202 protein-coding genes, 1 tRNA gene and 1 pseudogene (2 of these 204 cut by a window edge) are annotated in these 227,771 nt (G+C 64.9%); 118 read left to right on the top strand and 86 right to left on the bottom strand.

Annotation, left to right across the window (positions count from 1 at the left end):
* Positions 1-277, top strand: partial view of an SOS response-associated peptidase gene (locus APT59_RS03505; protein WP_059313572.1) — the end only. It extends 341 nt beyond the left edge of the window; the window shows 277 of its 618 coding nt (coding positions 342-618); its start codon lies off the left edge, out of view; its stop codon occupies positions 275-277.
* Here APT59_RS03505 and APT59_RS03510 read toward each other — a convergent pair whose 3' ends face one another.
* From APT59_RS03510 to APT59_RS22860, 3 genes and pseudogenes are all read right to left on the bottom strand, one after another.
* Positions 278-2,404: a methyl-accepting chemotaxis protein gene (locus tag APT59_RS03510; protein WP_059313573.1), complete on the bottom strand. Its 2,127-nt coding sequence runs from the start codon at positions 2,402-2,404 to the stop codon at positions 278-280.
* A gap of 175 nt (positions 2,405-2,579) precedes the next feature.
* Positions 2,580-3,464, bottom strand: a complete 885-nt coding sequence (locus APT59_RS22855) for a methyl-accepting chemotaxis protein (RefSeq protein WP_420480503.1) — start codon at positions 3,462-3,464, stop codon at positions 2,580-2,582.
* A gap of 21 nt (positions 3,465-3,485) precedes the next feature.
* Positions 3,486-4,709: pseudogene (locus tag APT59_RS22860) on the bottom strand (methyl-accepting chemotaxis protein); the annotation flags it as partial.
* A gap of 141 nt (positions 4,710-4,850) precedes the next feature.
* On the opposite strand from APT59_RS22860, the gene APT59_RS03520 reads away from it, so the two are divergent.
* On the top strand, positions 4,851-5,672 hold the full coding sequence (locus APT59_RS03520) for a M48 family metallopeptidase (RefSeq protein ID WP_059313575.1): 822 nt from the start codon (positions 4,851-4,853) through the stop codon (positions 5,670-5,672).
* A gap of 188 nt (positions 5,673-5,860) precedes the next feature.
* On the opposite strand, the gene APT59_RS03525 is transcribed toward APT59_RS03520, so the two are convergent.
* On the bottom strand, positions 5,861-6,862 hold the full coding sequence (locus tag APT59_RS03525; RefSeq protein WP_059313576.1) for a class I SAM-dependent methyltransferase: 1,002 nt from the start codon (positions 6,860-6,862) through the stop codon (positions 5,861-5,863).
* Positions 6,863-6,891: 29 nt separating this feature from the next.
* Positions 6,892-7,851 carry a 2-hydroxyacid dehydrogenase gene (locus APT59_RS03530; protein ID WP_059313577.1) on the bottom strand — a complete coding sequence of 320 codons (960 nt, stop codon included), beginning with the start codon at positions 7,849-7,851 and terminating at the stop codon, positions 6,892-6,894.
* Between the two features lie 94 nt (positions 7,852-7,945).
* Here APT59_RS03530 and APT59_RS03535 point away from each other — a divergent pair, with 94 nt between their 5' ends.
* Positions 7,946-8,533, top strand: a complete 588-nt coding sequence (locus tag APT59_RS03535) for an ACP phosphodiesterase (protein ID WP_059313578.1) — start codon at positions 7,946-7,948, stop codon at positions 8,531-8,533.
* Here APT59_RS03535 and APT59_RS03540 read toward each other — a convergent pair.
* Both APT59_RS03540 and APT59_RS03545 read right to left on the bottom strand, forming a co-directional pair.
* Positions 8,476-9,273, bottom strand: a complete 798-nt coding sequence (locus APT59_RS03540) for a lysophospholipid acyltransferase family protein (RefSeq protein ID WP_059313579.1) — start codon at positions 9,271-9,273, stop codon at positions 8,476-8,478. The two genes, APT59_RS03535 and APT59_RS03540, sit on opposite strands and share 58 nt — an antisense overlap.
* Entirely contained in the window at positions 9,270-9,998 is a 729-nt protein-coding gene (locus APT59_RS03545) for a GNAT family N-acetyltransferase (protein ID WP_059313580.1), read from the bottom strand. The genes APT59_RS03540 and APT59_RS03545 overlap by 4 nt, the downstream gene beginning before the upstream one ends.
* Before the next feature lie 225 nt (positions 9,999-10,223).
* Here APT59_RS03545 and APT59_RS03550 point away from each other — a divergent pair, with 225 nt between their 5' ends.
* Positions 10,224-10,709, top strand: a complete 486-nt coding sequence (locus tag APT59_RS03550) for an FKBP-type peptidyl-prolyl cis-trans isomerase (RefSeq protein ID WP_017639847.1) — start codon at positions 10,224-10,226, stop codon at positions 10,707-10,709.
* 517 nt (positions 10,710-11,226) lie between these two features.
* Here APT59_RS03550 and cysZ read toward each other — a convergent pair.
* Positions 11,227-11,979, bottom strand: a complete 753-nt coding sequence (gene cysZ / locus APT59_RS03555; protein WP_059313581.1) for a sulfate transporter CysZ — start codon at positions 11,977-11,979, stop codon at positions 11,227-11,229.
* Positions 11,980-12,277: 298 nt separating this feature from the next.
* Here cysZ and trxB point away from each other — a divergent pair, with 298 nt between their 5' ends.
* Positions 12,278-13,252 carry a thioredoxin-disulfide reductase gene (gene trxB, locus APT59_RS03560; protein WP_059313582.1) on the top strand — a complete coding sequence of 325 codons (975 nt, stop codon included), beginning with the start codon at positions 12,278-12,280 and terminating at the stop codon, positions 13,250-13,252.
* Positions 13,253-13,457: 205 nt separating this feature from the next.
* On the opposite strand, the gene glyA is transcribed toward trxB, so the two are convergent.
* Positions 13,458-14,711 (bottom strand): serine hydroxymethyltransferase, encoded by a 1,254-nt coding sequence (gene glyA, locus APT59_RS03565; RefSeq protein WP_017639070.1) that lies wholly within the window; start codon positions 14,709-14,711, stop codon positions 13,458-13,460.
* A gap of 123 nt (positions 14,712-14,834) precedes the next feature.
* Entirely contained in the window at positions 14,835-19,022 is a 4,188-nt protein-coding gene (locus APT59_RS03570; protein WP_059313583.1) for an EAL and GGDEF domain-containing protein, read from the bottom strand.
* A gap of 211 nt (positions 19,023-19,233) precedes the next feature.
* Here APT59_RS03570 and ettA point away from each other — a divergent pair, with 211 nt between their 5' ends.
* The 4 genes from ettA to modC all read left to right on the top strand — a co-directional run bounded on the left by ettA (position 19,234) and on the right by modC (position 23,534).
* Positions 19,234-20,898, top strand: a complete 1,665-nt coding sequence (gene ettA / locus APT59_RS03575; protein WP_059313584.1) for an energy-dependent translational throttle protein EttA — start codon at positions 19,234-19,236, stop codon at positions 20,896-20,898.
* Positions 20,899-21,023: 125 nt separating this feature from the next.
* Positions 21,024-21,779: a molybdate ABC transporter substrate-binding protein gene (modA, locus tag APT59_RS03580; protein WP_059313585.1), complete on the top strand. Its 756-nt coding sequence runs from the start codon at positions 21,024-21,026 to the stop codon at positions 21,777-21,779.
* A 4-nt stretch (positions 21,780-21,783) separates the two neighbouring features.
* Positions 21,784-22,461, top strand: a complete 678-nt coding sequence (gene modB, locus APT59_RS03585) for a molybdate ABC transporter permease subunit (protein ID WP_059313586.1) — start codon at positions 21,784-21,786, stop codon at positions 22,459-22,461.
* Positions 22,458-23,534, top strand: a complete 1,077-nt coding sequence (modC, locus tag APT59_RS03590; RefSeq protein WP_059313587.1) for a molybdenum ABC transporter ATP-binding protein — start codon at positions 22,458-22,460, stop codon at positions 23,532-23,534. The genes modB and modC overlap by 4 nt, the downstream gene beginning before the upstream one ends.
* On the opposite strand, the gene APT59_RS03595 is transcribed toward modC, so the two are convergent.
* Positions 23,526-24,452 (bottom strand): LysR family transcriptional regulator, encoded by a 927-nt coding sequence (locus APT59_RS03595; protein WP_059313588.1) that lies wholly within the window; start codon positions 24,450-24,452, stop codon positions 23,526-23,528. The genes modC and APT59_RS03595 overlap by 9 nt on opposite strands.
* A 138-nt stretch (positions 24,453-24,590) precedes the next feature.
* Here APT59_RS03595 and APT59_RS03600 point away from each other — a divergent pair, with 138 nt between their 5' ends.
* The gene (locus APT59_RS03600; protein WP_059313589.1) at positions 24,591-25,508 is read left to right on the top strand and encodes a DMT family transporter; all 918 of its coding nucleotides are present in this window, start codon (positions 24,591-24,593) and stop codon (positions 25,506-25,508) included.
* Here APT59_RS03600 and APT59_RS03605 read toward each other — a convergent pair.
* The gene (locus APT59_RS03605) at positions 25,474-26,406 is read right to left on the bottom strand and encodes an acetamidase/formamidase family protein (protein WP_059313590.1); all 933 of its coding nucleotides are present in this window, start codon (positions 26,404-26,406) and stop codon (positions 25,474-25,476) included. The two genes, APT59_RS03600 and APT59_RS03605, sit on opposite strands and share 35 nt — an antisense overlap.
* A gap of 26 nt (positions 26,407-26,432) precedes the next feature.
* Positions 26,433-27,815 carry an APC family permease gene (locus APT59_RS03610; protein WP_059313591.1) on the bottom strand — a complete coding sequence of 461 codons (1,383 nt, stop codon included), beginning with the start codon at positions 27,813-27,815 and terminating at the stop codon, positions 26,433-26,435.
* A 154-nt stretch (positions 27,816-27,969) separates the two neighbouring features.
* Here APT59_RS03610 and APT59_RS03615 point away from each other — a divergent pair, with 154 nt between their 5' ends.
* The 6 genes from APT59_RS03615 to APT59_RS03640 all read left to right on the top strand — a co-directional run bounded on the left by APT59_RS03615 (position 27,970) and on the right by APT59_RS03640 (position 33,953).
* Complete coding sequence (locus APT59_RS03615; RefSeq protein ID WP_059313592.1) at positions 27,970-28,734, top strand: LuxR family transcriptional regulator; 765 nt, start codon at positions 27,970-27,972, stop codon at positions 28,732-28,734.
* Positions 28,735-28,822: 88 nt separating this feature from the next.
* Positions 28,823-29,293 carry a DUF1348 family protein gene (locus APT59_RS03620; RefSeq protein ID WP_059313593.1) on the top strand — a complete coding sequence of 157 codons (471 nt, stop codon included), beginning with the start codon at positions 28,823-28,825 and terminating at the stop codon, positions 29,291-29,293.
* 73 nt (positions 29,294-29,366) lie between these two features.
* On the top strand, positions 29,367-30,272 hold the full coding sequence (locus tag APT59_RS03625; protein ID WP_059313594.1) for a LysR family transcriptional regulator: 906 nt from the start codon (positions 29,367-29,369) through the stop codon (positions 30,270-30,272).
* A gap of 107 nt (positions 30,273-30,379) precedes the next feature.
* Positions 30,380-31,570, top strand: coding sequence for a CaiB/BaiF CoA transferase family protein (locus APT59_RS03630; RefSeq protein ID WP_059313595.1), 1,191 nt, complete (start codon positions 30,380-30,382; stop codon positions 31,568-31,570).
* The gene (locus tag APT59_RS03635) at positions 31,567-32,493 is read left to right on the top strand and encodes a hydroxymethylglutaryl-CoA lyase (RefSeq protein WP_059313596.1); all 927 of its coding nucleotides are present in this window, start codon (positions 31,567-31,569) and stop codon (positions 32,491-32,493) included. The genes APT59_RS03630 and APT59_RS03635 overlap by 4 nt, the downstream gene beginning before the upstream one ends.
* A 74-nt stretch (positions 32,494-32,567) precedes the next feature.
* Positions 32,568-33,953: an MFS transporter gene (locus APT59_RS03640; RefSeq protein WP_059313597.1), complete on the top strand. Its 1,386-nt coding sequence runs from the start codon at positions 32,568-32,570 to the stop codon at positions 33,951-33,953.
* A gap of 2 nt (positions 33,954-33,955) precedes the next feature.
* Here APT59_RS03640 and APT59_RS03645 read toward each other — a convergent pair whose 3' ends face one another.
* Positions 33,956-37,054, bottom strand: a complete 3,099-nt coding sequence (locus tag APT59_RS03645; protein WP_059313598.1) for a multidrug efflux RND transporter permease subunit — start codon at positions 37,052-37,054, stop codon at positions 33,956-33,958.
* The gene (locus APT59_RS03650) at positions 37,054-38,205 is read right to left on the bottom strand and encodes an efflux RND transporter periplasmic adaptor subunit (protein WP_059313599.1); all 1,152 of its coding nucleotides are present in this window, start codon (positions 38,203-38,205) and stop codon (positions 37,054-37,056) included. Before APT59_RS03650 ends, APT59_RS03645 begins: the two co-directional genes overlap by 1 nt.
* Positions 38,206-38,355: 150 nt before the next feature.
* Between APT59_RS03650 and APT59_RS03655 the strand changes: the two genes are divergently transcribed.
* The 3 genes from APT59_RS03655 to glsB all read left to right on the top strand — a co-directional run bounded on the left by APT59_RS03655 (position 38,356) and on the right by glsB (position 41,534).
* Positions 38,356-39,051, top strand: coding sequence for a response regulator transcription factor (locus tag APT59_RS03655; protein ID WP_082696278.1), 696 nt, complete (start codon positions 38,356-38,358; stop codon positions 39,049-39,051).
* Between the two features lie 176 nt (positions 39,052-39,227).
* Positions 39,228-40,544, top strand: a complete 1,317-nt coding sequence (locus APT59_RS03660; RefSeq protein WP_059313600.1) for an ATP-binding protein — start codon at positions 39,228-39,230, stop codon at positions 40,542-40,544.
* 75 nt (positions 40,545-40,619) lie between these two features.
* Entirely contained in the window at positions 40,620-41,534 is a 915-nt protein-coding gene (glsB, locus tag APT59_RS03665; protein ID WP_217265993.1) for a glutaminase B, read from the top strand.
* 5 nt (positions 41,535-41,539) lie between these two features.
* Here glsB and APT59_RS03670 read toward each other — a convergent pair whose 3' ends face one another.
* The 3 genes from APT59_RS03670 to APT59_RS03680 form a co-directional block, all read right to left on the bottom strand.
* A complete protein-coding gene (locus tag APT59_RS03670) occupies positions 41,540-42,424 on the bottom strand; it encodes a hypothetical protein (RefSeq protein ID WP_059313602.1) in 885 nt (294 codons plus the stop codon).
* An 85-nt stretch (positions 42,425-42,509) separates the two neighbouring features.
* A complete protein-coding gene (cls, locus tag APT59_RS03675) occupies positions 42,510-43,949 on the bottom strand; it encodes a cardiolipin synthase (RefSeq protein ID WP_059313603.1) in 1,440 nt (479 codons plus the stop codon).
* A 28-nt stretch (positions 43,950-43,977) separates the two neighbouring features.
* Positions 43,978-45,108, bottom strand: a complete 1,131-nt coding sequence (locus tag APT59_RS03680; protein ID WP_059313604.1) for a methyltransferase — start codon at positions 45,106-45,108, stop codon at positions 43,978-43,980.
* Positions 45,109-45,369: 261 nt separating this feature from the next.
* Between APT59_RS03680 and APT59_RS03685 the strand changes: the two genes are divergently transcribed.
* Positions 45,370-46,146, top strand: a complete 777-nt coding sequence (locus tag APT59_RS03685; protein ID WP_059313605.1) for a ferredoxin--NADP reductase — start codon at positions 45,370-45,372, stop codon at positions 46,144-46,146.
* A gap of 233 nt (positions 46,147-46,379) precedes the next feature.
* Positions 46,380-47,933 (top strand): TerC family protein, encoded by a 1,554-nt coding sequence (locus APT59_RS03690; protein ID WP_059313606.1) that lies wholly within the window; start codon positions 46,380-46,382, stop codon positions 47,931-47,933.
* A 22-nt stretch (positions 47,934-47,955) separates the two neighbouring features.
* Here APT59_RS03690 and mscL read toward each other — a convergent pair whose 3' ends face one another.
* Positions 47,956-48,405 (bottom strand): large-conductance mechanosensitive channel protein MscL, encoded by a 450-nt coding sequence (gene mscL, locus APT59_RS03695; RefSeq protein WP_059313607.1) that lies wholly within the window; start codon positions 48,403-48,405, stop codon positions 47,956-47,958.
* A gap of 225 nt (positions 48,406-48,630) precedes the next feature.
* On the opposite strand from mscL, the gene APT59_RS03700 reads away from it, so the two are divergent.
* From APT59_RS03700 to APT59_RS03720, 5 genes are all read left to right on the top strand, one after another.
* On the top strand, positions 48,631-48,870 hold the full coding sequence (locus tag APT59_RS03700) for a YdcH family protein (RefSeq protein WP_059313608.1): 240 nt from the start codon (positions 48,631-48,633) through the stop codon (positions 48,868-48,870).
* 95 nt (positions 48,871-48,965) lie between these two features.
* Positions 48,966-49,175 carry a hypothetical protein gene (locus APT59_RS03705; RefSeq protein WP_059313609.1) on the top strand — a complete coding sequence of 70 codons (210 nt, stop codon included), beginning with the start codon at positions 48,966-48,968 and terminating at the stop codon, positions 49,173-49,175.
* 144 nt (positions 49,176-49,319) lie between these two features.
* Entirely contained in the window at positions 49,320-49,589 is a 270-nt protein-coding gene (locus APT59_RS03710) for a hypothetical protein (RefSeq protein ID WP_059313610.1), read from the top strand.
* A 116-nt stretch (positions 49,590-49,705) separates the two neighbouring features.
* Positions 49,706-51,067, top strand: a complete 1,362-nt coding sequence (gene radA / locus APT59_RS03715) for a DNA repair protein RadA (RefSeq protein ID WP_017639095.1) — start codon at positions 49,706-49,708, stop codon at positions 51,065-51,067.
* A gap of 86 nt (positions 51,068-51,153) precedes the next feature.
* Positions 51,154-51,864 (top strand): copper resistance protein B, encoded by a 711-nt coding sequence (locus tag APT59_RS03720; protein WP_059313611.1) that lies wholly within the window; start codon positions 51,154-51,156, stop codon positions 51,862-51,864.
* A 197-nt stretch (positions 51,865-52,061) separates the two neighbouring features.
* Here the strand turns inward: APT59_RS03720 and APT59_RS03725 are convergent, their stop codons facing one another.
* The 3 genes from APT59_RS03725 to APT59_RS03735 form a co-directional block, all read right to left on the bottom strand.
* Positions 52,062-52,427, bottom strand: a complete 366-nt coding sequence (locus tag APT59_RS03725; protein WP_059313612.1) for a PilZ domain-containing protein — start codon at positions 52,425-52,427, stop codon at positions 52,062-52,064.
* Positions 52,428-52,572: 145 nt separating this feature from the next.
* Positions 52,573-53,211 carry a response regulator gene (locus tag APT59_RS03730; protein WP_059313613.1) on the bottom strand — a complete coding sequence of 213 codons (639 nt, stop codon included), beginning with the start codon at positions 53,209-53,211 and terminating at the stop codon, positions 52,573-52,575.
* A complete protein-coding gene (locus APT59_RS03735) occupies positions 53,208-54,581 on the bottom strand; it encodes a cache domain-containing protein (RefSeq protein ID WP_059313614.1) in 1,374 nt (457 codons plus the stop codon). The genes APT59_RS03730 and APT59_RS03735 overlap by 4 nt, the downstream gene beginning before the upstream one ends.
* A 166-nt stretch (positions 54,582-54,747) precedes the next feature.
* On the opposite strand from APT59_RS03735, the gene APT59_RS03740 reads away from it, so the two are divergent.
* From APT59_RS03740 to yjiA, 3 genes are read left to right on the top strand one after another with little or no spacing between them, the layout of a single operon-like run.
* On the top strand, positions 54,748-56,805 hold the full coding sequence (locus tag APT59_RS03740; protein ID WP_059313615.1) for a carbon starvation CstA family protein: 2,058 nt from the start codon (positions 54,748-54,750) through the stop codon (positions 56,803-56,805).
* Positions 56,806-56,817: 12 nt separating this feature from the next.
* Entirely contained in the window at positions 56,818-57,021 is a 204-nt protein-coding gene (locus tag APT59_RS03745) for a YbdD/YjiX family protein (protein WP_007162682.1), read from the top strand.
* Between the two features lie 57 nt (positions 57,022-57,078).
* Positions 57,079-58,071 carry a GTPase gene (gene yjiA / locus APT59_RS03750; protein ID WP_059313616.1) on the top strand — a complete coding sequence of 331 codons (993 nt, stop codon included), beginning with the start codon at positions 57,079-57,081 and terminating at the stop codon, positions 58,069-58,071.
* A 3-nt stretch (positions 58,072-58,074) separates the two neighbouring features.
* On the opposite strand, the gene APT59_RS03755 is transcribed toward yjiA, so the two are convergent.
* Positions 58,075-58,533 carry a DciA family protein gene (locus APT59_RS03755; RefSeq protein WP_059313617.1) on the bottom strand — a complete coding sequence of 153 codons (459 nt, stop codon included), beginning with the start codon at positions 58,531-58,533 and terminating at the stop codon, positions 58,075-58,077.
* 234 nt (positions 58,534-58,767) lie between these two features.
* Here APT59_RS03755 and secA point away from each other — a divergent pair, with 234 nt between their 5' ends.
* The 4 genes from secA (at position 58,768) to APT59_RS03775 (ending at position 64,592) form a co-directional block, all read left to right on the top strand.
* Entirely contained in the window at positions 58,768-61,509 is a 2,742-nt protein-coding gene (gene secA, locus APT59_RS03760) for a preprotein translocase subunit SecA (protein WP_059313618.1), read from the top strand.
* Between the two features lie 185 nt (positions 61,510-61,694).
* Positions 61,695-62,912 (top strand): bifunctional glutamate N-acetyltransferase/amino-acid acetyltransferase ArgJ, encoded by a 1,218-nt coding sequence (gene argJ, locus APT59_RS03765; protein ID WP_059313619.1) that lies wholly within the window; start codon positions 61,695-61,697, stop codon positions 62,910-62,912.
* Between the two features lie 85 nt (positions 62,913-62,997).
* Positions 62,998-63,636, top strand: a complete 639-nt coding sequence (locus tag APT59_RS03770) for a glutathione S-transferase family protein (protein WP_059313620.1) — start codon at positions 62,998-63,000, stop codon at positions 63,634-63,636.
* Positions 63,633-64,592 carry a Nudix family hydrolase gene (locus APT59_RS03775; protein ID WP_059313621.1) on the top strand — a complete coding sequence of 320 codons (960 nt, stop codon included), beginning with the start codon at positions 63,633-63,635 and terminating at the stop codon, positions 64,590-64,592. The genes APT59_RS03770 and APT59_RS03775 overlap by 4 nt, the downstream gene beginning before the upstream one ends.
* 357 nt (positions 64,593-64,949) lie before the next feature.
* Here APT59_RS03775 and APT59_RS03780 read toward each other — a convergent pair whose 3' ends face one another.
* Genes APT59_RS03780 through APT59_RS03790 form a run of 3 tightly spaced genes read right to left on the bottom strand, consistent with a single transcriptional unit; the run spans position 64,950 to position 67,485 of the window.
* Positions 64,950-65,999, bottom strand: a complete 1,050-nt coding sequence (locus tag APT59_RS03780) for an alkene reductase (RefSeq protein WP_059313622.1) — start codon at positions 65,997-65,999, stop codon at positions 64,950-64,952.
* 15 nt (positions 66,000-66,014) lie between these two features.
* Positions 66,015-67,178, bottom strand: a complete 1,164-nt coding sequence (locus APT59_RS03785; RefSeq protein ID WP_059313623.1) for an MFS transporter — start codon at positions 67,176-67,178, stop codon at positions 66,015-66,017.
* A 16-nt stretch (positions 67,179-67,194) separates the two neighbouring features.
* Complete coding sequence (locus APT59_RS03790) at positions 67,195-67,485, bottom strand: ArsR/SmtB family transcription factor (protein ID WP_059313624.1); 291 nt, start codon at positions 67,483-67,485, stop codon at positions 67,195-67,197.
* A 218-nt stretch (positions 67,486-67,703) separates the two neighbouring features.
* Here APT59_RS03790 and APT59_RS03795 point away from each other — a divergent pair, with 218 nt between their 5' ends.
* The 4 genes from APT59_RS03795 (at position 67,704) to APT59_RS03810 (ending at position 73,503) form a co-directional block, all read left to right on the top strand.
* Positions 67,704-68,399: an OmpA family protein gene (locus APT59_RS03795; protein ID WP_059313625.1), complete on the top strand. Its 696-nt coding sequence runs from the start codon at positions 67,704-67,706 to the stop codon at positions 68,397-68,399.
* Between the two features lie 249 nt (positions 68,400-68,648).
* Positions 68,649-70,787, top strand: a complete 2,139-nt coding sequence (locus tag APT59_RS03800) for a putative bifunctional diguanylate cyclase/phosphodiesterase (protein ID WP_174523124.1) — start codon at positions 68,649-68,651, stop codon at positions 70,785-70,787.
* A gap of 180 nt (positions 70,788-70,967) precedes the next feature.
* On the top strand, positions 70,968-72,122 hold the full coding sequence (locus tag APT59_RS03805; RefSeq protein ID WP_059313627.1) for a phospholipase D-like domain-containing protein: 1,155 nt from the start codon (positions 70,968-70,970) through the stop codon (positions 72,120-72,122).
* Positions 72,123-72,270: 148 nt separating this feature from the next.
* Positions 72,271-73,503: an acyltransferase family protein gene (locus tag APT59_RS03810; RefSeq protein ID WP_059313628.1), complete on the top strand. Its 1,233-nt coding sequence runs from the start codon at positions 72,271-72,273 to the stop codon at positions 73,501-73,503.
* Here the strand turns inward: APT59_RS03810 and APT59_RS03815 are convergent.
* Positions 73,500-73,868 (bottom strand): putative quinol monooxygenase, encoded by a 369-nt coding sequence (locus tag APT59_RS03815; protein WP_059313629.1) that lies wholly within the window; start codon positions 73,866-73,868, stop codon positions 73,500-73,502. The two genes, APT59_RS03810 and APT59_RS03815, sit on opposite strands and share 4 nt — an antisense overlap.
* 74 nt (positions 73,869-73,942) lie before the next feature.
* On the bottom strand, positions 73,943-74,344 hold the full coding sequence (locus tag APT59_RS03820) for a ketosteroid isomerase-related protein (protein WP_059313630.1): 402 nt from the start codon (positions 74,342-74,344) through the stop codon (positions 73,943-73,945).
* Between the two features lie 105 nt (positions 74,345-74,449).
* Here APT59_RS03820 and APT59_RS03825 point away from each other — a divergent pair, with 105 nt between their 5' ends.
* Positions 74,450-75,037 carry a GNAT family N-acetyltransferase gene (locus APT59_RS03825; RefSeq protein WP_059313631.1) on the top strand — a complete coding sequence of 196 codons (588 nt, stop codon included), beginning with the start codon at positions 74,450-74,452 and terminating at the stop codon, positions 75,035-75,037.
* A complete protein-coding gene (locus APT59_RS03830; protein WP_059313632.1) occupies positions 75,034-75,918 on the top strand; it encodes a carbon-nitrogen hydrolase family protein in 885 nt (294 codons plus the stop codon). Before APT59_RS03825 ends, APT59_RS03830 begins: the two co-directional genes overlap by 4 nt.
* 45 nt (positions 75,919-75,963) lie before the next feature.
* Here the strand turns inward: APT59_RS03830 and APT59_RS03835 are convergent, their stop codons facing one another.
* The 5 genes from APT59_RS03835 to yaaA all read right to left on the bottom strand — a co-directional run bounded on the left by APT59_RS03835 (position 75,964) and on the right by yaaA (position 82,318).
* A complete protein-coding gene (locus tag APT59_RS03835) occupies positions 75,964-77,484 on the bottom strand; it encodes a fumarate hydratase (protein WP_059313633.1) in 1,521 nt (506 codons plus the stop codon).
* 230 nt (positions 77,485-77,714) lie between these two features.
* Positions 77,715-78,689 (bottom strand): 2-hydroxyacid dehydrogenase, encoded by a 975-nt coding sequence (locus tag APT59_RS03840; RefSeq protein WP_059313634.1) that lies wholly within the window; start codon positions 78,687-78,689, stop codon positions 77,715-77,717.
* Between the two features lie 25 nt (positions 78,690-78,714).
* Complete coding sequence (locus APT59_RS03845) at positions 78,715-79,578, bottom strand: TIGR01459 family HAD-type hydrolase (RefSeq protein ID WP_059313635.1); 864 nt, start codon at positions 79,576-79,578, stop codon at positions 78,715-78,717.
* A 116-nt stretch (positions 79,579-79,694) separates the two neighbouring features.
* Positions 79,695-81,155, bottom strand: a complete 1,461-nt coding sequence (locus APT59_RS03850; protein WP_059313636.1) for a mannose-1-phosphate guanylyltransferase/mannose-6-phosphate isomerase — start codon at positions 81,153-81,155, stop codon at positions 79,695-79,697.
* A gap of 383 nt (positions 81,156-81,538) precedes the next feature.
* Positions 81,539-82,318, bottom strand: coding sequence for a peroxide stress protein YaaA (yaaA, locus tag APT59_RS03855; RefSeq protein ID WP_059313637.1), 780 nt, complete (start codon positions 82,316-82,318; stop codon positions 81,539-81,541).
* Positions 82,319-82,672: 354 nt separating this feature from the next.
* Between yaaA and APT59_RS03860 the strand changes: the two genes are divergently transcribed.
* The 4 genes from APT59_RS03860 (at position 82,673) to moaE (ending at position 85,333) form a co-directional block, all read left to right on the top strand.
* Positions 82,673-84,064, top strand: a complete 1,392-nt coding sequence (locus tag APT59_RS03860; protein WP_059313638.1) for a PhoH family protein — start codon at positions 82,673-82,675, stop codon at positions 84,062-84,064.
* A gap of 86 nt (positions 84,065-84,150) precedes the next feature.
* The gene (gene moaC / locus APT59_RS03865) at positions 84,151-84,627 is read left to right on the top strand and encodes a cyclic pyranopterin monophosphate synthase MoaC (protein WP_059313639.1); all 477 of its coding nucleotides are present in this window, start codon (positions 84,151-84,153) and stop codon (positions 84,625-84,627) included.
* The gene (locus tag APT59_RS03870) at positions 84,624-84,875 is read left to right on the top strand and encodes a MoaD/ThiS family protein (protein ID WP_059313640.1); all 252 of its coding nucleotides are present in this window, start codon (positions 84,624-84,626) and stop codon (positions 84,873-84,875) included. The genes moaC and APT59_RS03870 overlap by 4 nt, the downstream gene beginning before the upstream one ends.
* A gap of 2 nt (positions 84,876-84,877) precedes the next feature.
* Positions 84,878-85,333 carry a molybdopterin synthase catalytic subunit MoaE gene (gene moaE, locus APT59_RS03875; RefSeq protein WP_059313641.1) on the top strand — a complete coding sequence of 152 codons (456 nt, stop codon included), beginning with the start codon at positions 84,878-84,880 and terminating at the stop codon, positions 85,331-85,333.
* Positions 85,334-85,476: 143 nt separating this feature from the next.
* On the opposite strand, the gene rhlB is transcribed toward moaE, so the two are convergent.
* From rhlB to APT59_RS03890, 3 genes are all read right to left on the bottom strand, one after another.
* Positions 85,477-86,955, bottom strand: a complete 1,479-nt coding sequence (rhlB, locus tag APT59_RS03880) for an ATP-dependent RNA helicase RhlB (protein ID WP_059313642.1) — start codon at positions 86,953-86,955, stop codon at positions 85,477-85,479.
* Between the two features lie 95 nt (positions 86,956-87,050).
* Positions 87,051-88,001: a GGDEF domain-containing protein gene (locus APT59_RS03885; protein ID WP_059313643.1), complete on the bottom strand. Its 951-nt coding sequence runs from the start codon at positions 87,999-88,001 to the stop codon at positions 87,051-87,053.
* 198 nt (positions 88,002-88,199) lie between these two features.
* Positions 88,200-88,844, bottom strand: coding sequence for an alpha/beta hydrolase (locus APT59_RS03890; RefSeq protein ID WP_059313644.1), 645 nt, complete (start codon positions 88,842-88,844; stop codon positions 88,200-88,202).
* Positions 88,845-89,227: 383 nt separating this feature from the next.
* Between APT59_RS03890 and APT59_RS03895 the strand changes: the two genes are divergently transcribed.
* The 7 genes from APT59_RS03895 to APT59_RS03925 all read left to right on the top strand — a co-directional run bounded on the left by APT59_RS03895 (position 89,228) and on the right by APT59_RS03925 (position 95,636).
* Positions 89,228-90,256 carry an amino acid ABC transporter substrate-binding protein gene (locus APT59_RS03895; protein WP_059313645.1) on the top strand — a complete coding sequence of 343 codons (1,029 nt, stop codon included), beginning with the start codon at positions 89,228-89,230 and terminating at the stop codon, positions 90,254-90,256.
* Between the two features lie 100 nt (positions 90,257-90,356).
* Positions 90,357-91,544, top strand: coding sequence for an amino acid ABC transporter permease (locus APT59_RS03900; RefSeq protein ID WP_059313646.1), 1,188 nt, complete (start codon positions 90,357-90,359; stop codon positions 91,542-91,544).
* Between the two features lie 9 nt (positions 91,545-91,553).
* A complete protein-coding gene (locus APT59_RS03905) occupies positions 91,554-92,654 on the top strand; it encodes an amino acid ABC transporter permease (protein WP_059313647.1) in 1,101 nt (366 codons plus the stop codon).
* Positions 92,655-92,664: 10 nt separating this feature from the next.
* Positions 92,665-93,432 carry an amino acid ABC transporter ATP-binding protein gene (locus APT59_RS03910; RefSeq protein WP_039976153.1) on the top strand — a complete coding sequence of 256 codons (768 nt, stop codon included), beginning with the start codon at positions 92,665-92,667 and terminating at the stop codon, positions 93,430-93,432.
* Positions 93,433-93,697: 265 nt separating this feature from the next.
* The gene (gene pcsA / locus APT59_RS03915; protein WP_093254393.1) at positions 93,698-94,390 is read left to right on the top strand and encodes a phosphatidylcholine synthase; all 693 of its coding nucleotides are present in this window, start codon (positions 93,698-93,700) and stop codon (positions 94,388-94,390) included.
* A gap of 11 nt (positions 94,391-94,401) precedes the next feature.
* The gene (locus APT59_RS03920) at positions 94,402-94,713 is read left to right on the top strand and encodes a GIY-YIG nuclease family protein (RefSeq protein WP_059316820.1); all 312 of its coding nucleotides are present in this window, start codon (positions 94,402-94,404) and stop codon (positions 94,711-94,713) included.
* The gene (locus tag APT59_RS03925) at positions 94,701-95,636 is read left to right on the top strand and encodes a glutathione S-transferase family protein (RefSeq protein WP_059313649.1); all 936 of its coding nucleotides are present in this window, start codon (positions 94,701-94,703) and stop codon (positions 95,634-95,636) included. Before APT59_RS03920 ends, APT59_RS03925 begins: the two co-directional genes overlap by 13 nt.
* A 60-nt stretch (positions 95,637-95,696) precedes the next feature.
* Here APT59_RS03925 and APT59_RS03930 read toward each other — a convergent pair whose 3' ends face one another.
* The 5 genes from APT59_RS03930 to APT59_RS03950 form a co-directional block, all read right to left on the bottom strand.
* The gene (locus APT59_RS03930) at positions 95,697-96,317 is read right to left on the bottom strand and encodes a flavin reductase family protein (RefSeq protein WP_059313650.1); all 621 of its coding nucleotides are present in this window, start codon (positions 96,315-96,317) and stop codon (positions 95,697-95,699) included.
* A gap of 10 nt (positions 96,318-96,327) precedes the next feature.
* The gene (locus APT59_RS03935) at positions 96,328-96,807 is read right to left on the bottom strand and encodes a metallophosphoesterase family protein (RefSeq protein ID WP_059313651.1); all 480 of its coding nucleotides are present in this window, start codon (positions 96,805-96,807) and stop codon (positions 96,328-96,330) included.
* A 280-nt stretch (positions 96,808-97,087) separates the two neighbouring features.
* Positions 97,088-98,206, bottom strand: a complete 1,119-nt coding sequence (locus APT59_RS03940; protein WP_156428925.1) for a 2Fe-2S iron-sulfur cluster-binding protein — start codon at positions 98,204-98,206, stop codon at positions 97,088-97,090.
* A 9-nt stretch (positions 98,207-98,215) separates the two neighbouring features.
* Positions 98,216-99,472 (bottom strand): aromatic ring-hydroxylating oxygenase subunit alpha, encoded by a 1,257-nt coding sequence (locus APT59_RS03945; protein WP_059313653.1) that lies wholly within the window; start codon positions 99,470-99,472, stop codon positions 98,216-98,218.
* Between the two features lie 122 nt (positions 99,473-99,594).
* Positions 99,595-100,518: a LysR substrate-binding domain-containing protein gene (locus APT59_RS03950; protein WP_059313654.1), complete on the bottom strand. Its 924-nt coding sequence runs from the start codon at positions 100,516-100,518 to the stop codon at positions 99,595-99,597.
* 160 nt (positions 100,519-100,678) lie between these two features.
* Between APT59_RS03950 and APT59_RS03955 the strand changes: the two genes are divergently transcribed.
* Entirely contained in the window at positions 100,679-101,389 is a 711-nt protein-coding gene (locus tag APT59_RS03955) for a TetR/AcrR family transcriptional regulator (protein WP_059313655.1), read from the top strand.
* Positions 101,390-101,448: 59 nt separating this feature from the next.
* Here the strand turns inward: APT59_RS03955 and APT59_RS03960 are convergent, their stop codons facing one another.
* On the bottom strand, positions 101,449-103,485 hold the full coding sequence (locus tag APT59_RS03960; protein WP_059313656.1) for an NADH:flavin oxidoreductase: 2,037 nt from the start codon (positions 103,483-103,485) through the stop codon (positions 101,449-101,451).
* Between the two features lie 177 nt (positions 103,486-103,662).
* On the opposite strand from APT59_RS03960, the gene APT59_RS03965 reads away from it, so the two are divergent.
* The 3 genes from APT59_RS03965 (at position 103,663) to APT59_RS03975 (ending at position 106,338) form a co-directional block, all read left to right on the top strand.
* On the top strand, positions 103,663-104,412 hold the full coding sequence (locus APT59_RS03965; protein WP_059313657.1) for an electron transfer flavoprotein subunit beta/FixA family protein: 750 nt from the start codon (positions 103,663-103,665) through the stop codon (positions 104,410-104,412).
* On the top strand, positions 104,412-105,338 hold the full coding sequence (locus APT59_RS03970; RefSeq protein WP_059313658.1) for an electron transfer flavoprotein subunit alpha/FixB family protein: 927 nt from the start codon (positions 104,412-104,414) through the stop codon (positions 105,336-105,338). Before APT59_RS03965 ends, APT59_RS03970 begins: the two co-directional genes overlap by 1 nt.
* Positions 105,339-105,456: 118 nt before the next feature.
* Positions 105,457-106,338 (top strand): glycine betaine ABC transporter substrate-binding protein, encoded by an 882-nt coding sequence (locus tag APT59_RS03975; RefSeq protein WP_059313659.1) that lies wholly within the window; start codon positions 105,457-105,459, stop codon positions 106,336-106,338.
* Positions 106,339-106,404: 66 nt separating this feature from the next.
* Here APT59_RS03975 and APT59_RS03980 read toward each other — a convergent pair whose 3' ends face one another.
* The 3 genes from APT59_RS03980 to APT59_RS03990 all read right to left on the bottom strand — a co-directional run bounded on the left by APT59_RS03980 (position 106,405) and on the right by APT59_RS03990 (position 109,354).
* Positions 106,405-107,934, bottom strand: a complete 1,530-nt coding sequence (locus tag APT59_RS03980) for an apoptosis inducing factor family protein (RefSeq protein WP_059313660.1) — start codon at positions 107,932-107,934, stop codon at positions 106,405-106,407.
* An 80-nt stretch (positions 107,935-108,014) separates the two neighbouring features.
* Complete coding sequence (locus APT59_RS03985) at positions 108,015-108,929, bottom strand: cation diffusion facilitator family transporter (RefSeq protein WP_059313661.1); 915 nt, start codon at positions 108,927-108,929, stop codon at positions 108,015-108,017.
* A complete protein-coding gene (locus tag APT59_RS03990) occupies positions 108,929-109,354 on the bottom strand; it encodes a hypothetical protein (protein WP_059313662.1) in 426 nt (141 codons plus the stop codon). The genes APT59_RS03985 and APT59_RS03990 overlap by 1 nt, the downstream gene beginning before the upstream one ends.
* 102 nt (positions 109,355-109,456) lie before the next feature.
* On the opposite strand from APT59_RS03990, the gene hrpB reads away from it, so the two are divergent.
* Both hrpB and APT59_RS04000 read left to right on the top strand, forming a co-directional pair.
* A complete protein-coding gene (hrpB, locus tag APT59_RS03995; protein ID WP_059313663.1) occupies positions 109,457-111,961 on the top strand; it encodes an ATP-dependent helicase HrpB in 2,505 nt (834 codons plus the stop codon).
* Between the two features lie 120 nt (positions 111,962-112,081).
* Positions 112,082-112,510 (top strand): pyridoxamine 5'-phosphate oxidase family protein, encoded by a 429-nt coding sequence (locus APT59_RS04000; protein WP_059313664.1) that lies wholly within the window; start codon positions 112,082-112,084, stop codon positions 112,508-112,510.
* A gap of 4 nt (positions 112,511-112,514) precedes the next feature.
* Here the strand turns inward: APT59_RS04000 and APT59_RS04005 are convergent, their stop codons facing one another.
* The 8 genes from APT59_RS04005 to APT59_RS04040 all read right to left on the bottom strand — a co-directional run bounded on the left by APT59_RS04005 (position 112,515) and on the right by APT59_RS04040 (position 119,586).
* Entirely contained in the window at positions 112,515-113,723 is a 1,209-nt protein-coding gene (locus APT59_RS04005) for an amino acid deaminase (protein WP_059313665.1), read from the bottom strand.
* Complete coding sequence (locus APT59_RS04010; protein WP_059313666.1) at positions 113,720-114,493, bottom strand: IclR family transcriptional regulator; 774 nt, start codon at positions 114,491-114,493, stop codon at positions 113,720-113,722. Before APT59_RS04010 ends, APT59_RS04005 begins: the two co-directional genes overlap by 4 nt.
* A gap of 14 nt (positions 114,494-114,507) precedes the next feature.
* The gene (locus tag APT59_RS04015) at positions 114,508-114,894 is read right to left on the bottom strand and encodes a RidA family protein (RefSeq protein ID WP_059313667.1); all 387 of its coding nucleotides are present in this window, start codon (positions 114,892-114,894) and stop codon (positions 114,508-114,510) included.
* Positions 114,895-114,921: 27 nt separating this feature from the next.
* Entirely contained in the window at positions 114,922-115,698 is a 777-nt protein-coding gene (locus tag APT59_RS04020; protein ID WP_059313668.1) for an amino acid ABC transporter ATP-binding protein, read from the bottom strand.
* The gene (locus APT59_RS04025; protein WP_059313669.1) at positions 115,695-116,357 is read right to left on the bottom strand and encodes an amino acid ABC transporter permease; all 663 of its coding nucleotides are present in this window, start codon (positions 116,355-116,357) and stop codon (positions 115,695-115,697) included. The genes APT59_RS04020 and APT59_RS04025 overlap by 4 nt, the downstream gene beginning before the upstream one ends.
* A gap of 10 nt (positions 116,358-116,367) precedes the next feature.
* Entirely contained in the window at positions 116,368-117,030 is a 663-nt protein-coding gene (locus APT59_RS04030) for an amino acid ABC transporter permease (protein WP_059313670.1), read from the bottom strand.
* A 47-nt stretch (positions 117,031-117,077) separates the two neighbouring features.
* The gene (locus APT59_RS04035; RefSeq protein ID WP_237140597.1) at positions 117,078-117,857 is read right to left on the bottom strand and encodes a transporter substrate-binding domain-containing protein; all 780 of its coding nucleotides are present in this window, start codon (positions 117,855-117,857) and stop codon (positions 117,078-117,080) included.
* Between the two features lie 268 nt (positions 117,858-118,125).
* Positions 118,126-119,586, bottom strand: coding sequence for an N-acyl-D-amino-acid deacylase family protein (locus APT59_RS04040; RefSeq protein ID WP_059313671.1), 1,461 nt, complete (start codon positions 119,584-119,586; stop codon positions 118,126-118,128).
* A 176-nt stretch (positions 119,587-119,762) separates the two neighbouring features.
* On the opposite strand from APT59_RS04040, the gene APT59_RS04045 reads away from it, so the two are divergent.
* The 3 genes from APT59_RS04045 (at position 119,763) to APT59_RS04055 (ending at position 123,573) form a co-directional block, all read left to right on the top strand.
* Positions 119,763-121,781 carry a methyl-accepting chemotaxis protein gene (locus APT59_RS04045; RefSeq protein WP_059313672.1) on the top strand — a complete coding sequence of 673 codons (2,019 nt, stop codon included), beginning with the start codon at positions 119,763-119,765 and terminating at the stop codon, positions 121,779-121,781.
* A 96-nt stretch (positions 121,782-121,877) separates the two neighbouring features.
* Positions 121,878-122,309: a LexA family protein gene (locus tag APT59_RS04050; protein WP_059313673.1), complete on the top strand. Its 432-nt coding sequence runs from the start codon at positions 121,878-121,880 to the stop codon at positions 122,307-122,309.
* Positions 122,302-123,573, top strand: a complete 1,272-nt coding sequence (locus APT59_RS04055) for a Y-family DNA polymerase (protein WP_156428927.1) — start codon at positions 122,302-122,304, stop codon at positions 123,571-123,573. The genes APT59_RS04050 and APT59_RS04055 overlap by 8 nt, the downstream gene beginning before the upstream one ends.
* Positions 123,574-123,588: 15 nt before the next feature.
* Here the strand turns inward: APT59_RS04055 and cycA are convergent, their stop codons facing one another.
* Positions 123,589-124,971: a D-serine/D-alanine/glycine transporter gene (gene cycA / locus APT59_RS04060; RefSeq protein ID WP_059313675.1), complete on the bottom strand. Its 1,383-nt coding sequence runs from the start codon at positions 124,969-124,971 to the stop codon at positions 123,589-123,591.
* A 358-nt stretch (positions 124,972-125,329) separates the two neighbouring features.
* On the opposite strand from cycA, the gene APT59_RS04065 reads away from it, so the two are divergent.
* The gene (locus APT59_RS04065) at positions 125,330-127,396 is read left to right on the top strand and encodes an ATP-binding protein (RefSeq protein WP_420480504.1); all 2,067 of its coding nucleotides are present in this window, start codon (positions 125,330-125,332) and stop codon (positions 127,394-127,396) included.
* An 801-nt stretch (positions 127,397-128,197) separates the two neighbouring features.
* Here APT59_RS04065 and APT59_RS22055 read toward each other — a convergent pair.
* A complete protein-coding gene (locus tag APT59_RS22055; RefSeq protein WP_082696280.1) occupies positions 128,198-128,686 on the bottom strand; it encodes a helix-turn-helix domain-containing protein in 489 nt (162 codons plus the stop codon).
* 107 nt (positions 128,687-128,793) lie between these two features.
* On the opposite strand from APT59_RS22055, the gene APT59_RS04070 reads away from it, so the two are divergent.
* A complete protein-coding gene (locus APT59_RS04070; protein WP_059313677.1) occupies positions 128,794-129,261 on the top strand; it encodes a hypothetical protein in 468 nt (155 codons plus the stop codon).
* Positions 129,262-129,324: 63 nt separating this feature from the next.
* On the opposite strand, the gene APT59_RS04075 is transcribed toward APT59_RS04070, so the two are convergent.
* The gene (locus APT59_RS04075) at positions 129,325-129,888 is read right to left on the bottom strand and encodes a recombinase family protein (protein WP_059313678.1); all 564 of its coding nucleotides are present in this window, start codon (positions 129,886-129,888) and stop codon (positions 129,325-129,327) included.
* A 232-nt stretch (positions 129,889-130,120) separates the two neighbouring features.
* Between APT59_RS04075 and APT59_RS22060 the strand changes: the two genes are divergently transcribed.
* The gene (locus APT59_RS22060) at positions 130,121-131,506 is read left to right on the top strand and encodes a hypothetical protein (RefSeq protein ID WP_237140567.1); all 1,386 of its coding nucleotides are present in this window, start codon (positions 130,121-130,123) and stop codon (positions 131,504-131,506) included.
* A gap of 38 nt (positions 131,507-131,544) precedes the next feature.
* Here APT59_RS22060 and APT59_RS22065 read toward each other — a convergent pair whose 3' ends face one another.
* Together APT59_RS22065 and APT59_RS04080 are read right to left on the bottom strand one after the other, a co-directional pair.
* Entirely contained in the window at positions 131,545-133,467 is a 1,923-nt protein-coding gene (locus tag APT59_RS22065) for a site-specific integrase (protein ID WP_082696281.1), read from the bottom strand.
* A gap of 88 nt (positions 133,468-133,555) precedes the next feature.
* Positions 133,556-133,629, bottom strand: a tRNA-Gly gene (locus APT59_RS04080).
* 133 nt (positions 133,630-133,762) lie between these two features.
* Between APT59_RS04080 and APT59_RS04085 the strand changes: the two genes are divergently transcribed.
* Both APT59_RS04085 and APT59_RS04090 read left to right on the top strand, forming a co-directional pair.
* Entirely contained in the window at positions 133,763-134,824 is a 1,062-nt protein-coding gene (locus APT59_RS04085) for a M4 family metallopeptidase (protein ID WP_059313679.1), read from the top strand.
* A gap of 12 nt (positions 134,825-134,836) precedes the next feature.
* The gene (locus APT59_RS04090; protein WP_059313680.1) at positions 134,837-135,172 is read left to right on the top strand and encodes a protealysin inhibitor emfourin; all 336 of its coding nucleotides are present in this window, start codon (positions 134,837-134,839) and stop codon (positions 135,170-135,172) included.
* A 3-nt stretch (positions 135,173-135,175) separates the two neighbouring features.
* Here the strand turns inward: APT59_RS04090 and APT59_RS04095 are convergent, their stop codons facing one another.
* Positions 135,176-136,207 (bottom strand): MBL fold metallo-hydrolase, encoded by a 1,032-nt coding sequence (locus APT59_RS04095; protein WP_059313681.1) that lies wholly within the window; start codon positions 136,205-136,207, stop codon positions 135,176-135,178.
* Between the two features lie 63 nt (positions 136,208-136,270).
* Here APT59_RS04095 and APT59_RS04100 point away from each other — a divergent pair, with 63 nt between their 5' ends.
* Positions 136,271-136,885, top strand: a complete 615-nt coding sequence (locus tag APT59_RS04100; RefSeq protein ID WP_059313682.1) for a pseudouridine synthase — start codon at positions 136,271-136,273, stop codon at positions 136,883-136,885.
* 9 nt (positions 136,886-136,894) lie between these two features.
* On the opposite strand, the gene APT59_RS04105 is transcribed toward APT59_RS04100, so the two are convergent.
* Together APT59_RS04105 and APT59_RS04110 are read right to left on the bottom strand one after the other, a co-directional pair.
* The gene (locus APT59_RS04105; RefSeq protein ID WP_059313683.1) at positions 136,895-137,860 is read right to left on the bottom strand and encodes a chemotaxis protein; all 966 of its coding nucleotides are present in this window, start codon (positions 137,858-137,860) and stop codon (positions 136,895-136,897) included.
* Positions 137,861-137,922: 62 nt separating this feature from the next.
* The gene (locus APT59_RS04110; protein ID WP_059313684.1) at positions 137,923-138,522 is read right to left on the bottom strand and encodes a LysE/ArgO family amino acid transporter; all 600 of its coding nucleotides are present in this window, start codon (positions 138,520-138,522) and stop codon (positions 137,923-137,925) included.
* 98 nt (positions 138,523-138,620) lie between these two features.
* On the opposite strand from APT59_RS04110, the gene APT59_RS04115 reads away from it, so the two are divergent.
* From APT59_RS04115 to APT59_RS04125, 3 genes are all read left to right on the top strand, one after another.
* Complete coding sequence (locus tag APT59_RS04115; RefSeq protein ID WP_059313685.1) at positions 138,621-139,508, top strand: LysR family transcriptional regulator ArgP; 888 nt, start codon at positions 138,621-138,623, stop codon at positions 139,506-139,508.
* A gap of 83 nt (positions 139,509-139,591) precedes the next feature.
* Positions 139,592-140,536: an NAD-dependent epimerase/dehydratase family protein gene (locus APT59_RS04120; RefSeq protein WP_059313686.1), complete on the top strand. Its 945-nt coding sequence runs from the start codon at positions 139,592-139,594 to the stop codon at positions 140,534-140,536.
* Positions 140,537-140,708: 172 nt separating this feature from the next.
* Complete coding sequence (locus APT59_RS04125; protein ID WP_059313687.1) at positions 140,709-141,563, top strand: hypothetical protein; 855 nt, start codon at positions 140,709-140,711, stop codon at positions 141,561-141,563.
* On the opposite strand, the gene APT59_RS04130 is transcribed toward APT59_RS04125, so the two are convergent.
* From APT59_RS04130 to APT59_RS04145, 4 genes are read right to left on the bottom strand one after another with little or no spacing between them, the layout of a single operon-like run.
* Entirely contained in the window at positions 141,544-142,608 is a 1,065-nt protein-coding gene (locus APT59_RS04130) for a hypothetical protein (protein WP_059313688.1), read from the bottom strand. The two genes, APT59_RS04125 and APT59_RS04130, sit on opposite strands and share 20 nt — an antisense overlap.
* The gene (locus APT59_RS04135; protein ID WP_059313689.1) at positions 142,605-143,165 is read right to left on the bottom strand and encodes a cob(I)yrinic acid a,c-diamide adenosyltransferase; all 561 of its coding nucleotides are present in this window, start codon (positions 143,163-143,165) and stop codon (positions 142,605-142,607) included. The genes APT59_RS04130 and APT59_RS04135 overlap by 4 nt, the downstream gene beginning before the upstream one ends.
* Before the next feature lie 21 nt (positions 143,166-143,186).
* Positions 143,187-145,208 carry a sensor histidine kinase gene (locus APT59_RS04140; protein WP_059313690.1) on the bottom strand — a complete coding sequence of 674 codons (2,022 nt, stop codon included), beginning with the start codon at positions 145,206-145,208 and terminating at the stop codon, positions 143,187-143,189.
* A 43-nt stretch (positions 145,209-145,251) separates the two neighbouring features.
* On the bottom strand, positions 145,252-146,166 hold the full coding sequence (locus APT59_RS04145) for a putative 2-dehydropantoate 2-reductase (protein ID WP_059313691.1): 915 nt from the start codon (positions 146,164-146,166) through the stop codon (positions 145,252-145,254).
* A 123-nt stretch (positions 146,167-146,289) separates the two neighbouring features.
* Here APT59_RS04145 and APT59_RS04150 point away from each other — a divergent pair, with 123 nt between their 5' ends.
* Positions 146,290-146,769 carry a YajQ family cyclic di-GMP-binding protein gene (locus tag APT59_RS04150; RefSeq protein ID WP_059313692.1) on the top strand — a complete coding sequence of 160 codons (480 nt, stop codon included), beginning with the start codon at positions 146,290-146,292 and terminating at the stop codon, positions 146,767-146,769.
* A 99-nt stretch (positions 146,770-146,868) separates the two neighbouring features.
* Positions 146,869-147,741: a mechanosensitive ion channel family protein gene (locus APT59_RS04155; protein WP_059313693.1), complete on the top strand. Its 873-nt coding sequence runs from the start codon at positions 146,869-146,871 to the stop codon at positions 147,739-147,741.
* Positions 147,742-147,768: 27 nt separating this feature from the next.
* Here the strand turns inward: APT59_RS04155 and APT59_RS04160 are convergent, their stop codons facing one another.
* Both APT59_RS04160 and APT59_RS04165 read right to left on the bottom strand, forming a co-directional pair.
* Positions 147,769-149,490, bottom strand: a complete 1,722-nt coding sequence (locus APT59_RS04160) for an AmpG family muropeptide MFS transporter (RefSeq protein ID WP_059316822.1) — start codon at positions 149,488-149,490, stop codon at positions 147,769-147,771.
* 28 nt (positions 149,491-149,518) lie between these two features.
* Positions 149,519-149,857 (bottom strand): MGMT family protein, encoded by a 339-nt coding sequence (locus tag APT59_RS04165; RefSeq protein WP_059313694.1) that lies wholly within the window; start codon positions 149,855-149,857, stop codon positions 149,519-149,521.
* Positions 149,858-150,093: 236 nt separating this feature from the next.
* On the opposite strand from APT59_RS04165, the gene APT59_RS04170 reads away from it, so the two are divergent.
* The 10 genes from APT59_RS04170 to pncB all read left to right on the top strand — a co-directional run bounded on the left by APT59_RS04170 (position 150,094) and on the right by pncB (position 159,050).
* Entirely contained in the window at positions 150,094-151,101 is a 1,008-nt protein-coding gene (locus APT59_RS04170; protein WP_059313695.1) for a DUF481 domain-containing protein, read from the top strand.
* 151 nt (positions 151,102-151,252) lie between these two features.
* Positions 151,253-151,711, top strand: coding sequence for an FxsA family protein (locus tag APT59_RS04175; RefSeq protein ID WP_059313696.1), 459 nt, complete (start codon positions 151,253-151,255; stop codon positions 151,709-151,711).
* A 189-nt stretch (positions 151,712-151,900) separates the two neighbouring features.
* Positions 151,901-152,194 (top strand): co-chaperone GroES, encoded by a 294-nt coding sequence (locus APT59_RS04180; protein ID WP_007161933.1) that lies wholly within the window; start codon positions 151,901-151,903, stop codon positions 152,192-152,194.
* 39 nt (positions 152,195-152,233) lie between these two features.
* Entirely contained in the window at positions 152,234-153,874 is a 1,641-nt protein-coding gene (gene groL, locus APT59_RS04185) for a chaperonin GroEL (protein ID WP_059313697.1), read from the top strand.
* A gap of 205 nt (positions 153,875-154,079) precedes the next feature.
* The gene (locus APT59_RS04190) at positions 154,080-154,754 is read left to right on the top strand and encodes a response regulator transcription factor (protein ID WP_059313698.1); all 675 of its coding nucleotides are present in this window, start codon (positions 154,080-154,082) and stop codon (positions 154,752-154,754) included.
* Between the two features lie 2 nt (positions 154,755-154,756).
* Positions 154,757-156,046: a sensor histidine kinase gene (locus APT59_RS04195; RefSeq protein WP_059313699.1), complete on the top strand. Its 1,290-nt coding sequence runs from the start codon at positions 154,757-154,759 to the stop codon at positions 156,044-156,046.
* A 90-nt stretch (positions 156,047-156,136) separates the two neighbouring features.
* Entirely contained in the window at positions 156,137-156,823 is a 687-nt protein-coding gene (locus APT59_RS04200) for a class I SAM-dependent methyltransferase (RefSeq protein WP_059313700.1), read from the top strand.
* Positions 156,824-156,850: 27 nt separating this feature from the next.
* On the top strand, positions 156,851-157,549 hold the full coding sequence (locus APT59_RS04205) for a lipopolysaccharide kinase InaA family protein (RefSeq protein ID WP_059313701.1): 699 nt from the start codon (positions 156,851-156,853) through the stop codon (positions 157,547-157,549).
* On the top strand, positions 157,546-157,764 hold the full coding sequence (locus tag APT59_RS04210) for a hypothetical protein (RefSeq protein WP_174523126.1): 219 nt from the start codon (positions 157,546-157,548) through the stop codon (positions 157,762-157,764). The genes APT59_RS04205 and APT59_RS04210 overlap by 4 nt, the downstream gene beginning before the upstream one ends.
* Before the next feature lie 83 nt (positions 157,765-157,847).
* Positions 157,848-159,050: a nicotinate phosphoribosyltransferase gene (gene pncB, locus APT59_RS04215; RefSeq protein WP_059313703.1), complete on the top strand. Its 1,203-nt coding sequence runs from the start codon at positions 157,848-157,850 to the stop codon at positions 159,048-159,050.
* Between the two features lie 27 nt (positions 159,051-159,077).
* Here pncB and selO read toward each other — a convergent pair whose 3' ends face one another.
* The 3 genes from selO to APT59_RS04230 all read right to left on the bottom strand — a co-directional run bounded on the left by selO (position 159,078) and on the right by APT59_RS04230 (position 165,751).
* Positions 159,078-160,538: a protein adenylyltransferase SelO gene (selO, locus tag APT59_RS04220; RefSeq protein WP_059313704.1), complete on the bottom strand. Its 1,461-nt coding sequence runs from the start codon at positions 160,536-160,538 to the stop codon at positions 159,078-159,080.
* 30 nt (positions 160,539-160,568) lie between these two features.
* Positions 160,569-163,913, bottom strand: coding sequence for a mechanosensitive channel MscK (mscK, locus tag APT59_RS04225; protein ID WP_059313705.1), 3,345 nt, complete (start codon positions 163,911-163,913; stop codon positions 160,569-160,571).
* A gap of 98 nt (positions 163,914-164,011) precedes the next feature.
* Complete coding sequence (locus APT59_RS04230; RefSeq protein ID WP_059313706.1) at positions 164,012-165,751, bottom strand: potassium/proton antiporter; 1,740 nt, start codon at positions 165,749-165,751, stop codon at positions 164,012-164,014.
* 129 nt (positions 165,752-165,880) lie between these two features.
* On the opposite strand from APT59_RS04230, the gene APT59_RS04235 reads away from it, so the two are divergent.
* The gene (locus APT59_RS04235) at positions 165,881-166,717 is read left to right on the top strand and encodes a 23S rRNA (adenine(2030)-N(6))-methyltransferase RlmJ (RefSeq protein WP_059313707.1); all 837 of its coding nucleotides are present in this window, start codon (positions 165,881-165,883) and stop codon (positions 166,715-166,717) included.
* 330 nt (positions 166,718-167,047) lie between these two features.
* Here APT59_RS04235 and msrA read toward each other — a convergent pair whose 3' ends face one another.
* From msrA to aceE, 4 genes are all read right to left on the bottom strand, one after another.
* The gene (gene msrA / locus APT59_RS04240) at positions 167,048-167,707 is read right to left on the bottom strand and encodes a peptide-methionine (S)-S-oxide reductase MsrA (RefSeq protein ID WP_059313708.1); all 660 of its coding nucleotides are present in this window, start codon (positions 167,705-167,707) and stop codon (positions 167,048-167,050) included.
* A gap of 80 nt (positions 167,708-167,787) precedes the next feature.
* On the bottom strand, positions 167,788-170,394 hold the full coding sequence (locus APT59_RS04245; protein WP_059313709.1) for a putative bifunctional diguanylate cyclase/phosphodiesterase: 2,607 nt from the start codon (positions 170,392-170,394) through the stop codon (positions 167,788-167,790).
* Between the two features lie 282 nt (positions 170,395-170,676).
* Complete coding sequence (aceF, locus tag APT59_RS04250) at positions 170,677-172,665, bottom strand: dihydrolipoyllysine-residue acetyltransferase (protein WP_059313710.1); 1,989 nt, start codon at positions 172,663-172,665, stop codon at positions 170,677-170,679.
* 28 nt (positions 172,666-172,693) lie between these two features.
* Complete coding sequence (gene aceE, locus APT59_RS04255) at positions 172,694-175,336, bottom strand: pyruvate dehydrogenase (acetyl-transferring), homodimeric type (RefSeq protein WP_059313711.1); 2,643 nt, start codon at positions 175,334-175,336, stop codon at positions 172,694-172,696.
* A gap of 329 nt (positions 175,337-175,665) precedes the next feature.
* Here aceE and glnE point away from each other — a divergent pair, with 329 nt between their 5' ends.
* From glnE to APT59_RS22070, 12 genes are all read left to right on the top strand, one after another.
* Positions 175,666-178,626, top strand: coding sequence for a bifunctional [glutamate--ammonia ligase]-adenylyl-L-tyrosine phosphorylase/[glutamate--ammonia-ligase] adenylyltransferase (gene glnE / locus APT59_RS04260; protein ID WP_059313712.1), 2,961 nt, complete (start codon positions 175,666-175,668; stop codon positions 178,624-178,626).
* A 113-nt stretch (positions 178,627-178,739) separates the two neighbouring features.
* Positions 178,740-179,774 carry a lipopolysaccharide heptosyltransferase II gene (gene waaF, locus APT59_RS04265; RefSeq protein ID WP_059313713.1) on the top strand — a complete coding sequence of 345 codons (1,035 nt, stop codon included), beginning with the start codon at positions 178,740-178,742 and terminating at the stop codon, positions 179,772-179,774.
* Positions 179,775-180,782: a lipopolysaccharide heptosyltransferase I gene (gene waaC / locus APT59_RS04270; RefSeq protein WP_059313714.1), complete on the top strand. Its 1,008-nt coding sequence runs from the start codon at positions 179,775-179,777 to the stop codon at positions 180,780-180,782.
* Positions 180,779-181,897, top strand: a complete 1,119-nt coding sequence (locus APT59_RS04275) for a glycosyltransferase family 4 protein (RefSeq protein ID WP_059313715.1) — start codon at positions 180,779-180,781, stop codon at positions 181,895-181,897. The genes waaC and APT59_RS04275 overlap by 4 nt, the downstream gene beginning before the upstream one ends.
* Positions 181,894-182,700 (top strand): lipopolysaccharide core heptose(I) kinase RfaP, encoded by an 807-nt coding sequence (gene rfaP, locus APT59_RS04280; RefSeq protein ID WP_059313716.1) that lies wholly within the window; start codon positions 181,894-181,896, stop codon positions 182,698-182,700. Before APT59_RS04275 ends, rfaP begins: the two co-directional genes overlap by 4 nt.
* Complete coding sequence (locus APT59_RS04285) at positions 182,700-183,431, top strand: lipopolysaccharide kinase InaA family protein (RefSeq protein ID WP_059313717.1); 732 nt, start codon at positions 182,700-182,702, stop codon at positions 183,429-183,431. The genes rfaP and APT59_RS04285 overlap by 1 nt, the downstream gene beginning before the upstream one ends.
* Positions 183,428-184,183 (top strand): lipopolysaccharide kinase InaA family protein, encoded by a 756-nt coding sequence (locus tag APT59_RS04290; protein ID WP_059313718.1) that lies wholly within the window; start codon positions 183,428-183,430, stop codon positions 184,181-184,183. Before APT59_RS04285 ends, APT59_RS04290 begins: the two co-directional genes overlap by 4 nt.
* Positions 184,180-185,601 (top strand): phosphotransferase, encoded by a 1,422-nt coding sequence (locus APT59_RS04295; protein WP_059313719.1) that lies wholly within the window; start codon positions 184,180-184,182, stop codon positions 185,599-185,601. Before APT59_RS04290 ends, APT59_RS04295 begins: the two co-directional genes overlap by 4 nt.
* Before the next feature lie 186 nt (positions 185,602-185,787).
* Positions 185,788-187,530, top strand: a complete 1,743-nt coding sequence (locus APT59_RS04300; RefSeq protein ID WP_059313720.1) for a carbamoyltransferase — start codon at positions 185,788-185,790, stop codon at positions 187,528-187,530.
* Positions 187,527-188,660, top strand: a complete 1,134-nt coding sequence (locus APT59_RS04305; protein WP_059313721.1) for a glycosyltransferase — start codon at positions 187,527-187,529, stop codon at positions 188,658-188,660. The genes APT59_RS04300 and APT59_RS04305 overlap by 4 nt, the downstream gene beginning before the upstream one ends.
* Entirely contained in the window at positions 188,657-189,616 is a 960-nt protein-coding gene (locus tag APT59_RS04310) for a glycosyltransferase family protein (protein ID WP_059313722.1), read from the top strand. The genes APT59_RS04305 and APT59_RS04310 overlap by 4 nt, the downstream gene beginning before the upstream one ends.
* Positions 189,617-189,624: 8 nt before the next feature.
* Complete coding sequence (locus APT59_RS22070) at positions 189,625-190,512, top strand: glycosyltransferase family 2 protein (protein ID WP_167348553.1); 888 nt, start codon at positions 189,625-189,627, stop codon at positions 190,510-190,512.
* Here the strand turns inward: APT59_RS22070 and APT59_RS22075 are convergent.
* Complete coding sequence (locus tag APT59_RS22075; protein WP_237140568.1) at positions 190,504-191,079, bottom strand: toluene tolerance protein; 576 nt, start codon at positions 191,077-191,079, stop codon at positions 190,504-190,506. The two genes, APT59_RS22070 and APT59_RS22075, sit on opposite strands and share 9 nt — an antisense overlap.
* 47 nt (positions 191,080-191,126) lie before the next feature.
* Here APT59_RS22075 and APT59_RS22080 point away from each other — a divergent pair, with 47 nt between their 5' ends.
* Positions 191,127-192,314, top strand: coding sequence for an O-antigen ligase family protein (locus tag APT59_RS22080; RefSeq protein ID WP_082696283.1), 1,188 nt, complete (start codon positions 191,127-191,129; stop codon positions 192,312-192,314).
* On the opposite strand, the gene APT59_RS22355 is transcribed toward APT59_RS22080, so the two are convergent.
* The gene (locus tag APT59_RS22355; protein WP_156428929.1) at positions 192,280-193,338 is read right to left on the bottom strand and encodes a hypothetical protein; all 1,059 of its coding nucleotides are present in this window, start codon (positions 193,336-193,338) and stop codon (positions 192,280-192,282) included. The two genes, APT59_RS22080 and APT59_RS22355, sit on opposite strands and share 35 nt — an antisense overlap.
* Positions 193,339-194,007, bottom strand: a complete 669-nt coding sequence (locus APT59_RS22085) for a glycosyltransferase family 25 protein (protein WP_082696284.1) — start codon at positions 194,005-194,007, stop codon at positions 193,339-193,341.
* Positions 194,008-194,175: 168 nt separating this feature from the next.
* Between APT59_RS22085 and msbA the strand changes: the two genes are divergently transcribed.
* The 5 genes from msbA to APT59_RS04335 all read left to right on the top strand — a co-directional run bounded on the left by msbA (position 194,176) and on the right by APT59_RS04335 (position 201,257).
* Entirely contained in the window at positions 194,176-195,909 is a 1,734-nt protein-coding gene (gene msbA, locus APT59_RS04315; protein ID WP_420480498.1) for a lipid A export permease/ATP-binding protein MsbA, read from the top strand.
* Complete coding sequence (locus tag APT59_RS04320) at positions 195,899-196,795, top strand: GNAT family N-acetyltransferase (RefSeq protein WP_059313724.1); 897 nt, start codon at positions 195,899-195,901, stop codon at positions 196,793-196,795. The genes msbA and APT59_RS04320 overlap by 11 nt, the downstream gene beginning before the upstream one ends.
* A gap of 1 nt (position 196,796) precedes the next feature.
* Complete coding sequence (locus tag APT59_RS04325) at positions 196,797-198,209, top strand: PIG-L deacetylase family protein (RefSeq protein WP_059313725.1); 1,413 nt, start codon at positions 196,797-196,799, stop codon at positions 198,207-198,209.
* A gap of 91 nt (positions 198,210-198,300) precedes the next feature.
* Complete coding sequence (hldE, locus tag APT59_RS04330; RefSeq protein WP_059313726.1) at positions 198,301-199,728, top strand: bifunctional D-glycero-beta-D-manno-heptose-7-phosphate kinase/D-glycero-beta-D-manno-heptose 1-phosphate adenylyltransferase HldE; 1,428 nt, start codon at positions 198,301-198,303, stop codon at positions 199,726-199,728.
* A 53-nt stretch (positions 199,729-199,781) separates the two neighbouring features.
* On the top strand, positions 199,782-201,257 hold the full coding sequence (locus APT59_RS04335; protein ID WP_059313727.1) for a helicase HerA-like domain-containing protein: 1,476 nt from the start codon (positions 199,782-199,784) through the stop codon (positions 201,255-201,257).
* Between the two features lie 60 nt (positions 201,258-201,317).
* On the opposite strand, the gene APT59_RS04340 is transcribed toward APT59_RS04335, so the two are convergent.
* The 3 genes from APT59_RS04340 to APT59_RS04350 form a co-directional block, all read right to left on the bottom strand.
* A complete protein-coding gene (locus APT59_RS04340) occupies positions 201,318-202,091 on the bottom strand; it encodes an OmpA family protein (protein WP_059313728.1) in 774 nt (257 codons plus the stop codon).
* A 45-nt stretch (positions 202,092-202,136) separates the two neighbouring features.
* A complete protein-coding gene (locus APT59_RS04345; protein WP_007161972.1) occupies positions 202,137-202,568 on the bottom strand; it encodes a DUF4398 domain-containing protein in 432 nt (143 codons plus the stop codon).
* A 268-nt stretch (positions 202,569-202,836) separates the two neighbouring features.
* Complete coding sequence (locus APT59_RS04350) at positions 202,837-203,172, bottom strand: hypothetical protein (protein WP_059313729.1); 336 nt, start codon at positions 203,170-203,172, stop codon at positions 202,837-202,839.
* Between the two features lie 163 nt (positions 203,173-203,335).
* On the opposite strand from APT59_RS04350, the gene ppc reads away from it, so the two are divergent.
* The 7 genes from ppc (at position 203,336) to APT59_RS04385 (ending at position 210,609) form a co-directional block, all read left to right on the top strand.
* The gene (gene ppc, locus APT59_RS04355) at positions 203,336-205,972 is read left to right on the top strand and encodes a phosphoenolpyruvate carboxylase (RefSeq protein ID WP_059313730.1); all 2,637 of its coding nucleotides are present in this window, start codon (positions 203,336-203,338) and stop codon (positions 205,970-205,972) included.
* Positions 205,973-206,162: 190 nt separating this feature from the next.
* The gene (gene adk, locus APT59_RS04360; RefSeq protein WP_059313731.1) at positions 206,163-206,810 is read left to right on the top strand and encodes an adenylate kinase; all 648 of its coding nucleotides are present in this window, start codon (positions 206,163-206,165) and stop codon (positions 206,808-206,810) included.
* 137 nt (positions 206,811-206,947) lie between these two features.
* Positions 206,948-207,631 carry a tRNA (adenosine(37)-N6)-threonylcarbamoyltransferase complex dimerization subunit type 1 TsaB gene (gene tsaB, locus APT59_RS04365; RefSeq protein ID WP_059313732.1) on the top strand — a complete coding sequence of 228 codons (684 nt, stop codon included), beginning with the start codon at positions 206,948-206,950 and terminating at the stop codon, positions 207,629-207,631.
* A 138-nt stretch (positions 207,632-207,769) separates the two neighbouring features.
* Positions 207,770-208,129, top strand: a complete 360-nt coding sequence (locus APT59_RS04370) for a hypothetical protein (RefSeq protein WP_059313733.1) — start codon at positions 207,770-207,772, stop codon at positions 208,127-208,129.
* A complete protein-coding gene (locus APT59_RS04375; protein WP_059313734.1) occupies positions 208,129-208,986 on the top strand; it encodes a DUF72 domain-containing protein in 858 nt (285 codons plus the stop codon). The genes APT59_RS04370 and APT59_RS04375 overlap by 1 nt, the downstream gene beginning before the upstream one ends.
* Positions 208,987-209,093: 107 nt before the next feature.
* Positions 209,094-209,795, top strand: coding sequence for an extensin family protein (locus tag APT59_RS04380; RefSeq protein WP_059313735.1), 702 nt, complete (start codon positions 209,094-209,096; stop codon positions 209,793-209,795).
* A gap of 31 nt (positions 209,796-209,826) precedes the next feature.
* Positions 209,827-210,609 carry a class I SAM-dependent methyltransferase gene (locus APT59_RS04385; RefSeq protein WP_059313736.1) on the top strand — a complete coding sequence of 261 codons (783 nt, stop codon included), beginning with the start codon at positions 209,827-209,829 and terminating at the stop codon, positions 210,607-210,609.
* A gap of 55 nt (positions 210,610-210,664) precedes the next feature.
* Here the strand turns inward: APT59_RS04385 and APT59_RS04390 are convergent, their stop codons facing one another.
* The 3 genes from APT59_RS04390 to APT59_RS04400 are packed head-to-tail and all read right to left on the bottom strand — an operon-like array spanning position 210,665 to position 213,663.
* Positions 210,665-212,173, bottom strand: a complete 1,509-nt coding sequence (locus APT59_RS04390) for a tripartite tricarboxylate transporter permease (RefSeq protein WP_059313737.1) — start codon at positions 212,171-212,173, stop codon at positions 210,665-210,667.
* 1 nt (position 212,174) lies between these two features.
* Positions 212,175-212,633, bottom strand: coding sequence for a tripartite tricarboxylate transporter TctB family protein (locus tag APT59_RS04395; protein WP_017640135.1), 459 nt, complete (start codon positions 212,631-212,633; stop codon positions 212,175-212,177).
* Between the two features lie 49 nt (positions 212,634-212,682).
* Positions 212,683-213,663 (bottom strand): Bug family tripartite tricarboxylate transporter substrate binding protein, encoded by a 981-nt coding sequence (locus APT59_RS04400; protein ID WP_059313738.1) that lies wholly within the window; start codon positions 213,661-213,663, stop codon positions 212,683-212,685.
* A 330-nt stretch (positions 213,664-213,993) separates the two neighbouring features.
* Here APT59_RS04400 and APT59_RS04405 point away from each other — a divergent pair, with 330 nt between their 5' ends.
* Both APT59_RS04405 and APT59_RS04410 read left to right on the top strand, forming a co-directional pair.
* Positions 213,994-214,665, top strand: coding sequence for a response regulator (locus APT59_RS04405; RefSeq protein ID WP_059313739.1), 672 nt, complete (start codon positions 213,994-213,996; stop codon positions 214,663-214,665).
* The gene (locus APT59_RS04410) at positions 214,658-216,061 is read left to right on the top strand and encodes a sensor histidine kinase (protein WP_059313740.1); all 1,404 of its coding nucleotides are present in this window, start codon (positions 214,658-214,660) and stop codon (positions 216,059-216,061) included. The genes APT59_RS04405 and APT59_RS04410 overlap by 8 nt, the downstream gene beginning before the upstream one ends.
* Position 216,062: 1 nt before the next feature.
* Here the strand turns inward: APT59_RS04410 and APT59_RS04415 are convergent, their stop codons facing one another.
* Complete coding sequence (locus tag APT59_RS04415) at positions 216,063-216,890, bottom strand: HDOD domain-containing protein (protein ID WP_059313741.1); 828 nt, start codon at positions 216,888-216,890, stop codon at positions 216,063-216,065.
* 39 nt (positions 216,891-216,929) lie between these two features.
* Positions 216,930-217,847, bottom strand: coding sequence for a YgfZ/GcvT domain-containing protein (locus tag APT59_RS04420; protein WP_059313742.1), 918 nt, complete (start codon positions 217,845-217,847; stop codon positions 216,930-216,932).
* Between the two features lie 122 nt (positions 217,848-217,969).
* On the opposite strand from APT59_RS04420, the gene APT59_RS04425 reads away from it, so the two are divergent.
* On the top strand, positions 217,970-218,227 hold the full coding sequence (locus tag APT59_RS04425) for a succinate dehydrogenase assembly factor 2 (protein WP_027603054.1): 258 nt from the start codon (positions 217,970-217,972) through the stop codon (positions 218,225-218,227).
* The gene (locus tag APT59_RS04430) at positions 218,211-218,663 is read left to right on the top strand and encodes a protein YgfX (RefSeq protein WP_059313743.1); all 453 of its coding nucleotides are present in this window, start codon (positions 218,211-218,213) and stop codon (positions 218,661-218,663) included. The genes APT59_RS04425 and APT59_RS04430 overlap by 17 nt, the downstream gene beginning before the upstream one ends.
* Here APT59_RS04430 and nadB read toward each other — a convergent pair.
* Positions 218,620-220,242, bottom strand: a complete 1,623-nt coding sequence (nadB, locus tag APT59_RS04435) for an L-aspartate oxidase (protein ID WP_059313744.1) — start codon at positions 220,240-220,242, stop codon at positions 218,620-218,622. The genes APT59_RS04430 and nadB overlap by 44 nt on opposite strands.
* A gap of 330 nt (positions 220,243-220,572) precedes the next feature.
* On the opposite strand from nadB, the gene rpoE reads away from it, so the two are divergent.
* The 8 genes from rpoE to era form a co-directional block, all read left to right on the top strand.
* A complete protein-coding gene (rpoE, locus tag APT59_RS04440; RefSeq protein ID WP_026083736.1) occupies positions 220,573-221,154 on the top strand; it encodes an RNA polymerase sigma factor RpoE in 582 nt (193 codons plus the stop codon).
* Positions 221,155-221,187: 33 nt separating this feature from the next.
* The gene (locus APT59_RS04445; protein WP_059313745.1) at positions 221,188-221,715 is read left to right on the top strand and encodes a sigma-E factor negative regulatory protein; all 528 of its coding nucleotides are present in this window, start codon (positions 221,188-221,190) and stop codon (positions 221,713-221,715) included.
* 221 nt (positions 221,716-221,936) lie between these two features.
* Positions 221,937-223,361, top strand: coding sequence for a DegQ family serine endoprotease (locus APT59_RS04450; RefSeq protein ID WP_059316823.1), 1,425 nt, complete (start codon positions 221,937-221,939; stop codon positions 223,359-223,361).
* A gap of 148 nt (positions 223,362-223,509) precedes the next feature.
* Positions 223,510-225,309, top strand: a complete 1,800-nt coding sequence (lepA, locus tag APT59_RS04455; protein ID WP_059313746.1) for a translation elongation factor 4 — start codon at positions 223,510-223,512, stop codon at positions 225,307-225,309.
* Between the two features lie 5 nt (positions 225,310-225,314).
* Positions 225,315-226,169: a signal peptidase I gene (lepB, locus tag APT59_RS04460; RefSeq protein WP_059313747.1), complete on the top strand. Its 855-nt coding sequence runs from the start codon at positions 225,315-225,317 to the stop codon at positions 226,167-226,169.
* Entirely contained in the window at positions 226,166-226,561 is a 396-nt protein-coding gene (locus APT59_RS04465; protein WP_059313748.1) for a DUF4845 domain-containing protein, read from the top strand. Before lepB ends, APT59_RS04465 begins: the two co-directional genes overlap by 4 nt.
* Entirely contained in the window at positions 226,558-227,247 is a 690-nt protein-coding gene (gene rnc / locus APT59_RS04470; RefSeq protein ID WP_007161997.1) for a ribonuclease III, read from the top strand. Before APT59_RS04465 ends, rnc begins: the two co-directional genes overlap by 4 nt.
* On the top strand, positions 227,240-227,771 hold the 5' portion of the coding sequence (gene era, locus APT59_RS04475) for a GTPase Era (protein ID WP_059313749.1). Its footprint extends 374 nt past the window's final position; the window shows 532 of its 906 coding nt (coding positions 1-532); the start codon lies at positions 227,240-227,242; its stop codon lies beyond the right edge, outside the window. The genes rnc and era overlap by 8 nt, the downstream gene beginning before the upstream one ends.

Consider the following 227,771-nt stretch of genomic DNA (forward strand, 5'->3'; position numbering starts at 1 on the left):
CGAGCCGCTGGCCTGGTTCGCCGCGCTCTGGGAGGCCTATCCGGCCGGCGATCAGCTCTGGCTGTCGGTGGCCATGGTCACCCAGCCGGCCGGCCCGCTGCGCCGCCCCATTCTGCTCGACGAGGCGGGCCGTGCCCTCTGGCAGGATCCGGAAAGCTCTCCCGAGGCCCTGCAGGAAGTGCTGGCGACCGGCGGCATGCCGCTGCGCGAGCGGGTGCTGGCGGACATCGTCAACCGGCCCGAGGTGGATGGGCCGGAGTGTTTGACGCCGCTGTAGTCAGACCTTGAAGCGCGCCGCCAACTGGTGCTGTCGCTCGGCCAGTTCGCTCAGATGACCGCCGGCACGTGAAGCCTGATCCGCCTGGTCGTGTACGCCATTGGCCGCCTGGCCGATGTTGACCACGTTGCGGTTGATGTCCTCGGCCACGGCGCTCTGTTCCTCGGCCGCGCTGGCGATCTGCAGATTCATCTCGGTGATCTCGCCGACAGCCGCGAGAATGACCTCCAGAGCCCGGCTGGCGGCCTGGGTCTGTTCCACCTGATTGTCGGTCTGGGCATGACTGTCCTGCATCAGCGCCACGGCATCGCGGGTGCCGCTCTGCAAGCGCTGGATCATGCTCTGAATCTCTCCAGTGGCGATTTGGGTCTTTTGCGCTAGGGTGCGTACCTCGTCGGCCACCACGGCGAAGCCGCGGCCCTGCTCGCCAGCCCGGGCCGCCTCGATGGCCGCGTTGAGCGCCAGCAGGTTGGTCTGTTCGGCGATACCGTTGATGGTGGTGAGGATGGAGCCGATATTCTCGCTGTCGTCCGCCACCAGGCGTACCTGAGTCACGGCACGCTCGATTTCCTCGGCCAGCCTGGTGCAGTCACGAACGTTCTGCTGGACCACGCGCTGGCCTTCGCCGACCGCCTTGTCGGCCTGGGTGGCGGCCTGAGCGGCGCGGCCGGCATTGCTGGCGACATCCTGGGCGGTAGCCGTCATCTCCTGCATGGCGGTGGCCACCTGATCGATTTCCTGCAGCTGACGCTGGACGCCGTCGCGGGTGCGCTGGGCGATGTCGGTGGTCTGGCTGGCAGCCGCGTTCACGTCGCCAACCGAGTGCACCAGCTGACCGATAAGGTGCTGCAGGGAGCCGAGGAAGGCATTGAAGCCAGTCGCGATGGCGCCAAGTTCGTCCCGGCGATTGACCGTCAGCCGCTGGGTCAGGTCCCCATCGCCCTTGGCGATGTCGTCGAGCATGGCCACCATCTGCCGCAGGGGTCGGGCGATACGCAGGCTGATGAGCCAGAGCAGCAGCAGGCCGCCGCCGGCTACCAGCAGGCCCACCAGCAGCATGCCGATCATGTCGGTGCGGCGTTGCTCGCCGAGGGCCTGTTGCAGGAGCTGCAGGTCGCTGAGCACCGCGGCACGGGGCAGTTGCAGGATCAGTGTCCAGGTGGTGGCATCGCTGCCCAGGCGCAGGGGTAGATACACCTGGTAGAGGTCGTGCTGGCTGTCGAAGCGGCGGGTCACGCCGTCGCCGAGTTGCGCCAGGCCCTGGGCGGCGTCGCCGAGAATCTGTGTGGCCGGCTCGCCAAGTGCCTTGGGATCCCGGGTATAGGCCACCAGGGTGCCGCGGTTGGCGACCAGTGCCATGCTGCCGGCGCCGTCGTAGAGTCCGGCATTGGCCTGCTTGAGCTGTTCCTGGATGAAGGCCAGGGACAGATCGGCGCCGACCACGCCCTTGAAAGCGCCCTTGACCAGGATGGGCACATTGAAGGAGGACATCAGGATCTTCTGCCCATTCATCTCGTAGGGTGCCGGGTCGACGATGCAGGGTTTGAGACGCTGCCTCGGGCAGAGATAGTACTCACCCTCGCGGACCCCGGTAGGCAGGATGGTCTGGCTCTCCATGGTCGGTCCCAGCGGCTCCACCTTCAGCCCGCCCTCGGGCGTGCGATACCACCAGGGCATGAAGCGACCCGTGGCGTCATAGCCGGCTTCGCTGCGTCCGGCGTACTGGGCATCCGCGCCGTCGAAGGCATTGGGCTCCCAGCCCGCATAGACATCGAGCAGTTCGGGATTGTCGAGCAGGGTTTCCTGAAGCAGGTTGGAGAGGCCGTCGCGGTCGATCTTCAGGTGTCGTTCGGCACTGCTGTCGGCCTGGGCATTGAGCTGGGCGATGCCGCGGGCGACGGTGAGCGGCAGATCCAGCTTCTGCATCAGGTTGCCGGCGATCGCCTGGGCCTGGGCGTCCAGTCGGGCCTGGGCGGCACGTTCGGCAAGCTGGGCGGTATGGGTGTCGACCAGACTCTGGGTACGCATGCCGGCAAAGAGCACATAACCGACGAGCGCCATGACGACGGCCAGGATGCAGCTCCCCGAGAGCAGCGTGATGGTCGTACGAACTGAGCGGAAAGACATCGAGAGCACTCCAGTGCTTGGGTGGCGCCAGGCTATCGGCAGTGCACCGCTCCCCCTTTAGGGTTTTGGCCGGGTAGCCCTGCCGACGAACGCCAAGGTGTCGAGGGGGCCGGGTGGTGACCCGGCCTTGACCCCAGCCCTCGCCCAAGGGGAGAGGGGCACGAGGGTCGCGCTGCTAGACGCGGAAACGTCCCGCCAGCTGGCGTTGCTGCTCGGCCAGCTCGCGCAGCTGCTGGCCGGCACGCGAGGCGCTGTCGGCTTCGCCGTGAACCGCCTGGGCGCTCTGGCCGATGTTGACCACGTTGCGATTGATGTCTTCGGCCACCGCGCTCTGCTCTTCCGCCGCGCTGGCGATCTGCAGGTTCATGGTGGTGATCTCGCTCACGGCCGCCAGGATGGTGTCCAGGGCGCGACGGGTGGCCTCGGTCTGGGCGACCTGCGTGCTGGTCTGGGCGCCGCTGCTCTGCATCACCGTCACCGCCTCGCGGGTGCCCTGCTGCAGGCGCTGGATCATCGCCTGGATCTCGCCAGTGGCGACCTGGGTCTTCTGTGCCAGGTTGCGCACCTCGTCGGCCACCACCGCGAAGCCACGGCCCTGTTCGCCGGCCCGGGCCGCCTCGATGGCGGCGTTGAGCGCCAGAAGGTTGGTCTGCTCGGCGATGCCGTTGATGGTGGTGAGGATGGAGCCGATGTTCTCGCTGTCCTCGGCGACCCGGCGGACCTGGTCCACCGCGCGTTCGATCTCCTGGGCGAGGGCGGTACTGCTGGCGACGTTCTGCTGCACCAGCCGCTGACCTTCGTTGACCGCGCCGTCCGCCTCGGTGGCGGCGCGCGCCGCGCGACCGGCATTACCTGCCACGTCCTGCGCGGTAGCGGTCATCTCCTGCATGGCGGTCGCCAGCTGGTCGATCTCCTGCAACTGCCGCTCCACGCCGTCGCGGGTGCGCTGGGCGATATGGGAGGTGTGGTCGGCCGCCGTGGCCACCTCGCCCACCGAGCGGACCAGCTGGCCGATGAGGTTCTGCAGCGACGCCAGGAAGCTGTTGAAGCCGCCGGCCATGGCCCCGACCTCGTCACGGCGATCAGTGGCGAGGCGCTGGGTCAGGTCGCCGTCGCCCTGCCCTATGGCGTCGAGCATGGCGACCATCTGCCGCAGCGGACGGGCAATGCGCAGGCTGATCAACCAGAGCACCAACAGGCCGGCGCCGGCGACCGCCAGGCCCACCAGCAGCATGCCGATCACGTCCTGGTGTCTCTGCGTGCCCAGGGTTTCCTTGAGGCTGTAGAGATCGGCCAGCACCGCTTCGCGGGGCAGCTCGATGATCAGTGTCCAGACCTGACGGTCGTCGCCGGTGAAGCGCAGCGGCAGATAGACCTGGTAGCGCTCGCTTTTGGCATCAAAACGGCGCGTGACGCCCTCGCCAAGGTCCTTGAGACCGGCCAGGGTTGCGCCCAGCACCGGTTCGGCCGGCTTGCCCAGCTGGGCGGCGTCGGCAGTGTAGGCGACCAGGGTGCCCTTGCCGGCCACCAGGGCCATGCGCCCCACGCCGCCATAGAGACGGCCATTGGCCTTGACCAGCTGGCGCTGGATGAAGTCCAGTGGCACGTCGGCGCCGACCACGCCCTTGAAGGCGCCACCGACCAGGATGGGTACGTTGAAGGAGGCGATCAGCACCTGTTGTTCGTTGACGGTATCGGGCATGGGGTCGAGCACGCAGGTGGTACGGGACTCCCGCGGGCAGAGGTAGTACTCGCCTTCGCGCACGCCCGAAGGCAGCCGGGTCTGGCTTTCCACGGTCGGGCCGATCGGCTCCACCGTCACGTCGCCATCGAGGGTCTTGTGCCACCAGGGGGTGAAGCGGCCCTGCTCATCGTAACCGGCCGCGGCGTCGCCGCGATGGCGCTCGTCCTGGCCATCGATGGCATTAGGCTCCCAGACGGTATAGAGGCTGAGCAGGCCGGGCTGGCGCTTGAGGGTCTGGCCCAGCAGCCGGACCAGACTCTGGCGATCCAGGTCGACCTGTTGGTCGCCACCGCTGCCCATGGCCACGTTGAGCTGCGCCAGCTGGTTGGCGAGTTGCAGGGGGACGTCCAGCTGGCGCTGCAGCTGGTTGCCCACGGCTTCGGCTTCCGCGGTCAGCTGGGCCTCCGCGGCATTGGCGGCCAGGGCCTCGGTATGGGTATCGACCAGCGTGCGGGTCCGCTGACCCGCGAGCAGGGTATAGGCGATCAGGGCGATCACCACCACCAGGATGCAGGCGCCGGCCAACAGGGTGATGGAGGTGCGGATGGATCTGGAACTCATCGGGGACTCCGGAGGGCATTCAATGCCGTGGCTATCGGCGGCGCTGACGATCCATTGAGGCCTCCGGTCGCCTGCGTACGAACGTTGCCGCGCGCGACGCCCCTCTCTATGCTGTATCCGCCTCGATACCTGGAGATTCCCATGCGCCGTGTTCTTCCCCTCGCGGGCCTGTCCTTGAGCCTGCTATTGGTCGCCTGCCAGACCGTCAACACCACCTCGGGTGGCGCGGTCGGGGTGCAGCGCAAGCAGTACATGTTCAGCATGCTGTCCGAGCAGCAGGTCAACCAGATGTACGCCCAGTCCTATGCCAAGACGGTCAGCGAAGCCAAGTCCGCCGGCAAGCTGGCCAATGACAGCGCCGACGGCAAGCGCGTCGCCGCCATCGCCAAGCGCCTGATCCCGCAGACCACGGCCTTCCGCCCGGACGCGGTGAACTGGGACTGGCAGGTCAACCTGGTGCAGAGCGACGAGCTCAACGCCAACTGCGGCCCGGGCGGCAAGATATTCGTCTACAGCGGCCTCATCGATCAGCTCAAGCTGACCGACGACGAACTGGCGGCGGTGATGGGCCACGAGATCGCCCACGCCCTGCGCGAGCACAGCCGCGAGCAGATGTCGCGGGCCTATGCCATCCAGATGGGCGAGAACCTCGGCGGCGCCCTGCTGGGTGTCGGCCAGGGCGGCATGCAACTGGCCGACCAGGTATCCCAGGTGGCCCTGACCCTGCCGTTCAGCCGTGGCAACGAGAACGAGGCCGACCTCATTGGCCTGGAGCTCTCGGCCCGCGCCGGCTACAACCCCAACGCCGCCATCACCCTCTGGCAGAAGATGGCCGAGGCCAGCCAGGGCAAGCAGCCGGCGGAATTTCTCAGCACTCACCCGTCCGACGCCAACCGCACCAAGGCGCTGCAGGCGGCGATTCCCAAGGTGATGCCGTTGTATGAGGCAGCGAAGAAGGGGTGAGGGTTTGGCTAGGGGTGGCGGTTTCCCTCACCCCAACCCTCTCCCAAGGAGAAAGGGGCTGGTTGGGTACTACGGAGGTAACATTGCCGCGGTTCGGCTGCGCCTGTTGGACTTCGACGATGGAGCCGTCTCAACTTAACCTACGGATGCCGCGTAGGTTGGGTTGAGCGCAGCGAAGCCTAACAGCGTTACCGCCGCCGCGCGCTATAGACCTTGAAGCCGTCCCGCTCGGCCAGGGTGCGGCAGTTGCCGAAGGCAGCCTCGATCAATGGGGGATAGCGCAGAAAGCTGTTGGCCACCAGGCGCAGCTCGCCGCCGGGGCGCAGACGGTGTACCGCGTCGGCTAGCAGGGTCTCGGTGGTGCGATAGTCGGTCTTCACGCCACTGTGGAAGGGCGGATTGCTGACGATGGCGGCGAGCCCGGTGGGCGCCGCGGCGATGCCATCACCCGCGATCACCGTTCCGGTCAGGCCGTTGGCCGCCAGGGTCTGACGACTGCTGGCGACGGCGAAGGCGTCCACGTCCAGCAGATGCAGGGTGCTGGCGGGATAGCGGCGGGCCAGGGTGGCGCCGACCACGCCCGCGCCGCAGCCGAAGTCGAGCACCGCACCTTCGGGCAGGCCATCCAGTTGCTCCAGCAGCAGCGCCGTGCCCACGTCCAGCCGCCCATGGCTGAAAACCCCCGGCAGGCTGAAGATCTCAAGTTCCACCCCGGCCCGGGCCAGCTGCTGGCGTTGCAGCCAGGCGTCCGGACGCGGGTCGGCCTCGGTATGCGGGCCTTGCACCACCCACAGTTGGCAGTGCCGAGCACTGTCGAGCTTGCTGGCCTTGCCGAAGGCACCTAGCTGGCGCGCGGCGCGTTCGATACCGGCCTTCTTTTCGCCGACCAGATAGAGGCTGCCCTCGGTCGGCAGGCAGCGAGCCAGGGCGGTGAGCAGGAAGTCGGTGGCCTCGCGGGACTTGGGCAGGAACAGCACGGCGCCAGCGAAGTCGCCCGGGGGCGGTTCGATGCCTAGATGAGAGCGTCCCGGATAGCGCCGGGCCAGTTGCTCGGCCTCGCCAGCGTGCCAACTCCAGCCACTGGCCGCGGGCAGGGCGCTGAGCAGGTCGTCAGCCGGTAGCCCCGCCAGCAACAGGGGGCCGCCGAAGCGCTCGGGATGACGGAGGAGGACTTCGCTGCGCGGATCCATGGGGCTACCTGGCGAAAAAAGCGCGAACTTTAGCAGACCACCCGCTGCGGTGTGCCGGCGAAATGGCCTTGGGCGTTGTCGGCCAACTGGCCGATGATCCGCTGGCGCGCCTCGCGACTGCCCCAGGCATTGTGCGGGGTGACGATCAGTCGCGGAATGTCGCCGGCCAGCAGCGGATTGCCGTCGCGCGGGGGCTCCACGCTGAGCACATCGGTAGCGGCGCCGGCCAGGTGGCCGCGTCTCAGGCAATCGGCCAGGGCCTGTTCGTCGACGATGCCGCCGCGTGCGGTGTTGACCAGGAAGGCCGTGGATTTCATCGCCGCCAGTTCCGCCGCACCAATCAGGCCGCGGGTCTGCTCGGTCAGCGGGCAGTGCATCGTCAGGGCGTCCACCTGGGGCAGCAGTTCGGCCAGCGGCAGGCTGCCGGGGCGCGCCGGACGGCCGGGCAACTGACCCACCAGGGTCTGCATGCCGAAGGCTTCGGCCAGGCGCTTGACCGCGCTGCCCAACTCGCCCAGGCCGAGCAGGCCAAGGGTCTTGCCCTCCAGCTCGACGATGGGGTGATCGAGCAGGCAGAACTGGCTGGCGGTCTGCCAGCGCCCAGCGCGGATATCCGCTTGGTAGTCCGGCAAGCGGGTAGCCAGGGCCAGCAGCAGGGCCAGGGTGTGCTGGGCGACCGAGGCAGTGCCGTAGCCCTGGCAGTTGCAGACGCGTACACCCTGGGCACGCGCGGCTTCCAGGTCGATGTTGTTGGTACCGGTGGCGCTCACCAGCACCAGTTTCAATTCCGGACAGGCGGCCAGGGTCTGGGCGTCCAGCACCACCTTGTTGACGATGGCGACCTGGGCGCCGGCCAGTCGCGCGGCGATCTCGTCCGGGGCGGTGGCGGGGTACAGCTCCAGCTCGTCGAACACCGCACGCAGCGGGGCCGGGTCCAGATCGCCCAGGTCGAGGGAGGCATAGTCGAGGAACACGGCGCGAGCGGGCATGACGACTCCAGCGGAGAAGGAAAGGAGGTCCGAGCCTAGCAGCCGCGGGTCGTCCAGGAAAACCGCCCGGTTGCGGCTGGAGTATGCTGGTGGGATGAATTATCTCGCTCACCTGCACCTGGGCGGCCCTGGCCGCGAAGACCGTCTTGGCAGTCTCTATGGCGATTTCGTCAAGGGCTCGGCGGACGCCTGGCCAACCGGAATCGCCGCCGGCATCCGGCTGCATCGGCGCATCGACGTATACACCGATGACCACCCCCTGGTGATCCGGGCCAAGGCCCGGCTGCCCGCGGCGCGGCGGCGAGTGGCCGGTCTGCTGGTGGACGTCTTCTTCGATCACTGTCTGGCGCGCCTCTGGCCCGACTACGCCGATCAGCCGCTGCCGAGCTTTGTCGCGGATTGCTACCAGACCCTGCTGGACGAACCGGAACTGCCGCCGCGATTGGCCTCTATCGCCCCCCTGATGGCGCGCCAGGACTGGCTGGGCAGCTACACGGACTTCGCCGTGCTGGAACGGGTGGTGGAGGGCATGGCGCGGCGGCTGTCGCGTCCGGAACTGCTGGCCGGTGCCTTCGCCGAGCTGGACACCGCCTATGACGGCCTGCTGGAAGACTTTCGCGACTTCTATCCGCAGCTGCAGGCCTTTGCCGCTGCCGAGCGCGCGGCGCGCGTTTCCAGTTGAATCCCGAGGCGGGCGGCGATGGCCGCCTGGCATTCACCTGCCAGCACCTGGCGCGGTCGACCCTGAGGCAGGATCGGCGGCAGCAGCTCGATCCTCAGGGTGGTGCCGCCGTTGTCCAGCAGCCGCAGCAGGTGGCTGACCAGATCGTCTTCCCCGATGAAGGCGGCCGTCTGGTCGCGCGTGCCGTGGCGCCAATAGCTCAGGGCCACGGGTTGCAGCGGCGTGCCGGTGGCGATGGCCGGGCTCAGCAGCCGGCCATGAAAGGTTCGGAGTCCGCTGCCATCGGTGGTGGTGCCCTCGGGAAAGAGCGCCAGCGACAAGCCCTGTGTCAGCCGCGTGGTCAGGGCCTCGCCGAGGGCATCGCCACGCTCGGCGCCACGGCGGATGAACAGGGTACCGGCCTGGCGCGTCAGCCAGCCGGCGAAGGGCCAGTCCGCCACCTCGGCCTTGGACAGGAAACTCAATGGCCGTAGGCTGCCGAGGCCGACGATATCCAGCCAGGACACATGATTGGCCAGCCAGAGATGGGTGCCTCGCGGCACCTCGCCACTCACCTCCAGCCGCAGCCGCAGCGCCTGGGCCAGCGCCTGGAAGAAACACCGCGTCAGCTGCTGGCGCAGCACCAGGCAGGGCCGGCCACTGAGGGCGGACGCCAGCGCCACCGTCAGGGCGAACAGCGCCCCGAGCAGCAGTGCAGCCAGGACCGGCATGAGGCGCAGGGCGAGGCGCAGTCGCCTCATACCGCGGCCTTGAAATGGCGGGCATAGCGCGGGCAGAGGTCTTCGCGCTTGAGCAGGATGAAGACGTCGGCCACGCCGAATTCCGGATCCCAGCAGGGCGCACCGCAGACCTGGGCGCCCAGGCGCAGATAGGCCTTGAGCAGGGGCGGCAGTTGCACCACCAGGTTGTCCGGCACGGCGACGAAGGGCAGTGGCCGCCGCGGCGTGGCGCGGATCGCCGGGGTGCGCTCGTCCCGCGCGGCCTGGCGAAGCAGGGCAGCGGCCTGCAGGCCACCGTCGGCCATGGGCACGCTGGCGCAGCCCATCAGGTAGCGGTAGTCGCCGCAGGCCATGATCTCGGCCAGTTCCGCCCACAGCAGGGCGATGGCCGCGCCGGTGCGATGCCCGGGCGCCACGCAGGTGCGGCCGATTTCCAGCAGCGGGCCCTGCAGGGTGTCCAGACCCTCCAGCTGGAATTCGCTTTCGCTGTAGAGGCTACCCAGGTGCTCGCGCCGACGGCCGTCGAGCAGGCGCGTGGTGGCGATCAGCTCGCCGTTGCGCAGGTCACGCACCCCCAGATGCAGGCAGTGGGCATCGAAGGCATCCTGGTCGAGATTGTCGGCGAAATGCACGCCGTAGGTACTGCCGAAGACCGAGGCCCGCAGGCGCTGGGCGGCGCGGATGTCCGCGGCGGTCGACAGGCGTTCGGCGCGCAGCGCGGGTGGAGCGGACACTGGAATCGGCATGGCAGGGCTCCGGCAGTGGGTATGCAGCAAACCCTAGGTAGCCGGGATGACAGCCCCGTGAAGCGGCCATGGCGATTGCGTGACGAGCGGTCGAACACCGTTGCAGGGGCGCCCTCCAGATGCCTCCGGGCGCCAGGGGACTGACCGAACGCATTCGCAATTGCTAAGTTGGACGCGTAGACTGATGCGTCATCCTAAATTTTTCCCAGCATGAAGGTTCTGGCCATGCAGATCGCGGCGAACACGGCAGTATCCATCGACTACACCCTGACCAACGACGCCGGCGAAGTCATCGACAGCTCCGCTGGTGGTGCTCCGCTGGTGTACCTGCAAGGCGCAGGCAACATCATTCCGGGTCTGGAGCGTGCTCTGTCCGGCAAGCAGGCCGGTGACGAGCTGAAAGTGGCCATCGAGCCGGAAGACGCCTATGGCGAATACACTCCGGAGCTGGTCGCCACCCTGGGCAAGGAAATGTTTGAAGGCGTGGACGAGCTGGAAGTGGGCATGCAGTTCCATGCCTCCGGCCCGGACGGCGCCATGCAGATCGTCACCGTGCGTGACATCGACGGCGACCAGGTCACCGTTGACGGCAACCATCCCCTGGCCGGCCAGCGCCTGAACTTCGATGTGAAGGTGGTCAACGTGCGTGCCGCCAGCGACGAAGAAATCGCCCATGGTCACATCCATGGCGAAGGTGGTCACCAGCACTAAGCCTGGCAACAGGCTCCTACAACGCCCGTGTCCGGCCTTGCCGGCACGGGCGTTGTCGTTTCTGGAGTCCGTGAAGGGCGGCCCTCACCCCAACCCTCTTCCAGGGGGAGAGGGGGCTGGTTTGTTGGTGTGGGCGGGACGTGTCGTAGGTTGGGTTGAGGCGGCTCCGTCGCCGAAGCCCAACAGCTGGAAACTGTAGTATCCGGCGTGGTGGTCCGGAATTGTTGGGCTTCGCTGCGCTCAACCCAACCTACGCGGAGGATAGCCGTAGGTTGGGCTGAGGCGGCCTTATCGCCGAAGTCCAACGATCGGGAGTTGGGAGTGTTGGGCTTCGCTGCGCTCAACCCAACCTACGTGGAGGATAGCCGTAGGTTGGGCTGAGGTGGCCTTATCGCCGAAGCCCAACAATCGGGAGTTGGGGGTGTTGGGCTTCGCTGCGCTCAACCCAACCTACGTGGAGGATAGCCGTAGGTTGGGCTGAGGTGGCCTTATCGCCGAAGCCCAACGATCCGGGCGATCAAGAGCGCACCACCAATGCCTTGTCGCCCCCTTCACGCACCCAGAACAGCGTCGCCCCGGCCACGGCGGCCGGCATGAACAGGGCGTTCAGGCCGGGCACCAGCAGCGCCAGGTAGGTCACGCCGCCAAAGCCCAGGCAGCGCAGGCGGCGGGTACGCAGCCAGGCGAGCATGCTGCGGAAATCCAGCTTGTGGTTGTCGGCGGGGAAGTCGATGTACTGCACCGCCATCATCCAGACGCCGAACAGGATCCACAGCGGCGCGGCGATCAGGTTGACGCCCGGGATGAAGGTCAGCACCAGCAGCCCCAGGGCGCGTGGCAGGTAGTAGCCCAGCTTGCGCACTTCACGCTGCAAGGTGCGCGGCACCATGGTGACCAGCTCGGTGAGATTGAAGGATGGGAAATCATCCTGCCCGCGCACCAGCACCTCGACCTTTTCCGCGAGAAAGCCGTTGAAGGGCGCCGCCACCAGATTGGCCAGCATCGTGAAGGTGAAGAAGATGATCGCCAGCAGCAAGAGCACGAACAGCGGCCAGAGCAGCCATTCGACGAAGCCGGCCCAGGCGGGCAGGCTTGGCATCAGTTGGTCCAGCCAGCCCTCGAAGCCCCGTACGGCGAAGGTGAGGATGGCGGCGTAGAGCAGCAGATTGATGGTGAGCGGGATGACCACGAAGCGGCGCATGCCGGGGCGGGTCACCAGGCGCAGGCCTTCGGCGAAGTAGGCGGAGCCGGACAGGGGAGCGACAGCCATGAACATTCCTGACGAGTGGCGGGAAGGCACAGCTTACCTCAGGGCGCCATTGGCGAAGCGGTCGACATAGGCGCGCCCTATGGTCTGGATTTAGAATGCTCGCTTCTATGGATGGGCCATGCCCGTTAGGCTGAGCCCATCCTTGGACCCGGTGTCCGCCCGTCGACACCGGTCGCGCCCTCGCCAGGAGCGATGAGCGCTGCGGAACGGCTCCGCACGAACACCGGCCGGTGCGCCCCAGCGGCGCACGGGCCACTTTACTCTTTGGTCTGCCGGAGACCCCGGCAGGGAGAATGTCATGTCTGAAGCCAGCACCACGCGCCATTCGCGTCTCATCATCCTTGGTTCCGGTCCCGCCGGTTACACGGCCGCGGTCTACGCCGCTCGTGCCAACCTCAAGCCGCTGCTGATCACCGGTATGCAGATGGGCGGCCAGCTGACCACCACCACCGAGGTCGACAACTGGCCTGGCGATCCCCATGACCTGACCGGTCCGGCACTGATGGAGCGGATGCGCGAGCACGCCGAGCGCTTCGAGACCGAGATCGTCTTCGACCATATCAATGCCGTGGACTTCGGTGGCAAGCCCTACACCCTCAAGGGTGACAGTGCCACCTACACCTGCGATGCCCTGATCATCGCCACCGGCGCCAGCGCCCGCTACCTGGGTCTGGCCAGCGAAGAGGCCTTCATGGGCAAGGGCGTGTCCGCCTGCGCCACCTGCGACGGCTTCTTCTATCGCAATCGCGAGGTGGCGGTGGTCGGTGGCGGCAACACCGCGGTCGAGGAAGCGCTGTACCTGGCCAACATCGCCAGCAAGGTCACCCTGATCCACCGCCGCGAGACCTTCCGCGCCGAGAAGATCCTGCAGGACAAGCTGCGCGCCCGGGTCGCCGAAGGCAAGATGGCGCTCAAGCTCAACGCCAGCGTCGACGAAGTGTTGGGTGACAACATGGGCGTCACCGGTGTGCGCCTGAAGAACAACGACGGCAGCACCGAGGAGCTGCAGGTGGCCGGTCTGTTCGTCGCCATCGGCCATACGCCCAATACCGCGCTGTTCGAAGGCCAGCTGGACAGCCACGATGGCTACCTGGTGGTGAAGGGCGGTCGCGAGGCCAATGCCACCGCCACCAACGTGCCGGGTGTGTTCGCCGCCGGTGACGTGGCCGACCACACCTACCGCCAGGCCATCACCTCGGCCGGTGCCGGCTGCATGGCCGCCCTGGACGCCGAGCGCTATCTGGATGGGCTGGGCGATCTGCAGGTCCTTTAAGGCCTGATTGTCGCCTGACAACGAAAAACCCCGGCACTGGCCGGGGTTTTTCGTTTCCGGGGTCTTCCGGCCTGCGGCAAGAACAGGCTTGGCTGCCTTGACGATCTTCCTGGAAGTGCAACGAGCCCCGGCCGATTGGTCGGGGCTCGTTCTTTGGGTTTTCCCTCACGCCTCCTCTCCCCGGGGGAGAGAGGAGGCGTGCATCTTACTTGCCGTACACCGGCAGGCGGGCGCAGACGGCCTTGACCTTCTCGCGCACGGCGTCGATCACCGACTCGTCGCCCATGTTGCCGAGGATGTCGCAGATCCAGCCGGCCAGTTCACGGCACTCGGCTTCCTGGAAGCCACGGGTGGTGACGGCCGGGGTGCCGATACGCAGACCGGAGGTGACGAAGGGCGAGCGCGGATCGTTCGGCACCGAGTTCTTGTTCACGGTGATGAAGGCGCGACCCAGGGCGGCGTCCGCGTCCTTGCCGGTGATTTCCTGCTTGATCAGGCTGAGCAGGAACAGGTGGTTGTCGGTGCCACCGGAGACCACGTCGAAGCCGCGCTCGATGAAGACGCTGGCCATGGCCTGGGCGTTCTTGATCACCTGCTGCTGGTAGGTCTTGAACTCGGGCTGCAGGGCTTCCTTGAAGCAGACCGCCTTGCCGGCGATGACGTGCATCAGCGGACCGCCCTGGGCGCCGGGGAAGACCGCCGAGTTGAGCTTCTTCTCGATGGCTTCGTTGGCCTTGGCCAGGATCAGGCCGCCGCGCGGGCCGCGCAGGGTCTTGTGGGTGGTGCTGGTGACCACGTCGGCGAAGGGCACCGGGTTGGGGTAGACACCGGCGGCGACCAGGCCGGCGAAGTGGGCCATGTCGACGAACAGGTAGGCACCCACGGCATCGGCGATGGCGCGAAAGCGGGCGAAGTCCAGCACCTGGGAGTAGGCGGAGTAGCCGGCGACGATGACCTTGGGCTTGTGCTCCTGGGCCAGGCGCTCGACCTCGGCGTAGTCGATCAGGCCTTGCTCGTCGATGCCGTACTGCACGGCGTTGTACAGTTTGCCGGAAGAGGACACGGTGGCGCCGTGGGTCAGGTGGCCGCCGTGAGCCAGGCTCATGCCGAGGATGGTGTCACCGGCTTCGATTAGCGCCAGGTACACGGCCGAGTTGGCCTGGGAACCGGAGTGCGGCTGGACGTTGGCGTAGTCGGCGCCGAACAGCTGCTTGGCGCGGTCGATGGCCAGTTGCTCGACCACGTCGACGTATTCGCAACCGCCGTAGTAGCGCTTGTGGGGATAGCCTTCGGCGTACTTGTTGGTGAGCACCGAACCCTGGGCTTCCATGACCGCCGGGCTGGTGTAGTTTTCCGAAGCGATCAGCTCGATGTGATCTTCCTGACGCTGGGCTTCCTGCTGCATGGCGGCATACAGGTCGGCGTCGAAGCGGGCGAGGGTGGTTTCACGGCTGAACATGGCGGCAGGGTCCCCTGAGGCATGGCGAAGAGCGAGCCCGGTCGGGCTCGTGAGGGGCAACATTCTACCCCATCGCGGGAACTCAGAGGTATGAGCGCCGGTCATGCAGCGCCGCTATCGGTCTCATGTCAGGACGGGGAACAGACCCTGGTGCTCCAGGCGCTGGCGCAACTGCTCCGGCGGCAGCGGACGATCGAACAGGTAGCCCTGGACCTCGTCGCAACCATGGGTGCAGAGGAAATCCAGCTGCGCGGTTTCCTCCACCCCCTCGGCGATCACCGAGAGATTGAGGCTGTGGGCCATGGCGATGATGGCGCGGGCGATCTGGGCGTCCTGCTCGCCATGGGGCAGGCCGTCGACGAAGCTGCGATCGATCTTGAGGATGTCGATGGGGAACTGCTTGAGGTAGTTGAGCGACGAGTAGCCGGTACCGAAGTCGTCCACCGCGATGCACAGCCCCAGCCCCTTGAGTTCGCCGAGCAGCTGCAGGGCTTCGCCGACGTCGCGCATCAGGATGCTTTCGGTCAGCTCCAGTTCCAGGCAGGCCGGCGCCAGGCCGGTCTCGGCGAGGATCTGGGCGATGCGCTGGCCGAGCTGGCCGTCGCCAAACTGGCGGGCGGACAGGTTCACCGAGACCTTGGGGATACGCACCTTGGCCGCGTGCCACTCGCGCATCTGCCGGCAGGCCTCGCGGATCACCCAGTCACCTACCTGGACCACCAGGCCGATCTCTTCCAGCACCGGAATGAATTCCGTTGGCGGAACGTTGCCGCGCACCGGGTGCTCCCAGCGCAACAGGGCCTCGACTCCGGTCAGGCGGCGGGTATCGCAGCGATACTGCGGCTGGTAGTGCAGGCGGAATTCGCCCTGCAACAGGGCGTGGCGCAGGTCGGCCTCCAGTTCCAGGCGCTCCAGGGCGCGGGCGTTCATCTCGGCCTGGTAGAACTGGAAGTTGTTCTTGCCCATCTCCTTGGCGTGGTACATGGCGGTGTCGGCGTTCTTCATCAGCTGGCTGAGTTCCTGCCCGTCCTGGGGCGACAGGGCGATGCCGATGCTGGCGGAAACGAAGAATTCGCGGCCTTCGAGAATGAAGGCCTCGGACAGCTGGGCGAGGATCTGCTCGCCGACACGGATCGCCTGGGCGAGGGCCGTTTCGCGGGTCTCCAGGCCCGACAGCAGCAGGGTGAATTCGTCGCCGCCCATGCGCGCCACGCTGTCCTCGGTGCCAACGCAGGCGGTCAGGCGCATGGCCACTTCCTTGAGCAGGCGGTCGCCGGCGGCGTGGCCGAGGCTGTCGTTGATCGGCTTGAAGCGATCCAGGTCGAGGAACATCAGCACCACCCAACTCTCGTTGTGGCGGCTCTGCTGCAGGGCGTTGTGCAGGCGGTCCTGGAACAGGGTGCGGTTGGGCAGCAGGGTCAGGGCGTCGTAGTAGGCCAGGCGGTGGATACGCCTTTCGCTGGCCTTGCGTTCGCTGATGTCGACGAAGAAGCAGACGTAGCTCATCAGGTCGCCGTCGTCGTCGCGGATGGCGGTGATGCCGACCCAGGAGGGATAGGGCTCGTTGTCCTGGCGGCGCTGCCAGAGTTCGCCTTCCCAGCTCTCCTCGGTGCGCAGTTGCTGCATCACGTGTTGCAGCTGGTTGGCCTCCTGCTTGTCGGCGCAGAGCATCATCGGCTGCTGGTCGAACACCTCTTCGGGGCTGAAGCCGGTGATGCGGGTGAAGGTGCGGTTGACCCGCACGATGTAGCCGGCCGGGTCGGTGACCAGGATGGCGCCGGCCGAGTGATCGAACACCGTGGCCGCCATGCGCATGTCCTTGTCCGTACGACGCTGGGCGGAGATGTCGCGGCAGATGCCGAGCAGGCCGGCGAAGCGCTCGTGGTCGTCCCACAGCGGCTTGAGGCGCAGCTCGATCTGCAGGGTATGACCCTGGGCGTGCAGGCAGTCGAGCACCAGCGGCGCGAAGCGCTCGCGGCGCAGTTCGGCCAGGGCGCGGGGGTCGTCCAGGCTGCGCAGCAGCCGCTGCAGGGTCCGGCGGACCTCCTGCAGCTGACGCGAGTGGACCACCAGCTCGGCCAGGGTACGCTGTTGCAACTCGGCGAGCGGATAGCCGAGCAGCTCCTCGACCGAGGGGCTGAGGTAGTTGAGCACCAGCTGGGCGTCGGTGGTGAAGATGACGTCGCTGATGCTTTCCGCCAACTGGCGGTAGCGATTCTCGCTGTCGCGCAGGCGATCGCTGGCGCGCACCATGTCGGTGACGTCCAGGGCCAACCCGACCACGCTGGCAGCGGTGCCGTCCGGGCGGCTGGCGAGACGCTGCTCGCGCACGTCGAACCAGCGCCAGCCACCGTTGCGGTGCTGCCAGCGCAAGAGGCTGCTGCAGGGGCGATCGGAGAGCGTGGGCCGCATGCTCACCACCCGGGCATGCAGTTCGACGTCGTCCGGGTGCAGGCGCGCAGGGCCGAAGCTGACGAAGGCTTCCGGCGGATAGCCGAGCTTGCGCGCCAGCGAATGGCTCTCGTAGGTGAGTTCGCCGCTGGTCACGTCATAGGTATAGAGGGTGTCGGGAATGGCGCTGATCAGGTTGGACCAGAAGGCGTCGCGTTCGAGCAGGCGCAATTCGCCGAGCTTGCGCTGGGTGATGTCGTTGAGGCTGAGCAGGGTGGCGTCGAGGTGCTGGGGATCGGCCGGCAGGTGCATGCTCAGCCAGAGATGGCGCTCGCCTTCGGCGGTGCTGATGCGGGTCTCCAGTTCCAGCACCTGCTGGCCGGAGAGCAGGCCGGCCAGCAGGCGGTAGCGCTTGCCGCCGACCTGGACACGGGACTCGCCCACCAGCCGGTCCCAGGCCTGGTCGAGGTGGTCGATGCCGAGCATTTCCAGGGCGCGCTGGTTGATCTCGGTGATGCGCACCTGGCGACCCAGGGCATCCAGCGCCTCGGGCTGGCGGGCGAACAGCTCCGCCAGTTGTTCGGGCCGCTCCAGGCCCAGGGCGGTCATGCAGGGCTGCACGGCGCTCAGGTCCACCACGCAGATGCCGGTGTGCACCCCGTTGAAGATGTTCTCGTAGCGCTGGCGGGTGGTCTGGATGGTTTCCAGGTTGCGCTGCTGTTCGGTGACGTCGCGCAGCACCCAGACGAAGCCGTCCTGGGTCTGGGTGCGGTCGCGCAGGACGCGCACGCTGGACTGGCTGTCCGCCAGGGCATGACAGCTGACCGCGAAGCGACGCGGCTGGCTCGCCACCCGGAGCGTGATGAGGGCGCCGCCGTCCCGCTCGGCCGGCGTCAGGGCAACCAGCTGGGGGAGCAGACTGGCGAGGAAATATTGCTGAGCGTCGTCCGCAGCGATGCCCAGCAGGCGGGCGGCGGTGGCGTTGACATAGACCAGGCGACCGTCGGCCTGGGTCATGCAGACGAATTCCTCGATACCGTTCAGTGCGGTGCTCGCCAGGCGCAGACTGCGTCGCGAGGCCAGGGTCAGGGCCCGCAGACCCTGCTCTTCGCGCAGGAGCAGGTAGATCAGGATGGCGGTCACCAGGCCGGACAGGCTGAACAGCAGCAGCCGGCCAGAGGAGGCCTCCAGCAGCGACTCCGACGGCGTCTCGGCGGGATAGGCGCCCACCACCTGCCAATCGCTGTAGGCCAGCGGCTGGATCACCTCGCCGGCGGTGGCGGCGGTCGCGCCACTGTGGAACAGCAGGGTGCCACGGGTGCGATCCTCCAGGCGCCAGTCGAGGCCCGTGGGCACGCGGGTCGACCGCCAGAGCGGTTCGAGGCGCGGGGCGCTGGTCAGCACCCACCAGCCCTGCTGCAACTCCGGATCGCCAGCCAGCAGGACATAGAGGGGTGCGGTGGTAGCCGCGGCGTTGTAGCCATAGCTGAAGTCAGCCTGGCCGCTGCGTGCGATCAACTGCTGGATGAAGGCGGCATCCGCGGAGTCGTCCAGCCGCGCGGTGCGCAAGGCGGCATTGGCCGGCAACCAGCGCACCTGCTGCAGACCGGGAAAGAAATCCTTGAGGCTGAGCAGCAGATTGGGTGCCAGCGGCAGGGTGGGGTCCAGCGACCAGCGCAGGGTGCTGCGCACCGCCTGGGCCTTGAGCGCCAGGCCGAATTCGAGGGTGTTGGCCAGTTGCCGGGTCAGGCCTTCCAGCTGTTCGCGGCGCAGGGCTTGACGCTCGGCCATGCTGGCGAAGGCCTGCCAGAACATCAGCGCGAGCATGGCCACCAGCGACAGGATCAGCAGGCCGCGGGTCAGGCGTCGCGAGGAGGGGGCTACCGGCTCTTCCGGCAGCGTGGAGGGCGGGCTGTTCACGACGGACTGCGTTCCTGCAGAGGCGATGGCCATTCGACTGCGCCCGGTTCCGCGGGGCAGGGATGGCCTATGATAAGAGGCCGGACGGTCTCTCCGCCGGTTTTTTCCAGGTGTCTACCGCGTGCGCTTTCGTCGCCCGGGGTTTCGACAGCGTTCGCCGCTGACGCCATACTGTGTCCCCTGTTTTTCATTCCGGTCCCAAGGTTCCCTCATGGCTCAATACGTCTACACCATGCATCGGGTCGGCAAGGTCGTGCCGCCCAAGCGTGAAATCCTCAAGAACATCTCCCTGTCGTTCTTTCCCGGCGCCAAGATCGGCGTGCTCGGTCTGAACGGTGCGGGCAAGTCGACGCTGCTGCGCATCATGGCCGGCGTCGATACCGAGATCGAAGGTGAAGCGCGTCCGATGGCCGGTATCAATGTGGGTTATCTGCCGCAGGAGCCGAAACTTGATCCCGAGCAGACGGTTCGTGACGTAGTCGAGGAAGCGGTCGGCCAGATCAAGCAGGCCCAGGCCCGTCTGGACGAGGTCTATGCCGCCTACGCCGAGCCGGACGCCGACTTCGACGCCCTGGCCGCCGAGCAGGCCAAGCTGGAGGCCATCCTCCAGGCCGCCGATGGCCATAACCTGGATCGTCAGCTGGAAGTCGCCGCCGATGCCCTGCGCCTGCCGGCGTGGGACGCCAAGGTCGGCGTGCTCTCCGGTGGCGAGAAGCGCCGCGTGGCGCTGTGCCGCCTGCTGCTGTCGGCCCCCGACATGCTGCTGCTGGACGAACCCACCAACCACCTGGACGCCGACTCGGTGGCCTGGCTGGAGCACTTCCTGCACGACTTCCCCGGCACCGTGGTGGCCATCACCCACGACCGCTACTTCCTCGACAATGTCGCCGGCTGGATCCTGGAGCTGGACCGTGGCCAGGGCATCCCCTTCGAGGGCAATTACTCCGGCTGGCTGGAATCCAAGGCCGCGCGCCTGACCCAGGAAGCCAAGCAGGAGGCGGCCCACGCCAAGGCGATGAAGGCCGAACTGGAATGGGTGCGCTCCGGCGCCAAGGCCCGCCAGTCCAAGTCCAAGGCCCGTCTGCAGCGCTTCGAGGAAATGCAGTCCCAGGAATTCCAGAAGCGCAGCGAGACCAACGAGATCTACATCCCTGCCGGCCAGCGGCTGGGCGACAAGGTCATCGAGTTCAAGAACGTCAGCAAGGGCTATGGCGATCGCCTGCTGATCGACGACCTGAGCTTCGTGGTGCCCAAGGGCGCCATCGTCGGCGTGATCGGCGGCAACGGCGCCGGCAAGTCGACCCTGTTCCGCATGATCATGGGCAAGGAGCAGCCGGACTCGGGCACCATCGAGATCGGCGACACCGTGCAGCTGGCCAGTGTCGACCAGAGTCGCGAGAACCTGTCCGACACCAAGACCGTCTGGGAGCAGGTCTCCGACGGCTCCGACGTGATCAAGATCGGCAACTACGAGGTGCCTTCGCGCAGCTACGTCGGCCGCTTCAACTTCAAGGGCGCCGACCAGCAGAAGTTCGTCAAGGACCTCTCCGGCGGTGAGCGCGGGCGCCTGCACCTGGCGCTGACCCTCAAGCAGGGCGGCAACGTGCTGCTGCTGGACGAACCCTCCAACGACCTGGACGTGGAAACCCTGCGCGCCCTGGAAGACGCCCTGCTGGACTTCCCCGGCGCGGCCATCGTGATCTCCCACGACCGCTGGTTCCTCGACCGCATCGCCACCCACATCCTCTCCTACGAGGACGACTCCAACGTGGTGTTCTTCGAAGGCAACTACACCGAGTACGAAGCCGATCGCAAGAAGCGCCTGGGTGAGGCCGCGGCCCAGCCCAAGCGGGTCAAGTACAAGAAGCTGGCGTAAGCGTCCGCCGAAACGCCGCTGGGGAAACCCAGCGGCGTTTTCTTTTGTCTCGTTGCTGCGGAAGGCCTGAACGTTGTTTTCAGCGCCGCCAGCCTCCCGCCGACCCCCTGATGGAGAGAAGCCCGATGATCGCTACTCGCTCCCGCCTGCTGCTGGCCCTGGTCGCCGGCGCCCTGGCTACCCCCGTCCTGGCCGACGAGGTCCAGGTGGCCGTGGCCGCCAATTTCAGCGCGCCGCTCAAGGCCATCGGCGAAAGATTCACCCAGGACACCGGCCACCACCTGCTGATCTCCAGCGGCGCCACTGGCCAGCTCTATACCCAGATCAAAAACGGCGCGCCCTTCGCGGTCTTCCTGTCCGCCGACGACAGCACCCCGGCCAAGCTGGAAGCCGAAGGTGCGGCGGTCAAGGGGTCACGCTTCACCTATGCCATCGGCACCCTCGCGCTCTGGTCGCCCAAGGCGGGCTATGTGGACGGGGAGGGCGCGGTACTCAAGCAGAACACCTTCAGCCACCTGGCCGTGGCCAATCCCAAGACCGCGCCCTATGGCCTGGCTGCCACCCAGACCCTGGCCAAGCTGGGGCTGACCGAGGCGGTCGCGGCCAAGCGGGTCGAAGGCCAGAACATCACCCAGGCCTACCAGTTCGTCGCCACCGGCAATGCCGAGCTCGGCTTCGTCGCCCTGTCGCAGATCTATCAGGACGGCCAGGTGAAGGAGGGCTCGGCCTGGATCGTGCCGGCCGCGCTCTACGAGCCGATTCGCCAGGACGCGGTGCTGCTGGAAAAGGGCAAGGACCAGGCAGCCGCCAAGGCGCTGCTGGCCTATCTCAAGGGGCCTCAGGCGGCCGCGGTACTCAAGGCCTACGGCTACCGGCAGTGATCCCATGACCCTGACCGCGGCGGACTGGGCGGCGATCCGCCTGACCCTGGAGCTGGCCAGCGTGACCACGCTGCTGCTGCTGGTGCTGGGCACGCCCCTCGCCTGGTGGCTGGCGCGTACTCGGTCCTGGCTCAAGGGCCCCCTCGGCGCCCTGGTGGCCTTGCCGCTGGTGTTGCCCCCCACGGTGATCGGCTTCTATCTGCTGCTGGCCATGGGGCCGGAAGGCTGGGTCGGGCAGCTCACCGAAGCGCTGGGCCTGGGGCGGCTGCCCTTCACCTTCGCTGGGCTGGTAATGGGCTCGCTGTTCTATTCGTTGCCCTTCGTGGTGCAGCCGCTGCAGAACGCCTTCGAGGCCATCGGTCCGCGCCCCCTGGAGGCGGCGGCCACCTTGAGAGCCAGTCCCCTGGACACCTTCTTCCATGTCGTCCTGCCGTTGGCGCGGCCGGGCTTCATCACCGCCGCCATCCTCGGCTTCGCCCATACCGTGGGCGAATTCGGCGTGGTGCTGATGATCGGCGGCAACGTGCCCGGGCGCACCCAGGTCGTCTCCACCCAGATCTTCAATCATGTGGAAGCCATGGAATATCCCCAGGCGCATCTCCTGGCCGGCGGCATGCTGGTCTTCTCCTTCGTGATCCTCCTGTTGCTCTATGGGCGCCGCGGGCGGTCGGCGTGGACATGAGTCTGACGGCGAGATTCGAACTCTCGCACCCTGGCTTCGCCCTGGATGTGGACCTCGCGCTGCCTGGTAGCGGCGTCACCGCGCTGTTCGGGCCTTCGGGCTCGGGCAAGACCTCCTGCCTGAGGTGCGTGGCCGGCCTGGAACATGGCGCCTGCGGGCGCCTGGTGGTGGCCGGCGAGACCTGGCAGGACAGCGAGCGCGGGCTGTTCCTGCCGCCGCACCGGCGTGCCCTGGGTTATGTCTTCCAGGATGCCAATCTGTTCGAGCACCTGGACGTGCGTCGCAACCTGCTGTTCGGCTGGAAGCGGGTCGCGCCGGGCGAGCGGCGCCTGGCACTGGAACAGGTCGTCGAGCTACTGGGCATCGCGGGGCTTCTGACCCGAATGCCGGCACGCCTTTCCGGTGGCGAGCGCCAGCGGGTCGGCATCGCCCGGGCGCTGCTGACCAGTCCGCGTCTCCTGCTGATGGATGAACCCCTGGCGGCGCTGGACGCCGAGCGCAAGGCCGAGATCCTGCCCTACCTGGAGCGCCTGACCCGGGAGCTGGCGCTGCCGATCCTCTACGTCAGCCATGCCCCCGACGAGGTGGCGCGGCTGGCCGATCACCTGGTGCTGCTGGAACAGGGGCGGGTATTGGCCAGCGGGCCGACCAGCGCGGTGCTGGCGCGCCTCGACCTGCCCATCGCCCTGGCCGAGGACGCCGGGGTGGTGCTGGAGGGGCGGGTACTGGGCCATGATCCGGACTACGGCCTGCTCAGTCTGGGCCTGCCGGGCGAGCAGCGCGTGCTGCTCGCCCATGCGCCGCTGCCGCCTGGTCAGGCGCTGCGCATCAAGGTGCTGGCGCGAGATGTCAGCCTGAGCCTGGAGCGCCAGCACAGCAGCATCCTCAATGTGCTGCCCGCGACCGTCGCGGAGATCGCCCCGACCCGCTCGCCCGCCCAGGTGCTCTTGCGCCTGGACCTGGGTGGTACGGCGCTACTGGCGCGGATCACCCGCTACTCGCTGGAACGCCTGTCGCTGCAGCCGGGCAGCCAGGTCTGGGCGCAGTTGAAGTCGGTGGCCGTATTAGCCTGAAGCCGCCGCAGGCTTGAGCCGCTCCACCAGAAAATCCACCAATACCCGTACCGCTGCCGGCAGCTGGCGATCCGGCGGGTAGAGCAGCCAGGCGGTGCCCTGGTAGGGACCGAGGTATTGCCAGTCGGGCAGCACCCGCAGCAGCCGGCCTTCGGTCAGGGCGGCCTCGGCCGCGAAGGCCGGCAGGCAGGCGATGCCGAGGTCGGCGAGGGTGGCCTCCAGGCGCACGCCGCTGTGGTTGCAGGCCAGGCGGCCGCGCACCGTCACGCTTTCCACCCGGTCGCCACGGCGCAGTTGCCAGCGCTGGTCGCCCGGGGTTTCCCCCAGGTAGAGACACTCGTGTTCGGCCAGCGCCTGGGGCTGCTGCGGCAGGCCGTGGCGCCGGAGATAGGTGGGGCTGGCGCAGAGCACAAAGTCCATCTCGCGCAGCGGTCGGGCGACAAAGCCGGCGGGGGGCTGTTCGGTGATGCGCACCAGCAGATCCTGGTCGTCGGCGATGGGGTCCAGCGGGCGGTCGTCCAGGCGCAGTTGCAGATCCACATCCGGATAGCGCTGGAAGAAGTCCGGCAGCAGTGGGGCGATCAGCCGGTAGCCGACCGCCTTGGGCATCGCCAGGCGGACCTGGCCGCGGGGCTCCTCGCGGTGCTGCAGGCCACTGTCCAGCGCCGCGCCGGCGGCGGTCAGCAGCTGGCGGCAGTGGCCAAGCACCTCGCGCCCGGCCTCGCTCAGCCGCAGCTGGCGGGTGGTGCGCTGCAGCAGGCGTACCCCCAGCTCCCGCTCCAGCCGCGCGACCTGGCGACTGACCGCCGAAGGCGTAGCGTCCAGCAGCCGGGCGGCGGCGGTGAAGCTGCCGGTCTCCACCACCTTGGCGAAGGCGACCATGCAGGGCAACAGGGGAAGAGCGCGCAGGAGATCCATGCCGATATCCGCAGGAAGCAATGGGGTCGGAAATGCTGGCATTGCTTCCCTGGGGGAACAAGAGCTATGCGTGGCGACTGGCTTATAGTGATCACTGCCAGCGTGCACACTGGCAGCCGAATGTACGGAGACGCTGTCATGACGCAACGCCCCACCTTCGGCCTCGCCGAAGGCCTGCTGCTCGCCACCGCCCTGGTCTGGGGCACCAGCTACGCCGTGGTCAAGGACGCCGTGATGCTCTATCCGGTGCTTGGCTACCTGGCGCTGCGCTTCTGTCTCACCGCACTACTGCTGGCGCCCACCCTGAGGGGCGCGGGCCGGCGGGCCTGGCGACCGGGGGTGCCGACCGGCCTGCTGCTGCTGGCGATCTTTCTCAGCGAGATCTTTGGCGTGGCCCTGACCAGCGCCAGCAATGCCGCCTTTCTCATCAGCCTCTGCGTGGCCCTGACGCCCTTTGCCGAGTGGTGGCTGCTCGGCCAGCGACCCGAGGCCCGCGCCCTGGGCGCTGCGGGCCTGGCGGTGGTGGGCGCCGGCCTGCTGACCCGCGGGGTGACCCTGAGCTTCAACCTGGGCGACGGTCTGATCCTGCTGGCAGCCGTGTTGCGGGCGATCAACGTCTGCGTGGTGCGCCGCCGGCTGAGTCGCGCCACCGCTCCGGTGCCGGCCCTGGCCCTGACCGCCGTGCAGACCGGCGTGGTGGGCCTGGCCTGCCTACTGCTGTTCGCCCTGGGCCCGGGCCTGGCGCCGCTGCCCCTGCAGCCGGGCTTCTGGCTCGCCACCGGCTATCTGGTGCTGTTCTGCACCCTGGGCGCCTTTCTCGCTCAGAACTACGCCCTGGGCCGCGCCAGCGCCACCCGCGTCGCCCTGCTGATGGGCGCCGAACCTCTGTTCGGCGCGCTGTTCGCCAGCTTCTGGCTGGATGAGCGCCTGGGCCTCTGGGGTTGGCTGGGCGGCCTGCTGATCGTCATCGCCTCGCTGTGGGGGACGCTGCCGCGGCGGACGCCAGACCGTTCGGCGCCGGCTATTCGAACACGATCCGCGGAAAATAGAAGCTGACCACCCAGTTGGGCACGTCGACGATCTCGCTGATGCGTAGGTCGCCACACACTGAACAGAGCAGATAGGCCTGCTCCGCCGGCAGGTTGCGGCTGCGCCCGAGCCACTCGATGGCGCCGCTCACGGCCTGGCGGGCGGCCGCCATGAGGTCGGGTCCGACCCCGGTGAACACCTCGTAACCGGCACCGTCGAGGTGGCGGGTCACCGGGCCGGGAGTACTGAAGCGCGGCATGGCCAGCGGTTGCTGCTTGATCAGTTCGAAGGTGGCGGTGACCGCCATGGCCGTCTCGATGGCGGTGCCGCAGACTTCGCCATCGCCCTGGGCGGCATGGGTGTCGCCAATGGAAAACAGCGCCCCCGTCACCTCCACCGGCAGGTAGAGGCTGGTGCCGGCGGCCAGGTCGCGGATGTCCAGATTGCCGCCCACCCGTCGTGGCGGTACTACCGAATGCAGACCCGGCGCAGCCGGGGCCACTCCGAGGGTGCCGGCGAAGGGCTTGAGCGGGACCCGCGCCAGCTCGCCGAAGGCGGCGGGCACCTGGCCTGAGCTGTCGTAGTGCCAGAGCTGCAGCACCGGCGCGGGAAACTGATCGGCGAGCAGGCCGAAGCCGGGGATGTTGGCCGTCCAGCCAAAGCCGCTGGGGGTGAAGCTGTCCAGCGTCACCTTGAGGACGTCGCCCGGTTCGGCACCTTCGATCCATAGGGGGCCGCAGACCGGGTTTACCCGTTCGAAGGGCAGGGTGGCGATATCGGCGGCGCTGGAGTGGGCATGGAAGTGGCCATCCGCCGCATCGCGGCAGGCGAAGCTCACTGTCTCGCCCGGGGCGACCTCCAGCGCCGGAGTGAGGCTGTGATCCCAGCCGCAGTGGCAGTGCTGACTGTGCAGGGTCTTGATCATCTGAAGCCTCCGCGGGCAGGTGATGCTTAGTGGACGGCGTCGTTGGCCTTGAATTCCGTGGTCCGGCCGCTGAGCGTGAGGAAGGCCAGCACGGCCAGTCCCAGCAGCATCCAGCAGCTGCCGCCGACCTTGGCGTAGACGTCGGCGTTGAACAGCACATAGGCCAGCACGATGAAGCCGAGCAGCGGGACCAGGCCATGCAGCAGCGGGCGCCCGGCGCCGCGGTGGTGCCAGGCCACTGCCACATGCAGGAGCAGGAAGGCGGTCAGCGCACCGAAGTTGCACATGGAGGCCAGCAGATTGATCTGACCGACAAAGAACAGGCCCAGTCCCAGGCTCAGCGCTGCCACCAGCAGGATGGCGCGTTGGGGCACTCGGGTCACCGGATGGATCTGGCGCAGGAACTGCGGCAGTTGGCGGTCACGGGCCATGGCGAACAGCAGCCGGGAGGTGGCGGCCTGGGCCACCAGGGCATTGGCGATGGCGGAACCGATGGCTACCGCCAGGGCGATCACCACCTGCAGCCAGGGCCCGGCGATCAGCCGACCGATCTCGTAGAAGGCGTTGTTGGAGGCATCGGCGTCAGGGTACTGGACCAGGTTGGGTTGCAGCAGGGCGGCCAGCCAGGTCTGCACCATGAACAGCACGGCCACCAAGGCCAGGGCCAGCAGGGTGGCGCGGCCCACCACGCGGCTGCCGCCACGGGTCTCCTCCGACAGGGTGGAGATGGCATCGAAGCCGAGGAAGGACAGCACCGCCACCGACAGGGCACTGAAGATCAGCGGCAGGGAGAACTCCTCGGGGTTGTACAGCGGCTTCATGGTCCATTCGGCGCCGTTGACCCCACGGCTGATGGCCAGCGAGGCCAGCACCACGAACACCAGCAGCACTGCCAGCTGGCCATAGAGGAACAGGCGGTTGGCGCGGGCGGTGGTCTCGATGCCGCGCAGATTGACCAGGGTGTTGAGGGCGACGAAGAAAACGATCCACAGCGGCTGGGGAATCGCCGGGATGACATTGGCCATGGCGTTGGCGCCGATCACATAGAGCAGGGTGGGCACCAGCAGGTAGTCGAGCAGAATGGCCCAGCCCGCGAGAAAGCCCAGCGCCGGATGCAGGCCACGACCGACGTAGGCATAGACCGAGCCGGCCACCGGAAAGGCGCGCGACATCTGCTGATAGCTGACGGCGGTGAACAGCATGGCGACGAAGCCGATCAGGTAGGTGAGGGGCACCATGCCGTGGCTGGCGTCGAATACTCCGCCAAAGATGGAAAAGGGTGCGATGGGCACCATGAACACCAGACCGTAGATCAGCAGGTCCTTCAGCCCGAGCTGGCGCTTGAGCTCCTGGGTGTAGCCGAAGCGAGCGAGGTCGGCGCTGTCGCCGGACGGAGCGTGCTGAGTCATGGGGGCTTCCTCGAAGGGGCGGGGGTAGACTCGACTCTAGGCCAGGGGCGGCGACGGCCCCATCCACAAAAGTGCTAGGTTTGCAGGAAATCCGCGATGACTGGCAGAGCCTTTGCTTCGCGTTCCCTATCGTGATCCAGGGAGGAGCTTCAAGATGCATGCCGATCTGTTCGCCGTCAGTAGCCGACTCGCCGGGTTGCCCACGCTCGACGCCTGTCTGGATACCGTCCAGGACGCCGCCGAGCGTCTGGGCTGCAAGGCGCTGATCTACGACTACGCACCGGTTCCGCTCAGTCATGACGGGGTACTCATCACGCCGTCGGTGTTCAAGGTGCGCAACACCCCGGCGGACATGCAGGCCTTCTGGTGCGAGCGCGGCTACTACCAGATCGATCCCGTGCAACAGTGCGCCAGCCGCCGCGCGGCGCCCTTCGTCTGGTCGTTTCGCAGCGAAACCCGCAGCGCGCTTCGCGAGTACCTGGGTGACAGTCATCGGCCGGTCACCTGCTATGTGCGCGACAGTGGCCTCGCCACCGGGGTAACAGTGCCGCTGCACCTTCCCGGCGGCGCCTTCGCCACCCTGACCGGCATCCTCGATGCCGATGCCCGCGATGCCGAGGCCACCGGCGAAGCCTGCCTGAGTGCCTTCCTGGTGCTGGCCCATGCCTTCCAGGCCCGCGCCGATGAACTGCTCGCGCCCGCCGAGCGATGCTGCGGCCAGATCCGCCTGACGCCACGGGAGCGCGAATGCCTCCAGTATTCAGCCAAGGGGCTGACCGCCAAGCGCATCGCCGCGACGCTCCATCGCTCCACTGCCACGGTCAACCTGCACCTCAATTCCGCCGCCCGTAAATTGGGTGCGCGCAATCGGGTGGAGGCGGTGGTGCGTGGCCTGCACTATCGGCTGGTGGAAGTCTGAGCGAGTTGGCCAGATCCGTGGGGCGATCGACCTTGCGACGATGACACGCCACCCGGACACTGGGGCCTCCCCTGCCTAGGAGTGTCCCATGAGCGCTGCCCGTCCCCCCGTACCGCCTTTCACCCTGGAATCCGCCCGGCAGAAGGTCCGCGCCGCCGAAGACGGCTGGAACAGCCGCGATCCGGCCAAGGTGGCGCTGGCCTATACCGCCGACAGCCGCTGGCGTAACCGTTCCGAATTCCTCCAGGGGCGGGCCGCCATCGAGGCCTTTCTCACCCGCAAGTGGCAGCGCGAGCAGGAGTACCGGCTGATCAAGGAGCTCTGGGCCCATGACGGGGCGCGCATCGCCGTGCGCTTCGCCTACGAATGGCAGGACGAAAACGGCCAGTGGTATCGCTCCTATGGCAACGAGAACTGGCAGTTCGACGACCAGGGCCTGATGGCCGAGCGTCACGCCAGCATCAACGACCTGCCGATCAGCGAAACCGAGCGGCTGTTTCTCTGGCCCCAGGGCCGGCGGCCGGATGACCACCCGGGCTTGAGCGACCTGGGTCTCTGACTGGCAGCGGGTGGCTATCCCGGACGGGGCTGGGTCCTGTACAAGGACCTCTGGCCGCCAGGACCCGCTGACGATGCACTACCGCAACCTGCTCCGCCGCCTCGATCTGGTTTCGCTGCAACTGCTGCTGGCGGTGCACGAGGAGGGCACCCTGACCCGCGCCGCCGAGCGCGAGATGATCGCCCTGTCCGCCGCCAGCAAGCGCCTGCACGACCTGGAGCGCTCGCTCGACATCGAACTCTTCGAGCGCAACGCCAAGGGCATGACCCTGACCCCGGTCGGCGAGACCCTGCTTTACTACGCCAAGCGCATCCTCGCCGACGTCGAGCGCATCAGCATCGACGTCGGTGAGCACCTGCAGGGGGTGCGCGGCTACGTGCGGATGATGGCCAACATCTCCGCCATCATCGAATTCCTGCCCGAGGATCTACAGGCCTTCGCGGTCGGCCATCCCCAGGTCAAGGTCAGCCTGGACGAACGACCCAGCGCCGGCGTGGTGAAGGGCGTGCTGGAAGGCGCCGCCGACCTGGGCATCTGCTCCTCGGATACCGACACCCGTGGCCTGCTGGCCGTGCCCTACCGGCAGGACACCCTGGTGGTGGTGATGCGCCCGGATCATCGCCTGGCTGGAGCCTCGCGGCTGGCCTTCGCCCAGACCCTGGACGACGACCACGTCGGCCTGCACGCTGACAGCTTCATCAACCTGCGTACCAAGGCGGCCGCACGCAGTCACGGCAAGGCCTTGCGGCTGCGCATCCATGTGCCTGGTTTCGATGCCGTTTGCCGCATGGTGCAGGCCGGCTTCGGCCTGGGGGTGCTGCCGCTGCAGGCCTTCGAACTCATCGGTCGGCCGCTCGGACTGGTCGCCGCCGCCCTGGAGGATGACTGGGCGCAACGCAGCCTGGCGCTGGTAGTGCGCGACGTGGACTCCCTCTCACCGGTCAGCCGGTTGCTCTACGACCACCTGCTGCAGGTCTGAATCCAGGCCTTCGTGTTTCGCGAAGGCCTGTTGCCGAAAGACGTTTATCCCCGGCTGACCGATTGTCCTAGCATCGGTGCATTCCAATAACAACGAGGCTAGTCCGCATGACGGCTCTTACCGGACTGCGTGTCATCGAGATCGGCACGCTCATCGCCGCCCCCTTCGCCGCGCGCCTGCTGGCCGAATTCGGCGCCGAGGTGATCAAGATCGAAGCCCTGGACAAGGGCGATCCCCTGCGCAAGTGGCGCAAGCTGCACGAGGGCACCTCGCTGTGGTGGTACCTGCAGTCGCGCAACAAGAAGTCCCTGGCGCTGAATCTCCGCTCCGCCGAGGGCGTGGCCCTGGTAAAGCAGCTGGTCGAGGGCGCCGACGTGCTCATCGAGAATCTGCGCCCGGGTGCCCTGGAAAAGCTGGGTCTCGGCTGGGACGTCCTGCACGCCCTCAACCCCAAGCTCACCCTGGTGCGCATCTCCGGCTACGGTCAGACCGGCCCCTATCGTGATAGACCCGGCTTCGGCGCCATTGGCGAGGCCATGGGCGGCATCCGCTATACCACCGGTACTCCAGGTACGCCGCCGGCACGGGTCGGGGTCAGCCTGGGCGATTCCCTGGCCTCCATGCACGCGGTGATCGGCGCGCTGATGTCGGTGCTGCGGGTCAAGACCGGCCAGGGCGACGGCCAGGTGGTCGATGTCTCCCTAGTCGAGAGCGTATTCAACGTGATGGAGAGCCTGGTGCCGGAGTACTCCATGCTCGGCCATGTGCGCGAGCGCACCGGCGGGGCGCTGCCGGGCATCGCACCGTCCAATACCTATCCCACCCGTGATGGCGCCTATGTGGTGGTCGCCGGCAATAGCGATCCGATCTTCGTGCGGCTGATGCAGGCCATCGGCCGGCCGGATCTCGCCGAGCGGGCGGACCTGGCGCAGAACGATGGGCGTGCCCGCCACAGCGAGCTGATCGACGACGCCATCGCCGCCTGGACCGGCAGCCTGGGGATCGACGAGGTGCTGGCGGTACTGGAAGGCGCCGAGGTGCCGGCCGGGCGCATCTATTCCGCCGCCGACATCGTCGCCGATCCCCACTACCAGGCGCGGGACATGCTGCTGGACACCACCTTGCCCGATGGAGCCACCCTGAAGATGCCGGGCATAGTGCCCAAGCTGTCGGCAACGCCGGGCCAGGTGAACTGGCAGGGTCCGACCCTCGGCCAGCACACCGATACCTTGCTGACCGAACTGGGGCTGAGCGAGGCGGACATCCAGCGGCTCAAGAAGGATGGGGTGGTGCAATGAGTGCCGAGCGCCTGATCGTCCAGGAAGTGGCGCCGCGTGATGGCTTGCAGATCGAGCCGAGCTGGGTGGAAACCGCTGACAAGATCGCCCTGATCGACCAGCTGTCTGGCCTGGGCTTCTCGCGGATCGAAGCCGGCTCCTTCGTCTCGCCCAAGGCCGTGCCCATGCTGCGCGATGGTGAGGCGGTGTTCCAGGGCATCGCCCGCCGGCCCGGGGTGACCTATGTCGCCCTGGTGCCCAATCTCAAGGGTGCCCAGCGCGCCCTGGCAGCGGGTGCCGATGAATTGAATCTGGTGCTCTCCGCCAGCCAGACCCACAACCAGGCCAACATGCGCATGAGTTGCGAGCAGTCGCTGGCCAGCTTCGCCGAGGTGGTGCAGCTGGCCAAGGGGCAGGCGGTCTCGCTCAACGGCACGGTGGCGACCACCTTCGGTTGCCCGTTCGAGGGACGCATCGACGAAGGCTGGGTGTTCGAACTGGTGCAGCGCTACCTGGCGCTGGGCATGACCGGCATCACCCTCGCCGACACCACCGGCATGGCCAATCCACGGCAGGTCGCGCGGATCGTCCGTCAGGTGCTGGAACTGATCCCGGCGTCCGCCCTGACCCTGCATTTCCACAATACCCGCGGCCTGGGCCTGAGCAACGTGCTGGCCGCCTACGAGGCCGGCGCCCGTCGTTTCGACGCCGCCCTCGGCGGGCTCGGCGGCTGTCCCTTCGCGCCTGGCGCGTCCGGCAACATCTGCACCGAGGACCTGGTGAATCTCTGCATGGAAATCGGGGTGGAGACCGGCATCGATCTGGAGCAACTGATCGCGCTGTCGCGTACCTTGCCGGCGCTGCTCGGCCACGACACCCCTGGCCAGGTGGCCAAGGCCGGGCGCAACTGCGACCTGCATCCGCCGCCTGGGGCGAGTGGCTAACCCCCGCCCACCCTTCGTTCGCCCTGACTACAACAACAAAGGAGCGCCAGCCTGGCCGCTCCCGGGAGATCGCTATGCATCCGTCCGCCACCCCCGCCGCCGTCGCGGCCGCTGAGCACACCCTGGTCCGCAAGGTCGCCTGGCGGCTCATGCCGCTGATCATGGTCTGCTACCTGTTCGCCTTCTTCGATCGCATCAACATCAGCTTCGCCAAGTTCCAGCTGCAGGCCGACCTGTCGCTGAGCAACACCGCCTATGGCCTGGGCGCGGGACTCTTCGTGGTGGGCTATGTGCTGTTCGAGGTACCCAGCAATATGATGCTGTACAAGGTCGGCGCACGGCGCTGGATCGCCCGCATCATGATTTCCTGGGGCATCGCCACGGCGCTGATGATGTTCGTCACCGCCGAATGGCAGTTCTATGTGCTGCGGTTCCTGATCGGCGCCATGGAAGCCGGCTTCGCCCCGGGCATCCTCTACTACCTGACGCTCTGGTTTCCGCAGAGCTACCGCGGCCGCATCACCTCGACGCTGTTCCTGGCCTCGGCCTTTGCCGGGCTGATCGGCGCCCCGGTCTCGGGACTGATCCTCGGCCAGCTGGACGGCCTGCTCGGCATGCGCGGCTGGCACTGGCTGTTCCTGCTCGGCGGCCTGCCCTGCGTGCTGCTGGGCGTGCTGGTGCTGCGCCTACTGCACGACCGCATCAGTGATGCGCCCTGGCTCAGCGGCGAGGAAAAGACCTTTCTGGCCAGCCGCATCGCCCGCCATGAAAACAACGCCCACGGCTCGCTGCTGGCGGCGATCCGACTGCCGGGTTTCCTGCTGCTCGGACTAATCTATTTCCTGATCCAGGTCGCCTCCTATGGCCTCAACTTCTGGGCGCCGCAGCTGATTCGCAGCGCGGGCACCGAGAGTCCCACCATCATCGGGCTATTGACCGCCGTGCCCTATGTCTTCGGCGCCATCAGCATGGTGGTGGTAGGGCGGTTGTCGGACGCCAGCGGCGAGCGGCGCAAGTTCGTCTGCGGCCTGGTGATCGCCGGGGCATTGGGATTCTTCAGCGCAGGCCTCTTCGCTGACCACACCACCCTGCTGATCCTCTCCCTGGCGCTGATGGGCGCCGGCATCATCGCCTCCATTCCGGCCTTCTGGGCGCTGCCGCCGAAACTGCTCGCCGGCGCGGGAGCCGGTGCCGCGGGCGGTATCGCCCTGATCAACACCCTGGGACAGTTCGGCGGCATCGTCAGCCCGGTGATGGTGGGCTACATCAAGGACGTGACCGGCAGCACCACCCCGGCGCTCTATCTCATCGGCTGTACCAGCCTGCTGGCCGCCGGCCTGCTGTTCTGGGCACTGCCGCAGAGTCTGCGGACTTCGGACCGGGTGGGTGCCCGGACGCCAGAACCCGCGCCGGTCGAGGACGTCGCGCTGCTGGGGGACAAGCGTCCCCTCAACTCCTGAGGCTAGCGGTCCGGTGCGCGCCAGCGCCGGACCAGCCTGAGCACCAACACGAAGAACACCGGCACGAAGACCAGCGCCAGGGTGGCGCTGAGCATGCCGCCGATCACCCCGGTGCCCACCGCCTGCTGGCTGGCCGAGCTGGCGCCGGTGGCCAGGGCCAGCGGTACCACGCCGAGGATGAAGGCCAGCGAGGTCATGACGATGGGCCGCAGGCGCAGCCGGGCGGCACGGCAGGTGGCCTCGTACAGGTCCATGCCGCCGTCGTGCAGGCTCTTGGCGAATTCGATGAGCAGGATGGCGTTCTTGGCGGTGAGACCTATCACCGTGATCAGGCCGACCTTGAAGAAGACGTCGTTGGGCATGCCTCTCAAGGTCACCGCCAGCACCGCGCCGAGCACCCCCAGGGGCACCACCAGCAACACCGCGGTGGGAATCGACCAGCTCTCGTAGAGGGCGGCGAGGCAGAGGAACACCACCAGCAAGGACAGCCCCAGCAGCACTGGCGCCTGGCCGGCGGAGAGGCGTTCCTGCAGCGACAGCGCCGTCCATTCCAGGGCGAAGCCCCGCGGCAGCTCCGTGGCCAGGCGCTCCAGTTCGGCCATGGCCTCGCCGGTGGTGTGACCGGGCAGCGGCTCGCCGGACAGGCTGATGGCCGGATAGCCGTTGTAGCGCGACAGCTGCGCCGCACCCTGGGTCCAGTCGGCGCTGACGAAGGCGGAGAGCGGCACCATGCGGCCACGCTCATTGCGCACTTCCAGCCGCAGCAGGTCGTCCACCTGGCTGCGGGTGCCCAGTTCGGCCTGGACGATCACCTGCTGCATCCGTCCGCGATTGGGAAAGTCGTTGACGTAGCTGGAGCCCAGAGCGGTACCCAGCGTCTCGCCGAGGGCGGCGAAACTTACCCCCAGCGCAGCGGCCTGGCGGCGATCCACCACCAGTTGCACCTGGGCACTGTCGGCCAGGGCCGTCTCGCGCACATAGGCGATGATCGGATTGCCGGCGAGCTTCTCCTGCAGTTGGTCCCGCGCCGCCTTGAGCGCGGCCTGGCCGCGATTGGACCTGTCCTGCAGGCGCACCTCGAAACCGCTGGAGGTACCCAGGCCTTCCACCGGCGGAGGCAGCACGGCGAAGCCCTGGGCCTCGCTCTCGCCGGCCAGGGCGGCATTGGCGCGCTCGGCGATGGCTGCGGCGGAATCCGCTGAGCCGCGGGCGGACCAGTCCTTGAGGGTGGTGAAGGCCAGGGCGGCGTTCTGGCCGCTGCCGGAAAAGCTGAAGCCGAGCAGGACGAGGTCGTTGGCCACGCCTGGCTCCTTGGCGTAATGGCGCTCCAGGCGCTCGATCACCTTGAGGGTGCGCTCCTGGGTGGCCCCGGGCGGCAGCTGGATGTCGGTGATCAGATAGCCCTGATCCTCGGTGGGCAGGAAGGCGCCGGGCAGACGGCCATAGAGCACCACCAGCCCCACCAGCAGGGCGGCGAACAGCACGAGGTTCGGCAGCAGTCGGCGGATGGCACGGGCCACCCAGCCTTCGAAGCTGCCGGTCAGCCGCTCGAAGCCGCGGTTGAAGGCGCCAAAGAAGCCGCCGCGCGCATGAGTGCCCGTGGCGATCGGCTTGAGCAGGGTGGCGCACAGCGCCGGGGTCAGGCTCAGGGCGAGAAAGGCGGAGAAGAGGATGGCCACCGCCATGGACGCCGAGAACTGGCGATAGATGACGCCGACCGAACCGCTCATGAAGGCCATGGGCACGAAGACCGCGGTGAGCACCAGGGTGATGCCGACGATGGCGCCGGAGATCTCGCCCATGGCCTTGCGGGTGGCCGCACGCGGATCCAGTCCCTCCGTGGCCATGAGCCGCTCAACGTTCTCCACCACTACGATGGCGTCGTCCACCAGGATGCCGATGGCCAGCACCATGCCGAACAGGGTCAGCACATTGATCGAATAGCCCAGTGCCAGGAGCACGGCGCAGGTGCCCAGCAGCGCCACCGGCACCACCAGGGTCGGGATCAGGGTGTAGCGCAGATTCTGCAGGAACAGGTACATCACCGCGAAGACCAGCGCCATGGCCTCCAGCAGGGTATGGATGACCTGGGTGATGGAGATCTTGACGAAGGGCGCCGTGTCGTAGGGGATGTCGTATTTCATCCCAGGTGGAAAATACTGGGACAGCTCGGCCAGCTTGGCGCGCACCGCCTGGGCGGTGGCCAGGGCGTTGGCGGTGGGTGCCAGCTGCACCCCGACCGCCACCGAAGGCTTGCCGTCCAGCCGCGTGCCGAAGTTGTAGCTCTGGCTGCCCACCTCGACCCGGGCCACGTCGCCCAGGGTCACGCTGGAACCGTCGGCCCCGGCACGCAGGAGGATGCCGGCAAACTCTGTAGGATCGCTGAGCTGGCCCTTGATCAGCACCGGTGCGGTCAGTTCCTGGCTAGCGGGGGCAGGCAGTTCGCCAAGGCTGCCGGCCGCTACCTGGACGTTCTGCTCGGCGATGGCCCGGGTCACGTCCGCCGGGGTCAGGCCGAAGGCCACCAGCCGACTGGGATCGAGCCAGACGCGCAGGGCGTGCTCGGCCCCGAACAGCTGGGCCTTGCCCACGCCGTCCAGGCGGCGCAGCTCGTTGACCACGTTGCGTGCCAGGTAGTCGCTCAGGGCGGTGGTGTCGAGGCGCTCATCGGTCGCGGAGAGGGTGACGAACATGAGGTAGCCGGCCGAGGTTTCCTCGATCTGGATGCCCTGCTGGGTGACCGCCCGCGGCAGGCGCGGCTCCACTACCTTGAGGCGATTCTGGATGTCCACCTTGGCCAGCTCCGGATCGGTGCCGGGCTGGAAGGTCACGGTCAGGGTGGCGCTGCCCTGGCTGCTGCTGGAGGAGAAATAGAGCAGGTGATTGACGCCATTGAGCTCCTGCTCGACAAGGCTGACCACGCTCTCGTCCAGGGTCTGCGGCGAGGCGCCCGGATAGGTCAGGTACAGCTCGATCTGCGGCGGCGCCACATTGGGGTACTGGGCCACCGGCAACTGCGGGATGGCCAGCAATCCGGCGAGCAGGATGAACAGCGCCACCACCCAGGCGAACACCGGGCGGTCGATGAAGAAGTTGGCCATCAGCGCACCTCCGCCGCGGTGGCCTGGGCTTCTTCGGGCTCCACCACCAGTCCCGGCTGGGCCTGTTGCAGGCCCGAGAGCAGTACTCGCTCACCGGCGGCGAGGCCGGACTCCACTACCCAGCGGCCTTCAACCACCGGGCCCAGGCGTATCTCGCGCAGGGCTACCCGGTTCTCGGCGTCCACCACCCAGACCTGGGCCTCGCCGTCGACGCTGCGCTGCACCGCCCGCTGCGCCACGCTCAGGCCCTGGTCGATGCGCGCCTGTTCCAGGCGCACCCGCACGAAGCTGCCAGGCAGGAGGTCGTGCCGCGGATTGGGAAACCGGCTGCGCAGGGTGATCTGCCCGCTGTTGGTGTCCACCGCGAGATCGGCGAACAGCAGGCGGCCTTCTTCGGGATAGGGGCTGCCGTCCTCTTGCAACAGGGTCACCCGCGCCTGATCCGGCGCCACCTGCTGTAGCCGGCCGTCCCGCAGCGCATCGCGCAGGGCCTTGAGCTGGCGGGTCGACTGGGTGACATCGGCATGGATGGGGTCCAGTTGCTGGATGATCGCCAACGGCGTGGCGTCGCCCTGGCCGACCAGCGCGCCCTCGGTGACCAGCGCCTTGCCGATGCGCCCGGTGATGGGGGCGGTGACCGTGGCGTAGCCCAGGTTCAGCCGCGCCCGCTTGAGCGCCGCCTGGGCGGCTGCCACCTCGGCCTCGGCCTGCAGGCTGGCACCGCGGGCGTTGTCCTGCTCCTGGCGGCTGATCGCCTCGCTCTCGACCAAGGCCGCGTAGCGTTCGGCCAGGCGCCGCGCCTGGAAGGCACTGGCCTCGGCCTTGCGCAGGGCGGCGGCGGCACTGTCCACCTCGGCCTGCAAGGGCGCCGGGTCGATGCGGAACAGCACGTCACCGGCCTTGACCTCACTGCCTTCGCGAAACACCCGCTGCAATACGATACCGGCGACTCGCGCCCGCACCTCCGCGGTCCGCGGCGCCACCAGGCGGCCAGTGAGTTCGCTGGCGATGGCCAGGGGCATGGTCCGCAGCCTCTCCACCTGCACCTTGGGCGCGGGCGGGGCGGCGGCTTCCTCGGCCGGACGGTCGCAGGCGGCGAGGAGCAGACAGAGCAGCACGAGGCTGCCAAGGGCAGGGCGGGTCAGGGACATCGGGACTTCCTCCAGGAGAGCGCCATGGTAGGCGGCGCGCGCTCGCGGTCCTGTAAACGTCTGTAGCGCTCTTGTGAAAGAGTGTTAAGGCAGGCGCCAGCCGACTCGACGCTCGGCTATGCTCGGGCTTTCCCCGCGCGAAGACCTGCCGTGATCCCCTTGCTTATCGTCGAAGACGACGCCGCCCTGGCCGAGCTCATCGCCACCTATCTGGGCCGCCAGGGCTATGCCGTGACCGTCATCGGTCGCGGCGACGAGGCCCTGGCCGCGGTGCGACGGCTGCGCCCGCAGCTGGTGGTGCTCGACGTCATGCTGCCCGGGCTGGACGGCCTGCAGGTCTGCCGTCAGCTGCGCGCCGCCCAGCCCGGTCTGCCGATCCTGATGCTCACCGCCCTGGACGACAGCCACGATCAGGTGCTGGGGCTGGAGATCGGCGCCGACGACTACGTCAGCAAGCCCTGCGAACCGCGAGTGCTGCTGGCGCGCATCCGCACCCTGCTGCGCCGCTGCCAGCTGGGTGACACGTCCCAGGACGACGGCCTGGTCATTGGCCAACTGCGGTTGCTGCCAGGCGAACGCCAGGTCTGGTGGCGGGACCAGCTGGTGGAGCTGTCGTCCACCGAATTCAACCTGCTGGCGATCCTCATGGGGCATGCCGGCGAGGTGCTCAGCCGTGACCAGCTGATCCAGCAGCTGCGCGGCATCGAATTCAACGGTGTCGACCGCTCGGTGGACGTGGCCATCTCCAAGTTGCGCCGCCGCTTCGAGGAACATCCCGGCGAAGCCCGGCGGATCAAGACCGTCTGGGGCAAGGGCTATCTCCTCAGCCGTGCCGAGTGGGATTAGTGTGGTGTCTCGGACGTTAACTGCACGATGTTGGCGGCACTTCTTGTTTCAGGGCTAGGCGCTACTTCTCGCCATTGCCCTGCTATGGCGAGAAGTAGCGCCTAGCCCATCCGGAGCGCCGAACCGAGCGAAACCACTCGCCAATTCTTGCGCGAACTTCTGAGGCGCCACACTAGATGTTCAAGATCCTCGTCCGGCTCTACCTCATCCTGCTGGTGACCTACGGTGCCGCCAGCTACCTGGTGCCCGAGGCCCTGCTCAAGGTGTTCGACGAGCGTTACAGCCGCTACACCCTGGAGCAGCTGCACGGTCCGCTCAGCCTGGTGCAGCGCGCCTTCGCCACCACGCCGGTGGAACGCTGGCCGGCGTTGCGAGACGAACTGGCCACGGAGCTGGCGCCCATCAGCCTGCGCCTGGTCGCACCTGATGATCCGGCCCTCACCCTGGAGGAGCGCACGGCCCTGGCCGCTGGCGAGCGGCGGGTGCGGCTGGGTGACTATGGCGAACCCAGCGCGGCCCTGGTCCCACTGCCGGGCGAACGGCTGCTGTGGATCGGCATTCCCGAGGCGCCCACCGACATTGCCCTGACCTATTGGGCGATGAACGCCCTGATCGGCGCCGCCTTGCTGATCTGCCTCTATGTCTGGCTGCGCCCGCACTGGCGCGACCTGGAACGGCTGCGGCGTACCGCGGCGCGACTGGGCAAGGGCCATCTCGGCGAGCGTACGGCCATCTCGCCACGCTCGGACATCGGCGAGCTGGCGCGGGCCTTCGATGACATGGCTCAGGAGCTGGAGGCGCTGATCGTCCAGCAGCGCGACCTGCTCAACGCCGTCTCCCATGAATTGCGCACGCCGCTGTCACGCCTGGAATTCGGCCTGGCGCTGCTGCAGGCCGATCCGCTGCCGGCCGAGACCCAGCGGCAGCTGGAACAACTGGTCCGCCACGTCCGCGAACTGGATGCCCTGGTCGACGAACTGTTGTCCTTCGCCCGGCTGCAGAGCAGCCAGCAGCCCCCCGAGCGCCTGAGCCTGGATCTGAGCGCCTTTCTCGACAGCGTGCTGGCCGACTTCACCGAAGAAGAGGAACGCCGCGGCGTCGAGGTGCACCTGGAATTCGCCGCCGCCCCGGCCCGAGCCGAACTGGCACCGCGCCTCACGGCGCGCGCCCTGCAGAATCTGCTGGGTAATGCGTTGCGCTATTGCCAGCGCGAGGTCTGGGTGACGGTTCGCGGTGAGGGCCATGAGCTGCTGATCGCGGTCGAGGACGACGGTGAAGGCATTCCGGCAAGCGATCGCGAGCGGGTCTTCGAGCCCTTCTACCGGCTGGATCGCAGTCGTGATCGCGCCACCGGCGGCTTCGGCCTGGGCCTGGCCATCAGCCGTCGCGCGGTGGAAAACCAGGGCGGTCGTCTGGACCTGGCCGCCGGCACGCGGGGCGGTGCCCGCTTCGAGATCCGTCTGCCTCTGCCGCCGCGCGCGGGGCTCGCCTGAGGCCGCCGCGGCCCCTACACTGGCGCCCCCGCCCGCTTCGGAATTGCTATGCCAGAGCCCTTCGATCGCCATCAGCTGCAGCCTCTGCTCGACCGCATCGCCGCCGCCGCGCCGCACCATTTCGGCGAAGGCAAGGTGGCCGACTACATCCCGGCCCTGGCCGAGGTGGAGCCGGATCACTTCGGCATCGCCGTCTGCGATGTCAACGGCCAGGTCTGGCGTGCCGGAGCGGCTGACACGGCCTTTTCCATCCAGTCCATCTCCAAGGTGCTCAACCTGGTGATCGCCATGCAGCGCCTGGACGAGCCGGACATCTGGACCCGCGTCGGCCGCGAACCCTCCGGCCATGCCTTCAACTCCATGGCCCAGCTGGAAGAAGAGAAGGGCGTGCCGCGCAATCCCTTCATCAATGCCGGTGCCGTGCTGGTCTGCGAACTGCTGGTGTCCCGCATCATGTCGATCCACTGGATGATGCGCGAACAGGCGCGGCGCCTGGCCGGCAATCCGGCGATCAACTTCGACGACCGGGTAGCCCGTTCGGAGATGGACCACAAGGCGCGCAACGCCGCCCTGGCCTATCTGATGAAGGCCTACGGCAATCTCACCAGCGAGGTGGACGACGTCCTCGACGTCTATTTCCACGGCTGCGCCCTGGCCATGAGCTGTGTCGACGTAGCCCGCGCCTTCGCCTTTCTCGCCAACGGTGGGGTCAACCCCCAGGACGGCCAGCCGGTGGTGACACCCCAGCAGACTCGCCAGCTCAATGCCCTGCTGCTGACCTGCGGCCTCTACGACGCCGCAGGCGACTTCGCCTGGCGCGTCGGCCTGCCGGGCAAGAGCGGGGTAGGGGGCGGCATCGTCGCCATCGTGCCGGGGCAGATGAGCATCTGCGTCTGGTCCCCGCGGCTGGACAGCTACGGCAACTCGGTGGCCGGCCTGCGTGCGCTCGAAAGCCTGGTGGAAGGCCTGGGGGTCGCGCCGCTGGGCTGAGCGGCCTAGTAGGCCATGGACAGGCTGAGAGTCACCTGGGGCACCACGCTGTCTGTTTCCCCCTCCGGACCGCTCAGGTCGCGCAGGGCGCCGTCACGGTAGAGCGCCAGGGCCTCGGCGCGGGCGCTCCAGCGCGTCTCGCCCCAACGGAACGGCTGCTCCAGGGCCAGGCCGGTGCGGGCATAGAGCCGGTCGCCAGAATCCGGTCCGTAGAAGCCATTCCAGCCCACCCCCAGGGCGCTGGGGAAGCTCAGGCGCAGGCCACTGGCCGAGAGGTCCAGCCCGGGTTCCAGGCTGCCCTGGGTATAGAGACCGCTGTCACCCTGGGTGCGGGTGGTCACCGCCAGCCCCGGACGCCAAGCGCCCAGGCCCGACTCGGCCTGGTAGGCCAGGGTCAGGCTGGCCTCCTGGGTAGTGGCGGCGACATCGTTGGGGCTGCTCTTGACCGTATAGACGAAGCCGACCTTCAGGCCTTCCGCCGGCGATATCACCAGGCCGAGCAGGTTGTTGCTCTCGTACCAGCGTCTGGGGCTGACCCGCTCGTCAGCCGATGGGGTATGAAAGCCGTTGCTGCTGCTGAACACCAACCAGGCATCGGCTACGCCATCGGCACCCTGGTGCAGATCCAGGGCGAAGCCGGCCTGAACATGCAGGGGGATGCGGTCGATACTGGCCGCATCGTCGTCATAGTTGCCGCGGGAGAAATCGCCATTGCGGGCATCCACGCCCAGTTGCGGGTGGAAGCGCCCGGAGGTCTCGCTAACCTCCACGCTGCTCAGCGCGGCGTCTTCGCTGTCGAGGGAGGGCACGCTACGCGGCGCGGCGGTGGCATCCAGGACCAGAAAGCCCGCCAGCAGACAGAAACAACGCAGGGGCGAGGGGGATGGCATGGCAGGCGACTCCGGGGACACGGGGCGCTCCGGGCGTGGCGCCATGGGGCATCGGACCGGGCCGTCCCAGAGCGGGTTCCGGGGTCTACAGCACCGGCGAGAACACCCGCGCTACCCGCATGGCTACCCGCCGCCAGCGGCGCAGGGCCACGTTGTCCTCGGGCGTGAGTTCGCGGGAGCGGCTGAAGTCGTGCTCCAGCATCTTGCGCACCTCCCAGGCGAAGGGGACGTCCATCACCATCACCATGACCTCGAAGTTGAGGCGGAAGGACCGATTGTCCAGGTTCGCGCTACCCACCGCGGCGACGTCCTCGTCGATCAGCACCACCTTCTGGTGCAGGAAGCCAGGGCCGTAGCGAAACACCCGCACTCCCGCATGCACCGCCTCGAAGGCATAGAGGTAGGAGGCGGCATAGACCACCTTGTGATCCGGCCGCGAGGGCAGCAGGATGCGCACGTCCACTCCGCGCAGGGCGGCCAGGCGCAGGGCCGCCGACACGGCTTCGTCGGGGATGAAGTAGGGGGTGGTGATCCAGATGCGATGACGCGCCGAATGGATGGCCTCGACGAAGAACAGTGAGCAGGTCTCCTGGTCATCCGCCGGCCCGCTGGGCACCACCTGGCACAGCACCCCGCCTTCTTCGTAGCGTTCCGGCAGCAGCAGGGTGGGCAATCGGCGGGTCACCCAGTACCAGTCCTGGGCGAAGGTCTCCTGCAGGGTGGCCAGGGCGGGGCCACGCAGCTCCAGGTGGGTGTCGCGCCAGGGCGCCAGGGGTGGCTTGAGCCCCATGTATTCGTCGCCGACATTGAGGCCGCCGGTGAAGCCCACCTCGCCATCCACCACCACGATCTTGCGGTGGTTGCGGAAGTTGACCTGGAATCGGTTGATCAGTCCGCGGCGGTTGCTGAAGCCCTTTACCTCGCAACCGGCTTCGCGCAGCGTTTCCACGTAGCTCCGCGGCAAGGCATGGCTGCCGATGGCATCGTAGAGCAGATAGACCTTGACCCCGGCGCGGGCACGGTCGAGCAGGGTGTTCTGCAAGGCCAGGCCGAGGGCGTCGTCGTGGATGATGAAGAACTGCACCAGCACCACCTTCTGCGCGCCGCGGATGGCACCGAGGATGGCGGCGAAGGTTTCCTCACCGTTGATCAGCAGCCGCACCTGATTGTTGGCCACGCAGGGGGTGCCGGTGAGGGCGGTCATGGCCCGGAGCTTGCGATTGGCCGCACTGCACTGCTGGGCGGCCATGGCTTCGGCGATCCAGGGCCGCCAGTCCAGTTCGGCGGCCTGGCGCGCCATCTCCTCGTCGGCCTGGCGCCGCGCCTTCACATAGCTGTCGAAGCGTCGCCGGCCAAACACCAGGTAGGGAATCAGGCTGAGGAAGGGCATGAACACCAGTGCCATGGCCCAGGCCATGGCGCCCTGGGCAGTGCGCACCGTGACGATGGCATGCACCGCCGCGCTGATGCCGATCAGTTCGAGGACCAGGGCGACGTAGTGAAGATCGAGGGGCAGGGAAGGCACGCGGGCAGCTCTCGCTCCTGGGTGGATGTCAGAGAGGTTGGACCGCCCTCAGCACCACGAATTTCGGCGTGGCCGCGATCTGTTCGACGCGCTTGAACAGTCGCTTGAGCTTGACGTGGTAACCCAGGTGGCGATTGCCCACCAGCCAGAGTTCGCCCTGCTCGCTCAGCGCCGCCCGTGCCTGCTGGAACATGCGCCAGGCAAGGAAGTCGCCCACCACCTGCTGCTGGTGGAAGGGCGGATTGCACAGGATCAGGTCCAGCGAGCGCGCTGGCTGTTCGGCCAGCCCATCGGCGGCGAGGATGGCGGCTGGCCGCTCGGGGAAGGCCGCCGTCCAGTTCTCCCGTGCCGACTGCACCGCCATGTAGGACTCGTCCACCAGGGTGAACCGCGCCTCGGGATTGGCCAGGGCACAGGCCAGGGCCAGCACGCCGTTGCCGCAGCCCAGATCGGCCACCCGGGCCTGGCCCAGGCCCTGGGGCAGGTGCGGCAGGAAGGCGCGGGTGCCGATGTCCAGGCCTTCGCGGCAGAAGACATTGGCATGGTTGACCAGGGTCAGCGGTGGTGCGTCCAGCCGATAGCGACTGGGATAGGGCGAGGCCACCGCCGGCCGCGCCTCGGGCGTGGCAAATAGCAGTCGGGCTTTCTTCACCGCCAGCGAAGCCTGCACCGGGCCGATATGCCGCTCCAGCAGGTCGCCGGCGGCGCGGGGCAGGTGCTTGAGCATGCCAGCGGCGATCACCCGCGCACCGGGCGCCAGCTGGCCGTGCAGGCGGATCAGTTGTTCCTCCAGCAACGCCAGGGTCTTGGGCACCCGCACCAGCACCAGGTCGAAGGGACCGCTGGTCGCCTCACTGGCCGGAACGAAGGTCACGGCATCGGCGGCGATGCCGTTGCGCGCCAGATTCGCCGCCAGCGCCAGGGCCGCCAGGTGCGAATCGCCACTGGAGGTGACCCGGGCATGGGCGGCGAGGCTGGCGGCCAGGGCGCCGAAGCCGTCGTTGAGCACCAGCACCCGGGCGGCGGGGTCCAGGCCGTGCTCGGCGACCTGCTGCAGGAGGTACTCGTCGGCGGCGTCGAAGGCCTGCAGGGGATCGTCACGGCGCGGTGGCTGACGGTCGAGTTCGAGGGTGGCGAAGGGCGAGACGAGAGAAGGCATGGTTTCTGTCGGTGTTTATCGGCGGCCCAGTGCGGGACAATGGCGCAAAGATCCTTTTTACGATCTGCTGCGCGTCGGCCAAACGGCGTTGAAAATGGCCTGGGTCGCCAGCCCGGTCGGAATGCTCATTTACCACTCGTAAACGCGAGCACGAGACCGGTCCGCTTCCTCAGCCATTTTCGCGGGGCCGCCTAGGCCTTGTTTGGCGCTAGCTCGCGAGATCGTAAACAGGCTCTAAGCAATCGGGAAAAAGAGGCCAGTATGACCGCCACCGAAGACAAGTTCACCCGCGAGACGATCACCGCCGTCTGGCCCTGGAGCGACAACCTCTTCAGCCTGAGGACCACGCGTGACTCGCGCTATCGCTTTCGCGCCGGCCAGTTCGCCCGGCTGGGCGTGCGCAAGGCCGATGGCGACATCGTCTGGCGCGCCTACTCCATGGTCTCGGCACCTCATGATGAATTCCTCGAATTCTTTTCCATCGTAGTGCCTGGCGGCGCCTTCACCAGCGAGCTGAGCCGCCTGCGCGAGGGCGACGAGCTGCTGGTGGAAAAGCAGCCCTATGGCTATCTCACCCTGGAGCGCTTCGGCGGCGGGCGCGATCTCTGGCTGCTGGCCACCGGTACCGGTCTCGCGCCCTTCCTGTCGATGCTGCAGGAGCCCGATACCTGGGAGCGCTTCGAGCGCATCGTGCTGGTCTACAGCGTGCGCGAGGCCCGCGACCTGGCCTACCAGGACGTCATCAACGGCTACGGCCAGGTGGAACACCTCGAAGGCCTTACCGACCGCCTGGTCTATGTGCCCGTGGTGACCCGCGAAGACCATCCGGGTGCGCTGCGTGGCCGCATCACCACCCTGATCGAGAACGGCGAGCTGGAGCGCGCCGCCGGCGTCACGCTGTCGCCCGAGCACTCGCGGATCCTCATCTGCGGCAATCCGGAGATGGTCGATGACACCCGCCAGCTGCTCAAGACCCGTGATCTGCAGCTGGCCCTGAGCCGCCGGCCCGGTCAGGTGGCCGTGGAAAACTACTGGTAATTGTGGGGCTACAGGGGCGTCTTTACGTTTTCTTCACAATTGGAAAAGGTTGGGCCTTTAGCTTTGGGCCCGCCTTGCTCTAGGATCGGAAATTCCAAGGCTACCTTTCGAGTTCCGATGAGCAGTGACAGATCCGAGCCGCCCCCGGCCCCCTGGCCGGGTGCGGCTGACACCCCCTCCCGCTTTCTTTCCTCCGTGGCCGTTCGGCCCGCTCAGACGGAGGTCCGCTGCTGATGGAATGGATCGCCGATCCCACCGCCTGGTTGGGCCTGCTCACCCTGATCGTCCTGGAAATCGTCCTGGGCATCGACAACCTGGTCTTCATCGCCATCCTCGCCGACAAGCTGCCGCCCGCGCAGCGTGACAAGGCGCGTGTCATCGGCCTGTCACTGGCGCTGATCATGCGCCTGGGCCTGCTGGCCAGCATCTCCTGGATGGTGACCCTCACCGAACCGCTGTTCGAGGTGTTCGGCAAGGCCTTCTCCGGCCGCGACCTCATCATGCTGTTCGGCGGTATCTTCCTGTTGTTCAAGGCCACCACCGAGCTGCACGAACGCATCGAGGGCCACACCCACAAGACCGGCGGCAATCGCGCCTATGCCGCCTTCTGGCCGGTCGTGGCGCAGATCGTGGTGCTCGATGCCGTGTTCTCGCTGGACGCCGTCATCACCGCCGTGGGCATGGTCGAGCACCTGAGCGTGATGATGATCGCCGTGATCATCTCCATCGGCCTGATGCTGGTGGCGAGCAAGCCGCTGACCGCCTTCGTCAACGCCCACCCCACGGTGATCATGTTGTGCCTGGGCTTTTTGATGATGATCGGCCTGAGCCTGACCGCCGAGGGCCTGGGCTTCCACATTCCCAAGGGCTATCTCTACGCCGCCATCGGCTTCTCGATCCTCATCGAGATAGCCAACCAGGTGGTGCGCTGGAAGCGCAAGCGGCAGATGCACGAGCGTCTCGGCATGCGGGCGCGCACCTCCCAGGCCGTACTGCGCCTCCTGGGTGGTCGCCTGCGCGAAGACGAGGTGGATGAAGACATCGCCGAACTGCTGGATGGCGAGAAGGGGGAGAGTCCGGTCTTCGATCGGCGCGAGCGCCTGATGATCAGCGGCGTGCTGCAACTGGGCGAGCGTCCGGTGCGTGCGGTGATGACCGCCCGTGCCGACGTCGACATCCTCGATGCCGACGCCCCGCCGGAACGGCTGCACGAGCAACTGCTGGCCTCGGCCCACTCGCGCCTGCCGCTGGTGGTCAACGGCAACATCGATGAACCCCTGGGCTACGTGCACAAGAAGGAGCTGTTCGCCGACATCCTCCAGGGCCAGTCGCCTGACCTGCGCGCCCGGGTGCGGATGCCTATCCATCTGCCGGCCCAGGCCACGGTGCTGGGCGCCCTGGAACAGCTACGCGCGGCATCCACCCACGTGGCCTTCGTGGTCAACGAGTTCGGTGGCTTCGAAGGTCTGCTGACCCTGACCGACATCCTCGAGGCCATCGCCGGCGAATTGCCGGACGCCAGCGAGGACAGCCTGCCGGAGCTAGAGAAGGTGGAGAACGGCTATCGCGCCAGCGGCGGCCTGAATCTGCATCCCCTGGCTCAGCGCACCGGTTTCCAGATCCCGGAAAACGAGGACTACCAGACCCTGGGGGGATTGGTGGTGGACCTATTGGGGCGCTTGCCGATGGCAGGTGACCGTCTGGAGTACCAGGGCTGGCAGTTGACGGTGGAATCGGTCAAGGATCGGCGGATCGGCTGGATCCGCCTGGAGCGACCCGCCTCCTAGCGAGGCGGGATCTGGCAAGGTTCTACTGCGGGGTGATCGGCGGTTCCTGCTTGACGACGGGAGCCGCGGGCGCCTGGCTGTTCTGCGCTTTCAGCAGATCACGGATCTCGGTCAGCAGCACCTGGTCCTTGGTAGGACCCGAGGGGGCGGCGTCCTGATGCAGGCGCAGGCGATTGAGCACCTTGATCGCCATGAAGATGGCGAAGGCGATGATCACGAAGTCGAAGATGGTCTGCAGGAACTTGCCATAGGCGATCACCACCGCCGGCTGGTCGCCTATGGCCGCTCTCAGCGTGATCGCCAACTGCGAGAAGTCCACGCCTCCCAGCAGCAGGCCCAGCGGCGGCGTGATGATATCGGCCACGAAGGACGACACGATCTTGCCGAAGGCAGCGCCCAGGATGATGCCGACCGCCAGGTCGACCACATTGCCTCGCATGGCGAACTTCTTGAACTCGGCGATGATACTCATGCTGTACTCCTTTGGATGGTTTCGAAGAGACGATAGCCGATTGTGATCGCTTCGCTCGGGTTTGGAACCTCAGGGACGGTCTTCAGGTTCCCCAGGCGCGGCAAATCGCCCGGAAAGAGGCAACTGGTCGTGGCTGTCGCACTTTGTCGAAGGCCTCGGGTCCACCCTGTAAGACGATGGCTACGGCCTTCGCGCTTCAAACCCACTGCGCCCAAGGAGCCTCTGATGGTTGCCAAACACGACCTGCACAAAGACTTTCCCGAGTACGCCGAACAGCTGGACAGTCGTCCGCAGTCCGATCCGGATTTCGCCAAGCTGCTGGAGGACTACCAGAAGCTCGATCAGCAGATCCTCGCTCTGGAAGAGGTGGAGGAATCCAGCGGCGATGAAGATCTAGGTCGCCTGCGTCGGGAACGTGTCCTGCTCAAGGACAAAATTGCCCAGCAGCTGAAATACCCGTCCTAGCCGGCCCGGGCTCTGCCTGCCGCGTCGAGCCGCGCTCGGCGCGATTGGCAAGGGCTGTCGACGTTGCCATCATGGCCTCCCTCAGGAGAGGGCCGATGACAGACGAAGTGGCGATGTACCAACAATGGCACCTGTGGATCACCGAAGCGGCCGTGGAAGACCAACGCCGCCGGGTGCAACGGGAATTCGCTGAATACAGCCGGCTGCTCGCCTGTCTGCAGCATCTCGAACAGGAGCGCTGGCAGCAGGCGTTGCCGGTCTGGCTCCGGGGTGATTCGGGCCTGATCTCGACGCTCAAACACTAGTGTCAGAGCCCTTTGTCGGAGAGCTGGATGACATTTTGCTGAACGACGAGCGGCGCCTGGCGGTCAATGGGATACCCCAAAGGAATTTCGCGGGGTGAGCGAGGTTAATCCGGCCTACCTGGCCCTCTCAACGAGGATATCCCCATGAAGCGTACCGCCCTGATCGCCCTGATGATGTTCGCCACCGCACCTGTGTTCGCCCAGGATCTCTGTACGGTTCAGCTGCAGAAGTTGGACGATGCCAGCAAAATGAAGACCAATATGATCGGGCCGGGCAGTTCCCAGGCCAAACAGATCGCCGAATTCCGCAAGAACGCCATGGCCGCTCAAAAGGCCGGCGACGAGAAGACCTGCATCGCTCAGGCCAACCAGGCCCTGACCATGCTGCGTCAGCCAGGTGGCGAGGGCAACTAGTCCTCGAGGCCGTAAATCCCGGAGGCGCGCTTCGCGAGAAGCGCGCCTTTTTACTGTCTATGCATCCAGTCGTGGTATGCTGGGAAACTCTTTCCTTCTCGACTGGAGAACCCGCCATGGCCAAGGCCAAGCGTCTCTACGGCTGCACCGAGTGTGGCGCCACCTTTCCCAAGTGGGCGGGCCAGTGCGGCGAGTGCGGTGCCTGGAATACCCTGGTGGAAACCGTCGTCGAGACCTCCGCCGTGCCCTCCGGTCGCGCCGGCTGGGCTGGAGCCCAGGCGACCATCAAGACCCTGGCTGAGGTCAGCGTCGAGGAAACCCCGCGCTTCACCACCGACTCCACCGAACTCGACCGCGTACTGGGTGGCGGTCTGGTGGATGGCTCCGTGGTGCTGATCGGCGGCGATCCGGGCATTGGCAAATCCACCATCCTGCTGCAGACCCTCTGCCACCTGGCCGCGCGCATGCCGGCGCTCTATGTCACCGGTGAGGAGTCCCAGCAGCAGGTGGCGATGCGCGCCCGGCGGCTGGGCCTGCCGGAAGACAAGCTCAAGGTCATGACCGAGACCTGCATCGAGACTATCGTCGCCACCGCGCGCCAGGAAAAGCCGCGGGTCATGGTGATCGACTCCATCCAGACCATCTTCACCGAGCAGCTGCAGTCCGCACCCGGCGGGGTGGCCCAGGTGCGCGAGAGCGCGGCGCTGCTGGTGCGCTTCGCCAAGCAGACCGGTACCGCCATCTTCCTGGTCGGCCACGTCACCAAGGAAGGCGCCCTGGCTGGCCCCCGGGTGCTGGAGCACATGGTCGACACCGTGCTCTATTTCGAGGGTGAGTCCGACGGGCGCCTGCGCATGCTGCGGGCGGTCAAGAATCGCTTTGGCGCAGTCAATGAGCTGGGCGTGTTCGGCATGACCGACAAGGGTCTCAAGGAGGTTTCCAACCCCTCGGCGATCTTTCTCAATCGCGCTCAGGAGGCCGTGGCCGGCAGCGTGGTCATGGCGACGTGGGAGGGTTCGCGGCCCATGCTGGTGGAGGTGCAGGCGCTGGTGGACACCAGTCACCTGGCCAATCCGCGGCGGGTCACCGTGGGCCTGGACCAGAATCGCCTGGCCATGCTGCTGGCCGTGCTGCACCGTCATGGCAGCATTCCTACCTACGACCAGGACGTCTTCATCAACGTGGTCGGCGGGGTCAAGGTACTGGAGACGGCGGTGGACCTGGCGCTGATGTCGGCGGTGATCTCCAGTCTGAGGGACCGCGCCCTGCCGCATGATCTGCTGGTGTTCGGCGAGATCGGCCTGTCCGGCGAGATCCGGCCGGTGCCCAGTGGCCAGGAGCGCCTCAAGGAGGCTGCCAAGCACGGTTTCAAGCGCGCCATCGTGCCCAAGGGCAATGCGCCCAAGGATCCGCCGCCCGGTCTGCAGGTGGTGGCGGTGACCCGGCTGGAGCAGGCACTGGATGCGCTGTTCGAATAGCCTGGAGCGGCTTTTGTAATATTTTTTAAAACTCTGGGCGGGCGAGGGTGGTCTATCAGGCGCTTCCATGACCCTGGATACCCGCCATGCCTCGTCTGCTCCCCTTGTCCGTACTCATCGCCGGCCTTGTCTCCAGTGCCCTGGCCCAGGCTTCCGATCCCAATGGCACCGCCCCGGCCAGTCTGGAAGTGGATCAGCTCGAATGGCAGCACGCCGATGAAGGCAGCGTCTTCAACTGGGACCTGGAGGGCTGGGCCTTTGGCGGCGGCGCCAATCGCCTGGATTTCCGCAGCCAGGGCGAGCGTACCAATGGCCATACCGAGCAGGCCGAGGTGCAGGCGCTCTGGGGCCATGTCCTGACCCAGGGCTGGGGCACCGTCGCCGGTATCCGCCAGGATTTCAAACCGGGTTCGCCACAGACCTGGGCTGCCCTGGGTATCCAGGAGCACGATCCCGAGGATCTCGACGTCGAGATCACCGCCTTCATCGGCGAGAACAACCAGACGGCGTTGCGCCTGGAAGCCGAATACGACTGGGCGCTGACCCAGCGGCTCATCCTGCAGCCTCACACCGAACTCAACTTCTATGGCCGCAACGACGAGTCACGCGGCCAGGGCGCGGGCTTCGCCGAAAGCGAGGCCGGGCTGCGCTTGAGATACCAGGTGACGCCGGAAGTGGCGCCCTATGTCGGGGTGTCCTGGAATGCCACCCATGGCAACACCGCCGCCATGGCGCGGGAAGAGGGTGAAGACACCCACGATGCCCGGCTGGTGGTGGGTCTGCATCTGGAGTTCTAACAGTAAGGTCGAGAAGACGAACCTTCCCGTAGGTTGGCGCTGAGCGCAGCGAAGCCCAACGCCGTCAACCTGGTGAAAAAGGCTGTGCCGTTTTCCACCGGCTTCACCGATCGCGGCCATGGCGGTCCGCCGCTGCGGCCGCTCCTACAGGTTCAGCTACTCCGGTAGGAGCGGCCCATGGCCGCGATCAAATTGACCTACCGCTCCCCCAGCGCCGCCAACTCGCGCTCCAGCAGGGTCTCGTCACCAAGGTTCAGCTCCACTAGCCGCCGTAGGTGGCTGATGGAATCCAGGTCGATCTGCCGGCAGGCGAAGGCCAGCTGTTCCGGGGTTTCCCGCACCAGCTCCACATCCATGCTCACCTGGGTCTCGTCGTTGAGCAGGACGCGCAGCTGATAGTCCGCGCTCGACTGGGCGGACCAGTCGGAGGGTCGCGCCAGCAGCACGCCCTTGAGCGAGATGTCGTCCACGGGCGCTGCCCACTGGCGCTCACCCTGGTGCAACTGCGCGGGGGCATCGAAGGTGAAGCGGGTAAAGCGGCGACGCTCGTTGGTGTCGTTCATGGAAGGCTTCCTGAGGTTTCCTGATCACTGTAGACGACAGCCGTCGTCCCGTATCGACTTCTCCTGCGAGGGTAGCGGTCCCGGCCCGGCGGAGCCAGAACGAGACGGCTCATTGGTCGCCTGGGTGCGAGCAGCGGCCTTTTGGTCAAGCTTTGGAGGCGTCCTCGGGGCGCCAGCCGTACTCGCGCGCATGGCGAACCAGATCCGCCGGCTTCTGGATGTCCAGCTTGCGGCGGATGCTCAGGCGGTGGGTCTCCACCGTGCGCACGCTGAGGTTCAGTTGCTGGGCCATGGTCTTGTTGTTGAGCCCCTGGGCCATCAGCAGCAGCACCTGGCGCTCGCGCGGGGTGAGTTCGCCTTCGCTGGCGCCGCCTTCACCCAGGCGGGCGGCGATGGCGCTGCTGTAGAAGCGTCCGCCCACCGCCAGTGCCTCGACCGCGGCGATGATCTCTTCGGAAGGGGCATCCTTGAGTACGTAGCCGGCCGCGCCCACCCGCAGCGAGGTACTGACGTATTCACGATTGTCGTACATGCTCAGGATCAGCACCCGGGCGCGCGGCGCCCGCGCGGCGATCTGGGCGGTCAGCTCCAGGCCGTTGATGTCCTTGAGGCCGATGTCCACCAGCAGGATGTCGGGGTCGAGGCGCGCCAGCAGGTCGAGGGCCTCCGCGCCGCTGCCGGCTTCGCCAACCACGGTGAAGCGCTCGATGGTGCCCAGCAGCGCCCGCACCCCGGCGCGGACCAGGGCATGATCGTCGACCAGGACGATACGGATCGGCGTCATGTCGGGCTCTCCTCGTCGGCGGCAAGGTCCGAGCGTAGCAGAACCACGTCCAGGGTCGTGCCGCCGGGGCCGGACTGGATGGCGCAGCGGCCGCCGAAGAGCTCCACCCGTTCGCGGATGTTGCGCAGGCCGATGCCGCCGCTGAGGCGTTCCACCTGGCCGGTGTCGAAGCCGCGACCGTCGTCGTGCACGGTCAGGCAGATCCAGCGACCGCGCCGTTGCAGATCGATCACCACGTGCCGCGCCGCGGCGTGGCGTTCGATATTGGTCAAGGCCTCCTGGACGATGCGAAACAGGGCGACGTCCATGTCGCCGCCGGCGGGGCTGTCATCCAGGGTCTGCCGGTAATCCACCGCCAGGCCGCTGCGTTGGCGAAATTCCTCCACCAACTGGCCGAGGGCGGCCGGCAGGCCAAGGGTATCCAGCAGCGAGGGATGCAGGTCGTGGGAGATACGGCGGATCTCGCCGATGGCCGCGGCCAGGCGCTGGGTGCCCTCACGCAGGGTCTCACCGGCGCTGGGCTTGCTCGCGTCCAGTTCGCGGCTGGCCAATTCGAACTGGAACTTGATGGACACCAGCAACTGGCTGATACCGTCGTGCAGCTCGCGTGACAGCCGCGAGCGCTCTTCCTCCTGGGAGGTGATGAGACGCTGGGTCAGCTGCTTGAGCTTGCGATCGGCCTGGCGGTGCTCGCTGACGTTGAGCGTCAGGCCGCCGGCGAACACCAGCAATACCGCCACCAGCGCCACCGCGGCGCTGGCCAGCAGGGTGGTGCGGATACCGGCGGCTACGTCGTGGCGCACCTGGGCGAGGGCCGCGTCGACGTCGTCCAGGTAGAGGCCGGTGCCCAGCACCCAGCCCCAGCGCTGCAGCTGAGTCACGTAGGCGAGTTTCGCCGCCATCTGGCCGGTGGAGGGCTTCTGCCAGCCGTACCGCTGGAAGCCATCACCCGTGCGGGCGCTTTTGAACAGCGCCTGGATCACCAGCAGACCGTTGCCATCGGTGAGCTGCCAGAGGTCCTGACCGACCAACTCGGGCTGGCGCGGATGCATGAGATTGCGTCCGTGCTGGTCGTAGACGAAGAAGTAGCCGTCGCTGCCGAAATTCAAGCTGGCCAGCAGCGCCAGTACCTTGGCCTTGGTTTCCTCGTCGTCACGGCCGCTGCCGTACAACGGCTGGATGGCGCTGACACCCATCTCCACATAGTTGCGCAGCTCGGTCTTCTTGCTGTTAAGGATGCTGTGTTCGAGCAGATGTGCCTGCTGCTCGCCCAGGCGCTGACTCTGTTCCAGCACCACCAGGCAGACCGCTGCCACTGCCAGCAGCAGGGGCAGGAGACCGAGGGCGACCATCTTGTATTTGAGCTGCATCGGGACCTGTCTGGGGCGGGTGTCTACGTAGAACTACGTAGCGGGCCTTGGGTAGTTCTGCGAATTTCGCTGTCGCGTCGCGCCGCCGATAGTAATATGGCTCCGCTGTGGGCTCTCACAATAACAAGTATCGTCGCGGCCACTGGCGCGCGGCAGGAGAACAAGCATGACCCGAATGGCCAGCCATCTAGCCTGGTTCGCCGTTGCTGTACTGGGCGCCTTCGCGCTGGGTACCGTGGCGCTGAGTCGAGGCGAAGCGATCAACGCCCTCTGGATCGTGGTCGCCGCCGTGGCGATCTACCTCGTTGCCTATCGTTACTACAGCCTGTTCATCGCCACCAAGGTGATGGGGCTCGATGCCAAGCGTGCCACGCCTGCCGTCCTCAACAACGACGGCCTGGACTACGTGCCCACCAACAAGCACATCCTCTTCGGCCACCACTTCGCCGCCATCGCCGGTGCCGGTCCGCTGGTCGGCCCGGTGCTCGCCGCCCAGATGGGCTACCTGCCCGGCACCCTCTGGCTGATCGCCGGGGTGGTCTTCGCCGGTGCGGTGCAGGACTTCGTGGTCCTGTTCCTCTCCACCCGCCGCAATGGCCGCTCCCTGGGCGACATGGTGCGCGAGGAGATGGGACGCATCCCCGGTACCATCGCGCTGTTCGGCTGCTTCCTGATCATGATCATCATCCTCGCGGTGCTGGCGCTGATCGTGGTCAAGGCCCTGGCCGAGAGCCCCTGGGGCATGTTCACGGTGATCGCCACCCTGCCGATCGCCATGTTCATGGGCGTCTACATGAGATACATCCGCCCCGGTCGCATCGGCGAGATCTCGCTGATCGGCGTGGTGCTGCTGCTGGCCTCCATCTGGGCCGGTGGCCTGGTCGCCGCCGATCCGGTCTGGGGCCCGGCCTTCACCTTCACCGGCATACAGATCACCTGGATGCTGATCGGCTACGGCTTCGTCGCCGCCGTGTTGCCGGTCTGGCTGGTGCTGGCCCCGCGTGACTACCTGTCCACCTTCCTCAAGATCGGCACCATCATCGCCCTGGCCATTGGCATCCTGGTGACCATGCCGATGCTCAAGATGCCGGCCCTGACCCAGTTTGTCGACGGTACCGGCCCGGTCTGGAAGGGCACCCTGTTCCCCTTCCTGTTCATCACCATCGCCTGCGGCGCGGTGTCCGGCTTCCATGCCCTGATCAGCTCGGGTACCACGCCCAAGCTGATCGCCAAGGAAACCCATGCCCGCTACATCGGCTACGGCGCCATGCTGATGGAGTCCTTCGTCGCCATCATGGCCATGGTCGCCGCCTCGGTGATCGAGCCGGGCGTCTACTTCGCCATGAACAGTCCGGCCGCCGTGGTCGGCGCCGACGTGGTGTCGGTGGCCGCCAAGATCAGTACCTGGGGCTTCGTGGTGACGCCTGAGATGCTGCAGGCCACCGCCACCGAGATCGGTGAGCACACCATCCTGGCCCGTGCCGGTGGTGCGCCGACCCTGGCGGTGGGCATCGCCCAGATCATGCACAACGTGCTGCCGGGCGAGAACACCATGGCCTTCTGGTACCACTTCGCGATCCTGTTCGAGGCGCTGTTCATCCTCACCGCGGTGGACGCCGGTACCCGTGCCGGGCGCTTCATGCTGCAGGATCTGCTGGGCAGCTTCGTGCCATCCCTGAAGCGGACCGACTCCTGGACTGCCAACGTCATCGGTACCGCCGGTTGCGTCGCCCTCTGGGGCTGGCTGCTGTACCAGGGCGTGGTCGATCCGCTGGGCGGCATCAACACCCTCTGGCCGCTGTTCGGTATCTCCAACCAGATGCTCGCCGGTATCGCCCTGATGCTGGGCTCCGTGGTCCTGATCAAGATGAAGCGCCAGCGCTATGTCTGGGTCACCCTGGTGCCAGCCGTCTGGCTGCTGATCTGCACCACCACCGCCAGCCTGATCAAGCTGTTCGATTCGAATCCGGCGGTCGGCTTCCTGGCCCTGGCCAAGAAGTACAGCACCGCCATGGACCAAGGCCAGGTGATCGCCCCGGCCAAGAGCATGGAGCAGATGCAGCACATCGTCTTCAACGCCTACACCAACGCCACCCTGTCGGTACTGTTCCTGGTGGTGGTGATGAGCATTCTGTTCTTTTCCATCAAGGTCGGTCGCGCCGCCCTGGCCAAGCCCGAGCGCAGCGATCGCGAAACCCCCTTCCAGCCGGTAGCGGGTTCCTAAAGGAGCACTCTCATGTTCAATGACCTGGGTCGCATGGGCAAATACCTCGGGCAGGCCGCCAAGATGCTGGTGGGCATGCCCGACTACGACACCTACGTCGAGCACATGCGTGGCAAGCATCCTGATCAGCCGGTGATGAGCTACGAAGCCTTCTTCCGCGAACGCCAGGAAGCGCGCTACGGTGGCGGCAAGTCCGGCGCCATCCGCTGCTGCTGACCATGGGTCACCCAAGGCCGGGCTCCATGCCCGGCCTCTTTCTGTCTGGAGTTTTCCATGCGTGAACCTATTCCCGTCACCGTCCTGACCGGCTTTCTCGGCGCCGGCAAGACCACCCTGCTCAAGCACATCCTGCAGGCCGAGCACGGTCTGAAGATCGCGGTGATCGAAAACGAATTCAGTGCCCTGGACGTCGATGGCGAACTGCTCGAAGACGCCGGCGCGGTACAACTGATGAAGGTGGCCAACGGCTGTGTCTGTTGCACCGGCAGCAAGGATCTGGCCTATGCCCTGACCGTGCTATTGGAGCGGCTGGACAGCGGAGAGCTGGATTTCGAGCGTCTGGTGGTGGAGTGCACGGGCCTCGCCGATCCCGGTCCGGTGGCCCAGACCTTCTTTACCGACGACCTCTTGCGCGAACGCTATCTGCTCGACGGGGTACTCACCCTGGTGGACGCCGTCCATGCCAGCGAGCAACTGAGCGATCCGCTGTTGCAGGCGCAGATCGGGTTCGCCGATCGCCTGCTGCTGACCAAGCTCGACCTGGCCGAACCGGCGGCCGTCGAGGCGCTGGAGAACCGCCTGCAGCGCATCAACCGCCGCGCTCCGATCCGCCATGTCGACCATGGACGGATCGAGTTGGCCGAGCTGCTGGATATCCGCGGCTTCAACCTGCACGACGAAGACCTGGCGCCGCCCACGCTGTTCCGGCCGCTGCGACCGGTGTCGGAAGCCGTCAGTCTCACCGAGCGCATCCAGTCCATTGCCATCCGTGAGGCGCGCCCCTACGACCAGGACAAGATCGGCAAGGTCATGGAGATGCTGCTCGACACCCTCGGCTGCGACCTGCTGCGCTACAAGGGGCTGCTGAACATCGCCGGCGAGGATCGCCGCCTGCTGTTCCAGGGCGTACAGCAGATCTATGCCGCCGACTGGGAGCGTGACTGGCTGGCGGACGAGGAGCGCGAGAGTCGCGTCGTGCTGATCGGCATGGATCTGCCGGAAGACCGCATCCGCGCGGCCTTCGACCGGGCGGTGGCCAAGGGGTAAGGCCTATTCCGCAGGCTGGCCGGTACGACTGGCCAGCCGCTCCAGGGCGGCCTTGAGCTTGGGATCACGGATCCCGGCCGCGACCTCGCGCAGGCTGTCGGCGCCCACCTGGCTGACCTGCCGCACGGGGCGGGCCCGGGTGGCGACGCCAGGGCTCGGCTGCATCTTGAACTGCACCCGCATGAGGCCGGCGAATTCCGGCGCCTGCTGCAATAGCCTGAGCAGGCGCCGCTGCTGATAACGCAGTCGTGTTGCCCAGTGGGCATCGTTGACCACCAGCAGCAGGGTACCCTCGCGCCAGCTGGCCACCCGGCAGTGGGGGCGAGCGGCCGGTTGCAACTGCTCTTCCAGCAACTGTTGCAGACGCCCCAGTCGCTCGGCCTCGCGAAACAGCGCCTTGAGCGGTTTGGCCTGGCGCAGCAGGGCAGCGGGAGCGACGGCAGGAAGCGGGCGAAAGGCCATGCGCAGGACTCGCGATGGGCGAAGAGAGGACGCCGATGGTAACAGATCGCTCTGGCGTCCTGGCGGCTGGTGCCCCGTCGTTCTTTCCTCATCGGCATTTCCGAGTAGAATGCCCGATTACCATTGCGGGACACCGCGGGCTTCAACCCCCGCGCCTAGGCGTCTGGCCAGGCTCTGTAGAGGCCTTGCCGCCCGTTTCGCTCCTCTCATTCCAGCGGAAGAATTCCAGTCGATATGTTTGCGCCTTTGTTGAAGAAATTCTTTGGAAGCAAGAACGAACGAGATGTCAAACGCCTAGGCAAGGTCGTGGTGGCCACCAATGCGTTCGAATCCCAGATTGCCTCCTTGAGCGACGAGCAACTGCGCGCCAAGACCGAGGAATTCAAGCAGCGCGTAGCCAAGGGCGAGTCCCTCGATGCGCTGATGCCCGAAGCCTTCGCCGTGGTCCGCGAGGCGGGTAAGCGCGTCATGGGAATGCGCCACTTCGATGTCCAGCTGATCGGCGGCGCCGCGCTGCACGAAGGCAAGATTGCCGAGATGCGTACCGGTGAGGGCAAGACCCTGGTGGGAACCCTGCCGGTCTACCTCAACGCGCTGTCCGGCAAGGGCGTCCATGTGGTCACGGTGAACGACTACCTGGCCCGCCGCGACGCCAACTGGATGCGGCCCTTGTATGAGTTCCTCGGGCTGTCGGTGGGCATCATCCTGCCGTTCCAGCCGCCGGAGGAGAAACGTGCCGCCTACGCCTCGGACATCACCTACGGCACCAACAACGAGTTCGGCTTCGACTACCTGCGCGACAACATGGCCTTCAGCATGGCCGAGAAGTACCAGCGCGAGCTGAACTTCGCGGTGGTCGACGAGGTGGACTCCATCCTCATCGACGAAGCCCGGACCCCGCTGATCATCTCCGGCCAGGCCGAAGACAGCTCCGAGCTCTATCAGAAGATCAACCTGCTGATTCCGCGCCTGCAACAGCACATCGAGGAAGAGGAAGGCAATCCGACCCAGGTCGGTCACTACACCATCGATGAAAAGACCCGCCAGGTGGAAATCACCGAGCTGGGTCACCAGTTCATCGAGGAAATGCTCACCGAAACCGGTCTGCTGGCCGAAGGCGAGAGCCTCTACTCCGCGCACAACCTGGGCCTTCTGACCCACGTGTTCGCTGGCCTGCGTGCCCACACCCTGTTCCATCGCAACGTCGAGTACATCGTCCAGCAGGACCAGGTGCTGCTGATCGACGAGCACACCGGCCGTACCATGCCGGGCCGCCGTCTTTCCGAAGGCCTGCACCAGGCCATCGAGGCCAAGGAAGGACTGCCGATCCAGCCCGAGAGCCAGACCCTGGCCTCGACCACCTTCCAGAACTACTTCCGCCTCTACAACAAGCTTGGTGGCATGACCGGCACCGCCGATACCGAGGCCTTCGAGTTCCGCCAGATCTACAACCTCGACGTGCTGGTGATCCCGACCCACCGCGAGGTCGCCCGTAAGGACTTCAATGACCTGGTCTACCTGACCCAGGCCGAGAAGTACCAGGCGATCATCGAGGACGTGAAGCAATGCCAGGCCGAAGGCCGTCCGGTGCTGGTGGGTACCGCCTCCATCGAGAGCTCCGAGTACGTCGACCAGCTGCTGACCCAGGCCGGCATCGAGCACAAGGTGCTCAACGCCAAGTACCACGAGCGCGAAGCCGAGATCATCGCCCAGGCCGGTCGTCCGGGCGCCGTGACCATCGCCACCAACATGGCCGGTCGCGGTACCGACATCCTGCTCGGCGGCAACTGGGAAGTCGAAGTCGCGGCCCTGGAGAATCCCACCGAGGAGCAGATCGCCGCGATCAAGGCCGCCTGGCAGGCACGTCACAAGCAGGTCATCGATGCTGGCGGCCTGCACGTGATCGCCTCCGAGCGCCACGAATCCCGCCGGATCGACAACCAGCTGCGTGGCCGTGCCGGTCGCCAGGGCGACCCGGGTTCCAGCCGCTTCTACCTGTCGCTGGAAGACAGCCTGATGCGTATCTTCGCCTCCGACCGGGTGAAGAATTTCATGAAGGCCCTGGGGATGCAGGGCGGCGAGGCCATCGAGCATCGCATGGTCACCAACGCCATCGAAAAGGCGCAGCGCAAGGTCGAAGGCCGCAACTTCGATATCCGCAAGCAGCTGCTGGAATACGATGACGTGGCCAACGAGCAGCGCAAGGTGATCTATCACATGCGCGACACCCTGCTGGCCAACGAAGACGTCGGCGACACCATCAAGGGCTTCCGCGAGGAAACCCTGACCCAGGTAATCAACGAGCATATCCCGCCGCAGTCTTTGCCCGAGCAGTGGGACGTGCCCGGCCTGGAAGCCGAGATCTACAGTGTCTTCGGCCTGCAACTGCCCATCGGTCAGTGGCTGGACGAGGATGACAAGCTGTACGAGGACACCCTGCGGGTGAAGATCCTCGATCAGCTCGAAGCCGCCTACCTGGAAAAGGAAGACATGGCCGGTCGCGAGGCCCTGCGCAACTTCGAGAAGCAGATGCTGCTGCGGGTGGTCGACGACCTCTGGAAGGACCACCTCACCACCATGGATCACCTGCGTCACGGCATCCATCTGCGCGGCTACGCCCAGAAGAACCCCAAGCAGGAATACAAGCGCGAGTCCTTCAACCTGTTCCAGGAGCTGTTGGAAAGCATCAAGCGCGACACCATTCGCGTGCTGTCCCACGTTCAGGTCCGCCGCGAAGATCCGGCCGAGGAAGAGGAGCGCATGCGCCGCGAGGCCGAGGCCCTGGCCGAGCGCATGGAGTTCCAGCATGCCGAGGCGCCTTCGCTGGTCGACCCCGAGGTGATCGAGGACGAGCAGGGCGAGGACACCGTGGTGCCCTTGCAGCCCCAGCGCAACGATCAGAAGATCGGGCGCAACGAGCCGTGCCCCTGTGGGTCCGGCAAGAAGTACAAGCAGTGCCACGGCAAACTCGACTAAGGTTTTGCCGAAACGGCCGAGGCGACGGCAACCTGTCGGCATAGCCGCCGACAGGTTGTAAACTCTCGCTAGGCTGTCTGCGCCCCTTGCCCAGGCTGGGCGAAGCGGGTGCTGGAATCCCGATTTCCACGCCGCGACCGGTTTTCCGCTCGCGGCGTTTCCTTTTCTTCCACTGGAGTTTTCCCATGGCTGTCGGTCTCGGTCCGCTCTCCACGCTGCACCCGGTTCCCGGTTTCGAACTCGGTATCGCCTCCGCCGGCATCAAGCGTCCCGGGCGCAAGGATGTGGTGGTGATGCGTTGCGCCGAAGGCTCCAGCGTGGCCGGTGTCTTCACCCTCAATGCCTTCTGCGCGGCGCCGGTGATCATCGCCCGGCAGCGTTTCACCGGTCCGGTACGCTATCTGCTGACCAACACCGGCAACGCCAACGCCGGTACCGGTCAGCCTGGCCTGGCAGCGGCCGAACGCACCACCAAGACCCTGGCGACCCTGGCCAGCGTGGGCGAGGAGGCGGTACTGCCGTTCTCCACCGGCGTGATTGGCGAGCCGCTGCCCGTGGAGAAGATCGAAGCCGCGCTGCCGGCCGCCCTGGCCGATCTGGCCGAGGACAACTGGGCCGCCGCCGCCAGCGGCATCATGACCACCGATACCCTGCCCAAGGGCGCCAGTCGCCAGTTCCAGGTGGACGGCACCACCGTCACCGTGACCGGCATCAGCAAGGGCGCCGGCATGATCAGGCCGAACATGGCCACCATGCTCGGCTACGTGGCTACCGACGCCAAGGTCGCGCGGGGCCTGTTGCAGGACCTGCTGGCCGATGCCGCCAACCGCTCCTTCAACCGCATTACCATCGACGGCGACACCTCCACCAACGACTGCTGCATGCTGGTGGCTACCGGTTGCGCGGCCATGGCGGAAATCGCCCAGCCCAGCGGTGAAGCCTTCGAGCAGCTGCGCGACGCGGTCTTCTCGGTGTTCGCCGAACTGGCCCAGGCCATCGTGCGCGATGGCGAGGGTGCCACCAAGTTCGTCACCGTACAGGTCAATGGCGGTGCCAACGCCCAGGAATGCCTGGACGTCGGCTATGCCGTCGCCCATTCGCCGCTGATCAAGACCGCGCTGTTCGCCTCCGATCCCAATTGGGGCCGCATCCTGGCCGCCGTTGGCCGGGCTGGAGTGCCGAGCCTCGACGTCAGCCTGATCGACGTCTTCCTCGGGAATGTCCAGATCTGCCAGCAGGGCGGTCGTGCGGCCACCTACACCGAAGCGCAGGGCGCGCGGGTCATGGGCCAGGCGGAGATCGAGATCCGTATCGAGTTGGGCCGTGGCAGCCATGCCGAGACCATCTGGACCACCGACCTGTCCCACGACTATGTGAAGATCAACGCCGAGTACCGTACCTGACGGCTGCCCGACGCTTCGGCGTCCGCCGTCTGGCGGGCGCCTGCGCGCGGTCCGCCGGGGCCGCATCGTTCCGAGGAATTCCCGCATGTCCCAGCTGCAACTCGTGATCGGCAACAAGAATTTCTCCTCCTGGTCGCTACGGGCCTGGCTGGCCATGGAGCTCAGTGGCGCTGCCTATGAAGAGGTGCCGGTTCCGCTCTATGCGCCCAACAGCCGCGCCTTGCTCAAGGCCCAGTCGCCGACCGGCAAGGTGCCGGTGCTCAAGCTGGAAGAGGGCACCATCTGGGATTCCCTGGCCATCGTCGAGTATCTCGCCGAGGCCTATCCCGACGCCGGGCTATGGCCCGTGGATACCCTGGCGCGCGCCCATGCCCGAGCCCTGTGCGCCGAGATGCACAGTGGCTTCCTCGCCCTGCGCCGCGAGCTGCCCATGGACCTGCGTCGTCGGCAGCGGCTGAAGTCCACCACGGCCGAGGCGGTGGACGACATCCAGCGCATCCAGCGCCTGTGGCGCGAATGCCGCGAGCGCTATGGCCAGCAGGGCCCCTATCTGTTTGGTACGCCGACCATCGCCGATGCCTTCTATGCGCCGGTGGCGAGTCGCTTCCATAGCTACGGGGTGGAGCTGTCCGCCGAAGCGGCCGCCTATGTCGAAACCATCTACGCCTGGCCGGCCTTTCAGCGCTGGCTGGCGGAGGCAGAAACGGAGGAGCAGAGCGCATGACTCGTCTGCACGTCGTCGCGGCGGTGATCCGCGATCCCCAGGGGCAGATCCTTATCGCCCAGCGCCCGGCGCACAAGCACCAGGGTGGACTCTGGGAGTTTCCGGGAGGCAAGGTCGAGGCTGGTGAAGCCCCGGCCGTGGCGCTCGAGCGCGAGCTGGCCGAGGAGCTGGGCATCAGGGTGACAGCGGCCCGCCCGCTGTTGCAGGTCCGCCACGACTATCCCGACCAGGCGGTGCTGCTGGACGTCTGGCAGGTGGACGCCTTCACCGGCGAGGCCCATGGCGCCGAGGGCCAGCCGCTGGCCTGGGTCGCCCCGCGCGCGCTGCTCGACTATGAATTTCCCGCGGCCAACCGGCCCATCGTCCAGGCCGCGCGCCTACCGGAGCGCTACCTCATCACCCCCGGCGAGTTGACCACGGCGGAATTGCTCAATGGCCTGCACCGGGCGCTGGACAATGGCATCCGCCTGGTCCAGCTGCGTACGCCGGACAACTTCGATCCCCAGTACCGCGACCTGGCTGGCGACGTCCAGGGGCTCTGCACCGGTCGCGCCCAGCTGATGCTCAAGGGCCCGCTGGAATGGCTGGGGGATTTCCCCGCCGCCGGCTGGCACCTGACCGCCGAACAGTTGCGTCGCTATGCGCCCAATGGCCGACCCTTTCCGGAACAGCGCCTGCTGGCAGCTTCCTGCCACGACGCCGAAGAGCTGGCCCTGGCCCAGCAGATGGGCGTGGATTTCGTCACCCTGTCGCCGGTGATGCCTACCACCAGCCATCCCGGCGCTCCGACCCTGGGCTGGGTCAAGGCCCAGCAACTGCTGGCCGACTGCAATCTGCCAGCCTATCTGTTGGGTGGTCTCGGCGAGGATGACCTCACTGGTGCCTGGCAGGCCGGCGCCCAGGGCGTGGCGGCTATCCGGGCGTTCTGGCCCACCCCGGCCCAGGTTGAGCCGTAGGTTGGCGCTGAGCGCAGCGAAGCCCAACACGGGTAGGCCGTGCACGTGACTGTTGGGCTTCGACGATGGAGCCGTCTCAACCCAACCTACGGTTCTTGACGTAGGTTGGGTTGAGCGCAGCGAAGCCCAACACGGGTAGGCCGTGCCCATGACTGTTGGGCTTCGATGATAGAACCGTCTCAGCCCAACCTACGGTTGATGCCTGGACGTCAGGGGCATCGCGGCCATGACGGTCCGCCGATGCGGCCGCCCCTACAGGTTCAGACATCACTGTAGGAGCGGCCCATGGCCGCGATAAACCTGAATCCCCATGAAAAAGCCCGCCGATCGGCGGGCTTTTCTTGTCGGCGGGAAAAATTACAGCCGTGGATAGTCGATGTAGCCTACCGGGCCCTTGCTGTAGAAGGTATCCGGGTGCGGCTCATTGAGCGAGGCATCCTGCTCCAGGCGTTGCGGCAGGTCCGGGTTGGCGATGAAGGGCACGCCGAAAGCCACGGCATCGGCCTTGCCCTCGTCCAGCCAGGCGTTGGCCTTGTCCTTGTCGAACTTCTCGTTGGCGATATAGACGCCGCCGAAGGCTGCCTTGAGCTCCGGGCCGAGGCTGTCGCTGCCCGCCGCTTCGCGGATGCAGATGAAGGCCACCTGGCGCTTGCCCAGTTCGCGGGCCACGTAGCCGAAGGTGGCGGCGGGGTCGCTGTCACCCATGGTGTGCATGTCGCCGCGGGTGGACAGGTGCATGCCGACGCGATCGGCGCCCCAGACGTCGATGCAGGCATCGGTCACCTCCAGCAGCAGCCGGGCACGATTCTCGATGGAGCCGCCGTAGGCATCGGTGCGCTGGTTGGTGTCGCTCTGCAGGAACTGGTCGAGCAGGTAGCCATTGGCACCATGAACCTCGACGCCATCGAAGCCGGCGCGCTTGGCGTTTTCGGCGCCACGGCGGTAGGCGGCGACGATACCCGGGATTTCCTCGGTTTCCAGCGCCCGTGGGGTGACGTAGTCACGCTTGGGACGCAGCAGGCTGACGTGGCCCTGGGCGGCGATGGCGCTCGGTGCCACCGGGAGTTCGCCATCGAGGTAGCGGGGATCGGAGATACGGCCAACATGCCAGAGTTGCAGGACGATACGGCCGCCGGCCTTGTGCACGGCGGTGGTTATGCGTTGCCAGCCGGCCACCTGTGCATCGGACCAGATGCCGGGGGTGTCGGGATAGCCCACGCCCATGGGATCCACCGAGGTGGCTTCGGTGATGATCAGGCCCGCCGAGGCGCGTTGCACATAGTATTCGACCATCAGGTCGCCCGGGACCCGGCCTGGCTCGGCACGGCAGCGGGTGAGGGGCGCCATGATGACGCGGTTGGGCAGTTCCAGGGCGCCGATCTTGATCGGCTCGAACAGCTGAGTCATGGCTAGCTCTCTTGATTAGCTGGCGGTCGCCAGGCCGCTCTTGCGGGCCTGGCTGGCGGTCAGCAGGGTGGCGATTAGGGCCAGCAGGGCGAGCCCGCTGGCGGCGAGGGGTACCGCGGTAAGACCCAGGCCGTGATCGATCACCAGGCCACCGACCCAGGCACCGAGGGCATTGCCCACGTTGAAGGCGCCGATGTTGAGGGTCGAGACCAGGTTTGGTGCGTCCTTGCCGAAGGTGACCACGTTGATCTGCAGGGCGGGGACCGCGGCGAAGGCGGCGGCGGCCCAGAGGAAGAGGGTGATTTCGGCCGGCAGGAAGGCGTGGCCGGTCCAGCGCAGGGCGGCGGAGGTCAGCGCCAGGGCGATGAAGATGCCCACCAGGCTGGTAGCCAGGCGCCAGTCGGCCAGCCGGCCCCCGATGAAGTTGCCCAGGGTGAGGCCCAGGCCGATCAGCAGCAGGGTACCGGTCACGCCGCGGGGCGAGACGCCGGTGACTTCCTGCAGCAGGGGCGCCACATAGGTGAAGAGGGCGAACATGGAGGCGGCGAAGAACACCGTCATCGACAGCGCCAACCAGAAGCCCAGGCCGCGCAGGGCGAGCAACTCCCGACGCAAATCGGCGCGTGGCTGGTTGCGATCGGCTGGCAGGACCCGCCAGAGGCCGATCAGCGCGACCACGCCGATGGCTACCACCGCCCAGAAGGTCGAGCGCCAGCCAGCGGCCTGACCCAGGGCGGTGCCCAGGGGCACGCCCAGCACATTGGCCAGGGTCAGGCCAGTGAACATCAGGGCCACCGCCGAAGCGCGGCGATTCTCGGGAACCAGGCTCGCCGCCACGACTGCGCCGATACCAAAGAAGGCGCCGTGGCAGAGGGCGGTGACCACCCGGGCCAGCATCAGCATGTTGTAGCCGCTGGCCACCGCGCAGAGCAGGTTGCCGACGATGAAGATGCCCATCAGGGCGAGCAGGGCACGCTTGCGCGGCCAGTGGGCGGTGGCCAGCGCCATGAAGGGTGCGCCGACGGCCACGCCCAGGGCATAGCCGGTGACCAGCCAGCCGGCGCTGGGAATGGACACGCCCAGGTCGGCGGCGACGTTGGGCAGGAGCCCCATGATGACGAATTCGGTGGTGCCGATGGCGAAAGCGCTCAGCGCCAGCACGATGAGAGAAGCGGGCATGAAGATTCCTTGCAGACTAGAGGTCGCGGGCGAGGCGTTGCAGAAAGGCCTGGATGGCGGCCTCGTCGCGTTGGTAGAACACCCATTGGCCGATTCGCCGCGTGGTGACCAGCCCGGCCCGGGTCAGCACCGCCAGATGCGCCGACACCGTGGACTGCGACAGCCCGGCTCGGGCCTCGATCTGGCCGGCACAGACGCCAGTGCCCAGGTCGTGTTCCTGATGCGGGAAGTACTGCTGGGGATCACGCAGCCAGCCTAGGATCTGGCGGCGCAAGGGATTGGCCAAGGCTTTGAGGATCTCGTCCATCGCGGTCGTATCGTCATATTGGGTTGTTACGAACCTTAGATCGTAAAAAATCGATGTGCAAGCTATCGATATTTGATTTCTTCAATCGCCTGGTTAGAGCCTTGCTATTGCGATAAGTGTCCGGGCGTACCGCTTCGTTCAGTTGCGATTCAGATCACGCAGCTAGAATCGCAAGGTGCGGCCCTGTCCGCCGCAATGGATTTTCAAGGAGTAAAGACATGGCGCTGCCCACTCGTATGCTTCTCGCCAGCCTGGCCTTGGCCACCCTGGCGGGATGCGCATCCCCCAATCTCTACGAAAACCAGGGTCAGGCCAGCGGTGGCACTTCCAATACCGCCAAGTACGGTGGCCTGGGTGCCCTGGCCGGTGCGGTCGCCGGTGCCGCCATCGATCACAATCACCGGGGCAAGGGCGCGCTGATCGGTGCCGCTGCCGTGGGCGCGGCCGCCGCCGGCTATGGCTACTATGCCGATCGCCAGGAAGCCGAACTGCGTCGGCAGATGGAAAATACCGGTGTCGAGGTGCAGCGCCAGGGCGACGACATCAAGCTGATCATGCCGGGCAACATCACCTTCGCTACCGATTCCGCCGATATCGCCAATAGCTTCTACAAGCCGCTGAACGATCTGGCCAATTCCTTCAAGCAGTTCGATCAGAACAGCATCGAGATCGTCGGCTACACCGACAGCACCGGCAGCCGTGCCCACAACGTCGAGTTGTCCCAGCGGCGGGCGCAAAACGTCGCCGGCTACCTGACCGCTCAGGGCGTGCCCGCGGTGCGGCTGAGCACCCGCGGCGCCGGTCCCGACGCGCCCATCGCCAGCAACGCCACCGCCGATGGTCGCGCGCAGAATCGCCGCGTCGAGGTCAATCTGCGTCCGCTTCCCGGCGCGACTGGCGCCACCGCCCAGTAGCGACCGCTCGTCGTCCGCGACCCGCAGTTTCCGCGCCCTGGTGAAGGGTTGCGGAAACTGCTTTTTCATTTTGCGCTCTGATAGACGTCGCGAAGGCTTCCTCCTGTCAAATTGCAGGCGGCAGGCGCCTGTCCGGCTGCTACGCTAGTAGGGTTGGAGCGACACATCGCATAACGGACACGAAGGGAAGGGGTAGCCAGCCGCTTATGGCTGCTGCACGGCGGCAGAAGCCGCGGGGAGAAAGGCTTGATGGAGTGCCCGTTGCCGCAGACAGAGCAAGGCCCGGTATTGCTGGTGGTGGACGACCGCCAGGAGAACCTGTTCGCCATGCAGGCTGTGCTGGAGGTCGGAAATTGGCGGGTGATCACGGCCGCCTCGGGTGAGCGCGCCCTGCAATACCTGCTGGACGAAACCGTCGACCTGGTGCTGCTCGACGTCCAGATGCCGATCATGGATGGCTTCGAGGTGGCGCGCATCATGCGCAGCAACCTGCGCACCCGTTTCACTCCGATCATCTTCGTCTCCGCCGAAGCCCATTCCTACGAATCGGTGCTGCGTGGCTATGCCACCGGCGCGGTCGACTACCTGCTCAAACCGGTCGATCCCAACATCCTCCGGCATAAGGTGCGCTCGCTGCTCGATCACGAGCGCAATCGCCGCGAACTGCTGCAGGCCACCCAGCAGCTGGAGCTGGCCAAGTCCTTCAGCGATTCGCTGCTCGACAATGCCGCCGAGGGTATCCTCACCGTCAACGAACAGGGGCGGGTGACCTTCGCCAATGCCGCCATCGCCCGCATGCTCAGATGCAGCGTCAGCGATCTGGTGCACGCCAACTTTCTCGATTTCCTCGAAGGCGGCAACGGTCTCGACGACTGGCAGACCTCGCCCTTCATGGAGCACTACGACCGCCGCGAGACCTATCGCCTGCACGACGCGCGCCTGCGGACCAACCGCGGCGACAGCCTGCCGGTGGCGCTGTCCTGCGCGCCGCTGCCACGCATGCAGCGCGCCATGGTCATCATCGCGCTGGACATGTCGCGCATGCGCGAGCTGCAGGACCAGCTCGAATCCCAGGCCGTCACCGATGCCCTGACCGGGCTGCTCAACCGCCGTGGCTTCAACCAGACGCTGGAAGCGGCGCTGGCGCGCAGTGGTCGCAACGGCAAGCGCATGGCCGTGCTCTACATCGACCTCGACGGCTTCAAGCGCATCAACGATTCCCTCGGCCACGAAGCGGGTGACCGGGTGCTGTGCATCGTCGCCGAGCAGCTCAAGAGCTGCATGCGGCCCTACGACATCCTGGCGCGCATGGGTGGCGACGAATTCACCGCCCTGCTCGATTCCCTGGAGCATCCCGAGGATGCCGCCCGGGTCGCCGAGAAGCTGCTGGAGCTGTTGGCCACGGTGCATCGCATCGACGGCATGGAAGTCAGTCTGGGCGCCAGCATCGGCATCGCCAGCTATCCCGATTGCGGCCATACCGTGGACGGCCTGCTGCGCTCGGCCGACATCGCCATGTACGAGGCCAAACGCGGTGGGCGCCAGCAGTACCGCTTCTTCTCGCCGGAAATGAATGGCCGTGCCCGCTCACGACTGATGCTCGAAGAGAGCGTGCGCAATGCCATCGATAACAAGGATTTCGTCCTCGCCTACCAGCCGCAGGTCTATCTGCGCGATGGTCGCCTGCGCGGCTTCGAGGCGCTGCTGCGCTGGGAGCACACGGTGGCCGGCAAGGTCTCGCCCAGCGTCTTCATCCCGCTGCTGGAAGAGACCCGGCTGATCAATCGCATCGGCGACTGGATCTTCCGCGAAGGCGCGACCAAGCTGCAGTCCCTGCAGGAGATCTATGGCGACGAGCTGCTGCTGAGCATCAACCTCAGCCCCGTGCAATTCGGCATGCCGCAACTGGCGGAAAGCCTGCGCCAGATCATCGAGACTCACCATCTGCGGCCCGAGCAGATGGAAATCGAGGTGACCGAGTCGGCGCTGATGCACGACATCGACTACACCCGGGCGCAGCTGTCGCAATTGCGTGCCCTTGGCGTGCGCATCGCGGTGGACGACTTCGGTACCGGCTATTCCTCGCTGGCCTACCTGCGTCACTTCGAGCTGGACACCCTGAAGATCGATCAGCTGTTCATCGCCAACATGCTGGACTCCTCGCGTGATGCTGCCATCGTCAGCACCATCCTCGAACTGGGTCGCAACCTGGATCTGGAAGTCATCGCGGAAGGCGTGGAGACCCTGGAGCAGCGCGACTGGCTGATCGAGCACGGCTGCGAAATCATGCAGGGCTTCTTGGTCTCGCGGCCACTGAGCGCCGAGGTGACCGGACGCTTCCCCCAGCAGGTGGACTGGACCGCCCGGCGACCCGAACCGACGCTCTAGACTGCGCTGATACCCTGCTCCGACCGGTGCCCGTCCATCGGGCCCGGGGCCTAGCCATGCCCCATCCAGAGCTTGCCGAGGTGCGCCGACCAAGGCCCAGTTAGCCAAACCGCGAACCTCACTGAACGAACCCACGCGCGTGCCTTCTTATGCAATGGCCACAGGCACGGAGTAGGAAGCATGCGGGGCGCCGTCTTTCCATGGCGGGAAAACAACAGGTTCGAATTGCTGGTGGACGGCGGTCGGTTCTTTCCGGCCATGCTCGAATCCATTGCTGGCGCCAGTCGCCAGATCGATGTCGAACTCTATCTGGTGGAAGCCGGGAGCTGCTCCGAACAGCTGCTCGTGGCGCTGACCGAGGCGGCCCGCCGGGGCGTCGCGGTGCGCTGCCTGTTCGATGGCTTCGGCACCCTGCGGATGGACGCCGGCTTGCGCCGCCAGCTGGAGGAAGCGGGCGCCGAACTGCGCCTCTTCAATCCCGTGCGCTTCGGCCACGGCCTGCACAATCTGCACCGCGATCATCGCAAGATCTTCATCATCGACGGCGAAGAAGCCTTTGTCGGTGGCAGCGGCGCGACCGATGACTTCTGGGATCCGGCCAAGAGCGACTGCAACTGGCACGAGGTGATGGTGCGTATCCAGGGGCCGCTGGTGGAAGACTGGCTGGCGCTGTTCGAGCGGCAATGGGAGGCGGTCGGTCGCCGCCGCGCCTGGAAGCCGCGTCCGCGCCGCGGCCGCGAACGCCCACCACCACCACCGGCCGCCCAGGAAGGGCAGGGCCGGGTGGCCTATGCCGATGCCCGCCAGCACCGCGATATCCTCCAGGCGCTGATTCGTGCCCTGGTAGGGGGCCGCGAGCGCATCTGGTTCGCCACCCCCTATTTCCTGCCGACCTGGCGCGTGCGCTGGGCGTTACGGCGCGCCGCACGCCGCGGCGCGGACGTACGCCTGCTGCTCACCGGCCGGCATACCGACAACCCCCCGGTACGTTTCGCCGGGCAGCGCTACTACCGCAGCCTGTTGCGCGCCGGTGTGCGCATCTACGAATACCAGCCCAGGTTCATCCACGCCAAGATGGTGCTGGTGGACAACTGGGTCAGCGTCGGTTCCTGCAACTTCGATCACTGGAATCTGAGATTCAATTTGGAAGCCAACGTCGAAGCGGTCGATCGCGGCCTGAGCCAGGCGGTGGCGGCCAGCTTCGTCAAGGATTTCGCCCAGAGTCGCGAGATCACCCTGGAGTTCTGGCGCAGTCGTCCCTGGTGGCGGCGCGCCCGCGAATGGCTATGGGGCTCGCTGGATCGTTTGGTGATTGGTGTACTGGGGCGCGGTTAGCAGCCCCAGATGTCAGGTGCGGGTAACATAACCGATCCGGTGCGGTAGGCCGGACCCATCGTCCCGCGGACGAGGCCAGACGAGTAACGCCTTAGTGCAGAATTTAGATAAACACCGCTTCATTGGTCTGGAGTGGCTCAGGTTCCTGATGGGTTTCTATGTGGTCGTCTACCACACCATCCATTTCTATCCCGAGCGCAAGACCATTCCCCTGCTGGACGAAATCACCAGCATGGGCTTCTTCGCCACCAGCACCTTCTTCGTGCTCTCCGGTTTTCTGCTCGCCCATGTCTATTGCGGTCGCGGCAGCCTGCGTGAGCCGGCGCGCAGCTTCTGGGTCAAGAGATTCGCCAACCTCTATCCGATCCACATCTTCGCCCTGCTGCTGGCGATGGCGGTGGTGACCTGGATCGGCAACCTCGGCATACCGCCAGGCGCGGCCACGGCCAGCATTCGTTTCGTGGTGTTCGACACCAACGAGCCCCTGGCGCGCACCAACCCCGAGTTGTTCCAGCACTTCATGAGCAATGGCGAGCTGGCCTTCAACGCCGTGTTGCAGCTGTTCATGCTGCAGGCCTGGAATCCCTATTACCTGACCTTCAACGCGCCGCTCTGGTCGATTTCCGCGCTGTTCTTCTTTTACCTCACCTTTCCCAAGCTGGCCCCGCGACTGATGACCAGCAAGCGGCCCTGGCAGCTGTTGCTGCTGGTATGGGTGCTCTACCTGATCCCGCCGCTGCTGGTGATCGCCAACCAGAACTACGGCATGCCCTTCACCGGTCTCCTGCAGCGGGTACCGCTGTTCCGTCTGCCGGAGTTTCTCGCTGGCATCCTTCTGTATGCGATCTTCCGGCGCCAGTACCAGCGCGGCTGGGCGCCGTCGGAGCGGCAGCGGATGCTGTTGGCGAGCTACTTGATCCTGAGCTTCGCCGTGGGGACTGCGCTGTTCACTCATGGGCCCAAGTTCTGGTATTTCCTCTTCCACAACGGCCTGTTCCTGCCGTCGCAGCTGATCCTGGTCTACCTGGCCGCCCTGGCGAGGGAGCCTGCCAGTGAACTCATCCGCCATTGGTCGCCCCGGCTGGGGGCCGCGTCACTGTCCATGTTCGCCCTACATGTACCCCTGTCGGGCATCTACATGACCCTGGAACAGCTGATCGGTGGGAATCTCAAGGCGTGCCTGAGCGGCAATCGCGAGGTCTGCATCGCCGGGGCGGGGGCCTATACCAATTCCATCGTCTGGTATTGGCTGTTCCTGTTGGCGGTGGTGGTGCTTTGCGTACTGTTCCAGGAGCGGCTGGTGGTGCCGACCCGCAAGCGCATCCTCGCGGTGCTACTGCCACGGCTGGCGCCGCAGCAGAAGCCACCTGCGCCAGGCTAGCGGCGAAAACCTTCGGCCATGACGAAGAAGCGGGCGTTCAGCGCCGCCAGTGGCTCGCGTAGCTGCTCCAGCTGATCGGCCGCGCCGAATACCTCGAAGCGTTCCAGCGTCGCGATGGCCTGGGCCTGTTCCAGCAGATCGCCGACGTTGTCCAGGTGAGCAAGTAGCGCCTGGGCGTCGCGATAGCCTTCACGGCAACGCGCCGTGGCGCCGTCGTAGCAGAAGCCGTAGTAGAGGCAGCCGGGTTCGCTCTGGGTGCGCTGCAGCATGGCCTCGCCCAGGCGCTTGAAGGCCTCGACCTGATCAGGCTGGATGGCGAAGACGGGGGCCAGGCTGCAGACGGAATCGCTGGGAAGAGTAGGCATGGGAGCTCCAGGGGGCAGGGATCGTCTCCATGCGACCCCTGCGCGCGGACAGTGCTCCCGCCAGCTGACGGACGTCAGCCGCCGACCTGGGCGATCCAGTCGTTGAGGTTGTAGTAGTTGGTGACCCGCGCCACCTTGCCGTCGCGGATTTCGAAGAAGGCACCGGCTGGCAACTGGTAGGTCTGGCCGTCGGCAGCGGGCAGCCCTTCATCGCTGGCCAGGTATTCGCCGTGGACGACGAACTCGGCGGCAGCGCGCCGGCCATTGGGTTCGCTCATCACGACCAGATCGGTCAGCCGCTCGCGATAGCAGCGATTCATGTGCGCCATGAAGGTGGCGAAGGCGGCCTTGCCCACCTGCCGCTCGCCCTGATTGATGTCGTGGACCACGTCCTCGGTGAGCAGGTCGAGGAAACGCTCCATGTCGCCAGCATTGAAGGCGGCATAGTAGGCGTCGATAAGATCGGTCGTTGGCATGGCGGCTCCTGTCGTTGATGAAAAAACGGCGTTGCCGACGCATGGTAGGGTGCCTGGACAACGCCGACATAGCCATTCACGTCTCCTGCTTAACCAGAAGAGTCCATGGACATCCAACTTCTTCACGGCGCCGCCATCGCTCCGCTGATTCCCGAGCTTGCGGCACTGCGCATCGCGGTCTTTCGCAAGTTTCCCTACCTCTACGACGGCACCCTGGACTACGAGTCCCGCTATCTGCAGACCTACGCCAAGGCGCCAGACAGCCTCTGCGTGCTGGTCCGCGATGCCGGCCGGGTAGTGGGCGCTGCCACCGCCCTGCCGCTGGTGGACGAGACCCTGGAATTCCAGCAGCCCTTCCTCGCCCATGGTTGGCCACTAGAGCGGATTTACTATTTCGGCGAGTCCCTGCTGCTACCGGCCTACCGCGGCCAGGGACTCGGTCGGCGCTTCTTCGCCGAACGCGAGGCCCGCGCACGGCAGCTGGGGCGCTTCGCCTGGTGTGCCTTTTGCGCCGTGCAGCGCCCGGACGACCATCCGCGCCGTCCGGTGGGGTATCGACCCTTGCACGGTCTTTGGCGTGGTGAGGGCTTCGTCGAGCATCCGGAGTTGCTGACCCACTACCTCTGGCAGGATCTCGACGAGACGGCCGAATCGCCCAAGCCCATGACCTTCTGGCTCAAGGAGTTGCCATGATCCGCCTCGCCGCCTGCCAATACGCCATCGACCTGCTGGAGTCCTGGGATGCCTATGTCGCGCACCTGACCGACCTCTGTGAGGAGGCCGCAGCCGAAGGCAGTCATCTGCTGCTATTGCCCGAATACGCCGGCCTGGTGCTCAGCGGCCAGCTGCCGCCCCACGAGCGCAGCGACCTGCAGGGCTCCATTGCCGGCATCCAGCCACTGATTCCGGCTTGGCGCGACCTCTGTGAAAGCCTGGCGCGCCGGCTGCGGCTGTACCTGTTGCCCGGTTCGCTTCCCGTCCTCGATAGCGACGGCCAATACCGCAATCGCGCCTGGCTGTTCGGTCCCGAGGGCTGCCTGGGCCATCAGGACAAGCTGATGATGACCCGCTTCGAGCGAGAAGAGTGGAACATCTCCAGCGGCCGCCAAGGCTTGCGAGTATTCGATACGGCCCTCGGGCGTCTTGGCATCCTGATCTGCTACGACAGCGAATTTCCGCTGCTGGCCCGCCACCTGGCCGAAGCGGGAGCTGATCTGCTCCTGGTGCCGAGTTGCACCGATACCGCCGCCGGTTTCCACCGGGTACGGGTCGGCGCCCAGGCCCGGGCGCTGGAAAATCAGCTGGCGGTGCTGCAGGCGCCGACGGTGGGCTTGGCGCCCTGGTCGCCGGCGCTGGACGAAAACGTCGGCCGCGCCGGACTATTCGTCCCACCGGATCGCGGCATGCCGGCCGACGGGGTGGTCGCCCAAAGCAGCGAACTCTGTCCCGCCCTCAGTCAGTGGCTGTATGCCGATCTCGATCTGGAGGAGGTGCGACGGGTGAGGTCCCACGGCCAGGTATTCATCCGGCGCGATTGGCCGGACCAGTCGCGGGCATTGCAGCCCCGCCCCTGAATGAAAAAGCCCAGCACTGGGCTGGGCTTTTTCGTCGGGCGGCGCTTAGATCTCGACGGCGAGGCTGTCGGCGATCTTCTTCTGCCACACTTGCGGACCGGTGATGTGCACCGACTCGCCACGGGTGTCGACGGCCACGGTCACCGGCATGTCCTTGACCTCGAACTCGTAGATGGCTTCCATCCCCAGTTCCGGGAAGGCCAGCACCTGGGAGCCCTTGATGGCCTGGGCCACCAGGTAGGCGGCGCCACCGACGGCCATCAGGTACACCGCCTTGTGGTCCTTGATCGCCTCGATGGCGATGGGGCCGCGTTCGGACTTGCCGATCATGCCCAGCAGACCGGTCTGGTCGAGGATCTGGCGGGTGAACTTGTCCATGCGGGTGGCCGTGGTGGGACCGGCTGGCCCCACCACCTCGTCGCCTACCGGATCGACCGGGCCGACGTAGTAGATGAAGCGGCCCTTGAGGTCCACCGGCAGCGGCTCGCCCTTGTTGAGCATGTCGACCATGCGCTTGTGGGCGGCGTCGCGACCGGTGAGCATCTTGCCGTTGAGCAGGACGGTCTCGCCCGGTTGCCAGCTCTGCACCTCTTCCGGGGTCAGGGTGTCGAGGTCGACGCGACGAGCGCTCGGACCGGCTTCCCAGACGACTTCCGGATAGGCGTCCAGCGGCGGGGCTTCCAGCGCGGCGGGGCCGGAGCCGTCGAGCACGAAGTGGGCGTGGCGGGTGGCGGCGCAGTTGGGGATCATGCACACCGGCAGGGAGGCGGCGTGGGTCGGATAGTCCTTGATCTTGACGTCCAGCACCGTGGTCAGGCCGCCCAGGCCCTGGGCGCCGATGCCCAGCTGGTTGACCTTGTCGAAGATCTCCAGGCGCAACTCTTCCAGACGATTCTGCGGGCCGCGGGCCTTCAGCTCATGGATGTCGATCTCGTCCATCAGCGATTCCTTGGCCAGCACCGCGGCCTTCTCGGCGGTGCCGCCGATGCCGATGCCCAGCATGCCCGGCGGACACCAGCCGGCGCCCATGGTCGGCACGGTCTTGAGCACCCAGTCGACGATGGAATCGGACGGGTTGAGCATGGCCATCTTCGACTTGTTCTCGGAGCCGCCGCCCTTGGCCGCGACATCGATCTCCACGGTGTTGCCGGTGACGATCTGGTAGTGGATCACCGCCGGGGTGTTGTCCTTGGTGTTCCGGCGAGCACCGGCCGGGTCGGCCAGGATCGAGGCGCGCAGGACGTTTTCCGGCAGGTTGTAGGCGCGACGGACGCCTTCGTTGATCATCTCGTCCAGGCTCAGGGTGGCGCCGTCCCAACGCACGTCCATGCCAACCTTGGCGAACACGGTGACGATGCCGGTGTCCTGGCAGATCGGACGGTGGCCGGTGGCGCACATCCGCGAGTTGATCAAAATCTGGGCGATGGAGTCGCGCGCGGCGGCGGATTCTTCGCGCAGATAGGCCTCGTGCATGGCCTGGATGAAGTCGACGGGGTGGTAATAGGAGATGAACTGCAGGGCGTCGGCAACGCTCTGGATCAGGTCATCCTGCTTGATCACGGTCATGTACGCGCTCCTCTTGGCGGTTTCTTGCGTCTCGGCCACGGGCGGTGGCGAGACGGGCGCGCAATTCGGGTCGCACGGACCGGGCCGCGAAGGGGCCCGATCGGAGGGGTGGCCTGGACACACTGAGAGAGGCCCACCCGGCCGGGCGGCCGACCCGAGAGCGGCGCGGCAGTATAGCCTTTAAGGGGCCGTACGGCACGCCACCTGGGACGGCAGCGGGCGATCAGCGCTCAGCGGCGCTCCAGAGCCGCCGGATTGACCAGGTCGGTCGGCTGCTTGCCTTCGAGGGCCGCAATCAGGTTGTCCACCGCCCGCTCCGCCATGGCGTAGCGCGTTTCGTGGGTGGCCGAGCCAATGTGCGGCAGGGTCACCACGTTGGGCAGCTCGAACAGTGGCGAGGCGTCCAGGGGCTCGCGGGTATAGACGTCCAGGCCCGCGCCGCGGATTTGGCCACTGCTTAGGGCCTCGATCAGCGCCGGCTCGTCGATGACCGGGCCGCGCGCCAGATTGATCAGGATGGCGCTGGATTTCATCAGCCCCAATTCGCGTGCACCTATGAGTCCTTCGGTAGCCGCCGACAGAGGCACCACCAGGCAGACGAAGTCGGCCTCGCGGAGCAGGTCGTCCAGCTCGCGGCGCTGGGCATCCATCTGCTCTTCCAGCTCGGGTTTGGCACTGTTGGCGGTGTAGAGGATCGGCATGTCGAAGCCGAAATGGCCGCGCTTGGCGATGGCCGCGCCAATGCGGCCGGCGCCGACGATGCCCAGGGTACGGCCATGGATATCGGTGCCGAAGTGCTCTTCACCGATGCCCTTGCGCCAGAGACCGGCCTTGACGAAGGCATCCAGCTCCGGCACCCGCCGGGCGGCGCTCATCAGCAGGGTGAAGCCCAGGTCGGCAGTGGTGTCGGTGAGCACGTCCGGGGTATTGGTGAGCAGGATGCCCCGCTTGGTCAGGTAGTCCACATCGTAGCTGTCGTAGCCAACCGACACGCTGGCGATGGCTTCCAGGGTGGTGGCCATTTCCAGCTCCTTCTCACCCAGCTTGCGGCTGGCACCGATCAGGCCCTGGGCCTTGGCGGCGGAGGCAGCGAAGAGGTCGACGTTGGCACTGAAGGGAATCACCTCGACCGTGAAGTGCTGGCGCAGACGCTCCACCAGCTCTTCGGGCAGGCGGTTGAAGACCATTACGTGCTTCTTGCTCATCGATACCTCGGCGTGTGGAAAAGGGTTAGGCCAGACCCGCCGCCGCGAAACGCGGTAGCGCAGGATGCTGGTCCAGCAGCGGCGCCAGGCCCTCGCGGGTAGGCTCCTGATTGAAGTCCAGCCCCAGGGCCTCGCGGTGGATGCCGGTGGCGGCCAACCAGAGACAATCGATCTCCGCGGCCACCGCACCCGGCACATCGGTCACCAGGGAGTCGCCGACGAACAGCAGGCGCCTGGCGCCACGCGTGGCCAGTTCCTCTGCAGCGCAGCGGAAGGCATAGGGATCGGGCTTGCCGTACCAGGTGACCTCGCCACCCAGGGCGGCGAAGCGATCGGCCAGCTTGCCGGCCGCATAGAAGGGTAGACCGCCGGACACCACGTTACGATCCGGGTTGGCGCAGAGAAAAGGCTTGTCCAGGGCAGTCGCCAAGGGCGCGAAGCGGGTCTCCAGCTCGTCTTCCGGAAAGCTGCCGACGCCGAGGATGATGGCTGCCTGGTCGATCTCCTCGACGAAGCGCTCGCGGATCTCCGCGGGCCAGCCCGCCTGGCCGGTTCCGGGGCCGGACAGGTAGATGCCGCCCTCGCGGAATTTCGCATCCTGCAGGAAGGCATCGATGGCCAACTGGCCCGAGGTGGTGATGCCGGCGAAGAGTTCGCGTGGCACGCCCAGCTTGCCCAGTTCCTCGACCATGCCGGCGGCGTCGCGGGAGGCGTTGCTGAGGAACCATACCGGCTTGCCCTCGGCAGCGCGGCGCTCCAGCCACGCACGGGCGCCGGGAAAGGTCTCGTAGCCGTCGATCAGCACGCCCCAGAGGTCGAGGATGAAGCCGTCGTAGGCGGCCAGCGCCTCGTCCAGTTGATCGAGGCGGAGCAGGGTGGGAGAGGTCATGCAGCGGATCCGATGGCGAAAAAGAGAAACGACAAGCCTAACCGGTTTGCCGAGCGCTTGCCGAAAACGCAGACACCGGCCTTGGCCGGTGTCTGGGGATTGCCGTGAGTCGGGGCTTAGCGGGTGGACGCCTTGCCTGCCTTGGCGACTTCCAGGGCCTGGGTGTCGACGCGGCCGTAGATGTCTTCGAAGCGAACGATGTCGTCCTCGCCCAGGTAGCCACCGGACTGCACTTCGATCAGCTCCAGCGGTACCTTGCCGGGGTTGGCCAGGCGGTGCACGGAGGTCATCGGCAGGTAGGTGGACTGGTTCTCGGTCAGCAGGAAGACCTTGTCGTCACAGGTGACTTCGGCGGTACCGGACACCACGATCCAGTGCTCGGCGCGGTGATGGTGCATCTGCAGCGACAGCTGGGCGCCCGGCTTGACGGTGATGCGCTTGACCTGGAAACGCTGGCCCATGTCGATGGAGTCGTAGCAACCCCAGGGACGGAAGACTTCCTGGTGCGCCTTGACCTCTTTGCGATCCTGCTTCTCGAGGGCGTTGACCAGCTTCTTGACGTCCTGGACCTTGTCCTTGTGGGCGATCATGACCGCGTCCTTGGTTTCCACCACGACCACGTTTTCCAGACCGACCAAAGTCACCAGCTTGCCATTGCCGTGCACCAGGCAGTTGTGGCTGTCATGCAGGACGACGTCGCCCTTGATGACGTTGCCATTGCTGTCCTTGGCATGGACGTCCCACAGCGCGGACCAGGAACCGACATCGTTCCAGCCGGCGCTCATCGGCACCACGCAGGCACGAGTGGTCTTTTCCATGACGGCGTAGTCGATGGAATTGTCCGGGCAGACGGCAAAGGTGGCCGCATCGATGCTGATGTTGATGCCGTCGATGCTGCTGCGCTCCAGCGCCAGCAGGCAGGTGTCATAGATGTCGGTGTCGTGCTTCTTCAGCTCTTCCAGGAAACGGCTGGCGCGGAACAGGAAGATGCCGCTGTTCCAGCAGTAGTCACCGGAGGCCACGTATTCGGTGGCGGTGACGGCGTCAGGCTTCTCGACGAAGCGTTCGACGTGAGACACGCCCTGGGGCAGACCCTCGTTGGAACCGGTCTTGATGTAGCCGTAGCCGGTCTCGGGCGCGGTGGCCGGGATACCGAACAGCACCATCTCGCCACGCTCGGCGGCGGCGGCAGCCTGCTGCAGGGCCGCCTTGAACTGGGCTTCGTCCTCGATCACGTGATCGGCGGGCAGCACCAGCATCAGGTCGTCCTTGCCGTCGGCGACCAGCTGCATGGCAGCGATGGCCACGGCCGGCGCGGTGTTGCGACCGAAGGGTTCCATGATCAGGGCCTGGGGCTTGCACTCGACGGCCTTGAGCTGCTCTTCCACCAGATAGCGGTGTTCGGCGTTGCAGACGATGATGGGGCAAGCGATGTTGCCCTCGCAGCCCAGGCGATTGATGGTCTCCTGGAACATGGTCTGTTCACTGGTCAGAGCCAGGAACTGCTTGGGGTAGAGCTTGCGCGAGAGGGGCCAGAGTCGCGAGCCGCTACCACCGGACAGGATGACGGGAATCATGGGCGTTACTCCTTCAGCGTCTGCTGATTTGTGGCCGCTGTCCCTGAGGTCGGGACGAAGCGTCCATGCTTCGAAAGATCAACCGCCGAATAATCGGTCGGTACAAATTGAACGTGCGGACAGATTGCCATTGGCCGGCATGACCCAGGGCAAGGACCAGACAAAGACAGAATCAAACGAAAGTGGTTCTCAGCGAAGTTTCCTTTTTCCGGAATAACGGCAGTTTTGAGAGTTCCGACAAGTTTTCCTGCTCGGAAGGCCGTTTATGCGCTGAGAATTTTTATTGGAGGGAGATGACAGTCTTTCACGGGAGCCGGGACTAGGGTGTGATCGCCTAGTCAATTCGGCGGAATGCCTCCAAATGCTCCCGGTTGATCGTCGAATTAATCTGCTGCTACATCACGCAGAAATACCAGCTTGTCGGCTGTAGATCGCTCCGTCGAGTAGCGATAGCCCTGATCGTCGAAATCCCGCAGGTCATCCACCAGGGTGATGCGCTGCTTGATCACATGCCGTGCCATCAGGCCCCGTGCCTTCTTGGCATAGAAGCTGATGATCTTGTAGTCGCCATTCTTGAGGTCGCGAAATTCCACATCGACGACCCGGGCCTGCAGGCGAGCGCGGCGCACCGCGCTGAAATACTCGTTCGAGGCCAGATTCAGCAGGATGTCATCGCCCTGGGCCGCGAGGTCCGCCTTGAGCCAGTCACTAATACGGTCGCCCCAGAAAGCATAGAGGTCCTTGCCGCGCGCATTGGCGAATTTGGTGCCCATCTCCAGGCGATAGGGTTGCATCAGATCCAGCGGACGCAACAGGCCATAGAGTCCGGACAACATGCGCAGGTGGCGCTGGGCGAAGTCGAAGTCGTCTTCCTGAAAGTCTTCGGCGGCAAGGCCCGTATAGACGTCACCCTTGAACGCCAGCAGCGCCTGCTTGGCATTGTCTGGCGTGAAGTCCGGGGTCCAGCTGCCGAAGCGGGCGACGTTGAGGGTGGCGATCTTGTCGGACACGCCCATGAGCTGAGCGACCTCAGCCGGTGCGAGCGTCTTGAGTCCGTCGATCAGCTCGCGGGAGTGCTCCAGGTATTGCGGCAGGGTATGGCGGGACGTGCTCGGCGGTGTGCTGTAGTCCAGCGTCTTGGCAGGTGAAATCACCATCAGCATCGGCTTGGCTCCTCTTGGCGAGGCGCCATTCTAGAAGCCTCCGTCGCCGGGCTCCAGTGGGCCTTGCCCATGGGATCGATAGGTATTGACCACGGCCGCGGAGCGACGTTGCCTGGCCGGATGGCAAGATCGACGGGGCCGTGAAAAAAATCGAACGCGGCCAAAAAAAGCTTTTGTGCCCAAGGGCTTTTGCGTTATTACCGAAGTGTCCGTCGCATCTCCCGGGTCCCGTGCCCTCATGTTGGCCGGTCCGTGAACCCGTTGCTGGAGCGACGGCACCTTTCGCCGCGGAGCGTCTGCTGACGCTCCGTCGACTGGCTTGCGAGTCAAGCGTTTCTGACGAGGTGACCGAGTATGGATGATCACGGACGTTCCCGCCCCACCCAGCCCACCCTCTATGTGCTCGACACCAACGTACTGATCCACGACCCCAACGCGCTGCTCAATTTCGAAGAGCATCACGTCGCCATTCCCATGACGGTCCTGGAGGAACTCGACAAGCTCAAGACCGGCAAGCACAACGTTGCCGCCGAGTGCCGGCAGGCGATCCGCCTGATCGACAGTGTCCTCGCCGAATCCTCGCCCGAGGACGTCGAGCGGGGCGTACCCATTCCCCGCGGCAAGGGCGAGGCCAAGGGGCGACTGTCCATTCTCATGAGCCGCCGCGCCGGCCCCATGGCCTGCCTGCCCGACGACATCAACGACAACCGCATCATCAACCAGCTCGTCGAATTGCGTACCCAGCATCCCCAGGAGCGGGTGGTGCTAGTCACCAAGGACATCAACATGCGCCTCAAGGCGCGGGGCTGTGGCATCGCCGCGGAGGACTACCAGACCGACCAGCTGCTCGACGACGTCTCCCTGCTATCCCAGGGTTATCACAATCTACCCGGGTCCTTCTGGGACAACGTGAGCAAGGTGGAAAGTCGCCAGGAGCTGGGCCGGGTCTGGCACCGGGTGCAGCTGTCCGCCGAATTGCCGCCGTTCAACGTCAACGACTTCGTGCTCGACGAGCAGGGTTTCGTTGGCTGGGTCAAGGCGGTACGCGACGGTGAGGTCATCCTGCTGGACATGCATCAGGAACCGCTGATGCATCAGGAGGCCTGGGGGCTCAAGCCACGGGACATCTATCAGGCATTGGCGCTGTTCGCCCTGCTGGAGCCGGACATCCACCTGGTCAACCTGACCGGTGCCGCGGGTTCGGGCAAGACCATCCTGGCGTTGGCCGCGGCCATCGAACAGACCATGGTCACCAAGAGATATCGGCGGATCATCGCCACCCGCAGCGTCCAGGGCCTGGACGAGGACATCGGCTTTCTGCCCGGCACCGAGGCCGAGAAGATGGAGCCCTGGCTGGGTGCCATCACCGACAACCTCGAAGCCCTGCACATGGATGACCACAACCCCCACGGCAGCGTGGACTACATCCTCAGCAAGGTGCCGCTGCAATTCAAATCCCTGAACTACATCCGTGGTCGCAGCTTCCAGCAGAGCCTGATCCTCATCGACGAATGCCAGAACCTCACCCCGCACCAGATGAAGACCATCATCACCCGCGCCGGTAGCGGCTCCAAGGTGATCTGCCTGGGCAACCTGGCGCAGATCGATACGCCTTACCTCTCCGCCACCAGCTCGGGTCTCACCTACCTCTCCGAGCGCTTCAAGGGCTTCAACCACGGGGTGCACATCACTCTCCAGGGCGTGCCCCGGTCCATCCTCGCCGAATACGCCGAGGCTCATCTGTAAAGGCCATGATCCCCGCCTGGCCAGGGGCGGGGATCAAATCTCCCACGGCAGGTCTACAATGGCAGGTCCTTTTCAGGAGTCATGCCGTGCTGACCCATCTCGATTCCCAAGGCCGTGCCAACATGGTCGACGTCACCGACAAGCAGGTGACCTTCCGTGAAGCCACGGCCGAAGCCCGGGTGCGCATGCGTCCGGACACCCTCGAACTCATCCAGAGTGGCGGCCACCCCAAGGGCGATGTCTTTGCCGTGGCGCGCATCGCCGGTATCCAGGCAGCCAAGAAAACCGCCGATCTCATTCCGCTCTGCCATCCGCTGATGCTGACCAGCGTCAAGGTCCACCTGACCGCTGAAGCACCGGATGCGGTACGTATCGCTGCCACCTGCAAGCTGTCCGGCCAGACCGGGGTGGAAATGGAAGCCCTGACCGCAGCCAGCGTGGCGGCCCTGACCCTCTATGACATGTGCAAGGCGGTCGATCGCGGGATGACCATCGAGGCGGTGCGCCTGCTGGAAAAGAGCGGTGGCAAAAGCGGTCATTTCCGCGCCGAGGAGCAAGCATGATCCGCGTGCAATTCTTTGCCCGCTATCGCGAGGTCCTGGGCTGCGCCGAGGAAAATCTCGCCTGGGAGCCGGACTTGGCCACCGTGGGTGATCTGCGGGAGCATCTGGTCCAGCGTGGCGGGCTCTGGGCCGATACGCTGGGCGAGCGCGGGCTGATGTGCGCGCGCAATGAGGAGCTCTGTGGCCTGGCCGAGCCGTTGCACAACGGTGATGAGGTCGCCTTCTTTCCCACCGTGACCGGAGGTTGACCATGGCCATTCGTGTACAGGCTGCGGCTTTCGACCCCGGCCAAGAGCTCAATGCCCTGCATGCGGCCAACACCGGCATTGGCGCCGTCGTGGGCTTCGTCGGCTATGTGCGGGACTTCAACGACGGTCGAGACGTGGGTGGGTTGTTCCTCGAACACTTTCCCGGCATGACCGAGAAGGCACTGGCGCGCATCGTGGAGGAGGCGGGTCAGCGCTGGCCGCTGCTCAACGTCGATATTCTGCATCGTATCGGCCGGCTCGAGCCGGGCGAGCCCATCGTCTTCGTGGGCACCGCCAGCGCTCACCGTCAGGCTGCCTTCGAGGCCTGCAACTTCGTGATGGACTATCTCAAGACCCGCGCGCCTTTCTGGAAAAAGGAGGAGACGGCCGAGGGTCCACGCTGGGTGGAAGGTCGCGCCAGCGATCAGGATGCCGCGGAGCGTTGGACGAAGGGATGACAAGGTAGGGTGGAAAACCGCACAGCGTTTTCCACGTGGTGACCCGCCTGCCAGGTGGATAAGGCTGCGCCGTTATCCACCCTGCGGAGGTGCCGGCTGCCCTGGCGAGACCGGCAGGGCAGCCTTCGGCAGTGGCGCTGGTCTCAACGCTGCCGCGGGACCGGCTTGAGCAGCTCGGCCGGCGGCATCTCGCAGCCGATCTTGCGGCCCAGCAGGGCTTCGATGGGTGGCAGGGCGAAGGAGTCGTCTTCGCCGGCGAAGCTGATGGAGGTACCGGTGGCACCGGCGCGGCCGGTACGGCCGATGCGGTGCACGTAGTCGTCCGGGTCTTCCGGCAGGGTGAAGTTGATCACGTGGCTGATGCCGTCGACGTGAATGCCGCGACCGGCCACGTCGGTCGCCACCAGCACGCGGATCTTGCCGGCGCGGAAGCCTTCGAGGGTCTTGATACGCTTGTGCTGAGGCACGTCGCCGGACATCTGGGCCGCGCTGATGCCGTCCTTGGTCAGGCGCTCTTCGATACGGCGCACCTCGTCGCGACGGTTGGCGAACACCATCACCCGCTCCCAGTTGTTCTGGGCGACCAGGTTGTAGAGTAGGCGATACTTGTCGCTGGAGGACACGGCGTAGACGTGCTGCTCGACGGTATCGCTGGCCACGCTTTCCGGCTCGATCTCGACGATGGCCGGATCAGTGGTCCACTGCCGTGCCAGGTTCATCACGTCATCGGTGAAGGTGGCGGAGAACAGCAGGGTCTGGCGTTCGCTCTTGGGCGGCGTCTGGCGGATGATCTGGCGGACCTGGGGGATGAAGCCCATATCCAGCATGCGGTCGGCCTCGTCCAGCACCATCACCTCGACCATATCCAGGTGCACCTCACCGCGCTGGTTGAAGTCCAGCAGACGGCCGGGGGTGGCGACCAGGATGTCGCAATAGCGTGCTTCGAGCTGCTTGAGCTGCTTGTCGAAGTCCATGCCGCCGACAAAGCTCATGACGTTCAGGCCGGTGTACTTGGCCAGATCCAGGGCGTCGTTGGCGATCTGCACCACCAGCTCGCGGGTTGGCGCGATGATCAGTGCCCGCGGCTCACCCATGTACCTTTCCTTGGGCGGCGGGGTGGTCAGCAGCTGGGTGATCGTCGAGATCAGGAAAGCAGCGGTCTTGCCGGTGCCGGTCTGCGCACGGCCAATGGCGTCCTTGCCCTTGAGGGTAAAGCCCAGTACTTCCGCCTGGATCGGCGTGCAGTAGGGAAAGCCAAGGTCATGGATGCCGTGCATCAGGCGCGGATCCAGCTTGAAGTCGTGGAAGCGCGTCTTGCCTTCCTGCGGCTCGACCGCGAAGTCTTCCAGCTTCCAGGTGTCAACCGGCTTGGGCTTGCGCGGGCTGCGTTCACGACGCGGCTTGGCAGTCTTGTCCGCCTGAGGGCGGGGCTCCTGGGCGCGGGCTTCGTTCTGGTTCCGGGGTTTGCGTGGCGGCCGCTCGACCTGGGGCTCGAGTGCGGCCGGGGCGGGAGCGGAGGGAGCTGCGGGAGCGACGCTGGGGGTAGCTTGGGGCGCAGGAGAGGGGGTCGGCTGAGCGACCTCCTGATCCTTGCCCAGAAATTTTTTGAGTGCCTTGAGCACGGAGGGTCTCGATCATCGAAAGCGGAATGAGACCGCAGTGTAAAGCAACCGACGTGCCCGGCAACAACTACCTGCCGAACACGGGCGCAATCGGATCAGCCGCTGATCCGATTGCGCCCGGCATTCTTGGCCTGATAGAGCGACTTGTCCGCGCGCCCTACCAGCTCCTCCAGGGAGTCGGCCTTGCGCATCTGGGCCAGCCCGATCGACACCGTGACGCCCGGCAGCTTGCCGCAGGGCGAATAGAAGTCCTTGATCTCCGCCAGGCTCTGGCGCAGCCGTTCAGCGATGGCAATCGCCTCGTCGCGATCGATCTCTGGCAACAGGATGACGAATTCCTCGCCACCATAGCGCGCCATGCTGTCCTTGGGTCTCAGCTGGTCGCGCAAGGTGTTGGCGACCAGGCACAGGGCATAGTCGCCCGCCAGGTGGCCGTGGGTATCGTTGTAGCGCTTGAAGTGGTCCACATCGAGCATCAGCAGGCTCAGGGGCTGTCGATTGAAGGCGCAGCGGGTGCTTTCGCGCTCGAACAGCTGCTCCAGGCGGCGACGATTGAAGAGGCCAGTGAGCGTATCGACGTTGGCATTGCGCTCGGTATCGACGATGAGCTGGTTGCCACGGCGCATCCGCTCGCAGAGGATGCCGAGCAGGTTGTGCATGGCCTTGGAGGAGCGCTCGATCAGTTCGAGTACCAGGTCGCGATGCAGGCAGAGCACCTGGGTATCGGCCTCGGCGATGACATAGGCGCTGGGCCGCTCGCTGTCCATGAAGCTGATCTCGCCAGAGCACTCGCCCGGGCCGAGCAGATAGATGGGGGGATTGTCCGGCGAGCCCAGGTGGACCCGCAGACGACCTTCCAGAATAAGGTACATGTACTGGTTGGTCATGGCCGGTGACAGCAGGCATTCGCCTGCCACCAGGCTACGGGTGACCGAGCGGGCGATGAGCGCTTCCAGCAGAAAGTTCTCCACGCCCTTGAACAGGCGGAGGTCTTTCAGGGACGCGACCGGAACTTCGGCCAGCCATACCGACAAGGGGGCAGCCATCAACACATCACCTCGGGGGCTGAAAGGAAAACTCGGACCATAGCTGCTCCATGCAAATCACGACCTTCAGGCACCCCTACTGGACCGGATGGGTACCGCAAAGTTCGTTCGCTTTCCCTTCGTGAGCCTCCGTTTGCGACCTGATGACGGGAATTGTCGACCGGTTTCCAAAAACGTCACCGCACCGCCAGCATTCCTTTATTTTCCGCCCAGACGTGTCAGCAGCCAGGCCTGGATGTCCTGGATTTCCGCCGGAATGACTTCGTGGCGCATGGGATATTCGCGCCAGAGCGCTTCAACGCCTGCGGCAGCCAGGGCGTCGTAGGCGGCGCGCCCCAAAGCTAGCGGTACGACGTCGTCCTGATTGCCGTGCAGGCACAGCGCCGGGGTGGTACCGCCCCGGTTGGTCTGATCGTTTTCGAAGCTAGGGGCATAGGTCGATAGCGCCAGGACACCGCCGAGGGTGACGCAGGAGGTGTTGTAGGCGGTGTGCAGCACCACGGCACCGCCCTGGGAGAAGCCTGCGAGCACGATGCGTTCAGCTGCGATGCCCTGGGCCCGCTGGGCCTCGATCAAGGCATGCACGCTGGCAGCCGATTCTTCCAGCTGGGCGCGATCGATGGCCCGTGCCGGATTCATTGCCAGGATGTCGTACCAGGATGGCATGGCCCAGCCGCCGTTGATGGTGACGGGACGGGTAGGTGCCTGGGGCAGGATGAAACGAGTGGTGGTCAGGGTGCGCTGCAATAATTCAGCAACGGGTTCGAAGTCATGCTGGGTTGCGCCCAGGCCGTGCAACCAAATGACGCAGCTATCGGCGGTCCCGCTGGTCGATTCCAGCACAAGAGGTGAATTTTCCAAGGCTTTGCTCCAGTTTGGTGCCACTAAAAATGGGTGTGGTAACAGATGGTGCACAAAATACGTGTCGCATTTTTGTAATTTATTCAGCCGGCTTTTTGCTCGAGGTCTCGGGATTGCCGGGTTTGAGCCAAGTGCAACGTTGTCGCCTTCACTGGTCCGCAAATTGCCTCAACTAGGTTGCGGCCAGGTAGTGCACTAACAGGTAACACTGACTCACTGCTTCGTCACGCCTTCCAGTGCGTCACCTTCATCCCTTGATGAAGGACGCCCAGGGATCGGGTGGGCGGGTTCCACGGCAATCAGGCGAGAGACATCGTGCTGCCGTGCGACTGGAACGTAACTCATAAACAAAGTGGAGCTTATCGATGAAGATGGTGAAGTCTACCCTGGCAATTCTGACCACCGCCGCCGCTTTTGGCCTGTCCGGCATGGCTCACGCAGGCGCTACCCTGGACGCGGTGAAGAACAAAGGTTTCGTGCAATGCGGCGTTAGCGATGGCCTGCCGGGCTTCTCCTTCACCGACTCCAAGGGTGACTACAAGGGTATCGACGTGGACGTCTGCCGGGCCGTCGCCGCGGCAGTCTTCGGCGATGCCACCAAGGTTCGCTTCACGCCCCTGACCGCCAAGGAGCGCTTCACCGCGCTGCAATCCGGCGAAATCGACGTGCTGTCGCGCAACACCACCTGGACCAGCTCCCGCGACGGCGGCATGGGCCTGATCTTCGCAGGCGTCACCTACTATGATGGCCAGGGCTTCCTGGTGAACAAGAAGCTGGGTGTGCAGAGCGCCAAGGAACTGGACGGCGCTACCGTGTGCATCCAGGCCGGTACCACCACCGAACTCAACCTGGCCGACTACTTCCGTTCCAACGGCATGAAGTTCACCCCCATCACCTACAGCACCTCGGACGAAAGCGCCAAGTCGCTGGAAGCGGGTCGTTGCGACGTCCTGACCTCCGACCAGTCGCAGCTGTACGCCCAGCGCAACAAGCTGTCCAAGCCCGACGACTACGTCGTGCTGCCCGAAGTGATCTCCAAGGAGCCGCTGGCACCGGCCGTGCGTCGTGGCGACGAAGACTGGCTGACCGTGGTCAAGTGGTCGCTGTTCGCCTTGGTCAACGCCGAAGAGCTGGGTCTGACCTCCGCCAACGTCGAAGCCCAGGCCAAGGACTCCAAGAACCCTGACGTGCGTCGTCTGCTGGGTGCCGATGGCGAATTCGGCAAGGACCTGAAGCTGCCGAAAGACTGGGCGGTGAAGATCGTCAAGCAGGTCGGCAACTACGGCGAAGTCTTCGAGCGCAACGTCGGCATGGGTAGCGACCTGAAGATCAAGCGCGGCCTCAACGCCCTGTGGAATGCAGGCGGTCTGCAGTACGCCCCGCCGGTCCGTTGATCTCGGCGCCTTAGTCGCCGACCACCTTCCGGATGTGCAGATTCTCGCCCTGCAGCGCTCCCCGCGCTGTGGGGCGAGAATTTAATGAGGCTTCTAGTAGATGCAAAACGTTAGCAAACCGTCCTCGCCGGTCCGTGGGTCTCTGCTCACCGATCCGCAGGCGCGCTCCTGGCTGTTCCAGATCGTGGCCGTGGTCGCCGTCGTGGCCTTCGGCTGGTTCCTGTTCAGCAACACGCAGGCCAACCTTGCCAACCGGGGTATCACCTCCGGCTTCGGCTTCCTGAACAATACCGCCGGCTTCGGCATTCCCCAGCACCTGATTCCCTACAGCGAAGGCGACACCTACGGGCGGGTCTTCCTCGTCGGCCTGCTCAACACCCTGCTGGTGTCGGTCATCGGCATCTTCCTGGCGACCATCATCGGTTTCACCGTGGGTGTGGCCCGGTTGTCGAACAACTGGCTGCTGCGCAAGGTCGCCACGGTCTACATCGAGACCTTCCGCAACATTCCACCGCTGCTGCTGATCTTCTTCTTCTATTTCGCCGTGCTCGCGCCCCTGCCGGGTCCACGCCAGAGTCTGAGCCTGGGCGACGCCTTCTTCGTCAACAACCGTGGCCTGTACATGCCCGCGCCGAGCGCCGATGCCGGGTTCCTGCCCGGCTTGATCGCGCTGCTCATCGCCATCATCGCCAGCGTGGTGGTGGTGCGCTGGGCTCGCAAGCGGCGGCATGCCACGGGCCAGCGCTTTCCGGTGCTGTGGACCGTACTGGCGCTGCTGATCGGGATCCCGCTGCTGGCGGCCCTGGTCTTCGGCAGGCCGTTGCACTGGGAAGTGCCGGAGCTGCAGGGCTTCAACCTGCGCGGCGGCTGGGTGATCATCCCCGAGCTGGTCTCCCTGGCGCTGGCCCTGTCGGTCTACACCGCGGCCTTCATCGGCGAAACGGTGCGCGGCGGTATCCAGGCGGTCAGCCACGGTCAGACCGAGGCGGCCAGTTCCCTGGGGCTGCGTCCGGGCCTGACCCTGCGGCTGGTGATCATTCCCCAGGCCTTGCGGGTGATCATTCCTCCGCTGACCAACCAGTATCTGAACCTGATGAAGAACTCGTCGCTGGGTGCTGCCGTCGGCTATCCGGAGATGGTGGCGCTGTTCGCCGGCACCGTCCTGAACCAGACCGGTCAGGCCATCGAGACCATGGCCATCACCATGAGCGTCTACCTGGCCATCAGCATCAGCATCAGCATCCTGATGAACTGGTACAACAAGCGCATCGCGCTGATCGAGCGTTAAGGAGCGCGTATGAGTAACCAGACCCATACCTTCAAACCGGACCTGCCGCCGCCGCCCTCCAGCGTCGGTGCCTGGGCCTGGATTCGTGGCAACCTGTTTTCCAGCGTCGGCAATACCCTCCTGACGCTGTTCGGTCTCTACCTCGTCTGGCTGATCGTGCCGCCGGTGGTGAACTGGGCCTTCATCAATGCCACCTGGAGTGGCAGCACCCGTGCCGATTGCGTGCCAGGCGGCGCCTGCTGGGTGTTCATCAAGGAGCGCTTCGGGCAGTTCATGTACGGCTTCTACCCCAGCGATCAGCGCTGGCGCGTGGACCTGACCGTGGTGATCGCCGTGATCGGGGCGATCCCGCTGTTCCTCGACAGCTTCAAGCACAAGGCCCGTTACGGTCTGTCCCTGCTGGTGATCTATCCGCTGGTGGCCTTCTGGCTGCTGTATGGCGGCTTCGGTCTGCGCGTGGTGCCCTCCAGCGAGTGGGGCGGCCTGATGCTGACCGTGGTGATCGCCGCGGTGGGCATCGTCGGCGCCTTGCCGCTGGGCATCCTGCTGGCCCTGGGGCGCCGCTCCAAGCTGCCGGCGATCAAGGTCATCTGCGTGACCATGATCGAGTTCTGGCGGGGGATCCCGCTGATCACGGTGCTGTTCCTGTCGTCAGTGATGCTGCCGCTGTTCCTGCCCGATGGCATGAACCTGGACAAGCTGTTGCGCGCCATCGTCATGGTGATCATCTTCGAGGCGGCCTACATCGCCGAGGTGGTACGGGGCGGCATGCAGGCCATTCCCAAGGGCCAGTACGAAGCCGCTGCGGCCATGGGGCTGGGCTACTGGCGGACCACCGGCCTGGTGATCCTGCCCCAGGCGCTCAAGCTGGTGATCCCCGGCATCGTCAACACCTTCATCGCGCTGTTCAAGGATTCGAGCCTGGTGGTCATCATCGGCCTGTTCGACCTGCTCAACAGCATCAAGCGTGCTACTTCCGACCCGGCGTGGCCTGGTCTATCCACCGAAGGCTATGTGTTCGCCGCGCTGGTCTTCTGGGTTTTCTGTTTTGCCATGTCCAGCTATTCCGCCCGTCTGGAGCGCAAGCTGAACACCGGCCACAAGCGTTAGGAGTCAACAGATGAACGTAAGCAACAAGCAGCCGGTCGACAGCAGCAAGGTCATGATCCAGCTCAAGGACGTGAACAAGTGGTACGGCCAGTTCCACGTGCTCAAGGACATCAACCTGACCGTCACCCAGGGTGAGCGTATCGTGCTGTGCGGGCCTTCCGGCTCCGGCAAGTCCACCACCATCCGCTGCATCAACCGCCTGGAAGAACACCAAAAGGGTCAGATCATCGTCGACGGCACCGAGCTGACCAACGATCTCAAGCAGATCGAGACCATTCGCAGCGAAGTCGGCATGGTGTTCCAGCATTTCAACCTCTTCCCGCACCTGACCGTGCTGCAGAACTGCACCCTGGCGCCCATGTGGGTGCGCAAGCTGCCGAAGAAGCAGGCCGAAGAGATCGCCATGCATTACCTGCAGCGGGTGCGCATTCCCGAGCAGGCCAACAAGTTTCCGGGCCAGCTGTCCGGTGGCCAGCAGCAGCGCGTGGCCATCGCCCGGGCGCTGTGCATGCAGCCACGCATCATGCTGTTCGATGAGCCGACCTCGGCGCTCGACCCGGAGATGGTGAAGGAGGTGCTGGACACCATGATCGGCCTGGCCCAGGACGGCATGACCATGCTGTGCGTGACCCACGAGATGGGCTTCGCCCGCACCGTGGCCAACCGGGTGATCTTCATGGACAAGGGCGAAATCGTCGAACAGGCCGCACCGGACCAGTTCTTCGACAACCCGCAGAACGAGCGTACGCGCCTGTTCCTCGGGCAGATCCTGCACTGAGACGCGACCGGGGTGGACACCCATCCGCCCCGGTCTACCTGCGAACCCAATCACGGGCGTTCGGCGGGAAGGCGGGCAAAGGACTTCAAGGCGCGGTATCCTCGATGTTTGGCGCCCGGTTTCCGGGGTCGGCGGTCAAGGTCCGCCTTGCCGTTCACCGGCTTCATTGTCGATTCCGTACCGCATCGTGAGAACGTGCGGTGCAACGGGCAGTCGAAGCCGTCATCATAGAGAGACGCCCGTGAACTCCATTTCCCATCCGCTCATGCTGACAAAAGCCAAGGCCTGGGGCGCCCATGCGGTGACCTCCAGTGGTGTGATCCTCGCGCTTCTGGCGCTGCTCGCTCTGGTCGACGGTCAACCCAAGGGTTGCCTGATGTGGCTTGGCATTGCGCTGCTCGTCGATGGTCTCGACGGCACCCTGGCCCGCAAGTTCGAGGTCAAGCGGGTCCTGCCCCATTTCGATGGTTCCGCGCTGGACCTGGTGGTCGATTACCTGACCTATGTCTTCATTCCAGCGATCTTCATCTATCGCTTCGTACCCTTGCCGCCGCATTTCGAGCTGGTGGCGGTGGGCATCATCCTATTGTCGTCACTGTTCTGTTTCTGCAATGTGAACATGAAGAGCGCCGACAACTATTTCATCGGCTTTCCTGCGGCCTGGAACGTGGTGGCGCTGTATTTCTACGTGCTGGACCTAGCGCCCTGGTTCAGCATGGCGGTGGTGCTGGTACTGGCCGCCCTGACCCTGACCCGGGTCAAGTTCCTGCACCCCTTCCGCGTCCGTCAGCTAATGGCGGTGAACATCACCATTACCTCCATCTGGCTGCTCAGCAGCGCCATGATGGTGTTCCTGCACCCCGACAAGCCGCTGTGGCTGATGGTGCTCTGGTTCGCCAGTGGCATCTACTTCGTTGGCGTGTGCGTCTGGCGTACCGCCCGGGAGTGGTTCGCCTGACGGTGAGCGACATCCCCCAGCCACCCGCGCGCACCTGGTATGTCTACCTGGTGCGCGCCGAGAACCAGGCGCTCTATTGCGGCATCAGCGATGATCCCGAGCGCCGCTTCGCCCAGCACCGCAGTGGCCGTGGTGCCCGCTTCTTCGCTTCCAGCCCGGCCCAGGCGCTGGTCTATGTCGAAGCCTGCGCCGACAAGTCGGCCGCCTTGCGCCGCGAGATCCAGATCAAGAAGCTACCCAAACGAGCCAAGGAGTCCCTGGTGCTGGCCCTGTCCGGCCCACGGCCCACGGCTGATTCAGGAGTGCTGTCATGTCCGAGCTGATTCTGCATCACTACTGGCAATCGCCCTTCGCCGAGAAGGCGCGCCTGCTGTTGGGCTTCAAGGGTCTCGCCTGGCGTTCGGTGATCATTCCGCGGATGCTGCCCAAGCCCGAGCTGGTGGCGCTCACCGGTGGCTATCGCAAGACGCCGGTGCTGCAGGTGGGTGCGGACGTCTATTGCGATACGGCGCTGATCGCTCGCCGCCTGGAGGCGGAAAAAGCGGTACCGGCGCTGTTTCCGGAAGGCCAGGAGGCGGTCGTGGCCGCCTTTGCCGGCTGGGCGGACTCGGTGTTGTTCCAGCACGCCGTGGCGTTGATGTTCCAGCCGGAGATCATGGGGCCGCGCCTGGCCAGTCTGCCGCCGGAGCAGGCCCAGGCCTTTCTGGATGATCGCAAGGCGCTGTTCAGCGGTGGCAGCCTGAGCCGGCTGACGCCCGAGCAGGCCCGGCAGCAGTTGCCGACCCTGTTGTCGCGGCTGGAGACGCAGCTGCAGCGCAGCCAGGGTGAATTCCTCTTCGGCGCGCCTTCGGTGGCCGACATCGCCCTGGCCCACAACTTCTGGTTCCTCAAGAGCACGCCGCAACTGGCGCCCCTGGTCGACGAACGACCCGAAATCGCCGCCTGGTTCGCGCGAGTGCTGGGGTTCGGCCACGGTACCCACGAAGAGCTCCAGGCCGAGGAGGCGCTGGCCATCGCGCAGACGGCCGAGCCTGAGGCGCTACCTCGTGATCAGGCCATTCCGGTGGAAGGCTTTGCCTGGGGTGAGCGGGTCAGCGTGGCCGCGATCGACTACGGGGTGGATCCGGTGGTGGGCAAGTTGGTCCATGCCGATAGCGAATCCCTGGTGCTCTTGCGCCACGATGAGCGACTGGGTGCGATCCAGGTGCATTTCCCACGGCTCAATTTCCGTGTCAGTGCAGGCTAAGCCACTTCGCTAGAAAAAACGGCGCCCAAGGGCGCCGTTCTGCCTTCCAGCGCCGGTCGATCAGTCGGGGCGACGCATGCGGAACAGCGCCGATTCGGTGATCTCGAAGTAGTCGGCCGGGCCACCGCCACGGACGATGGGACGAGCCGCGGCAGTCTGGTAGATACCGTCCTTGAGCAGGCGCTGGTCGATATGGGCGGCCACCACCTCGCCAAGCACCAGCCACTGGTCCAGTTCGTCGCCGGCAGCGGTCTTGAGGCGCACGATTTGGCTCAACTTGCATTCGAAAGCCACCTGGGCACGGGCGACCCGCGGCACCTTGACGATCGTCGAGGGGGCAGGCTCCAGGCCGGCCAGGGCGAATTCGTCCACCTCCGGACCTACCATGGCGCTGCTGGCGTTCATCTCCTCGGCCAGCTCGCGGGTCGCTAGGTTCCAGACGAATTCACCGGTGCGCTCGATGTTGGCCACGCTGTCCTTGTAGCCCTGGCTGGAAAAGCCGATCAGCGGCGGCTTGTAGTTGAAGGCGTTGAAGAAGCTGTAGGGCGCCAGGTTCAGCACGCCGCTTTCGCTATGGGAGGAAATCCAGCCGATGGGACGCGGCGCGATAATGGCGTTGAAGGGATCATGGGGCAGGCCATGGCCCTGACTGGGTTCGTAGGAGTGGTAGGAGATGCTCATCGGGGTTCCTTCAGGGGGTGAGTTCCAGGATCTCGGCCTGGATCTGGCCGGCGTCCAAGGTCAGGCGGCCGACGCTGATCGGCAATCGAAAGCGGCGCGGACCGGCGCTTCCCGGGTTGACGTAGAGTACGCCATCGCGCTCTTCGATCAGCGGCTTGTGCGAGTGGCCGCTGACCACCACCCGCACCGCCGCACCGGCGGTCTGCAGGTCCAGTTCCGGCAGGATATGCAGCATATGGATGCCGATGTCGGCCAGGGTCAGGGTGACGCGCTCGGGGATGTCGTCGGCCCAGGGTACGTCGTCGTTGTTGCCCCGGACCACGGCCAGGGGGGCCAGCTCGCGCAACGCATCGAGAATCTCGTGCTTGCCGATGTCGCCGGCATGCAGGATGAAATCGCTGCCGGCCAGGGCCTCCAGTGCCTGGGGGCGCATCAGGCCATGGGTGTCGGCGATCAGGCCGACGCGATAGGGGCGAGGCGCAGTGGGCATGTGGTCACTCATGGGGCTCAGGATCTCTCAAGGCCTCTGGCTGGATCGCTGTCGATCACAGGCCTGGCCGTTTACGTTGAGAGGTGTCCAGGCGCGCAGGAGTTCTACGCAGAAGCCAAACGCTGGAAGCAATCGTCAGTTCAGCACCCAGCGCGCCTGGCAGGCAACTGCGCTGGGTGCCGATAGCGGGCGGTCATATGGTGGTCGGATACCGGGATGACGCCTGGCTCGTGCTGCTGAAGGGCACCGATGCAGGCGCATTGGCGATGCCTGGCGACCGCTAGAGGTCCAGCACCAGATCGGAGGTGGGTTTGCTGCAGCACAGCAGTCGAAACCCGCGATCTATCTCGCGCTGGCGAATGCCGCCGGCATGCTGCATCTCCACCTGGCCGTCGAGCAGGGCCGTCTTGCAGGTACCACAGAGACCCTGACCGCAGGAGGAGGGCACGATGGCGCCGGCGCGTTTGGCGGCGGTGAGCACGGTCTGGTCGCCCGGCATGCTGAAGACCTTGCCCGAGCGGGCCAGGGTGATGGTGAACAGGGCGTCACTGGCCGTGGTGGGTACTGTCTCGACGAAAGCCGTCGGGCTGCCGATGGTGAAGCTTTCCTGATGATAGTGGGAGAGGTCGAATCCCCCTTCGCGCAGGGTCCGCTGGACGGCGCCCATATAGCCCTGGGGGCCGCAGGTGAAGACCTCGCGTTCGCGAAAGTCCGGTACCAGTCGTTCCAGTAGGGCGAGATCCAGGCGGCCGACCGGACCCTGCCAGTCCGCTTCGGCGCCGGACGCCTCACAGATGGCGAACACCTTGAGATGACGTTGCGCGGCCTGCAAATGAGCCAGTTCGTCGCGGAAGATGATGTCCTGCGGGGTGCGGGCACTGTGGACGAAGGCGATATCCGGATCGCTCCCCAGGTCGAAGGCGGCGCGGGTCATGGCCATCAGTGGCGTGACACCCGAGCCAGCGGACAGATAGAGCAGCTTGCGCTGGGGATGCCCTACCGGGGTGAAGATGCCTGCCGGGCCCGTGGCCAGCAGGCGACTGCCGACCTCCAGGTGATCGTGCAGCCAGTTCGACACCGGGCCACCCGGCACGCGCTTGACGGTGATGGCGAAGCTGAAGGGACGGGTCGGCGTCGAGGACAGCGTGTAGCAGCGTGACTGGCTCTGGCCATCGATGGTGAGCGACAGGGTGATGAACTGGCCAGGCTCGAAGGCTAACGCGACGAAGTCAGGGCAACGGAAGACAAAGGTCCTGACATCGGCGGTCTCGATCCGAATGGCGCAGCATTCGAGGGTCTTCCGTTCGGCACTGCTCCAGGATGCACCAAATGCCGACCAGGTCTGGGCCTCGTTGAAGCGGCTGTCTTGCGTGGGGGCATAGGCAGTGAGCGCGGTCATGGTCATTCCTCACACCCCGTGGGCCGCAAGGCGGGCGGCGTACCAGCGGGTGAATTGCTCGACGTAGGTCTCGGTGAAGGCGGAGAGAGGTCCGGGCACATAGGCGGGATCCTGGGTGCCGCGATGGGTGATGGCGACGAGTCCGGCGTCCTGCAGGTTGGTCGCCTGCCAGACCTCGGTCAGGGTCTGGAGGTCGTAGTCGACGCCCTCCACGGCATCGGCATGGACCAGCCACTTGGTCCTGACCAGGGTCTGGTCCGGTCCGAGCGGGATGATGTAGGACACCACGGCGTGATCGCTCATGACGTGGGTCCAGGAATTGTGGGTCCAGAAATGCACATCGCCCAGGTCGCGGCGCGTCAGGTCGCCCAGCAAGCGGGTGCAGGCCACCTGGGTGGTCAGGGTCTGGGATTCGCCATATTTGGCGATGACCAGGCGCTGCGAGCGGAACTGGGTGATGCTGTCCTCTTCCAGGTGTTCGACGGCGGCACAGAGGTGGCCTTGGTCTTCCCAGTTCTGACGGGCCTGGGCGTTCTTCGCCTGATAGTCCGCCAGGGCCTGGAGCGATTCCGGACTCATGCCGTCGGTACAGACGCCGAAGTCTTCCGGCAGGAAGGAGGCGTTCAGCTCGGGGTGACCGGCGGCGCAGTGATAGCACTCGCGGTTGTTCTCGATCACCAGCTTCCAGTTGCCGTTCTCGATGATCTCGCTCTCGTAGGCGATCTTGCTGTACTGCAGGGCATAGGGGGCGAAGCGTGGCGCCATCTCGGTGGCGAGGGCGTCGATGTCCTGGGGCGACTCGTCGCTCAGGCAGACCAGGATATGGGCACCCACCACCCGTACGGCCACCGGTATGAGACTGCGACAGCTGGCGTCGAAGTCCTTGCCCATGTGCGCGGCATGCTTCAGTTGGCCGTCGAGGTCGTAGGTCCATTGGTGATAGGGGCAGACCAGCATGCCTACGGTGGATTTGCCCGCTTCCTTGAGCCGCGCGCCGCGATGCCTGCAGACGTTACGAAACGCCCGGATGTTCTCGTCGTCGTCGCGTACCAGGATGATCGAGGCCTTGCCGATGTCCAGGGTGGAGACGTCCCCCGGCTCGGGAATGTCCGCGGTGACACCGACCACGATCCAGTGCCGGGTGTAGAAGACCTCGAGGTCGGTCGCGAAGACATCCGGTCGGCCATACAGCTCACCAGGAAGACCATGGCCCGGCTGGCGCTGGGCGAGCAGGTCGCGATGGCTCTTGGCGGGGGCGTTATCCATGGGGCACCTCAAGGGAGACGTTGGCCGGGGTGTGTGGCCGCAGTATCGAAGTGCCCCCGAAAGGGGTCAACGCGCTTTATTGTTAAGCTGGCATGAGCCAGGGTTATGCCAGGAACCCTGGCCTAAAGCGGCCTGCAGACGGCTGGCTCTTCTCGGAGCCAGGCAATCAGCGGATCGCCCGCTACCGATTTGCGACCATGGGGTGTCACCAGGTAATAGGCGTCGCGTGGCTTGACGATGAAGTCCGTCACCCTGATCAGTTGGCCGTCGGCCAGCAGGGGGGCGACCAGGCGATTCCAGCCCAGGGCGATCCCCAGGCCCTGGGTAGCCGCCCGGATGGTATCGGCATAGTGGGTGCAGCGCAGGCCGATGCGCAGCCGCGGTGGGGTATGGTCCAGGGCGCGGAACCAGGTGCTCCAGGTCATCCAGCCTTCCAGTGTTGCATCCGAGTCGATGAGCGGGCTCTGGTAGAGGTCCGCGATGGAGCGCGGCGCGGCATGGCTCGCCAGCCATTCGGGTGCGCAGACCGGAAAGACCTCTTCGTCGAACAGCAGGGTAGCCGTCCCGTCATCCCAGCTGCCGTTGCCGTAGCGGATGGCCAGGTCGGCCTCGCGATGCAGCGGTGGGACCAGCCGCAACTGGAGATCGGGCAGCAGTGCCTGCAAGGCCGGCAGACGGGGCATGATCCGCAGATGGGAGAAGGCGCTGGTGCAGGCCAGGACGATCTCGTGCTCGGCCTGGCCGTCGAGGATCTTGTCGAAGGTCGCCGCGATGCGCTGCAGCGAATCGCCCATGACCAGAAACAGCGCGCTGCCCTCGGGGGTGAGCTGGATGGCCCTGTGCAGGCGGTGGAACAGGCGGGTATCCAGCAATTCTTCGAGAAAGCGGATCTGCTTGCTCACGGCGGCCTGGGTAACGCCGAGTTCCTGGGCGGCGACGGTGAAGCTGCCGAGGCGAGCGGCGGCCTCGAACACCAGCAGGGCGTTCATGGACGGAATGAGCCGGCGATAGCCCTTGGAACGTCGCATGGATTCGGAGCGCTGCATGGGAGCCAGCCTGAGCAGAGGGCGAGCGGTCGCCAGGGTCATGTCTTCAGCCTCGGATTCACACGGCCATGACCGTCGAGAAGCCAGGACTCACCTTCGTGCACAGAAAAAGCGCGGTGCTGTACAGTTGCCGGACAGTATTGCACGGGATAAGAGGTCGATGGCGCGACAGAGCAAGGCGCGGGACAAGGACGCGGACAGTGGCTGGCGGGGTTCGGCCGATGGCTGGCTGGAGGCGGCCTACGAGGCCTTGAAGGAGTCCGGCATCGACGGAGTCAAGGTGATGCCGCTCGCCAAACGGCTGAAGCTGTCACGAACCAGTTTCTACTGGTTTTTCGAGGATCGGGAGCAATTGCTGGCGGCACTGCTCGAGCGTTGGCGCGACAAGAATACCGGCAACCTGATCCGGCAGTGCGAAAGCTATGCGGAAAGCATCGCCGAGGCGATCCTCAACGTCTTCGAATGCTGGTTGGACAACACGCTGTTCGACTCCCAGTTCGAGTTCGCGGTACGCAGCTGGGCGTTGCAGTCCGAAGAGGTGGCGGCGGCCATCGCCGCTGCCGACCGCACGCGCATGGCGGCGCTGTCCACCATGTTCCGGCGCTTCGGCTACGACGCCGATGGTGCCGACACCCGGGCACGCACGCTGTACCTGACGCAGATCGGCTACATCTCCATGAAGACCGACGAGGGACTGACCGAGCGCTTCCGGCGTATTCCGCACTACACCAGCATCTTTACCGGCGAGCGGCCTGCCCAACGCGAGCTCGACCGCTTCTTTGGCAAGTTCGGCTATGCCGAGACCGAGCCTGGAGTCTTCGTACCGCTCAGCGAGACCTTCCGGCAGGCGCCGACAACCGACGAATACTAGGGCGACGATCCTCACGCCCTGGCCCCCGATCCGGAAGCGGGGCAGGGCGTGCAGCGGCACTACAGGTCCTTCATCAGTCGCAGCGCATCGTAGATCGCCGCATGGGTATTGCGCGCGGCCACGGCATCGCCGATGCGGAACAGCTGGAAACGCCCGGCCGGGTTGGTGACGATGTTCTGCGGCTTGCCGGCGATCAGGTCCTGGTGCTCCACGGCGCCATCGTTCTTCGACTGCGGCCTTAGCTCGAAATAGAGATCGTCCAGCGGCACCGTCCCGTGGTTCACCACCACCTGATCGACCACGCGTTCCTTGTGGACGGGACCGTAGTCGCTCTTGAAGGTAGCGACCAGCCTGCCATCGCGCCGCTCGACCCGGTCGACGCGGTAGGTCACCGTGAAGGTCACGTCGAGGTCCTGCAGCGTCCTCATGTAGGGCACCAGGTTCATCGCCATGACTTCGGCGGAAAAGGCGCGGTCGGGGGTGACGATCTCCACGCCGGCGCCGCTCTTGGCGATGACTTCCGCGGCCTGCAGGGCGGCATGGTCGCCGGCGTCGTCGAAGATCAGCACTTGGCGCCCGGGTTTGACGTCGCCGGAGATGATGTCCCAGGTCGAGACGGTGAGGTCGTTGCCCTGGCTGAGGATCTCGGTGTGGGGCAGGCCGCCGGTGGCGACGATCACCACGTCGGGCTCTTCCGCCAGCACCGTATCGGCTTCGGCCCAGGTGTTGAAGGCGAACTCCACGCCCAGGCGTTCGCACTGGGCCATGCGCCAGTCGATGATGCTGAGCATCTCGCGCCGTCTTTCGTTCTGGGCGGTCAGGCGGATCTGGCCACCCGGTCGATCGGCCGCTTCGAACACCTTGACGCGGTGCCCGCGTTCGCCGGCTACCCGGGCGGCTTCCAGCCCCGCCGGACCGGTGCCGACGATCACCACCTTGCGCGGCACCGCCGCCCTGGGGATATCGTGGGGCATGGTGGTCTCGCGGCCGGTGGCGGCATTGTGGATGCAATAGGCCGCACCGCCCTGGTAGATGCGATCCAGGCAGTAGTTGGCGCCAACGCAGGGGCGGATCTCTTCTTCGCGCTTCTCGATGATCTTGCGCACGATGTGCGGATCGGTCATGTGCGCCCGGGTCATGCCAATCATGTCGACCTTGCCGGAAGCGATGGCGTGGCGCGCGGTGGCGACATCGGGAATCTTCGCCGCATGGAAGGTCGGGAAGCCGGTGGCCGAGCGGATCTCGCCGGCGAAATCCAGGTGCGGCGAGTTGCGCATGCCCTGGATCGGGATCACATCGGTAAGGCCCGCATCGGTCTCGATATGGCCGCGGATCACGTTGAGGAAGTCCACCAGGCCACTGTCCTTGAGCAACTGGGAAATGGTCATGCCTTCATTGGCATCGATACCGCCTGGCAACGTCTCGTCGCCGGTGTAGCGAATCCCCACCAGGAAGTCCTCGCCGCAACGCTGGCGAATGCCGCGCAGGATCTCGAAGGTGAAGCGCATGCGGTTTTCCAGCGAGCCGCCATAGGGGCCGTCCAGAGTGTTGGTCAGCGGCGACCAGAACTGGTCCATCAGATGGCCGTAGGCCTGCAGCTCCAGACCGTCGAGGCCGGCGTACTTCATGCGCTCGGCGGCGTCGACGTAGTCCTTGACGATGCGCTCGATATCCCAGTCTTCGATCTGCTTGGGAAAGGCCCGGTGCGCCGGTTCGCGCTCATGGGAGGGCGAGACCACCGGCAGCCAGTCGGCCTTGTCCCAGCGGGTGCGCCTGCCCAGGTGGGTGAGCTGGATCATCACCGCGGCGCCATGCTCGTGGCATTCGTCCGTCAGGTCCCGCAGCCAGCCCACTACCTCGTCCTTCCAGGCCAGCACGTTGTTGAACACCGGCGGGCTGTCGCGGGAGACGGCCGCCGAACCGGCCGTCATGGTCAGGGCGACCCCGGCCTTGGCGCGTTCGACATGGTAGGCCCGGTACAGCGCCTTGGGCATGCCGTCCTCGGGATAGGCCGGCTCATGGGAGGTGGTGATGATGCGATTGCGCAGGGTCAGGTGCTTGAGCTGGTACGGCTGCAGGAGCGGATCGGTGGACATCTCGGGCTCTCCGGGCGAACGACATCAGGCGTGTTTTCGCTCAATCTGGATTCAATGTACAGGTGTGTCAACAAATAAATCTGTCGTGTACATTTCTCTTGCCGAAGGTGATGGGCTGTGGCTAGGATTGGCCCATTGCCGGTGGTTGGCATGGCCTCAATAGCCCCAGGAGAGACGATGAAAGTGCTCGTTGCGGTGAAGCGCGCTATCGATCCGAACATCAAGGTTCGCGTGAAGGCCGACGGCTCCGACGTCGAGCTGACCGGCGTCAAGATGGCGTTGAATCCCTTCTGCGAAATCGCCGTCGAGGAGGCCATCCGCCTGAAGGAAAGGGGCGTCGCCCAGGAGGTCGTGGTGGTGACGGTCGGCAGCAACGCTGCGCAGGAGCAGTTGCGCACGGCCTTGGCTCTGGGGGCCGACCGAGCGCTGCTGGTAGAGCTGCCAGGCCCCCTGGAGCCGCTCAACGTGGCCAAGGCGCTCGCCCGGGTGGTCGAGCGCGAGCGCCCAGACCTGGTGCTGTTCGGCAAGCAGGCCATCGACCAGGAAAACAGCCAGACTGGCCAGATGCTGGCGCAGCTCGCCGGCCTGCCCCAGGCCACCTGCGCCTCGGCCTTGAGCCATGCAGCAGGGGAATGGATCGTCGAGCGTGAGATCGATGGCGGGCGCCAGACCGTCGCGCTGCGTTCGCCCGCCGTCGTGACGTGCGACCTGCGGCTCAACGAGCCTCGCTATGCCTCGCTGCCGGCGATCATGAAGGCCAAGAAGAAACCCCTGGAGGTGCTGGATGGCACGGCCCTGGGGGTTGCGACCAGAACCCACACCCGCCTGCTGGGCGTGCAGCCCCCGATCCAGCGGACGGCGGGCATCCGGGTCCAGTCCGTCGACGAGCTGGTCAGCCACCTCAAACAGCGTGCAGGAGTGCTCTGATGTCCAGTCTGATCGTCGTCGAACATCACCTTGGCCAGCTCAAGGCCGCCACGGCAAACGTCATCATGGCGGCCAGGGAGCTGACGCAACCGATCGAGCTACTGCTGATGGGGCCGGGCGCTTGCGCCGCAGCAGAGCAGGCTGCAGCCTTCGCCGGGGTGGAGCGGGTGCTGGTGGCCGAGGCCCCCGAGTCGTGTGCGCCCGAAGTCCTGGCCGAGCTGATCGCCAGGCTGGCGGGACGCCGTCCTGGGCATGTGCTGGCCGAGGCGAGCACCCAGGGTCGCAGCGTCCTGCCGCGCGTGGCTGCCTTGCTGGATGTCGGGATGATCGCCGAGGTCATCGCCATCGACAGCCAGACGGTGTTCCGCCGACCGATCTATGCCGGCAATGCCATCGCCTGCGTCGAATCCCTCGATGAGGTGCGAATCCTGACCGTGCGCGCGTCCGCTTTCGCCGAGGCGGAGCGATGCGCGACGCCTTGCCCGATCGTGCGGCTGGAGGAGGCGCTGGCACCGGCCGCGAGTCGTCTCGTCAGCGAGGTGCTCAGCACCAGCGCACGGCCCGAGTTGGGCAGTGCGCGCGTGGTGGTGTCCGGTGGGCGTGGCCTGGGCAGTCGGGAGAATTTCGCCCTGGTCGAGCGAGTCGCCGATCGACTGGGCGGCGCTGTCGGAGCCTCCCGTGCCGCCGTGGATGCCGGCTTTGCGGGTAACGACCTGCAGGTGGGCCAGACCGGCAAGCATGTCGCGCCTGACCTCTATCTGGCCGTGGGCATCAGTGGCGCCATCCAGCATCTGGCAGGCATGAGCGGCTCCAAGGTCATCGTCGCCATCAACCAGGATGGCGAGGCGCCCATCACCCAGGTAGCCGACTACACCCTAGTGGCCGATCTGTTCGAAGCCCTGCCGGCCCTGGAACGTGCGCTGTAGCGGGCCCTCCTCAAGACCCGGGCGTGCGGGAGCAGGCCTGGCCCCTCTCAACAACAACGCGTTCTTCGACTTGATACTGCCAGCAACAACAACACTACAAACGCCGGAGATAGAGCTGATGAATGTTGCACAGAACATCAAACGCAAGGTCCTGGGTCTGGTCGCCGTGCTGGGCCTGACAGTCGCCAGCCAGGGTATTCACGCTGCCCAGGGACCGGTCCGCATCGGCTGGGTCAACTGGTCGGATGCGGAAATCACCGCGAAGCTCGCCCAGGCCGCCATCGAGGACCAGCTGAAGCTGCCGGTGAAGATGGTGCAGGCCGACATTGGCATCCAGTTCCAGGCCATGGCCAATGGCAGCATCGATCTCATTCCCATGGTCTGGCTGCCTACCACCCATGCGGTGTTCGTCGACAAGCACAAGGACAAGCTCACCGATCTGGGCGTGCTCTACGAGGGCAAGCTGGGCATGGCGGTACCCGACTCCATTCCCAAGAGCGAACTTTCCAGCGTCGAGGACCTGAAAAAGCCTGAGGTGCGGGCCAAGCTCGAGGGCAAGATCCTCTCCTCGGAAGTGGGCAATGGCCAGTACAAGCTCACCGAGAAAGCCTTCGACGTCTACCAGCTCAAGGGCTACAAGATCGTCGCCTCGTCCGAGGTCGGCATGCTCACCGAGATGGATCGCAATCTGAAGCGTGGCAAGTGGTCGGTGATCAATGCCTGGAGCCCGCACTGGATGTTCTCCAAGTGGAAGCTGCGCTATCTCGACGATCCCAAGGGCGTCTTCGGTACGGCGGAGCAGATCCATGCCATCGCACGCAAGGATTTTCCGGCCGAGTATCCGAAGATCGCCACCTTCTTCGCCCATTACCATCTGCCAGACGGCGACTTGCAGCAGCTGATGCTGCAGGCACGCGAGAGCTCCGCCGACAAGGTCGTGGCCGACTACTACGCCGCCCACAAGCAGATGTTCGCCGACATGTTCAATGGCAAGAACTGAGCGCCTAGAAGCTGGCTATCCGTCCAATGAGGACGTGCCCGGTCACCCGAGCGCGTCCTGGTTGGATCAGGACGCGGCCAGAATCTCCAAGGCGCGAGCGCGCGTCAGAGGCTGCCGCATGAGCTGGCTCAGCACCGCGGTGGCACGCTCTCGTTGGCAGGCGACTACACCCACTACCAGATCCTCGGCCAGCAACAGGGCGACGAAGGTCTGGTCACCCAGGCTGCCGTCGAGGTGCATGTCATCCCACTGGCGGGGGTGGCCGAGGTATTCGTAACGCTTGCCGTGGTGCAGGGTCCAGAAGAAGGGGACGTCGGCATAGGCCTCGGCCTGGCCGAGCAGGTTACGCGCAGCCAGGCGGCCGTGCTGCTGGGCCAGGCGCCAGTGCTCGATCCGGGTGGGCCGGCCGGCATAGGGGAAGGTGGCCAGGTCGCCAGCGGCGTAGAGGCCTTCCGCGGCCTTGAGCTGGGCATCCACCGGTATGCTGCCATCGTCCGCCAGAGGCAGGTTGGCGAGGAAAGCCGTCGCCGGAGCGATGCCGGTGCCTACCAGCACGACATCGGCAGGTAGACGGGTACCGTCCTTGAGTCTGACCTGCCGGACCTGACCTTCGCCTTCGAAGCCCACCACCTCGTGGGGCGCATGAAAGGTGACGCCATTGGCCTCGTGCAGGGTCTTGAAGTGCTGACCCAGGGTCTCGCCCATCTGTTTGACGAAGGGCAGGGAGGCGGGAGAGACCACGTCCACTGCCAGGCCCTGCTTGCGCAGGGCGGAGGCGGCTTCCAGGCCGATGAAGCTGGCACCGATGATCACCGCCCGGCCCTCGTCGGGCAGGTCGGCCAGGATGGCGGCCGCGTCAGCGCGGGTCCGCAACAGGTGGATGCCCTGGAGGTTGGCGCCTGGCACGGCCAGGGGTTTGGGCTCGCCGCCAGTGGCGAGTACGCAACCGTCATAGTCCAGGGTCTGGCCATTGCTTAGTTCCAGCTGGCGTACCTGGGCATCCAGGCGCACCACCTCGGCGTGCAGGCGTTCGATGTGCTGCTGACGGAAGAAGTCGGCATCGCGCAGCGGTGGAGCCTCTTCTGGGGCCTTGTCGCCCTGGAGGACGAATTTGGACAGGGCGGTACGATCATAGGGCTCGCCCGGTTCCTGGCCGATCAGCACAAGGCGGCCGCCAAAGCCGAACTCACGCAGGGCAGCGGCGGCGGCCGTGCCTGCGGCGCCGGCGCCAACGACGACGAACAGGCGCTCGTCACGCTGGATTTCGGCCGCTTGTGCGGGCAGTGGCTCGGTACCGACCAGCACCTCGCCATCGCGCACCTCCACCGGGTAGCGCTGCAGGGCATCCAGCGCGGGTGGTTCGCAGAGGCTGCCGTCATCCACGGCGAAGCTCGCCTTGTGCCAGGGACAGACCAGCCGCCCCTGGCAGACGGCGCCCTCGGCCAGCGGGGCGCCGGCATGGGGACAGTTGGCCTGAAAGGCCCGCACCTCGTCGCCGACGCGCAGCAGCAGGATGGTGGTGTCTTCGATCTCGACCGCAGTACCGCGGTCTTCACGCAGGTCCGCAAGGCGCGCGACCGGGTGCAGGGTATTCATGGTCATCTCCCGGCGCTCTCTGGAACGCTCTCCGAATCAAGCTTGCAGATTCGAGAGAACGCAGCGGCGCCGGGTTCCGCTCAGGTGGCGGGCGGCAGGGGATGACGGTGGGGGACGTCCGGCGCATCCAGCGGATCGGCGTGGACCAGCACCTCGGCCTGGGGGTATTCGGCGCAGATGGCCGCCTCGACCTCGTCGCACAGCACATGGGCGCGCGACAGGCTCATCTGCCCCGGCAGCTCCAGATGCAGTTGCACGAACCAGTGATTGCCGGAGAGACGGGTACGCAGGTCATGGGCACCGATCACGCCAGGTACCTGGCAGGCCAGCTGCAGCATGTGCTCGCTGATGTCGGCGGGCAGTTCCTGGTCCATCAGCACGCCGAAGGAGTCACGGGCGATGCCGTAGGCGCTCCAGAGGATGTAGAGGGCGATGGCCAGGCCGAACAGTGGATCCAGCCAGTACCAGCCGAAGCCGGTCAGCGCCAGGGCGATCAGGATGCCGACGTTGAGCAGCAGGTCGGAGCGATAGTGCAGGGCGTCGGCGCGGACCACCGTGGAATCGGTAAGGCGGATGACGTGCTGCTGGTAGGCCACCAGCATGGCAGTCAGGGCCAGGGAAAACAGGGTGACGGCGATGCCCAGGGCATGGGCGCCGAGGGGCTCGGGGTGTTGCAGGCGACCGATGGCCTGCCAGGCGATGAGCACGGCGCTGACGCCGATAAAGACCGCCTGGGCGATACCGGCCAGGGACTCGGCCTTGCCATGACCGTAGCGGTGGTCGTCGTCCGCCGGTTTGAGGGCGTAGTGCACCGCCAGCAGGTTGAACACCGAGGCCAGGCCGTCGAGCAGCGAATCGGTCAGGCCGGCGAGCAAGCTGACCGAACCGCTGAACCACCAGGCCACGGCCTTGGCCAGGATCAGCGTCGTCGCCACGGCTACCGAGGCGGCCGTGGCGCGACGCAACAGCCGCTCGGTGCGGTGCGGATCGCTCATCAGGCGTGCGGGGCGAGGCCCAGGCTGGCGAGCTGCTCGGTGTTGCCGCTGCGTTGCAGCAGGCGCGGGTCGTCCAGCGGCAGGTTATGGCCGGTGGCCTGCTGGATGATGGCCTTGAGGCGTGCGCGATCGACGCTGCCGTCCGGGTTGATCGCCTTGTTCAGCTCGGCCGGATCCACCTCGGCACGGCGGTTCTCGGGCAGGTAGATGGCACCGGTGGCGAAGTCCACGCCAAAGGCGACCAGGCCGGGGATGATGTAGAACAGCAGGCCGATGGCATCGAGGGCAACGATGCCCGGGTCGATACGGCCACTGCCGGTGATCTGGCCGCGGCGCTCGGGGTAGAACAGGGAGCCGCAAGCGGTCAGCTGGGTGAACAGGGCGGCGGCGAGGACGCCACACACCGCGCGGGTACGCATCGACATAGACAACCTCCGGTTGGATGAGGCCGCCACTATAGCGGCCGGAATCACGGCGGGCGAGACGCTTTATACTGCCCGCCCCGTTGAGACCACCGGCCGTGCCCAATGACGCCCTTGCCCATCGATGTTGTCCTGCCCGACCTGCGCCAGGCCCTCGCCCGCCGTGATGACTGTGTGCTGGAAGCGCCGCCCGGCGCCGGCAAGACCACCCGGGTGCCCCTGGCGCTGCTGGGCGAACCCTGGCTGGCCGGTCAGCGCATCCTGCTGCTCGAACCCCGACGGCTGGCGGCCCGCGCCGCAGCCGAGCGTCTGGCCGCGGAACTGGGTGAAGGCGTCGGCGAGACGGTGGGCTATCGCATCCGCCTGGAAAGCCAGGTAGGGCCGCGCACCCGCATCGAAGTGGTCACCGAAGGCATCCTCACCCGCCGGCTGCAGGACGATCCGGCGCTGGACGGTGTCGGCCTGGTGATCTTCGACGAATTCCATGAACGCAGCCTGGACGCCGATCTGGCCCTGGCGCTGACCCTGAGCGGGCGCGAGCTGCTACGCGATACGCCGCTCAAGGTGCTGGTGATGTCCGCCACCCTCGAAGGCGAGCGCCTGGCCGCGCTGCTTGGTGATGCGCCCGTGGTGCGTAGCGAAGGCCGGATGTTTCCGGTCACGACCCGCTGGAGTCGACCGCTCGGCCAGGACGAACGCCTGGAGGTGCGGGTGGCCGCCACGGTGCTGCAGGCATTGGACGAGGAGTCCGGCAGCCTGCTGGTGTTCCTGCCCGGGCAGGCGGAGATCCGCCGCACCGCCGAGCGGCTGGCGGATCACTTGCCTGCTGCGGTGCTGCTCTGCCCGTTGCATGGCGAGCTGGAGCTGGCGGCCCAACGGGCGGCCATTGAGCCGGCGCCAGTGGGCAGCCGCAAGGTGGTGCTGGCCACCAATATCGCCGAGACCAGCCTGACCATCGAAGGGGTACGGGTGGTGGTGGATGCAGGTCTGGCGCGGGTGCCGGCCTTCGATCCCGGCAGCGGCATGACCCGCCTGACCACCCGCCGCATCTCCCGCGCCTCGGCTACCCAGCGCCAGGGCCGCGCCGGCCGCCTAGAGCCGGGTGTCTGCTATCGACTCTGGTCGGAAGAACTGCACCAGCAATTGCCGGCCTACGACAGCGCCGAGATCCTCCAGGCTGACCTCGCCGGGCTGGCGCTGCAACTGGCCCGCTGGGGCATGAGCGCCGAGGAGCTGGCCTGGCTCGATCCCCCGCCCGCCGCGGGCCTGGCCCAGGCCCGCGACCTGCTGATGCGCCTGGGTGCCCTGGACGACCAGGGCGTGCTCGCCCCTCACGGCCAGGCCATGAGCGGTCTGCCGGCCCATCCACGGCTGGCGTACCTGCTGTTGCGTGGTCAGGCCTGGGGCCTGGCCGAGCGCGCCTGCGAGATCGCCGCACTGTTGGGCGAACGCGACCTGGCGCCGGGGCAGGGCGCCGACCTGCATACCCGTCTGCTGCTCCTGGCCGGCGAAGGGCGCGGCCCGCGCGGCGGGGTGGCGCGCATTCGTCAGCTGGTCCGTCAGTACCGCGGCCTGCTGCGTGGCAAGGCCGAGCGGCCGGTGGCCGATCCCGAACACCCGCGCTGGACGGGCGCCCTGCTGGCCTGCGCCTATCCGGATCGCATCGCCCAGCAGCGCAAGGCCGGCGGCCAGGACTATCGGCTGGCCAATGGCCGGGCCGCCAGCTTTGGCGAGCCGGATGGGTTGATGAAGTCGCCCTGGCTGGTGGTGGTCGACCTGGGCAGTCGCCAGGGGCAGCGCGAGGAGCGCATCTACCTGGCCGCCGAACTGGATCCAGCATTGTTCGAGGGGCCGCTGGCCGAGCAGGTCGTGAGTCACGATGAATTGGACTGGGACGAGCGCGAAGGCGTCCTGCGCGCCGAGCGCCAGCGCCGGGTCGGCCAGTTGGTGCTGAGTCGCGAGCCGCTGAAGAACCTGGACGCCACGACCCGCAGCCGCGCGCTGCTGGAGCTGGTGCGGCGCAAAGGCCTGGAGCTGCTGCCCTGGACGCCGGAGTTGCGCCAGTGGCAGGCGCGGGTAGCCTTGTTGCGCCAGCTGGAATTGCAGCAGAAGCAGGCGAGCGACTGGCCGGACGTCAGCGACGCGGCCCTACTGGCCAGCCTGGAAGATTGGCTGCTGCCCTACTTGGACCGTGTCACCCGCCTGGCCCACTTCGCCAATCTGGACTTGGCCGCCATGCTCCAGGGCCTGCTGCCCTGGCCGCTGCCGCGCCAGCTGGACGACCTGGCCCCGCGCACCCTGGCGGTACCCTCCGGCTCCAACATCCGCCTGGACTACGGCGAACACCCGCCGGTGCTGGCGGTGCGGTTGCAGGAGCTGTTCGGCCTGGCCGATACCCCGCGCATCGCCGGCGGGCGCCTGGCGGTCAAGCTGCACCTGCTTTCCCCGGCGCGGCGTCCGGTGCAGGTCACCCAGGACCTGGCCAGCTTCTGGGCCAACACCTACCTCGACGTGAAGAAGGACCTCAAGGGCCGCTACCCCAAGCACTACTGGCCGGACGATCCGCTGATCGCCGAACCGACGGCGCGAGCCAAGCCGCGGGGGACCTGAGGTCGGCAGCGCAGCCCGTCCGAAAAGCCGGGTCGGTGCCTGCGCATCGGAACCAAGCGGCGGCAGTTTCGGGTCTGAATTCAGACGGGCAACACCGCCCATCCCACCGGAGCGACCCCCATGGCCGACAAGACCCTGCACGACCTGTCCAAAGCGATGAGCAATCTGGATTTCTGCATGCTGACCACCGGCACCGGGCGCCTGACCAGCCGGCCAATGAGCAACAATGGCGACGTCGAGTACGACGGCGATTCCTGGTTCTACGCCTATGACGACTCCGCCAAGATCCGCGACATCGAACAGGATCCGGCGGTGGGCCTTAGCTTCAGCGAGGGCAAGAGCCTGCTGGGCAAGCCCGGGATCTTCATCGGCATCGAGGGCCGCGCCGAGCTGATCCGCGACAAGGCGCAGTTCGAGGCGCACTGGACCAAGAACCTGAACCGCTGGTTTCCCCAGGGCACCGATACGCCCGGCATGATCCTCATCAAGGTGCATGCCGAGCGCATCCGCTATTGGGATGGCGAGGAAGAAGGCGAGCTGCGGCCCTAGCGCCTCAGAAGCAGGTCGCGAAGGTCTCCATCACCTGCAGACTGTCATCTACTAGGCAGCCCTGGCGCCACTTGTCGAAGGTCAGGCAAGGATGGGAGGTGCCCAGGGCAACGATATCGCCGATGGCCAGCTCCGTACCTGGCGCGACGACCATGAAGGCGTGCTGGTCCATGATGGCAGTGACGGTACAGCCGCTCATGTCGACGGCTTCAGCGCCCGCCTGGCCGGGTCGGTAGCGGCGTAGCGGCAGTGGCAGGCCGGCGTCATGGGCGACGTCGCGCTTGCCCAGGGCCAGGATGGCAAAGCCGGGTTCGGGCAGCGACTGCACGTGGGCCCAGACCTCCAGCGCTGGCTGCAGGCCCTCGGCCAGGCCGGTGCGCGCCAGGACGCCGCCCTGGGCGTCGCGGTAGATGCCGTGGTCATGGACCACATAGCTGCCGGGGCGCAGGACGGCCAGGAAACGTTCTCGTACCTCCAGCCGATCGAAGGCGGCGGCGATCAGGTCGTACCACGCCGAGCCCGAGGCGGTGACGATGGGCCGATCGAGGGAGAAGGCGCCCTGGCCACGCAACTCCTCGGCCAAACGCACCAGGGAATCGGCGAAGGCGCGGATGTCGGTCACTGCCTCGGCGCCGTGAATCACGCCCTCGTAACCTTCGATGCCGGTCAGCCGCAGCGCCGGTTGCCCGGCAATGGCCTGGGCCAGGGTGCGCACCTCGGCTTCGCTGCGGCAGCCGCAACGCCCACCAGGCACGCCGTATTCGATCATCACCTGCAGCGCCAGGCCGCGTTCGGCGAAGAAGGCACCCAGGGCCGTGACCTGATCGGGATGATCCACCAGGCAATGGAAGTCGAAATCAGGGTCGGCGCTCAGTAGCTCGGCGATCAGCGCCATGTTCGGCGCCCCAACCAGCTGGTTGGCCATCAGCACCCGGCGTACGCCATGGGCCTGGGCGGCGCGGGTCTGGATCGCGGTGGCCAGGGTCATGCCCCAGGCGCCGGCCGCCAGCTGCCGCTGGAACAGCGCCGGCGCCATGCTGGTCTTGCCATGGGGCGCCAGCTGCGCGCCGCGGTCGCTGGCGAAGGCCTGCATCCAGGCGATGTTGTGATCGAGCGCCCGCTGGTGGATGACCAGGGCGGGCAGGGCGATGTCGCGGAGTAGGCTGTCGCCGGGGTTGGCGGCGCCTTTCTCGGGGGCATGTAGAGCGGTCATGGATTCTCCTGGCCGCCCAGGCGCTGGGACAGGCGGCGAGCGCTGTCGACCAGCACCTGGCGGTACTCGGCATGGTGGGCCTGGGCGTCGGCACGGGGCGCGACGATGCACAGGGTGGCGATGCACAGGCCGCTGGTGTCCTGCACCGGAGCGGCGAAGCAGTGGGTGTAGGTGTCGGCGATGCTGTCGAAGGAAAAGAAGCCCTCGGCGCAGGCGCTGCGGATCTCGGCGATAAAGGTCGCCGGCGGCAGGCGGCTGCCATCGGGCAGGATGAAGTCGTCCGGATCGATCAGGGCGAGGATCTCGGCGTCGCTCAGATGGCCGAGCAGCAACCGGCCAGAGGCGGTCCAGGGAATGGGCGCGTCCTCGCCGACGTTGGAGGAGATGCGAAAGGCGCGGGCGCCTTCCTTCATCAGCGAGACGGTGTACTTGCGGCCGTTGAGCTGGCACAGCTGGGCGGTCTCGCGGGTCCGGGCGACAATGTCGTCCAGCAGCAGCCCGGCCTCGCGGGCCAGGTCGAAGTGGCGCATGTGCGCCTGGCCGAGAAAGTACAGCTCGCGGCCCAGGTAGACCTGACCGTCGCGGCCCACGGCATCGAGCATGTGCCGCTCCAGCAACAGGCCGACCAGATCGTAGACGGTGGACTTGGGAATGCCCAGGCCGGCGGCGATCTCGTTGGGTCGCAGCGGCCGACCTACCCGCTTGAGGTGATCGAGGATGTCGAAGGCGCGGTCCAGGCCGCGGGCTCTCTGGCGGGTAGGTTCGGTCATCTGTGTGATTTGTCTCAGGCCTTGGGTTTGTAGGCGATGCAGTCGATCTCGACCTTGCAGTCCACCATCATGGAGGACTGCACGCAGGCGCGCGCCGGAGCGTTGCCGGCGAAGTACTCGGCGAACACCTTGTTGAAGCTCCAGAAATCGCGGGGATCGTCCAGCCAGACGCCAGCGCGTACCACGTGCTCCAGACCGTAGCCGGCCTCGTTCAGGATGGCGATCAGATTCTGCATGGTCTTGTGGGTCTGGGCGACGATGCCGCCATCGATGATCTCGCCGTTCTCCATGGCCACCTGGCCGGAGACGTGCAGCCAGCCATCGGCTTCCACCGCGCGGGCGAAGGGGAGGGGTTGACCACCTGCGCCGCGTTCGCCGGCGCCGTAACGAATGATGCTCATGGTGTTGCTCCTGTAGCGGGGGATGATTCAGAAGGAGGTCCGGCCGAGGAATTCGGCGAGACGGGTGGAGCGGGGCCGCTCGAACAGTTCGCGCGGCGGACCCTGCTCCTCGATGCGACCCTGGCTCATGAAGACGATGCGATCGGAGACCTCATAGGCGAATCTCATCTCGTGGGTCACCAGCAGCATGGTCATGCCATCCTGGGCCAGGTCCTTGATCACTGCCAACACCTCGCCGACCAGCTCCGGATCCAGCGCCGAGGTGGGTTCGTCGAACAGCATCAGGCTGGGGTTCATGGCGATGGCGCGGGCGATGGCCACCCGTTGCTGCTGACCGCCGGAGAGCTGGCCGGGATGGTGGTCGCGCCGTTCGAGCAGCCCGACCCGACGCAGCCACTGCTCGCCGAGGGCGATGGCTTCGTCCTTGCCCATCTTCTTGACCTTGCGCAGGCCGAGGGTGACGTTTTCCAGGGCGGTGAGGTGGGGGAACAGATTGAATTGCTGGAAGGCCATGCCGGTGAGCGAACGCTGGCGGGCGACCTCGCGCTCCGGCAGGCGCTGGCGGCGACCGCCGTCTTCGCGGTAGCCGATGGCCTCGCCGGCCAGCTGGATGCTGCCACCCTGGAAGTCTTCCAGCAGGTTGACGCAGCGCAGCAGGGTGGTCTTGCCCGAGCCACTGGAGCCGATCAGGGTCACCACGTCGCCACGGTAGAGGCTGAGGTCGATGCCCTTGAGCACCTCTACCTCGCCAAAGCTCTTGTGCAGGCCGTTGATGCTCAGCAAGGGGTCGTTGGCAGCGGTCATGGCAGGGTCACCCGTTTTTCCAGGTAGCGGCCGAGCCGCTCGATGGCGAAGTTGATGAGAAAGAACAGCAGTCCGGCGAACAGATAGAACTGCAGGGTCATGAAGGTGCGGGCGATGACCTGCTGGCTGCTGAGCAGCAGTTCGGCCACGCCGATCACCGAGAGCAGGGTGGAGGCCTTGACGATCTCGGTGGAGGCGTTGACCCAGGTCGGCAGGATCTGGCGCAGCGCCTGGGGTAGCAGTACCTCCTGGAGACTCTGGACGAAGGTCAGGCCGATGGCCTTGGCCGCCTCGTGCTGACCGCGCGGGATGGCCTGCAGGGCACCACGGACGATCTCCGCCACATGGGAGCCGCAGAACAGCAGCAGGGCCGCGGTGCCGGCCTGAAAGGGCGTGGGCCGCAGGCCCAGGGCCGGAGCCATGTAGTAGCAGGCCAGCACCAGCACGAACACCGGGGTGCCGCGGATCAGGTCGGAGTAGAGGCGGAACGGCAGGCGCAGTGGCCAGCGGCCGTAGGTCAGCGCCAGGCCGCCGAGGGTACCCAGCAGGGTACCGCCCAGCACCGCCAGCAGCGAACAGGCCAGGGTGGTGGCGAAACCGGCGGCCAGGGTCTGGCGGGCGTTCCACAATTCCAGGAACCAGGAGGGGGCTTCGTACACGTTCGGGCTCCTAGCGGGTCAGGCTCAGTCGCCGCTCCAGCTGGCGCAGCAGCAGGGCGATGACGTAGCAGGTGAGGATGTAGAGGACGCTGGTCACCAGCCAGGTCTCGATGACCCGGTAGCTTTCCAGGTTGATCTTGCGTGCCTGGTAGGTCAGCTCCGGCACGGCGATGGCCGCTGCCAGGGAGGTGTCCTTGAACAAGGAGATGAAGCTGTTGGAGAGGGACGGCAGGACGTTGCGCAGCATCACCGGAATGATGACGTAGGCCTTGATCTGCCATTCGCGCAGGCCGATGGCCAGGCCCGCCTCGCGCTGGCCCTTGGGAATGGCCATGAGGCCGCCGCGAAACACCTCGGCCAGGTAGGCCCCGGCATAGAGCGCCAGGGTGATGAGAAAGGAGCTGAGCTTGTCCAGGCGGATGCCGACGCTGGGCAGGGCGAAGTACAGCAGCAGGATCAGCACCAGGATCGGGGTGTTGCGCACCAGGGTGACGTAGCCCGCCGCGAGCCAGCGCAGCGCCCGCATCCGCGAGAGCAGGGCGAAGGCGGTGGCCAGGCCGATCAGGCAGCCGATGGCGATGCCCACCAGGGCCAGCTGCAGACCCAGGGCGAGCCCGGCCAGCAGGTGATCCAGGTTCTGCCACACGGGGGCGAAGTTCAGGGTGTAGTTCATGCTCGACGTCTACCGAGAGGGCGCGGACGAACCGCGCCGGGCCAGGATCACTTGAACTCGACAGGGAAGCCGATCGCCGGAGACGGCAGCTCGACACCGAACCACTTCTTGAAGGACGCCTGGTAGGTGGGGAATTCCACACCGGTCATGGCCTCGTGCAGGGCGGTGTTGACGAAGTTCAGCCAGTCCTGTTCGCCGCGCTTGACCGCGCAGGCGTAGGTCTGGGGGCTCCAGGCATAGTCGGGCGAGCGGTAGCGACCGGGATTCTGGGTCATCAGGTACTTGACCGAGGACTGGTCGGTGGCCACGGCGTCGGCACGGCCGGTGCCCAGGGCCTGGTAGAGCAGATCGACGCTGTCGTACTGATCGACCTTGGCGCCGGGCAGCGCCTGGTGCACCAGTTCCTCGGCATAGACGTTCTGCAGCACGGCCACGGTCAGGTCGTCCTTGGCCGCCTTGAGGTCATCGATCTGCTGGTAGCGGCTGTTGGCCGGCAAGAGCAGGGCCACGCCCTCACGGTAATAGGGCAGGGTGAAGGCGACCTGCTGGGCGCGGCTGGCGGTCACGGTGATGAACTGGCAGCTGATGTCGACCTTGTCGGTGAGCAGGTTGGGGATGCGCGCATCCGAGCCCTGGACGACGAATTCGACCTTTTCCGGATCGTTGAACAGCCCCTTGGCGATGACCTTGGAGATATCGATATCGAAGCCCTGCAACTTGCCGTCGGCGCCTTGGAAGTGCCAGGGGGCGTTGGTGCTGCCGGTACCCACTATCAGGTGACCGCGCTTGAGTACGTCATCCAGCTTGGCCGCCTGGGCGCCAGTCATGGCGACCAGACCCACCAGCAGCGCCAGTGTTTTCCACCCCTTCGTCTTGCCCGTCATCATGCGACTCCTTTTCCGTTATAGCGGAATTATGTTCGTAACAACGGAATAGATTGCAGTCACTGTGCCAGCTTTTTCGACGGCTTTGCAAATCAATGGCTTGGCTTGAACGACGGGCAAAGAAGGGGCTCCCGGTACCGTGGGTGGCACCGGGAAGTGGCGGAAGGTAACGGCGGCGCACCAGGTCAGGACGTTACCCGGTAGCGTTCGATCAGCAGCATGGGAAGGTTTGCCGCAGGTCCCCGGCACGGGGCAGGAAGCGGCCATGGCGCTCGTCGATGCTCTGGTCCGGCGCATAGGCCAGACGGCCATTCACCCAGACGGCGTGGATGCCTTCGGCGGGGCGCTGTGGCTCGCTGAAATCGGCCACATCGCGAATATGGGCAGGGTCGAACAGCACCAGGTCGGCATGGGCGCCCGGTTCGATCAGGCCGCGATCCTTGAGGCCGAAGCGCGCGGCGGAAAGACCGGTCATCTTGTGCACCGCGGTGTGCAGGGGGAAGAGACCGAGGTCACGGCTGAAATGGCCGAGCACCCGCGGGAAGGCGCCCCAGAGGCGTGGGTGCGGAAAGGGATCCTCGGGCAGGCCGTCGGAGCCGATCATGCTCAGCGGATGGGCCAGGATCAGCCGCACATCGGCTTCGCTCATGCCGTAGTAGACGGCCCCGGCCGGCTGCAGGCGGCGTGCGGCGCTGTCCAGGTCAAGCCCCCAGTCGGCGGCGATGGCGTCCAGGTCACGGCCGCCGCATTCGGGATGCGGGGTGGACCAGGTGATGGTGATGCGATGCCGCTGGGTGACCTGCTTGAGATCCAGGGTGGAGGAGCTGGCGGCATAGGGATAGCAGTCGCAGCCAACCTGTTGGGTCTGCGCGGCCTCGGCCAGGGCGCCGAGCAGTTCCGGTGCGCGCCCCCAGTTGTCCACCCCGGCGCACTTGAAGTGGGAGACCACCACCGGTGCCCGGGCCTGGCGACCGATGTCCAGGGCTTCGTCCAGCGCTTCGTGGACCGCGGCGAATTCGCTGCGCAAATGGGTGGCATAGAGTCCGCCCACGGCATCCAGCTCCGCGGCCAGCTGGGCCACCTCGTCGGTCGGGGCCGCCGCGGCGGACGCATAGGCCAGGCCGCTGGAAAGCCCCAGGGCACCGGCGGCCAGGCTGTCGCGCAACTCGGCACGCATGGCGGCGATCTCGGCCGGAGTGGCGGCGCGGTAGAGATCGTCCAGATGATTGCTGCGCAGCGCCGTGTGGCCCACCAGGGCGGCGACATTGACGCCGGGCCGCGCCTGCTCCACCGCCGCGCGGTAGGCGGCGAAGGTGGGATAGCCGAAGGCCGCGGCCGGGCCGAGCAGATTCAGCGGGTCCGGCGGCTCACCGCGTAAACGGACCGGCGCGGCGCTGATGCCGCAATTGCCCACCACCACGGTGGTGACCCCCTGGCTGAGCTTGGGCAGTTGCTGCGGCCGGCGGATGACCATGCTGTCGTCATGGGTATGGACGTCGATGAAGCCAGGCGCCAGCACCAGGCCGCTGCCGTCGCGGACCTCTCGGGCCGGTTCAGTGGCCAGGTCGCCCAGCTTCTGGATACGTCCGGCTGAGACAGCGACATCGAGCGGCCTGCCCGGACGGTCGTGGCCGTCCAGCACCAAGGCATTGCGAATCAATAAGTCATGCATGCTAGAGCTATCCGAAGACCGTTGAGGGGCGGCTTTCGACCGCCGATTGGCAAATAGCCAGGGAAGCGAAGCGACAGCTCGATAGAGACGAAACTGTTACAAGAATTTTTGTCTATTACGTCACGAATAGGGTGGTACAGCCCTAATGACCCCTTTCGCCGCCGCCCGAGCTAGCCATGAATCTGCTGACCCCTGCTGTAACGATAATGAATCGCCTGAGGTTTCCCGCCAAGTTCGTCTGCCTCGCCACCATCGTTCTGGTGCCGCTCCTGTTTCTCAGCGTCTACCTCTATCAGGATATCCAGGAGCAGCGCGTGAGCCTGACCCAGGAGATCGACGGTCAGCGCTATCTGACGCAGCTGACCCCGGTCGCCCGACTGAGCATGTTGCAACGTGCCCTGACCAAGCGTGTCCAGGATGGCGACACCTCGGCGCAGCAGGAGTGGCAGAACAATCGCGACAACCTGCTCAAGGCCTATGACGACCTGGGGCAGTTGGATCGTGAACTCGGCGGGAAGCTGGAAACCGGCGATCGCGTCAGCCAGCTGCGGCTGGGAGCCGAACGGCTGCTGCAGGGAACCTCAGGCAACTCCCTGGAGGTGTTCGAAGGCTGGAATGAGCAGCTGACCAAGACCCTCAACTTCTTCTATTACGTCTCGGCCACCTCGGGCCTGGCGCTGGATGCCGACTACACCAGCCTCTTTCTCATCGATATCACCTCGCTGCGACTGCCTCGGGAAATCAATCTCATCGGCCAGCTGCGCGGCCTGGCGAGCGGCCTGAGCGCTACCAACAGCTTCGATCCGGCCACCCTCAATGTGGCGCGTACCCTGGTGCGCCAGGAGCGGCAGACCGCCGACGAACTGGAGCAGGGTTTGCGGCTGCTGGCGCGCCAGGCGCCTGAGCTGGCGCAACGCCTCAAGGGCTCCCTGGCGCTCGCATCGGACGACTATGCCAACTTCCGCCAGGGCATGCTGACTGCCATGAGCGGGGAGGGTGTGGTTGCCGGGCGCGCTCTGGGTGCCCAGGGCAATGCCGTGGTCGCCCGCTACTACAAGGTTCTGGAAGAGGCCCAGGGCCTTCTGTCCCAGATGCTGGCCGAGCGCCTGGCCCATGAAACCGCGCTGCGCAATATGATCCTGGGCATGATCCTGGGGGCCTTGCTGCTGCTGAGCTACACCTTCGCCGGCATCTACCAGGCCCTGCGCCTGGGGATCGCCGAGCTGGTCGAGGTGACCGCCGCCGCTGCCCGGGGCGATCTGAGCCGCCGGGCCGCCTTGTCCGGGCGTGACGAGATCGCCGACATCGGTCGTAGCCTGGATGAGATGCTGGAGGCCTTCGGTCGCTCGCTACGCGAGGTCGATCAGGCCTCCCAGGCAGTCGCCCAGGCGTCCGGCGCCCTGGCCGGCTCCATCGGTCAGGCACGCTCGACCATGCAGGCGCAACAGGGCGAGACCGACCAGGTGGCCACCGCCATCACCGAGATGACCGCCAGCGTGGCGGACGTCGCCAACAACACCGAAGGCGCTGTCGCGGCTGCCCAGCAGGCCGATCAGGCCACCCGTGACGGCGCCCGGGTGATGCAGCAGACCCAACAGGCCATCGAAGCCCTGGCCGCCGAGGTGGATCTCAGCGCCACCAAGGTCGCCGCCCTGGAGAGTCACAGCCAGGCCATCGGTGGGGTCATCGCGGTGATCCGTACCATCGCCGAGCAGACCAATCTGCTGGCCCTCAACGCCGCCATCGAGGCCGCCCGGGCCGGTGAGCAGGGTCGCGGTTTCGCCGTGGTGGCCGACGAGGTCCGCACCCTGGCCTCGCGCACCCAGACCTCCACCGAGGAGATCCGCCGCATCATCGAGCAATTGCAGGCCGCTACCGGCGAGGCCGTCGGCCAGATGCAGGCCAGCCGTGGCCATGCCCTGACGGGGGTCGCGGCGGCCGAGCAGGCCAGTGCCAGCCTGACCAGCATCGGCTCCGCGGTGGGACGCATCGTCGACGTCAACGTGCAGATCGCCAGCGCCGCGGAACAACAGGCCGCGGTGTCCGAAGACATCAACCGCAACACCACGGGCATCCGTGCCAGTACCGTGCAGGTACTGAGCGGGATCGAGTCCGACGCCGGTACCGCCGAGCGTCTGGCGGGTCTCTCCCAGGACCTGCGCAGCGTGGTCTCGCGCTTTCGCCTCAGCGCCTGATGGCGCCGCTCATCGGCAGGAACCAGGTCCGACTTTACAACCTGGCTCCTGCGGATAACTGTATAAATAGACAGTTATCCGCAGGAGCACCTTGTCATGTCCGTTACCGTCCTGGGTTGCCTGGCGTCGTCCGACACCCAGCTGCCGCTCTATGATTTTCGCCTGCCGTGCGGTTTTCCCTCGCCGGCCCAGGATCATCTGGAGCGCCAGGTCTCGCTGGACGAACTGGTCGACCTGCGCGCTCCTCATACCTACGTCATCCAGGTCAGTGGCGACAGCATGACCGGGGTGGGCATCTTTCCTGGCGATCTGGTGATCGTCGACCGCGCCCGTCCGGCGCGGGTGGGCGATATCGTGGTGGCGGTGCGCGATCGCGAACCCACCCTCAAGCGCCTGGGCCGGCGCGGCGCGAACTTCGTCCTGCTGGCGGAAAATCCCGCCTATGCGCCGCTGGTCATCGGCGAGCGCGACGACTTCGAAGTCTGGGGTGTGGCCACCCACAGCCTGAGGCGCTTTGGCCATGGCTGAGTCGGTATTGGCGCTGATCGACTGCAATGCCTTCTATTGCAGTTGCGAGCGGGTCTTCCGCCCCGATCTCGCCGGGCGCCCGGTGGTGGTGCTATCGAACAACGACGGCTGCGTGATCGCCCGCTCGGCCGAGGCCAAGCGCCTGGGCATCGCCATGGCCGCGCCCTGGTTCCAGGTGCGCGAGCTGGCCCAGCGTGGCGAGGTCGCGGCCTTCAGCTCCAACTATGCGCTCTATGGCGACCTCAGCGACCGGGTGATGCGCACCCTGGGGACTCTGGTGCCGCGCCTGGAGCGTTACAGCATCGACGAGGTATTCGCCGATCTGGCTGGCCTGCCCGAGCCCCTGGACGCCCTCGGCCACCGCCTGCAGGCGCGGGTGCAGAAATGGACGGGCATCCCGGTCAGCGTCGGCATCGCCGGCACCAAGACCCTGGCCAAGCTGGCCAATGCCGCCGCCAAGCGCTGGCCGGAGCGCACCGGTGGCGTGCTGGATCTGCGCGATCCGGTGGTGCATGACTGGGTGCTGAAACACTCGCCGATCGAAGACGTCTGGGGTGTCGGCCGGCGCCTGGCCGCGCGCCTGCGGGGCGAGGGCGTCACCAATGCCTGGGAGCTGGCCGCGCAGGATGCCTGGTCACTGCGCCAGCGCTACAGCGTGGTGCTGGAAAAGACCGCCCGGGAATTGCGCGGGCTGGCCTGCCTGGGTCTCGAAGAACTGGAGGCGCCGCGGCAGACCATTTGCAGCAGCCGCATGTTCGGTCGCCGCCAGTACCAGTTCGGCGCCCTGGCCGAGGCGGTGGCCAGCTACACCGCCCGCGCCGCGGAAAAGCTGCGCGCCCAGGGGTCGCTCTGTCGCACCCTGAGGGTCAGCATCCAGACCGGGATGCATGGCGCGGACGAGGGCCGCTATGCCAACGCCAGCCTGCTCAACCTACCGGCCCCCAGCGACGACACTCGGGTACTCAACGACTATGCCCAGTCCGGCCTGCGCGAGATATTTCGCGACGGTTTCGGTTATGCCAAGGCCGAGGTGTTGCTGCTCGATCTCTGTCACCGTGACGAGGTGGCCGCGGATCTCTTCGCTGGCGCGCCGGATCCGGCCGCTACCCGGCTGATGGCAACGCTGGACGCCATCAACGGCAAGTTCGGTCGCGAAACCCTGCGTCCAGCCAGGATTCCGCGCGATCCCGCCTGGCAGATGCGCCGCGACCTGCTCAGCCCACGCTACACCACCCGCCTCGATGAACTCTGGTCGGTGGGTTGAGCGAACTGTGGCTGGCTAGCCGCCGCGTAGCGTCCGCCGCCCGCGCCACCAGTAGCCCAGGCCCAGCAGCAGGAACCACAGCGGACTGGCCAGCAGCGCCTGGCGGGTGTCGTCCTGCAAGGTCAGCAAGACCAGTACCGCGGCGAAGAAGGCCAGCACCCCGTAGCACACCCAGCGACCGCCAGGCAGCCGAAAGGCCGAGGCGGCGTACTGCTCCGGCCGGTTGCGTCTATAGGCCAGCCAGGCCAACAGGATCAGCGACCAGACGAACATGAACAGCACCGCGGCCAGGGTGGTGACCAGGGTGAAGGCGGTGACGAGATTGGGGATCAGGTAGATCAGCACCGTGCCCAGCAACAGGCACAGGCAGGACAGCAGCAGCCCACGCGCCGGCACGGCCGCCCGGGAAAGACGGGTGAGGCCCCGGGGCGCATGGCCTTCGCGGGCCAGGCCATAGAGCATCCGGCTGGTGGAGAAGATGCCGCTGTTGGCCGAGGAGGTGGCCGAGGTCAGCACCACGAAATTGATCAGGCTGGCGGCCATGGGCACGCCGGCCAGCACGAAGAGTTCGACGAAGGGACTCTTGTCCGGCACCACCTGGCGCCAGGGCGTCACCGCCATGATCACCACCAGCGCCAGCACATAGAAGACCAGGATGCGCACCGGAATGGAGTTGATGGCGCGCGGTAGGTTGCGCCGGGGATCGGCGGTCTCGGCGGCGGTGGTGCCCACCAGCTCGATGCCGACGAAGGCGAAGACGGCGATCTGGAAACCGGCGAAGAAGCCGCCCAGGCCCATGGGGAAGAAGCCGCCGTCGTTCCACAGATTGCTCAGGCTCGCCACGTTGCCCGAGGGCGATTGGAAACCCCAGAAGACCAGGCCGAAGCCGGTGACGATCAGCGCGCAGATGGCGACGATCTTGATCAGTGCGAACCAGAATTCCATTTCGCCGAAGAGTCGCACCGTGACCAGGTTGAGGCCCAGCAGGAGCAGCACGCAGAGCAGTGCCGGGATCCAGGGCGCGAGGCTGGGAAACCAGAACTGGGCATAGGCGGCGATGGCGATGACATCGGCGATGGCGGTAACGATCCAGCAGAACCAGTAGGTCCAGCCGCAGAAGAAACCGGCCCAGGGCCCGAGCAGGTCGGTGCAGAAATCGATGAAGGACTTGTATTCCAGGTTCGACAGCAGCAGCTCGCCCAGGGCGCGCATGACAAAGAACAGCGCACTGCCGATGATCAGATAGACCAGCAGGATCGACGGGCCGGCCAGGGCAATGGTCTTGCCGGAGCCCATGAACAGGCCGGTGCCGATGGCGCCGCCGATGGCGATCAGTTGCAGATGACGATTGGACAGGCTGCGTTGCAGCCCCTCGGGCGGGGTGGATGACGCGGACATGACGAGCGGATACCTGACGGCGACAGCGGGGGCCACAAGGTAAGAGATGCACGCCGCGGGTGCCAGTCGTTTCACCTGGACAGCATGCCGCAGGGCCGCGCTACCGCTGGTGGACGGCGCCACGCCATCGATCGCTCGCAAGACTGGTAAGGTGCCTTTGAACCCGCCTATCATGAGCGTCTGGGCTCATTGCTGAGAGCCTGGGCGGCCACCAGATCCGTCAGCGCCTCTGCCAGTGAGTCGTCCTTTGTCCTACCTTGAAAGCTTTGCTTGGGAAACCACGCCACTGGGCCATCGCACCTGCTGGCCTGTTGCTCTCAGGACCACCTACGACCTGCTGATGGCTTCGCCCTTCGCCATGTGCGCGACCTGGGGGCCCGAGCAGACGTTGATCTACAACCAGGCCTATGCCCCCTTTCTCGGGGCCCGGCATCCCGCGGCGCTGGGGCAACCGATCCACGAGGTCTGGGTGGAGTTGTGGGCCGAGATCGCGCCGCTGATCGAGCGGACGCTGGCCGGCGAGGCGCTGCATTTCGTCGACAAGCACTTCGTGATGACCCGCAACGGCTATCCCGAGGACACCTACTGGAGCTTTTCCTACAGTCCGCTGCGTGACGGCGAGACCATCGTCGGGATGCTCAACATCACCACCGAGACCACCGCCAGCGTCCAGGCCCATCGTCAGCGCGACGTGGCCGAAGCCGCGCTGCGCCGCCATAACCTGACGCTCGAACAGGAGCTGTCAGCGCGCATCGACGAACGCGACAGCGCCCGTGCCGCGGAGAGCAGCGTGCTGGCGGCCGCCGAACGGGTGCAGCTGGCCCTGGCCGCCGGCGCCATCATCGGCACCTGGTACTGGGACCTGCCCACCGATAGATTCACCGTCGACGAAGCCTTCGCCACCCACTTCGGCCTCGATCCTGCGCTGGGCCGCGATGGCCTGAGCCTGGGCCAGGTGGTCGCCAACGTCCATCCCGATGACCAGGCAGGCCTCGCCGCCGCCATCGCCGACGTGCTCGAACGCGGCGGACGCTATGCCCATCAGTATCGCGTTTGTCATCGCGACGGTCGCTACTACTGGGTGGAAGCCAACGGCCATGTCGAACTGGCGCCGGACGGTACCCCACTGCGCTTTCCCGGCGTGCTGCTGGACGTGGATGCCCGCCGCGCCCTGGCCGATGAACGCGATCGCGCCCTGGCCGAGCTGCGCGACCTGACCGCGACCCTGGAGCAGCGGGTCGAGGAGCGCACCGAGGAACTCCGGCGCTCGGAAGAGGCCCTGCGTCAGTCACAGAAGATGGAGGCCGTCGGCCAGCTCACCGGTGGCCTGGCTCACGATTTCAACAACCTGCTGGCGGGGATCTCCGGCAGCCTCGACCTCATGGGGCTGCGCATCGATCAGGGGCGCTTCACCGAGCTGGAGAAGTACCTGCTGGCGGCCCAGGGCAGTGCCAAGCGCGCCGCAGCCCTGACCCACCGGCTGCTGGCCTTCGCACGTCGCCAGACCCTGGCGCCGGAACCCACCGACGTCAACCAGCTGATAGGCGGCATGCTCGATCTGGTGCAGCGCACCGTGGGGCCGGCCATCCAGGTGCACTTCATCAGCCTGCCGGACAACCAGCCGCTGCTGGTGGATCAGTCCCAGTTGGAAAACGCCCTGCTGAATCTGTGCATCAACGCCCGCGACGCCATGCCTGGCGGCGGACGAATCCTGATCGAGGCCGATCATCATCAGGTCGATACCCACAGCGCGCCCGATCCTGAATTGGCCGAAGGGGACTATTTGCACCTGAGCGTGACCGATACCGGCAGCGGCATGACCCCGGATGTCGCCGCCAAGGCCTTCGAGCCCTTCTTCACCACCAAACCCATGGGGCAGGGCACCGGTCTCGGGCTGTCGATGATCTACGGCTTCGCTCGTCAGTCGGGCGGGCAGCTACGGCTACGCTCGATCCCGGGCGAGGGCACCACCGTCTGTCTCTATCTGCCGCGGCGGCCGGCCGAGCGGCTGTGCGAGGTCGCCACGGAGGATGGCCGGCCCTGCACGCTGGAAGGCGCCAACGCCACCGTGCTGGTGGTCGACGACGAACCCACGGTGCGCATGCTGGTGACCGACCTGCTGCGCGAACTGGGCTACGTCATCATCGAAGCCGCCGACGGTGCCGGCGGGCTGGAAGTCCTGCACTCCGATGCCCGCATCGACCTGCTGGTCACCGACGTCGGCCTGCCCGGCGGCATGAACGGCCGCCAACTCGCCGACGCCGCCCGCGTCCACCGTCCCGCACTCAAGGTGCTGTTCATCACCGGCTTCGCCGAAACCTCGCTGCTCAGCGACGGCCACCTGGAACCCGGCATGGCGATCCTGACCAAGCCCTTCGCGGTGGAAGCCCTGGCGCAGCGGGTGAAGGGGTTGGTGGCGGGGTAGGATTGATGCTCGCAAACCCCGCAACAGGGCCTGGAAAAGCAACGGCCCCCAATCAGCTGGTCCGCAAGGACTGATTGGAGGCCGTCTGGAATCTGGAGCGGGCGAAGGGAATCGAACCCAACCCCAAGTGTCGCGTAAGCCGTTGATTTATGGAGTGATTCCCGGGGGTAATGTAGGAGGTCGATGTAGGAGAGGCAAGGAGGTCCTAGGAGCGGGCTGGTATAAGGTGGGGGTGGTGTGTATTCCGCCGCGTGGAATTTCACAAATCCTTACAGAGGCGACCGGTTCGAGGCCTGGTCTGACGTCAGGTAGCGCGTCACGGGACGATTTGTCTTTGAGCTGATCAGGGAGAGCAAGACAGGGGTTGATTCGAAATGAAACCTTAAGTAGTCTTTGCGAATCCCGGACTATCGGTATCTGAACGTTCGACGGGAATGGAAAGGCAGTGTCTTTCCAAAGCCAACCTTGGTTGGCGGGCTCTAGAAGGTATGTAGCCAAAGAGCTAGCGGTAGAGATGGCCCTAAAAGGGCGGACGGAGCCGCGCTACACCAGGCTATGCAGACGGCCTAGCTTCCTCATCTGCATGTGCTTTTAGAATTCGTCCCGAGGTTGTTGAGAACCTATACGGAAGGCACTAGCCCCGGTGGAAGTCTCCCCTCTCAGTCTAACCTTGATCCCTTGATCTTGGTTGGGAGAGATATGGACCTTTTCTACCGGAAGGCTTTAAAGATTAGATACTTAAACTTCTATAAGTGAAACAAATGTATACCGTAGGTAAACAAAAAACGCCTACTTTTCTCCTTATAGTTGCGTTTCAGTTATCTCCTTCCATTCTATGGCAGACACTAGTCCCATGTTGCCTTGGCTGTTGGGACGCCACCATTTAGCTGTGCTCATACCTCGCAGGTAATCCAAAGCCTCGTCAAACGTAGCGAAGCGCTTTGGGGCGTCTTTCTCTCCTACCTTGAAGGTCCCGTCTCTGGAACTAGCTAACCCCGGATGGAAGCATGTCCCATCCGAAGCGAAAGGGACTGCTACCGGGACACCATGATGGGCGGGACTAGCTTCATTCGTTTTCGACGCAACGAAGAGATCTGCCTCCGGTATGCCTAGCACGATGGCCAGCCGCTCTATCGCGTCCAGCGATGGGTTGCCCTCTCCACGCTCCATACGACTCATATAGCTACGCGCAAAGCCACAGGTATCTGCGAACGCTTCCTGACTCTGACCGGTAGCCAGGCGTAGCTCTTTGATTCGTCGGCCGAATCGGACCCTGAGAGATTCATTCATCCCGGGAATGTCGATTGACGAACCCTAATCGGCCACGCTCTAATCGAGGAAATTCGAATCATTGTGGGGTGTAGAGCCCCAAGCATCTCTATCTAAAGGAGCTTTTGATGAAAGGAAGCGTAAAAGCTGTTGTAGCCGTTTCGCTGGCGATTTTGTTCGCTGCACCTACCCTTACCTTTGCTGCGGAGTCCTTGGAAAAGCTCAGCGCTAGGATGAAGGTCGGTGCAATGGGTAAGTCGATCAAGACTGGCGACCTTAATGGATTTACGTCGCTACCAGCGGTGAGATATCCGGACGGGCTAACCGGCTTTTTGAAGCGCTATGACGTGTATCCGCACCCTAACAATAGCTTCGTCGACTGTGGTGATGGGCTGGTCATGACACCAGCAGGCATCAAGCCGGGCTGTGTAGTTTCCATCAAGCTAGCCAAGAAACAGGCTGATGGCTCATTCCGGGACATTGGTATACGAATCGAGTATGGGGTATGGCCGGGCGCCAGAAGCTTTTCCGCCAATTCGAGTTATGCAAAATCAGCCATCCAAGGGGATGGGTTGCTCGAATTACAGATGCATTGATTATCGCGAACAGTCCGACTATGACGTAACCCAAAAGCTAGGCCCCCGCAAAGGGGCCGATTTTCAGTTCTGAATCACTTTCGCTATAGTTGCTCGCGACACGCCATATCGCTTTGCAAGGGCGCTAATGCTCAGCCCGCTACCTGCCCCTAGGGCTACCTGAGAACGTTGCTCCTGGGAGAGTCTGGGAGGTCTGCCGAGCTGCTTCCCCGCTTCCCTAGCCCGGGTTAGCCCCGCCTGGGTCCGCTCTATTAAAAGATCCCTCTCCATCTCCGCGACTGCTGCAAGCATAGAGATCAATAGCTTGCCTGCTGGAGACGTCAGGTCCGAAGCACCCAGCTGATGCACCAGCACGCGAATTCTCCTGCTCTCCAGCAGGCGGACAGTTTGCAGCACGTCTACAGCGTCACGGCCTAGGCGATCTAGTTTTGAAACAAGAAGTGTTTCGCCATCCCTTATCTTCCCGAGCATTTCCCTGAAGCCAGGGCGCTGCGTTGCGCAGGTCTTCCCACTAACAGTATCTGTGAACCAGAAGTCCAGCGCATAGCCCGACTGCTCTAGCTCAAGCCTTTGGTTCTCAGAGGTCTGTGCCGCAGTCGAGACCCGTCCATATCCGAAGATCGCCATCGTCTTATCGCCCTATATGAGGTGCCGGGAAACGGTGCCACGCTAGGACGCCGTGCCAACAAAGCCAAGGCTAAATTCCTGACAGACCTGGCCGATAGGTGGGATGGATGCCAGAAAACGGTCGTATAACGACATGCCAGGCAAGATCTTTTATTCAGCGCAAGGGGACTGCACAGTGGCTAAGCTCACACATCTCGCGACGATCTCGACTGAGTTCGGGATAGATCCAGACATGCTTGAAGATTTGGGTGTTATAGATGTTCAGTTAACGACTGATACCAATCTTTTTATTGATCCCTTGCTTTTGCCAGAGAGTTCACATCAAGAGATAAATATCGGGGCAGCCACGTCGTATGAGCAACGATTTGAGTGGATTATCAAGCTGCTAATGGCTTCAGAAGCGCCTGGTGATCTTGCTTGGCGTAAAGTTGAGAAGCTCTTTAAGTTTAGCGAGATTTCATGGACCTGCTTAGGATATGGTTCTTCTGTAAATGGGTCAGGGTTTGGTCCAGCTCTAAGCGCATCTGCTTTAGATACCGCTCGCCAGATTGTCAAATTAGGCGTGACCGATATTGATTTCTTTATGGGCTTGTCGTTGTTCGAGGAAGGTATAGGGCCTGACAGAATAAGCGATATGACCACTAATATAATATTAAAAGATTTGGTTGCTTTTACGGATCGTGTCAATAAAGCGCTTTGCTTGCCGGTTAAGGAGTTTTCCTTGCCAGTTGATGGTGAGCGACGTCAGTTGCCGGTAAATCCCTATACAGGCGGCGCACTAATCCTAGTCCCCAGAGATATTGTTCGGACTCTTCCAGTCGCTGCGGACTGGAGCGATGTTGCACGTGTGGCGCGTGAGAACGATGAGCTGAGAGAACGAGTTAGTGGCCATATTGGGAAAGTTTGGTCCACGATGACAAAAAAACAGAAGGCACAACTAAAAGATTCTGCCTTGAGAAGCAAGGATTCTTTCGAGTCGCTGCTGGAGTTAATAAAGTTCGTTCCTGGTGAGCCTTATGATTTTTCAAAAGATAATCAGGGTGAAGTGTTCTGGGCGAGAATAATAAATAAAATTGCCTCTGAATACCCTATGTCGTTTTCGGTTAAAAAGAAAACGCTAGATCGGGATGATATAATTCGTATAGTGGATGAAATTATTCTTCAGTTCAAAGAGTTGGTGGAAAACAAAGGGCTTTGGAAGGAGCTTTGGACTGATGAGAAGACGCCGAGGAGAGAAAAAGCGTCTCAAAGACTTTTGTTTGCTATAGCTTATTCTTACTGTAAGGCGAATAATTTAGATATTACTCCTGAAGCAGATTCTGGTAATGGGCCGGTAGATTTTAAGTTCTCTACTGGCTTTGATCTGCGTATCGTCGTAGAGGTAAAGCTCTCAACCAATGGAAAACTAGCTCATGGTTACGAAAAGCAGCTAGGGATCTACAAGAGAGCTGACGACACTGAGCTTGGCGCATTTATAGTTATTGATGTCGGGGGGCTTGGTCAGAAGTATGAGGTGGTTCAGCGGCTTAGAAGAGAAGCCTCAGAAAGAGGCGAGTCAACTTCTCATATTTACTATGTTGACGGTAATATAAGGGATTCGGCCAGCAAAAGGGTTTAGGTTGTGCTGGCAGATGCCCCATTGCTGGGGCATCTTGCTTATACGTTTTTCCCTTTGCGTCTCAATGCGTCTGTTAGCGCATCTATGCCTGCCTCGCAATTGAAGCTAGCGATGGTAGGCAGGTCAAAGGATAGTTTTTCAACGTATTTGCTTGCGTTGCTTGTTTGGCTGTCCTTCGTATATCGAGTTTCGGTGATTGTTTCACCTCTTTGATGTCCCGCTAGTTCGCTTCTAATTCTTGAAGGGGCTTGAAGCTCTTCAAGCATTGTCAAAAATGTATGGCGGAAAGAGTGATAGCTCTTTTTCCCATCTCTTTTTATTCCAAGCCTCTTGCCGAGAAAGCGTTCATTGAACCAGCTGCCTGCTGCTTTTCCGTAGCCTTTGATTGGATCTCTTTTTAGTTCCGGAAAGAGTCGTGTTTGTCCCGCTTGCTCAAGTCTGGTCTTGTAGTCGATAAGCCCTAAATCGACAAGCTTCGTGTGTATAGGGATATTTCGTATTGAGTTTTCATTTTTGAGTTTTTTATCAGTCTCTCGGTCAGTGGCTAGCTCTTCGTTGTTTTCATTTATACTTAAAAGGTATTTTCCTTTTTCGTATTCAATAATGTCTGCCAGATCAAGTTGCGCTAGTTCATTTATCCTTGCGCCAGTATATAGGGCGAGCAAAGGAAGCCAATAATAAAATGGTTGAAATTGGTGGTATCTGCCGTGTTTGTTCTTGGAGCCAGATCCGTGTTTAAACCAATCGGCTGAAAATATCAGATCCAAATCTTCTTTTTCTAAAAGCGCTCGCTGGTCTTGGGTTCTTTCGAGTGTTTTCGATCTACCAATAATTCTTGATGCCGGATTGGCGATCATGAATCTTTCCGAAACTGCCCAGGTAAAAAACTCGCTTATCTTATTGATATATAATCTGACTTTCTTTTCGCTTGCACGAATTTCACTAGAGTCTTTTGTCAGTTCAATAATCTTCAACAGACTGTTGGTTTTGTATTTTCTGGTGGCGAGATAGTTGTTTTCTGGTGTTTGCCTAAGTAGTGCTTCGTATTTTCTTATGGTGGTTCTATCTATTTCGCCGAGGTAAGGGTCCTCTGTTAGCTCGATAAATGTCTTGCACATCGAATCCATTTTATTTTGTTGTGAAATTTTCCAGTCTGCTCTTTTTTGTTCAATAAATAATTTTACTATTTCTGATGCTTTTCTGCTGGCGTGTCGAGGGTTGCAAAAATCACTCGATTCGACTTTTTTACTCAAGGCAGCGCTATGGGTGCTGTGGTCTTCTGCCTTATTTGTATGGTTGATTTTCTCGACATTAGAATTCGGTAATAAATGTGGGAATAGTCGTAAGGCGTGAATTTTCAATATCAAGAGTGACTTCGCGTTTATTGTTATCCCTTTTTGTTCTGGAAAGAATGCCGCTCTTCCTTTATTGGGGATCTTGAAGGCATGTTCTTCGTATTCACCGTGTTCTAGGAGGTGAATGACTGTGTGGTTGGTATTGAACGGTTTTAATGGTCCGGTATATAGTGTGTGGCTACCAAATGCACGTGCGCTATCTAATACTATAGATCCGTCTTCTCTATCAAGTTGGGTGTGGTCGTCTATGGTAATCCCATAAATACTACTTGCTAGCAAGGTGGCAGGGATGTTGTTGTTAATCATCTCTCTGAGAATTCTATCTACAGGAATGTTTGCTGTTTGACTAAGTTCAAGCAGGCTGATAAGTCCCCGAGAAGAAAGAAATTCGATGTCAGACAACTGAGTTAATCTCCAGTCCTTGATGAAGTTTTCCCAATAGCATTCCAGGAACGCGGCAAAGTGTCTCGCGCTGCTGAGCCGATTAGTTTTAGAGGATAGATGAATTTCTTTCTGACCAAGATGGCCAGCATAGATAGAAGGCACCGCGACACGGAGGACGTAGATTCCGCTCGGGCGGCGGTAAAGCCGGAAGGATTTTGCCATGGCTAACGCGAGACCTGTGTAGGACAGCCACGCGAAAAAAGCCACTTGAGGTAGAAACCCGTTTGAAAACAACGAGTTATCTGAGAGTTGGAGCGGGCGAAGGGAATCGAACCCTCGTCATGAGCTTGGGAAGCTCAGGTAATGCCATTATACGACGCCCGCGTGGGGTGCCTTTGTACCAGAAGCCTGCGTCCGGGTGAAGAGGCGGGAGCCGTCTGGTCGTTTCGTGGTCCAACGAACAGGACCGCACGCTGCGGTGATCGGGGGCTCTGTCCCCCACAGGAGGAGGGCGCGCATGTCTCGTAACCAGGGCACCTACCAGGGGGTTATTCCCCCCTACATTCTTGGCCGCATCATCGATCATGGCGACGAACACCAGCGTTCCTGCGCCCTGACCACTCTGAGTCATGTGCAGAGTCTGCTGCACAATCCCGGTCGGCCCGGGGTACGCCAGGCACCGGTCGGAGCCTTGCCTCGGACCGACGACGCCAGTCCGCAACGCAGCATCTTCGATGCCGGCAATGCCATGCAGCTGCCCGGGCGCCTGGTACGCCAGGAAGGGCAGGCGCCCGTCAGCGACGTGGCGGTGGACGAAGCCTACGATCACCTGGGCGCTACCTTCACCTTCTTCAATGAGGTGTTCGGTCGCAACTCCATCGACGGCCAGGGCCTGCCGCTGGCCGGTACCGTCCACTATGGCCAGGAATACCAGAACGCCTTCTGGAACGGCGAGCAGATGGTGTTCGGCGATGGCGATGGCGAGATCTTCAACAGATTCACCATCGCCCTGGATGTCATCGCCCACGAACTGGCGCATGGAGTGACCGAGAGCGAAGCGGGCCTGGTGTACTTCAACCAGTCCGGCGCGCTCAACGAGTCGGTATCCGACGTCTTCGGCATCCTGGTCAAGCAGTACCAGCTCAAGCAGACCGCCGCCGAGGCGGACTGGATCATCGGCGCCGGGCTGCTCACCGACCGCATCAAGGGCAAAGGCCTCAGATCCATGGCCGAGCCGGGTACGGCGTACGACGACCCGACCCTGGGCAAGGATCCGCAACCCGGCCATATGCGCGACTACATCGAGACCCGTGAAGACAACGGCGGCGTTCACCTCAACTCCGGCATTCCCAACCGCGCCTTCTACCTTGCGGCCGTGGCCTTGGGTGGCTATGCCTGGGAAAAGGCCGGGCCCATCTGGTACGACACCCTGTGTGACAGTCGCCTGGCCAACGATGCGGACTTCGCCGCCTTCGCCCGGCTGACGGTTTCCAACGCCGGCCGCCGTTTTGGCGCCGAGTCGGCGGAGGTGGCCGCTGTCCAGGAGGCCTGGGCCGGCGTGGGCGTTACCCTTATCTAGAGGAGCATGGCGATGCGCGAACTTCCCCCGCTCGGCAAGGACACCGTGGTGCGGCTCTCGCGGCAGGGAGGCTTCGCGCCCCTGCATGCGTTGAGCAAGCCACGGGAGATCGAATTCGGCCAGTACGACAGCACCCAGCGTGGGCGCATCTGCTCGGTGCTGGAGCGCTGCCTGCCGGAATCCGGCGAACCGACCCAGGTCGGCCGTGGCGATCAGCGCTACTTCAAGGTGGAGCTGCGTTTTAGACCGCAGCCCGCCGAGCAGGAAGGCGAACTGACCCTGCTGATCCCCGAGGACCGGGCGCCCAGTGAGCTGGTACGCCTCTGGGACAAGGGGTTGGTGGAGTGAGCCCTAGGGCACCGACCAGGCCTCACCGGGTGCCAGCGTCCTGAACGCCTCATCCGCCAGGCCATGCAGCGCTCGGGCATGGGCCAGGTTGCGGGGCGGGGCGAATTGCGCTTCGTCGCTCAGTGGAAAGGTGCCGAAGTGGATACCCAGGCTGCTGCCTGCTCCGAGCGTCTGGTGCGCACGCACGGCGTCGTCGGGATTGAGGTGGCTGTCCTGCATGAACCAGCGCGGTTCATAGGCGCCAATGGGCAGGGCGGCAAAACGTGGCGCGCCTAGGCGTTCACGGATCTGCGCGAAATGCGGTCCCCAGCCGGTATCGCCGGCGAAATAGACCGGCCCGCTAGGCGCCTCCAGTACGAAGCCACCCCAGAGCCTGCGATTGGTGTCGAAGCGACTGCGCGCCGACCAGTGTTGGCCCGGCACCAGATGGAGGCGCACCCCGTCCTTGAGCGGCAGGCTTTGCCACCAGTCCAGTTCGCTGACCGTGACGAAACCGGTCTCGCGGCGGATCAGCTCGGCGTTACCCAGGGGCGTCACCACCGGCGTCAGGGGCGCACGCTCGGCCAGGCGCCTCAGGGTGGCCAGGTCCATATGATCGTAATGGCTGTGGCTGATAAAGATCAGATCCACCGGCGGTAGATCATCCAGGGCCACGCCAGGCGCGTGGAAGCGCTTGGGGCCGACGGAGCTGAAGGGGCTGACCCGCTCCGACCAGACCGGATCGGTGAGGATGTTGAGGCCCTGGTGCTGGATCAGCAGGGTGGCATGATTGACGAAGGTCACCTGCAGTTCGCCGCCCTCGACACGGGCTGGCGGGCGCATCGGCATGGCGGGACCGTCTTGCCAGGTCCACTGGGGGCGTGTCCGGGTGAGCTGCCACTTGAGCAGTGTCCAGAGACTCTTGTCCTCGCGCGGCGCCAGGTTATGGAAGCGCTCGCCGTCGAAATGCTCGGAGCGCGGGCCTTCATAGGCGGACGAGGCGCAACCGGCCAGGGTGAGCAGGTGGATCAGCCACAGCGGACGAAAGATGCGCATGGGACCTCGGACGAATAGACTAGGCGATCCAGCTTACCCTTTGGCTAGCCGCCGTCGATCCCCATGTCGCGAAATCCTCGCTTCACCCCCGGCCCCCGGCCTCGCCGTCAGGCCAAGGCGCCCCCGGCCACGCCGCGGCTGCTGCTGCTCAACAAGCCCTTCGATGTGCTCACCCAGTTCGCCGATGCCGACGGCCGCGCGACCCTGAAGGCCTTCGTCGAGGTGCCAGGCGTCTATCCCGCGGGCCGTCTGGATCGTGACAGCGAAGGTCTGCTGCTGCTCACCAACGATGGCCAGCTGCAGGCGCGCATCGCCGATCCCAGGCACAAGCTGCCCAAGACCTATTGGGCACAGGTGGAGGGCACGCCTAGCGAAGAGCAGTTGCAGCGGCTGCGCCAGGGCGTCGAACTCAATGATGGTCCCACCCTGCCAGCCGAGGCGCACCTGCTGGCCGAAGCGCCGGTGCTCTGGGAGCGCGATCCGCCGGTGCGTTTTCGCAAGAGCGTGCCGACCGCCTGGATCGAGCTGACCATTCGCGAAGGTCGCAATCGTCAGGTGCGCCGCATGACGGCCGCCGTGGGCCTGCCGACGCTACGGCTGGTACGGGTGCGTATCGGGCCCTGGACGCTGGACGATCTGGCGCCGGGTCAGTGGCGCGAGGTGCCCACGTCCCTGTAGCGCTGGACGTCAGTCCTGGTGCTGGCTGGCGGCGTCCTGCAGATCGCCGGCGATGTCGGCGAGGCGGCGGCTGATGTCTTTCAGCACGTGCGGGTCTAGGTCCCGTGGTGCTTGGCCTGGTTCGGTCAGGAGCTGATTGGCCAGCAGGGTGCTCAGGGCCCCGACCTCGGTCGCCTGGTGACGCAGGTCGTGGGTATGCTGGACGGCGGCGTCGCGCAGGAGATTGGTGCTGTGGGTCAGTCGGCCCAGTTCGTCGTCACGGCCACCGGGCAGGCGCTCGCCGAAGCGCCCGCGCGCCAGCAGGCCCAGTTGCCGAGCACAGGCCACCAGTGGATCGACCAGGCGACGCTCCACCAGCCGTACCCCCAGGAACAGCAGGCCACTGCCACAAAGCAGCAGCGCCAGGCCGGCGAGCAGGATGTCGCGTTGCGCCTCGGCGCGGATGGCGGCGATCTGCTCGGCGGTGCGCCCGTGCAGGTCGTCTACCAGGGCCGCGAAGCCCTCGGCCGTCTCACGATCGATACCCCGCACCTCGGCATCACCCCGCCGCGGATCGCGATCATGGGCGAGATAGGCGGCGTATCCGGCGCGATAGCGCTCGCCCAGGCGACCATGCTGGGCGCGCAGGGCCAGCAGCCGGGGCTGGAGATCGGGGTCGACGCGGGTGGCCAGCTGTTGCAGGCGCTGGTCGACCTCCGCCTCGCGGGTCTGGAAGGCCTGCCAGTAGCGCTCGGCGGTCGCGGCATCGCCGCCGCGCAGAAGGAAGTTCTTCCACTCCTGCACCTGGATCTTGAAGGTCAGGTGGGTGTCGTCGATCTCTACCAGTCGCTCCAGCGGGCCTTCGATCAGCTGCTGGTAGCGATGCAACTCGCGCGAGAGCAGGGCGAAGCCGGCCAGGGCGATCAGCAACATCAGCAGCAGACTGCCGCCGAACAGGAGCAGGCTCTGACTGCGGAGCGAGCGGGCGAAGGGCATGGGAGATCTCGACAGGGAACGCAGACCCGCAGCTTAGGGCGCTCGCTCGGCGAAGACCAGCCTCAGGTCGAGACCAGGAGCTGAGCCGCGACGGCAAACATCACCAGGGCCACCAGCAGGTCGATCAGCCGCCATACCCCCGGGCGGGCCAGGTAGGGTGCGGCCCAGGCGGCGCCCAGGGCGAGGCCGAAGAACCACAGCATGGAAGCGGTGGCGGCGCCGAACACATAGGCCAGGGGCGCGGCCTGCTGGCTGCCCAGGGAGCCTACCAGCAGCACCGTGTCCAGGTAGACGTGGGGATTGAGGAGGGAGACCGCGGCGGCGGCGAGCAGCGCCTGACGCCGGCTACGTGGGCTCGTGGTCTCCAGCTTGTCGATGGCCGCCGGCCGCCAGGCCCGCCGCAGCGCCTGGGCGCCGTACCAGAGCAGAAAGGCCGCGCCACCCCAGCGCAGGATGTCCACCAGCAACGGGCTGTGCTGGATCAGCGCGGCCAGGCCCAGCACGCCGGCGGCCACCAGGATCACGTCACAGGTCAGGCAGAAGGCGGCGATGGCCAGGTGGTGCTCGCGGCGCAGTCCCTGGGCCAGCAGATAGGTGTTCTGGGCACCGAGCGCCATGATGAGGCTGGCCATGGTCAGGAGGCCGGTGAAATAGCTGTTCATTACGGGGGGATGCCCTGTCGTCCTGGAATGGCTGCTACCTTGCCGTCTCCAGGCGTATAAGAAAAACCAATATTCCTTATGCAGCATTAGCCAGATCGATGATCGATTACAAATTGCTGGAAGCCCTGGCCGTGGTGGTGGAAGAGGGTGGCTTCGAACGCGCCGCGCGGCGCCTGGGGCTGTCGCAGTCGGCGGTGTCCCAGCGCATCAAATTGCTCGAAGCCAGGGTCGGCCAGGCGGTGCTGGTCCGCGAGACACCGCCCCAGCCCACCGCGCCAGGCCTGCGCCTGCTCCGTCATATCCAGCAGGTGCGCCTGCTGGAGGCCGATCTCGGCAGTGAGGTACCGGGGCTGGCCGAGGAGGCGCCGCAGCGGCTGCGCATCGCCCTCAATGCCGACAGCCTGGCCAACTGGTGGCCTGCGGCGGTGGGGCCCTGGGTGAGGGGGCAGCGCGTGCTGCTGGATCTGGTGGTCGAGGACCAGGACGTGGTGCTGCGTCGGATGAGAGCCGGGGAGGTGGCGGCCTGTCTCTGCGCCAGCGGTCAGCCACTGGCCGGGGCCCGGGTCAGCGCCCTGGGCGCCATGCGCTATCGGGCCCTGGCCAGCCCGCTGTTCCGCGCGCAGCAGCTGGCCGATCTGCCGGATCCTCAGGCCCTGGCGCAGGCACCGGCCATCGTGTTCGGGCCGGACGACCGGCTGCAGCATCGCTATCTGGAACAGCTCGGCGTCATCCAGTCCTTCGATTACCACCTCTGTCCTTCCGCCGAGGGCTTTCTGCAGATGACCCTGAGCGGGATCGGCTGGGGGCTGCTGCCGGATATCCAGAGCGCCACCGCCCGCGCCAGCGGCGCCCTGGTGGATCTGGCGCCCGGCCATTGGGTGGACGTGCCGCTGTTCTGGCATCACTGGCGCAACGGCGGAACCGCCCTGCAGGCCCTGACCCGGCATCTGCAGCAGGTTGCCGGCCAGTGGCTGGTGCGCGACTAGCGGCGTCCACGCGACGCTTTGGTTACACTGGTTGATCGGTCGCCACCGCCGTGACCGAGGTCTTTTCAGGGAATCCCAGCGATATGCGTATCTTGATCACCGGTGCCAGCGAGGCGCTCGGTGCAGGCCTGGCCTGCGATCTGCTCGACCGCGGCCAACTGGTGCGGGTGCACGGCCGCCCGGGGGCGACCCTGGATGCCCTGGTCGAGCGTGGCGCCGAGTACCGTCCCGCCCTGCTCGACCAGCCCGAGCAGGTGGTGGCGCTGTGCGACGACATCGACGCCATCGCCCACTGCACCGACGTGGCGGGTGTGCCCAGCGCAGCCGATCTGGACCATGGCCAGGTGCTGATCGAAGCCGCCCTGCAGCAGCAGGTCGCGCAATTCCTCTATGTTTCCTCCGCCCGGGTCTACGAGCGCGGGGGCGAGGCCCTCAAGGAAGACCAGGTGCCAGCCAAACCCAAGGGCAGCGAGGCCCAACGGCGGCTGCAACTGGAGCGCCTGGTGCTGGCCGCCGGCGAATTCGGTCCTCAGGTGACGGTGTTACGGCCAGCCCAGGTGCTGGGTCTGGCCGACCGCGAGTGGGCACGCTGGTTGCTGGAAAGAGCCAAGGCCAAACAGCTGGCGCGCACCGGCAATGGCCTCAATCGCTGGGACTTCACCAGCGCCGGCAACTTGCGCCAGGCCCTGGTGACCCTGCTGCTGGCGCAGCCGGTCACGGCCAATGGCAAGGTCTTCAATCTCAGCGATGGCGAGCCGCTGGTGTGCTGGGATGCGATCAACTTCCTGCTGCGGCGTTTCGAGTTGCCGCCGGTGGCCGAGCAGCACGCCTTCGCACCTCGCCGGCTCTATGCGCGGCTGCGGACACCGCGCCATGACTCGCGCTGGCCCGAGTTGCTGGACAGGCCCTTCACCCTGGACATTCGCGCCGCCCAGGAGGCCTTCGGCTATCGCCCACGAGCCAGCTCCTGGAGTGCCCTGGAAGATTACCGGCCGCGTGCGCCTGTGGCTCGCAGTGGCCCGGTTTAGCGAGAACCAACTGGCCGTAAAGGTATGGCATGCTGGCGCTTTGCTATCGACGCAGACTGCGTTTCGGCGCACGCTCCCGGGGCGAATCCGCGCGCGGGCTGCCTCGCGTCGGCGCTGACGGCCGTTATACTGGCCGCGATTTCGTCTTTCCGCCTTTGCTCACAGGTCTGCCATGCGCAACGATCTTCTCGATGAAATGGATAACGTCCCGAGTCTGACCCCGGAGCGCGACGATCGCCGTCCCGGTGGTCGTCGACCGGTCGAAGCCGAAGAGGTCTATCGCGAACCCGCTGCCGGTCACGCCCGCCCGGTGCGCCGTGGCCCTTCCACCGCGCCGCTGTGGGTGCTGGTCGCCGCCCTGACCCTGGCGCTGGCCGGCGTCGCCTGGTGGAGCCATCAGCAGCTGGTGCTGATGCAGGAACAGGTGGTGGCCACCCAGGAAAACTTCGCGCGCATCAGCGAAGACGCCCAGGGGCGGCTGAGAGACATCTCCGGCAAGCTGGTGGAGAGCGAATCCTCCGGCACTACCAGCCGCGAGGCCTTGCTGCTGCAGGTCAAGACGCTGCAGACTAAGGTCGCCGAGCTGACTCGCCAGCAGCAGGGCGTGACGGACAACCAGCAGGCGCAGGACAACCGTCTGCAAAACCTCTCCAGCGCGGTGCAAACCGTGCAGAGCGGTAGCGGCGAGGTGGAAAGCCGTCTCAAGGCCCTGGCGGAGGAGCAGGCCGCGCTGAAGAACGGCCTGGCCCAGACCAGCAGCCTGGCCGAGCAGGTCGCCAGTCTTGGCGCTCAGAACAAGGCGCTGCAGGCCGACATCGCCGCGCTGAAGAAGCCCAGCGCCCAGAGCCAAGCGCTGGGTGAGATGCAGCAGGACTTGCTGGTGCTGCGCAGCGAGCTGGACGCCCGCCCGGTGGGGCCGGACAGCAAGGAGTTCGACTCCTTCCGCCTGCAGACCACCCGCAACATCACCACCCTGCAGACCCAGGTGCAGAATCTGCAGCAGCAGATCAGCGCCGGGGCGCGTTGATCGGATCGATCTCGCTGCGCTGCCACTCCTGGGGCCAGAGCTCGCCATCGAGTTGGGCGAGCCGGCGCTGCAGGACCTTCTGCTTGAAGACTTCGAGGATTTCCACCAGCACCTCGTCCAGGGCATTGTCCTGGGCGCCGCTGGGCAGGCTCTGATCGAAGCCGTGATCGGCCAGGCGACTGGCCAGGGCGCGGAAGTCACGGGTACGCAGGCTGGCCGTCGCCTCCCGCACCAGCCCATTGACGATGTCGGTGAGCACCCCGTCCAGGGTGTCGGCCAACCGGTCGCCCATGGGCAGCCGCTTGAGCCGGGCGAGGTCGGGGTTCTCGTCCAGGGCGCGCTGCACCACGTCCCCTACCAGCCGTTCCAGGGTGGCGCGATTCTGGGTGTAGCCCTGTTCCACCATCGCCTGGATGCGCTGCGCCATGCCGTCGATCAGGCGCTGCTTGCGCGGGCGGATGACGCGATCGATCACGCTCTGGGAAAAGTCGTCGCGGGTGTTCAGCTCGTCCTGCAACTCACCGCAGATCTTGATCATCACCCGGTCCGACAGATCCTCCATGAGCAGCTGGTAGTAATGGTCGAAGAGCTGGTAGGGCCGCCAGTGGCGCATGTCGATCAGCCCCAGGCGCTGCAGGCGCAGGAGCAGGGAGATGATGCGCAGGGCGCGCAGCAGGCGGAAGCCGCCGAGGGGAATGCAGCCGAGTACGTCGTACCAGTGGATGAAAGGGTAGTGGTACCAGCGTGAGTGACGGCGCTCGACCACCGCCACCAGCCAGCCGAGCAGCACGTCGGTGAGGAAGAAGGCGACGAACACCAGGTCGATGTGGGTGAAGTGGGCGTGGATGCGTTCGCCATAGAAGGCGTGGAAGCCGGGCAGCACGGCGGCCAGGGCCTGGTTGAGCGGCCCCAGGGCATAGAGGCTGTCGAACAGGATCAGTGCCAGGTTCACGCAGACCAGGATCAGGATCAGGCCGTCCCAGAGGGCGAGCAGGCCTTCGTGGCGGCGCACGGGTGGCGCTGCTGGCGCGGCCGGCGCGCTCATGGCCGCGCGGCCTGCCAGAGCACCTCGCTCACCCCCTGGCGCCGGGCGACAATGCGCGCCGCGACGAACAGCAGGTCGGACAGGCGATTGAGATAGGGCAGGCCCTGGCCCTCCAGCGGCTCTACCGCATGCAGGCTACGGCAGCGCCGCTCGGCACTGCGCGCCAGGGTGCGGCAGACGTGGGCCTGGGCCACGGCGCGGGAGCCGCCGGGCAGGATGAAGTTCTCCAGGGGGCCCAGCTCGGTGTTCCAGTGATCGATGGCGCCTTCCAGGCGCTCGATCTCCACCGGTTGCAGGGCACGATAGCTGGGCATGGCCAGTTCACCGCCGAGATCGAACAGTCGGTGCTGGCAGGGCGCCAGGGCCTCGCTCACCTCGGCGAGGCGCGCATCCTCGGCCAGTTCGGCGAGCAAGAGCCCCAGGGCGCTGTTGAGTTCGTCCACCGCGCCGATGGCCTCGATGCGCGGATGGTCCTTGGGGACCCGGCTGCCGTCGGCGAGGCCGGTGTCGCCGGTGTCGCCCTGGCGGGTGTAGATCTCGGTGAGGCGAAAACCCATGGCGCGGCTCCTGGCAAGGTCTTAGACGGAATCAAAATCGGCCTGGACGAGGGGTAGGCGCAGGGTGAAGCAGGTCCCTACGCCGGGCGTGGAGTGCACCTCCATCTGCCCCTTGTGGTTGTTGGTGATGATGAAGTACGACACCGACAGGCCCAGGCCGGTGCCCTGGCCTACTTCCTTGGTGGTGAAGAAGGGCTCGAAGATGCGCTTGCAGATGTCCTCGGGGATGCCGATGCCATTGTCCTCCACCTGGATCTCGGCCCAGCCGCCACGCAGCCGGGTGCGCAAGGTGATGCGGCCGTATTCGCCTTCTTCCTCGTCGTCGCGCAGATGGATGGCCTGGGCGGCGTTCTTCAGCAGGTTGAGCAGCACCTGCTCCAGCTCGTTGGCGATCACCGGCACCGGTCCCAGCGCCGGGTCGAATTCGCGGAGGATGGACAGGGTGCGGAAGTCGAAGCCCTCGGCCAGGTCGAAGTCGTTGCCGGCGATCTCGATGGCCTGGTCGATCAGCGGCGGCAGCTCACTGGCTTCCATCTTGCGATTGCTGCGGCGGCTGAAGGCGAGCATGTGGCTGACGATCTTGGCCGCACGGCTGCCGGCCTGGTGGATGCCGTCGAGCAGCCGCGGGATCTGTCGACTCTCCAGGTAGCAGTTCACCGCATTGAGCTCGACGCCCGATTCGGCGGCCTGCTCGAGATTCTTCGGCAACTCCGGGGACAGCCGCCGACGGATGTTCTGCACGTTGTGCAGGATGGCGCCCAGGGGATTGTTGATCTCGTGGGCCATGCCGGCCGCCAGGCCACCGACCGAGAGCATCTTTTCCGACTGCACCATCATCTCTTCCATGTTCAGGCGCTGGGTGATGTCGTCGATGCGGATCACCACGCCGCGCCCGGCGCCGCCCATCAGCGGGTAGAAGGTCAGGGTGTAGTGACGCGGGGTGTCGGTCAGTGCCCAGGTCACCCGTTCCACCTTTTCCACCCGCAGGAGTTCGGCGGTGCGGCTCAGTTGCGGCAGGAAGGGTTTGAGCGAGGGAAAGGCAAGAAACACCGGCTGGTTCAGGGCTTCGTCCAACTGGGTGCCGGAAAGGTGGGTGGCCTCCTGGTTCCACTGGGTGACGTAGAACTGCTCGTCCACCGCGATCAGCGCCGAAGGCATGGAGTCGATGATGCTGTTGAGGTAGTTCTGGAAACCGGTGAGCTTCTTCTCGATCTTGCCGCGGACCTGCACTTCAAGTTCCAGCTTGCGGTTGGAGCGCCGGGTCTCCTCGGCCAGGCTCTGGGCCTGCAGCACCGCGTACTGGGCGTCGTCGCGGGCGCGCTTGAGTTGCTGCTCGCGGCCCTGGATGCGGCCGAGCATGGTGTTGAAGGATTCCGCCAGGCGCCCAAGCTCGTCTTCGCTGCCCTTGCTGGCGCGCAGCGAATAGTTTTCCTCCCGGGTCACCTGGCGCGACAGCTCTTCCAGTTCGCGGATCGGCAGGGTGATGAGCCGCTTGATCTGCCGCGCCACCACCAGCCAGAGCAGGATGCTGAAGGTCAGGATCGCCAGGCTGGCGGTGAGGGTGCCGCGATAGAAGGCCCCTGGCAGTTCGCTGCTGGCCACCAGCAGGAGATGCCCGGGCGCCCCTTCGGGACGGGGCAGTTCCACCAGCAGATTGGTGCGGAATTCACGCAGGCGCCAGGTCTGCAGGTCTTCGAAACGCGCGGGTACCTGCAGGCGATCGCCGTTGTGCAACTCTGCCAGGCGCTGGCCCTGGCTGTCGTAGACGGCCGCCAGACGCAGCGGTGCATAGCCCTCCAGCTGCCGCAGTTGCACCTCGGCCGCCGCCGGTGAGGCCAGCACTTCGCGGCTGAGTACCGGGCTGGCGAACAGCCGGCCAAGCGTCTGCAGGGCCTGGGGTGCCACGCTTTCCTGGGAGATCCAGTAGGCGGCGCTGATGAAGGTCACGTTGGCCACCACCAGCACCGCGATCATCATCACCAGCAGGGCGGCCAGCAACTTGCGGCCGACCGGGAGATTCTTCAGGCGTTTGGCGAGGATCATGGGGCAGCCGCGGCAACAGGGAAGCGGGCAGGGTAGCCCGCAGCTAGTTCTCGGGCAATCCGCGCTCCGCGAGCCTGGCCTGGAGCCGCTGCTGCAGCTCGGCCAGATGCGGCACCGGCAGGCGCAGCCGTCCGGCGATCGGCAGGGCATGACCGAGCAGATGGCTCACCTCGGTGCGCTGGCCGCGCTCCACGTCCTGCAGCATGGAAGAGCGGTTATTGGCGGTGGCGGCGATCACCGCCTCGACCTCCTGCTGCAGCCCCTGGGCCGCCGGAGCGAGTCCCATGGCTTCCAGCAGCACGACGAGTTCATTGCACAGCGCGGCCACCTCTGTGCGGTGCTGGCTCAGTTCGCCGTTGCGGCAGTGATAGAGCACGGTCAGGGGGTTGATGGCGCAGTTGATCGCCAGCTTGCGCCACAGCCGGGCATCGATGTCGTCCGTCCAGCGTACCGGAAAGCCCAGGTCGGTGAGCGTATCTAGCCAGGGCGGCGGGGTATGGCTGCCGAGCTGGTCGCCGATCCAGATCTGGCCGGCGCCGGCCGCCACCACATGGAAGTCGGTCTCGCGAAAGGCGCCCTCGGTGGTGCTGGCCCTCAGGCAGCGCGCCCGTGGTACGCGGGCCGCCACGGCGTCCTGACTACCCAGGCCATTCTGCAGGAGCAGGACCTCGGCTTCCGGTTCCAGGCGCGCGGCGACACTGGCGATGGCGTCCTCGGCGTCATAGCTCTTGCAGGCCAGGATCAACCGGCGGATCGGATTGCCCGCCTCGGGCGTTTCGGCGGGCAGCGGATAGAGACTGGTCGTGTCGCCTTCGGTGAGGCGCAGTCCGCCACCGGCGCGATACTGCGCCAGGCGGGTGCGATCGCGCAGGATCAGGCGGACCGGTTCGCCGCCACGGAACAGGCGCGCTGCCCAGAGTCCGCCGAGACTGCCGGCGCCCAGCACGTGCCAGCTCACAGCTGTGACTCCAGGATGGGTTCGCGGGGCATGGTCGGATTCCTGCAGAAGAAGGCCAGTCGTTATAATGGTCGGTCAGGCTGCAGCGTCAAGGCTGCCCCATCGCAACCGAGGAGAAAATCCATGCCTTCCTTCGACGTGGTATCGGAGCTGGACAAGCACGAAGTCACCAACGCCGTCGACAACGCCATCAAGGACCTTGATCGTCGCTACGACCTGCGCGGCAAGGGCAGCTTCGAGGCCAAGGACCTGACCGTGACCCTTACTGCCGATGCCGACTTCCAGCTCGAGCAGATGCTGGAGATCCTCAAGGTCAACCTGGCCAAGCGCAAGATCGACGTCCAGTGCCTGGAGGTCAAGGATGCCTATGCCTCCGGCAAGACCGTGAAGCAGGAGACCACCCTGCGCGAGGGCATCGACAAGGAGCTGGCGAAGAAGATCGTCGCCCTGATCAAGGACAGCAAGATCAAGGTCCAGGCCGCCATCCAGGGCGAGCAGGTGCGCGTCACCGGCAAGAAGCGCGACGAATTGCAGGAGGTCATCACCCTGCTGCGTGGCCAGTCGCTGGGCATGCCGCTGCAGTTCGACAACTTCCGCGACTAACGTCCGGCTTCGGAACCTCTGGGTCTACCGTCCGTCGCACATAGGGCGCCGCCATTCAGGCCGCGCCCGACTTTTTTCTTGTGCGTGGAGAGGTAGACGATGGATTTGAGTGCCCAGACCGATCACCTGCTGACGGCCTTCATGGCCTGGCTACCGGTGATCCTGCAATATTGCGGCAAGGTAATGCTGGCCCTGCTTACCCTGTGGATCGGCTGGTGGATCATCAATCGCCTGACCGGGCGGCTGGCCGCGCTGTTCACCGCGCGGCACATGGACCAGGCGTTGGAAACCTTCGTGGTGACCCTGGTCAACATCGGCCTCAAGGTGATGCTGGTAATCAGCGTTGCCTCCATGATCGGCATCGCCACCACCTCCTTTGTCGCCGCCCTCGGCGCTGCCAGCCTGGCCATCGGCCTTTCGCTACAGGGCAGCCTGGCCAACTTCGCCGGCGGGGTGCTGATCCTGCTGTTCCGGCCGTTCAAGATCGGCGATTACATCGAGGCCCAAGGCGTACAGGGCACCGTGGATTCGATCCAGATCTTCCACACCGTGCTGCGCACCGGCGACAACCGCACCATCACCGTCCCCAACGGCAATCTGTCCAACGGCATCATCACCAACCAGTCGCGCCAAACAACCCGGCAGATCGTCTTCGACGTCAAGGTGGGCTATGACGCCGATCTGCAGAAGGCCAAGCAGGTGCTGGGCGAGATGGCCAAGGATCCGCGGGTGCTGGAAACGCCGCCGCCCGCCATTGTGGTGGCTGGCCTGGGCGACACCTTCATCACCGTGTCGCTGCGCTGCTGGACCGCCAACAGTGACTTCTGGGGAACCCAGTTCACCTTCAACGAGCAGATTCGTGATCGGCTGCGCGCCGAGGGCATCGATATCGCGCTCCCCAGCCGGGTGGTCAAGGTGATTGACGACAAGGGCGAGGAACGCGCAGCGGCGGCGGCGCGCGGCGAAGCCTAGGGCTGGACGAGGCGGCCGCGGGCCGCCTCAGTTGCCGCTGCCGGAGGGACCGCTCGGTACCGCGGTCCGCCGCTGGCGCAGCCAGAGCACCGCGATCAGGAGCAGCGTCGGCACCCCCATCAGCGCGGTCAGCGAAAAGAACGAGCTGTAGCCGACGTGCTCCACCATGGCACCCGAATAGCCACCCAGCAGGCGCGGCAACAGCAGCATCAGCGAGCTGAGCATGGCGTACTGGGTTGCCGAGAACCTGAGGTTGGTCAGGCTCGACAGGTAGGCGACAAAGGCAGAGGTTGCCATGCCGCCGCTGACGTTGTCGGCGCAGATGGTGGCGATCAGCAGCGGCACGTTGGCGCCGGTGGAAGCGATCACCACGAACAGCAGGTTGGTCAGCGCCGAGGCGGCGCCGCCGAGAAAGAGGATCGGCAGAATCCCTACCCGAGTGATCAGTACGCCACCCAGCCCGGCGCCGAACAGAGTCATGAACACCCCGAAGATCTTGCTCACGCCGGCGATGGTTTCCTTGCTATAGCCCACGTCGATATAGAAGACGCTGGCCATCACGCCCATGACCGTATCGGACAGCCGATAGGTGGAGATCAGGCCAAGCAGCAGCAGCGCCTGCCACTGGTAGCGCTGGATGAACTCGGTGATGGGCGTCAGCACCGGCGCCATCAGCCGGCGTCCGGGGGCGGTGAGGCAGAGCCAGACGATCAGGCCGTACATCAGGCCGCGCGGCCAGTAGCCGCCGGCCAGGGCGGACAGACCGCCAGTGGCGGCCACGATGAGCACGATCAACAGAATCACCGAGACCATCTGGTGCACGAAGTCGAAGCGCGGCAACTCCTCGGCATTGGCCGCATCACGCAGCCGCAGGGGCTCGCGCATGCGGCGCATGAGATCGCTCAGCGGCTTGCTGCAGTAGCGGCCCCAGGGCGACAGGCAGCCGACGATGAACAGGCTGTAGAGCAGGGCGCGCGGCCAGGCCTGGGCGATGGCGGCATTGATGGCGGCGGGGATGGAGATCAGCATCACCAGCAGCAGGGCGACCGCCACCAGCTGGTGGTTGAAGCCGAAGCGCGATTCCGCCATGGCCATGGGCGCGACCGGCTCCGGCTCGCGAATCAGGACGCTGGTGACCAGTCCCGGCAGGACCAGCAGGGCGAACAGCATGTAGGTGGTGGCCCAGGCGCTCTGGCTGTAATCGAGGCGGGACGAGCCCAGCTCCTCGGCGAGAAACAGGGCGCCGGCGCTGGCCAGCAGGGCGGCGATGCGATAGCCGGTCATGTAGCAGGCGGCGAGGGCGGCCTGGCGCTCGTCGTCGGCGATCTCCAGGCGGTAGGCGTCCACAGCGATGTCCTGGGTGGCCGAGGCGAAGGCCACCAGGACCGCCAGGGCGATCAGTTGCTCCAGGTGCTGCTGCGGATTGCACAGCGCCATGCCAACCAGCCCCAGGCCCACCAGGATCTGCGACAGCACCAGCCAGGAGCGTCGACGGCCGAGCTTGCCGATCAACGGCAGCTTCCAGAGATCGAGCATGGGCGACCACACCCACTTGAAGGCATAGGCCAGGCCGATCCAGCTGGCGTAGCCGATGGTCTCGCGACTCACCCCCGCTTCGCGCAGCCAGACCGAGAGGGTGGAAAACACCAGCATGGCTGGCAGGCCCGCAGCGAAACCCAGCAGCAGCAGGGCCAGGCAGGCCTTGGATTTGTAGGTGGTGACGGCTTCGCGCCAGAAACGTGCAAACATGCCCTTGGGCTCGGAAAAAACGCGCACTCTACTCGACACTCTCAACTGGATTCCACCGGTACCGACGCATGTCCACCCGGTCCTCGTGCAGCAGCACGCCCTCGGCCCGCAACCGCTCGCGCTGCGCCTGACCGGAAGGGCTGTCGCGGGTCAGGCTCGGCCGGCCATCCGCGGCGATGACGCGATGCCAGGGCAGGGCGCTGCCCTCCGGCAGCCGACCCAGCACCCAGCCCACCCAGCGTGCGCCTCGGCCCAGGCCGGCGAGCTCCGCCAGTTGGCCATAGCTGACCACCCGCCCCGCAGGAATGGCGGCCAGCGCCTGGAAAACCGCCTGGCGACGAGGATCGGGGGGAGGGGACGTGGTCATGATGCCCTGCTGCTCCGGGAGAGAGTGCCAGTGTGCCGAAAAGTTTGGTTACGGTGGTGCTGAAACGTGTCGAGCTGCTGCTTTCTCACAAGACGTCAGACCTTTGGGCGGTATTTCCGGAAACTTGCCTAACTTTTACCTAGTAACAGTTGCGCGGGCCTCTGGCACCCGGATAATCGCGCCCCTCTCGTTTCGTTACCTTTCCACCCAAGTCCACCCAAGGTGTCCTGGTGCCCATGCGTTTTCGATTCCTTTCCTCGCTCGCGCTGTTGTCACTCGCCTCCTTCGCCCATGCCGACACCGTCTGGCTCAAGAATGGCGATCGCCTGACCGGAACCATCAAGCTGCTCGACAGCAAGAAGCTGCTCCTGCAGACCGAATACGGCGGCAACATTCCCCTGTCCTGGGACAAGATCAAGACCCTGCAACGTGACAAGCCCGTCATCGTCCAGCGCGGCAAGTACGAACCCGATTTCCCGGTGGAAAGCCTCAAGCCGGCCGAAGACGGCCAGGTAGTGGTCAGCACCGCCGACGGCCAGCAGACCGTGCCGCTGGCGAGCATCACCCAGATCGTGCCGCCGCGTCCCTTCCTGCGCGACTTCGCCTGGAAAGGCAACATCGACGCCGGCCTGGACTACATCAGCTCGTCGCAGGACAGCGAGAAGTACGATATCGACTTCAAGACCCAGGCCCGGCACGGCATGTGGCGGCACAACGCCAACGGCAGCTACGACCGCTACAAGACCGATGACGTGGTCTCGACCAGCAAGTACGGCTTGCAGTACGCCCTGGATCGCTTCTTCGATGAGAAATTCTTCTGGCAGGGCCGCGCCGAATACAAGCGCGACTGGATCCAGGATCTGGCCAAGCAGCGCACCCTGGGTACCGGTCCCGGTTACCAGTTCTGGGATAACGAGCTGGGCTCCTTCTCCCTGACCGGCCTGCTCAACCACAACCGCTACGAGTACTCGGACGGCGGCTCCGACCAGTTCCTGTCGGCGAGCGTGAAGTGGGACTACAACCGGTATCTGTACGGACAGACCATCCAGTTCTTCACCAACGGTGAACTGGGTCGGCCGCTGGACAACACCGCCAACTTGACCTTCGACGGTGATGTCGGCCTGAGATACAAGGTGACCAACTGGGCATCGCTGAACCTCAAGGCGTCCAAGGAACTCACCAGTGGTGCCCAGGGCAACGTCAACCAGACCGAGTACACCGCGGGTGTCGGCGTCTCCTGGTAACGTCATGTTTCCCTAGGTGCCTGCCAGCCCGTCAAGGCCGCGATTTTCGCGGCCTTTGCATTTCTATGGGGCACCACATGCCCACCTTGAAATCGACGTGGCCGCCTCCATCTCCTGTCTTTCAACCGGTTTCTACCGTGAAGGACCTGAGATGCGCGTGACCGCCTTACTCTTCTTGCTGTTCCCCTTTGTGGAACTGGCCGTACTCATCAAGATCGGCAGCGAAATCGGCGTGCTCGCCACCTTCGCCCTGCTGCTGCTGAGCTTTCTGGTCGGCGTCGCCCTGCTGCGCGTCGCCGGTTTCACCACCCTCTGGCGCATCCGCATGCGCCTGGCCCAGGGGCAGATGCCCGAGCAGGAGGTCATCCAGGGCCTTACCCTGGCGATCGCCGGTGCCCTGCTGATCTTTCCGGGCTTCATCAGCGACATCCTGGCGCTCGTCTGCCTTCTGCCGGTGACTCGCAAGGCGCTGCTGGGCGCGGTGATCGGCCGCGTGACCCGGCGCAATCCCGGTGCCCAGGGCTATCAGCCGGGGCCGGGTCAGGGCGCCTCTCATCGCCCCGAGGTGATCGAGGGTGAAGTGGTCCACCGCGATGAGCAAAAGCGCTAAAAAAATTACCGTCCACCCTTGAAATGCCTGGCGACAACCTCATGTAGCGGACACCGCAAGGTTGTCGCCGCAAGGCGAGCAGGTTTCGCGCTCTGTCATGGATGGGGCGCACCCGGCGCAGCCGGTTAAAACAAACTGCCGATGCAGTCATCGGCGCTGGAAACACTCAGAACTTTGGGAGATACGACAATGGCGCTTCGTCCTCTGCATGATCGCGTTGTGATCCGTCGCAGCGAAGAAGAGACCAAATCCGCTGGCGGCATCGTGCTGCCGGGCTCGGCTGCCGAAAAGCCGAACCGCGGTGAAGTGGTTGCCGTAGGCACTGGACGCGTGCTGGACAACGGTGATGTCCGTGCTCCGGCAGTAAAAGTGGGTGACAAGGTGGTTTTCGGTCCCTATTCCGGCAGCAACGCCATCAAGGTCGATGGCGAAGAACTGCTGGTCATGGCCGAGTCCGAAATCCTGGCCGTCATCGAAGGCTGATCTCCACTCACTTTTCGAATTTCTTAGAGGAAACAGAACATGGCTGCAAAAGACGTCAAATTCGGTGACTCCGCGCGCAAGAAGCTGCTGACCGGTGTCAACACCCTGGCCGACGCTGTCAAGGCTACCCTGGGCCCGAAAGGCCGCAACGTAGTTCTGGAGCGTAGCTTCGGTGCTCCCCTGATCACCAAGGACGGCGTTTCCGTCGCCAAGGAAATCGAGCTCAAGGATCGCATCGAGAACATCGGCGCCCAGCTGGTGAAAGATGTGGCCTCCAAGGCCAACGATGCTGCCGGTGACGGCACCACCACCGCCACCGTGCTGGCCCAGGCCATCGTGACCGAAGGCCTGAAGTCCGTGGCCGCTGGCCTGAACCCGATGGACCTGAAGCGCGGCATCGACAAGGCCACCGCGGCTGTCGTCGCCGAGCTGAAGAACCTGTCCAAGCCCTGCGCCGACAGCAAGGCCATCGCCCAGGTAGGCACCATCTCTGCCAACTCCGACGACAGCATCGGCAACATCATCGCCGAAGCCATGGAGAAGGTTGGTAAAGAAGGCGTCATCACCGTCGAAGAAGGCTCGGGCCTGGAAAACGAACTGTCCGTCGTCGAAGGCATGCAGTTCGACCGTGGCTACCTGTCGCCCTACTTCATCAACAAGCCCGACACCATGTCGGCCGAGCTGGACAGCCCGCTGCTGCTGCTGGTCGACAAGAAGATCTCCAACATCCGCGAACTGCTGCCGGTGCTGGAATCCGTTGCCAAGGCCGGTCGTCCGCTGCTGATCGTCGCCGAAGACGTCGAAGGCGAAGCCTTGGCCACCCTGGTGGTCAACAACATGCGCGGTATCGTCAAGGTCGCGGCCGTCAAGGCTCCGGGCTTCGGTGATCGTCGCAAGGCCATGCTGCAGGACATCGCCATCCTGACCGGCGGTACCGTCATCTCCGAAGAAGTCGGCCTGAGCCTGGAAAGCACCACCCTGGAGCACCTGGGTCAAGCCAAGCGTGTGGTCCTGAACAAGGAAAACACCACCGTCATCGACGGCGCTGGCGTCGAGGTCGACATCCAGGCCCGTATCAAGCAGATCCGTGCCCAGGTCGAAGAAACCTCTTCCGACTACGACAAAGAGAAGCTGCAAGAGCGTCTGGCCAAGCTGGCCGGCGGTGTTGCCGTGATCAAGGTTGGCGCTGCCACCGAAGTCGAGATGAAAGAGAAGAAAGCCCGCGTCGAAGACGCCCTGCACGCTACCCGCGCTGCTGTGGAAGAAGGCGTGGTGCCTGGCGGCGGTGTCGCTCTGGTCCGTGCCCTGGACGCGCTGAAGGATCTGAAAGGCATCAACGAAGAGCAGAACGCGGGTATCAACATCCTGCGCCGCGCTGTTGAAGCCCCCCTGCGCCAGATCGTGGCCAACGCCGGTGACGAAGCCTCCGTCGTGCTGGACAAGGTCAAGCAGGGCAGCGGCAACTACGGCTACAACGCCGCTACCGGCGAATACGGCGACATGCTGGAATTCGGCATCATCGACCCGGCCAAGGTGACCCGCAGCGCGCTGCAGGCTGCTTCCTCCATCGCCGGTCTGCTGATCACCACCGAAGCCATCGTGGCTGAGTTGCCGAAAGACGACGCAGCCCCGGCCATGCCCGACATGGGCGGCATGGGTGGCATGGGCGGCATGATGTAAGAGTCGCTCCGGCCCCAGGGCCGAGCCCGAACCCCGGTGATCCTCGCGGACACCGGGGTTTTTTGTGGCCGGCGTTTCCTGGAGGCTAGCCTTTGGTGGTCAGTATCCAGGCGGCGCGCTGGTCGCGGTCCGCGGACGCGGTTAGGCTCTGTGCCCAACAGCAAGCATGCGGGCGCCCGAAGAGCTCGCAGAAGAGGTTAGCGACATGCGTATCCTGGTGGTGGAAGACAACCGCGACATTCTCAGCAACCTGCTGGATTACCTCAGCCTCAAGGGCTACAGCGTGGACTGTGCCCAGGACGGCCTGTCCGGGCTGCACCTAGCCGCGACCGAGCATTATGATCTGCTCATCCTCGACATCATGCTGCCCGGTATCGACGGCTACACCCTCTGCCAGCGGCTGCGCCAGGATGCCCGCCGCGATACCCCGGTGATCATGCTCACCGCGCGCGACCAGCTCGACGACCGCCTGGAGGGCTTTCGCTCCGGGGCCGACGACTATCTGGTCAAACCCTTCGCCCTGTCCGAACTGGCCGCGCGCGTCGAGGCGGTGATGCGCCGGGCCAAGGGTGGCGGCCGTCGCCAGCTGCAGGTCGCCGATCTCAGCTACGACCTGGACACCCTGGAGGTGAGTCGCGCTGGCAAGTCGCTCAAGCTCAATCCCATCGGCTTGAAGATTCTCGCCCTGCTGATGCAGAAGAGTCCCCACGTGGTGCGTCGCGAGGTCCTGGAAGAGGCGGTCTGGGGGGAGGACTACCCTGACAGCGACAGCCTGCGCAGCCATGTCCACCAATTGCGGCAGGTGATCGACAAGCCTTTCGAGCAACCGTTGCTGCGCACCATCCATGGGGTGGGCTACAAGTTGGTCGAGCAGGATTAGCCATGGAATATCACCTGAGCCTGTCACGCCGGATCGTCATCGCCTTCGTGCTGATGACCTTTCTGGTCGGTGGCGTGTTTTCCCTGGGCATCGTCGCGGTGGTGCACACCGTCGAGGAGCGGCTGATCTCCACCGATCTGCACAACGAGCTGGAGCGCATGGTGCAACGCGACATGCGCCGGGGCGGCCAGCCGGTGCTGGATCCGGATATGCGCCTGTATTTCGTACCCCTCGCCGAGACGGCGCAGTTGCCCGACCGCCTGCGCGATCTGCCGCCAGGCTTCAGCGAGGTGCAAGAAGACCAGCAGTATTTCTATGCCTATGTGGCGGAGCTGGAGGGCAATCACTTCGTCCTGCTGCAGAACCAGAGCGATTTCGAGGCGCGTGAGCGACTGCTCTACAAGGTGGTGCTGGTGGGTTTCCTGATCAGCGTGGCGCTGGCCTGGCTACTCGGCTGGGCCCTGGCGCGGCGAGTGATCGCTCCGGTCGTGCGGCTGGCCCGGCAGGTGCGCCGCCGTGACCAGATTCTCGACGTCACCCCACCACTGGCGCCGGACTACGCCAAGGACGAAGTGGGCGAGCTGGCCGCCGCCTTCGACGATGCCTTCGACCGCCTGCGTGCCGCCCTGGCACGGGAGCAGCTGTTCACCAGTGATGTCAGCCACGAATTGCGCACCCCGCTGATGGTGATCCAGTCTTCTTGCGAACTGCTGGCTGCTACCCCCGATCTGCCGCCCCGAGCGACGGGGCCACTGGAGCGCATGACCCGCGCCGGGCGGGAGATGCAGGAACTGGTACAGACCTTTCTGGCGCTCGCGCGTAACCAGGGCGACAACGACACCCAGGCGCCGCGGGCCAGCCTGGCCGCGGTGGCGCGCCGGCAGACGGCGGAGTGGCAGGCGCTGGTGGAGGCCAAGGGCCTGCAATGGCGCCTGAGCGTCGCGCCGGAGGCCGATCACTATCTCTGGCACGAGCCCTTCCTACGCTCGGTAATGAGCAATCTGTTGCGCAATGCACTGCACTACACCGAGCACGGCTATATTGCCCTCCAGGTCGGACCTACGGGCTTCGTGGTCGAAGACAGCGGGATCGGCATTCCCGAAGAGCAGCGCGAGGCGATGTTCCAGCCCTTCGTGCGCGGCGCTGGGGGGCGTGGCGAGGGCCTGGGGCTGGGTCTGTCGCTGGTCCGGCGGATCTGTCAGCTGCAGGGCTGGAGCGTGGCGTTGGGCGACAGCGACGTGGGCGGGTGCCGCTTCCAGATTTCTCTCGGCACTGACAGGATAGCGGCCTAGCATTACAGAATTTTCACAAAGGCTTGACCGGTGTTTGACAGCGGCCTGGGTAGGGTAGCGCCATCTCTTTACTCCCCAGGAGTCACCGCCGTGAAAGCGCCCATCGACCTGCCTTTTTCGCAAAAGTACGATGCCGACCACGCCCGCCAGTACTTCCTGAAGCATCAGGATGGCCTGGCTCGCCGCCTGTCCAACTGGCGTGACCAGCAACTGGCACGCCAGGCCCTGAGCATCGCCGGCCAACCCAACCTGGTGCTGGATCTGCCCAGCGGCGCCGGGCGCTTCTGGCCCCTGCTGGCAGAAAAGCGCAATCGCGTGATCATTGGCGCCGACTATTCGGAAAACATGCTGGCCACCGCCCGTGAACAGCAACCTCCGGAAGTCGTGGCCCGGGTAAAGGCGCTACAGACGTCGGCTTTCGCTATCGACCTGTCCGACAATTCTGTAGATTGCATTTTCTGTATGCGTTTGTTTCACCATGTGGGCGAATCAGCGGACCGTCTGGCGCTGCTGCAGGAGTTTCACCGGGTGACCCGCGACAGCGTCATTCTGTCGCTATGGGTAGACGGCAACTTCAAGGCCTGGCGCCGCCAGGCGCTTGAGCGCCGTCGGCAGGCCCAGGGCCGCGATCGTGGCGGTTACCAGAACAGATTCATCGTCGAGCGCAGCCAGTTCGAGGCAGAAGTCGCCCAGGCCGGCTTTGTCGTCGACCGGGCCCTGGATTTCCTGCCGGGCTATGCCATGTGGCGGGTCTACGTCCTGCGCAAGGCCAATTGAGGTTATTCAGAATAAGAGAGGCAGCTGATGGGCGTCGTGACGCAAGGCGAACAGGGTTTCGATCGTTGGTGGAACACCGCGGGTGACTGGGTGGAAGCCCCCAACGTGCGTCGTGGCGGAGAAAGCGGCGTGCAGCGCCTGCAGCTGCCCGACGGGACTCTGGCTTACGTCAAGCGCCAGGTCGGCCATCTCTATCGCAGCTTGCGCCATCCGCTGGGGCGTCCTACCGCCCTGCGTGAGCGCGATGCGCTGATCGCCTTTCGCGACCTGGGCATCCAGGTCCCCGAATTGCTGTTCTGCGATGCCCAGCATGCTCAGGGCGGCTGGCGCGCGCTATTGGTGAGCGCCGCTCTGGAAGGCTATCAGGATCTCGATCACTGGTATGCCGAAGGCGCTGGCCAGCAGCTCAGCGAGGCCGAACACGAGCGCTTCCTGACTACCCTGGGCGAGGTGCTGGCGCGCATGCACCGGCACCGCTGGCAGCATGGTTGCCTCTATCCCAAGCATATTTTCGTAGCCGAGCGGCCCGGCCCTGAAGGCCGGGAGTTCTCCGTGGCACTGCTCGATCTGGAGAAATGCCGGCAGCGATTGTCACTAGACACGGCCGCTCGTCGGGATATGCTGCAATTACGTCGCCATTCGTCGTGGAACGCTGCGCAATGGCGAACTCTGCTCTACGGTTACCACCAAGCGCTGGGACGGAAAATCAGAGGGTTGGAGCCATGACTTCACAAATTACTCGAGGTTTGCTGGTGGCGGCCTTTTGTGGGGTCACCACGTTGGCCTATGCGAGCTGGTTGCGACCGGCGGCCGTGGTCGTGGGTAGCGAAGGCCTGGAATATTGTCAGACGCCAGTTGCTCGCACCCTCACTAGCTCCAGCACCGGTAGCCAGGATCTGCTGCTGTTCCTCTTCGGCATGACCCAGACGCACAACCGCTAGGCCCCCAGGCGGTCAAGCGCCTTTCGCTTGCCTGGCAAGTTCGGCATGCTGTCGATTGACCAATTAGCTGCCGAGCCCCGCCAATGATGGCCGATAGTTTTTCCGAGCAGGCCGTGCAAAGCCTGCTGGACACCGATTTCTACAAGCTCACCATGATGCAGGCCGTCCTGCACAACTATCCCAATGCGGAAGTCGAGTGGGCCTTCCGCTGCCGCAACGACGAAGACCTGCGGCCCTATCATGCGGCCATCCAGGCCGAGATCGATGCCCTCGCCGATGTCGCCATCAGCGACAGCCAGCTGGCCTTTCTCGAGCGCATTCCCTTCATCACGCCCGACTTCATCCGCTTCCTGCGGCTGTTTCGTTTCAATCCCTCCTATGTATTCCTGGGGGAAGAAGAAGGGCGCTTCACCCTGACCCTGAAAGGCCCCTGGCTGCACCTGATCCTGTTCGAAGTGCCGATCCTGGCGCTGATCAGCGAGGTGCGCAATCGCCAGCGCCATGCCGACCTGCCGCTGCAGGTGGCCCAGGATCAGCTCTATCGCAAGTTCGACTGGCTGGCACGGGAGGCGGGTGCCGACGAGTTGGCCGAATTCAAGATGGCCGACTTCGGTACCCGGCGGCGTTTCTCCTATGGCGTACAGGAAATGGTGGTGCGCAGCCTGAGGGACGACTTTCCCGGGCGCTTCGTTGGCACCAGCAATGTCCACCTGGCGTGGAAGCTGGGCGTGGCGCCCCTGGGGACCATGGCTCATGAATGGCTGATGGCGCACCAGCAACTAGGGCCGCGCCTGATCGACAGCCAGATCGCCGCCCTTGATTGCTGGGTGCGCGAGTATCGCGGTCAGCTTGGCATCGCTCTGACCGATACCATCACCATGGAAGCCTTTCTGCGCGATTTCGATCTCTACTTCGCCAAGCTGTTCGACGGCCTGCGCCACGACAGCGGCGATCCTCTGCAGTGGGCGGAAAAGGCCATCGCCCACTACCAGCAGCTGGGCATAGATCCCTTGACCAAGACCCTGGTGTTCTCCGATTCACTCAATCTGGAAAAGGCCCTCGCCCTGTTCCGCGCCCTGCGCGAGCGGATCAACGTGAGCTTTGGCATCGGCACCCATTTCACCTGTGACATCCCCGGGGTGCAGCCGATGAACATGGTACTCAAGATGAGCCGCTGCAACGGTCAGCCGGTGGCGAAGATCTCCGATGCCCCGGGCAAGGCCCAGGGCGGCGAGCCGGACTTCCTGCACTATCTGCGGCACGTCTTCCAGGTCAACGGCGCCTGAAGCACGGCGCCTGGCTGGAGCCGGACTTCAAGACGAGCAGCTGATCTCCAGGTGCTTGCCCCAGTCCGGTGGCCGCTGGGCGAAGCGCTCGCGTCCTGGCTGGGCCTCGAAGGGGCGCGACAGCACCTCGTGCAGCAGCCGCACCTCGCTGTAGTCTCCCGCTTCGGCTTTCTCGATGGCCTGCTGCGCCAGGTAGTTGCGCAGCACGTACAGCGGATTGACCGCGTTCATGCGGGCAGTCCGCTCCGCCGTCGTGCCGCCTTCGGCATCCAGCCGGGCGCGATAGGCCTGGCTCCAGTCGTCGAAGCCACGCAGGTCGATGAAGTCTTCGCGCACCCGGGCGAGGGCGGCGGCAGGTTCGTCTTCGCCCAGGTGGCGGAAGAACAGGTGATAGTCCACACCGCCCTGCTGCATCAGGGCGAGCAGACGTTCGACCAGCTCCTGGTCTTCCTCCCGGCCTTCCTGCAGGCCCAGGCGGCGGCGCATCAGATCCAGGTAGTGCGCCTGATACAACGGCAGGAAGAGCGCGATGCTCTCCTGCAGCGTCTCGACCGCCACCTTGGGCGTCAGCGCCTGGGCCAGGGCCGCCAGATTCCAGTGGGCGATGGGCACCTGGTTGCTATAGGAGTAACGCCCGGTGTGATCGGAATGGTTGCAGATGAACTGGGCGTCGAAGTCGTCGAGGAAGGCGAAGGGACCGAAGTCGAAGGTGAGGCCCAGGATCGAGAAGTTGTCGGTGTTCATCACCCCATGGCAGAAGCCATAGGCCTGCCAATGGGCGATCAGCCGGGCGTTGCGTTCGACCACCTCGCGGAACATCGCCGCCCAGGGCTCGGGGGTGGCTAGCAGTTCGGGGAAGTGCGCGGCCAGGACATGCTCGCCCAGTTGTTCCAGCAACTGATGCTGGCGGGTGTAGTAGAAGTACTCGAAGTGGCCGAAGCGCACGTGGCTGGGGGCCATGCGCAGCAGGGTGGCGCCGGTTTCCAACCGCTCGCGCACCACCTGGGTGGAGGAGCCGACCACGCAGAGGGCGCGGGTCGTCGGGATCTGCAGGGCGTGCAGGGCTTCCGACGCCAGGAATTCGCGGATCGACGAGCGCAGCACGGCGCGGCCGTCGCCCATGCGCGAGAAGGGCGTGAGGCCGGCGCCCTTGAGGTGCAGGTCCCAGTGCTCGCCACGCGCGTTCACCACTTCGCCCAGCAGCAGGCCGCGACCGTCGCCCAGGCGCGGGTTGTAGGAACCGAACTGGTGGCCGGAATAGACCATGGCCCGGGGTTCGGCGCTGTCCCAGAGCTGGGCGCCAGCGAACACCTGGGTGAACTCGGGCGTCTCGGCCACCGCTGGATCCAGGTCCAGCAAGGCCAAGGCCGTGGGCGAGGCGACCACCAGCCGCGGATCGTCCAGCGGCCGGGGATCGATGCGGGTGGAGAAGTCATCGCCCAGGCGGGCGAATCTGTTGTCGAAGGTCAGGTCTAGCAGCTGTTTCATGGGTGTCCCGAGATGTCCGTGCAGGGGCCGTCAGGCCTTGGATGGCTTGGGATCCTCGGCCTCCTGCTGGGCATCCCCTTCAGGTAGGAGAGGCTTTTTGCCCAGTTGTTTCTCCGCGCCGTGACGATTCTTCAGGGTGATCTCCATTTGCGGCGTGGACAGCAGGTTGATGCCGGCCTCGCGCAACAGCTGGTCGACCCGGCGGATCAGCTCATCGGTGGCGGCGCTGCGATCGCCCAGTTCGCGCACATAGATGCGCAATTCGTGGTCCAGGGTGCTGGCGCCGTACTGGGTGACGTACAGCGAGGGCTCGGGGTCGTGCAGCACCCGCGGATTCTCCTTCACCGCCTGCATGATGAGGCGCTGCGCCTCGGCCAGGTCGCTGCCGCGATTGACGCCGAAGGTCAGCACGATGCGGGTGACGGTGTCGGTCAGCGTCCAGTTGATCAGCTGACTGGTGACGAAGGTCTTGTTCGGTACCACTACCGACTTGCGATCGGCATCGGTGATGTGGGTGGCGCGGATACGGATCTTGTTTACCGTACCGGTCACGTTGCCGATGGTGATGAGGTCGCCGACGCGTACCGGGCGCTCGAAGAGAATGATCAGGCCGGAGATGAAGTTACCGAAGATCTCCTGCAAGCCGAAACCCAGACCGACCGAGAGGGCCGTGGCCAGCCACTGCAGCTTGTCCCAGCTCACCCCGAGGGTCGCCAGGGTGGTAACGGTGCCAAAGCCGACGATCACGTAGGACAGCAGGGTGGTGGTGGCGTAGGCGCTGCCCTGGGCCAGGTTCAGGCGCGAGAGCACCAGCACCTCCAGCAGGCCGGGCAGGTTGCGCGCCAGGGCGACGGTGAGACCGGCGATCACCAGGGCGATGATGAACACCCGCAGCGTCAGGGGCACTTGGGTGGCGGCGGCGCCGGTACCGCTGGTGTATTGGTAGAGGGTGACGTTGTCGAGGTAGGAGAACACCGCCACCACGTCGGCCCAGACCAGGTAGAGCACGCCGAGGAAGGCCAGCAGCAGGGTCAGGCGCAGCAGGCGCGAGGACTGCTGGTTGACCTGCTCCATGTCCAGGGTCGGCTCCTGCACCACCTCCAGGCCCTCGGCGTCCTCCTGCTGCGCCTGGCGCTTCTGGATGGCGCGCTGGTAGGCCAGGCGCCGTGCGGCCACGCTCAGGCCACGGGCCAGGGTGGCTTCGAGGATGATCCAGGCCATCAGCACATAGAGGGTGTCCACCAGGCGGTCAGTGAGCTTGAGCGCGGTGTAGTAGTAGCCGAACAGCACGGCGAAGAACAGCACGGCCGGGATGGCGGTGATCATCAGGCCGAGCAGCAGGCGGAAGAAGGGCAGGCGCTCGCGAGCCGTGGCGTTGAGCAAGGAGCGACCCAGCATCCAGGCCAGGCTGGCATAGGCGACGAGGACGATGAGAATGCCCAGGACGTCGTCGGCCAGCCCCGCCAGCTGGCGCTCGGCGATGGCCACCACCGCCATGAGTGCCAGGGCCAGCAACCCTACGCGCCTGACCAGCCGGCGCAGGGATTGTGCCTGGGGGCGGGCCCAGCGGAAGTGGGTTTCGGCCACGCCGCCGGAGGCCAGCAGGCGATACACCGTGTAGAACACCAGCCAGCCAGCGGCGATCTCCAGCAGCGCCGCGCCGATGGCGGCGTTGACCCCGCGTTGGTCACCTTCCAGGGTCACCCCGCCCAGCCAGAGCACCAGGCTCGCCGGCAGGCCCAGCAGGATGGTGAGCAGGATGGCCTGGGGCGTGTGCAGCTGGCTGTCGCGCTGATAGTGGCCGATGTCCTGATTGAGCTTGTTGACCCGCGCATAGAGCCGCGGGCGCTGCCAGATCAGGGTGGCGAAGGCCAGCACCAGCGGCAGCAGCAGCAGCGGCCGCTCGGCCAGGCCGACATAGAGTTCATGGACGCTGGAAGCCCAGGGAACGTCGCGCAACTGCTGCATCAGCTTGCCCGGCGCGGTCTTCACCCAGTTCCAGTCCAGCGGCTTGTTGCTGGGAATCCAGAACATCTGCTCGTCGAGGGTGCTGCGCAGGCTGCTGATGGTGCCCTGCAACTGCCGCTGGTTGAGTTGCAGATCGATGGACTCGCTGAGCAGCGCATTGAGTTCGGTGTTGAGGCGCTCCTGCAGTTCGGTACGGGTCCGGAGCAATTCGAGCAGCTGTTGGCGCAGTTGTGGTGTGGCCTTTTCCGGCGGCTGCTGGGCCAGCAGGGTGGCGACGTAGCCTTCCGGATTGGCAATCTGGGCGCGTTGCTGATTGAGTTCGAACTGGTAGAGGCGCAGGTCGGCGATGTCGTCGGTGAGGTCCTTGTTGACCTTGACCGAAGGCAGGGCCGCGCGCTGCTGGTAGAGCAGCTTGGACAACAGTACGCTGCCCTTGAGCACGCCGATCTGCTGTTCCATGTTCTCGGAGGTCTGCTTGAGCTGGTCCAGCTGCTGGCGGGACTCGAGATTGCGCCGGTTGAGGTCGTTGAGTCGGTCGGTGGCCCTCAGCAGGTAGTCGGACAGCTGCAGGTTGAGCCCGGTCTCCTGGGACAGCACATCGTCCCCGGCGGTCTCCTGCGACTCGCGGGAGGCCTCGGCCAGGGTCTTTTCCGACTGCTGGCGGCGCTTGCCACTGATCAGCGTCTGCAGGTCCAGGGTCTCCTGCTCGTAACGCTTGACCTGCTCGGTGAAGAGTTCGCGGCGAGCGGCGCCCAGATCCTGCAGGACACTGTTGCCGGCCAGCTCCTGGCGCAGCAGCTGGACCTGGGCATTGGCAGCTGCCTGCTCCGCCAGCAATTGGCTGCGCCGTTCGGCGGTCAGGGGCTTGGCGTTCTCGCGGCCGCTCTTGAGTTGATCGGCGATCTGCTGCAGGCGGGTCTGCAGGTTGGCGATGTCGACCTGGGCGCGCTCGGGCCGGGTCTGGGCATTGATCACGAGGCTGTTGGCCGCGTTGAGGTCATCCTGCACGCTGTTGAGCGCCAGGCTGGTCTCGCTCAGCCGCTGTTCCAGGGCCTGGGGCGTGGCGCCGGCATAGCGTTGCTCGGCTGGCTTGATCGGCTCGGCGCGCAGCCGCGCCAGTTGCCGTTGGGCATCCTTGGTCTGCTGGGGTGCCTGCGCCAATTGCTGGCGCAGATCGGCCAACTGCTTGACGTACTGATCCCGCTGATCGAGCAGCTTCAGCGTCTGCTGCAGATTGTCCTGGGCGGCGCTCTGCTCGGCAGCGGGCAGCTTACGATCGGCCAGACCGTTCAGGTTCTGCTGAACCTGCTGCGCATCGGGTGGCCCGGAATCCTGAGCCACGGCGGGAAGGGCGAACAGGCAGCCGCAGAAAGCAGCGGCGCGGAGCAGAGCAGACAGGCGGTGCATGCGGCAGGCGTCGGATAATGGAAAGGCGCGAGGTTAAAGCCAGGCTGCCTGGGGTGCAAGACGGCGTCCGCCAGGCCGCGAACCCTGTTCATCCACCGTTAAAGAAAGAGCGCGGGCCCGCTGCTGCGACCTTCCGGAAACTTCACCCCGACCTTGCGCACGCGCTTGTTCTCGATGGCTGCGACGATCCACACCAGGCCGTTCCATTCCACCAGGTCGCCGACGATAGGTTCGCCACCGATTTCGTGGGTGATGAAGCTGCCGAGGCGCTGATTGCCATCCACATTGCCCAGTTGCAGGCCGTACAAGGCCGCGACTGCGCTGAGTTCGGCATCGGCTTCGAGGACGAAGTCGCCGAAGAAGCGCTGGGTCTGTTGCGGTGCCTGGCTGAACAGGCGGCCCAGAGCCGGCAGGTCATGTTCATGACCGACTACGCAAAGGATGTCACCGGCTTCCAGGGTAGTACTACCAGACGGGTGCAGCAGTGTCTCGCCGCGGAACAGGGCGGCGATACGGGTGCCTTCGGGCATCTTCAGCTCGCGCAGGGCGGCGCCGATGCACCATTTCTCGGCACCCAGGCGGTAGATGAAGAGTTCCCACTCGCTGGTGGGATGGACCTGCAGCCCGGCGCGGGAGAAGGGCGCCGGCTCCGGCGGTACCGTCACCTTGAGCAGCTTGGCTGCCAGCGGCAGGCTGGAACCCTGTACCAGCAGCGACACCAGCACGATGAAGAAGGCCACGTTGAAGAACAGCTGGGCCTGGGGCAGCCCGGCCATCATCGGGAACACCGCGAGGATGATGGGCACCGCACCGCGCAGGCCGACCCAGGCGATAAAGGCCTTCTCGCGATCATGGAAGGCGCGGAAGGGCAGCAGGCCGATGGCAACCGACAGCGGACGGGCGACCAGGATCATCCATAGCGCCAGGCCCAGGGCGGGCAGGGCGATGGGTAGCAGGTTGTGCGGCTCCACCAGCAGGCCCAGCACCAGGAACATGCCGATCTGCGCGAGCCAGGCCATGCCGTCGAGCATGTGCAGCATGCCGTGGCGGCTGCGGATCGGTCGATTGCCCATCAGCAGGCCCGCCAGGTACACCGCGAGGATGCCGCTGCCGTGAACGGTGTTGGTCAGGGCGAAGACCAGCAGGCCACCGCTGATGGCCAGCAGAGGATAGAGGCCGTCGGCGAGGTGGATACGGTTGATCAGCTGCAGCAGCAGCCAGCCACCGCCCAGGCCGATGATGCCGCCAATGGCGAATTCGCTGACGAAGTGGCCGAGCAGGCTCCAGGTGAAGCCGCTCTCGCCGCTGGCGAGCATCTCGATCAGGGTGACGGTGAGAAATACCGCCATGGGGTCATTGCTGCCGGATTCGATTTCCAGGGTCGCGGTGACCCGCTCGTTGAGGCCGCGCCCTCCGAGCAGGGAAAACACCGCCGCGGCATCGGTGGAGCCGACGATGGCACCGATCAGCAGGCCCTGCAGCAGGCTGAGGTCGAACAGCCAGGCCGCCGCCAAGCCGGTCAGGCCAGTGGTGATCATCACCCCCACCGTCGCCAGTGACAGCGCCGGCCAGAGCGCTACCCGGAAGCTTGACACCCGGGTGCGCATGCCGCCGTCGAGCAGGATCACCGCCAGCGCCAGGTTGCCTACCAGGTAGGCCATCGGGTAGTTGTCGAAGGCGATGTGACCGGGACCGTCGACGCCGGCGAACATGCCGACCACCAGGAAGATCACCAGGATCGGGATGCCGACGCGCGAGGAGATCGAGCTGACCAGAATCGACAGGCCGATCAGCACCGCACCGATCAAGAACAAGCTGTTGATGGTGACGGCGTCCAAGCGTGACTCCTAAGGCAAAGAATTGAACAACCTGGGGATTTAACCCGCTGGGCAGCCAGGGTGTCAAAGCGCAGCGCCGCCTGGGGCGAAGGAAGGCGGTACACTGTAGGGCTGACGCTGGAGTATCCCATGAATTACCGACACGCCTTCCATGCCGGCAACCATGCCGACGTCTTCAAGCACGCCACCCTGTTGCGCCTGGCCGCGCTGCTGGCGCGCAAGGAGACCCCTTTCGCCTATCTCGACAGCCATTCCGGCGTTGGTCGCTATGATCTGGCTGGCGATCAGGCCAGTCGTACCGACGAATGGCGCGAGGGCATCGGCCGGCTTTGGGCATTGGAGTCCGCACCGGCGGCGTTCGTTGGCTATCGTGAGGCGGTGGCGGCGCTCAATACCGGTGACGCCTTGCGCTACTACCCCGGTTCGCCCGAGCTGATGCGCCAGGCCTTGAGACCCCAGGATCGTCTGCTGCTCAACGAGCTGCACCCCGAGGATGGTCAGCTGCTCAAGGAAAACATGGCGGGTGATCGCCGGGTGGCGGTGCATCAGAAGGATGGGTGGCTGCTGCCGCGGGCGCTGCTGCCGGTTCCCGAACGCCGGGCGCTGCTGTTGATCGATCCGCCCTTCGAGAAGGCCGATGAGCTGGAACGCTGCGTCAAGGCGGTGCAGGAGGCCATCGGCCGGATGCGCCAGACGGTGATCGCGCTCTGGTATCCGATCAAGGACCGCCGCCAGCTCAGGCGTTTCTATGCAGGGTTGCAAGCCAGCGGTGCGCCCAAGCTGTTGAGCGCCGAGTTGCTGATCCGCGCGGCGGACGATCCCACGCGGCTCAACGGTTCAGGATTGGCCATCGTCAACCCGCCCTGGGGCTTGGAAGAGGAGCTGCGCGAATTGCTGCCCTGGCTGGCTGAGCATCTGGCCCAGGGCGAAGGCAGCTGGCGGCTGGACTGGCTGGTCGCGGAATAGCGAGGCCCGGCGCTGTTGGGCTTCGCTGCGCTCAACCCAACCTACGAGAACAACTTGGCGTAGGCTGGGTTGGGGCGGCTCTGCGCCGAAGCCCAATGGCATCGCTGAGCGTAGAGGGTTGGGCTTCACTGCACTCAACCCAACCTACGAGAACAGCTTGGCGTAGGCTGGGTTGGGGCGGCTCTGCGCCGAAGCCCAATGGCATTGCCGAGCGTAGAGGGTTGGGCTTCACTGCACTCAACCCAACCTACGAGACAGCTTGGCGTAGGTTGGGTTGAGGCGGCTCTATCGCCGAAGCCCAACAGAGAGAGTCGCCGGAGCGGCTCGGGATCAGACCGCCAGGCTGGGCGGCAGGCAGACGCCGGTGCCGGCCAGGCCGCAGTAGCCGTTGGGGTTTTTCGCCAGATACTGCTGGTGATAGGCCTCGGCATAGTAGAAAGGCGGTAGCGGGGCGATCTCGGTGGTGATCTCGCCATAGCCGGCCTCGGCCAACTGGGCCTGGAAGGCGGCCTGGCTGGCTTCGAAGACTTCACGCTGGCTGTCGTCGACGTAGTACAGCGCCGAACGATACTGGGTGCCGACGTCGTTGCCCTGGCGCATGCCCTGGGTCGGATCATGGGCCTCCCAGAAGATCTTCAGCAGGGCTTCCAGCGAGGTCTGGGCCGGGTCGAACACCACCAGCACCACCTCGGTATGACCAGTCAGGCCGGAGCACACCTCTTCGTAGGTCGGGTTGGGGGTATGGCCGCCCGCGTAACCGGCCGCGGTGGTCCAGACACCCGGCTGTTGCCAGAAACGCCGCTCGACGCCCCAGAAGCAGCCCATGCCCACCACCAGGCTCTGCAGGCCGGCAGGGAAGGGGCCTTGCAGCGGATTGCCGTTGACGAAATGGGCCGCGGGGACGGTCATGGCCGTCGCCCGGCCAGGCAGCGCCTGCTCGGCGGCGGGCAGATGGGTCTTCTTGGTCAGAATTTCGGAACGCAGGACCATGGGATACCTCGTGGGAAAAGGCCAGGCGAAAAGCTCAGTGTACGCAAAATCGTCGCGGCAGGGTCTAGCCACCCGGCGACTCAGCGGGTCGGCAGATAACGCGCCAGGGCGGCGTCGAGCTGGTCGGCCGGAATAGGCTTGTCGAACAGGTAGCCCTGGCCGATATCGCAACGATGATGGCGCAGGAAAGCCAGCTGTTCGGTCGTCTCGATGCCCTCGGCAACCACCTGCAGGCGCAGGTTGTGGGCCATGGCGATCACCGCGGAGGTGATTTCCATGTCGTCCTGGTTGTCCGGAATGTCCTTGATGAAACTCCTGTCGATCTTGATGATGTCGATGGGGAATTTTTTCAAGTAGCTGAGCGACGAATAACCGGTGCCGAAGTCGTCCATCGCCAGGCTCATGCCCAGGCGCTTGAGGGCTTCGAGGGTGTTACGGGTGGCGTCAGTGGCGTCCAGCAACAGGCTTTCGGTCAGCTCCAGCTCCAGGCGCTCGGGGGCGATGCCTTCCTCGTCGAGGATGGTGACGAAGGACTGCACCAGATCGGGATCGGTGAACTGCTTGGGCGACAGGTTGATGGCGATCTGGAGATCGTCGAAGCCGGCGGCGTCGAGACGGTGCAGCTGGCGGCAGACTTCACGGATGATCCACTTGCCGATGGGCACGATGAGCCCGGTTTCCTCGGCGATGCTGATGAACTGATCGGGGCGGATCATGCCCTTTTCCGGGTGCTGCCAGCGAATCAGGGCTTCCAGGCCCAGCAGCTTGGCGCGCTTCAGGCAGACCTTGGGCTGGTAGTGCACCAGCAGCTCGTTCTGCTCCAGGGCACGGCGCAGGTTGTTCTGCACGAACAGCTTGTTGCTGGCCTCGGCGATCAGTGCCTCGGTGAACACCTGGACCTGATGGCCGCCTTTGGCCTTGGCGCGGTGCAGGGCGAGACCGGCATGCTTGATCAGGGTCTGCGGATCGGTCTCGTGCGGCCGTGCGGTGGTCAGGCCGATCGAGCAACTGATCAGGGTGGGGTGGCCTTCCACGTAGAGCGGCGGATCCAGGGCTACCAGGGTGTCGTGGGCCAGGCCGGTAGCGGCGACCGCATCCATGCCCTCGAGCAACACGGCGAACTCGTTGCTGGCGATGCGGGCGATCAGTGCGCCCTTGCCCAGGGCACTGCGCAGGCGGCGGGCCAGACCGACCAGCAGCTGATCGCCGATGCGATGGCCCAGGCTGTCGTTGACCCTCTTGAAGTTGTCGACGTCCACCAGCAGCAGCGAGTGCTCCTGACCTGGATTGGACTGCTCCAGGCGCGCCTCCAGCCGGGCGATGAAGTGGCTGCGGTTGGCCAGGCCGGTGAGGCTGTCGCGAAACACCAGCTCGTCGTTGTGCTGCTGGGCGAAACGGGTCTTGCTGGTGTCCTGGAAGATGCCGAGATAGCCCTGCAGGTCGCCATTGGGCTGCTGGATCTTGGAAATCGACAGCTGGCCCCAGTAGGTCTCGCCGTCACGGCGATAGCAGCGCATTTCCCCTTGCCAGCTATCTTGGCGAGACAGGCGTTCCCAGGCTTCGTAGAGCAGTTCGCTCCAGTTTTCCAAGGCTGGCAGGGACTCAATGAGCAGGCCCTGGAGCTTGCCGATGGGATAGCCGGTGATGCGGGCGAAGCTGTCCGTGGCATGCTCCAGGCGGCCTTCGGCATCCAGTAGCAGGAAGGCATCGGCGCTGGCCTGCATCACCCGGGTAAGCGGATGGAGGGTCTCGGGCGGGCTGTCCGGCTGCTGGATGAGGATCGCCAGGCACTCGGCCAGGCTGCGGGCGAAGGCGACATCCTCGGCTTCCCAGGTGGCCGGCCGATCTCGTCTCAGGTTGAGCAGCCCAACTAGCTGATCCTCCAGCAGCAAGGCCACATCCAAAGCCGTTCCGCCCGCGGTATGGGGCGCCTGCAAGACCTGGCTGGCGTCCTCGATCACGCCCTGCTCGCGCAGCCGGCGGCGGTGATCGCTGCACAGGGTTGGCAGGCGCCCTTCCTGGCACAGGGTGACCAGGCCATTGCCCTCGTAGCGCCACAGGCCGATCTCGTCGACGGCGAAGGCAGTCGGGCCCTCGGTGCGTAGCAGTTGCACGAGCTCGTCGTTGACCGCTTCCTGGCGCAGTGCCAGACGGGACAGGCCGAGCAGCAGGCGCTGGCGCGCCTGGGCCATCGCCAGGCGCTGCTGGCTGTGATCGTTACTTTCCTGCAGCAGCGACAGGGTCGAGCGCAGGGCCAGGGTATGGGCTTCCCATTCACCATTCACCGCATCATCGCTGACGACCCGCAGCAGGTAGCCGCGCAACAGCGGTCGGCCATGGCGCTGCAAGCTTTCGCCGACTTCGATGACCTCACAGGGCACGCTGGTGGAATGGAACAGGTAACGCACCTGGTAGCTGCCGTGTTCGGCGAGCTGCAGCTGGATGTCTTCATGCAGCCGATGGCGAACGCTGGGCTCCATCAGGCTGGCATAGGGAGATTCGATGAGCGAGCAGAGCGCCTGCGCGGGCAGGCCGAGGCTGGTTTCACAGCGGGAGTCAAGATAGAGCATCGCCCAGGAGGCTTCATTCAGACGCTCGAAACGCAGCAAGCCCAATCGGGCAGGAGCGCCGAGCGCGCCCGCCTGATCGGCTACCGCAGCATCGGCAGCATCGGAGTGAATACTCATGCGAGGGTCCGCGTCCTTGTGAAGACGGAAAGATGTCCTGGGTTTATCGGAAAGGACAGACAAATCATTAATCCTTTTCCTCTCCGCCTCGCCAGCGCTCTGGGATAGCTGACAAGGTTGCCCGATAGGGCCCGGCGCGTGCAAGGGGCGGCGCTACGGGGCGCTTATCCTACCTTTTTCCTGCATCTTTCGGTTGATCTGACAGCAGAAACCCCGCGAAAGCGGGGTTTCCGATCTACATCAAGGGACGGTAGCGGGATCCCGTTACCGTCCTGTGGCGGCTTACAGCAGCAATCCGCGGATTTCCGCCAGCAGATCGCCCAGACGCTTGGTGAAGCGCGCTGCGGCGGCCCCGTTGATCACGCGGTGATCATAGGACAGCGACAGCGGCAGCATCAGGCGTGGCTGGAAGGCCTTGCCGTCCCAGACCGGCTGCATGCTGGCCTTGGACACGCCGAGGATCGCCACTTCCGGGGCATTGACGATCGGCGTGAAGCCGGTGCCGCCGATGTGACCCAGGCTGGAGATGGTGAAGCAGGCGCCCTGCATGTCGTCGCCGCTGAGCTTCTTGGTCCGCGCCTTTTCCGCCAGCTGGGCGGCTTCGGCAGCGAGTTGCAGGAGGCTCTTCTGGTCGACGTTGCGGATGACCGGGACCAGCAGGCCGTCCGGGGTGTCCACGGCGAAGCCGATATGCACGTACTTCTTGCGGATTACCGCCTTGCCGCTGGGGGCCAGGGAGGCGTTGAAGTCCGGCAGTTCCTTGAGCACATGGGCACAGGCCTTGAGCAGGAACGGCAGGATGGTCAGCTTGACGCCGGCCTTTTCCGCGACGGCTTTCTGGCCGACCCGGAAGGCTTCCAGATCGGTCACGTCGGACTGGTCGAACTGGGTCACGTGGGGCACGTTCAGCCAGCTGCGATGCAGGTTGTTGGCACCGACCTGCATGAGGCGCGTCATCGGCACCTCTTCGATCTCGCCGAACTTGCTGAAGTCCACGGTGGGGATCGGCGGGATGCCGGCACCACCGGTGGCACCTGCAGCCGCGGCCGGAGCCGCCTTGCTCTTCTGCAGCTGATCCTTGACGTAGGCCTGGACGTCTTCCTTGAGGATGCGACCCTTGGGACCGGTCGGGGTCACCTCGCCCAGGTCGACGCCGAACTCGCGGGCGACCATGCGCACGGCTGGACCGGCATGGACCTTCTTGCCCTTGCCCGCAGCGGGTGCGCTGGCGGGTGCGGCGGCCTTGGCCGGAGCCTCGGCTTTCTTCTCGGCAGACGGCGCGCTGGCAGCGGTGTTGCCGGCAGCCGGCTTGGCCGCCTGCTTGGGCGCGGCGCCAGCCACCTTCAGGGTCAGGATCAGATCGCCGGTCTTGGCCTGGTCATTGACCTTGATGGCGACGCTTTCCACCACGCCCGCCTTGGGCGCCGGGATTTCCATGCTGGCCTTGTCGGACTCCAGCACGATCAGCGACTGCTCGGCCTTGACTTGGTCACCGGCCTTGACCAGCACCTCGATGACATTGGCACTGCCAGTGGAGCCGATGTCGGGGACCTTGATCTCCTCGACCGACTCACCGGCCGGCTCGGCGGCGGCTTCCTCGTGCAGCTCGGGCTCGGCGGCTTCCTTGGCGGGCGTGTCGCTGGCCTTGGATTCGACGCTCTTGCTCGGCTTGGCATTGGCGGCGCCCTTGAGCACCAGGATCAGATCGCCGGTGCCGACTTCGTCGCCGACCTTGACGGAAATGCTCTCCACCACGCCAGCGGCGGGGGAGGGGATTTCCATGCTGGCCTTGTCGGATTCCAGGGTGATCAGCGTCTGCTCGGCGGCGATGGTGTCGCCGGGCTTGACCGCCACCTCGATGATGCTGGCCTTGCCGCTGGAGCCGATGTCGGGGACATGGATCTCCTGGGCCTCGCCTTCGCCGGCGGACGCCGAAGCGTCCTCGTCGCCGGCCGGCGTCGGGGTTTCGCTTTCCTCGACCTGGGTCTGCTTGGACTCGGCCTTGGGCTCGGCGGCGGGCTCGCTGCCAGAGGCGGCGTCCTCGCCTTCCAGGTCGATCAGCAGATCACCGGTCTTGAGGGTATCGCCGACCTTGATGTGCAGGGCGGCGATCTTGCCGGCCTTGGGGGCCGGGATCTCCATGCTGGCCTTGTCGGACTCCAGCACCACCAGGCTCTGTTCGGCCTCGACGGTATCGCCGACCTTTACCAGCAGCTCGATGACTTCGCCGTCGCCACTGCCGATGTCGGGTACGCGGATGGTCTCGCTCACAGTTGTTTCCTCTTATCCGTGTGCCGCATCAGCAATCCAGGGGATTGCGCTTCTCGGTGTCGATGCCGAACTTGGTGATGGCGTCAGCCACGACCTTGCGTTCGAGCTTGCCTTGGTTGGCCAGCGCCTGCAGAGCGGCGACGGCGACCCAGCGGCGGTCGACCTCGAAGTGATCACGCAGCTTCTTGCGGCTGTCGCTGCGACCGAAGCCGTCGGTACCCAGCACCTGGAATTCGGTGGGGACCCACTGGCGGATCTGGTCGGCGAACAGCTTCATGTAGTCGGTGGACGCGATGACCGGGCCCTGGCGCTCGCCCAGGCACTGCTCGACGTAGGTCAGGCGGCGCTCTTCCAGCGGGTGCAGGCGGTTCCAGCGATCCACGGCCAGGCCTTCACGGCGCAGTTCGTTGAAGCTGGTGACGCTCCAGATATCGGCGCCGACGCCCATCTCGCGCAGCAGGCTCGCGGCAGCGCGGACCTCGTTGAGGATGGTGCCCGAGCCCAGCAGCTGGACGCGGTGCTTGAAGTCGCCCTGCTCTTCTTCCAGCAGGTACATGCCCTTGATGATGCCGTCTTCGACACCCTGCGGCATGGCCGGCTGCTGGTAGTTCTCGTTCATCACGGTGATGTAGTAGAAGACGCTCTGCTGCAGTTCCATCATCTGATGGATGCCTTCGCGCATGATCACCGCCAGCTCGTAGGCGTAGGTGGGATCGTAGCTGCGGCAGTTGGGGATGGTGCCGGCCAGGATGTGGCTGTGGCCGTCCTCGTGCTGCAGGCCTTCACCGTTGAGGGTGGTACGCCCGGAGGTGCCGCCCAGCAGGAAGCCACGGGTCTGGGCATCGCCTGCCGCCCAGGCCAGGTCGCCGATCCGCTGGAAGCCGAACATCGAATAGAAGATGTAGACCGGCAGCATGGGCTGGTTGTAGTTGCTGTAGGCGGTACCGGCGGCGATGAAGGAGGACATGGCGCCGGCCTCGTTGAGGCCTTCCTGGAGGATCTGGCCGTCCTTCTCTTCGCGGTAGTACATCACCTGGTCGCGGTCGACCGGCTCATAGAGCTGGCCGTGGGGCGAGTAGATGCCCAGCTGGCGGAACATGCCTTCCATGCCGAAGGTACGGGCCTCGTCGGCGAGGATGGGCACGATGCGCTTGCCCAGGTCCTTGTCCTTGACCAGTTGCGACAGGATGCGGCCGAAGGCCATGGTGGTGGAGATCTCGCGATCGCCGGAACCGTCCAGTACCGCCTTCAGGGTTTCCAGGGGCGGGGTGGGGATGCTGAGGCTGCGGGCGCGACGCTGGGGCAGGTGACCGCCCAGGGATTCGCGGCGACCCATCAGGTATTTCATCTCGGCGCTGTCGTCGGCCGGACGATAGAAGGGCAGCTCGCTGAGCTGGGAGTCGTTCAGCGGGATGTCGAAGCGATCGCGGAATTTCTTCAGCGACTCCACATCGACCTTCTTGGTGTTGTGCGCGGTGTTCTTGGCTTCGCCCGCACCGGTGCCGTAACCCTTGATGGTCTTGGCTAGGATGACGGTGGGCTGGCCCTTGTGGTTGACCGCCTGGTGGTAGGCCGCATAGACCTTGTAGGGGTCGTGACCGCCACGGTTGAGCTTCCAGATCTCGTCGTCGGACAGGTCCTCGACCATCTTGAGCAGCTCGGGATTGGCGCCGAAGAAGTGCTTGCGCACATAGGCGCCGTCCTTGGCCTTGTAGTTCTGGTATTCACCATCGACCACGGCGTCCATGCGTTGCTGCATGCGACCTTCGGTGTCGCGGGCGAACAGCGGATCCCACATGCGGCCCCAGAGGACCTTGGTGACGTTCCAGTCGGCGCCACGGAAGATGCCTTCCAGTTCCTGGACGATCTTGCCGTTGCCACGTACCGGGCCGTCGAGGCGCTGCAGGTTGCAGTTGATGACGAAGATCAGGTTGTCGAGGTTCTCGCGGCCGGCCAGGGAGATGGCGCCCAGGGTTTCCGGCTCGTCGCACTCGCCGTCACCGATGAAGCACCAGACCTTCTGCTTGCCTGCGGGGATGTAGCCGCGGTTCTCCAGGTACTTCATGAAGCGGGCCTGGTAGATGGCGGTGATCGGACCCAGACCCATGGAGACGGTCGGGAACTGCCAGAAGTCGGGCATCAGATGTGGGTGCGGGTAGCTCGACAGGCCCTTGCCGTCCACTTCCTGACGGAAGTTGTTCATCTGGTCTTCGGAGAGGCGGCCTTCCAGGAAGGCACGGGCGTAGACGCCGGGGGAGGCATGGCCCTGGTAGTAGATCAGGTCGCCGCCGTGCTCTTCGTTGGGCGCCTTCCAGAAATAGTTGAAGCCGATGTCATAGAGGGTGGCGCTGGAAGCGAAGGTGGAGATGTGGCCACCCAGATCCGGATCCTTGAGGTTGGCACGCATGACCATCGCCAGGGCGTTCCAGCGAACCAGGGAGCGGATACGCCGCTCCATGAACAGGTCGCCCGGCATATGGGCTTCCTTGGTCACTGGAATGGTGTTGCGATAGGGGGTATTGATGGAGTAGGGCAGCTGGGTACCACTGCGGGTAGCCAGTTCGCCCATGCGGGTCATCAGATAATGAACACGCTCCTCGCCTTCGTGGTCGAGGACGGACTCAAGGGCGTCCAGCCATTCCTGGGTTTCGACGGGATCGAGATCTTGCATGGCTTGCTCCAGGGCGGAAAGGCTTCCAAAATCGGTCGCCTCAGGGTCGCCGCCGGCCTCTTGGGGGCAGCGAAAATTCTTGGATTTATGACCGGACGGTTCCGATCGGCGTGTAGTTTTACTACAAATTCAAATCCGTTTCAGCTCCGAGCTGTAATGCGATAAAAAACAATTCGACGTTTGTCGAACGCGCTGCTCAAGGGCTCGCGAACTCCGAACCACGGACGTGATAACGGTTCCCGCTCGGACCAGGTGGTCCGTCGGAATGTCCCTGGTAGGGGGTTCGTGGCAGGGCGGTGGGGTTCGACCGTCCCTGCGCAGGACTGCCCATGATACCCCTCCTTCGTCCCGATCTGCCTCCGACTCTCGTCGCATGTGCCGAGCTCGCCGACCGGCGTCTGGCCGACGCCCTGGTCGAGGCGCCCGCGGCGGCGGCCCGCCAGGCGAACTGGTCCGCAGAGCGGCGCGCCGACTGGCGGCGGGTCGCCGCCCTCAGCGATTTCGTCGTCGAGCAGTTCTGCCGCCTGCCGGAACCGTGCCTGGCGCTGGTCGACAGCGGTGACCTGGATAAAGCGCTGGCGGCGGGGGAGATGGCGCAACGGCTGCGCGAGGTGCTCGTCGATTGCCCGGACGAAGCCGAGCTGGGTCGCCGGCTGCGGCGCTTTCGCATGCTGCAGCAGGTACGCATCGTCTGGCGCGACCTGACCCGCCAGGCCGATCTGGTGGAGACCTGCCGCGACCTCAGCGAGCTGGCCGATGCCTGCATCGACCAGGCCTGCGCCTGGTTGTACGCCCAGCAGTGCGCCCAGTTCGGCGTGCCGACCGGGCGCTACAGCGGTGAGCCGCAGCAGCTGGTGGTGCTGGGCATGGGCAAGCTGGGCGCGGGCGAGCTGAACCTGTCTTCCGACATCGACCTGATCTTCGCCTACGGCGAGGGAGGGGAGACCCGCGGCGCACGGCGCGAGCAGGACAACCAGGAATTCTTCACCCGGCTCGGGCAGCGGCTGATCAAGGCGCTGGACGCCACCACCGTGGAAGGCTTCGTCTTTCGCGTGGACATGCGCTTGCGGCCCTATGGCAGCGCCGGCGCCCTGGTGCTGAGCTTTGCCGCCATGGAGCTCTATTACCAGGACCAGGGCCGCGACTGGGAGCGCTACGCCATGATCAAGGCGCGGGTGGTCGGTGGCGACCAGGCCAGCGGTGCCGAGCTGCTGACCCTGCTACGACCCTTCGTCTACCGGCGCTACCTGGACTTCTCCGCCATCGAGGCCCTGCGCAGCATGAAGCAGCTGATCCGCCAGGAGGTGCGGCGGCGCGGCATGACCGACAACGTCAAGCTGGGGGCGGGCGGCATCCGCGAGGTGGAATTCATCGCCCAGGCCTACCAGCTGATCCACGGCGGTCGCGATCCGGCGCTGCAGCAGCGGCCGCTGCTCCAGGTGCTGACCAGCCTGCGTGAGCGGGACTATCTACCGGCGGCGGCCGAAGCCGAGCTCCGCGAGGGCTACTGCTTCCTGCGCTATGTCGAGCATGGGCTGCAGGCCATCGCCGACCAGCAGACCCAGACCCTGCCGGTGGATCCCCAGGGGCGGGCACGGGTGGCCTTCCTGATGGGTCATGCCGACTGGGATGAATTCAGCGCGGCGCTCGACGGCTGGCGCAGCCGCATCGACTGGCACTTCCAGCAGACCATCGCCGATCCCGAGGAGGAGACCCAGAGCGCCGAGCTGGAGGACAGCTGGTTGCCGTTGTGGGAAGACCTGCTCGATCCCGAAGAGAGTGTGGCGCGACTGCGCGAGGCGGGCTTCCAGGGGCCGGAGCAGGCGCTGGAATTGCTGGCCAACCTGCGTACCAGCGGCCAGGTGCGCGCCATGCAGCGCGCCGGTCGCGAACGCCTGGATGCCTTCATGCCGCGGCTGCTGGATGCCGTCAGCGCCGACGAGCAGCCCGACCGCGCCCTGGAGCGGGTGCTGCCGCTAGTGGAGGCGGTGGCGCGGCGGTCCGCCTATCTGGTCCTGCTCAGCGAGAATCCGCCGGCCCTGGCGCGGCTGCTGGAACTCTGCGGCGCCAGTGCCTGGGTGGCCGAGCAGATCGCCCGCTATCCGGCGCTGCTCGACGAATTGCTCAACGAGGGGCGGCTCTATCATCCGCCGCAGAAGCCCGAGCTGGCCGCCGAATTGCGTGAGCGCCTGATGCGCCTGCCCGAAGAGGACCTGGAGCAGCAGATGGACGTGCTGCGCCATTTCAAGCGCGCCCACAGCCTGCGGGTGGCGGCGGCGGAGATCGCCGGCAGCCTGCCGCTGATGAAGGTCAGCGACTATCTCACCTGGCTCGCCGAAGTGATCCTCGAAGAGGTGTTCGGGCTGGCCTGGCGCCAGTTGGTGCAGCGCCATGGCACGCCGCTGCGGCGCGACGGTTCGCCCTGCCAGCCGGATTTCATCATCGTCGGCTACGGCAAGGTCGGCGGCATCGAACTCGGCCATGGCTCGGACCTTGATCTGGTGTTCATCCACGACGCCGATCCCCTGGCCGAGACCGACGGCGCCAAGCCCATGGATGGCGCCCAGTTCTTCAACCGCCTGGGCCAGCGGATCATCCACCTGCTCACCACCACCACCCCGGTGGGCACCCTCTACGAGGTGGACATGCGGCTGCGGCCATCCGGCGCGGCGGGGTTGCTGGTCAGCTCGCTGGAGGCCTTCGAGCGCTATCAGCGCAGCGAGGCCTGGACCTGGGAACACCAGGCGCTGGTGCGAGCCCGGGTGGTGGCGGGCTGTGCGCACCTGGGCGAGCGCTTCGACGAGGTACGGGCACGAATACTCGGGCAGCAGCGAGAGCTGGCGGGGCTGCAGGCGGACGTGGCCGGGATGCGCGAGAAGATGCTCGACAACCTGGGCACCGCGGTGACCGCCGGCGGACTGGGGCCGAACGCGCGCCGGCCGGAGCAGCTGTTCGACCTCAAGCAGGATGCCGGCGGTATCGTCGATATCGAATTTATGGTCCAATACGCCGTTCTGGCCTGGTCGTGGCAGCATCCCGAATTGCTGCGTTTTCCCGACAACATCCGCATCCTGGAGTCCCTCGAGGCGGCTGGTCTGTTACCGGCCACGGACGCCATCGTCCTGCGCGAAGTCTACAAGACCTACCGCGCCGCGCTGCACCGCCTGGTCTTGCAGAAGCAGCCTGGCAAGGTGCCGGCCGACGGCTTTCTCGCCGAGCGCGACGAAGTGCGGCGCATCTGGCATGGCCTGGGGCTGGACATGGCCTCTGGCAATCCGGCCACCTTTTAGGCCGCCATCAGTAAGGAGAGGCAAGATGTCGATGTCCGTGCGCGACCTTTCGATCAGGCATGGCCTGACGGAGCGGGAGTCGGCCACCCGCTAGGTGCCGATCACCTTCCAGCATGAATATTCTGATCATCGGACCCAGTTGGGTCGGCGACATGGTGATGGCGCAGACCCTCTTCGTCTGCCTCAAGCGCCAGCATCCCGACTGCCAGATCGACGTACTCGCCCCCGAGTGGAGTCGCCCGCTGCTCGAGCGCATGCCCGAGGTGCGCGCGGCCCTGAGTTTTCCGCTCGGCCATGGCGCCTTCGAGCTGGCCACGCGTCGGCGCATCGGCCAGGAGCTGCGCGGTCGCTATGACCAGGCGATCCTCCTGCCCAATTCGCTGAAGTCGGCGCTGGTGCCCTATTTCGCCGGCATCCCCCAGCGCACCGGTTGGCGCGGCGAGATGAGATTCGGCCTGCTCAACGACATCCGCACCCTGGACAAGGCCCGCTATCCGCTGATGATCGAGCGCTTCATGGCGCTGGCTTACCCACCGGGCGCCGAGTTGCCCAAGCCCTATCCCGAGCCGCGCCTGGTCATCGACCCGACCAGCCGCGACGCCGCCCTGGAGCGCTTCGGCCTGACTCTGGACCGGCCGGTGCTGGCGCTCTGCCCGGGCGCCGAGTTCGGCGAGGCCAAACGCTGGCCGGCCGAGCACTACGCTGCCGTGGCCGATGCCCGCCTGCGCCAGGGCTGGCAGGTCTGGTTGTTCGGTTCGCAGAAGGATGCCCCGGGTGGCGAGGAGATCCGCGAATGGGTCACCCCCGGCTTCGAAGAGGATGTCTACAACCTCGCCGGGCGCACCTCCCTGGCCGAGGCCATCGACCTGCTCTCCTGCGCCAGTGCGGTGATCAGCAACGATTCCGGCCTGATGCACGTGGCTGCTGCCCTGGATCGCCCGCTGGTAGCGGTCTATGGCTCCACCTCTCCGGGCTTCACGCCGCCGCTGGCCAGCCAGGTCGAAGTGGTGCGCCTGGGTCTGGAATGCAGCCCCTGTTTCGACCGCACCTGCCGCTTTGGCCATTACGACTGCCTGCGCCTGTTGCAGCCGAGTCTGGTGCAGGAGGCCCTCGGCCGCCTGGTCGCCGATCCGGTCGAGGTGGGCTAGATGCGCGTGCTACTGATCAAGACCTCGTCCCTGGGCGATGTCATCCATACCCTGCCGGCGCTGACCGATGCGGCCCGGGCCATCCCAGGCATCTGCTTCGACTGGGTGGTGGAAGAGGGCTTCGCCGAGATTCCCGCCTGGCACCCGGCCGTGAGCCAGGTGATTCCGGTAGCCCTGCGCCGCTGGCGCAAGCAGCCCTTTTCCGCCTGGGCCAGTGGCGAGTGGGGCGAATTCAAGAATCGGGTGCGCGAGCAGCGCTATGACCGGGTGATCGATGCCCAGGGCCTGCTCAAGAGTGCCTGGCTGACCCGTTACGCCGAGGCACCGGTCGCCGGTCTCGACCGCAATTCCGCGCGCGAGCCGCTGGCCAGCCGCTTCTATGACGAGCGCTACCACGTCGCCAAGGGGCAACACGCCCTGGAGCGCATCCGCCAGCTGTTCGCCCAGGCGCTGGACTATCCGCTGCCGACGGGCGTGGGCGACTACGGTCTGGACCGGCAACGCCTGGCCGGTCCCAACGAGACGCCCTATGTGGTGTTCCTCCACGGCACCACCTGGGTCAGCAAGCACTGGCCCGAGGCCCACTGGCGCGAGCTGGCCGAGCGCATGAGCCAGCTGGACTGGCCGGTGCGACTGCTGTGGGGCAACGAAATGGAACATGCCCGTGCCGAGCGCATCGCCGATGGGCTCGACGGCGTCCAGGTGCTGCCGCGGCTGAATCTGGCGGGCGTGGCCAAGGTGCTGGCCGGTGCCCGTGCCTGCGTGGCGGTGGATACCGGTCTCGGCCATCTGGCGGCCGCCCTGGACGTGCCTACCGTCTCGCTCTATGGCCCGACCAGTCCGAAGAAGGTCGGTGCCTATGGCCGTTCCCAGGTGCATCTGAGCGCAGTGGGCCTGGACGGCACCGACGAGCCGCGTGACCAGCCCGCGGCCAGTCTCGCCGCCCTGACCCCGGAACGGGTCGAACTGGAACTGGAAACCCTGCTGTTGGAAGACCTCCCCGCATGACCCTGGCTTTCGTGCTCTACAAGTACTTTCCCTTTGGCGGCCTGCAGCGGGACTTTCTGCGCATCGCCCAGGAGTGTCAGCGCCGTGGCCACGCCATTCGCGTCTATACGCTGATCTGGGAAGGTCCGGTGCCGGAAGGCTTCGACGTGCGGGTGGCCCGGGTCAGCGCCCTGTTCAATCATCGCCGCAACGAGAAATTCCACGCCTGGCTGCAGGCGGACCTGGCCCGCGATCCGGTGGACCGGGTGATCGGCTTCAACAAGATGCCAGGGCTGGACGTCTATTACGCCGCCGACCCCTGCTTCGAGGACAAGGCCCAGACCTTGCGCAATCCGCTGTATCGCCAGTGGGGCCGCTATCGCCACTTCGCCGAGTACGAAAGGGCGGTGTTCGCCCCCGAATCGCCGACCGAGATCCTGATGATCTCCGAGGTGCAGCAGCCGCTCTTCGTCAAGCACTACGGGACCCCGGCAAAGCGTTTCCATCTCTTGCCGCCGGGCATCGCCGCCGACCGGCGAGCGCCGGCCAATGCCGCCGAGATCCGCGCCGACTTCCGCCGTGAATTCGAGCTGGAGGAGGGCGAGCTGCTGCTGGTACAGATCGGCTCCGGCTTCAAGACCAAAGGCCTGGATCGCAGCCTGCGGGCCCTGGCGTCCCTGCCCAAGGAACTGCGCCGCCGCACCCGGTTGTTCGCCATCGGCCAGGACGATCCCAAGCCCTTCCTGCTCCAGGCCAAGGCCCTGGGCGTGAGCGACCGGGTCGAGATCCTCAAGGGCCGCAGCGACATTCCACGCTTCCTGCTGGGCGCGGATCTGCTGATCCACCCGGCCTACAACGAGAACACCGGCACCGTGCTCTTGGAGGCGCTGGTCGCCGGGCTGCCGGTGCTGGTCACCGACGTCTGCGGCTATGCGCATTACATCGACGAGGCCCGCGCTGGCGCGGTGGTGCCGTCGCCCTTCGCCCAGGAGACCCTGGACCGGATGCTCGCCGAACTGCTGGCCGACCCCGAGCGCCGCGCGGTGCAGGGCCGCAATGGCCTGGCCTTCGCCGACAGCGCCGATCTCTATTCGCTGCCCGAACGTGCTGCCGACGTCATCCTGGGGGCGGCATGACCCTGGAATTGCATGAACCCTTCGCCAGCCTCTGGGCCGGCCAGGATCCCTTCGTCGCCGTGGAAGCCTTGCAGGGCCAGGTCTATCGCGAGCTGGACGGGCGCCGTACCCTGCGCACCGAGGTGGCCGGACGGGGTTATTTCGTCAAGATCCACCGCGGCATCGGCTGGGGCGAGATCGCCAAGAATCTGCTGCAGGCCAAGCAGCCAGTGCTGGGCGCGCGTCAGGAATGGCAGGCCATCGAGCGCCTGCACCAGGTCGGCGTGCCGACCATGACCGCCGTGGCCTTCGGCGAGCGCGGTGCCAATCCGGCGACCCAGCATTCCTTCATCATCACCGAAGAGCTGGCGCCTACCGTCAGCCTCGAAGACTTCAGTCTCGACTGGGTCCGCCAGCCGCCCGAACCGGGGCTCAAGCGGGCGCTGATCGCCGAGGTGGCGCGCATGACCGGCACCATGCACCGCGCCGGCGTCAATCATCGTGACTGCTATATCTGCCATTTCCTGCTCGACACCGCCCAGCCGGTCACGGTGGCCAACCTGCGACTATGGCTGATCGACCTGCACCGTGCCCAGTGCCGCACCCAGGTGCCCCGGCGCTGGCGCGACAAGGACCTGGCCGGGCTGTATTTCTCCGCCTTGGGCATCGGCCTGACGCGGCGCGACTTTCTGCGCTTTCTGCGTGGTTACTTCCAGCGGCCGCTACGCGAGGTCCTGCGCGACGAGGCGCCCCTGCTGGCCCGTCTCGAACGCAAGGCCGCCGCGCTGCTGGAACGCAAGGAACGCTATGGGGATCGGCTCTGATGGCTGACTGGCGGATCGATTCCAGCGTCGCCCACCTGCCCGAATTCGCGACCCTCGAAGCGGTGTTCGCCCTCAGCGGCGAGCGCCTGACCAGCGATCCGCTATCGGAAGTGGTGCGCATCGAGCGCGACGGCATCCGCTACTACGTCAAGCGCTACCACGGCGCCGGCAAGGGGCTGCGCCGCTATGTGGGGCGGCCGCGGGTCAAGGCCGAATGGCAGAATCTCAAGCGCTTCGCCAAATGGGGCATCGCCACCGCACCGGTGGTGGCCTGGGGCATGGAGCGCTCGCCACGGGGCTTCGCCCGGGGCGCCATGATCACCCGCGAGATTCCCAACACCCTGGATCTGGCCGAGCTCGCACGGCGCGAAGATCCACGGCTGCGCGACCGGGTCTGGGTGGACAACGTCAGTCGCCAGCTGGCCGCGGCGACCCGCACCCTGCACGACCACCATTTCGTCCACAACGATCTCAAGTGGCGCAATCTGCTGGTGGATGGCCAAGGCGTGCTCTATCTCATCGATTGCCCGGCCGGCGCCTTCTGGGTCGGCCACTGGCTGCGCTGGCGCATCGTCAAGGACCTGGCCTGCCTGGATAAGGTGGCCAAGTACCAGCTGTCGCGCACCCAACGCCTCAGGTTCTATCTGCAATACCGTGGCCGCGCGCGCCTCAGCGACAACGACAAGGGGCGCATCCGCGAGGTGCTGGACTATTTCAAGGGGCGGGAATGAACGAGGTATGGGCGGCCGAGGACAAGGCCGTGCTGGCCGGCCAGGGCCTGGACAGCTTCGAGGCGCTATGGGCTCTGGAGCTGGCCGCGGTGGACGAGCCCAATCGCGGCCGTGGCGGCTTCAGCCAGGTGTTTCGCCTGGATGTGGCTGGGCACGGCTACTACCTCAAGCGCCAGCGCGATTACCTGACCCGCACCCTGGCCCGTCCCCTGGGCGAACCGACCTTTGCTCGCGAGAGCCGCAACATCCGCCGCTACGCCGCGCGCGGCATCCCCGCGCTGGAGCTGGCCTACTACGGCGAGCGCCGCGATGAGCAAGGATGGCGCGCCATCCTGGTGACCCGTGCGCTGGACGAATGGCGCGACCTCGACAGCTGGCTGCGCCTCTGGCCGCACCTGGCCCCGGACGAGCGCCAGGCGGTGCTGGTCGCCGTGGGTGACCTGGCCCGGCGCCTGCACGGTGCTGGCCAGGTGCATGGCTGCTTCTATCCCAAGCACCTCTTCTTGCAACGCCAGGGCGAAGGCCTGGTCGCGCGGCTGATCGATCTGGAAAAGACCCGCCCGCTGCTGTTCGGCCGGCGTGATCGCCTGCGCGATCTCGAACCTCTGCTGCGCCGTGCGCCCGAGTGGAGCGAGCAGGACGTCGCGCGACTCCTGGCCAGCTACCTGCAACAACCCCAGGACAGCGCCGCGGTGCGTGACTGGAGTCGCCGCCTGGCGGGTCGGCGGCGTCACAAGGAGCGCAAGGCATGACCCTGGAACAGCTGGCCAAGGCCGGCCGTGCGCCGACGCTGCCACTGAGGATCGAGCTGCCCGGCGGTGAGCTGGAGCTGCTGTCGCTGCTGCGGGTGCTGCCCGGCCAGCGCTATGTCGGCGAGGCGCGTTGGCAGGGGCGGCGGGTGCTGGCCAAGCTGCTGGTGGGCGAGCGCGCCGCCCGGCAATTCGCCCGGGAGCGCGAGGGCTGTCGTCTGCTGGCCGCCGCCGGGGCGCCGACCCCAGCGCTGCTCGACAGCGGCGAGGCGAGCGGGCAGGGCGCCTGGCTGCTGTTCGACTTCATCGAGGCGGCGCCCAGTGTCGAGCACCTCTGGCAGCGGATCGCTGGCGAGCCGCCCCTGTCTCCCGCGCAGAACGACCTGCTCGGCATGGCCCTCGCCACCCTGGCGCGGTTGCACGCCCAGGGCCTCTGGCAGGCCGATCTGCATCTCGACAACCTGCTGGTCAAGGATGGCGCGGCACTGGTCATAGACGCGGCGGACATTCAGGCCGAAACGGTCGGCCAGCCGCTGTCCCAGGCGCGCGTGCAGGAGAACCTGGCGGTGTTTTTCGCCCAGCTGCCTGCCACCCTGGATGCTCAGCTGGAAGAGCTGCTGATCAATTATCTGCTGGTCAACGCCGAGCACGCCTTGCGTCTGGAGGCCTTGCTGGCGCGGACCGCCGAGATCCGTCGCTGGCGCCTGACCGATTACCTCAAGAAGAGCGGCCGGGAATGCACCCTGTTCGCCGTCACCCGTAGCGCCTTTGGGCTGATCGCCGTGCGGCGCACCTGGCTTAGCCGCCTGGAAGGCCTGCTGACCGATCCCGATGCGGCCCTGGCCGGGCTGCCGACCTTCAAGGACGGCGGCGCCGCCACCGTGGCCCGGCTGCCCTGGCAGGGTCAGGACCTGGTGCTCAAGAGATACAACATCAAGGGCTTCGGCCACTGGCTGACGCGTTTCTGGCGACCGAGCCGGGCCTGGCACAGCTGGCGCGAAGGGCATCGGCTGCTGTTTCTCGGCATTCCCACGCCGGAACCCCTGGCCGTGCGCGAGCGACGCTTCCTCGGCCTGCGCGGTCGCGCCTACCTGGTGACGCCCTTCGTCGACGGGCCCAATCTGCTGGAGCGCTTCGCGCCCTATGTGGATTCCGCACCGCCGGCGGCCGAGCTGGACGCCCTGCTGGCGCTGGTCGAGGCCCTGCGCCGCGAGCGCCTCGGTCATGGCGACTTCAAGGGCACCAACCTGATCTGGCACGGCGGCCGCTGGCTGGTGATCGACCTCGACGCCCTGCAGGCCCATGACAGCGACCGGGCCTACGCTGGTGCCTATGCCCGCGATCGTGCCCGGTTGCTGCGCAACTGGCCGGCTGACAGTGCCCTGCATCGCCTGCTCGACGAGCGCCTGCCGCCGGCCTGAGCGGCGTACCGTCATCTGTACCGGGGCTGAATCGCCGTGCGCTAAGCCCCGGTCCGGCGTGCGGCCATTACCCGTGGCCTGCCTGAACGGCTATAATTCGCCGTTTTTGAGGCGAGGCGGGCCTGCAGCGGCCTCGCGAAACCCCGGCGAACTCCCCTGGCTTCGCCCTGTACAGAGGCTTTACCTGTGTCCCTGACCGTCCTTGGCCTGTCCGGCGCCCTCAGCCACGATCCCTCCGCCGCGCTCTACATCGACGGCAAGCTGATCGCCGCGGTGGAAGAAGAACGCTTCGTGCGCGACAAGCATGCCAAGAATCGCATGCCCTACGAGTCGGCCAAGTTCTGCCTGGAGCAGGCCGGGATCACCCCCGCCGATGTCGACGTGGTGGCCATCCCCTATGCGCCCATCAGCCTCTTCGGTGAAGCCCGTTGGCACTACGCCAAGCGCTACGCCTATGCCCCGGATCGTGCCCTGGACGCCATCCTGTTCGGCAATCGCCGCTACCACCGCTACCAGAAGCGCATCGAGTGGTGCCTGGTGCAACTGGGCTTCGACCTGAATAAGGTCAAGCTGGAGGCCGTCGAGCACCACCTGGCCCACGCGTCCAGTGCCTATCACTGCTCGGGTTTCAGCGAGAAGACCGCCATCCTCGGCATCGACGGCAAGGGCGAGTACGCCACAACCTTCTTCGGCTACGGCGAGAACGGCAAGATCCACAAGATCAAGGAGTTCTACGATCCGGACTCCCTGGGCGGCCTCTATGGCGCCCTCACCGAATTCCTCGGCTTCGAGATGCTCGACGGCGAATTCAAGGTCATGGGCATGGCGCCCTATGGCGACGCCAGCAAGTACGATTTCTCGCGCCTGGCGAAATTCGAGAACGGCGAGCTGATCATCAACACCGACTACGCCAACGTCATCGGCTTCCGTCGCTACAAGGAAAAGGGCAAGGGCTACTACTTCTCGCCCAAGCTCATCGAGTGGCTGGGGCCCAAGCGCGAAGGTGACATCGCCGACGATCCCTACATCCACTACGCCGCCAGCATGCAGGCGCTGTTCGAACGCCTGGCGCTGGAGATGATGGACTACTACCTGGGCGACATCATCCGCGAAACCGGCAAGATCGCCTTTGCCGGCGGCTGCGCGCTCAACGTCAAGCTCAACCAGAAGATCATCGCCCGTCCCGAGGTCAAGGAACTATTCGTCCAGCCCGCTTCGGGCGATGCCGGTACCGCCGTTGGCGCCGCTGCCTACGTCTCCCATGCCCGTGGCGTGCCGGTGGAAAAGATGGAGCACGTCTATCTCGGCCCTGGCTACAGCAACGAAGACGTCATCGCCGCCTGCGCCCGTCACCCCAAGGCGCCCAAGTGGGAGCGGATCGAGAACATGCCCCAGCGCATCGCCGAGATCATGGTGGCCGGCAATCCGGTGGCCTGGTTCCAGGGGCGCCTGGAGTTCGGGCCGCGTGCCCTCGGCGGTCGCTCCATCATCGGTTGCCCCAGCGTGCCGGGCGTGGCCGACCGCATCAACGCCCAGATCAAGTTCCGCGAGCGCTGGCGCCCGTTCTGCCCGTCCATGCTCGATACCGTGGCGCCGCAGATGCTCAAGGTCGATCACCCTTCGCCCTTCATGACCTTTACCTTCGAGGTCAACGAGGAGTGGAAGAACCGGGTGCCCGAGGTGGTCCACGAAGACGGTACCTCCCGCGCCCAGGTGCTGGAGCGCCGCCATAATCCGCGCTGGTACGACCTCATGGTCGAGCTAGAAAAGCTCACCGGCAACGGCGTATCCCTTAATACCTCGCTCAACCGCCGCGGCGAACCCATGGTCTGCTCGCCTACCGACGCCCTGAACATGTTCTTCGGCTCGGATCTGCAGTACCTGATCATGGAAGATGTCCTGGTGATCAAGGAGGGGGCCGGCCTATGACGCGTTCCGCCGAACCGCGAGTGCTGCAGTTCTGTCATGGCTACGACGGTCCCTTTCTCGACTGCGCCCGCCAGACCGCCAGCCTCTTCGCGGGCAGCGGCTATCGCGTCACCACGGTCTTTCTCACCGGCACCGCCGATGCCGAGGTGGCCGCCGGCTGCGGCAGCGACGAAGTGCTGTTCCTAGAGTATTCCTCACGCGACGTGCGTGGCCTCAAGCTTGGCGCCATCCAGGCGCTGCGCGAGATCGTTCGCTCGCGGGGCATCCGCTTCGTCATCGCCCATCGCTTCAAGCCGATCTGGATCGCCTGCCTGGCCACCAATCTGCCGGTGATCGGCGTCCACCACGCCTTTGGCGACTACGACCGAGTCGGTCGCCGGCTGTTCGCCAAGCTGATGAGCAAGCGCCTGACGCTCCTGGCAGTCTCCGATGCGGTGCGCGACGAGATCCGCCAGCGCCTCAAGGACTGGCCGGCCGAGCGTATCGAGACCCTCTACAACCGCCTGGATGTCGAGGCGGTGGAGCGTGAGCTGTTGCCGGCCGATCAGGCACGCGCCGAGCTCAAGCTGCCCCAGGAGGCCTGGATCGTCGGTAACGTCGGCCGCCTGCACCCGGACAAGGACCAGGCCACGCTGCTGCGCGGCTTCGCCGCTGCCCTGCCGACCCTTCCGGCCAACGCCCTGCTGGCCATTCTCGGCAAGGGCCGCCTGGAAGACGACCTCAAGGACCTCGCTCGCGAACTGGCCATTGCCGACCGGGTGGTCTTCCTGGGTCAGGTGGAAGGCGCACGGCGGTATTTCAAGGCCTTCGATGTCTTCGCCCTGAGCTCCGATCACGAGCCCTTCGGCATGGTCCTGCTGGAAGCCATGGCCGCCGGCGTGCCGCTGATCGCCACCTCCTGCGGTGGCGCCCGCGAGATCGTCGAAGGCGTCGGCTTCCTCTTCCCCCTGGGGGACGCCGAAGCCCTCGGTCAGGGCCTGCAGCATCTGGGTCGGCTGGCGCCGAGCCAGCGACGTGCCTGCGTGCAGCACATGCGCGAACGCCTGGCCGAGCGCTTCTCCGATGAGGCCGTGCGCCGCGACTTCTGGCGTTTGCCCATGGTCGCCGCCTTCAAGGCCCCGGCGCCGTGAAAGTCCTGTTCCTGGTCCAGAAGGAGCAACGCATCCTGCTGGACCACTTCTATGCCAGCATCGCCGCCCAGTGCGATTGCGACCTGCGCTGGCTGAGCGACGAGGAACAGGCCGATCTGCGCGGCTATTTCCGCCGTGCCGTGCCCCGGCCCGAGCAATACGATCGCATCCTGCTGTTTCTCAGATTCAAGAAACAGCTCAAGCAGGTCTCGTTCATCCGCAGCCTGCCCAATCTGGTGGAGCTGGAGCACGACGCCTACCAGAATTTCATTCCCTGCAAGTACACCGGCAAATTCAGCCGCTACTACCAGGCCATGCCCCACGCGCGCGTGCTGGTCTCCGGCGCCGGCGTGGCGCGCCGATTGCGGGAGGAGGGAGTGGATGCCGTCTTCGTGCCCAAGGGCTACGACGACAGCCGCCTGCGCGACCTCGGGCTCGAACGTGACATCGAACTGGGCTTCGTCGGCAGCCTGGGCAGCGTGGCCTACAGCGGGCGCAAGCAGCTGCTGGAAGATTTGGCCAAGGTCGAGCCGTTACTGATCACCAAGACCCGCTCGGGCGACGAATACCTGCAGACGCTCAATCGCATCCGCTTCTTTGTCGGCGCCGATGTCGGCATGGGCGAATACATGATTAAGAACTTCGAGGCCATGGCCTGCGGCTGCGTGCTCTTCACCTTTGATCAGGGCGAAGAGGAGAATCGCGCGCTGGGGTTCGAGGATGGCGTCAACGTGGTGCTCTATCGCTCGCTGGACGAGTTGCGTGAAAAACTCGCAGGGCTGCGCAGGGATCCGCTGTCTGCAGTACGTATTGCTAAATGTGGAAAAAAGTTAGCAGTGGAAAAATTCTCGTTTTTTGCAATAGGCGAAACGGTAGCCCAGCATTTAAGGCCAAGGCTGCGCGTGAAGCATATGGAAAAGCGTTCCATGCTAAGAAGATGGTTAAAGTTATGTTGAGCTCAAAAATGCTAAACGCTGATGTGAAGGATGTTCCTTTGATAAGCGTTGTCATGCCTTGCTATAACCACATTGCTTATGTTGAGCAGGCCATCACTAGTGTGCTTAGGCAGGATCATGAGAGTTTTGAGTTAATTGTGGTCGATGACTGTTCAGTCGATGGCTCTTATGAGTTGCTGGAAGGCTTAAGCGCGCAACATGGCTTTAGACTTCTTAGGTTGGAATCGAATCAGGGCGTCTGCGCCGCGATGAACCGAGGCTTAGCGATTGCACGCGGCAAGTTTATTGCAACAATGGATTCTGATGATGTGATGCTGCCAGGTCGGTTGAGCTTGCAATCAGCTTATCTTGAGAAAAACAGCCAGGTTGGTTTGGTTGGCGGTAAGGTTGTTTATATAGATAGAAATGGCTCTGAAATAAAGCGAGAAAAGATAGATGCTTCTGGCAGAGCGCATGTGTTAACAATTAAAGAAATACTGAGTGAGGCCTTTGCAGTCGGAGGGCCTGTGTCCATGTATAGGCTTGACATTCTGAATGGGCAAGATCCTTACGACGATAGTCTGCGAGTTCAGGACTTTCAAATGACTTTGAAAGTTGCAGCCTCTGGAAAAGAAGTTCATGTTTTACCATCTTGGATAACTGCCTATCGTCGGCACGGTACCAACATATCAAGAACACAGTATCGGCGACAGTTCGAAGACGATATGCATGCTATAGCTCCGTTTAATGGCTTGGCTGAGTATCAGCTTGCCCGTCGGGCTATTATAAATAAGGCGCTGAAGCATGCCGTAAAGGACTCTAAGATTTACGCTGTAAAACTTTTTTTTATGTTGCCTTTTTCAATGTGGAACAGTGTGACACTTAAAAGATTGCTTCGCTTTTTTCTTTCATGGTAAATCTACTTTTAGAAGTCCGTTCCTTTTTAAATGGCTTTTGAAGTGCTCGGAGTTTCTTTTTCTTTGGTTTGAATTTAAAGGCTTTCCAAAAAAACGCATGTCAGCGATGTCGATCAGGCCAAACCTTCCATCGGGTGTGATAATGATATTGCCAAGGTGGAGGGATCTAAAATATATGCCCTTCTCATGGAGAGTGTTGATAAATCTTTTGATGGCGCTGTTTTTTCTTTTGAGCTTGAGAGGGTCTTCAAGATAAATCTCTTGAAGCGTTTTTCCCGCTAAAGGAAAATACTCCACTGCAGTGAGCGAGTGCTTTATTATCTTTATGTGTCTTATTGGTATAATGCTTGGGATGCCAAGTTTTTTGAGCTTTTCAGCGTTATTTATGAATCTTAAGGAGTATGGTTTCCACAGTGCTGAACTTAAAAGTCTTTTTCTTCTAAAAAGCTTTATGATGGTTTTTTCTTGTGTTAATAGGACTTTGGGGCCGCTAGCATCTGCCTCTAGTAATGTTGAATTCTTTAATATGGTCTCTAAAGACGAGATGTCTATTGATTCCGAAAGCATAGATCTCTCCAGTCAATTTTGGTGATTTTAACTGTGGTGCCAACTTTATGCAACGTGCGTTGATGTGTGAGCTTTGGTCTCGCTATAGGTGTCTGTTCTTTAGTGCTGGTATTGCTTGGTTTGTTATAGGGATGGGGCTGGTTCCTCGCAATAAAAATTATCAGCAGCTTTATTTGGTTTTAGTTGTTCTGCCTTTTTTTATTGATATTCTTTTAGGGCAGGTGGTAGTTGCCTTTTTCACTAGTCGGAAGGTGCTCTATTTTTTTGCGATTTTTGCATTGGTTGTTTTCCCGGCTTTTTATACGGGGGGCTTGCATCAAGGTTGGCAAACGTTAAAAAGAACTATCTTTATATTGGCCTTTCTGTATGGTTTTTTTGTGCTTGGCGGTAAAGAGTTTTCTTATATTAGAAGAGTGGTTTTGCTAGCGTATTGGGTGGGTGGAGTTATCGCCCTGGTCTCAATTTTGAATTTTTATTTTATAGAAAATAACTCTTTTTATAGCCGGCTTTTGGGATTGGGTGTCCTGGATGATCCTATTATGGGGGCTTATGCAGTCTCCGTAATGCTTATAGGCGGCTGGTGCCTAAGCGATTACAGTCTAACTATTCCTAGGGCAGTACTCTTTTATTGTTCTGGGTTTTCGATGTTTTGCTATGTAACGATGACGCAAAGTCGAGGCGCTTTCTTTGCTCTCTTAATTGTTTTTTTCATGCGATTTCTTTTCCGTTTTGGTCGAAAGGAGCGGTTAGCTAGTTGCGTTTTTGGGATACTTTTTGTACTGGTGATTGCGCTATTTTATCCTTTCATTATAGAGAGGGGGGTTTCGTTTCGTCCTGACATAGCGGCTCAAGCACTCAGCATGATAGGGGATCATCCATGGTTCGGTATTGGTGGTGATTATAAGATATATGTTCCCAGGCTGGGCATGGAGTTTGCGCATGCCCATAATATGCTTCTTCATATAGCTATTGTCTGCGGGTTAATTGTTCTGGTTGTTTGGTTGGCTGTGTGGGTTAATATTTTCAAGGTAGCCTGGTGCTTTAGGAGGGAAAGTTTTGCCGGTTACGTCTTGGCTGTGTGGTTGTATAGTACTATTGCCATGCAATTCGATGGGGCTCGCTTTATAGATACGCCTCGGCCAGAGTGGCTAATTAGCTGGTGGGTAGCAGGCTTGTACCTTTCGTTACTGGCTAATATTTCTAAAAGTCGGTCGAGCTGTCCAGATAGTCGCTAATCTCTTTAGAGTGCTGTACTCCTATGGATAGGCGGAAGGCAGGTGTCTTGAGTATTGTCAGTACCTGTTTCCTGTTTAGCTGATTTTTTTCGCTAGCATTTTTTAGAGCCGTTTCCCACCAGGCAAATTTACAGGCTCTTTCGAATTCATTCTGATAGTGATAGCACCCGTTCATGAGTTCTAGCGCAAGTTGCCTTTGCTGCCTTGGAATAAGCAAAGATTTTGCTTTATTGAAGAGCCGCTTGGGAGCAGGTGGTTTGGGTGGTCTGGTATTTATTAAGAGCATGTCGTTGAATGCAGCCTCAGACAGCGGTGATTCTCCATGTTTTTGATACCAGGCCACAATTTTTGCTCTGACTAAATTTTTTCTGCTCCAATAATGTTTTATTATGTCCGTGCACGTGTTTACTGAGAGATTTTTGGCGTGTGAAGTTACAGCTAAAGCAAACTCTTCCAGGTTGTAGGATGCTGAAGCTTTACTATGATATTTATCCATTAAAGCAATGCTTTTTTCTAAAACCACTTTATTTTCTTTAGTCAGGCCAATCACGCCGGAATTTAGTCGATACATGTTATCAGGGGCAAGTCCCAGTTTTTGTAGGTGATGTGCAAGGCTTTTATATGTGTAGTCATCTTTGTTTTCCCCGAATTTATGCTGTAGTTCATTGCATAGCAGCGATTCTTTTGAAACGCGTTCAAAAAGGCTCATGGGGGTGCGATGAAAAAATGTATCGCTATCAATAAGTATACATTGCTCGCTGTTCTCTAACTCCGATAGCAGGCAGGCATGCTTGGCTCTAAAAATATAGTCAATAGGACCTTTCCATTCCAGAAGGGTTTTTTGACTTATATGTCTAACACTAACCGGCAGTGCTCGATAAAAACTGGCTTGGTCGGTGTGGACTACAAATTCGATTTCTTCTCTTTTGTCTCCAAGTAATTTTATTGCTGATGCGAGGCTATAGAGAGATTCTATGTGGTAGGACTCTTTGCCAGTTGTGAGATAAATTATTTTTCTTTTCACTTAAAGGTCTATCCTAAAAATTGATTTATCAATGTTCTTTAGGGCTTCAATGTATTGCTTTCGATTATTTTTTTTCCAGAACTTAACTTCAGCTTCTGTTTTATAATTGCTAGGGTTGATATCGCTTGATATTTTTCCGCCGCCTTGTTGCTCGCAAAGCATCGGGAAGACGCAATATGCTCGAAGATTCTTCGAGTAGAAATTGTCAATGGCTTTGCCTTCAAAAGGTTTGTCTGCCACAATTCTGCAGGCTTCCCTGGATAAAATGTAAGCATGTGCCCCTTGGCCTCGGCATCTTGCAATATTTAGAGTCCAGGTAAGCCAGAGCTTGCCGAGTATTATGCCTAGGTAGAAAATTTGCGGCTGCTTTTCTTTTAGCGTTTTGTTGATAGCTTTGATTTGATGAGTGCTGAATTGTTTGAGCGTAGCATCGTCCTCAAGGATTAGGACATTCTTATAGTTTCTTTCGAGCGCTATTTGGGCGCAGCGGCGATGGGATTCATAGCATCCTTGTTCTGGATTCGAATGTGCAACTGCCTTTATGAATTCAATTTTTATTCCTGACTGCGAAAATTCCTTTTCTAGAAGTTTTTTTCTGTCAGTTCGCTTTTCTAGATTGATGCATAAACAGCCGTCTATAGAAAGTCCCGAAAGCGATTTGGTTTTCATTAATATCCCGCATCTGAAGTTGGCGTAAGTTTTGCTTCATGATACAATAGCTACTATTTGTTTGCTAACTGAGAGAGGCTTGGCGTGAATTCTGATCGGGAAAAGGTTCAGGCATCTAGCTTACGGCTATATTTCCGCCTGCTCGGCTACGTGCGGCCCTACATCGGCATGTTCGCCCTGAGTATCGTCGGCTTTCTGATCTTCGCCTCTACCCAGCCGATGCTGGCCGGCATCCTCAAGTACTTCGTCGATGGCCTGAACAATCCCAACGCCTCCATGTTCCCGGGCTGGCCCATTGTCGGTGGCCTGCACCTGGTACAAGCGGTGCCGCTGATGATCATCCTGATCGCCGCCTGGCAGGGCGTGGGTTCCTTTCTCGGCAACTATTTTTTGGCACGGGTTTCACTGGGGCTGGTGCACGACCTGCGGGTAGCGCTGTTCAACCACATGCTGCGTCTGCCCAATCGTTACTTCGATGAGAACAATTCGGGTCACCTGATCTCGCGCATCACCTTCAACGTCACCATGGTCACCGGTGCGGCCACAGATGCCATCAAGGTGGTGATCCGCGAGGGCATGACCGTGATCTTCCTGTTCGCATCCCTGCTGTGGATGAACTGGAAGCTGACCCTGGTGATGGTCGCCATCCTGCCGCTGATCGCCCTGATGGTGACCAGCGCCAGTCGCAAGTTCCGCAAGCAGAGCAGCAAGATCCAGTCGGCCATGGGTGACGTCACCCACATCACCTCTGAGGCCATCCAGGGCTATCGGGTGGTGCGCAGCTTTGGCGGCGAGACCTACGAGCAGCAGCGCTTCCTCGATTCCAGCATGGCCAACACCGACAAGCAGCTGACCATGACCAAGACCGGCGCGGTCTATACGCCCATGCTGCAGCTGGTGATCTACTCGGCCATGGCGGTGCTGATGTTCCTGGTGCTCTGGCTGCGCGGCGAAGCCTCTGCCGGTGACCTAGTCGCCTACATCACCATGGCCGGCCTCTTGCCCAAGCCGATCCGCCAGCTCTCCGAGGTCAGTTCCACCATCCAGCGCGGCGTGGCCGGTGCGGAAAGCATCTTCGAACAGCTCGACGAGCCCGCCGAGCGTGACGATGGCCGCGAAGAGCGCGAGCGCGTCCAGGGTCGCCTTGAAGTACGCAACCTGACCTTCCGTTACCCGGGCACCGACAAGCCCGTACTGGAAGGGATCGACTTCGCCGCCGAGCCTGGGCAGATGGTGGCCCTGGTGGGCCGCTCGGGCAGTGGCAAGTCGACCCTTGCCAATCTCATTCCGCGCTTCTATCAGCATGAAGAGGGCGAGATCCTCCTCGACGGCCTGGAGATCCAGGACTATCGACTGAACAACCTGCGCCGGCACATTGCCCTGGTGACCCAGCATGTCACCCTGTTCAACGACAGCGTCACCAACAACATTGCCTATGGCGACCTGGCCGGGGCGCCCATGGACCAGGTCAAGGCGGCAGCCGAGGCGGCCTATGCCGACGAATTCATCCAGCGCCTGCCGCAGCAGTACGACACCCAGGTCGGCGAGAACGGCGTGCTGCTCTCCGGCGGTCAGCGTCAGCGGCTGGCCATTGCCCGGGCGCTGCTGAAGAACGCGCCGCTGCTGATCCTCGACGAGGCCACCTCGGCGCTGGATACCGAATCCGAGCGTCACATCCAGGCGGCGCTGGACCGGGTCATGCAGGGCCGCACCACCCTGGTGATCGCCCACCGCCTCTCGACCATCGAGAAGGCCGACCTGATTCTGGTCATGGACAACGGCCGCATCGTCGAGCGCGGTAGCCACCACGAGCTGTTGGCGCTCAATGGCTACTACGCGCGCCTGCACGCCAAGCAATTCGAGGAAGTCGCCCCTGCGGCGCCCGCGTCCCATGCTGAATAGATTCCGTTTCTGGCGCGAACGCGGCTGGACGACGATTTCCGCCGCCGACTACGCCGCCACCTGGCAGCGCCATGGCGGCAGTGTCGCGACTCACCCCGAGATCATCGCGCGCCTGGCCGAGCTGGCCGGGATTCCAGTGCGTTACCTGGGCTGGCCCGGCGAGGATGGCTGGCAGGCCGCGGTGCCCTGTTGGGGGCGCGAACTGGCGCTCTCGCGCACCGTGCTGAAGAAACGCCGCCAGCGCGCCCTGTTCGACCTGGGCAACGCCGAGATCATCCTGCCTGCCGCTGCGGGCGCTGCTGCCCCCCTGCGCCAGCGCGCCCGCTACCTGTCGCCGCTGTGCGCCGAGCGCTTCGCCGGTCTGCGGCGGCAGAGCGAAGAGCTGGCCATGCTCCGCGAGCCGGAAGCCTGGTCGAAGAAGTTCCGTTACAACCAGCGCCGCGAGCAGCGGCTCTTTGAAGATGCTGGCGGCCGCGCCATACCCATGGCCGAACTGGATAGCACCGAGCAGGCGCGGATCTATGCAGAGCTGTTCGAGGCGCGCTGGGGCTTCGAGGTGCCGGGCAAGGAGCGCCTGGCCGAGGTGTTCGCCCTGCTGCGCGAATTCATGACCGGTTCGCTGCTGATGCTCGGCGAGCGCCCCGTGGCCATCCAGGTGCTCTATCGGGTGGAAGCGCCTGAATGGATCAGCGTCGAGTACGTCAACGGCGGTGTCGACCCCGCTTCCAGCGACCTGAGTCCCGGTAGCGTCCTCACCTATCTGAACACCCAGGCCGCCTGGCAGGATGCCCGGGCCCTGGGCAAGGCGCTACGCTACTCCTTCGGCCGTGCCGACCGCGATTACAAGGATCGCTGGTGCCACCGCGTTACCGTCTTCGAGAGCTGAGATGAGCGCCCGCAAACAAGCCTTGCTCAAACGTCATCGCCGGCACAAGCGGCTGGCCCTGCTGGTCATCGTCGGGGTGCTGCTCGGCTGTCTGCTGCTGGGGCCCTGGTGGAGCGCGCCGCTGCTGGCGCTGCTGGTCTGGCTCGGCCACGAGGCCTGGTTCGCCGATCACCTCTTCTATTCGCCGCGCGACAACTACAGCTACCAGTTCCCCGCCGATACCCTGGTGCTGGGCCTCCTTCTGCAACAGGGCCGGCTGGCGGCAGTGGAGTTGCCGCCGGGCGAGCTGACGCTGTTCATGGAATGCCGCTTGCGTGCCGGCTGGCTCGGCCGACTGCTGGATCCCCAGGTGCGGCTGCGGGCGGGCGACGATAGCGACCGTCAGGACTTCGAGCGCGGCGTCGCCGGACGTCGCTATGTCAATCTCAGCGGTTACGCCGAGGCCCTGCGCCGTGGCGAGCTGCACCTCTGGACCCGCTTCTGTCGCCTGCAAGGCGAGCTGCGTCTGCACGTCTTCGCCCAACCGGATTTCAGCGCCAAGCGGGTGATGGTCATCGCGCCCCACGCCGACGACGCTGAGCTAGCCGCCTTCGGGCTCTACAGCCAGGCACGGGAAGCCAGCATCGTCACCCTGACCCAGGGCGAGATCGAGGCCGAGCATTACCAGCGCCTGGGTCTCGACCGTCAGGCAGCCGCCCGGCTCAAGGGCCGGCTGCGCACCTGGGACAGCCTGGCCACCCCACTGTGGGGCGGGGTGCCGTCGGAGCGTTGCATCCAGCTGGGCTACTATTGTCTGCAACTGCCGGCCATGCGTCAGGCGCCGGATGCCGCCTTCGGCTCCCGCGAGTCCGGTGACAGCGATATTCGCAGCGCTCGTGGCCATAACGCCCTGACACTGCCTGGGGATGCCGATGGCACCCCGACCTGGCCCAATCTGGTGGCGGATCTGGTGGCCCTGCTGGAGCACTTCCGCCCCGAGGTGGTGGTGCTGCCGCATCCGGAGATCGATCCCCATGCCGATCACGTGGCCAGCACCCAGGCCCTGCGCGAAGCCATGAGCGCGAGCGACTGGCAGCCCGAGTTCGAACTGCTCTACGCCAACCACCTGCACGACAACGATCGTTGGCCCATGGGCCCGGCCGAGGGCGGCATTGCCCTGCCGCCGGCCATCGAAACGCCCACGCCGCTGGTACCCTGGAGTCCATTGCTGACGCCCGAACGGCGGCTGGACAAGGCCATGGCCCTGGGCATGCAGCACGACCTGCTGGTGCCGCTGCCGGCCAAGAAACGGCTGCGCCGCGCCATCCAGTGGCTGCTGGCCGGGCGCCGCTGGCCGCGCACCGGCGAAGACGAGTTCTTCCGCAAGGCCGTGCGCCGTCACGAACTGTTCTGGATCAGCCGCCGCGCGCCGTGAGCGCCCGGCGTCCCCACTGGCAGGCGCTTCCGGGGCGCCTTGGCCCCTATGCTATGATCGCCGCCATTTTCGCGCTTTGGAGCCTGTCCCTATGAAGCTGACCATGCCTCGCTTCGATCTCGCGCCGGTCCTGGTGGTCGGTGACGTGATGCTCGACCGCTACTGGCACGGCACCACCTCGCGGATCTCTCCCGAGGCGCCGGTACCCGTGGTGCGCGTCGACCAGCACGAGGATCGTCCCGGTGGCGCGGCCAACGTCGCCCTCAATATCGCTGCCCTGGGCGCGCCGGCCTATCTGGTTGGCGTCACCGGCCAGGACGAGGCCGCCGATGCGCTGACCGATAGCCTGAGAGCCGCCCATGTACAGGTGCGCTTCCAGCGCATCGCTCAGCAGCCGACCATCGTCAAGCTGCGCATCATGAGCCGTCACCAGCAGCTGATCCGTGTCGACTTCGAAGAGCCCTTCGACACCAATGCCCAGGCGCTGGCTTCGGACACCGCCGCCATGCTGGCCGGGGTCAAGGTGCTAGTGCTGTCCGACTATGGCAAGGGCGCGCTGAAGAACCATCAGGCGCTGATCCAGCTGGCCAGGGCGCGCAATATCCCGGTGCTGGCCGATCCCAAGGGCAAGGACTTTTCCATCTATCGCGGCGCCAGCCTGATCACGCCGAATCTGTCCGAATTCGAGGCCATCGTCGGCGTCTGCGCCGACGACGCCGAGCTGGTCGCCAAGGGTAATGAGCTAATGGCGCGCCTGGATCTGGGCGCCTTGCTGGTGACCCGTGGCGAGCATGGCATGACCCTGCTGCGTCCTGGCCAGGCGGCATTGCACCTGCCGGCCCGCGCTCGCGAAGTGTTCGATGTCACCGGCGCTGGCGATACCGTGATCTCCACCCTGGCCGCCGCCCTGGCGGCCGGCGAGGAGCTGCCCCAGGCCGTGGCCCTGGCCAACCTGGCCGCCGGCATCGTGGTCGGCAAGTTGGGTACCGCCGCCATCAGCGCTCCCGAGCTACGGCGCGCGGTACAGCGCTCGGAAGGCTCCGAGCGCGGTGTCCTGACCCTGGAACAGCTGCAACTGGCCATCGAGGATGCCCGCGCCCACGGCGAGAACATCGTTTTCACCAACGGCTGCTTCGACATCCTTCACGCCGGTCACGTGACCTATCTGGAACAGGCGCGCGCCCAAGGCGATCGTCTGATCGTGGCGGTCAACGACGACGCCTCGGTCACCCGCCTCAAGGGGCCGGGGCGGCCGATCAACAGCGTCGACCGGCGCATGGCCGTGCTGGCCGGCCTAGGGGCGGTGGATTGGGTCATCCCCTTCAGCGAGAACACCCCGGAGCGCCTGCTCGAACAGGTACGACCGGATGTCCTGGTCAAGGGCGGCGACTACAAGAGCGTGGAAGAGGTGGTCGGTGCCCAGATCGTGCAGGGCTACGGCGGCGAGGTGCGCATCCTCGGCCTGGTGGAGAACAGTTCCACCACCGCCATCGTCGAGCGCATCCGCAACCGCACCTGACCACTGCCGGCACTCGGGTTAAGCTGGGCGCAGAACCGTTACGGAGCTGCGCCATGCCCTCGACGCCTCAGCTGATCCTTGGTACCCGGTCCGATGGTCAACCCCTCGGTCATCCTCTCAAGCTGGCCAACCGCCATGGCCTCATCGCCGGGGCCTCGGGTACCGGCAAGACCGTGACCCTGCAGCGCCTCGCCGAAGCCTTCAGCGAGGCGGGCGTCGCCGTGTTCGCCGCCGACATCAAGGGCGATCTCTGCGGCCTGGGTGCAGCTGGCACGCCCCAGGGCAAGCTGGCCGAGCGCATCGCTGTCCAGGGGCTACCACATCAGCCCCAGGCCTATCCAGTCACGCTCTGGGACATCGATGGCCAGCGCGGCCATCCGCTGCGCACTACCCTGAGCGAGATGGGGCCGCTGCTGCTGGGCAATCTGCTGGAACTGACCGACAGCCAGCAGGCCGCCTTGCACGCCGCCTTCAAGGTGGCCGATCGTGAAGGCCTGCTGCTGCTCGACCTCAAGGATCTCAAAGCAGTCCTCAATCACCTGCGCGAACAGCCCGAAATCCTTGGCGAAGACCGCGCCCTGTTCACCGGCGCTTCGGCCCAGGCGTTGTTGCGGCGCCTGGCGACCCTGGAGCAGCAGGGCGCCGAGGCCTTCTTCGGCGAACCGGCGCTGCAACTGGAAGACGTACTGCGCCCCGAGGCCGATGGCCGTGGGCGTATTCATCTGCTCGACGCCAGCCGGCTGGTGCACGAGGCACCCAAGGTCTATGCCACCTTTCTGATCTGGCTGCTGGCCGAGCTCTTCGAGCAACTGCCTGAGCGCGGCGATGCCGAAAAGCCGGTACTGGCGCTGTTCTTCGACGAAGCGCACCTGCTGTTTGGCGATACGCCCAAGGCCTTGCGCGAGCGCCTGGAGCAGGTGGTGCGGCTGATCCGTTCCAAGGGCGTCGGCGTCTATTTCGTCACTCAGTCGCCTGCCGATCTGCCGGACGCCATCCTGGCCCAGCTGGGGCTGCGCATCCAGCATGGCCTGCGCGCCTTCACCGCCCGGGAGCAGAAGGCCCTGCGTGCGGTGGCAGACGGCTTCCGGCCCAACCCGGCCTTCGATAGCCTGCAGGTGCTGACCGAACTTGGCATCGGCGAGGCCCTGGTGGGCAGCCTGGAAGATAAGGGCACTCCCGCGGTGGTCCAGCGGGTGGCCATCGCGCCACCGCAGTCGCGGGTCGGTCCGCTGGGCGAAAACGAGCGCCAGACGCTGATTCGTCAGTCGCCCCAGGCGGGGCGCTACGACCGGCCGGTGGATCGTCAGTCGGCTTACGAGATCCTGCATGATCGCCAGGCCGAGCGCCTGCCCGCAGAGGCGCCTGTGGTCGAGACGGCGCCAAAAGGGCAGGGCGGTGCGCTGGGCGATCTGGTAGGCGAACTGGCTGGCCAGGCGATCAGGAGCGCGGCCCGGCAGGCGGCCAATCAGCTGGGTCGCCAGCTGGTACGCGGTCTGCTCGGCTCACTGCTGGGTGGCAAGCGCCGCTAGCAGGAAATGCGGACAAAAAAAGACCCCGCCTAGGCGGGGTCTTGTCCTCCTACGCAGAGATTACATGCGCGGGGCGACCGGGTTGGCATCATTGGAGATGGTCACTTCCACGCGGCGATTCAGCGCGCGGTCGGAGGCGTTGCTGTTGCTGGCCACCGGGAAGGCCTTGCCATAGCCGCGGGTCTGGATGCGGCTCGGCTCGACACCGGCGCTGATCAGCGCGGTCTGGATGGCCTGGGCGCGACGCTCGGACAGTTGCTGGTTGTAGGAGTCGCTGCCGACGCTGTCGGTGTAACCCTCGACGATCACCTTGCGCTCGGGATTCTGCTTCAGGTACTCGGCCAGCTTCTGGGCATTGGCATAGCCCTGGGGCTTGAGTTCGGCCTTGTTGAAGTCGAACAGCACATTGCCGAAGGTCACCACGGTGCCGCGCTCGGTCTGCTTGGCCTGCAGGGCATCCTGCAGCTGCTTGAGCTGGGCGGTACGGGCATCCAGGCGGGCCTGGGTGCGCTCGGCGTCGACGCTCTGCATCTGGGCTTCGGTCATGCGCAGCTTGATGGTCTGCATGGCCGTCTGGATGCGCTGGTTGGTCAGGTAGGCCAGCTGGTCGACGGTCTTCTCGTTTTCACCGTCCTTGTAGGCCTTCTCGGCCTTCTGCAGCCAGGTACCGGCGTCCTTGGTTTCCAGGGCGGCCAGCTGGGCAGCCTGGGGCTGGGACTCCAGCGCGGAATAGTCGGACTTGGCCTGTTCCAGGTTGGGGTTGGGCGGCGTGGAGCACGCGGCCAGGGCCAGGCTGAGCAGCGACACGGCAGGGATCAGAATGTGTTTACGCATGATGGTCGTCCTTTGAATTCGTGAAGGGAGGAAAGGGGCGGTCGCTTACTGCTGGACCTTCTTCTGCAGGTTCTGCTGGAGCTGCAGGTTGATCTGACCTTCCTCACGGATCTGCTGGATGCTGTTCTGGGCATCCTTGAGTGCGGCGTCGGCCTTGGCGGCCTGGGTCTTGCGGGTGGCCAGACGGGCATCCCACTCGGCCTGTTCGGCCAGTTGCTTGGCTTCGTCGTACTTCTCGTTGGAGAGCGCGGTCTGGGCCTGCGTCCACTTGTCCTGGGCGGACTTGGTCTCGATGGGCGCGAACTGGTTGCCACCGGAGCTGACGGCTTCGTTGACGGCGGACTGGGTCACGGCCATCTGCGCGGTCGGCGGATTGCCGGCGCAACCGGCCAGCAACAGCGAGCTGCCCAGCGCGAGGGCTGCCAGTTTCAGGGTGCAGGCTTTGGACAGGGACTTTTGGGCAGTGGCACTCTTCATGGATTCAAGCTCCGTTGTTGATCCTAAAAGCACGCCGCCGGCACGGGCAGGGCGGGCGCCTTGTCAGTAAAAGCCGCAAGTGGAAGAAAGCCCTGCCCGGTCCTTTTTGGGGGCCGTAGTGGGCGCTGGTAACCAGCCCTCGTCCAGCGCTGCGGTCTGATCCTGTGACCGCTCATCCGCCAAGAATGTTCACTGGCTATCGAATTTCGCCCGACGCCGAAGTGCTTGGCAGAGCGGTAGCGCCGTAGGTAAAGGTGCAGGTCGGCGTCTAGACGCCGTCTTTCGTCTGCAGCTGATGCAGGTGCTTACGCGCCAACTCGAGGAAGCGCGGCGTCGTCCCGGCGTCCGCGTACAAGGGGTCGCCCAGTTCGTCCGTGGCGACCACCTCGTCCCCCTTGACGTAGGGAAAGCTGGCTTCGAGTTCCTCGAACGCCGCCGCCAGCAATTCGCTGAGCAGCGCTTCGGGGGTGCGCTGGGGGTAGAGCTCGCACAGGGCTTCGAGACGGGCAGCGGTCTCCAGCTCCAGGTCGAGACGGTAGCTGCGGGTCGCGCCGGATGCGGGGGTCTGCTGCTCCCATTGGTGAGCGAGTTCGCGAATCTTCATGGTATCTCCGGAAAGGTTAGGCAAAGGTCGGATGGTCAGCCCGATCACGGCTGGGCACCCTGCAAAAACCGGGGCTTGCAACCGTGGCAGTAGGGTGCTGTCCTCTGCGCTAGACCGCAGCGGTTGCCGTGAGGTCCGAACCGGTACTTTCAAGGAGCACGAGATGGTGGAAATCGACGTTCGCCTGCGCGAGCAGGTGCGGTTGCTGGGTGAGCTCCTGGGGCAGACCATCGCCGACCAGCATGGCGCAGCCTTTCTCGACAAGATCGAGCGGATTCGCAAGGGCGCCAAGGCCGCCCGTGGCGGGTCCGCGGAAGGCGCCCGTCAGTTGGGCGATACCCTGGATACCCTGGCCGAAGACGAACTGCTGCCCGTGGCGCGGGCCTTCAGCCACTTTCTCAACCTTGCCAACATTGCCGAGGAATACCACAAGGTCAGACGGCGCACCGAGGACGAGCCGCCGCCCTTCGAGCAGCAGGTACTGCCCGAGTTGCTGGAACGGCTGAGCGCGGCCGGTCATTCCGGCCAGGAGCTGGCCGAGCGCGTGGCGGCGCTGGACATCGACCTCGTGCTGACCGCCCACCCCACCGAGGTCTCCCGGCGCACCCTGATCCAGAAATACGACGAGATCAGCGCTCAGCTGGCCGCCCTCGATCATCGTGACCTGAGCGCTGCCGAAGTGGCCGCCATCGAGGCGCGGCTGCGCCGGCTGATCGCCGAGGCCTGGCACACCGAAGAGATTCGTCGCCAGCGCCCGACGCCGGTGGACGAAGCCAAGTGGGGCTTCGCGGTGATCGAGAATTCGCTCTGGCAGGCGGTGCCCAATCTGCTGCGCAATCTGGATGTCTGCCTGGAGGAACGCACCGGCCAACGACTGCCGCTGACGGCCGCCCCGGTACGCTTCTCGTCATGGATGGGCGGCGACCGCGACGGCAATCCCAATGTCACCGCCGCCATCACCCGCGAGGTACTGCTGCTGGCGCGCTGGATGGCCGCGGATCTCTATCTGCGCGATGTCGACCGGCTGGCCGCCGAGCTGTCCATGCAGGCGGCGAGTCCGGCCCTGCGCGAACAGGCCGGTGATCACCCCGAGCCCTATCGCAAGGTGCTCAAGGTGCTGCGCGAACGCCTGCAGATCACCCGCAGCTGGGCCGCCCATGCGATCACCGACCCCCATGCCGGCGCCCGTCACATCCTCAGCGACAACGCCGAGCTGATCGCCCCGCTGCAGCTGTGCTACGACTCCCTGCAGCGCTGCGGTCTGGGCGTCATCGCCGACGGCTCCCTGCTCGACACCCTGCGCCGGGCGCGTACCTTCGGGCTCTATCTGGTCCGGCTGGACATTCGGCAGGACGCCGCGCGGCATGCCGCGGCCATGGCCGACATCTGCCGCTACCTGAAGCTGGGCGACTACGCCGCCTGGAGCGAGGAGCAGCGCCTGGACTTCCTGCGTGGGGAGCTGAGTGGCCGGCGGCCGCTGTTGCCCCAGGACGCCCAGCTCGACGCCGATACCCAGGAGGTGCTCGCCACCTGTCGCGTCATTGCCGCCTCGCCGCCCGATGCCCTGGGCTCCTATGTCATCTCCATGGCCGGCGCGGCTTCCGACGTGCTTGCCGTGCAGCTGCTGCTGCGCGAATGCGGGGTGCGCCAGCCGATGCGCGTGGTACCCCTGTTCGAGACCCTCGACGACCTTGATCACGCCGGCACCGCCATCGCCAGCCTGCTGGACCTGCCCGACTATCGCGAGCGCCTGGCCGGACCCCAGGAGGTCATGATCGGCTATTCGGATTCGGCCAAGGACGCCGGTACCCTGACGGCCGCCTGGGCCCAGTACCGCGCCCAGGAGGCACTGGTGGAGATCTGCGCCAGCCGCGAGGTGGAACTGCTGCTGTTCCATGGCCGGGGCGGCACCGTGGGGCGGGGCGGCGGTCCGGCCCATGCGGCCATCCTGTCGCAGCCGCCGGGCTCGGTTGCCGGGCGGTTCCGCACCACCGAACAGGGCGAGATGATCCGCTTCAAGTTCGGCCAGCCGGCCATCGCCGAGCAGAATCTGGCGCTCTATCTGGGCGCCGTGCTGGAGGCCACGCTGTTGCCGCCCCCAGCCCCGGAGCCGGCCTGGCGCGAGCAGATGGATCGCCTGGCCCGCGACAGCCTGCAGTCCTATCGCGGCGTGGTGCGCGAGGATCCGCACTTCGTCACCTATTTCCGCCAGGCCACGCCGGAACAGGAGCTGGGCCGCCTGCCGCTGGGCAGTCGGCCGGCCAAGCGCCGCGAGGGAGGGGTGGAAAGCCTCAGGGCCATCCCCTGGATCTTCGCCTGGACCCAGACCCGCTTGATGCTGCCCGCCTGGCTCGGCTGGGAAGCTGCGCTGGAAGAGGCCGAGCGGCGGGGCGAGTCGCCACTGCTGCGCGAGATGCGCGAGCGCTGGCCGTTCTTCCAGACCCGCATCGACATGCTGGAGATGGTGCTGGCCAAGGCCGAGGCCGAACTGGCACGGCTGTATGACGAGCGCCTGGTCGAGGCGGACCTGCAGGTGCTTGGCAGCCAGCTGCGCGAGCGGCTGCGCCAGGCGGGCGTGGCGGTATTGCGGCTGACCGGGCAGGGGGAGTTGCTCGAACACCATCCGGAAACCCTGGTGTTCATCGCCGTGCGCAACACCTATCTCGACCCGCTGCACCTGCTGCAGATCGAGTTGCTGGCCCGGGCGCGGGCGGCGGGCGAAAGCCAGCCGGCGGCGCTCGATCAGGCCCTGCTGGTGAGCGTGGCCGGTATCGCCGCGGGACTGCGTAATACCGGTTGAACAGACTGTCGCTTTTGCCGGTGCCCGGGGTCGTCTGGACGGGCCCGGCACCTGCGACGCTTGGTAACTTGTGCGGCCAGGGGGCGCTGTGTATGGTTGGTCCCTTTGGCCGTCTCGTGTCGTCGACAACAATCATCGCGACAGCGCCCTGCGCGGGCTGCCAGTCCGAGACCATTCTAAGGAGCAACAGATGCGCGTAATCCTGCTGGGAGCGCCCGGTGCCGGCAAAGGTACTCAGGCCCGGTTCATCACTGAGAAATTCGGCATTCCGCAGGTTTCCACCGGCGACATGCTGCGTGCCGCGGTCAAGGCCGGCACGCCCCTGGGGCTGCAGGTCAAGGACATCATGGACAACGGCGGCCTGGTTTCCGACGAGATCATCATCGCCCTGATCAGCGAACGCATCCTGGAGGCCGACTGCGCCCAGGGCTTCCTGTTCGACGGCTTCCCGCGCACCATTCCCCAGGCCGAGGCGCTCGAAGCCGCAGGCGTCAAGATCGACCACGTGCTGGAGATCGCCGTCGATGACGAGGAAATCGTCCAGCGGCTGTCCGGTCGCCGCGTGCACCCGGGTTCGGGCCGCGTCTATCACGTCCAGCACAATCCGCCGAAGATCGCCGACACCGACGATGTGACCGGTGAGCCGCTGGTACAGCGTGAAGACGATCGCGAAGCCACCATTCGCAAGCGCCTGGAGCTCTATCATTCCCAGACCAAGCCGCTGGTAGCGTTCTACCAGAAGCTGGGCGCCGCCCAGGGCACGCCCAAATGCAGCCGCATCGAAGGCGTGGGTTCGGTGGATGCCATCACGGCCAAGGTGCTGCAAGCCCTGAACTGATCCCGACTCCGACCGCCTGCGCCCGCAGGTGGTCCGCTCAAGACGCCGGCCTGGTGTCGTGAGCGATGGGCGGGTCCCCTTGGGTCCCGTCTTCCTCTAGAATGCGCAGCCCTCCTAATCGTTGCGGATTCGCCCCCATGTCCATCCTGCTCGCCCTCGACACCGCCACCGAAGCCTGTTCGGTCGCCTTGCACCTGGGCGACGAGATCATCCATCGCTACGAGATCGCGCCACGTCTGCATGCCCAACGGGTACTGCCCATGGTGCAAGAGGTGCTGGCCGAGACCGGCATGAGTCTGTCGCAGGTGGATGCCATCGCCTTCGGTCGTGGTCCTGGCGCCTTCACCGGGGTGCGGATCGCCATCGGCGTGGTGCAGGGCCTGGCCTTTGGTCTGGATCGACCGGTGCTGCCGGTGTCGAATCTGGCGATCATCGCCCAGCGCGCCTGGCGCGAGCGGGGTGTGACCCAGGTGGCCGCGGCCATCGATGCGCGCATGGACGAGGTCTACTGGGGTTGCTACCGCCTGGAAGGCGAGGCCATGGCCCTGGCAGGCGCGGAAGCCGTGCTGGCGCCCGAAGCCATCGCCCTGCCCGAGGACGCCACGGGCGACTGGTTCGGCGCCGGGACCGGTTGGGGCTACGAGGGTCGCATGGCCGTGCCGCTCGGCGAAAGGGATGCCACCCTGCTGCCCCATGCATGGGATCTGGCAATGCTCGCCGCCGTTGGCTGGCAGCGCGGCGAAGCCGTGTCGGCGGAGTCCGAGGCCGCGCAACCCGTCTATCTGCGTGACCGGGTCGCCACTCCTAAACAGTCGGTCTGATGGCAAGGAACCAGGGGGTAATGGTCAGACGTCTAAGATCTGAACGCCACTCGTCCGCCCATCGTGACGGACGTCCGGCTCTTGATTGTCATAGTTTTCGACCCTACTTAGAGTAGCGTCATCCGTTCGGGACCTGCCATGCGCATCGACAGCGGCTATTCCTCCTCCGCCTACCCCCTGAATCGTTCTTCGCGCGCGGTCACACCCGTACGTGAAGTGGCGCGGGACGAGGACGCCCGGCAGAATGCCATCGCCAAGGAGGCGGCGGGCAATCCCCAACCCAATGTCGCACCTGTGCGCCGGGTCGAGGCGGCTGCTGCCACCGACACCAGCCGTGGCGATACCAATGGTCTGGTGCTCAGTGAACGGGAAGGCCGTTTCGCCAGCCAGCTCACCGGTCGCGCCCAGCAGGCCCTGGCCAGCTATGGCAGCACCGCTGCCTTTGGCGCAGAGCCCGATGGCTCTTCCAGCGTCGTGGGCCTCGATCTCTACGCCTGATGCTGCCGTACTTTCTCGGCTGTCCTTCCTGGAACGATAACGCCTGGCGCGAAAGCCTCTACCATGGCCTGCGTCCAGGTGACTTCCTGCCGCGCTATGCCCAGGTGTTCAATGCCGTGGAAGGCAATACCACCTTCTATGCCTGGCCCTCGGCGGACACCATCCGCCGCTGGGCCGAGCTGATGCCCAGCGGCTTTCGCTTCTGCGCCAAGTTTCCCCGGGACATCAGCCATGCCGAGGATCTGCGGGTACAGCTTTCCAGCGCCCGCACCTTTCTCGACCTGCTGGCGCCGCTGGGCGAGCGGGCCAGCCCGCTGTGGCTGCAATTGCCGGCCGGTTTCGGTCCGGACCGGCTCAATGAACTGAGGGTCTTTCTCTCGGCCATGGCCCCACGCTGCGCCCTGGCCGTCGAAGTCCGACACCTGGCCTTCTTCGACAAGGGCGAAACCGAGCGTGCCCTCAACCGGCTGCTCATGGAGCTGGGCGTGGAGCGCGTTGGACTGGATTCCGCCGCCCTGTTCAGCGCCGACCCGAGTGAGCCGGCGGTACGCCTGGCCCAGGCCAAGAAGCCGCGAGTACCGGCGCGCGCCCTGGCATTCAGCGAGCAGCCCCAGGTACGCTTCATCGGCCGCCTGGAGCTGGCCGCCAACGACTACTACCTGGCCAAGTGGATCACCCGGGTAGCGGACTGGGTCGAGGCGGGCAAGGCGCCCTATGTCTTTCTCCATACCCCGGACAATCGCCAGGCGCCCGAGCTAGCGCTGAGATTCCATGCCCAACTGCGCGAACGATTGCCCGGCCTGCCGGAGTTGCCCGCCTTGACCACCGCCGACACCGAACAACTCGGCCTGCTCTAGTCCGCGCCCTTCGTCGCGATACGTTTGGCGACGTTTTCGCCGGCATTCCCGTGGTCCGCTCCGGTCAGATGAAGTCTCTCGCTTGACGATCCTCTTCGGCGCGCCGCATGAAAGCCAGACACCTGCTCGGTCTCGTCATCCTGCTCTATGGCGGTCTACACACAGCCTTCGACCAGGGCTGGCTGCTTGTTCCGCCGGCCTACAATCCCTGGGCGCCACTGGACATCCAGGCATCCACCAACCCCGTCACCCGGATCAAGCTATGGCGCCTGCAAGCCGATGCCGACTATTGCGCGGCGTCCCTGGCGACCTCGGCGCTCAGCTATCGCGAGCTGCGCGGTAATCCCGGTTCGGCTGACTGTCCCCTGGAGCGGACGGTGCGTGTCCAGCGCGGCGAAGGCGTAAGACTCAGCGGCAGCTTCCTTGCCAGCTGCCCCCTGGCGGTCAGCTTCGCGCTTTTCGAGCGGCAGGCGCTACAACCCGCCGCCGAAGCCGTCTATGGCCAGCGGGTGGCCGAGGTGGAGCACTATGGCAGCTTCGCCTGCCGCAACATCTATGGCCGGGCCAGCGGGAGACGCAGTCAGCACGCCACGGCCAACGCCCTGGATATCGCCGGCCTGCGCCTGGCCGATGGCCGGCGGATCAGCGTGGCGCGGGATTGGAAGGGCGATCCCAAGGCGCAGCGCTTCCTGCGCCTGGTACGCGATGGCGCCTGCCGCGCCTTCAACACCACCCTGGGACCTGACTACAACGCGGCGCACCGCGATCATTTCCATGTCGACATGGGTGGCTTCCGCGTCTGCCGGTAGAATGACCGGTCTTCCCGCCATCGAGTCGCCCATGTCCACCGCCAGCCCCGCGCTTATCGTCGAAGCCTTGGAACCCGCTTACAGGGAGGCTGCCGCTGCCTGGGCCGCGCGCCTGGGCTTGCCCCTGGGCACCGCCACGAGCGAGGACTTCGCCTTGCAGTTCGGCGCCCAGGGGCTGCAACTGGTCCAGCGCGGCCCGGATGCGCCAGGTCCGGTGCGGGTGGACTTCGTCGAGGGTGCAGCGGCCCATAGGCGCAAGTTCGGCGGCGGTGCCGGCCAGATGATCGCCAAGGCGGTCGGGGTCGGGCCGGGCGTCCGCCCGCGGATCCTCGATGCCACGGCCGGCCTGGGGCGCGACGCCTTCGTGCTGGCGACGCTGGGCTGTCCGGTGACCTTGGTGGAGCGGCAGCCGCTCATCGCCGCCCTGCTCGAAGACGGCCTGGCCCGCGCGGTGCGGGACCCCGAGGCGGCCGGCATCGTTGCCCTGATGACCCTGGTACAGGCCGATTCCACCGCCTATCTGCAGGGCGGGGAGGGCGAGGCGCCCGAAGTGATCTATCTGGATCCCATGTTCCCCCATCGCGACAAGAGCGCTCTGGTGAAGAAGGAAATGCGCCTGTTCCGCCCGCTGGTGGGCGATGACCTGGACGCCCCGGCGTTGCTCGCCGCGGCCCTGGCCCGCGCCAGCCACCGGGTGGTGGTCAAGCGCCCGCGCAAGGCACCGGTCATCGAAGGGGTGAAACCGGGCTATGTGCTGGAGGGCAAGTCCAGCCGCTATGACATCTATCCGAAGAAGAGCTTCAAATCTTCCTGAATGAAAAAGCCCGCGGGCGGAAGGACTCCGGCCGCGGGCGCGGGTGTCGCCGACCTCAGACGGTCGCGGCCTTGGGCGCGCGACGCTTGCGCCAGGCACGGTAGAAGGGCAGGGCCACCATCAGGATGCAGATGATCCAGATGACCTGGCTGATGCCGCTCTGCCAGAGGATGCCCACTTCGCCGTTGGAGATCGACAGCGCGCGTCTCAGGCTGGTCTCCATCAGCTCGCCGAGGATGAAGCCCAGCAGCAACGGTGAGAGCGGGAAGTCCAGCTTGCGCATGATGTAGCCGAAGATGCCCACGCAGACCATCAGCACCAGGTCGAAGGTGGTGGCGTGCACCGCGTAGACGCCGATGCCGGTGATGATGGCGATGGCCGGAGCCAGCGACCAGTTCGGCACATCGAGGATCTTGGTGAACATCTTCACCATGGGCACGTTGAGGATCAGCAGCATCACGTTCGCGATGAACAGCGAGGCGATCAGGCCCCACACCAGATTCGGCTCGTTCTGGAACAGCAGCGGGCCGGGAGTGATGTTGTACAGGGTCAGGGCGCCGATCATCACCGCGGTGGTGCCCGAGCCGGGGATGCCCAGGGTCAGCATGGGAATCATGTTGCCGCACACCGCCGCGCCGATGGCGGTTTCCGGCGCGGCCAGGCCGCGCAGGTCACCCTTGCCGAACTTGCCGTCGGCACCCGCCATGCGCTTCTCGGTGGTGTAGGCCAGGGCACTGGCCAAGGTCGCGCCGGCGCCCGGCAACACGCCGATGATGAAGCCACTCACCGAGCTGCGCAGGTTGACCATGAATACGCTGCGAGCTTCGCGCACGTTGAACAGCATGCGTCCGGTAGCCTTGACCGCCACCTGACCGTGGTGGGTCTGTTCCAGCAGCAGGAGCAGTTCGCTCACCGAGAATAGGCCCAGTACTAGGATCACGAAGTCGATGCCGTCGGCCAGATGCACGTTGTCAAAGGTGAAACGATAGACGCCGCTGTTGGCGTCGATGCCCACGGAGGCGATGGCCAGGCCGAACAGTGCGGCGACCAGCGTCTTGACCGGCTTCTCGGCGGCCATGCCGGAGAGGCTGAGGATGGCCAGCGCCATCAGCGCGAAGTATTCCGCCGGACCGAAGGCGATCGCCCACTTGGCCAGCAGCGGCGAGAACAGCACCATGCCACAGGTGGCGATGAAGGCACCGATGAAGGAGCTCCAGGCCGACAGCGACAGGGCCACGCCCGCCATGCCTTGCCGTGCCAGCGGATAGCCGTCCAGACAGGTCATCATGGTCGCGGCTTCGCCGGGGATGTTCAGCAGGATCGAAGAGATCCGGCCGCCGTATTCGCAGCCCAGATAGACCGCCGCCAGCAGGATCAGCGACGTCTCCGGCGGCAGGCCCAGGGCGAAGGCCACCGGGATCAGCAGGGCGATGCCGTTGATCGGCCCGAGACCCGGCAGCAGACCCACCACGGTGCCGATCAGGGTGCCGATCAGCGCCACGATCAGGTTGGTCGGCGTCATGGCGACGCCAAAGCCCTGCATCAGAAAATTCAAGGTTTCCATGTCAGCCTTCCAGGAATTCCAGCACGCCAAGGGGTAGGGGGACTTCCATCACCCGGTCGAACAGCACATAGAGACTTACCGAGAGCAGCAGGCTGACCAGGGCACAGGGCATCAGGCGGCCGCCATAGAGCAGGCCGCACAGGGTGGCGGTAAGGAAGGCGCTCAAGGGGAAGCCCAGCGGCTGGAAGGTCAGGGCGTAGCCCAGCAGGATGACGCAGCAGGCCACCACCTTGCGCAGCGACGAGGCGTCCAGCGGCTTCTGGTCTTCGCCATCGCCGATCGGCGTGGGGCGGATGATCAGATAGGCGAGGCCCAGGCTCATCAGCCCGAACATCAGCATCGGATAGGCCCGCGGACCGACCGGCTCGTAGGAGAAGGGCGCCTGGTAATCCCGGGCGATGAACAGCATGACGAGTCCGGCCACCAGCCAGACCGCCATGAAGGCGCGTTGGAAGATCATGTCGACATCCTCGAAGGCGCCCGGAGGGGCGCCAGGGGCGGGGGCTCTGTTACTGGATCAGGCCGAATTCCTTGGCCATGCCGCGGTAGCGCGCGACTTCCTTCTGCACATAGGCGTCCAGTTCGGAACCGGTCATGGCGAAGGGGAAGAGCTCGCGCTGATCACGCAGCTTGGCGAAGTCGTCGGACGCCAGCAGCTTGTCGAAGCTGGCTTTCCACCAGTTGTACTGCTCGTCGGTGACCTTCGGGCCGACATAGAAGCCGCGGACCACCGGCCAGACGATGTCGTAGCCCTGCTCGCGTGCGGTGGGGATGTCCTTCATCGCCGGTTCGTCGAAGCGCTGCTCGGCGAAGACCGCCAGGAGGCGCATGTTGCCGGCCTCGACATGGGGCATGGAGTCTGAGATGTCGGTGCTGCCGACCTGAATGTGACCACCCAGCAGCGCGGTGGCGATCTCGCCGCCGCCTTCCAGAGCTACATAGCGCAGGTCCTTGGGATTGATGCCGGCGGCCTTGGCGATCAGCGCCGTCTGCATCCAGTCCTGGCTGCCCACGGTGCCGCCGGAGCCGATCACCACCTTGCTCGGATCCTTTTTCAGCGCCTCGACCAGGTCGCCTAGGGTCTTGTAGGGCGAGTCGGCCTTGACCGCGATGGCGCCATAGCTGGCCCCCACCGCCGCCAGCCAGCGCACGGCCTTCTCGTCGAAACGACCGAACTTGCCCTGGGCCAGGTTCAGCAGCGAGCCGCTGGAGAAGGCGACGATGGTATCGCCATCGGCTGGACGCTGAGCCACCACGGTGTTGTAGGCCACCGCGCCTACCCCGCCGGGCATGTAGGTCACGCGCATGGGCTTGTCCAGCAGCTTGGCTTCCACCAGGCCACTCTGGGCCAGCTTGCAGGTCAGGTCGAAGCCACCACCCGGGGAGGCCGGCGCGATGCATTCGGGACGCTTGGGTTCGGCCATGGCCTGGGCGGATAGCAGCACGGAAGCGGCCAGGGTCAGGGTGAGGTTGCGCAAGGTGGTGCTCATCGACGTCTTCCTTTTGTTGTTATTTCAGAAGCTGACAGGCGGACACGGCTCAGTCTCGCCAGGGCGGCGATCGTTCACAGAAGAGAAGGGTAAGCACGTGGAGCTGCGCGAGGGCGAGCATGGATGTCGTTCCGCTTGTTATTGTTGTTGGCCAACCAGGGGTGGCGCTTGGGCAAGCATCATGCGGTTCTGGGACCGCTACCTTTCACTCTAGACCGCCAAGCTTTCAACAGCCTTTCAGTCGTGAAAGGCAACGAATGTGCGTGGCGGGCAACGGGTCAAGGGGCCACTATCCGGTAAACTCGGGCCTTTTAGGCAGGAGCTGTCAGCGTGCGCATCCTACTGGTCGAAGATCATCCGCCTCTGGCCGAAAGCGTCGCCCAGGCGCTCAAGAGTGCCGGGCTCAACGTCGATCTGCTCAACGATGGCGTGGCCGCCGACCTGGCCCTGCAGAGTGAAAGCTATGCCCTGGCCATTCTCGACGTCGGCCTGCCGCGCATGGATGGCTTCGAGGTGCTGGCGCGCCTGCGCGAGCGTGGCGATCGCCTGCCGGTGCTGATGCTGACCGCCCGGGGCGAGGTCAAGGATCGGGTGCAGGGGCTCAATCTCGGCGCCGACGACTACCTGGCCAAGCCCTTCGAGCTCACCGAGCTGGAAGCCCGGGTCAAGGCCTTGCTGCGCCGCAGCGTGCTGGGCGGGGATCGCCAGCAGCGCTGCGGCCCGCTGATCTATGACCTCAACACCTCGCGCTTCACTCTGGGCGAGGAGGCGCTGTCGCTCACGTCCCGCGAACATGCGGTGCTGGCCGCGCTCATCGCTCGTCCCGGACGGGTCATGAGCAAGGAGCAGCTGGCCGCCCAGGTCTTCGGCCTGGACGAGGAAGCCAGTCCCGAAGCCATCGAGATCTATGTGCACCGGCTGCGCAAGAAGCTGGAGGCCGGCGCCGTGCGCATCGTTACCTTCCGTGGTCTGGGCTATCTGCTGGAAGAGCAGCATGGCTGACGTGGTAAAGGCAGCGGGCAGCCTGCGTGGCCGGCTGCTGCTGCGACTGGTGGTGCTGCTGGCGGTCATCCTGGCGATCAGCAGCCTGGCGGCCTATCTCAATGGCCGGCGCCTGGCTGACGTCGCCTATGACCGGACGCTGCTGGCGTCGGCCCGCACCATTGCCGCCGGATTGTCGGCCAGCAACGGCATCCTGCGCGCCGATGTACCCTACATCGCCCTGGACAACTTCGCCTACGACAACGTCGGACGCATCTTCTATCAGGTACTGGACACCCGCGGCCGGCTGATCTCCGGCTACGAGGAAATTCCGCCGCCGCCGCCGGATACCCCCCTGACCCGCGACTATCCGGCCCTGGCTCGCTTCTACAACAGCACCTATCGCGGCAAGGATGTACGGGTGGTCAGTCTGGCCCAGCCGGTCAGCCAGCCGGATCTCACCGGCATGGCCGAGATTCGCGTCGCCGAGACTGCCGAAGCTCGTGAGGAGGTGGCACGCAGCCTGCTCACCGATACCCTGATCCGCCTGGGCCTGATGGGGCTGGGTGCCATCCTGCTGGTATGGATGGCGGTAGGTGCCGCGCTGCGTCCCCTGGAACGCCTGCGCCAAGCCGTGGAAGAGCGGGGGGTGGACGATCTGCGCCCGCTGCCCGAGGTGCGGGCACCCCAGGAGCTATTGCCCCTGGTGCATGCCCTGGAAGGCTTTACCCTGCGCCTGCGCCGACTGTTCGAGCGCCAGGCCGATTTCATCGCCAACGCCGCCCATGAACTGCGCACCCCGTTGGCGGCGATCAAGGCCCGGGTCGAGCTTGGCCTGCGCGAGCGGGAACCCCACGCCTGGTACGCCACCCTGGAAGAGACCCGCACCAGCACCGACCGCCTGGCGCGTCTGGCCAACCAGTTGCTGTCGCTGGCACGGATCGAGAGCGGGGCCCAGGCCATCGCCGAGGGCGGTGCCGAGCGGCTGGAACTCGGTGAGCTGGCGCGGGAACTGGCCATGGCGCTGGCACCGCTGGCCCATGCCAAGGGCGTCGCCCTGGCCTTCGAGCCCTTTGCCAAGGCATGGGTGATTGGCGAGCCCACGCTGCTCAACGAGTTGCTCTGCAACCTGGTGGAAAATGCCCTGGCTCACAGCGAGCCAGGCGGCAACATCGTGGTGCGGGTACTGGCACCGGCGGTTCTGGAGGTCGAGGACGATGGTCCCGGCATTCCGGCCAATGCCCGGGTAAAGGTCTTCGAGCGCTTTCAGCGCCTGGATATGCAATCCGGTGGCGCCGGTCTGGGCCTCGCCATCGTCGGAGAGATCTGCGCCGCGCACCGGGCACGCATCCAGTTGCTGGACGGCGCGCTCGGTGGGCTAAGGGTGCGGATCGAATTTCCCGCCGAGGACGTCTAGGTCAGCCGAGCAGGGTGCGCGACTGTTCCACCGCGTCCCAGAAGGCTGGATCCTTGGCTGGGTCGGGCTGATTGTTCAGCCCCAGGCGGATGGCGGCAGGCAGCGTCTGGATCGAACCTTCCTGACCCTGGCGCTGGGCATGCAACTGAGTGGCGATCTGCACGATGTCGGCGTAGTCGGCCGTCGCGGGCTGACGCTCCAGCGCCAGGTACTCGCGCGGCACGCAGGCGATGTCCGCGGGAAAATCCCAGACCTTGAGGATGCGTTCGCCAATCTGCGAATGGATACGCGCCGTCACCTGGTCGAGGGTGATGGCGTTGGCCAGCAGGTCTTCCTGCTCTTCGGCATAGGTCAGGATCGGCAGCACGCCGATCTGGTGTACCAGGCCGGCGAGCAGGGCGCGATCGGCCATCAGGCGCGTGTACTTCTTGCACAGTGCATGGCTGATGGCGGCGATCTCGGTGCCCTGGCTCCAGACCTCGCGCATCTTGCGATCCACGGCATCGCTGGTGGCCTGGAACATCTGCTGCATGGCCAGGCCCGTGGCCAGATTCGCCGTGTAGTTGATACCCAGCCGTCCCACCGCCATTTGCAGATCGGTGATCTCCTTGCTGGTCCGCAAGAGCGGGCTGTTGACCACCTTGATCAGGCGCGCCGTCAGGGCCGCGTCCATGGCGATCACGCGACTCAACTCGGCGACGCCCACGTCGGGGTCTTCGGCCGCTTCTCTGACCTTCAATGCCACCTCGGGAAGCGTGGGCAACACCACGCGATCGGTGTCTATCGCGTGGAGAAGATCCTGGACAACTTTTTCAGCAAGAGGAGTCATGACATACCTGTGTGAGGAGCGGAAAGGCGATCCCAACCTTCAGCGCTTTATTTCACGATCGCTATCGAGTGAGTAGGGCAAATCGAGTAAACGGCAGTTTGGCCCGTCCGAGCTGCCGACCGAGACGCGGCCATCCTCGGCCGCATCGCCCTGAAGCACGGCCAGGAACTCGCAGCCTTCGCGGCTCGACGCGGCGAGCACTACCTCGCCCACGCTACTGCCGTGGACCGGCGAGAACAGCTGGGTACCCACGGCAGGGGGCTGCTCGCTGCCGGCCAGGCGGTAAAGCCGTCGCTTGAGCTTGCCCAGGTACTGCATGCGGGCGACGATTTCCTGGCCGGTGTAGCAGCCCTTGCGAAAGCTCACGCCGTCCAATGCCTGCAGATTGATCATCTGCGGGACGAACAGCTCGCGGGTCGCGCCAAACACCTGGCCGATGCCGGCGCGCACCTGCGCCAACAGCCAGGTGTCGAGTCCGACCTCAGGCAGCTCGGGCGCGCTCGTCTCCGCGGTGAGCCAGAGCTCGACCCGGCCATCCTCCAGGCGCAGGGCGAAGCCGCCGTCTAGCGGCGCCACGGCATTGGCCTGCGCGCCCAGCGCCACAGTGGGGTAGGCATTGGTAAAGCCGGTGGCAGAGAGACCCAGGCGTTGCCACTGGGCGCTTTCGTCGGCGAGCGTCGACTTGGAAAAGACCGCGTACTTCTTCAGGTCGGTCAGCAAGGGCTCGACCAGCTCCTGTGCCATCGCCAGCAGATAGCCGTCGGCCTGCTTGATGATGCGGAAGCTGGATACCAGCCGCCCCTTGGGCGTGCAGCGACCCCCCAGGCCGGCCTGGTCGTCAGCGAGATAGTTGAGGTTGCAGGTCACCTGCCCCTGGAGAAACTTGGTCGCGTCGACCCCGCGGATGGCCAGGACGCCTTCGTGGGTCAAGCGGCAGAAATACGGCGAGTCGGCCATTGCGGCAGCAGCTCCGTGTCGAGTGAAGCCGCTCATCATAGGCGCGCCTGGGGTGAATGTCAGGCGCACTGCGCGGCGGGGCGCTTCGGGCTTATACTGCGCCGATTGTCGCAGGAGTCCCCATGAGTACCGAAGCTACCGAACTCAACAGATTGTACTGGCACAGCCGTCGCGGCATGCTGGAACTGGATGTATTGCTGGTGCCCTTCGTCAAGGAGGTCTATTCCTCCCTAGGCGCGGAAGACCAGGCCCGCTATCGCAAGCTGCTCGAGTGCGAGGATCAGGACATGTTCCACTGGTTCATGCAGCGCGGCGAACCGGAAGACGCCGACCTGCAGATCATCGTGCGCATGATCCTGGACCGTGTCCAGCCGGCTTGAGCCCTTCGAATGCCGCTGGAGCGCCTCCCCGGCGCTCCTCCGGCTGCACACCCTGGCCGCCTTCGCCGCGGGAGCCTGTCTCTGGCTCGCCGCCATCCCCTGGACGCTCAAGCCTCTCCTGACGCTGCTGGTGCTCTGGTCCTGGCACCGCGTGCGCTATCGCCAGCTCCAGCAGCGTCATCCCGCGGTGCCCCGACGCCTGCGCCATGGCACGGAAGGTTGGCAGCTCTGGTCGCCCGCCAGCGGCTGGCAGGACGTCCAGTTGCGTCCGGATAGCCTGGCGTTGCCGCTGCTGGTGGTCCTGCGCTATCGCCTGCCTGGCGAAAGATTCCCTCGCAGTCTCTGCATTGCCAGCGACAGCCTGTCGGCGGACGCCCACCGCCGCCTGCGCGTCAGGCTTCGCTTCGCGCCACGCCGGTTCGCGGCGCCAGGATAGTGTCCCGGGCGCAGCCGTCGGTCTGCGGATAATCCAGGGTAAAGTGCAGGCCACGGCTCTCCTGGCGGGCGAGGGCGCTCTCGATGATCAGGTCCGCCACCTGCGCCAGGTTGCGCAATTCGATCAGGTCACGGCTCACCCTGTAGTTGCTGTAGAACTCGTCGATCTCGTCCATCAGCAGCCGGATGCGATGGCGGGCGCGCACCAGCCGCTTGGTGGTGCGCACGATGCCGACGTAGTCCCACATGAAGCGCCGCAGTTCATCCCAGTTGTGGGCGATCACCACGTCCTCGTCGGAATCCGTCACCTGGCTGGCATCCCAGTCGGGCAGGTCGTGCGGCATCGGAATCCGCGCCTCCTGCGCCTGGATGTCCAGTGCCGCCGAGCGCGCGTAGACGAAGCATTCCAGCAGCGAATTGCTGGCCATGCGATTGGCGCCATGCAGGCCGGTGCAGCTGGTTTCGCCGATGGCATAGAGGCCGGCGAGATCCGAGCGGCCATGCTCGTCGACGCGGACGCCACCGCAGGTGTAGTGCGCGGCAGGCACCACGGGTATCGGATCACGGGTGATGTCGATGCCCAGTTCGAGACAGCGGCGATAGACCGTGGGGAAGTGCTCCTGCACGAAGTCCGCCGGCTTGTGGCTGATATCGAGGAACACGGAGTCGATGCCAAGGCGCTTCATCTCATGGTCGATGGCGCGGGCCACTACGTCCCGGGGTGCCAGATCGGCGCGCGCGTCGAAGCGTGGCATGAAGCGCTCACCCTCCGGCAGGCGCAGAACGGCGCCTTCACCGCGCAGGGCTTCGGTGATCAGAAAACTCCGCGCATGAGGGTGGTAAAGGCAGGTCGGATGGAACTGGTTGAATTCCAGGTTGGCCACCGAGCAGCCGGCGCGCCAGGCCATGGCGATGCCATCGCCACTGGCGCTGTCCAGGTTGGTGCTATAGAGGTAGGCCTTGCTGGCTCCGCCCGTGGCCAGCACGGTGAAGCGTGCGTGCAGGGTATCCACCTGACCACTGGTCCGGTCCAGCACATAGGCGCCCAGGCAGCGCGCGCCCGGACGGCCAAGCTTTTCGGTGGTGATCAGATCCACCGCCACACGCTGGCTCAGCAGTTGGATGTTGGGGCGACCTTCGGCGGTACGCAGCAGGGTGTCGAAGATCGCCATGCCGGTGGCATCGGCGGCATGGATGATCCGCCTGTGGCTGTGGCCGCCTTCACGGGTGAGGTGAAAGCCCAGGCCACCCTTGGCAGCATCCGGTTCGCGGGTGAAAGGCACTCCCTGGTCGATCAGCCACTGCATGGCCTCGCGACTGTGCTCCACGGTGAAACGCACGGCGGCTTCGTTGCAGAGCCCGGCGCCCGCAACTAGGGTATCCTGAACGTGCGCCTCGACAGTGTCGCCCTCGTCCAGCACGGCGGCGACGCCACCTTGCGCCCAGTAGGTCGATCCCTGGGCCAGCTCACCTTTGCTCAGCACCGCGATCGACAGCGTTGCCGGCAGGTTGAGCGCGAGCGTGAGGCCTGCCGCGCCACTGCCGATTACCAGAACATCGAACTCCAGATGACGCGCCATGACGATTCCTTCTCAGCGAGACGGCGAGTATAGGAACAAGGTGGCTGACGGCATAGCCATCGTGCAGGTACGGTCAGGGAACTCGCAGGCTTCGTGTGCGGTCTATGTACAGATAATTGCCCATCCGTATGGCCGGAGCGCCTGAACGAGAATGGGACATCTGCCAAAGCTAAATCAGTGACACCCAGGAGCGATCAGCAGCCATCCAGCGCTCGCTCATCAACTGCTGTGGAGGGGAGAACTTACGTGCAACAGCCCAGTCTAGCAGCGCGCGTCGATAGTGAAAGCAAGGACGATACCGAGCTGCAAGCCAAGGACAGCAAGCAAGCCCTGCCCACGCAGGAGCAGGATCAACAACTTGTCGAGCGCGTGCAGCGCGGTGACAAGCGTGCCTTCGACCTGCTGGTACTCAAGTATCAGCACAAGATCCTCGGTCTGATCGTGCGTTTCGTCCACGATACCCAGGAAGCTCAGGACGTCGCGCAGGAGGCTTTCATCAAGGCCTATCGCGCGCTCGGGAACTTCCGCGGTGATAGTGCTTTCTACACATGGCTTTATCGTATCGCCATCAACACGGCAAAGAATCATCTGGTTGCCCGGGGTCGTCGTCCACCGGACAGCGACGTCAGTGCCGAAGATGCGGAATTTTATGAAGGCGACCATGCTCTAAAGGATATCGAGTCCCCAGAGCGGTCCCTTTTGCGGGATGAGATCGAGGCCACCGTGCACCGGACCATCCAGCAGCTCCCGGAAGATCTGCGTACCGCGCTGACCCTTCGTGAGTTCGAAGGCCTCAGCTACGAGGACATTGCCAATGTTATGCAGTGTCCCGTGGGAACGGTCCGGTCTCGGATTTTCCGAGCTCGGGAAGCGATAGACAAAGCATTGCAGCCCTTGCTGCGTGATGCATAGACAGCGGCGACAGCTTTTAGAGAGGTAATACGTATGAGTCGTGAAGCCCTGCTGGAATCCCTGTCCGCTGTTATGGATAACGAAGCGGACGAATTCGAAACCCGGCGTGTCATCGCCGAGGTCAGCAAGGACCCGGAACTGCGCGCCACTTGGTCGCGCTACGCCATGGTCAGTGCCGTGATTCGCGGCGAGCCCATGATGCCGAACCTGGACATCGCTAAGGGCGTCACCACCACGCTGGAGCGTGACGAAGCCGTTGTGGCTCCGGCAGCTCCCGTTGCTGCCCAAGTCAGCAAGGGTCGTTGGTCGAGCCTGGGTCGGGTTGCGGTAGCAGCCTCCGTGACCTTTGCCGTACTGGCTGGCGTGAAGGTATACAACCAGTCTGACGTTTCCACCCAGGGTCTGGCCCAGCAGGCACCAAGCCAGCTGACCGTGCCGCAACCCGCTCGTAGCCCGGCCGTACTGGCCAGCTTCAGCGAGGAAAGCACCAAGGCCAATGCTGAGGTCAAAGCTGATCAGTCTGCTGTAGGTGAAAAGCAGGAAACCCCTGCCCAGCGTTGATCCGCTGGCTTCACCTCGAAACGGTGTCCGGACGTCCAGTTCCGGGCACCGTTTTTTTTCGTCTGCAGGTTTTCCTTCAGGCAGCAAAATGCTTCGAAAGCTATCGTTCAGCAAGGGCGTGATATTCCTGCTGCCAGTCGTCTTTGACTGTGCTTCCCTCGGGGTGGGGCAGTCCGCTAGCGATGTGTTCAAGTCATTGGATAGAGTGGAGCTGCATGCGCATGCGCAATTTCAAGCATTACACCGCTGCCCTGCTAGGGCTCTGGCTGATGGGACTGACGGCCATGGCTCGGGCCGATCTACCGGATTTCACTGGTCTGGTCGAGGCTGCGTCTCCCGCCGTCGTCAACATCAGCACCCGCCAAAAGATTCCCGAAGGTCGTGGCGTCGGCGCCATGACCATGCCCGACCTGGAAGGCCTGCCGCCGGGCATTCGTGAATTCTTCGAACGCAGCATCCCGCAGATGCCGCGCAGCCCGCGTGGCAAGCAGGAGCAGGCCCAGTCGCTGGGTTCCGGCTTCATCATCTCGCCCGATGGCTACATCCTGACCAACAACCATGTGGTCGCCGATGCCGATGAGATCCTGGTGCGTCTATCCGATCGCAGCGATCACACCGCCAAGCTGATCGGCGCGGATCCCCGGACCGACGTGGCTCTGCTGAAGATCGATGCCAAGGACCTGCCCACCCTCAAGTTGGGCAACTCCGATCAGCTCAAGGTTGGCGAATGGGTACTGGCCATCGGCTCGCCCTTCGGCTTCGATCACTCGGTGACTGCCGGTATCGTCAGTGCCAAGGGACGCAGCCTGCCTAACGAAAGCTATGTGCCCTTCATCCAGACCGACGTGGCCATCAACCCGGGTAACTCCGGTGGCCCGCTGTTCAACCTGAAAGGCGAAGTGGTCGGGATCAACTCGCAGATCTTCACCCGCTCCGGTGGCTTCATGGGGCTGTCCTTCGCCATTCCGATCGACGTCGCCATGAATGTGGCCAATCAGCTGAAGACAGAAGGCAAGGTCAGTCGTGGCTGGTTGGGTGTGGTCATCCAGGAAGTGGACAAGGATCTCGCCGAGTCCTTTGGTCTGGATCGCCCTGCCGGCGCCCTGGTCGCCCAGATTCTGGACGACGGCCCTGCCGCCAAGAGCGGGATCAAGGTCGGTGACGTCATCCTCTCGGTCAACGGCCAGAAAATCGAAGAATCCGCCGACCTGCCGCACCTGATCGGCAATCTCAAGCCGGGTGCCAAGGCCGACATGGAGATCATTCGCGAAGGCAAGCGCCAGAACCTCAGCGTCACCGTGGGCGACATGCCCAAGGATGACCAGGCCGCTTCCGGTGGCGAGCCCGGCTCCAATCGTGCCAGCAATCGCCTGGGTATCGCCGTGGCCAATCTGACCCCTGAGCAGAAGAAGACCATGGACCTCCAGAGTGGCGTGGTGATCAACAAGCTCAGCGGCGATGGTCCTGCCGCAGCCATTGGCCTGCGCCCGGGCGATGTCATCACTCACCTGAACAACCAGCCCATCGATTCGGCCAAGGCCTTCGAGAAGATCACCTCCGCCTTGCCGGCCGGGCGTTCCATCTCGATGCGCGTAGTACGTGATGGTCGGGCCAGCTTCATTACCTTCAAGCTGCCCGGCAAGTAATCGGCGGCTCAGCAGCGAAGGGGCAGGCGACTGCCCCTTCTTTTTGTCCGCTCGAACGGCGGAGTCTCCCTTGTTTGCCGCATTCAGGTAAACTTCCCCGCTATTTTCCCGGCGGATGTTCCGCTGCTGGCTATTCGAGTGCTGATACGTGAGTGATCTGAGCCATATCCGCAATTTCTCCATCATCGCCCACATCGATCACGGCAAGTCGACGCTTGCGGATCGGTTCATCCAGATGTGTGGTGGTTTGAGCGACCGAGAAATGGAGGCCCAGGTCCTGGATTCCATGGATCTCGAGCGTGAGCGCGGCATCACCATCAAGGCCCACAGCGTTACGCTGTACTACAAAGCCGAAGACGGTAAGACCTACCAGCTCAACTTCATCGATACCCCTGGCCACGTCGACTTCACCTATGAAGTCAGCCGCTCGCTGGCCGCCTGCGAAGGAGCGCTGCTGGTGGTGGACGCGGGGCAGGGCGTGGAAGCCCAGTCGGTCGCCAACTGCTACACCGCCATCGAGCAGGGCCTTGAGGTCATGCCGGTGCTGAACAAGATGGATCTGCCCCAGGCCGATCCGGACAAGGTCAAGGCCGAGATCGAGCACATCATCGGCATCGACGCTACCGACGCCGTCCCTTGCAGCGCCAAGAGCGGCATGGGCGTGCCCGAGGTGCTGGAGCAACTGGTCAAGGTCATTCCGCCGCCCCAGGGTGAAATCGATGCGCCCCTGCAGGCACTGATCATCGACTCCTGGTTCGATAACTACCTGGGCGTCGTCTCGCTCGTGCGTGTCAAGCATGGTCGGGTCAAGAAGGGCGACAAGATCCTGGTCAAGTCCACCGGCAAGGTGCACCAGGTCGACAGCGTCGGCGTCTTCTCGCCCAAGCACACCGAGATGCCCGATCTGAAAGCGGGCGAAGTGGGCTTCATCATCGCCGGTATCAAGGAAATCCTCGGTGCCCCGGTCGGTGACACCCTGACCCTCAGCGCTACGCCGGATGTCGCCATGCTGCCGGGCTTCCAGCGGGTCAAGCCGCAGGTCTATGCCGGTCTGTTCCCGGTCAGCTCCGACGACTTCGAGGATTTCCGTGAAGCGCTGCAGAAGCTCACTCTCAACGACGCGGCCCTGCAATACGAGCCGGAAAGCTCCGAGGCCCTTGGCTTCGGCTTCCGCATCGGCTTCCTCGGCATGCTGCACATGGAGATCATCCAGGAACGCCTGGAGCGCGAATACGATCTCGACCTGATCACCACCGCGCCGACCGTGGTCTTCGAGGTGGTGCTCAAGGATGGCAGCACCATCTATGTCGACAACCCGTCCAAGCTCCCTGACCTCGCCTCCGTCGCCGAGATGCGCGAGCCCATCGTGCGCGCCAACATCCTGGTACCCCAGGAGCACCTGGGCAACGTCATCACTCTGTGCATCGAGAAGCGTGGCGTCCAGCGCGACATGCAGTTCCTCAGCAGCCAGGTGCAGGTCAGCTACGACCTGCCAATGAACGAGGTGGTGCTGGACTTCTTCGACCGCCTGAAGTCGGTGAGCCGCGGCTATGCGTCGCTGGACTACAGCTTCGATCGCTTCGAAGCCGCCAGCCTGGTCAAGCTCGACGTCCTCATCAACGGTGAGAAGGTCGATGCCCTGGCCCTGATCGTCCATCGCGACAAGGCGCACTACAAGGGTCGCGCCCTGACCGAAAAGATGAAGGAGCTGATCCCGCGGCAGATGTTCGACGTGGCGATCCAGGCGGCCATCGGCGGTCAGATCGTCGCCCGTACCACCGTCAAGGCACTACGCAAGAACGTTCTGGCCAAGTGCTACGGTGGTGACGTCTCCCGTAAACGCAAGCTGCTGGAAAAGCAGAAGGCGGGCAAGAAGCGCATGAAGCAGGTCGGTAGCGTGGAGATTCCTCAGGAGGCCTTCCTGGCCGTGCTCAAGGTGGATAGCTAAAGCCCATGTCTTTGAACTTCCCTCTGTTGCTGGTACTCGCCGTCGCCATCTGTGGCGCCCTGGCGCTCATCGATCTGCTGGTGCTCGCGCCGCGTCGGCGCAAGGCGATCCAGACCTACGGGCAGCAGGTCGGCGAGCCTGATCCTGCAGTACTGGAGCAGTTGAACAAGGAGCCGGCGCTGGTCGAGTACGGAAAGTCCTTCTTTCCCGTACTGGCCATCGTGCTGATCCTGAGGTCGTTCCTGGTCGAGCCCTTCCAGATTCCTTCGGGATCCATGAAGCCGACCCTGGAAGTGGGCGATTTCATCCTGGTGAACAAATTCGCCTATGGTATTCGCCTGCCGGTGGTCGACCTCAAGGTCATTCCGATCGGGGACCCGCAACGGGGTGACGTCATGGTATTCCGCTATCCCAGCGATCCCAGCGTCAACTACATCAAGCGCGTCGTCGGCGTGCCAGGCGACAGCATCCGCTACACCAGCGACAAGCAGCTGTACGTCAACGGCCAACTCGTCAGCAAGCAGCTGGTGGGCGACGAGCCGGGGTCCCTGGGCAGCGTCAAGTTGTTCAAGGAGCAACTCGGCAAGACCGAGCACCTGATCCGCGAAGAAATGACCCGCTACCGCATGGAGCCCGACCACGAATGGAAGGTGCCGGCGGGGCACTACTTCATGATGGGCGACAACCGCGACAACTCCAATGACAGCCGTTACTGGGACGATCCCAACATTCCCCGTGATCTGCTGGGCATGGTTCCGGACCGCAACATCGTCGGCAAGGCGTTCGCCGTCTGGCTGAGCTGGCCTGAGCCCAAGCTGCAGAGCATGCCCACCCTGTCCCGTGTAGGTATCATCAGATGACTGAGCGCAGAGTGCCTCGCCTTCCGTCCCGCCAGCAGGGGCTGTCGTTTCTGGGCGGTCTGCTCGCACTCTGCGTCATTGCCTTCCTGGCCAGTACGGCCATGAAGCTCGTTCCCCATTACCTGGACTACAATGCTCTGACCAAGGTCATCGAATCCATCGGCGACAATCCCGATAACCAGATTCGCAGCGTGTCCGACGTCTACAGCTACGTGGGGAAGGGTATGCAGGTGAACGACATCCGTGATCTCGATCTGCAAAAGGCCATGCGCGTCGAAGCCGACGGCAACCATCTGCAGATCCGCCTCGACTATGAAAAACGTGAACACCTGATCCGCAACATCGATCTGGTCGTTCGTTTCAATCGTGATTTCCGTATAAATCTCCCGTGACTTTATCTCTAGATCGCCTCGAGCGTCGGCTGGGTTATACCTTCAAGGACCCGGACCTGATGCTGCTCGCCCTTACGCACCGCAGCTTTGCCGGTCGTAACAATGAACGCCTTGAATTCCTCGGCGACGCCATTCTCAACTTCATCATCGGTGAAGCCCTCTACGATCACTTCCCCCAGGCTCGCGAAGGCCAGCTGTCCCGTTTGCGGGCCAAGCTGGTGAAAGGCGAGACCCTGGCGCTGCTCGCCCGCAGCTTCGAACTGGGCGACTACCTGCGCCTGGGGTCCGGTGAGCTGAAAAGTGGTGGCTTTCGCCGCGAGTCCATCCTGGCCGATGCCATGGAAGCCCTGATCGGCGGCATCTATCTGGATGCCGGCATGGATGCCGCCAAGGACCGGGTCATGGCCTGGCTCGGCCCCCAGTTGCGCGAGCTGACGCCGGTGGATACCAACAAGGATCCCAAGACCCGACTGCAGGAGTTTCTCCAGGCACGTGCCTGTGACCTGCCGCGCTACGAAGTGGTCGCCATCGAAGGCGAACCGCACTGCCGGGTCTTCTTTGTCGAATGCGAGATCGCCATGCTCAATGAAAAGACGACAGGGCAGGGCGCCAGCCGCCGGATCGCCGAACAGATAGCCGCCTCGGCGGCCTTGATCGCCCTGGGCGTGGAGAATGGTCATGAATGATGAGCTGAAGGCATCGCGCTGCGGCTATGTGGCCATCGTGGGTCGTCCCAACGTCGGCAAGTCCACGCTGCTCAATCATATCCTCGGGCAGAAGCTCGCCATCACGTCGCGCAAGCCGCAGACCACCCGTCACAACATGCTCGGCATCAAGACCGAGGGTGAGGTGCAGACCATCTATGTGGACACTCCCGGTCTGCACAAGGAAAATCAGAAGGCGCTCAACCGCTTCATGAACAAGACGGCCGTCACCGCGTTACGCGATGTGGACGTGGTGGTCTTCGTGGTCGACCGTACGCGCTGGACCGACGAGGATCAGATGGTGCTGGAGCGAGTCCGCTTCGTGAAGTGCCCGGTACTGCTCGCCGTCAACAAGATGGATCGCCTGGAAGACAAGGCCGACATGCTGCCGCACCTGCAGTGGTTGCAGGAGCAACTGCCGGAAGCCACGCTCATTCCGGTCTCCGCCCAGCACGGCCACAACCTCGACGCCCTCGAAGAGCTGGTGGCCGAACGCCTGCCGGAAG

This window comes from Pseudomonas oryzihabitans (genome assembly GCF_001518815.1).
In the GTDB taxonomy this organism is placed as follows: Bacteria; Pseudomonadota; Gammaproteobacteria; order Pseudomonadales; family Pseudomonadaceae; genus Chryseomonas; species Chryseomonas oryzihabitans_E.

Coding starts and splice junctions, on each gene's coding strand:
- APT59_RS22855 (WP_420480503.1), bottom strand. CDS start 3,464: ATGGCCGGCGGCTTCAACAGCTTCCTGGCGTCGCTGCAGAACCTCATC.
- APT59_RS03780 (WP_059313622.1), bottom strand. CDS start 65,999: ATGACTCAGCTGTTCGAGCCGATCAAGATCGGCGCCCTGGAACTGCCC.
- APT59_RS04235 (WP_059313707.1), top strand. CDS start 165,881: ATGAATTACCGACACGCCTTCCATGCCGGCAACCATGCCGACGTCTTC.
- APT59_RS03790 (WP_059313624.1), bottom strand. CDS start 67,485: ATGGACGAGATCCTCAAAGCCTTGGCCAATCCCTTGCGCCGCCAGATC.
- APT59_RS04075 (WP_059313678.1), bottom strand. CDS start 129,888: ATGGCGATCTTCGGATATGGACGGGTCTCGACTGCGGCACAGACCTCT.
- APT59_RS04445 (WP_059313745.1), top strand. CDS start 221,188: ATGAGTCGTGAAGCCCTGCTGGAATCCCTGTCCGCTGTTATGGATAAC.
- APT59_RS04420 (WP_059313742.1), bottom strand. CDS start 217,847: ATGGCCGACTCGCCGTATTTCTGCCGCTTGACCCACGAAGGCGTCCTG.
- APT59_RS03540 (WP_059313579.1), bottom strand. CDS start 9,273: ATGAGGCGACTGCGCCTCGCCCTGCGCCTCATGCCGGTCCTGGCTGCA.
- APT59_RS03985 (WP_059313661.1), bottom strand. CDS start 108,929: ATGAGCGATCCGCACCGCACCGAGCGGCTGTTGCGTCGCGCCACGGCC.
- APT59_RS04140 (WP_059313690.1), bottom strand. CDS start 145,208: ATGATCCTCGCCAAACGCCTGAAGAATCTCCCGGTCGGCCGCAAGTTG.
- APT59_RS03870 (WP_059313640.1), top strand. CDS start 84,624: ATGATCCGCGTGCAATTCTTTGCCCGCTATCGCGAGGTCCTGGGCTGC.
- APT59_RS03975 (WP_059313659.1), top strand. CDS start 105,457: ATGAATGTTGCACAGAACATCAAACGCAAGGTCCTGGGTCTGGTCGCC.
- lepB (WP_059313747.1), top strand. CDS start 225,315: ATGTCTTTGAACTTCCCTCTGTTGCTGGTACTCGCCGTCGCCATCTGT.
- APT59_RS22055 (WP_082696280.1), bottom strand. CDS start 128,686: ATGAATGAATCTCTCAGGGTCCGATTCGGCCGACGAATCAAAGAGCTA.
- APT59_RS03935 (WP_059313651.1), bottom strand. CDS start 96,807: ATGCCCACTGCGCCTCGCCCCTATCGCGTCGGCCTGATCGCCGACACC.
- APT59_RS04390 (WP_059313737.1), bottom strand. CDS start 212,173: ATGGAAACCTTGAATTTTCTGATGCAGGGCTTTGGCGTCGCCATGACG.
- APT59_RS04195 (WP_059313699.1), top strand. CDS start 154,757: ATGGAATATCACCTGAGCCTGTCACGCCGGATCGTCATCGCCTTCGTG.
- APT59_RS04120 (WP_059313686.1), top strand. CDS start 139,592: ATGCGTATCTTGATCACCGGTGCCAGCGAGGCGCTCGGTGCAGGCCTG.
- APT59_RS04010 (WP_059313666.1), bottom strand. CDS start 114,493: ATGACCGAACCTACCCGCCAGAGAGCCCGCGGCCTGGACCGCGCCTTC.
- APT59_RS04375 (WP_059313734.1), top strand. CDS start 208,129: ATGCTGCCGTACTTTCTCGGCTGTCCTTCCTGGAACGATAACGCCTGG.
- APT59_RS04415 (WP_059313741.1), bottom strand. CDS start 216,890: ATGACTCCTCTTGCTGAAAAAGTTGTCCAGGATCTTCTCCACGCGATA.
- moaE (WP_059313641.1), top strand. CDS start 84,878: ATGGCCATTCGTGTACAGGCTGCGGCTTTCGACCCCGGCCAAGAGCTC.
- APT59_RS04285 (WP_059313717.1), top strand. CDS start 182,700: ATGGCTGACTGGCGGATCGATTCCAGCGTCGCCCACCTGCCCGAATTC.
- aceE (WP_059313711.1), bottom strand. CDS start 175,336: ATGCAAGATCTCGATCCCGTCGAAACCCAGGAATGGCTGGACGCCCTT.
- APT59_RS04035 (WP_237140597.1), bottom strand. CDS start 117,857: ATGACTGGCGCCCAGGCGGCCAAGCTGGATGACGTACTCAAGCGCGGT.
- APT59_RS04320 (WP_059313724.1), top strand. CDS start 195,899: ATGCTGAATAGATTCCGTTTCTGGCGCGAACGCGGCTGGACGACGATT.
- APT59_RS04105 (WP_059313683.1), bottom strand. CDS start 137,860: ATGCCCTTCGCCCGCTCGCTCCGCAGTCAGAGCCTGCTCCTGTTCGGC.
- APT59_RS03805 (WP_059313627.1), top strand. CDS start 70,968: ATGCGGGGCGCCGTCTTTCCATGGCGGGAAAACAACAGGTTCGAATTG.
- APT59_RS04450 (WP_059316823.1), top strand. CDS start 221,937: ATGCGCAATTTCAAGCATTACACCGCTGCCCTGCTAGGGCTCTGGCTG.
- APT59_RS03730 (WP_059313613.1), bottom strand. CDS start 53,211: ATGACGCCGATCCGTATCGTCCTGGTCGACGATCATGCCCTGGTCCGC.
- hldE (WP_059313726.1), top strand. CDS start 198,301: ATGAAGCTGACCATGCCTCGCTTCGATCTCGCGCCGGTCCTGGTGGTC.
- APT59_RS04130 (WP_059313688.1), bottom strand. CDS start 142,608: ATGAGCGCGCCGGCCGCGCCAGCAGCGCCACCCGTGCGCCGCCACGAA.
- APT59_RS03680 (WP_059313604.1), bottom strand. CDS start 45,108: ATGCCTTCTCTCGTCTCGCCCTTCGCCACCCTCGAACTCGACCGTCAG.
- APT59_RS22070 (WP_167348553.1), top strand. CDS start 189,625: ATGCTAAACGCTGATGTGAAGGATGTTCCTTTGATAAGCGTTGTCATG.
- APT59_RS03830 (WP_059313632.1), top strand. CDS start 75,034: ATGATCCGCCTCGCCGCCTGCCAATACGCCATCGACCTGCTGGAGTCC.
- APT59_RS03810 (WP_059313628.1), top strand. CDS start 72,271: ATGGGTTTCTATGTGGTCGTCTACCACACCATCCATTTCTATCCCGAG.
- APT59_RS03625 (WP_059313594.1), top strand. CDS start 29,367: ATGCACTACCGCAACCTGCTCCGCCGCCTCGATCTGGTTTCGCTGCAA.
- trxB (WP_059313582.1), top strand. CDS start 12,278: ATGTCTGAAGCCAGCACCACGCGCCATTCGCGTCTCATCATCCTTGGT.
- yaaA (WP_059313637.1), bottom strand. CDS start 82,318: ATGCTGATGGTGATTTCACCTGCCAAGACGCTGGACTACAGCACACCG.
- APT59_RS03835 (WP_059313633.1), bottom strand. CDS start 77,484: ATGACCGTGATCAAGCAGGATGACCTGATCCAGAGCGTTGCCGACGCC.
- APT59_RS04205 (WP_059313701.1), top strand. CDS start 156,851: ATGGGCGTCGTGACGCAAGGCGAACAGGGTTTCGATCGTTGGTGGAAC.
- APT59_RS03990 (WP_059313662.1), bottom strand. CDS start 109,354: ATGTCGATGCGTACCCGCGCGGTGTGTGGCGTCCTCGCCGCCGCCCTG.
- APT59_RS04065 (WP_420480504.1), top strand. CDS start 125,330: ATGTGCGCGACCTGGGGGCCCGAGCAGACGTTGATCTACAACCAGGCC.
- APT59_RS04070 (WP_059313677.1), top strand. CDS start 128,794: ATGAAAGGAAGCGTAAAAGCTGTTGTAGCCGTTTCGCTGGCGATTTTG.
- APT59_RS04190 (WP_059313698.1), top strand. CDS start 154,080: ATGCGTATCCTGGTGGTGGAAGACAACCGCGACATTCTCAGCAACCTG.
- APT59_RS04245 (WP_059313709.1), bottom strand. CDS start 170,394: ATGAGTATTCACTCCGATGCTGCCGATGCTGCGGTAGCCGATCAGGCG.
- glnE (WP_059313712.1), top strand. CDS start 175,666: ATGATACCCCTCCTTCGTCCCGATCTGCCTCCGACTCTCGTCGCATGT.
- APT59_RS03905 (WP_059313647.1), top strand. CDS start 91,554: ATGAGTAACCAGACCCATACCTTCAAACCGGACCTGCCGCCGCCGCCC.
- modC (WP_059313587.1), top strand. CDS start 22,458: ATGAGTCTGACGGCGAGATTCGAACTCTCGCACCCTGGCTTCGCCCTG.
- modA (WP_059313585.1), top strand. CDS start 21,024: ATGATCGCTACTCGCTCCCGCCTGCTGCTGGCCCTGGTCGCCGGCGCC.
- APT59_RS04090 (WP_059313680.1), top strand. CDS start 134,837: ATGCGCGAACTTCCCCCGCTCGGCAAGGACACCGTGGTGCGGCTCTCG.
- modB (WP_059313586.1), top strand. CDS start 21,784: ATGACCCTGACCGCGGCGGACTGGGCGGCGATCCGCCTGACCCTGGAG.
- APT59_RS03605 (WP_059313590.1), bottom strand. CDS start 26,406: ATGATCAAGACCCTGCACAGTCAGCACTGCCACTGCGGCTGGGATCAC.
- APT59_RS04045 (WP_059313672.1), top strand. CDS start 119,763: ATGAATCTGCTGACCCCTGCTGTAACGATAATGAATCGCCTGAGGTTT.
- APT59_RS03635 (WP_059313596.1), top strand. CDS start 31,567: ATGAGTGCCGAGCGCCTGATCGTCCAGGAAGTGGCGCCGCGTGATGGC.
- APT59_RS03510 (WP_059313573.1), bottom strand. CDS start 2,404: ATGTCTTTCCGCTCAGTTCGTACGACCATCACGCTGCTCTCGGGGAGC.
- APT59_RS03640 (WP_059313597.1), top strand. CDS start 32,568: ATGCATCCGTCCGCCACCCCCGCCGCCGTCGCGGCCGCTGAGCACACC.
- groL (WP_059313697.1), top strand. CDS start 152,234: ATGGCTGCAAAAGACGTCAAATTCGGTGACTCCGCGCGCAAGAAGCTG.
- APT59_RS04295 (WP_059313719.1), top strand. CDS start 184,180: ATGACCCTGGAACAGCTGGCCAAGGCCGGCCGTGCGCCGACGCTGCCA.
- APT59_RS03895 (WP_059313645.1), top strand. CDS start 89,228: ATGAAGATGGTGAAGTCTACCCTGGCAATTCTGACCACCGCCGCCGCT.
- cysZ (WP_059313581.1), bottom strand. CDS start 11,979: ATGGCTGTCGCTCCCCTGTCCGGCTCCGCCTACTTCGCCGAAGGCCTG.
- APT59_RS03965 (WP_059313657.1), top strand. CDS start 103,663: ATGAAAGTGCTCGTTGCGGTGAAGCGCGCTATCGATCCGAACATCAAG.
- APT59_RS04055 (WP_156428927.1), top strand. CDS start 122,302: ATGGCTGAGTCGGTATTGGCGCTGATCGACTGCAATGCCTTCTATTGC.
- APT59_RS03700 (WP_059313608.1), top strand. CDS start 48,631: ATGGTTGCCAAACACGACCTGCACAAAGACTTTCCCGAGTACGCCGAA.
- glyA (WP_017639070.1), bottom strand. CDS start 14,711: ATGTTCAGCCGTGAAACCACCCTCGCCCGCTTCGACGCCGACCTGTAT.
- APT59_RS03670 (WP_059313602.1), bottom strand. CDS start 42,424: ATGCCATCCCCCTCGCCCCTGCGTTGTTTCTGTCTGCTGGCGGGCTTT.
- msrA (WP_059313708.1), bottom strand. CDS start 167,707: ATGGTCCTGCGTTCCGAAATTCTGACCAAGAAGACCCATCTGCCCGCC.
- APT59_RS03725 (WP_059313612.1), bottom strand. CDS start 52,427: ATGAACGACACCAACGAGCGTCGCCGCTTTACCCGCTTCACCTTCGAT.
- ettA (WP_059313584.1), top strand. CDS start 19,234: ATGGCTCAATACGTCTACACCATGCATCGGGTCGGCAAGGTCGTGCCG.
- adk (WP_059313731.1), top strand. CDS start 206,163: ATGCGCGTAATCCTGCTGGGAGCGCCCGGTGCCGGCAAAGGTACTCAG.
- APT59_RS03955 (WP_059313655.1), top strand. CDS start 100,679: ATGGCGCGACAGAGCAAGGCGCGGGACAAGGACGCGGACAGTGGCTGG.
- APT59_RS03815 (WP_059313629.1), bottom strand. CDS start 73,868: ATGCCTACTCTTCCCAGCGATTCCGTCTGCAGCCTGGCCCCCGTCTTC.
- APT59_RS03885 (WP_059313643.1), bottom strand. CDS start 88,001: ATGGCTGCCCCCTTGTCGGTATGGCTGGCCGAAGTTCCGGTCGCGTCC.
- APT59_RS22085 (WP_082696284.1), bottom strand. CDS start 194,007: ATGAAAACCAAATCGCTTTCGGGACTTTCTATAGACGGCTGTTTATGC.
- yjiA (WP_059313616.1), top strand. CDS start 57,079: ATGCGTGAACCTATTCCCGTCACCGTCCTGACCGGCTTTCTCGGCGCC.
- waaF (WP_059313713.1), top strand. CDS start 178,740: ATGAATATTCTGATCATCGGACCCAGTTGGGTCGGCGACATGGTGATG.
- APT59_RS04340 (WP_059313728.1), bottom strand. CDS start 202,091: ATGCGTAAACACATTCTGATCCCTGCCGTGTCGCTGCTCAGCCTGGCC.
- APT59_RS03785 (WP_059313623.1), bottom strand. CDS start 67,178: ATGCCCGCTTCTCTCATCGTGCTGGCGCTGAGCGCTTTCGCCATCGGC.
- APT59_RS04345 (WP_007161972.1), bottom strand. CDS start 202,568: ATGAAGAGTGCCACTGCCCAAAAGTCCCTGTCCAAAGCCTGCACCCTG.
- APT59_RS03845 (WP_059313635.1), bottom strand. CDS start 79,578: ATGACCTCTCCCACCCTGCTCCGCCTCGATCAACTGGACGAGGCGCTG.
- msbA (WP_420480498.1), top strand. CDS start 194,176: ATGTTCGCCCTGAGTATCGTCGGCTTTCTGATCTTCGCCTCTACCCAG.
- APT59_RS04115 (WP_059313685.1), top strand. CDS start 138,621: ATGATCGATTACAAATTGCTGGAAGCCCTGGCCGTGGTGGTGGAAGAG.
- APT59_RS03860 (WP_059313638.1), top strand. CDS start 82,673: ATGGATGATCACGGACGTTCCCGCCCCACCCAGCCCACCCTCTATGTG.
- APT59_RS03740 (WP_059313615.1), top strand. CDS start 54,748: ATGACCCGAATGGCCAGCCATCTAGCCTGGTTCGCCGTTGCTGTACTG.
- APT59_RS04335 (WP_059313727.1), top strand. CDS start 199,782: ATGCCCTCGACGCCTCAGCTGATCCTTGGTACCCGGTCCGATGGTCAA.
- APT59_RS03705 (WP_059313609.1), top strand. CDS start 48,966: ATGACAGACGAAGTGGCGATGTACCAACAATGGCACCTGTGGATCACC.
- APT59_RS03755 (WP_059313617.1), bottom strand. CDS start 58,533: ATGGCCTTTCGCCCGCTTCCTGCCGTCGCTCCCGCTGCCCTGCTGCGC.
- APT59_RS03900 (WP_059313646.1), top strand. CDS start 90,357: ATGCAAAACGTTAGCAAACCGTCCTCGCCGGTCCGTGGGTCTCTGCTC.
- APT59_RS04165 (WP_059313694.1), bottom strand. CDS start 149,857: ATGACCACGTCCCCTCCCCCCGATCCTCGTCGCCAGGCGGTTTTCCAG.
- mscK (WP_059313705.1), bottom strand. CDS start 163,913: ATGCACCGCCTGTCTGCTCTGCTCCGCGCCGCTGCTTTCTGCGGCTGC.
- APT59_RS03525 (WP_059313576.1), bottom strand. CDS start 6,862: ATGGATCCGCGCAGCGAAGTCCTCCTCCGTCATCCCGAGCGCTTCGGC.
- APT59_RS04465 (WP_059313748.1), top strand. CDS start 226,166: ATGACTGAGCGCAGAGTGCCTCGCCTTCCGTCCCGCCAGCAGGGGCTG.
- APT59_RS03820 (WP_059313630.1), bottom strand. CDS start 74,344: ATGCCAACGACCGATCTTATCGACGCCTACTATGCCGCCTTCAATGCT.
- APT59_RS22075 (WP_237140568.1), bottom strand. CDS start 191,079: ATGCTTTCGGAATCAATAGACATCTCGTCTTTAGAGACCATATTAAAG.
- APT59_RS04160 (WP_059316822.1), bottom strand. CDS start 149,490: ATGTTTGCACGTTTCTGGCGCGAAGCCGTCACCACCTACAAATCCAAG.
- APT59_RS04350 (WP_059313729.1), bottom strand. CDS start 203,172: ATGAAGATTCGCGAACTCGCTCACCAATGGGAGCAGCAGACCCCCGCA.
- APT59_RS03795 (WP_059313625.1), top strand. CDS start 67,704: ATGGCGCTGCCCACTCGTATGCTTCTCGCCAGCCTGGCCTTGGCCACC.
- APT59_RS22080 (WP_082696283.1), top strand. CDS start 191,127: ATGCAACGTGCGTTGATGTGTGAGCTTTGGTCTCGCTATAGGTGTCTG.
- APT59_RS04385 (WP_059313736.1), top strand. CDS start 209,827: ATGTCCACCGCCAGCCCCGCGCTTATCGTCGAAGCCTTGGAACCCGCT.
- APT59_RS03735 (WP_059313614.1), bottom strand. CDS start 54,581: ATGCAGCTCAAATACAAGATGGTCGCCCTCGGTCTCCTGCCCCTGCTG.
- APT59_RS22060 (WP_237140567.1), top strand. CDS start 130,121: ATGCTTGAAGATTTGGGTGTTATAGATGTTCAGTTAACGACTGATACC.
- APT59_RS04015 (WP_059313667.1), bottom strand. CDS start 114,894: ATGAGCATCATTCGTTACGGCGCCGGCGAACGCGGCGCAGGTGGTCAA.
- APT59_RS04135 (WP_059313689.1), bottom strand. CDS start 143,165: ATGGGTTTTCGCCTCACCGAGATCTACACCCGCCAGGGCGACACCGGC.
- APT59_RS03595 (WP_059313588.1), bottom strand. CDS start 24,452: ATGGATCTCCTGCGCGCTCTTCCCCTGTTGCCCTGCATGGTCGCCTTC.
- APT59_RS04100 (WP_059313682.1), top strand. CDS start 136,271: ATGTCGCGAAATCCTCGCTTCACCCCCGGCCCCCGGCCTCGCCGTCAG.
- APT59_RS04325 (WP_059313725.1), top strand. CDS start 196,797: ATGAGCGCCCGCAAACAAGCCTTGCTCAAACGTCATCGCCGGCACAAG.
- APT59_RS04210 (WP_174523126.1), top strand. CDS start 157,546: ATGACTTCACAAATTACTCGAGGTTTGCTGGTGGCGGCCTTTTGTGGG.
- APT59_RS03600 (WP_059313589.1), top strand. CDS start 24,591: ATGACGCAACGCCCCACCTTCGGCCTCGCCGAAGGCCTGCTGCTCGCC.
- APT59_RS03940 (WP_156428925.1), bottom strand. CDS start 98,206: ATGACCGCGCTCACTGCCTATGCCCCCACGCAAGACAGCCGCTTCAAC.
- APT59_RS04000 (WP_059313664.1), top strand. CDS start 112,082: ATGGCCGACAAGACCCTGCACGACCTGTCCAAAGCGATGAGCAATCTG.
- APT59_RS03910 (WP_039976153.1), top strand. CDS start 92,665: ATGAACGTAAGCAACAAGCAGCCGGTCGACAGCAGCAAGGTCATGATC.
- APT59_RS04040 (WP_059313671.1), bottom strand. CDS start 119,586: ATGCATGACTTATTGATTCGCAATGCCTTGGTGCTGGACGGCCACGAC.
- APT59_RS04085 (WP_059313679.1), top strand. CDS start 133,763: ATGTCTCGTAACCAGGGCACCTACCAGGGGGTTATTCCCCCCTACATT.
- APT59_RS03745 (WP_007162682.1), top strand. CDS start 56,818: ATGTTCAATGACCTGGGTCGCATGGGCAAATACCTCGGGCAGGCCGCC.
- APT59_RS03545 (WP_059313580.1), bottom strand. CDS start 9,998: ATGCCGATTCCAGTGTCCGCTCCACCCGCGCTGCGCGCCGAACGCCTG.
- APT59_RS04050 (WP_059313673.1), top strand. CDS start 121,878: ATGTCCGTTACCGTCCTGGGTTGCCTGGCGTCGTCCGACACCCAGCTG.
- APT59_RS04380 (WP_059313735.1), top strand. CDS start 209,094: ATGAAAGCCAGACACCTGCTCGGTCTCGTCATCCTGCTCTATGGCGGT.
- APT59_RS03850 (WP_059313636.1), bottom strand. CDS start 81,155: ATGATTCCCGTCATCCTGTCCGGTGGTAGCGGCTCGCGACTCTGGCCC.
- APT59_RS04095 (WP_059313681.1), bottom strand. CDS start 136,207: ATGCGCATCTTTCGTCCGCTGTGGCTGATCCACCTGCTCACCCTGGCC.
- APT59_RS03925 (WP_059313649.1), top strand. CDS start 94,701: ATGTCCGAGCTGATTCTGCATCACTACTGGCAATCGCCCTTCGCCGAG.
- APT59_RS03610 (WP_059313591.1), bottom strand. CDS start 27,815: ATGACTCAGCACGCTCCGTCCGGCGACAGCGCCGACCTCGCTCGCTTC.
- pcsA (WP_093254393.1), top strand. CDS start 93,698: ATGCTGACAAAAGCCAAGGCCTGGGGCGCCCATGCGGTGACCTCCAGT.
- APT59_RS03550 (WP_017639847.1), top strand. CDS start 10,224: ATGCAGATCGCGGCGAACACGGCAGTATCCATCGACTACACCCTGACC.
- APT59_RS04370 (WP_059313733.1), top strand. CDS start 207,770: ATGCGCATCGACAGCGGCTATTCCTCCTCCGCCTACCCCCTGAATCGT.
- APT59_RS03660 (WP_059313600.1), top strand. CDS start 39,228: ATGTTCAAGATCCTCGTCCGGCTCTACCTCATCCTGCTGGTGACCTAC.
- APT59_RS04180 (WP_007161933.1), top strand. CDS start 151,901: ATGGCGCTTCGTCCTCTGCATGATCGCGTTGTGATCCGTCGCAGCGAA.
- APT59_RS03720 (WP_059313611.1), top strand. CDS start 51,154: ATGCCTCGTCTGCTCCCCTTGTCCGTACTCATCGCCGGCCTTGTCTCC.
- APT59_RS03945 (WP_059313653.1), bottom strand. CDS start 99,472: ATGGATAACGCCCCCGCCAAGAGCCATCGCGACCTGCTCGCCCAGCGC.
- APT59_RS04020 (WP_059313668.1), bottom strand. CDS start 115,698: ATGACCGCTGCCAACGACCCCTTGCTGAGCATCAACGGCCTGCACAAG.
- rfaP (WP_059313716.1), top strand. CDS start 181,894: ATGACCCTGGAATTGCATGAACCCTTCGCCAGCCTCTGGGCCGGCCAG.
- APT59_RS03970 (WP_059313658.1), top strand. CDS start 104,412: ATGTCCAGTCTGATCGTCGTCGAACATCACCTTGGCCAGCTCAAGGCC.
- APT59_RS03685 (WP_059313605.1), top strand. CDS start 45,370: ATGACCGCCACCGAAGACAAGTTCACCCGCGAGACGATCACCGCCGTC.
- radA (WP_017639095.1), top strand. CDS start 49,706: ATGGCCAAGGCCAAGCGTCTCTACGGCTGCACCGAGTGTGGCGCCACC.
- APT59_RS03520 (WP_059313575.1), top strand. CDS start 4,851: ATGCGCCGTGTTCTTCCCCTCGCGGGCCTGTCCTTGAGCCTGCTATTG.
- APT59_RS03650 (WP_059313599.1), bottom strand. CDS start 38,205: ATGTCCCTGACCCGCCCTGCCCTTGGCAGCCTCGTGCTGCTCTGTCTG.
- selO (WP_059313704.1), bottom strand. CDS start 160,538: ATGAAACAGCTGCTAGACCTGACCTTCGACAACAGATTCGCCCGCCTG.
- waaC (WP_059313714.1), top strand. CDS start 179,775: ATGCGCGTGCTACTGATCAAGACCTCGTCCCTGGGCGATGTCATCCAT.
- APT59_RS04410 (WP_059313740.1), top strand. CDS start 214,658: ATGGCTGACGTGGTAAAGGCAGCGGGCAGCCTGCGTGGCCGGCTGCTG.
- APT59_RS04155 (WP_059313693.1), top strand. CDS start 146,869: ATGGATTTGAGTGCCCAGACCGATCACCTGCTGACGGCCTTCATGGCC.
- APT59_RS03620 (WP_059313593.1), top strand. CDS start 28,823: ATGAGCGCTGCCCGTCCCCCCGTACCGCCTTTCACCCTGGAATCCGCC.
- APT59_RS03950 (WP_059313654.1), bottom strand. CDS start 100,518: ATGCAGCGCTCCGAATCCATGCGACGTTCCAAGGGCTATCGCCGGCTC.
- pncB (WP_059313703.1), top strand. CDS start 157,848: ATGATGGCCGATAGTTTTTCCGAGCAGGCCGTGCAAAGCCTGCTGGAC.
- mscL (WP_059313607.1), bottom strand. CDS start 48,405: ATGAGTATCATCGCCGAGTTCAAGAAGTTCGCCATGCGAGGCAATGTG.
- ppc (WP_059313730.1), top strand. CDS start 203,336: ATGGTGGAAATCGACGTTCGCCTGCGCGAGCAGGTGCGGTTGCTGGGT.
- APT59_RS03535 (WP_059313578.1), top strand. CDS start 7,946: ATGAATTATCTCGCTCACCTGCACCTGGGCGGCCCTGGCCGCGAAGAC.
- tsaB (WP_059313732.1), top strand. CDS start 206,948: ATGTCCATCCTGCTCGCCCTCGACACCGCCACCGAAGCCTGTTCGGTC.
- argJ (WP_059313619.1), top strand. CDS start 61,695: ATGGCTGTCGGTCTCGGTCCGCTCTCCACGCTGCACCCGGTTCCCGGT.
- APT59_RS03960 (WP_059313656.1), bottom strand. CDS start 103,485: ATGTCCACCGATCCGCTCCTGCAGCCGTACCAGCTCAAGCACCTGACC.
- APT59_RS04005 (WP_059313665.1), bottom strand. CDS start 113,723: ATGACCGCTCTACATGCCCCCGAGAAAGGCGCCGCCAACCCCGGCGAC.
- APT59_RS03630 (WP_059313595.1), top strand. CDS start 30,380: ATGACGGCTCTTACCGGACTGCGTGTCATCGAGATCGGCACGCTCATC.
- APT59_RS04170 (WP_059313695.1), top strand. CDS start 150,094: ATGCGTTTTCGATTCCTTTCCTCGCTCGCGCTGTTGTCACTCGCCTCC.
- APT59_RS03645 (WP_059313598.1), bottom strand. CDS start 37,054: ATGGCCAACTTCTTCATCGACCGCCCGGTGTTCGCCTGGGTGGTGGCG.
- APT59_RS03775 (WP_059313621.1), top strand. CDS start 63,633: ATGACTCGTCTGCACGTCGTCGCGGCGGTGATCCGCGATCCCCAGGGG.
- APT59_RS03530 (WP_059313577.1), bottom strand. CDS start 7,851: ATGCCCGCTCGCGCCGTGTTCCTCGACTATGCCTCCCTCGACCTGGGC.
- nadB (WP_059313744.1), bottom strand. CDS start 220,242: ATGGCGCGTCATCTGGAGTTCGATGTTCTGGTAATCGGCAGTGGCGCG.
- APT59_RS03615 (WP_059313592.1), top strand. CDS start 27,970: ATGCATGCCGATCTGTTCGCCGTCAGTAGCCGACTCGCCGGGTTGCCC.
- cycA (WP_059313675.1), bottom strand. CDS start 124,971: ATGTCCGCGTCATCCACCCCGCCCGAGGGGCTGCAACGCAGCCTGTCC.
- APT59_RS03690 (WP_059313606.1), top strand. CDS start 46,380: ATGGAATGGATCGCCGATCCCACCGCCTGGTTGGGCCTGCTCACCCTG.
- hrpB (WP_059313663.1), top strand. CDS start 109,457: ATGACGCCCTTGCCCATCGATGTTGTCCTGCCCGACCTGCGCCAGGCC.
- APT59_RS03840 (WP_059313634.1), bottom strand. CDS start 78,689: ATGAGCAAGAAGCACGTAATGGTCTTCAACCGCCTGCCCGAAGAGCTG.
- APT59_RS04150 (WP_059313692.1), top strand. CDS start 146,290: ATGCCTTCCTTCGACGTGGTATCGGAGCTGGACAAGCACGAAGTCACC.
- APT59_RS04030 (WP_059313670.1), bottom strand. CDS start 117,030: ATGAACTACACCCTGAACTTCGCCCCCGTGTGGCAGAACCTGGATCAC.
- APT59_RS03930 (WP_059313650.1), bottom strand. CDS start 96,317: ATGAGCATCTCCTACCACTCCTACGAACCCAGTCAGGGCCATGGCCTG.
- APT59_RS03825 (WP_059313631.1), top strand. CDS start 74,450: ATGGACATCCAACTTCTTCACGGCGCCGCCATCGCTCCGCTGATTCCC.
- APT59_RS03980 (WP_059313660.1), bottom strand. CDS start 107,934: ATGAATACCCTGCACCCGGTCGCGCGCCTTGCGGACCTGCGTGAAGAC.
- APT59_RS04175 (WP_059313696.1), top strand. CDS start 151,253: ATGCGCGTGACCGCCTTACTCTTCTTGCTGTTCCCCTTTGTGGAACTG.
- APT59_RS03710 (WP_059313610.1), top strand. CDS start 49,320: ATGAAGCGTACCGCCCTGATCGCCCTGATGATGTTCGCCACCGCACCT.
- APT59_RS04110 (WP_059313684.1), bottom strand. CDS start 138,522: ATGAACAGCTATTTCACCGGCCTCCTGACCATGGCCAGCCTCATCATG.
- APT59_RS04395 (WP_017640135.1), bottom strand. CDS start 212,633: ATGATCTTCCAACGCGCCTTCATGGCGGTCTGGCTGGTGGCCGGACTC.
- APT59_RS03800 (WP_174523124.1), top strand. CDS start 68,649: ATGGAGTGCCCGTTGCCGCAGACAGAGCAAGGCCCGGTATTGCTGGTG.
- APT59_RS22065 (WP_082696281.1), bottom strand. CDS start 133,467: ATGGCAAAATCCTTCCGGCTTTACCGCCGCCCGAGCGGAATCTACGTC.
- APT59_RS04305 (WP_059313721.1), top strand. CDS start 187,527: ATGACGCGTTCCGCCGAACCGCGAGTGCTGCAGTTCTGTCATGGCTAC.
- APT59_RS04425 (WP_027603054.1), top strand. CDS start 217,970: ATGAGTACCGAAGCTACCGAACTCAACAGATTGTACTGGCACAGCCGT.
- APT59_RS04400 (WP_059313738.1), bottom strand. CDS start 213,663: ATGAGCACCACCTTGCGCAACCTCACCCTGACCCTGGCCGCTTCCGTG.
- APT59_RS04275 (WP_059313715.1), top strand. CDS start 180,779: ATGACCCTGGCTTTCGTGCTCTACAAGTACTTTCCCTTTGGCGGCCTG.
- APT59_RS03770 (WP_059313620.1), top strand. CDS start 62,998: ATGTCCCAGCTGCAACTCGTGATCGGCAACAAGAATTTCTCCTCCTGG.
- APT59_RS04125 (WP_059313687.1), top strand. CDS start 140,709: ATGCGCAACGATCTTCTCGATGAAATGGATAACGTCCCGAGTCTGACC.
- secA (WP_059313618.1), top strand. CDS start 58,768: ATGTTTGCGCCTTTGTTGAAGAAATTCTTTGGAAGCAAGAACGAACGA.
- APT59_RS04290 (WP_059313718.1), top strand. CDS start 183,428: ATGAACGAGGTATGGGCGGCCGAGGACAAGGCCGTGCTGGCCGGCCAG.